The sequence below is a fragment of the Chryseobacterium sp. FW101-FHT12H09 genome, from assembly GCF_058790395.1.
In genome coordinates this window covers 288,357-452,933 of record NZ_JBYTCP010000002.1, presented here as the reverse complement: position 1 = coordinate 452,933, position 164,577 = coordinate 288,357, and the positions used below count along the sequence as shown (strand labels likewise).

At 34.1% G+C, this 164,577-nt stretch carries 156 protein-coding genes and 8 tRNA genes (1 of these 164 cut by a window edge); 86 read left to right on the top strand and 78 right to left on the bottom strand.

The annotated features are described in order from the left end of the window. Nucleotides 1-107: 107 nt before the first annotated feature. Nucleotides 108-2,390 carry a DUF7619 domain-containing protein gene (locus AC3WRL_RS07785; RefSeq protein ID WP_492330057.1) on the bottom strand — a complete coding sequence of 761 codons (2,283 nt, stop codon included), beginning with the start codon at nt 2,388-2,390 and terminating at the stop codon, nt 108-110. A 151-nt stretch (nt 2,391-2,541) separates the two neighbouring features. On the opposite strand from AC3WRL_RS07785, the gene AC3WRL_RS07780 reads away from it, so the two are divergent. The 4 genes from AC3WRL_RS07780 (at nt 2,542) to AC3WRL_RS07765 (ending at nt 7,746) form a co-directional block, all read left to right on the top strand. After that, complete coding sequence (locus AC3WRL_RS07780; RefSeq protein WP_492330056.1) at nt 2,542-3,525, top strand: hypothetical protein; 984 nt, start codon at nt 2,542-2,544, stop codon at nt 3,523-3,525. 54 nt (nt 3,526-3,579) lie between these two features. Beyond that, entirely contained in the window at nt 3,580-4,050 is a 471-nt protein-coding gene (locus AC3WRL_RS07775) for a DUF4280 domain-containing protein (protein WP_214830069.1), read from the top strand. Between the two features lie 2 nt (nt 4,051-4,052). After that, nucleotides 4,053-6,839: a hypothetical protein gene (locus tag AC3WRL_RS07770; RefSeq protein ID WP_492330055.1), complete on the top strand. Its 2,787-nt coding sequence runs from the start codon at nt 4,053-4,055 to the stop codon at nt 6,837-6,839. Nucleotides 6,840-6,954: 115 nt separating this feature from the next. Beyond that, entirely contained in the window at nt 6,955-7,746 is a 792-nt protein-coding gene (locus tag AC3WRL_RS07765) for a hypothetical protein (RefSeq protein WP_214830065.1), read from the top strand. A gap of 96 nt (nt 7,747-7,842) precedes the next feature. Here AC3WRL_RS07765 and AC3WRL_RS07760 read toward each other — a convergent pair whose 3' ends face one another. The 5 genes from AC3WRL_RS07760 to AC3WRL_RS07740 are packed head-to-tail and all read right to left on the bottom strand — an operon-like array spanning nt 7,843 to nt 11,501. Further along, complete coding sequence (locus tag AC3WRL_RS07760; RefSeq protein ID WP_492330054.1) at nt 7,843-8,745, bottom strand: glycosyltransferase family 2 protein; 903 nt, start codon at nt 8,743-8,745, stop codon at nt 7,843-7,845. A 4-nt stretch (nt 8,746-8,749) separates the two neighbouring features. Then, a complete protein-coding gene (locus AC3WRL_RS07755; protein ID WP_261510578.1) occupies nt 8,750-9,715 on the bottom strand; it encodes a glycosyltransferase family 9 protein in 966 nt (321 codons plus the stop codon). A gap of 2 nt (nt 9,716-9,717) precedes the next feature. Then, the gene (locus AC3WRL_RS07750) at nt 9,718-10,137 is read right to left on the bottom strand and encodes a SufE family protein (protein ID WP_214830059.1); all 420 of its coding nucleotides are present in this window, start codon (nt 10,135-10,137) and stop codon (nt 9,718-9,720) included. Nucleotides 10,138-10,179: 42 nt separating this feature from the next. Then, nucleotides 10,180-11,277 (bottom strand): glycosyltransferase, encoded by a 1,098-nt coding sequence (locus AC3WRL_RS07745; protein WP_492330053.1) that lies wholly within the window; start codon nt 11,275-11,277, stop codon nt 10,180-10,182. Next, nucleotides 11,277-11,501, bottom strand: a complete 225-nt coding sequence (locus AC3WRL_RS07740; RefSeq protein WP_214830053.1) for a uroporphyrinogen decarboxylase — start codon at nt 11,499-11,501, stop codon at nt 11,277-11,279. Before AC3WRL_RS07740 ends, AC3WRL_RS07745 begins: the two co-directional genes overlap by 1 nt. Before the next feature lie 154 nt (nt 11,502-11,655). Between AC3WRL_RS07740 and AC3WRL_RS07735 the strand changes: the two genes are divergently transcribed. Beyond that, nucleotides 11,656-14,187, top strand: a complete 2,532-nt coding sequence (locus AC3WRL_RS07735) for an ATP-dependent Clp protease ATP-binding subunit (protein WP_214830050.1) — start codon at nt 11,656-11,658, stop codon at nt 14,185-14,187. A gap of 85 nt (nt 14,188-14,272) precedes the next feature. Here AC3WRL_RS07735 and AC3WRL_RS07730 read toward each other — a convergent pair whose 3' ends face one another. Next, the gene (locus AC3WRL_RS07730; protein ID WP_214830048.1) at nt 14,273-14,803 is read right to left on the bottom strand and encodes a hypothetical protein; all 531 of its coding nucleotides are present in this window, start codon (nt 14,801-14,803) and stop codon (nt 14,273-14,275) included. A gap of 193 nt (nt 14,804-14,996) precedes the next feature. On the opposite strand from AC3WRL_RS07730, the gene mnmA reads away from it, so the two are divergent. Beyond that, on the top strand, nt 14,997-16,184 hold the full coding sequence (gene mnmA, locus AC3WRL_RS07725; RefSeq protein ID WP_214830045.1) for a tRNA 2-thiouridine(34) synthase MnmA: 1,188 nt from the start codon (nt 14,997-14,999) through the stop codon (nt 16,182-16,184). 76 nt (nt 16,185-16,260) lie between these two features. Next, nucleotides 16,261-16,467 (top strand): hypothetical protein, encoded by a 207-nt coding sequence (locus tag AC3WRL_RS07720; protein WP_214830029.1) that lies wholly within the window; start codon nt 16,261-16,263, stop codon nt 16,465-16,467. Between the two features lie 85 nt (nt 16,468-16,552). Here the strand turns inward: AC3WRL_RS07720 and AC3WRL_RS07715 are convergent, their stop codons facing one another. The 3 genes from AC3WRL_RS07715 to AC3WRL_RS07705 are packed head-to-tail and all read right to left on the bottom strand — an operon-like array spanning nt 16,553 to nt 18,442. Beyond that, entirely contained in the window at nt 16,553-17,344 is a 792-nt protein-coding gene (locus AC3WRL_RS07715; RefSeq protein ID WP_492330052.1) for a hypothetical protein, read from the bottom strand. Nucleotides 17,345-17,348: 4 nt separating this feature from the next. Further along, the gene (locus tag AC3WRL_RS07710; RefSeq protein ID WP_492330051.1) at nt 17,349-17,693 is read right to left on the bottom strand and encodes a hypothetical protein; all 345 of its coding nucleotides are present in this window, start codon (nt 17,691-17,693) and stop codon (nt 17,349-17,351) included. Between the two features lie 17 nt (nt 17,694-17,710). Further along, nucleotides 17,711-18,442: a glycine-rich domain-containing protein gene (locus AC3WRL_RS07705; protein ID WP_214830020.1), complete on the bottom strand. Its 732-nt coding sequence runs from the start codon at nt 18,440-18,442 to the stop codon at nt 17,711-17,713. Between the two features lie 100 nt (nt 18,443-18,542). Here AC3WRL_RS07705 and AC3WRL_RS07700 point away from each other — a divergent pair, with 100 nt between their 5' ends. Beyond that, nucleotides 18,543-19,439 carry a hypothetical protein gene (locus AC3WRL_RS07700; protein ID WP_214830017.1) on the top strand — a complete coding sequence of 299 codons (897 nt, stop codon included), beginning with the start codon at nt 18,543-18,545 and terminating at the stop codon, nt 19,437-19,439. On the opposite strand, the gene AC3WRL_RS07695 is transcribed toward AC3WRL_RS07700, so the two are convergent. The 9 genes from AC3WRL_RS07695 to AC3WRL_RS07655 all read right to left on the bottom strand — a co-directional run bounded on the left by AC3WRL_RS07695 (nt 19,440) and on the right by AC3WRL_RS07655 (nt 27,429). Then, nucleotides 19,440-20,183, bottom strand: a complete 744-nt coding sequence (locus AC3WRL_RS07695) for a LytR/AlgR family response regulator transcription factor (protein WP_492330050.1) — start codon at nt 20,181-20,183, stop codon at nt 19,440-19,442. 64 nt (nt 20,184-20,247) lie between these two features. Then, nucleotides 20,248-20,538, bottom strand: coding sequence for a 2TM domain-containing protein (locus tag AC3WRL_RS07690; protein ID WP_214830012.1), 291 nt, complete (start codon nt 20,536-20,538; stop codon nt 20,248-20,250). Beyond that, entirely contained in the window at nt 20,522-20,821 is a 300-nt protein-coding gene (locus AC3WRL_RS07685; RefSeq protein WP_214830009.1) for a 2TM domain-containing protein, read from the bottom strand. The genes AC3WRL_RS07690 and AC3WRL_RS07685 overlap by 17 nt, the downstream gene beginning before the upstream one ends. Nucleotides 20,822-21,012: 191 nt before the next feature. Next, nucleotides 21,013-21,576: a methyltransferase family protein gene (locus tag AC3WRL_RS07680; RefSeq protein WP_214830006.1), complete on the bottom strand. Its 564-nt coding sequence runs from the start codon at nt 21,574-21,576 to the stop codon at nt 21,013-21,015. A gap of 106 nt (nt 21,577-21,682) precedes the next feature. Next, nucleotides 21,683-21,985, bottom strand: a complete 303-nt coding sequence (locus AC3WRL_RS07675) for a 2TM domain-containing protein (protein WP_492330049.1) — start codon at nt 21,983-21,985, stop codon at nt 21,683-21,685. Then, nucleotides 21,972-23,303 (bottom strand): 2TM domain-containing protein, encoded by a 1,332-nt coding sequence (locus AC3WRL_RS07670; RefSeq protein WP_492330048.1) that lies wholly within the window; start codon nt 23,301-23,303, stop codon nt 21,972-21,974. The genes AC3WRL_RS07675 and AC3WRL_RS07670 overlap by 14 nt, the downstream gene beginning before the upstream one ends. Nucleotides 23,304-23,444: 141 nt before the next feature. Beyond that, nucleotides 23,445-24,095: a hypothetical protein gene (locus AC3WRL_RS07665; protein ID WP_492330047.1), complete on the bottom strand. Its 651-nt coding sequence runs from the start codon at nt 24,093-24,095 to the stop codon at nt 23,445-23,447. A 94-nt stretch (nt 24,096-24,189) separates the two neighbouring features. Continuing rightward, the gene (locus tag AC3WRL_RS07660; RefSeq protein ID WP_353050483.1) at nt 24,190-26,427 is read right to left on the bottom strand and encodes a TonB-dependent receptor; all 2,238 of its coding nucleotides are present in this window, start codon (nt 26,425-26,427) and stop codon (nt 24,190-24,192) included. Between the two features lie 99 nt (nt 26,428-26,526). Then, nucleotides 26,527-27,429 carry an AraC family transcriptional regulator gene (locus tag AC3WRL_RS07655; RefSeq protein WP_214829991.1) on the bottom strand — a complete coding sequence of 301 codons (903 nt, stop codon included), beginning with the start codon at nt 27,427-27,429 and terminating at the stop codon, nt 26,527-26,529. Between the two features lie 152 nt (nt 27,430-27,581). Between AC3WRL_RS07655 and AC3WRL_RS07650 the strand changes: the two genes are divergently transcribed. Beyond that, nucleotides 27,582-28,085 (top strand): superoxide dismutase family protein, encoded by a 504-nt coding sequence (locus tag AC3WRL_RS07650; RefSeq protein WP_214829988.1) that lies wholly within the window; start codon nt 27,582-27,584, stop codon nt 28,083-28,085. A 147-nt stretch (nt 28,086-28,232) separates the two neighbouring features. Here the strand turns inward: AC3WRL_RS07650 and AC3WRL_RS07645 are convergent, their stop codons facing one another. Further along, entirely contained in the window at nt 28,233-30,362 is a 2,130-nt protein-coding gene (locus AC3WRL_RS07645) for a carboxy terminal-processing peptidase (protein WP_214829986.1), read from the bottom strand. Between the two features lie 146 nt (nt 30,363-30,508). Here AC3WRL_RS07645 and surE point away from each other — a divergent pair, with 146 nt between their 5' ends. Together surE and AC3WRL_RS07635 are read left to right on the top strand one after the other, a co-directional pair. Continuing rightward, on the top strand, nt 30,509-31,279 hold the full coding sequence (gene surE / locus AC3WRL_RS07640) for a 5'/3'-nucleotidase SurE (RefSeq protein ID WP_261510555.1): 771 nt from the start codon (nt 30,509-30,511) through the stop codon (nt 31,277-31,279). Further along, entirely contained in the window at nt 31,279-31,941 is a 663-nt protein-coding gene (locus AC3WRL_RS07635) for a GNAT family N-acetyltransferase (protein WP_261510553.1), read from the top strand. Before surE ends, AC3WRL_RS07635 begins: the two co-directional genes overlap by 1 nt. 64 nt (nt 31,942-32,005) lie before the next feature. Here AC3WRL_RS07635 and AC3WRL_RS07630 read toward each other — a convergent pair whose 3' ends face one another. The 3 genes from AC3WRL_RS07630 to AC3WRL_RS07620 are packed head-to-tail and all read right to left on the bottom strand — an operon-like array spanning nt 32,006 to nt 34,413. After that, the gene (locus AC3WRL_RS07630) at nt 32,006-33,409 is read right to left on the bottom strand and encodes a radical SAM protein (RefSeq protein ID WP_214829977.1); all 1,404 of its coding nucleotides are present in this window, start codon (nt 33,407-33,409) and stop codon (nt 32,006-32,008) included. 9 nt (nt 33,410-33,418) lie between these two features. Continuing rightward, nucleotides 33,419-33,655: a hypothetical protein gene (locus AC3WRL_RS07625; RefSeq protein WP_261510551.1), complete on the bottom strand. Its 237-nt coding sequence runs from the start codon at nt 33,653-33,655 to the stop codon at nt 33,419-33,421. A gap of 11 nt (nt 33,656-33,666) precedes the next feature. Continuing rightward, on the bottom strand, nt 33,667-34,413 hold the full coding sequence (locus tag AC3WRL_RS07620) for a prolipoprotein diacylglyceryl transferase (protein ID WP_492330046.1): 747 nt from the start codon (nt 34,411-34,413) through the stop codon (nt 33,667-33,669). Nucleotides 34,414-34,472: 59 nt separating this feature from the next. On the opposite strand from AC3WRL_RS07620, the gene AC3WRL_RS07615 reads away from it, so the two are divergent. Further along, the gene (locus AC3WRL_RS07615; RefSeq protein WP_492330045.1) at nt 34,473-35,513 is read left to right on the top strand and encodes a GMP reductase; all 1,041 of its coding nucleotides are present in this window, start codon (nt 34,473-34,475) and stop codon (nt 35,511-35,513) included. A 43-nt stretch (nt 35,514-35,556) separates the two neighbouring features. Here the strand turns inward: AC3WRL_RS07615 and fabG are convergent, their stop codons facing one another. The 4 genes from fabG to AC3WRL_RS07595 all read right to left on the bottom strand — a co-directional run bounded on the left by fabG (nt 35,557) and on the right by AC3WRL_RS07595 (nt 40,062). Continuing rightward, nucleotides 35,557-36,300 (bottom strand): 3-oxoacyl-[acyl-carrier-protein] reductase, encoded by a 744-nt coding sequence (gene fabG, locus AC3WRL_RS07610; RefSeq protein WP_214829970.1) that lies wholly within the window; start codon nt 36,298-36,300, stop codon nt 35,557-35,559. 172 nt (nt 36,301-36,472) lie between these two features. Further along, on the bottom strand, nt 36,473-37,945 hold the full coding sequence (locus AC3WRL_RS07605) for a hypothetical protein (RefSeq protein ID WP_214829968.1): 1,473 nt from the start codon (nt 37,943-37,945) through the stop codon (nt 36,473-36,475). Continuing rightward, nucleotides 37,946-38,620 carry a 16S rRNA (cytidine(1402)-2'-O)-methyltransferase gene (rsmI, locus tag AC3WRL_RS07600; protein ID WP_214829965.1) on the bottom strand — a complete coding sequence of 225 codons (675 nt, stop codon included), beginning with the start codon at nt 38,618-38,620 and terminating at the stop codon, nt 37,946-37,948. Between the two features lie 8 nt (nt 38,621-38,628). Beyond that, nucleotides 38,629-40,062, bottom strand: a complete 1,434-nt coding sequence (locus tag AC3WRL_RS07595; protein WP_492330044.1) for a DUF8457 domain-containing protein — start codon at nt 40,060-40,062, stop codon at nt 38,629-38,631. 61 nt (nt 40,063-40,123) lie between these two features. On the opposite strand from AC3WRL_RS07595, the gene AC3WRL_RS07590 reads away from it, so the two are divergent. The 7 genes from AC3WRL_RS07590 (at nt 40,124) to AC3WRL_RS07560 (ending at nt 50,388) form a co-directional block, all read left to right on the top strand. Further along, on the top strand, nt 40,124-40,714 hold the full coding sequence (locus tag AC3WRL_RS07590) for a thymidine kinase (protein ID WP_214829959.1): 591 nt from the start codon (nt 40,124-40,126) through the stop codon (nt 40,712-40,714). Nucleotides 40,715-40,950: 236 nt separating this feature from the next. Then, entirely contained in the window at nt 40,951-43,398 is a 2,448-nt protein-coding gene (locus AC3WRL_RS07585) for a bifunctional UDP-N-acetylmuramoyl-tripeptide:D-alanyl-D-alanine ligase/alanine racemase (protein ID WP_492330043.1), read from the top strand. A 4-nt stretch (nt 43,399-43,402) separates the two neighbouring features. After that, nucleotides 43,403-45,559, top strand: coding sequence for a patatin-like phospholipase family protein (locus tag AC3WRL_RS07580; RefSeq protein WP_214829953.1), 2,157 nt, complete (start codon nt 43,403-43,405; stop codon nt 45,557-45,559). Between the two features lie 4 nt (nt 45,560-45,563). Next, entirely contained in the window at nt 45,564-45,968 is a 405-nt protein-coding gene (gene ybeY, locus AC3WRL_RS07575) for an rRNA maturation RNase YbeY (protein WP_492330042.1), read from the top strand. Between the two features lie 187 nt (nt 45,969-46,155). Beyond that, nucleotides 46,156-48,018, top strand: coding sequence for a tRNA uridine-5-carboxymethylaminomethyl(34) synthesis enzyme MnmG (gene mnmG, locus AC3WRL_RS07570; RefSeq protein ID WP_492330041.1), 1,863 nt, complete (start codon nt 46,156-46,158; stop codon nt 48,016-48,018). A 111-nt stretch (nt 48,019-48,129) separates the two neighbouring features. Continuing rightward, nucleotides 48,130-48,951 carry a class I SAM-dependent methyltransferase gene (locus AC3WRL_RS07565; RefSeq protein ID WP_492330040.1) on the top strand — a complete coding sequence of 274 codons (822 nt, stop codon included), beginning with the start codon at nt 48,130-48,132 and terminating at the stop codon, nt 48,949-48,951. Between the two features lie 555 nt (nt 48,952-49,506). Then, nucleotides 49,507-50,388: a C1 family peptidase gene (locus tag AC3WRL_RS07560; protein WP_492330039.1), complete on the top strand. Its 882-nt coding sequence runs from the start codon at nt 49,507-49,509 to the stop codon at nt 50,386-50,388. A gap of 69 nt (nt 50,389-50,457) precedes the next feature. Here the strand turns inward: AC3WRL_RS07560 and AC3WRL_RS07555 are convergent, their stop codons facing one another. Beyond that, nucleotides 50,458-51,648 carry a phosphoglycerate kinase gene (locus tag AC3WRL_RS07555; protein ID WP_492330038.1) on the bottom strand — a complete coding sequence of 397 codons (1,191 nt, stop codon included), beginning with the start codon at nt 51,646-51,648 and terminating at the stop codon, nt 50,458-50,460. Nucleotides 51,649-52,200: 552 nt separating this feature from the next. Between AC3WRL_RS07555 and rpiB the strand changes: the two genes are divergently transcribed. From rpiB to tsaB, 8 genes are all read left to right on the top strand, one after another. Then, entirely contained in the window at nt 52,201-52,635 is a 435-nt protein-coding gene (rpiB, locus tag AC3WRL_RS07550) for a ribose 5-phosphate isomerase B (RefSeq protein ID WP_214829911.1), read from the top strand. A 247-nt stretch (nt 52,636-52,882) separates the two neighbouring features. Beyond that, a complete protein-coding gene (gene rnr / locus AC3WRL_RS07545) occupies nt 52,883-55,033 on the top strand; it encodes a ribonuclease R (protein WP_261510533.1) in 2,151 nt (716 codons plus the stop codon). Beyond that, nucleotides 55,033-55,542 carry a hypothetical protein gene (locus AC3WRL_RS07540; protein ID WP_492330037.1) on the top strand — a complete coding sequence of 170 codons (510 nt, stop codon included), beginning with the start codon at nt 55,033-55,035 and terminating at the stop codon, nt 55,540-55,542. The genes rnr and AC3WRL_RS07540 overlap by 1 nt, the downstream gene beginning before the upstream one ends. A gap of 1 nt (nt 55,543) precedes the next feature. Further along, entirely contained in the window at nt 55,544-56,230 is a 687-nt protein-coding gene (locus AC3WRL_RS07535) for a LysE family translocator (protein WP_214829897.1), read from the top strand. After that, complete coding sequence (locus AC3WRL_RS07530; protein ID WP_492330036.1) at nt 56,227-57,156, top strand: S66 peptidase family protein; 930 nt, start codon at nt 56,227-56,229, stop codon at nt 57,154-57,156. Before AC3WRL_RS07535 ends, AC3WRL_RS07530 begins: the two co-directional genes overlap by 4 nt. 36 nt (nt 57,157-57,192) lie before the next feature. Continuing rightward, nucleotides 57,193-57,564 (top strand): YraN family protein, encoded by a 372-nt coding sequence (locus AC3WRL_RS07525; protein WP_214829879.1) that lies wholly within the window; start codon nt 57,193-57,195, stop codon nt 57,562-57,564. 78 nt (nt 57,565-57,642) lie between these two features. Further along, the gene (locus AC3WRL_RS07520; protein WP_261510525.1) at nt 57,643-58,392 is read left to right on the top strand and encodes an SDR family NAD(P)-dependent oxidoreductase; all 750 of its coding nucleotides are present in this window, start codon (nt 57,643-57,645) and stop codon (nt 58,390-58,392) included. Between the two features lie 82 nt (nt 58,393-58,474). Further along, nucleotides 58,475-59,155, top strand: coding sequence for a tRNA (adenosine(37)-N6)-threonylcarbamoyltransferase complex dimerization subunit type 1 TsaB (tsaB, locus tag AC3WRL_RS07515; protein ID WP_214829862.1), 681 nt, complete (start codon nt 58,475-58,477; stop codon nt 59,153-59,155). 15 nt (nt 59,156-59,170) lie between these two features. On the opposite strand, the gene porW is transcribed toward tsaB, so the two are convergent. From porW to AC3WRL_RS07495, 4 genes are all read right to left on the bottom strand, one after another. Then, nucleotides 59,171-61,795 carry a type IX secretion system periplasmic lipoprotein PorW/SprE gene (porW, locus tag AC3WRL_RS07510; RefSeq protein WP_492330035.1) on the bottom strand — a complete coding sequence of 875 codons (2,625 nt, stop codon included), beginning with the start codon at nt 61,793-61,795 and terminating at the stop codon, nt 59,171-59,173. An 87-nt stretch (nt 61,796-61,882) separates the two neighbouring features. Next, on the bottom strand, nt 61,883-62,437 hold the full coding sequence (locus tag AC3WRL_RS07505) for a Maf family protein (RefSeq protein WP_214829856.1): 555 nt from the start codon (nt 62,435-62,437) through the stop codon (nt 61,883-61,885). Between the two features lie 9 nt (nt 62,438-62,446). After that, nucleotides 62,447-62,965 (bottom strand): KdsC family phosphatase, encoded by a 519-nt coding sequence (locus tag AC3WRL_RS07500; protein WP_214829853.1) that lies wholly within the window; start codon nt 62,963-62,965, stop codon nt 62,447-62,449. Further along, a complete protein-coding gene (locus AC3WRL_RS07495; protein ID WP_492330034.1) occupies nt 62,955-63,704 on the bottom strand; it encodes a Rossmann-like and DUF2520 domain-containing protein in 750 nt (249 codons plus the stop codon). The genes AC3WRL_RS07500 and AC3WRL_RS07495 overlap by 11 nt, the downstream gene beginning before the upstream one ends. 95 nt (nt 63,705-63,799) lie before the next feature. Between AC3WRL_RS07495 and AC3WRL_RS07490 the strand changes: the two genes are divergently transcribed. From AC3WRL_RS07490 to AC3WRL_RS07475, 4 genes are all read left to right on the top strand, one after another. Then, entirely contained in the window at nt 63,800-64,357 is a 558-nt protein-coding gene (locus AC3WRL_RS07490; protein ID WP_214829847.1) for an RNA polymerase sigma factor, read from the top strand. A 10-nt stretch (nt 64,358-64,367) separates the two neighbouring features. Beyond that, on the top strand, nt 64,368-64,910 hold the full coding sequence (locus AC3WRL_RS07485) for a hypothetical protein (protein ID WP_214829844.1): 543 nt from the start codon (nt 64,368-64,370) through the stop codon (nt 64,908-64,910). An 8-nt stretch (nt 64,911-64,918) separates the two neighbouring features. Then, a complete protein-coding gene (locus AC3WRL_RS07480) occupies nt 64,919-65,431 on the top strand; it encodes a hypothetical protein (RefSeq protein ID WP_214829841.1) in 513 nt (170 codons plus the stop codon). 98 nt (nt 65,432-65,529) lie between these two features. Beyond that, nucleotides 65,530-66,549 carry a hypothetical protein gene (locus AC3WRL_RS07475; RefSeq protein ID WP_214829838.1) on the top strand — a complete coding sequence of 340 codons (1,020 nt, stop codon included), beginning with the start codon at nt 65,530-65,532 and terminating at the stop codon, nt 66,547-66,549. 41 nt (nt 66,550-66,590) lie between these two features. Here the strand turns inward: AC3WRL_RS07475 and AC3WRL_RS07470 are convergent, their stop codons facing one another. Beyond that, on the bottom strand, nt 66,591-68,882 hold the full coding sequence (locus AC3WRL_RS07470) for a GH92 family glycosyl hydrolase (RefSeq protein ID WP_492330033.1): 2,292 nt from the start codon (nt 68,880-68,882) through the stop codon (nt 66,591-66,593). Nucleotides 68,883-69,195: 313 nt separating this feature from the next. Between AC3WRL_RS07470 and lepA the strand changes: the two genes are divergently transcribed. Beyond that, complete coding sequence (gene lepA, locus AC3WRL_RS07465; RefSeq protein WP_214829832.1) at nt 69,196-70,992, top strand: translation elongation factor 4; 1,797 nt, start codon at nt 69,196-69,198, stop codon at nt 70,990-70,992. Nucleotides 70,993-71,029: 37 nt separating this feature from the next. Here lepA and AC3WRL_RS07460 read toward each other — a convergent pair whose 3' ends face one another. Then, entirely contained in the window at nt 71,030-71,245 is a 216-nt protein-coding gene (locus tag AC3WRL_RS07460) for a hypothetical protein (protein ID WP_214829818.1), read from the bottom strand. A gap of 206 nt (nt 71,246-71,451) precedes the next feature. On the opposite strand from AC3WRL_RS07460, the gene AC3WRL_RS07455 reads away from it, so the two are divergent. Both AC3WRL_RS07455 and AC3WRL_RS07450 read left to right on the top strand, forming a co-directional pair. Next, nucleotides 71,452-71,904, top strand: coding sequence for a T9SS type A sorting domain-containing protein (locus AC3WRL_RS07455; protein ID WP_214829815.1), 453 nt, complete (start codon nt 71,452-71,454; stop codon nt 71,902-71,904). A 9-nt stretch (nt 71,905-71,913) separates the two neighbouring features. Further along, nucleotides 71,914-73,065, top strand: coding sequence for a DUF8740 domain-containing protein (locus AC3WRL_RS07450; RefSeq protein WP_492330032.1), 1,152 nt, complete (start codon nt 71,914-71,916; stop codon nt 73,063-73,065). 35 nt (nt 73,066-73,100) lie between these two features. Here the strand turns inward: AC3WRL_RS07450 and AC3WRL_RS07445 are convergent, their stop codons facing one another. Next, nucleotides 73,101-73,733, bottom strand: coding sequence for a DUF1579 domain-containing protein (locus tag AC3WRL_RS07445; RefSeq protein ID WP_214829809.1), 633 nt, complete (start codon nt 73,731-73,733; stop codon nt 73,101-73,103). 133 nt (nt 73,734-73,866) lie between these two features. Between AC3WRL_RS07445 and AC3WRL_RS07440 the strand changes: the two genes are divergently transcribed. From AC3WRL_RS07440 to AC3WRL_RS07375, 14 genes are all read left to right on the top strand, one after another. Beyond that, complete coding sequence (locus tag AC3WRL_RS07440; RefSeq protein ID WP_214829793.1) at nt 73,867-74,544, top strand: NUDIX hydrolase; 678 nt, start codon at nt 73,867-73,869, stop codon at nt 74,542-74,544. A 327-nt stretch (nt 74,545-74,871) separates the two neighbouring features. Next, nucleotides 74,872-75,414 (top strand): riboflavin biosynthesis intermediates N-glycosidase, encoded by a 543-nt coding sequence (gene ybiA / locus AC3WRL_RS07435; protein WP_492330031.1) that lies wholly within the window; start codon nt 74,872-74,874, stop codon nt 75,412-75,414. Between the two features lie 27 nt (nt 75,415-75,441). Next, the gene (locus tag AC3WRL_RS07430; RefSeq protein ID WP_214829787.1) at nt 75,442-75,993 is read left to right on the top strand and encodes a prolyl hydroxylase family protein; all 552 of its coding nucleotides are present in this window, start codon (nt 75,442-75,444) and stop codon (nt 75,991-75,993) included. 114 nt (nt 75,994-76,107) lie between these two features. After that, nucleotides 76,108-77,082: an SPFH domain-containing protein gene (locus AC3WRL_RS07425; protein ID WP_251040566.1), complete on the top strand. Its 975-nt coding sequence runs from the start codon at nt 76,108-76,110 to the stop codon at nt 77,080-77,082. A gap of 85 nt (nt 77,083-77,167) precedes the next feature. Next, nucleotides 77,168-78,076 carry a diacylglycerol kinase catalytic domain-containing protein gene (locus AC3WRL_RS07420; RefSeq protein WP_492330030.1) on the top strand — a complete coding sequence of 303 codons (909 nt, stop codon included), beginning with the start codon at nt 77,168-77,170 and terminating at the stop codon, nt 78,074-78,076. A 4-nt stretch (nt 78,077-78,080) separates the two neighbouring features. After that, nucleotides 78,081-78,506: an ADP-ribosylation/crystallin J1 gene (locus AC3WRL_RS07415; RefSeq protein ID WP_214829779.1), complete on the top strand. Its 426-nt coding sequence runs from the start codon at nt 78,081-78,083 to the stop codon at nt 78,504-78,506. Continuing rightward, nucleotides 78,499-79,314 carry a TIGR02452 family protein gene (locus AC3WRL_RS07410; RefSeq protein ID WP_492330029.1) on the top strand — a complete coding sequence of 272 codons (816 nt, stop codon included), beginning with the start codon at nt 78,499-78,501 and terminating at the stop codon, nt 79,312-79,314. The genes AC3WRL_RS07415 and AC3WRL_RS07410 overlap by 8 nt, the downstream gene beginning before the upstream one ends. Further along, nucleotides 79,311-79,958 (top strand): DUF4291 domain-containing protein, encoded by a 648-nt coding sequence (locus AC3WRL_RS07405; protein WP_492330028.1) that lies wholly within the window; start codon nt 79,311-79,313, stop codon nt 79,956-79,958. Before AC3WRL_RS07410 ends, AC3WRL_RS07405 begins: the two co-directional genes overlap by 4 nt. After that, on the top strand, nt 79,942-80,463 hold the full coding sequence (locus AC3WRL_RS07400) for an O-acetyl-ADP-ribose deacetylase (protein WP_492330027.1): 522 nt from the start codon (nt 79,942-79,944) through the stop codon (nt 80,461-80,463). The genes AC3WRL_RS07405 and AC3WRL_RS07400 overlap by 17 nt, the downstream gene beginning before the upstream one ends. Next, nucleotides 80,460-81,146, top strand: coding sequence for an SIR2 family NAD-dependent protein deacylase (locus AC3WRL_RS07395; protein ID WP_492330026.1), 687 nt, complete (start codon nt 80,460-80,462; stop codon nt 81,144-81,146). The genes AC3WRL_RS07400 and AC3WRL_RS07395 overlap by 4 nt, the downstream gene beginning before the upstream one ends. Further along, complete coding sequence (locus AC3WRL_RS07390) at nt 81,146-82,087, top strand: ADP-ribosylglycohydrolase family protein (protein WP_214829764.1); 942 nt, start codon at nt 81,146-81,148, stop codon at nt 82,085-82,087. Before AC3WRL_RS07395 ends, AC3WRL_RS07390 begins: the two co-directional genes overlap by 1 nt. Before the next feature lie 9 nt (nt 82,088-82,096). Beyond that, on the top strand, nt 82,097-82,639 hold the full coding sequence (locus AC3WRL_RS07385) for an RNA 2'-phosphotransferase (RefSeq protein WP_214829761.1): 543 nt from the start codon (nt 82,097-82,099) through the stop codon (nt 82,637-82,639). 3 nt (nt 82,640-82,642) lie between these two features. Beyond that, nucleotides 82,643-83,371 carry a metallophosphoesterase family protein gene (locus tag AC3WRL_RS07380; protein WP_214829758.1) on the top strand — a complete coding sequence of 243 codons (729 nt, stop codon included), beginning with the start codon at nt 82,643-82,645 and terminating at the stop codon, nt 83,369-83,371. 132 nt (nt 83,372-83,503) lie between these two features. Beyond that, nucleotides 83,504-85,228 (top strand): M14 family metallopeptidase, encoded by a 1,725-nt coding sequence (locus AC3WRL_RS07375; protein WP_492330025.1) that lies wholly within the window; start codon nt 83,504-83,506, stop codon nt 85,226-85,228. Between the two features lie 37 nt (nt 85,229-85,265). On the opposite strand, the gene AC3WRL_RS07370 is transcribed toward AC3WRL_RS07375, so the two are convergent. Then, nucleotides 85,266-86,147, bottom strand: coding sequence for a cupin-like domain-containing protein (locus tag AC3WRL_RS07370; protein WP_214829752.1), 882 nt, complete (start codon nt 86,145-86,147; stop codon nt 85,266-85,268). Nucleotides 86,148-86,534: 387 nt separating this feature from the next. Beyond that, nucleotides 86,535-87,416 carry a cupin-like domain-containing protein gene (locus AC3WRL_RS07365; protein WP_214829749.1) on the bottom strand — a complete coding sequence of 294 codons (882 nt, stop codon included), beginning with the start codon at nt 87,414-87,416 and terminating at the stop codon, nt 86,535-86,537. A 330-nt stretch (nt 87,417-87,746) separates the two neighbouring features. On the opposite strand from AC3WRL_RS07365, the gene AC3WRL_RS07360 reads away from it, so the two are divergent. Continuing rightward, nucleotides 87,747-90,494, top strand: a complete 2,748-nt coding sequence (locus tag AC3WRL_RS07360) for a carboxypeptidase-like regulatory domain-containing protein (RefSeq protein ID WP_214829746.1) — start codon at nt 87,747-87,749, stop codon at nt 90,492-90,494. Nucleotides 90,495-90,558: 64 nt separating this feature from the next. Here the strand turns inward: AC3WRL_RS07360 and AC3WRL_RS07355 are convergent, their stop codons facing one another. Then, complete coding sequence (locus AC3WRL_RS07355; RefSeq protein WP_492330024.1) at nt 90,559-91,053, bottom strand: DinB family protein; 495 nt, start codon at nt 91,051-91,053, stop codon at nt 90,559-90,561. A gap of 245 nt (nt 91,054-91,298) precedes the next feature. Between AC3WRL_RS07355 and AC3WRL_RS07350 the strand changes: the two genes are divergently transcribed. The 7 genes from AC3WRL_RS07350 to AC3WRL_RS07320 all read left to right on the top strand — a co-directional run bounded on the left by AC3WRL_RS07350 (nt 91,299) and on the right by AC3WRL_RS07320 (nt 99,508). Then, on the top strand, nt 91,299-92,204 hold the full coding sequence (locus tag AC3WRL_RS07350; RefSeq protein ID WP_214829740.1) for a GLPGLI family protein: 906 nt from the start codon (nt 91,299-91,301) through the stop codon (nt 92,202-92,204). A gap of 117 nt (nt 92,205-92,321) precedes the next feature. Beyond that, the gene (locus AC3WRL_RS07345; protein WP_214829738.1) at nt 92,322-92,594 is read left to right on the top strand and encodes a FeoA family protein; all 273 of its coding nucleotides are present in this window, start codon (nt 92,322-92,324) and stop codon (nt 92,592-92,594) included. Next, on the top strand, nt 92,594-94,627 hold the full coding sequence (gene feoB, locus AC3WRL_RS07340) for a ferrous iron transport protein B (protein WP_261510494.1): 2,034 nt from the start codon (nt 92,594-92,596) through the stop codon (nt 94,625-94,627). Before AC3WRL_RS07345 ends, feoB begins: the two co-directional genes overlap by 1 nt. A gap of 242 nt (nt 94,628-94,869) precedes the next feature. Next, nucleotides 94,870-96,252, top strand: a complete 1,383-nt coding sequence (glmM, locus tag AC3WRL_RS07335; protein ID WP_492330023.1) for a phosphoglucosamine mutase — start codon at nt 94,870-94,872, stop codon at nt 96,250-96,252. A 50-nt stretch (nt 96,253-96,302) separates the two neighbouring features. Next, nucleotides 96,303-96,878, top strand: a complete 576-nt coding sequence (locus AC3WRL_RS07330) for a Crp/Fnr family transcriptional regulator (RefSeq protein ID WP_492330022.1) — start codon at nt 96,303-96,305, stop codon at nt 96,876-96,878. Between the two features lie 73 nt (nt 96,879-96,951). Continuing rightward, complete coding sequence (locus AC3WRL_RS07325) at nt 96,952-97,920, top strand: quinone oxidoreductase family protein (RefSeq protein ID WP_492330021.1); 969 nt, start codon at nt 96,952-96,954, stop codon at nt 97,918-97,920. Nucleotides 97,921-98,128: 208 nt separating this feature from the next. Then, nucleotides 98,129-99,508, top strand: coding sequence for a tetratricopeptide repeat protein (locus AC3WRL_RS07320; RefSeq protein WP_214829722.1), 1,380 nt, complete (start codon nt 98,129-98,131; stop codon nt 99,506-99,508). Nucleotides 99,509-99,556: 48 nt separating this feature from the next. Here AC3WRL_RS07320 and AC3WRL_RS07315 read toward each other — a convergent pair whose 3' ends face one another. The 3 genes from AC3WRL_RS07315 to AC3WRL_RS07305 all read right to left on the bottom strand — a co-directional run bounded on the left by AC3WRL_RS07315 (nt 99,557) and on the right by AC3WRL_RS07305 (nt 101,522). Then, nucleotides 99,557-100,441, bottom strand: a complete 885-nt coding sequence (locus AC3WRL_RS07315) for a DMT family transporter (RefSeq protein ID WP_214829720.1) — start codon at nt 100,439-100,441, stop codon at nt 99,557-99,559. Then, nucleotides 100,441-101,082, bottom strand: a complete 642-nt coding sequence (gene aat, locus AC3WRL_RS07310; RefSeq protein ID WP_214829718.1) for a leucyl/phenylalanyl-tRNA--protein transferase — start codon at nt 101,080-101,082, stop codon at nt 100,441-100,443. Before aat ends, AC3WRL_RS07315 begins: the two co-directional genes overlap by 1 nt. Before the next feature lie 62 nt (nt 101,083-101,144). After that, nucleotides 101,145-101,522 carry a DUF3127 domain-containing protein gene (locus tag AC3WRL_RS07305; RefSeq protein ID WP_214829716.1) on the bottom strand — a complete coding sequence of 126 codons (378 nt, stop codon included), beginning with the start codon at nt 101,520-101,522 and terminating at the stop codon, nt 101,145-101,147. A 178-nt stretch (nt 101,523-101,700) separates the two neighbouring features. Between AC3WRL_RS07305 and AC3WRL_RS07300 the strand changes: the two genes are divergently transcribed. The 6 genes from AC3WRL_RS07300 (at nt 101,701) to AC3WRL_RS07275 (ending at nt 102,342) form a co-directional block, all read left to right on the top strand. Continuing rightward, nucleotides 101,701-101,782 (top strand) — tRNA-Leu (locus tag AC3WRL_RS07300). 9 nt (nt 101,783-101,791) lie between these two features. Next, nucleotides 101,792-101,864, top strand: a tRNA-Gly gene (locus tag AC3WRL_RS07295). 9 nt (nt 101,865-101,873) lie between these two features. Beyond that, nucleotides 101,874-101,957, top strand: a tRNA-Leu gene (locus AC3WRL_RS07290). 129 nt (nt 101,958-102,086) lie between these two features. Then, nucleotides 102,087-102,168, top strand: a tRNA-Leu gene (locus tag AC3WRL_RS07285). A gap of 8 nt (nt 102,169-102,176) precedes the next feature. Continuing rightward, nucleotides 102,177-102,252 (top strand) — tRNA-Gly (locus AC3WRL_RS07280). A 6-nt stretch (nt 102,253-102,258) separates the two neighbouring features. Continuing rightward, nucleotides 102,259-102,342: transfer RNA gene (locus AC3WRL_RS07275), tRNA-Leu, on the top strand. Nucleotides 102,343-102,599: 257 nt separating this feature from the next. Here the strand turns inward: AC3WRL_RS07275 and AC3WRL_RS07270 are convergent. From AC3WRL_RS07270 to AC3WRL_RS07255, 4 genes are read right to left on the bottom strand one after another with little or no spacing between them, the layout of a single operon-like run. Further along, a complete protein-coding gene (locus tag AC3WRL_RS07270; RefSeq protein ID WP_492330020.1) occupies nt 102,600-103,010 on the bottom strand; it encodes a VOC family protein in 411 nt (136 codons plus the stop codon). 9 nt (nt 103,011-103,019) lie between these two features. Continuing rightward, the gene (locus tag AC3WRL_RS07265) at nt 103,020-103,469 is read right to left on the bottom strand and encodes an SRPBCC family protein (RefSeq protein ID WP_261510486.1); all 450 of its coding nucleotides are present in this window, start codon (nt 103,467-103,469) and stop codon (nt 103,020-103,022) included. A gap of 57 nt (nt 103,470-103,526) precedes the next feature. Beyond that, nucleotides 103,527-103,952, bottom strand: a complete 426-nt coding sequence (locus tag AC3WRL_RS07260; RefSeq protein ID WP_492330019.1) for a DoxX family protein — start codon at nt 103,950-103,952, stop codon at nt 103,527-103,529. A gap of 13 nt (nt 103,953-103,965) precedes the next feature. Next, complete coding sequence (locus AC3WRL_RS07255) at nt 103,966-104,391, bottom strand: SRPBCC family protein (protein WP_261510482.1); 426 nt, start codon at nt 104,389-104,391, stop codon at nt 103,966-103,968. 133 nt (nt 104,392-104,524) lie between these two features. Here AC3WRL_RS07255 and AC3WRL_RS07250 point away from each other — a divergent pair, with 133 nt between their 5' ends. The 3 genes from AC3WRL_RS07250 to AC3WRL_RS07240 all read left to right on the top strand — a co-directional run bounded on the left by AC3WRL_RS07250 (nt 104,525) and on the right by AC3WRL_RS07240 (nt 105,913). After that, a complete protein-coding gene (locus AC3WRL_RS07250; RefSeq protein ID WP_492330018.1) occupies nt 104,525-105,493 on the top strand; it encodes a GlxA family transcriptional regulator in 969 nt (322 codons plus the stop codon). Nucleotides 105,494-105,748: 255 nt separating this feature from the next. Further along, nucleotides 105,749-105,821: transfer RNA gene (locus AC3WRL_RS07245), tRNA-Gly, on the top strand. A gap of 9 nt (nt 105,822-105,830) precedes the next feature. After that, nucleotides 105,831-105,913 (top strand) — tRNA-Leu (locus AC3WRL_RS07240). A 166-nt stretch (nt 105,914-106,079) separates the two neighbouring features. On the opposite strand, the gene AC3WRL_RS07235 is transcribed toward AC3WRL_RS07240, so the two are convergent. Both AC3WRL_RS07235 and AC3WRL_RS07230 read right to left on the bottom strand, forming a co-directional pair. Further along, nucleotides 106,080-106,601: an ImmA/IrrE family metallo-endopeptidase gene (locus AC3WRL_RS07235; RefSeq protein WP_492330017.1), complete on the bottom strand. Its 522-nt coding sequence runs from the start codon at nt 106,599-106,601 to the stop codon at nt 106,080-106,082. A 1-nt stretch (nt 106,602) separates the two neighbouring features. Beyond that, nucleotides 106,603-106,932, bottom strand: coding sequence for a helix-turn-helix domain-containing protein (locus AC3WRL_RS07230; RefSeq protein ID WP_492330016.1), 330 nt, complete (start codon nt 106,930-106,932; stop codon nt 106,603-106,605). Nucleotides 106,933-107,535: 603 nt separating this feature from the next. Between AC3WRL_RS07230 and AC3WRL_RS07225 the strand changes: the two genes are divergently transcribed. The 3 genes from AC3WRL_RS07225 to AC3WRL_RS07215 are packed head-to-tail and all read left to right on the top strand — an operon-like array spanning nt 107,536 to nt 109,625. Continuing rightward, the gene (locus tag AC3WRL_RS07225; protein WP_492330015.1) at nt 107,536-108,201 is read left to right on the top strand and encodes a multiubiquitin domain-containing protein; all 666 of its coding nucleotides are present in this window, start codon (nt 107,536-107,538) and stop codon (nt 108,199-108,201) included. Then, nucleotides 108,176-109,333, top strand: a complete 1,158-nt coding sequence (locus AC3WRL_RS07220; protein ID WP_492330014.1) for a ThiF family adenylyltransferase — start codon at nt 108,176-108,178, stop codon at nt 109,331-109,333. Before AC3WRL_RS07225 ends, AC3WRL_RS07220 begins: the two co-directional genes overlap by 26 nt. Beyond that, entirely contained in the window at nt 109,320-109,625 is a 306-nt protein-coding gene (locus AC3WRL_RS07215; protein ID WP_492330013.1) for a ubiquitination-like system serine protease family protein, read from the top strand. Before AC3WRL_RS07220 ends, AC3WRL_RS07215 begins: the two co-directional genes overlap by 14 nt. A 171-nt stretch (nt 109,626-109,796) precedes the next feature. Here AC3WRL_RS07215 and AC3WRL_RS07210 read toward each other — a convergent pair whose 3' ends face one another. Together AC3WRL_RS07210 and AC3WRL_RS07205 are read right to left on the bottom strand one after the other, a co-directional pair. Next, nucleotides 109,797-111,797: a hypothetical protein gene (locus AC3WRL_RS07210; RefSeq protein ID WP_492330012.1), complete on the bottom strand. Its 2,001-nt coding sequence runs from the start codon at nt 111,795-111,797 to the stop codon at nt 109,797-109,799. Nucleotides 111,798-112,065: 268 nt separating this feature from the next. Then, nucleotides 112,066-112,446 (bottom strand): helix-turn-helix transcriptional regulator, encoded by a 381-nt coding sequence (locus tag AC3WRL_RS07205; RefSeq protein ID WP_492330011.1) that lies wholly within the window; start codon nt 112,444-112,446, stop codon nt 112,066-112,068. Nucleotides 112,447-112,662: 216 nt separating this feature from the next. Here AC3WRL_RS07205 and AC3WRL_RS07200 point away from each other — a divergent pair, with 216 nt between their 5' ends. Continuing rightward, nucleotides 112,663-113,982, top strand: a complete 1,320-nt coding sequence (locus AC3WRL_RS07200; protein ID WP_492330010.1) for a hypothetical protein — start codon at nt 112,663-112,665, stop codon at nt 113,980-113,982. A gap of 248 nt (nt 113,983-114,230) precedes the next feature. Here AC3WRL_RS07200 and AC3WRL_RS07195 read toward each other — a convergent pair whose 3' ends face one another. From AC3WRL_RS07195 to AC3WRL_RS07180, 4 genes are all read right to left on the bottom strand, one after another. Continuing rightward, nucleotides 114,231-115,073 carry a lipopolysaccharide kinase InaA family protein gene (locus AC3WRL_RS07195; RefSeq protein WP_214829700.1) on the bottom strand — a complete coding sequence of 281 codons (843 nt, stop codon included), beginning with the start codon at nt 115,071-115,073 and terminating at the stop codon, nt 114,231-114,233. Nucleotides 115,074-115,138: 65 nt separating this feature from the next. Beyond that, nucleotides 115,139-116,179 (bottom strand): glycosyltransferase family 9 protein, encoded by a 1,041-nt coding sequence (locus AC3WRL_RS07190; protein WP_214829698.1) that lies wholly within the window; start codon nt 116,177-116,179, stop codon nt 115,139-115,141. A 440-nt stretch (nt 116,180-116,619) separates the two neighbouring features. Next, nucleotides 116,620-116,844: a bacteriocin-like protein gene (locus AC3WRL_RS07185; RefSeq protein ID WP_492330009.1), complete on the bottom strand. Its 225-nt coding sequence runs from the start codon at nt 116,842-116,844 to the stop codon at nt 116,620-116,622. 129 nt (nt 116,845-116,973) lie between these two features. Continuing rightward, complete coding sequence (locus tag AC3WRL_RS07180) at nt 116,974-118,095, bottom strand: acyltransferase family protein (protein WP_492330008.1); 1,122 nt, start codon at nt 118,093-118,095, stop codon at nt 116,974-116,976. A 39-nt stretch (nt 118,096-118,134) separates the two neighbouring features. On the opposite strand from AC3WRL_RS07180, the gene AC3WRL_RS07175 reads away from it, so the two are divergent. From AC3WRL_RS07175 to AC3WRL_RS07160, 4 genes are all read left to right on the top strand, one after another. Next, on the top strand, nt 118,135-119,340 hold the full coding sequence (locus tag AC3WRL_RS07175) for a sensor histidine kinase (RefSeq protein WP_492330007.1): 1,206 nt from the start codon (nt 118,135-118,137) through the stop codon (nt 119,338-119,340). Beyond that, entirely contained in the window at nt 119,333-120,034 is a 702-nt protein-coding gene (locus AC3WRL_RS07170; protein WP_492330006.1) for a LytR/AlgR family response regulator transcription factor, read from the top strand. Before AC3WRL_RS07175 ends, AC3WRL_RS07170 begins: the two co-directional genes overlap by 8 nt. A 123-nt stretch (nt 120,035-120,157) precedes the next feature. Next, nucleotides 120,158-120,523: a hypothetical protein gene (locus tag AC3WRL_RS07165; RefSeq protein ID WP_492330005.1), complete on the top strand. Its 366-nt coding sequence runs from the start codon at nt 120,158-120,160 to the stop codon at nt 120,521-120,523. Nucleotides 120,524-120,566: 43 nt separating this feature from the next. Further along, complete coding sequence (locus AC3WRL_RS07160) at nt 120,567-121,982, top strand: aminotransferase-like domain-containing protein (protein ID WP_261510472.1); 1,416 nt, start codon at nt 120,567-120,569, stop codon at nt 121,980-121,982. A gap of 105 nt (nt 121,983-122,087) precedes the next feature. On the opposite strand, the gene AC3WRL_RS07155 is transcribed toward AC3WRL_RS07160, so the two are convergent. The 6 genes from AC3WRL_RS07155 to AC3WRL_RS07130 form a co-directional block, all read right to left on the bottom strand. Further along, the gene (locus AC3WRL_RS07155) at nt 122,088-123,941 is read right to left on the bottom strand and encodes an alkaline phosphatase family protein (protein ID WP_492330004.1); all 1,854 of its coding nucleotides are present in this window, start codon (nt 123,939-123,941) and stop codon (nt 122,088-122,090) included. Between the two features lie 164 nt (nt 123,942-124,105). Further along, on the bottom strand, nt 124,106-124,777 hold the full coding sequence (locus tag AC3WRL_RS07150) for an HAD-IA family hydrolase (RefSeq protein WP_492330003.1): 672 nt from the start codon (nt 124,775-124,777) through the stop codon (nt 124,106-124,108). A 4-nt stretch (nt 124,778-124,781) separates the two neighbouring features. After that, on the bottom strand, nt 124,782-125,936 hold the full coding sequence (locus AC3WRL_RS07145; RefSeq protein ID WP_261510469.1) for a TIGR03364 family FAD-dependent oxidoreductase: 1,155 nt from the start codon (nt 125,934-125,936) through the stop codon (nt 124,782-124,784). Nucleotides 125,937-125,948: 12 nt separating this feature from the next. Beyond that, a complete protein-coding gene (locus tag AC3WRL_RS07140) occupies nt 125,949-127,250 on the bottom strand; it encodes a DUF5690 family protein (RefSeq protein WP_261510468.1) in 1,302 nt (433 codons plus the stop codon). A 9-nt stretch (nt 127,251-127,259) separates the two neighbouring features. Then, nucleotides 127,260-130,085 carry a TonB-dependent receptor gene (locus AC3WRL_RS07135; RefSeq protein ID WP_492330002.1) on the bottom strand — a complete coding sequence of 942 codons (2,826 nt, stop codon included), beginning with the start codon at nt 130,083-130,085 and terminating at the stop codon, nt 127,260-127,262. Nucleotides 130,086-130,435: 350 nt separating this feature from the next. Further along, nucleotides 130,436-131,008: a helix-turn-helix domain-containing protein gene (locus AC3WRL_RS07130; RefSeq protein ID WP_214829675.1), complete on the bottom strand. Its 573-nt coding sequence runs from the start codon at nt 131,006-131,008 to the stop codon at nt 130,436-130,438. Nucleotides 131,009-131,176: 168 nt separating this feature from the next. Between AC3WRL_RS07130 and AC3WRL_RS07125 the strand changes: the two genes are divergently transcribed. The 10 genes from AC3WRL_RS07125 to AC3WRL_RS07080 all read left to right on the top strand — a co-directional run bounded on the left by AC3WRL_RS07125 (nt 131,177) and on the right by AC3WRL_RS07080 (nt 140,515). Next, nucleotides 131,177-131,887 carry a response regulator transcription factor gene (locus tag AC3WRL_RS07125; protein WP_261510465.1) on the top strand — a complete coding sequence of 237 codons (711 nt, stop codon included), beginning with the start codon at nt 131,177-131,179 and terminating at the stop codon, nt 131,885-131,887. 3 nt (nt 131,888-131,890) lie between these two features. Continuing rightward, nucleotides 131,891-133,300 carry a sensor histidine kinase gene (locus AC3WRL_RS07120; RefSeq protein ID WP_214829671.1) on the top strand — a complete coding sequence of 470 codons (1,410 nt, stop codon included), beginning with the start codon at nt 131,891-131,893 and terminating at the stop codon, nt 133,298-133,300. A 249-nt stretch (nt 133,301-133,549) separates the two neighbouring features. Beyond that, entirely contained in the window at nt 133,550-134,044 is a 495-nt protein-coding gene (locus AC3WRL_RS07115; protein WP_214829669.1) for a hypothetical protein, read from the top strand. A gap of 32 nt (nt 134,045-134,076) precedes the next feature. After that, nucleotides 134,077-134,904 carry a YoaK family protein gene (locus tag AC3WRL_RS07110; RefSeq protein ID WP_214829667.1) on the top strand — a complete coding sequence of 276 codons (828 nt, stop codon included), beginning with the start codon at nt 134,077-134,079 and terminating at the stop codon, nt 134,902-134,904. A gap of 243 nt (nt 134,905-135,147) precedes the next feature. Next, a complete protein-coding gene (gene mutL, locus AC3WRL_RS07105) occupies nt 135,148-136,932 on the top strand; it encodes a DNA mismatch repair endonuclease MutL (protein ID WP_214829665.1) in 1,785 nt (594 codons plus the stop codon). A 3-nt stretch (nt 136,933-136,935) separates the two neighbouring features. Continuing rightward, complete coding sequence (locus tag AC3WRL_RS07100) at nt 136,936-137,673, top strand: rhomboid family intramembrane serine protease (RefSeq protein WP_214829663.1); 738 nt, start codon at nt 136,936-136,938, stop codon at nt 137,671-137,673. A 9-nt stretch (nt 137,674-137,682) separates the two neighbouring features. Then, nucleotides 137,683-138,678 carry an endonuclease/exonuclease/phosphatase family protein gene (locus AC3WRL_RS07095; protein WP_492330001.1) on the top strand — a complete coding sequence of 332 codons (996 nt, stop codon included), beginning with the start codon at nt 137,683-137,685 and terminating at the stop codon, nt 138,676-138,678. A gap of 45 nt (nt 138,679-138,723) precedes the next feature. Then, nucleotides 138,724-139,725: an endonuclease/exonuclease/phosphatase family protein gene (locus tag AC3WRL_RS07090; protein WP_251040563.1), complete on the top strand. Its 1,002-nt coding sequence runs from the start codon at nt 138,724-138,726 to the stop codon at nt 139,723-139,725. A 4-nt stretch (nt 139,726-139,729) separates the two neighbouring features. After that, nucleotides 139,730-140,077: a hypothetical protein gene (locus AC3WRL_RS07085; RefSeq protein ID WP_214829659.1), complete on the top strand. Its 348-nt coding sequence runs from the start codon at nt 139,730-139,732 to the stop codon at nt 140,075-140,077. A 57-nt stretch (nt 140,078-140,134) separates the two neighbouring features. Next, nucleotides 140,135-140,515 (top strand): hypothetical protein, encoded by a 381-nt coding sequence (locus AC3WRL_RS07080; RefSeq protein WP_214829656.1) that lies wholly within the window; start codon nt 140,135-140,137, stop codon nt 140,513-140,515. Nucleotides 140,516-140,547: 32 nt separating this feature from the next. Here the strand turns inward: AC3WRL_RS07080 and AC3WRL_RS07075 are convergent, their stop codons facing one another. The 17 genes from AC3WRL_RS07075 to mraZ all read right to left on the bottom strand — a co-directional run bounded on the left by AC3WRL_RS07075 (nt 140,548) and on the right by mraZ (nt 160,374). Continuing rightward, nucleotides 140,548-142,062, bottom strand: coding sequence for a GH3 auxin-responsive promoter family protein (locus AC3WRL_RS07075; RefSeq protein WP_214829654.1), 1,515 nt, complete (start codon nt 142,060-142,062; stop codon nt 140,548-140,550). Nucleotides 142,063-142,167: 105 nt separating this feature from the next. Next, nucleotides 142,168-142,578, bottom strand: a complete 411-nt coding sequence (locus AC3WRL_RS07070; RefSeq protein ID WP_214829652.1) for a BrxA/BrxB family bacilliredoxin — start codon at nt 142,576-142,578, stop codon at nt 142,168-142,170. Between the two features lie 438 nt (nt 142,579-143,016). After that, nucleotides 143,017-143,463, bottom strand: a complete 447-nt coding sequence (locus tag AC3WRL_RS07065; RefSeq protein ID WP_214829650.1) for a GatB/YqeY domain-containing protein — start codon at nt 143,461-143,463, stop codon at nt 143,017-143,019. A 100-nt stretch (nt 143,464-143,563) separates the two neighbouring features. Further along, nucleotides 143,564-145,483, bottom strand: a complete 1,920-nt coding sequence (gene ftsZ, locus AC3WRL_RS07060) for a cell division protein FtsZ (protein WP_492330000.1) — start codon at nt 145,481-145,483, stop codon at nt 143,564-143,566. A gap of 78 nt (nt 145,484-145,561) precedes the next feature. Beyond that, the gene (gene ftsA / locus AC3WRL_RS07055) at nt 145,562-146,947 is read right to left on the bottom strand and encodes a cell division protein FtsA (protein WP_261510455.1); all 1,386 of its coding nucleotides are present in this window, start codon (nt 146,945-146,947) and stop codon (nt 145,562-145,564) included. A gap of 22 nt (nt 146,948-146,969) precedes the next feature. Then, complete coding sequence (locus AC3WRL_RS07050) at nt 146,970-147,932, bottom strand: cell division protein FtsQ/DivIB (RefSeq protein WP_214829643.1); 963 nt, start codon at nt 147,930-147,932, stop codon at nt 146,970-146,972. 69 nt (nt 147,933-148,001) lie between these two features. After that, nucleotides 148,002-149,363 carry a UDP-N-acetylmuramate--L-alanine ligase gene (gene murC / locus AC3WRL_RS07045; RefSeq protein WP_214829642.1) on the bottom strand — a complete coding sequence of 454 codons (1,362 nt, stop codon included), beginning with the start codon at nt 149,361-149,363 and terminating at the stop codon, nt 148,002-148,004. A gap of 11 nt (nt 149,364-149,374) precedes the next feature. Further along, nucleotides 149,375-149,851 carry a hypothetical protein gene (locus tag AC3WRL_RS07040; RefSeq protein ID WP_214829640.1) on the bottom strand — a complete coding sequence of 159 codons (477 nt, stop codon included), beginning with the start codon at nt 149,849-149,851 and terminating at the stop codon, nt 149,375-149,377. Between the two features lie 16 nt (nt 149,852-149,867). Beyond that, nucleotides 149,868-150,968, bottom strand: a complete 1,101-nt coding sequence (murG, locus tag AC3WRL_RS07035) for an undecaprenyldiphospho-muramoylpentapeptide beta-N-acetylglucosaminyltransferase (RefSeq protein WP_492329999.1) — start codon at nt 150,966-150,968, stop codon at nt 149,868-149,870. A gap of 71 nt (nt 150,969-151,039) precedes the next feature. After that, the gene (locus AC3WRL_RS07030; RefSeq protein WP_214829631.1) at nt 151,040-152,278 is read right to left on the bottom strand and encodes an FtsW/RodA/SpoVE family cell cycle protein; all 1,239 of its coding nucleotides are present in this window, start codon (nt 152,276-152,278) and stop codon (nt 151,040-151,042) included. A gap of 100 nt (nt 152,279-152,378) precedes the next feature. Further along, nucleotides 152,379-153,704 carry a UDP-N-acetylmuramoyl-L-alanine--D-glutamate ligase gene (gene murD, locus AC3WRL_RS07025; RefSeq protein WP_261510451.1) on the bottom strand — a complete coding sequence of 442 codons (1,326 nt, stop codon included), beginning with the start codon at nt 153,702-153,704 and terminating at the stop codon, nt 152,379-152,381. Nucleotides 153,705-153,769: 65 nt separating this feature from the next. Beyond that, nucleotides 153,770-155,011 carry a phospho-N-acetylmuramoyl-pentapeptide-transferase gene (gene mraY / locus AC3WRL_RS07020; protein WP_214829628.1) on the bottom strand — a complete coding sequence of 414 codons (1,242 nt, stop codon included), beginning with the start codon at nt 155,009-155,011 and terminating at the stop codon, nt 153,770-153,772. A gap of 81 nt (nt 155,012-155,092) precedes the next feature. Next, on the bottom strand, nt 155,093-156,553 hold the full coding sequence (locus AC3WRL_RS07015; RefSeq protein WP_492329998.1) for a UDP-N-acetylmuramoyl-L-alanyl-D-glutamate--2,6-diaminopimelate ligase: 1,461 nt from the start codon (nt 156,551-156,553) through the stop codon (nt 155,093-155,095). 19 nt (nt 156,554-156,572) lie between these two features. Next, nucleotides 156,573-158,564 carry a penicillin-binding transpeptidase domain-containing protein gene (locus tag AC3WRL_RS07010; protein WP_492329997.1) on the bottom strand — a complete coding sequence of 664 codons (1,992 nt, stop codon included), beginning with the start codon at nt 158,562-158,564 and terminating at the stop codon, nt 156,573-156,575. Then, nucleotides 158,548-158,913: an FtsL-like putative cell division protein gene (locus AC3WRL_RS07005; RefSeq protein ID WP_214829621.1), complete on the bottom strand. Its 366-nt coding sequence runs from the start codon at nt 158,911-158,913 to the stop codon at nt 158,548-158,550. The genes AC3WRL_RS07010 and AC3WRL_RS07005 overlap by 17 nt, the downstream gene beginning before the upstream one ends. Nucleotides 158,914-158,981: 68 nt before the next feature. After that, entirely contained in the window at nt 158,982-159,875 is an 894-nt protein-coding gene (gene rsmH / locus AC3WRL_RS07000) for a 16S rRNA (cytosine(1402)-N(4))-methyltransferase RsmH (protein ID WP_261510445.1), read from the bottom strand. Nucleotides 159,876-159,915: 40 nt separating this feature from the next. After that, nucleotides 159,916-160,374 carry a division/cell wall cluster transcriptional repressor MraZ gene (gene mraZ, locus AC3WRL_RS06995; RefSeq protein WP_200242953.1) on the bottom strand — a complete coding sequence of 153 codons (459 nt, stop codon included), beginning with the start codon at nt 160,372-160,374 and terminating at the stop codon, nt 159,916-159,918. A 272-nt stretch (nt 160,375-160,646) separates the two neighbouring features. Between mraZ and AC3WRL_RS06990 the strand changes: the two genes are divergently transcribed. Genes AC3WRL_RS06990 through AC3WRL_RS06980 form a run of 3 tightly spaced genes read left to right on the top strand, consistent with a single transcriptional unit; the run spans nt 160,647 to nt 162,533 of the window. Further along, on the top strand, nt 160,647-161,408 hold the full coding sequence (locus AC3WRL_RS06990; RefSeq protein ID WP_214829619.1) for an alpha/beta fold hydrolase: 762 nt from the start codon (nt 160,647-160,649) through the stop codon (nt 161,406-161,408). 59 nt (nt 161,409-161,467) lie between these two features. After that, on the top strand, nt 161,468-162,091 hold the full coding sequence (yihA, locus tag AC3WRL_RS06985; protein WP_261510443.1) for a ribosome biogenesis GTP-binding protein YihA/YsxC: 624 nt from the start codon (nt 161,468-161,470) through the stop codon (nt 162,089-162,091). Beyond that, entirely contained in the window at nt 162,084-162,533 is a 450-nt protein-coding gene (locus AC3WRL_RS06980; RefSeq protein WP_214829615.1) for a GNAT family N-acetyltransferase, read from the top strand. The genes yihA and AC3WRL_RS06980 overlap by 8 nt, the downstream gene beginning before the upstream one ends. Nucleotides 162,534-162,583: 50 nt before the next feature. On the opposite strand, the gene AC3WRL_RS06975 is transcribed toward AC3WRL_RS06980, so the two are convergent. Next, nucleotides 162,584-163,468, bottom strand: a complete 885-nt coding sequence (locus tag AC3WRL_RS06975) for a hypothetical protein (protein ID WP_492329996.1) — start codon at nt 163,466-163,468, stop codon at nt 162,584-162,586. 9 nt (nt 163,469-163,477) lie between these two features. Beyond that, nucleotides 163,478-164,577 carry the 3' portion of a beta-carotene 15,15'-monooxygenase gene (locus AC3WRL_RS06970; RefSeq protein ID WP_214829605.1) on the bottom strand. The gene runs 247 nt beyond the window's last position, so only the last 1,100 of its 1,347 coding nucleotides appear in the window; the start codon falls outside the window, past its right edge; its stop codon occupies nt 163,478-163,480.

Below are 164,577 nucleotides of genomic sequence, written 5' to 3'. Positions count from 1 at the left end.
GAAAATCTCTCAGGAAACTGGGAGATTTTTCTTTTTTATATCAATCGCTTATAACAAAAAAGGTTGATCCATTGATCAACCTCACGTATATTAATATTTCAACAATTTTACTTCTTAATTAATTTTAAGGTATTTGAAGCTTCTTTTGTATAGACTTTTATAATATAATTTCCAGATTTCAAATCATTTATATCTATTTTGTTTTCACTTAGAAAAGCTTTTCTAACAATTCTTCCTGCCAGGTCATATATTTCAATTTTTATCAATTTTTCACTTGTTTTAAATATTAAAACATCCTTTACAGGATTTGGATAAATTGCAATATCAGTTTTAAACTCCGTGTCTTTTATTCCTAATGAGTTTTGAACAGTTGTAACATAGTTATTTGTTTCTATTGGGAAATTATAATCAAAATAAATATTTGCCATATTTGCAAACGACTCTCCAGCAAGCAATGTCGGTTTTACCTTAATTTTAAATATCACATAACCGTCATTATTAGCATCATCAAAAGGAAGATTAATACCCTGAAAGATAAATTCTACTTTTGTCCCTGTAATTTTGGTTTCATAATCATGACTTCCTCCAATAGGTATTAAACTGTTTATATCAAACTTGTTCCCATCTATGATATCTTTCACTAAAATGTTCTGAGCATTTGCAGTACCATTGTTTTCAAAACGGATTAAATAATGCACATAACCACCTACAGAACTCTGTGAAATCATATTCCCTTCTAAACAGGTTTTATCATTCGGATCAAAAGCATTGACAACATTTTGGTTCAATACGGAAATATTATCTTGGGGAGTCTCATCACTATTGTCTGAAATATGTGCGTTAAAATTCAAAATATCACCTAAATTTAAAGGAGGTACTTCTGTAGGTGCATTTAAATTCAGCACAAAATTGATTACTCTTGTTTCAAAAGGCTGGATGTTTGAAAAATTCCATGATAAAATATTGGGCACCTGATTTGAAATACCCGGAACAGAAGACACAAAGTCCGAAACGGCGTCATTAAATTGCAGAGTAATTAAACCTGATTGAGTCTGATTTCCTTTATTCTTATAAATTATTTTATAATGCGCATCAAATCCCGGTCTTGCACCATCTAAAGGAATAACGTTGATTTCAAGGTCATTATGAACTCCATTCGGGATAACACAAAAGTTTTGAGTTTGTGGACTTACCATAGAGGGAAAAGAGAAAGTAGCACTTGATGGATTAACCGTAAAATAAGCTGGGGTTTCCAGAATAGGAGTAAGCGTATGTGTTCCTGCTAATACTGGTAAACCATAGTTTCCAGATGAATTACCTATCAATACTCCTGTCAAATACCCTCCTTGATTGGTCACATTGAACTTCATATTTGGATATATAGGGTCTGTAATACCACAGCCATCATTATTAAAATCATATTTCGTGCTTCCTTGAGCTACATAATAAGTCCCACCCGGATTAAATGAACAATAGGTATTAACGGAACAATTTGTACTGCCATTAATATTTACATGCTGTTGAATCGTGTACATCTCCCACTCGTCAACACATACATATTTTAAATTAGGGAGATTTTCAAGATTCAGTCCAGATTCTACACTTCCGTTTTTCATGAAAATCCTCTCCAAATTTGGATTATTACCACACAATAAAGTAGTTAAACCTGTCTGATTGGATACATCGACTACACTCACATTGGTATGCATACATTGAAGAGTTCCTATTTTATTAATCATTGACAAGTTCAGTACCGAAATAGGATTGTCATTAACAACAAAATCGTTAACTTTAATTAGGCTACTTACATCCAAAGTCGAAATATTATTATTTCGAGCTTCCAGTTGTATTAACTCCGGCTTATTACTTAAATCTAAATTGGCAATTTGATTGTGTCCACAATCGAGGATCTGCAGATTAGATAACCCTGTAATATTTAACGTTACGAGGTTGTTATAAGAACAATTAAGCCTTTTTAGATTAAGCAAACCATTGAGATTAATTGAATTAAGTAAATTATTTGTAAAATCAATGTGCTCCAGGTTCACAAGAGGAGAAACATCAGCATTAGTAACCGCATTATTAAAAGCGACTAACACTTTTAAATTTGAAAATGCATTCAAACCTGTTAGATCTGATATCTTAGTTGGTGAAGTTGCAGAAATATTTTGAATTTGCAATTGATAAACAGCCAAAACTTCATTTTGCTCTATTTCATTATTGTTGTTGGCATCTATTTTAATAGAGCTGCCATTTATATTTTTCGCAATATCATTGGTGATATCCGCCTGTAATAATTTAGCTTTGAATTGCGAATCAGGAATACTAAGTATCTGAGCGTTACAAAAAGAAGTTATCCCCAGGAAGATTAATGTAGATTTTATTCTCATATTTTAATTGGTTTATTAGCTTCGGTTAAGTCACAAAAATAGCACATCTACACTATATTTAACTCTCCTTTTAAAAATTTAAAGATTTTACAAACAATTCATTAAATTTGATTATTACAACTAATGTTTGACAGGTTAAAATGATATGGTTATGGGCATCGTAATGTCAAAAAAAGAAATATTAAGGAGATTAAATACGCTTAGAATCAATCCTTTGGGACTGGAACCCAGAAACTATGGCATCTCAATTAAATACTATTATTATGATGAGAAAGTCCCATCAAAAAGAATTGATTACGAGGCAACCGCAGATCTAAATCTTGAATATAATAAGGGTGTTTTAACGATTAACAAAAAAAATATTTTCTATAATCAGCATCAGCCCGACAATATCAGTGAAATTTTAGCAGACTCAATATCAAAAGCCTTATACCCTATTCAAACTCACCTGAATGAAAAAGGTATCGGCACCAATGAAATCACTAATCTGGAAGAGATTAAAGAACGATGGAAAGATGAAAAATCTAAACTATCACAAAAATACTCGAGCAAACCTCTTACTGATCTTTTCACATCAGTTGATCATAAAATAGATAATAAAACGGACCTGGAAAAAAGTCTTCAATATGATTGGTTTTGGAACCTTTTTTTCCATTCTAAATTCATTGATTACGGAGAAACCAGAAAAGCAAAAACAGCTTTATTTCTCTCGGTAATTCCTTATCAATTTCCAATTAGATTTTCCGGACTTCAAACAATCAATAAGATCCCAACCGGCTACCATTCTTTTGTGATAGAGTTCAAGAGTGAGGAAGTGCCTGCAGACCCTTACTTTATTCCTAAAAATCATCCAGACCCGTCATCTTACTTTATGTCTTTACATGTTATTTTTGATTTGGACTTATATCATCATTTTCCTATGCATACGAGAGCTTATTTTGAAGTTTTCACCAATGATTCCTTAGGAAATAAAACTTTAGTGAAAAAAATAAATTACACTCAATTCCAACTCAATAATGAAGATTATAAACATAAGGAATTAAGCAAAGAGAGTCCTTTTATTACGGGAGGTTTAGTTATATCAGAGCCTAATAAATGGGGATTCTATAAAAACATATATGAGAATGACTGGTAAAAATCCATTTGTATAAAAAACATTAATTTTACAGACCACACAAATTATATTAATATGCCTTTAAAAGAAAAAGTAGTACAGGGAGCCTTGTGCCAATGCCAGTTTGGTACTACTCCAGATAAATTAATGGTACTCACGCAACAGAAATATTTCATTAATGATCTTAATGGAAGTTCTAAACTTGCTGCCACTCATAAAGATATAGGACCCACTTTTGAAAAAAACTGCTTTGGTTCGTGTAAAAAGAAGCTTAATACTCCTTGCGTTGCCATCGTTACAGAATGGAGTGGTTACTATGAAAAGGAAAAATATTCTCCACCAGACGGTTATATTTTATTGGAAGACAGCAAGGCCACCTGCCCTGTTGGAGGCAAAGACTGCATAAGTATTATTAAAACAGGACAGATCGGAGAACCATCCCAAAGCAACATTAAAAACGCTGACGAAGAACTTCAGCCTCATGTAAATCCTATCATTGATATGTCACAATATAATGCGAAGGACATGTATAAATTTGGATTTTAGGTATGGGTACAGCAGGAATTAAAAAGGCACTGATCAAAGAGCCGAAAGAAAACGTTAAAAAATATGGTACCGGGTTCATTGTGGAACTAGGTCACTCGCAGAATTCTTTCACAGCCTATCTGGATAAAACCTGCCTTGGAAAAGGCACGCGTAATCCGGAATCTACCATGAAAGAGGTCAAATGGTTTCTTATAAGAGAACATATATGGACAGCCTATAAACAGCTTTATCCAACCCTTGGTCCTAATGAGTTTTTTAACACCATAAAAACTCAAAATGAAGAAAATAAAGATTATAAACTGTTTGAGGGAAATAATAAGGTATTCAGCACTGGAGATATTCAAACAAATTCCAAAAGCATAGGTGTTATCCATCTTTTAATTCCCTACAGCACTTTTCCGGAGGCAGATGGGAATGAGGTTTTAAGAGTCGTGGTTGTAGATAAACCACAGGTTCTATATTGTCATTTTAAATTTCCAAAAACCGGATATATCCCTTTAACAAATAATGAGAAAAAAGCTCTGTATGGGCAAACAGTAGATGTAGAAGTATATACTCATTTACTTCCTGATTGGAATAATAATCTTTCAAAATTCATATTTGATGTCGAACTTATTAACAAGGGTAAAGTTGTTTCTAAACAGGAAAGAGTAGAAATCACCAGTCCTGGGCCATTTGTTTACAATTCAGTAAAAGCTCTAAAATTTCAACTAAATCCTGACTGGCAAAAAAACCACAACAAAGAAAAGAAGGATGAACAGTTCTTTCTTAGATTAAAAGGCTATGTCGGATTTACAGGACCCGTTTTACTTCCAAAAGGTTTTTTGTCTCAGGAAGGAGCATACGACTCTCAAAAGGACACGTCAAACTGGGGCAGAATGGAAAAAGGAAAATGGATCTTTAATACCTCCCCTGATCTATTGGTTCCTTACAATGACATGAGTGCTCTATTTGGTGAATTTGAAAAACAAAAAAATAATCAGATTCAGTACATTGGAGATATTGAATATCTTAAAAAAGAATATGATCCCTGTGGATACAGTAAAATAACCGTAGCCGATGAATCTGATAAAAAGCGTAGTCCGTATGTTATCTTTGATGAAGATGCAAAAGACAAAATAGATAACACCAAAAATACTTTTGATATTATCACTGGTGATAAGGAAAAGAAAAAGGTAACCATTACATTGGATAACCTTCAGAATAAAAACGTTTTATGCACAGGTGTTTTACTTCCTAAAGATGAAAAACACAATATTCCAAAGCATGTCTTTTTATTAGATAAGGTATTGATAGCACATTATACAGGTAAAATACCTTCCGTTAAAAATGACTCTACACAGGCAAATGATACTGATGTTTATGCGGACGAAACTAAAGCTCCTTCTCAAAATGTTGCTGATGTACAAGGATGGACAGAAAATACTGATTACAATTACATAGGAGAAAATAAACTCCAGTTAAACCTTGATTATATTTATAATAAAACCATCGCTATTGGAAGTAAAGAATTTAGCGATGTGCCAGCAACAGAAGTATGGCTTGCCAATTATTTCTGGCTGTCGAAGGACAAAATACAGACTTATTTTGTCCCTATTTCTACCTGTCGTTATCCCAATCAATTAGTCAAATTAAGGCTATTTCCAGATGTTGAATGGTCATTAAACTTTTTTTATAACACTTCAGATCCGGTATGGTATGGGAACTCTGAACCTACATACAATATCTATGGGACTGAGAGTAAAGCGACCAGGGATACAATATCTGTAAAAGATCTTAAAACTAAAGGAGATGTAATCTCACTAGCAGAATTAAGAAGAGAAGAAAGAAATGAAAATAAAAATAAAAAAGACGGGCAAAAAAAGATAGGCACAGCAGCTAACCGCTTTATGGGCGATATGAAAGGCAGCTACGGGTTATCAGCCAAGGTTTCATATAATAGCGGGGTTTCTCACGAATTAAGCTGGAAATTTGCTGAGAAGTATCGTAAGATGCTTGGCATTCTAAAATCTATCTATGATACTGTTGATGATATTGCCGGAGCAAAAGATGCTAGAAAAGGTGCAGAATCTCTACCTCCATCTTTGGCTGGAAGAAGAAGCATGATGAGCCTTTCACTCCTGGCTCCTGCCCCATCTGTTGGGATCAGCTGGAAATTCGCTAAAACAGGAGACTCTGTAGGCCTGGAACTTGCTGGTAAGGCAAAGTGTTCTCCCCTTATCGGTGGTGAACTTAAAATTGATTTATTGGCTTTAGCGGATAAGATCCCGGTTTATGGAAAGTTTATTACTTTTCTAGACCTCACGACCTGGTTGATTGAAAAGATTTCGATGGATGCATTAAGCATCACCTACCGTATCGATTTGATATTTTATGCTAATTTAGCAATAGAAGAAGCATACGTAAAATGGAATGACGCAAAAGAAGGAAATAAGTTTGATACAGATCTAACTCTTTCGGGAACTCTTGGAGGTAAGCTTGAACTTGAATTGGGCCTTACTATGAGTGCTAAGCAGATCGAAAAATTCCCGGAAATAGAACTTCAGGCTGGTGTAAGAGCAGATTGTTCTTTTAAAATAACGGCAAGTCCAAATTTTGACTGGGGAAATAAGCTTGATTTTACAACCAAGTTCTCGGGGCTTATGGTTACCGTTTATTATAAGTTTTCCATGAAAAGAAATTCCAAAAACAAAGGCCCCGAAACTCTGGATCCTTTTAAATTGATACCAAGCTATTCAGGAAACCCGGTAAGTATGACTTTTGGAGAAGGCGAAGAAAATAAATTTTAATAAAATGAACAGGAAGATATTATTTGGTCTATTGTTATTTAACATCATAAGCTGCCAAAAAAAAGATACAATAACCCACACATCAAATCTCAATACGAATAATAACGAAAAAAAAATGACAAAGACTATGGCTTCTCATCCTTTATATGCTTTAAGCCTTGATGCAGCAGGCGATTTTCAGGTTTATATCAATGATATCCTGGTTGCTTATTATTATAAAAACGGTGGTACATCTCTTACCTTACCTATTAATCGTGAGATTTTAGGGTCAGGTAAACAGACCGTTAAGATCGTTCTTAAGTCTGATAAAGAATTGGATGAAAATGAACTTAAATATTATAAATTCAGGATTTTAAAATATGCTTCTTTCGATTCGCCAGATTATGATGTGGTTGTAGACTGTAAATTTAATACAGATGAAAACAAACCCGCAAAGGAGATTACTCAAACCTGGGATTTTAACTCTGATGTTCCTTACCAGGTAACTGGATGGTCTCAATCAACGGTTTTGTTGAACGAAGATAAAGACGCATTACTTAAAGAAGTTTTAGATACATATAATAACTTCAGGGATATTCTTCAGAAAAAAGATACTGGCAGTTTCTTTACAAAAACCAAAATAAGAGATGCTGAAATTGATAAAGCATTGTATCTCTCTTCCTCTGATAGTAAAAAGGATCAGTCAGAAACCTCAGCAACCATCCAAAACATTGTTGAAGTTTTACCCGTAGACAATTATAAAATGGTTTTTTATGGAAATGGCAGAATGGTTTCTTTAATAAGAACTGATGAAAAAAGTAAAGATGAATCTGCTTTACAGGCAAGGCTTAAAGATCATAGTACGGAGATTTATGAATTGGTACTTCACCGTCCTAAAAAGGGATCTCCACTAGAAGTTGTAAGATAAACCTATCCATCAATAGAAAAAGCATTGTTATTTAACTCCGACAATGCTTTTTTTTAATTACATTTTTAGAATCAATCAAAGAAAATTAAATTGTTTTTAAGAATCCGGATTATCTAAAAGTAATCCAAGTTTGTAAAGGTCGAGATATCTAAGGCTTACGTTTCCCTTCAAAAGGCTCTGCTCTATCCTTCGTTTATTCATCCTGAAAAAAAACTTGAAGAGGCTTTTTAACCCTATTTTATTCATTACATTATGGGCTTTTACAAGCTTAATCTCAGACAGTTTTAAGCTTAACTGGTGGTCTTTAAGCATTTGAGATAAACTTTCCACAGACTCTTTTACTTTTTCCAGATAGACTCTATTATCTTCTAAATCATTATTAAAAATGGGATTTTTAATATGATCAACTACGATTCCTTCTGATTTTAAATCCATTGCAAAGAGCAGGTCTTCATATCCGTATTTTTGAAATTCAGGATTGAATCGAACTTTTTCAAGCACTTCTTTTTTTATAATAAAATTATTGGTCTGAAAGCTCAGATATGGTTTTTCAATCCGAAGTTCTGCAGGTAGATTTTCACGTTCTGTTGCAAATTTCCATCGTAGAAAATGTTTCTGATCAGGAAGTTCTGCCGATACACTTCTACCCCCGTAAATAACCTTTGTAGATGGGTTTTCCTGTATGAATTGAATATAGTCTGTTAAAAAATTTTCCTCAATTATTCTTCCGTCACAATCGAGAAAAAGTAAATAATCTCCTTTAGAATAAGTAAGAAATAAATTACGAATTTGTGATCTTCCTATGTTTTTATCAAGATAGATCAATTGGTCGACCTGATTGTGAAGGTCTTTATTTATATCTTTGAATTTTATTTCAGATTCATCATCTATTAAAATGATTTCTGCATCATAATCTTGTGCATTAATTTCTTTTATCAGGTTTGAGACCAATTCCCGGACATCAAAATTATACACAGGGATACAGATAGAAACTTTCATCAGATCAGATTTTTTCAATGATCTTCTGAATGTTCAACTCTTCCAGGCAAGCCCAATCTCCTCTAAAACATTCTTTATCTCCAAATACAGAACAAGGTCTGCAGGTGAGATCTTTTATTTGAACAACATCATTTTCACTCTGGCCAAATCCAAGAAACCCAGCATAAGGATGAGTGGAGCCCCATATGGAAACACACCTTGTCCCAACAATACTTGCCAAATGCATATTGGCTGAATCCATTGAAATCATGAGTTCCAATTCTGCAATCTTGTTAAGTTCTTCTTTAAGATTTAATTTTCCGGATAAACTCTGGGTATTAGGAATTTCACTTTCCCACTTCTCAAGAGTATCAGTTTCATTTTTTCCGCCACCAAAAAAATACACCTTTTCTTTTTGAGACAAAATCTTCACCAGTTCATAAGACTTTTCTAAAGGAAGCATCTTCCCTTTATGTTGAGCAAATGGGGCAAATCCTATTCCGGACTTCTTTTTTGCGATTGGCCTCAACTGATTGGATAATATCACCTTAAATCCCATTTCTCTAAATACATCAGCATATCGCTCAACAGTACGCTTTAATTGCACTTTATTAAGATTCCAAATATCTGTAAGTACTTCCTTTTCCTCCTTTCCTTTGTTGATTTTAAATACTTTATAGCCTTTTCTTCTATAAATCTTATCCAATATTTTTGTTCTGATCACATCATGCAGATTCGCAATATAATCAGGATGAAATTCTTTTATAAGCTCATTTGCCAATCTATTTAATCCAAAAAAACCTTTATAATCATCGAGGTTAATTCCTTTAAATATAACATTTGGGATATCAGAGAATAAGCTTTCAAAATTTTTTCTGGAAACTATTATAATTTCTACATTGGGATTTTGTTCAAGAAACTCACGAAAGACAGGTACTGTCATCGCAACATCACCAAAAGCGGAAAAACGATATGCTAAAATTCTTGTCACAACTACGACTTCAGTTGGTAAGCCACGGCGTAAAATTTAATCTGCTTGGTCATTGCCATTAGACCATTAGCTCTGGAAGGAGAAAGAAACTCCTGCAATCCGATTTCTGAGATAAACTGAAAATCAGAATCTAAGATTTCCTGTGTAGAATGACCACTATAAATACTTACCAACAAAGAAACGATCCCCTTTGGCAAAATACCGTCGGAATCTGCATCAAAAAAAAGTTTCCCTTCTTTAAATTCTGCATCGATCCAAACTTTACTCTGACAACCTTTAATAAGATTATCATCTGTCTTTTTGTCCTCAGAAAGACCTTTCAAATCTTTACCCAGGTCAATTATGTATTCATACTTCTGTTCCCAGTCCTCAAGAAATGCAAATTCGTCAATTATTTCCTGTTGTTTTTCTTTAATGGTCATTTTTCAACAATTCTTTATGCAAAGATACCAATTTTGTAAGGATTATTTATTGGATGCTTTTTCAAAAACTTCCAACAGCTTTATTTCTTCATTTTCCCAACAAAGGACTTTGGAAGCTCTTTCTAATTCTGCCAAATATCCTATTCTTCCTTTATTTAAAACGGCTTGCACCGCCGCAGCTATATTTTCAGGTTGATGATCTTTAATAAGCTCTCCAACATCGAACTGGTTTTTAATATTCTGCATCTCAGGAAAACTAGCCATAATTAATGGAACCCTGCTCTGAATACAGTCTAATACTTTATTGGGTAAAGAATATAAATAGCTATCCCCTCCATTTTCTTCAATACTCATCCCGACATCGGCAGTCAGAGTAACTTTTCTCAAATCTTCAGGCAGGAGCTTTCCTAAAAACCGGACTTTTTGTTGGAGATTCTCACGAACGACCAGATCTTCATATTCTTTTCTTCTTGGTCCGTCACCTGCAATTTTAAATACTACATTCTCTAGGTGATGCATTGCCATAATTGCCTTTTCAATTCCCCTAAACGGGTTTATTGCTCCTTGATATAACAGTATTTTCGGATTATTCTCTGGAATTTCTATAGTGAAATCTATTTTTCTGGGTGCATTTTGAACAACCACAGGATTCACAAGATATTTTTTTTTAAACCATTTTGCATAGCTTCCACTAGCTGTAATCATATATTCCAATTTTGGAATTATATTTTTTTCCAGGTTACGCCACATTTTTTGTGACATTTTGCCTTGAATTGCCGGCATCTCAGAAAAAATTTCATGACTATCAAAAACTAAGGGAATATTTAGCCGTTTAGCAATAAGATAATTGGGAAGCAAAGCGTCTATATCATTAGCGTGGAGAATTGTATTCTGATCAGCTTTCTTTTTTAATTCCTTATATAACTTCCAATTGAATTCGAAATAAGCTGTTTTTAAACTTTTTGACAGTAAAGGTATTCTGAAAAAAGAGTATGGCCGCTTCATTTCCTCGGCTCCACCCCAGTTATTTCCTATCAGCTCGATTTGGTATCCCTTTTCATATAAAGTCCTGCATACCTTTTCTATTCGTTGATCTGTATACAGGTTGCTAAAGGCAGAAGTAATTATTTTCTTTTTCATTAATTTTTCTTTCCTGCAATCAAATGATAAATTTGTATGAAGCAGATTAACCCATTTGGTATGATGACCGGCCAAAGCATTCCGCTAAAAATACCATAAATGACAAAACAAATACAGCCCACCATATTTACGATTCTGATTTTTCTTACATCTTTCAATATAAAACTCAACACTATAAAAAGCGAGGCAGAATATCCAACATAAGTAGCAATTTCGGGACTCATAAGGAAAATTTAAAGAAAACAAACTTAGTCATTTTCAATAAGATAATAAAACTTTTTTCTGCCATAAAGTCATTAATTGATTTTTGGTAAAATATTTGTAATTTAGAATAATGAATAAAAGATAATTCTATCTTTATTCTAATTGAGATATATTATGGATTATAAGTTTTCACAAGGTTTGAGCCAAGTGTTCAAACAGAGCAAAAATGAAGCTAAAAGGCTGAAAAGTGAATTTCTTAATACAGAACATCTACTTTTAGGTATTATAAAAACAGAAAACTCTGCAAAAGAAATCCTTCAAAACCTTAATGCCGATTTAACACAAATCAGAAGAAAAATTGAAACTCTAAATACAACAAGTCTTAATCCTATTTCTGAGGAGGTAACCAATATTTCTTTCACTAAAATGGCAGATCATGCTGTTAAACGTGCAGAGTTAGAATGCCGACAATACAAAAGTAATGAAATTAATACCGTTCATTTACTTCTGGGTATTCTATATAAATATGAAGACCCAACCTCCAATATATTAGGAGCCTATGATATTGACTATGAAGGAGTTTCAAGAGAATATCAAACAATGCTTAAAAATTCTGGGCAGGCACCTCAAATGAGTGCATACGACGACGATGATGAAAGAGAGGAATTTGAGCAAATGAGAAAGCCTGCAGGAAACTTAGGTTCTGCAAAAAGCAAGACTCCTACCCTTGACAACTTTGGTAGAGACCTTACTTCTTTGGCAAGAGATGGGAAACTGGATCCTGTAATCGGTCGTGAGAAAGAAATTGAGCGTGTGTCTCAGATCCTTTCTCGTAGAAAGAAAAACAATCCACTTCTTATTGGAGAGCCCGGAGTTGGTAAATCTGCTATTGCGGAAGGTTTAGCTTTAAGAATCCAGCAGAAGAAGGTTTCAAGAGTTCTTTTTGGTAAAAGAGTCATTACCCTTGATCTTGCAAGTTTAGTTGCAGGAACAAAATATCGTGGCCAATTCGAAGAAAGAATGAAGGCAATCATGACGGAGCTTGAAAAGAACCGTGATGTAATCTTATTCATTGATGAGCTTCATACTATTGTTGGTGCAGGAAGTTCTACAGGAAGCTTAGATGCATCCAACATGTTCAAGCCTGCTTTAGCAAGAGGAGAGATCCAATGCATCGGGGCAACTACTTTAGATGAATACCGTCAGTATATTGAAAAAGACGGAGCATTGGAAAGAAGGTTCCAAAAAGTTATGGTGGAGCCAACTAATATTGAAGAAACCATTCAGATTTTAAATCAGATCAAAGATAAGTATGAAGAGCATCACAATGTGATTTATACACCGGAAGCAATATTAGCTTGTGTCAATTTGACATCGAGATATATTACAGACCGTTTCTTACCAGATAAAGCAATTGATGCAATGGATGAAGCAGGTTCTCGTGTTTATATTAAAAATATGAAAGTCCCTACTGAAATCATTGATTTTGAAAAGAAAATTGAAGATATCAAAGAAATGAAGCAGAAAGCTGTTAAGGCTCAGGATTATCTTGAAGCCCGAAAGCTAAAAGATGAAGAAGAACGCCTTCAAATGGAACTTAATGCCGCTCAGGACCAGTGGGATAAAGATGTAAAAGAGAAAAAAGAAACCGTAACAGAAGAAAATGTTGCAGAGGTGGTTTCTATGATGAGTGGTGTTCCGGTAACCAAGGTTGGTAAAAATGAGCTTGATAAATTAGCTCAAATGGATAATAATCTAAACGGAAAAGTAATCGGACAGGAAGACGCTGTGAAAAAAGTAGTTAAAGCTATTCAAAGAAACAGAGCTGGTCTGAAAGATCCGAATCGTCCAATTGGAACATTTATCTTCCTGGGTACAACTGGTGTTGGTAAAACAGAGCTTGCAAAAGTAATGGCAAGAGAGCTTTTCGACTCAGATGAAGCATTGATCAGAATCGATATGAGTGAATACATGGAAAAATTCGCGGTATCGAGATTGGTAGGTGCGCCTCCGGGATATGTTGGATATGAAGAAGGTGGTCAGTTAACGGAAGCTGTAAGAAGAAAACCTTATGCTGTGGTTCTTTTAGATGAGATTGAAAAAGCGCACCCTGATGTGTTCAATATCCTTTTACAGATCTTAGATGAGGGTCATGTTACTGATAGCTTAGGTAGAAAAATTGATTTCAGAAATACGATTATCATCCTTACTTCAAACATTGGTACCAGAGATCTTAAAGATTTCGGGGATGGCGTAGGATTCGGAACTTCTGCTAAAAAGTCAAATACAGATACAAGAGCAAGAAGTACAATTGAAAATGCACTTAAAAAAGCATTTGCTCCAGAATTCCTGAACAGAATTGATGATATCGTGATCTTTAACTCTCTTGAGCAAAGTGATATTAAGAGAATCATTGACCTTGAATTGAACAAGCTTTACAGCAGACTTGAAAAATTAGGATATAAAGTTGATTTAACTGATGCAGCAAAAGACTTTATTTCTGAAAAAGGATGGGATAAAGATTTCGGTGCAAGACCATTAAAGAGAGCAATCCAGAAATACATTGAAGATTTATTAGCTGAAATGTTGGTAAACAAACAATTAAATGAGGGAGAAACCATCATTCTGGATGTTAATGAAGCTAAAGACGGATTAACCGGTAAAGCTCATAAAACAAAAAAGACGACTGAAAAGTCTTCACAATAATAAATAATTTTGTTAAAACAAAAAGCACCGAAAAATTCGGTGCTTTTTGTTTTTATAATCTTTAGTTTTAATTCTAATCAGGTTATTACAATCCTATAACAAATCCAATATTAGGAACTAAACCACTTGAAAAAATACTTGAATTCTCTTTCCATAAAACATTATACATCAGTCCCAACTGCATAAAAGAATTTCCTCCGATCCGCTGCATATATCCACCACCGAGATAAAGAGCTGTTTCTTCCCTGTTATCTTTAAAATCGTAAAACTTATCTTTATAATCAATAAAATAATGTTGCAGGTTTGCCCCTACATAAAAAGACCTCGCAAAATAATAATTGACAAAAGGTCCTACTCCAAACATTGTTGATCTGTAATAATCTGAAGTCTGCCAGGAAACACTTCCTATAACTCCACCTTCAAGATCTTCAGTAAGTCTGTAGCCTACTCTGGGAGAAGCCTGTAGATAAAATGCACTATTACTGCCGAAGCCTAATCCAATACCACCACCAAAAGTCCATCGGTTACTTTCTGCTACTGAAGGAGTTCCTACCGAAACCTGGGAATAGACTGATAGTGAAAACATCAACATCAATGGAATAATTATTTTTTTCATATGCGGATAATTAATTATTTTAATGATCACATGGAATCACTTATCTTGATAGGTGCTTGTATTTAATCTGGCACACCGTGATTTCATATACTATCGTTTTTATCAATGTTTAAAATTATAACTTTTTTTGCGAAAAGGATTGTTGTAATTTTGCACCCGTTAAGATAGAGATAAAAACTCTATCAAAAATATTATGAAAGTAGTTGTAGGATTGTCGGGAGGTGTAGATTCCAGTGTTACAGCATATTTGCTGCAACAGCAAGGTCATGAAGTAGTGGCTTTGTTTATGAGGAACTGGAATGATGCATCCGTAACTCTAGAAGATGAATGCCCTTGGATAGAGGACAGTAATGATGCATTAATGGTAGCTCAAAAACTTGGAATCCCTTTCCAGGTTATTGATATGAGTGAACTTTATAAGGAGCGTATTGTAGACTATATGTTTGCAGAGTATGAAAAGGGAAGAACTCCGAACCCAGATGTTTTATGCAACAGGGAGGTTAAGTTTGATGTTTTTATGAAAACAGCAATGTCTTTAGGTGCTGATAAAGTTGCAACAGGTCATTATGCAAGAGTAAATTCAACTTTTGATGAAAACGGAAAAGAAATTTTTCATCTTTTAGCAGGAAAAGATAACAATAAAGACCAGTCTTATTTTCTTTGCCAGCTGAATCAGGATCAATTATCTAAAGCATTATTCCCAATTGGTGAACTTACAAAACCTGAGGTTAGAGAAATTGCAAAAGAAATTGGTTTGGTAACTGCTGATAAAAAAGATTCTCAGGGATTATGTTTTATTGGAAAAGTAAGTTTACCTCAATTTTTACAACAACAATTAAAGCCTAATGAGGGTGAAATTGTGGAAATTTTCAGTGATTCTCCTTTATTCTCACAAGAAAAACCCGGGTTTTCTTCTAAAGAAGAAGAATTAGACTACTTAGCTCAAAAGATCAACTATAAAAAATCTGATGGAAAAGTAATTGGAAAGCATCAAGGTGCTCAATTTTTCACGATCGGACAAAGCAAAGGCTTAGGAATAGGTGGGCATAAAGAAAGTTGTTTTATCGTGTCCAGAGATATGGAAAACAATATCATCTTTGTAGGAGAAGGACATAGTTTCCCAGGGTTGCATAAAAAAGCTCTAAAGGTTGATAATTCTGAACTTCATTGGGTTCGCGAGGATCTAAAACTGAAGAACGGAGAAAGCATGGAAGTAATGGCTAGGTTCCGTTACAGACAGGCACTTCAGAAAGCTATTATCTATCAATTTGAAAATGCATTTTACATGGAATTTGAGGAGCCTCAATCTGCAATTGCTGAAGGACAGTTTGCTTCCTGGTATATTGGTGATGAACTTTTAGGAAGTGGAGTTATTGCTTAGTTTTTAAACTAATAATTTTTGTAACATATTTTCAGAAATGATACTTACTCTGTAAATATTAACAAAATCAATCACTATGAAAACTTCTTTAAAAAACCAGTACACTATTACAAATCAAATATTAATTGCTGTGGTATCTTCCGTTTTAGGCTATAATATCTATCAAGCTATTGTAAATCCGGAAAGATCACATCTTATACTAAGTCTCCTCTTAATTATGATGACTTACATTATGGTAGAGAAATACGACTCAAATAAACAGTCAGAGAATGAATCTGAGTAATGAATAATAATAAGGTCTGAAATATTTCAGGCCTTTTTTATATGATTACAAGACATCGTTATAAAGTTAGTCTTCTCATTTTAAATTATTCAAAATCAACATAGTAGACAATTTTATTTTCAACATCTTTCACAATTATATCGATTTGCTTTTCTATAGACTCCCCTGAAAAACTTATAAAAAGTAATTCCTTCGTTCTCAGGCTATAAATGAGATCGTACTTTGTTTTCAAAAAATCATGAAAAGAGTCTATTTCCTGATCAGAATCCAACTTTATATCTGTAGAAAAATCACTAGAATTGATGTAAGCCATCCGAGAGGGGCTTTTAGACTCTGTTATCCGTAAGACTTTCTGAAAAGAAATATCAATATTCTGAGAACCAGACATTCTGTATTTTTCAATCTCTTCCAGAAAATCCGTTTTAAAAGATGATTCAACATATATTTTCAGGTATACCTTTATCTCTATTTTCACGTCTTTAGTATTGAAAATCTGTATTATAAAATCTTCATCATTTCTTCCTTGAATAACTTCTATTCTTGCAACATGGTAAATGTTTTGTACGGCATATTTTCCATATTTCACATACACTATAAGTCCTCTTATAGAAATGAACAGGGCAACTATTACTAAAAAAGAAATCACACAGAGTGGTATAAAACCGACAAAAAAATAAAAAAAGGACGCCAAATCATCTTCGCCCTCTGCTGAAAAAGGGTTATGGTCAAAAAGAATCACTTTAAGGCTAAATGTAAAAAGGATGATATTCAAAATGATGAAGAGAACTGTTTCCCAACTTACATTATGTCCTTGTTTCTGTAAAGGAATATTTTTATATAAAATATTTTTCTCTTTTTCGGTAAATGTTCTTACCATAAGCTTATTTCTTATTGTTTATGTTTAAATTATATCCATAGATCATAATACATTCTGTGATCAACAGCATCACAAGGTATCCTACAGGTTTTGCTAAAACCAAACCTTTGATCAATTCTACCACTCCTAAAAACAAAATGAAAATCAGAAAATAAAATGTTGATTTCGGAATTTTACTCCCAGATAATTTTTGAATAATCATTGAGGCATAAAATCCTAATAAAACAATTAAATAAAACTTCAGAAACTCGGAACCTTTTAAAGAAATAGGATTAAAAGTCTGATGTTCAAAGAGAAGCCAGATCATACCAACTATACTTGACGCTGAGTTAAATAGTAACTTTTTCATGACACAACGATTGCATTTTACCCGCCTCCACAACCACCACATCCTCCACATCCGCCTCCACAACCGCCTCCGTCTCCTCCTCCACTGCAACTGTTTCCACCACAACTTGAACCACCCCCGCCATCATTGGTCGAGCGATTGTTTTTACCATTATCCTGAAGTAAGAAAATTAAATATCCAAATCCCAATACTGCAATTATTGTTAGAATAATAGGACTTAAAACACTGATAACCTGCCCTAAACAGGAGGAAAACAAAAATGGAGTTAGAAGTAAAAGAGACAGGTACAGCCTTTTAATCCAGTGTTTTTTAGAATTTATATTATCGTGATTTTTCCAGATGTCCTCAGGAGCCTCATATTGAAATATTTCCCTGTAATATTTTAAGGTACCATTAAACCAATCATCGTGTTTTAATTTTTCAGTATAGCCTCCTTTGGAAGGATGATGATGAAGCTTTCTTTTTAAGATATTCGGACAAAAGTCTTCCCAATAATTTTGTGTGTAAATAAGGTGCATATGCCATACTTTATCAATTATTTCACTTGGCGAAGCCCCATTGGGCAAAATACAACACAGATAAACAAATTTTTTATACTCTTCTATGGCTTTTTGGGTAAAATCTAAGGTCCAATTTTCTTCTTTTGCTAATTTCCTTGAAAAGGGAAAGCTAGCTTCCGCAGCATCTAGTGAAAACTCGCTAATCCTATTCCATAGGGAATCTTCTTTTATAATGATTGTCGTTTCCATTGTTTAAACTTTTAATTTCTACTCAAATTTCAGAGGATTAAAAAATATAAAAGTCTTACAACAATCTCTTTTGGTTGTAAAAAAATCTTAAATTAGTCTTATGAGAAAAGAAGATATTAGTCATCTTGAGAAATTGATGAATTTTCTTAGCATGCACTTTTTAAAGAAGAACAATTGGGAAGACGTTACTAAAACGGAATGGTCCTACATTGTCGATGAACTTAATGAGCTCATTTCCAGCAACCATTCAGAGCGGAACATCAAAGTAAAAACTGATATCTTAGGATCAAATTATCTTTATGAACATCTGATAATCAACAAACTAAAGAAGTACAATCAAAATAGCGGTGCCAGTATCAGTAAACCTAATCTGGCGAAGCTAAGTCTTATTGTAAGAGCTTTAGGATATTCTAATTACATTGATTTCATTAATTCCAATACAGAAGTATTTAATTTCAATGATCTTAGGATCGAGATGAACAATGCTAAACAAAACGTAATTCTTTTAGACCGGCTTGTCGGCTGTTGGTATTCCTATAACAGAAATCTTCCCGATAATCCCTTACAAACTAAAGAAGATAGAATATGGCGTTCAGCCATGGAAATCTATAAATCTGAAACATCTGGAGAGTACTTCATTGAAAGAAGCGGAGGGGATCATCACAAGTATTTCGGAAAGGTTACTGCATATTCCGATTATGTATTCATTATCATGAACAGCAATACTTTTATCAGACAAAGACACTTTATTTCAAGGATAAAAGATATCAATGAAAAACTCAAGAATCCAGAATATAAACTCCATGAATTGCATTTTATAAGTACATGTATTAGTTTTAATCAAGAGCCTATTGCTCTATTCGAAATTTTCCAAAAAGCAGATCGTAAAAATTTCCTTCCCGATTCCATCAGCTTCCCAATTGATAGCGATGAGATTCCTACTTCTATCATCAAACAACTTGAAGACACTGAATCTAACCGAATAGATTACAAGTAATTAACTTACCAACCAGTCTTTAAAATCTTTAACGCGATCCCTGCTGACTGTAATCTCTTCTTTTGGCTGAAATTCCATTTCAACCTTATAATTTGGCGATGTATGAATATTCTTAATATAATCTGAATTGATGATAAATTGTCTGTTTACTCTGAAAAACTTTTTCTCATCCAAAGTATCTTCCAATTCATCCAATGTAAAATCTGAAGGATAGTTTCTTTCCTGGGTCTGTAAATAAACAATCTTATTTTCACTGTAGAAACAGCTTATTTCATGGGTTTGAACAATCTTCAAATTATATCCTATTTTTACTAAGATCCTGGAAAGAGTTGATTTATCTTTTTTAATTAACTGCTTAATATCCTGTGAAGTAACTGAGTTATCTGAAGGAAGAAATGATTTAAATTTTTCTATCGCTCCAGCCAGATCCTCTTCTAAAATCGGTTTTAATAAATAATCTATACTATTTAGTTTAAAGGCTTTTAGTGTATATTGATCAAAGGCAGTTGTGTAGATCATAAATCCTTTTGAAGGAACTTTTTCAAAAATATCAAAGGACAATCCATCACCGAGAACAATGTCCGAAAATATCAACTGAGGATGTTCATTTTCAGAAAACCAAGCAATACCTTCTTCTACGGATTCAATTTTTGCAATAACCTCTATTTCAGGGAATATACTTAACATCCGCTCTAACTTCCTTGAAGCCGGTTTTTCATCCTCAATAATGACAGTTTTGATCATAGAATAGTGGTTTTAGTTTTTAAAATCCTGGAATTAAAATTATATAAAAGGATTTGATTCTGACTTATAATTTCGATTTGCTTTTTTCTAATTCCTTATTCAGAATTCTTTGTTCCCAGGTTGAATCAAAGATAAATAATTTAACCCCTTTAATGAATAATATTATTCCCCAGATTAGCAACAGGATTGATCCGTGATAGAATGAAAAATCAATTTTTCCATTTTCAAAATAATCGTTGAAAAATAATATCCCCGCAATAATACCATACCATGTAAGACTTTTATAAAAACTTTTCAATCGTTTTACCCGCTCGTATGCCTGATTATAATCCATTGTATTAAAGTGTTTTTCCATGATTTCTTTTATCTGCTTCCATCAGTTCTTTTATTTTATTTTCTTCCCAGTCTTTTCCGATTCCGAAAACATTTATTCCATGAGCTACAAGTCCCATTCCCCATCCTAACATTGGCCAATAAAACCATAAATGAGTAGGTGATGTTAAAAGATTTAAAGCCAGTAAAAAAGGAATGATAAGACAATAAGACGTCAGATTTCCATAAAACCCTTTTAATTCTTTTACTCTCTTTGCTGCTTTTTCGTAAGCGCGGTTTTCTTTGTTGAATGATAGTGTTTCCATAGTAATGAATTTTGATTTATATTTTTTTCTTGAATCAAATGTATGTCGAATACCACTCTCAAATCAACTATATCTTACTGAACTGTAGAATTTGAGTTCTGAGTTGCAAAAATCCCGACTCAATTGTGGCCGGGATTTTTATTTTGTGTAATTTCTTTTATTGATTACATCATATGTCATTCTTTTTTAAATTAATAAATAAAAGGAATTAACTTCTTGGTCATTTTTCGGTATTGAATATATTCATCTCCAAATTGCTCTACAAGAGCCTGTTCTTCAATTTTAATTCTATAACTGAATGCCAAGAATGGCGGAATAAATGCTAAAGCCAGAGAAAACCAATTATTTAAATATAAACCAAGCCCCAGAAAAGTTAATAGTGAGAAACTATAAGAAGGATGTCTAAGATAATTGTAAAACCCTTCTTTTTTAATTTTATGGTCATCTTTTATTGTGATATCAACTGTAAAATATTTTCCCAGAGATCTTATTATAATTAATCTGAAAATAATTCCGATTAGAATAAGCGCCACCCCTAAATACAGAATCCATGCTGAATTAGAGATCGGGAAACTGGATATATTCGAAACAGTAACCGCACTTGCAATTGATACTATAATCACCAACCAAAGGATATTGAGTGTAGATCTATCTTTTTTCTGATCTTGATCTGCAGATTTCAGTTTTTGTTTGTAAATAATTTCACTTAAAAACCAAACTCCCATAGAAACATAAAATAAGATTTGTAGATTCATTGTTATTGTTTTAGATTTTGGAATAATATTGCGAAGTAGTAAATCTCTATGATGAACTGTTTTGCCATTAGCCATTTGGCGGTTTAACTTTGTAGCACCCTTGCCTTCATTCTTTATTTTTGTCCATTAGTTCTTTAATTTTTCTTTCTTCCCATTTTCTCATAAAATTAAAACTAGGTAAAAATACAACCAGCGCATGTGCAAGAAGTCCAATGCCCCAGAATGTTGCAGTAAAGAAATTTTTAAACTCAAAATAGCTTTCTCCTGGTTTTAAATTCGTGTAATTAAAGTAAGCAATCATAATGTTTACAGCAATATAGGAGAATAAGTGTCCGTAAAATCCTCTCAGTCTATCTATCTTTCTTTTGGCTTGCTGATATTGAATATCATTTTCGTCAAATGTTTCCATTGTCTCTGTTTTTTTGTTTATTCATGATTTCCTGAATTTTCCTTTCCTGCCAAGGTTCTCCAACTCCAAAAACCTGAAAAGCATGTGAAGCAACTCCAATACCCCATCCTAACAGTGGCCACCAAAACCAGTGATATTTGTTTTGGGTATAAATATTAATAAAAATTAAAAAGGGAATAATAATGCAATAAGAAATAAGATTGGCATAAAATCCCTTAATTTCTTTTACCCTCTTTCGTGCTCTTTTGTATGCTTTATCCTGATCTTCTTTTTTCAAACCGACAACCGTTGGCTTATCTGATAAAACCGGAAGTTTCACTTTAAAATAATCTTCGGATTTTTCAATAAAAACATTTCTCTTAGTAAGCAGAGAATAGCGCTGAACAATATTCGCTAATCCAATTCCCGCACTTTCCTTGATCTGTTCTCTTTCCTGGAGATTGTTTTCAATACATAAAGTGTCATTTTCTGAAAATACTTTAATAACCAAAGGTTTTGAAGATGTTGCAAAATTATGTTTGATACAGTTTTCCAAAAGCAGCTGCAAAGAAAGCGGAACTACATATCTTCTGTAATCTTCTTTTCGTACATCAAAAATAAAGTCTACACTATCCTCGAATCTCGTTTTTAATAAATCGCAATAGGTTTTTGCAAATTCTATTTCATCTTCTACGGTCACCAGTTCTTTATCTTTTTGTTCTAAAACATAACGATAAATCTTTGACATTGAAGCCGTAAACTTCTGAGCCTGTTTTGGGTTTTCATCAATTAAAGAGCTTAAAACATTTAAGGAATTAAAAAGAAAGTGTGGATCCAGCTGATTTTTAAGCGTCTCAAACTGTGCATTTGCAGATGTTGCAATTAATTTCTGCTCTACTACCTCTTTCTTAGAGGTCTTTTTGAGCTCTTCCATAAATCCTCTAGCATGGAGAAAGGCAGAAATAAGCAGGGCAATATTCACCATAAACCAGTTGGTAAAATTATACTTCCCTGAAAAAAATTCCTCCGGAGTGGCTGCTTTCTGAAAAATAACAAAATTGATATAGTTGCAGATGTAGACCAAGATAATGTTAGCTATAAGAATTGAAACAATACTTAAGATGGCTCTTTTAGTAGTTGCCTCTGACCACGGAATCTTTTTATTTAGATAGTCGTTTATTAGCCCATTTCCCATCCCCAAAAGAAAAGAATACATGGTGGAAATAAGAAAGGAAAGCATAAAATTATCTATCGTCTTTTCTTTTGTAAAGAACAAAAAGAAAAATAATGCGGTTCCAATGGATACCCAAAGTAATACGATAAGACTTTTACGTTTCATGAGTTTTTTTCTTGGTTCAAAATTAGTTGATATTAAATGTACCAAAAATTATTTTTCACCGAACCGTCAATTTAATGTTCTGAAAGGCAAAATAAAAGTCTTCCTGTTGAGGAAGACTTTTATTGATCTTATATTTTAATGCTATTTTACTGGCTGACTGATAAAATATTCTGCCTCTCCTTTCCCCCAATTTGGATCCATTGCCGTTTTTGGCTTGTAGGTATTATATTGGTCCAATGTCTTTTTAAACATTTCAATCCCTTTTGTTTTACTTCCCCCATATTGTTCTGGAGTAAAGTAGAGGTCTTCGGCTTTAATCAGAGCAATTCTTGGATTGTTTGGATCCAACTTTTCTGCTATTTTAAGCTCTTCTATAGCTTTCATTCCGTCAGTCATATATCTCTGTTGTGGATTTACCATCATTCTTAAAGAATATGCCATTTTTCTAAGGAGATGAATTTCCGCATTATCTGCTCCTGCAAGATTTTGTGCTGTAGCCAAATGTTTTTCAGCCTGATTAGCTACCTCATCCAGATCCTGGGTTTTCCCTTCTCTCATCATCACTCTCCCTTTTTGGATATAAGAAAATGCCGTATAGTAACTTGGAAGCCATTTTCCACTTTCTTTACTTCCTATTCTCTCAAAATCGTTTGCTAAGGTTTGGAAGTCCTCTGCTGTCTTACAGGTTTCGATCTTTGCGATTTTTTCAGACATTATTTTTTCATAATCGGCCTGAGCAAAAGCGGTTAAGCTCATAAAAGCTAAAGCAAAACTTAATAGATACTTTTTCATTGTTTTTTATTTTTTTAGAGTTCGTTTTATTGTATAGAAAGATATGTATTTCATGTATGTCATCACGTGATTAAAAATACAGTCTTTTATTTTATTATAAATTATTATTGATTGCATCTTGTGTCTTATCAACTCCGAAGCTGATAAATGCTCCAACAAAGACAAATGTATTTACTGGAGGAACCACTGTAGAGCTTCTGGATCCATCTTGTGAAAAATTGTATCCATATACATTTTTTGTTCCCAGTATATTGGAAATACTCAACACGAAAACAGTAAACATCTTTGCCTCTTTTTTTCCAAGATTGGGAAGATAATTAAAGCTCAAATTGAGAGCATTATAATCTTTCAACCTTCCTTCATTTCTCGTAAAACTTACAATGTTTCCGTTTACGTCTTTCGTTGCAATATCATAATAAGGACGGCCTTTTGCATAGGTGTAAGAAAGATTAACCCCTAATTTCCACTCAGGAATAAATCTCTTGGCAACCGCTGATAGGGTATGCTCTGATGCAAAATTAGGCTTTAAGCTAACAGGATAATTCATAAAATCCCTTTTAGAATCCAAAAATGAATAACTGATCCAGTAATCAATATTTTCAAATGTTTTTTTGTCCCGCCAAAACAATTCCAATCCTTTTGCATAGCCATATCCATTGTTATTGATGGCTGTCTGAACAGGTTGGCTCTGATCATTGATTGAAGCAATATCCTTCACTTTTATCAGCTGATCATATTTTTTATAAAAAGCTTCAAATCTCAAACTCCTTCCCTCTGATGTTCTTTGAACCTGGAGAATGTAATGCTGTGATTTTTGAAAATCCAAATTGGCAGGCCCATTAATATATTTGCTTTCGGGGTTTTGATAGAAAAGGCCATATGCGAAAGAAGTGGTCCAGTTTTGAGCTAAACGATAAGCTAAGGCTAAACGAGGAGCAATATTGCTTTTATTTAAGAAAGAAGAATTTTCAGCCCGTACTCCTATCTTCGCTGAAAACTGATTGCTAAATCCTAAATCTGTTTCAGCAAAAACAGAAGAGATAAAATCCTGATAATGCTTGTTTACCTCTTCAAAATTTAGCTTTTCATCGGCATTATTTAATTCAACGCCGCCACGCACTGCACTTATTTTATTGATCTTTCTTTCCAAAACAGCTTTAAAATTGATGTAATTTCCGGTAGTCAAAAGCTGTGTCTTATCGGATTCTACCTCGCTTTTTTCTGTTGAGAAATTAAGATCTGATCTGTTGTATGAATAGGAAGCTCCTGTATTTAACAGATACTTTCCGAACTTTTGTTTAAAAGAAAGATTATGGTAAGTGTTTTTTCCTTTCAATCTTACGAGAGCAAAATCATAATCTGGCTCTAAGCTTTCTGTCCTCACTCCCATTTTATTCGTGTCATACATTCCGTAATACTTAAAAAATCCTCCGGATTTTGTTTTAATCCGAAAATTAGCATCTCCATTTAGACCTTGCGGTGCATCAATAAAATCAGTATTGAAATTGAGAACATTAGACATAAGACTTAAAAGAGAATATCCTAAAGTAGCACCATACGAGTGATTTTTATCATCGCTTAATTTTTGAAACCCACCACTTAGAAAGATTGGAGAAATGCCAAAATCATAAGAGCTCTGATCAGGTAAATCAACACTCTCAAGCATTAACGCTCCTGAAAGAGCCTGCCCATATAAAGCTGAATATCCACCACTGGAAAATACATTTCCTTTAAAAAGAGAAGTATTGAATCGGTCCCTTCCTGCAATTCCCGGAACTGAACTGGAGAAATAATTATTGATAAGGCTTCCATCCATAAAGATCTTAGATTCTGTTCCAGTACCACCTCTGATAAATAAACCTTCCGTTTCTCCTACTTTCTGCACTCCTGGAAGATAATTCAATGCTGAAGAAATCTGTCCATCTGCTCCTGCTGTTGTGTAGATATCAATCGGTGTCAATAATGCGGTCGCTCTTTTTTTATCACTAGCTTCTATCGATCCTGCAGAAATCACCACCGCGTCAATTTCGTTGATCTGCTCTTTCAGTTCCGCATCTACAGCTATGTCTTGATTTCCAATGACAATCGGCTTTTCAACATCGTTATATTTTGGATGGGTAAAAGTAAGTATATGATCCCCTTTTTCAGTGGTTTCAAAAGAGAAATTACCTTTAGCATCTGTTGTAGCACCGTCGTAAGTTCCTTTCAATGTGACGTTGATATCACTAACCCCCTTATTTCTAAAGGTTACCTTCCCTGTAATTTTTACTTGAGTGTAACTTAAAAAGAATGATAGAAAGGCAATTAGAAATAATAATTTTTGTGTCTGCATTTTCATGGTTGTTAATTTTCGATTCAAAAATACTATTGAAAATACCTTCCTGTTAAAAAAATATTACTGAAAGGTATAGTTTGAATACTGAACCGGAAATTAATGTATTGGAATACAAAAATCAACCAACATTTTTCCTTCCGGATGTTCTTTAAAGTTGGAATGGTAGATCTCAAATGGGAAAGCTTTTCTGGTTGTATAATGGTTTTCATTCATCCATAAGAATAAAGATACCCAGCATTGCTCAAAATCATCAAGAGTCACCTCTCCACTACCAATGATAAATTTTCCCGCCTCAAGGATCTCTGGAAAAATCTCCCCATCCTGGGCTTCCAGCTTATCTTCGACAAGCATCCCGGCATGAATTCGTACCTTATCCGGAGATGTCGTTTTGAAGCTGTCGTGATACACAGAAATCATTTTTACATGATCCCGGGGAAATAAGTGTTTCTTTTTAGCCCAATTGATCAAGACATCATAAGACGATTCTACATTTTCAATACCAAGGCTCATTACAGACGCAAGATGCATCTCTTCCAGATCTGCGACTTTAATTTCTAAATTCATTGTTCTCCATTTTAATAGGTTTTCTACATTACAAATATATTGGTGAAAAACGGCATCAACTTGTCCATTCTTGCTTTCAATTTTTAAGATCTTGTGAAAATTTTCAGGAGCAGATTTACGAAATTCAGAAGGGGACTTTCCGTAATATTTTTTAAAGGCTTTATTAAAACCCGAATGATTGTCAAATCCCAATTCTAAATATATTTCCTTTATATCCACTCTCTTTCTCATGGCAAGATATAAGGCACTTTTTTCTATCCTCTTTCTTATGGTATAATTCTGAAGAGTTTCTCCGGTAATAAGCTTAAAAACCCGGTGAAAATGGAAGGGAGAGTATGCGCTGATCTCTGCAACTTTCTCCAGACTGAGATCCGTGTCAAGATGCTGTTCTATATATTGAATTATTTTAATAATCCTTTTTTTATATTCTTCCAATTATTGTTTTTATTCACAAAAATAACAAGATTAAATAGAGCAGATTTGTCTTTTATTGCGGATTTTCGAAAACAGATCAGAATCATAAAGTGTTTTAGAAAATTATTTCTAAATTTAGGTAATCATAAAAAATCACTTTAAATCATTTTAAAATGAAACTACAAAAATTAGTATTATTAACAGGATTTGCCCTATTTGCTGTTTCTTGTGGAACAACAAATACGTACATGGTCAACGCTAAAAGCGGAACACAGACTGGAGGAACGGCTAAGTTTACTCAGAAAGGAGATGAAGTTATCATGAAACTGGATGTAACGAATTTAACTCCGGGAATCCACGCAGTACACATCCACGAAAAAGGAGATTGTTCTGCTGCTGATGGGACTTCTACTGGAGGACACTGGAATCCGGCAAAAGATGACCATGGTAAATGGGGTGCTGAACATTTCCATATGGGAGATATCGGTAACCTGGTTGCTGATCAGACAGGAACTGCAACATTAACTTTCAAAACCAATAAATGGTGTCTTGGATGTACCGATGAGTCTAAGAATATCATTGGAAAAGGGCTTATTGTACATGCTGCTGCAGATGACTTTCATACTCAGCCAACAGGAAATGCCGGTGGACGAGTGGGATGTGTAGAGATCAAGTAATACTTGCACATCTAATCATTAAAAAAATGACTGTTTAGTACTAAACAGTTTTAAAAATAAAAGCGGGAATATAAATTCCCGCTTTTATTTAATTTATTTTTTATAAGCCTTAAAAAATACCCGGCCTTTCAGGCCGGGTATTTTAGATTATGATTTTACACTCATGTCTGCAATAATGTTCATTGCTTCCTGTAGGTATACATCTTTTTTAAGATTTTTAATCCACATTTCAGACTTCTTCTTAAATGCTTCATCTTTCTTCTCACGTTCAACTTCATTTGGATACATTGTAAACTGAAGTCCATTCATAAATTTAGTCAGCGCTTTGAACTTCTCAATCTGAGCTTTTCTCTGCTTCATAACTTCATTGAACTTCGTAATATTTAATGTAATTGTTTCTTCTTTATCCAATTTCTCTCTCCATTGAGCAGATTCCAATAACAATTGATAGTTTGAGTTTTTAGCCATTCTATCATTACTTGCTTTTTCCAATGCTTTAACATCAAAATAGTTTAATTTTTGGAACTGTGCACTTGGAATCTTATCCCAAGCCAGCGCAAAGTCGTCATATCGCTCTCCTATTTCAGCATACGTAAAGAAATCTTTCATCTGAATATCTGAAACAATTCCTTTTCTCTGATTAGATTCTCCAGTAATTCTATAAAACTTTTGAATGGTTAGCTTTAATGATCCGAAATCATCCTCTGTATTTAAGAATCTGTTCAGATCTACAAAAGTCTGTACAGTTCCTTTTCCGAAAGATTGTGGAGCACCCACAATCACTGCTCTTCCGTAATCTTGCATTACTCCAGCTAAAATCTCTGAAGCTGAAGCTGAAAGTTCATTTTGCATAATTACTAACGGCCCTGTCCAGATTGGAGTTTCATTTTTATTCTTTAAGGTCTGGATTTTACCGTTTCCATCTTTTACCTGAACATAAGGTCCGGCATTCATGAAAAGTCCCATAATATCACCAACTTCCGTTAATGATCCACCCCCATTATTTCTTAGATCTAGAACAATCCCTTCAATATTCTGAGCCTTTAATTTAATAATCTCATTTTTGATATCATCTGAAGCGTTTCTACCTTTAGAATCTTCAAAATCAGCGTTAAAGCTTGGTAAATTGATGAAACCATATTTCTTTCCGTTTGGAGAGTTTACAACTACACTTTTTGCAAAAGTATCTTCAATAGCTACTTCTTCACGGATCATGGTAACCTCTTTAGTTGTACCATCTTTTTTCTGAACCGTAAGTGTTACAGGAGTTCCTTTTTCGCCTCTGATCAATCTTACCGCCTCATCAGAAAGCATTCCTACTACGTTTACTGCATCTTCTTTCGGTTTAGACTTTACTTTCAGGATCTTATCACCTTCTGAAAGCTGCTTCGATTTCCATGCCGGAGCTCCAATCGTTAAAGCACCCAGATAAAGATTCCCTTTTTTCTCCTGAATAATGGCTCCAATACCAATTACTTTTCCAGTAAACTGTGTATCGAAATCTTCTTTATCTTTTGGAGAATAATAGTTGGTATGTGGATCAAAAACCTCCGTATATGCATTCATATACACCGTGAACCAATCCATCTTTTTTCTCTTTTTAAATCTTGTGAATGTCTCTTTCACAAGGTCTTTTACTTCATCTGTAGCTTTTACTCTTTTTTGATCGGGAGTAAGGATCTGAAGCTTAATTGTATCCTTTAGATTGAATTTTTGTACAGAGTCCTTTTTTTCTTTTTGAGCCTGCTCTTTACTATTCATAGATTCAATCTCCTGAAGGATATTATATTTTATGAATTTTCTCCATTCATTATACTGCTCTTGCTTGTTGCCCGGGATTTTTTTTAGTTTTGGTTCCAGAGTAAGGGTCTCATCTTCCTCCAGGTTGATAGGCTTACTGAAAATGTCCTGGGTAATCTTATCAATTTCATCTACTCTTTGGTATAACCTATCGATAGTAAGTTTATAAAATGTTAAATCTCCAAGGTTCAGATAATCATCCAGCTTTGTTTCATGTTTGCCGAATTCATCCATATCCGATTGAAGAAAATATCTTTTTCCAGGATCTACCATTTCAAAATAATGCTTATAAACATCTTTTGAATAAGCATCATTGATGGGTTTTGGGCTATAATGCAAATAAGAAAGTGTATTCTTTACGCTCACCATTATCGTCTGCATCTTTTCATCATCATTCTTAGGCGAGTTGAAACAAAACATTAGACTTGTCAATGGAATTAGAAGTAAAAATTTATTGAGTTTAAAATTTTTCCACATAAATCTGTTATGTATTTTATTATATTTTTTTTAAATAATATTAATTAGTAGTAATATTTAAATTACTGTTACAAACTATCAAATTTAATACCTTATTTACAAATATCGGATAGTTTTGAGTATTTTTGTTAAAATTAAAATATTTTATGGAAAGACCACTTATTCTGGTTACTAATGATGATGGAATTACAGCACCTGGTATCAGAAATCTTATCAGTTTTATGAACGAAATCGGAGAAGTGATTGTGGTAGCACCCGACTCCCCACAAAGTGGAAAGGGACATGCTATTACTATTAATTCTACCTTAAGTTACGAAGAAGTACAGCTAGATGGTCCTCAAACAGATTATTCTTGTAGTGGAACCCCCGTAGACTGTGTCAAAATGGCTCTTGATAAAATTTTAACAAGAAGACCCGACATTGTTGTTTCTGGAATCAATCATGGAGCGAACTCATCTATTAATGTAATCTACTCCGGGACAATGTCTGCAGCTGTAGAGGCTGGTGTAGAAGGAATTCCAGCAATTGGATTTTCATTACTTGATTTTAGCTGGGAAGCAGATTTTACACAAGCCAAAGAATTTATTCAAAATATCGTTAGGAGAACATTGGAAAATCCAATGCCTAGAGGGATCGTTCTCAATGTAAATATTCCAAAACTTCCTGCCGGAGATATAAAAGGAATCAAAGTTTGTAAGCAGGCTCATGCAAAATGGGAAGAAAGTTTTGATGAAAGAGTAAATCCACACGGAAAAAAATATTACTGGTTAACAGGATATTTCAATAACATGGATGAATCCGAAGATGCTGATGAAACCGCTTTAGCCAATGGATATATCTCCATTGTTCCTGTAAAGTTTGATTTAACAGCTTATGAATATATGAAGACTCTGGAAGAAGTAATGAATTTCGATTAATGTACGAGAAACTAGACAATCCTGTTTATCATTCACTTAATGAGCATCATAAAAAGTTTTGCTTAAACTTTGGAGATTCTAAATTTTACAATCCTGAAGTCGCAGCTTTCGGAGGTTCATCAGAGGTTGCAAAAGAAAAAGATATCACAGAATACTCAAAAATCTGTGATGACTTTCTTATTTTTGGGGCTAAACCTTATGGTAATTTTGAAAAAGAATTATCTCAGCTTGTTTGTGATCAGTATGTATTGGAGAATAAAATTGATCTGGACTTTACAGAAAAAATTGATCTTTTAAGAGAGGAGAATAATGAAGAACTCCTTCATTTTATCAAAAAGTTCTATCCGCATTATTTTAAAAACAGAACTCCGGAATTGGGTCGTTATTTTGGTATATTTAAAGATAACAAACTGGTAGCAGTAACAGGAGAAAGAATGCAGATGAATGATATGACGGAAGTAAGTGCTGTTATTACAGATACAGATTATCTTGGAAAAGGCTATGCAAAGCAACTTGTCGCTTTTGTTTCCGGGAAAATATTTGAAGATAACAAAACACCTTTTCTTCATGTTGCTGAAACTAATACCGGAGCTAAAAAGCTATATGAGAAACTAGGTTTCCATCATAGAGGAACAATAAATTTATGGGGTGTTAAACGATAGTTTTTCACCCTTTTTTATTTCTTTCAAATTTTTTGAGTATAAAAGAACTAGGTCCTGGATAATACTAAAACAGAACCTTATCCTCTCTCCTTAATTCTTCCAGATATTCCTTTTTCCCATCTCTGTAAAAAAGATTCATTGTTTCAAAAGGGATTAATTTCAGATCTTTATTCACAATGTGAACACAGGATTTCTTTACTGCGCGAACATCAAAATCATGAGCATCCATAAAATTCATGATAATAATTCTGAATAAATTATCATAATCCAGATTTGGAGCCGAAACCTCAGGAAGACAGCAAAGTAATTGATTCACTTTAGGTTTTACTTTATCTACAGATATTCCAGTACTGAAAATGTCCAAAAGCTGCATTTGGAGTCCGGCATCCTGCTCATACACAATTGTATTTCGAGACTCATTATTCAGTAAATCAGCTGGATTGATATACCTCGTTAAAGGAATAATTTCACCCTCAAGTTTTAAAATATATCCCATTGCCAAAGCATCCGGGTTACAGGGAACGGGAATAATATCATCTGAATTCAATAATGGGAATTGATTCAGTATCTCTTGTCTTACTTCCGTTAAAGTAATTTTTTCATGTGCTGAATCTTCCCTGTTTCTTCCTGCAATTTCTACAGGCTGAAATGTAATTCCACGCACACATTTTTGTTTCAATGCAAAATCAATGATCTTTCCAATCTCATCTATATTTTTGCCTTGTTGAAGAACAATGACCAATGTCGTAGAAAGGTTAAGCTCGTTCAGCTTTTCAAGAGCCTTCATTCTGATATCGGTGAGGTCTTTTCCTCTAAAATCGATCAAAATCTCTGGTTTAAAAGAATCAAATTGAAGATAAACCTCAAACTCGGGAGCGTAAGTTGCCAGCTTTTCTGCAAAACCCGGATCATTGGCAATTCTAACCCCGTTTGTATTGAGCATTAAATGTTTGATCGGCTTCGACTTAGCAATATCCATGATCTTAAAGAACTCAGGATGGATGGTAGGCTCTCCGCCACTGATCTGAACAACATCCGGCTGGCCTTCATTTTTTACAATCACATCAAACATTGCTTCTATTTCTTCGAGACTTCTATGACTTCCGTAATGAGGAGATGACATTGCATAGCATGTAGGACAAGTCAAATTACAACGATCTGTTACTTCTACAATGGAAAGACAGCTGTGCTGTTCATGATCCACACACAGTCCACAATCATAAGGGCAGCCGTATTCTACGTCCGTTCCAAAATGCAAAGGCATTTCTGATGCTTTATTATAGTTTCTGATGTTTTTATAATAATGGACATCGGAAGCAATTTTTGTTTTGAAAAAACCATGATCAGGACATCTTTTCGTCATGAAAACGGATTCATCTTCTATAATGATCTTAGCTCCCACTCTTTTCAGACATTCCGGGCAAAGACTAATTGTATAATCGTAATATGTATAATTTCGTATTGGCATAATGTAATTTTATATTCCTCCACCACAAATATACCCACTGATCAGACCACAGATCAACAGACAAATCAGCATGCTCTGAATAAATTGTTTTTTGGTAAATTTTTTATCTCCTTTCCATTCATAGGAGATCTTCACAATCATTGTAATAATGAATGAAATAAATAGGGCTCCCAATATTATTATTAAAATAATCATTGCAACCATTCCGCCCAGATTTCCACCTTCCAAAAGGGTTAAGAGTTTCATTTTTAAATATTTTAAGGTGAATTTACGGTTTTTGTTTTTCTAATCTTAAAGATGTAATAAATAATTACACAAATACATAAAAGCTGAATCGTCCCCAGGCTTCCAATAATACCTACCCTCGGTTTTATAAAATCCAGAAAAAATCTAAAGGTAAAATAACTCAACATAAATAGTTGGAAAATATACCCGGATAGGTACTCTTTTGTACTTTTTTTTATCTTTAAAATCACCCAAAGACTGATTAAAAATACGATTTCATAAAGTGCAACAGGATGACGTAAATACTGATCTCCAAGATGCATCCCAAATATTGAGTCTGTTGGCAAACCATAGGTTTCTTCATAAACCCCGGTAAGAAAACAGCCTATCCTACCAATAATGATCGCCAGCATTAAAGGAAAAACAATAAGATCTCCCGTGCTTTCTTTATGTTTAACAACCTTTTTTGCCAACTCCACGCCCATTAAACCAAAAGCAAGTCCACCCACTATTGTATTATTCGACCAAATACTTTTCAAGTCAAAGTGTTCAAATAGTTTGTAAGGGTTTTCGAGATTACCAATTAACTTTGACCCGATTAAAGCGCCTGCTGTTGCTCCAATAAGAACCGCTGCAGAAGTATTAAAAGTAAGCTTTTCTGTTGATTTTCTTTTTAAATAAAAATAATACCGCATCCCCATAAACATCCCCAACGCTTCAAAAAGAGGATGCGCTAATACTGTATTACCAAATAATTGAAAAGTAACAGGAAAATCCATGCTTTCAAAAATACTATATTTAATATTATTTGCTAATTTTAATATTCTAAATAATTACAATGCGTATAGAATATGATATAAAATTAGGGTTTAAGGATGTAATGTTCCGCCCGAAAAGATCTACCCTGAAATCCCGGTCTGAAGTAAGTTTAGAAAGAGAATTTACTTTCAGACACACCAAAAAGAAATGGACGGGAACTCCCATCATTGCAGCCAACATGGATACTGTAGGTACTTTTGAAATGGCTGTAGAACTCGCAAAAGATAAAATCATTACAGCAGTTCACAAACATTATTCTGTTGAGGAATGGGATCAGTTTTTAAATAGTCAGCCTGAAAGTATCAATCAATACATTGCTTTAAGTACAGGAACTGGAAAAGCCGATGAAGAAAAACTTAGACAAATCATCGAAAAGCATCCAAAAATAGAGTTTCTGTGTATTGATGTAGCCAATGGTTATTCTGAGCACTTTGTAGGGTTTGTAAAGCAGGCAAGAGCTAATTTCCCTGATAAAATTATCATGGCAGGTAATGTGGTTACAGGAGAAATGGTAGAAGAACTTCTTTTGGTAGGTGCAGATATCATTAAAGTAGGGATCGGACCTGGTTCAGTATGTACAACCAGGGTAAAAACGGGAGTTGGCTATCCCCAGCTTTCAGCTATTATCGAGTGTTCTGATGCTGCTCATGGTCTGGGAGGCCATATTATTGCAGATGGGGGCTGTAAAGTCCCAGGAGATGTCGCTAAAGCTTTTGGTGGTGGTGCAGATTTTGTTATGTTGGGCGGAATGTTTGCCGGGCATGACGAAAGTGGTGGTGAGATGATTGAAGAAAACGGAAAGAAATACCGTCTTTTTTATGGAATGAGTTCAAAAACAGCAATGGATAAACATTCCGGTGGTGTTGCAGAATATAGAGCCTCAGAGGGTAAAACTGTGAAAGTAGGCTATAAAGGTCCGGTTTCGGAAACTGTAAAAGATATTTTAGGAGGTGTACGGTCTACCTGCACTTATGTAGGGGCCTCCAAACTTAAAGAACTATCCAAGAGAACCACATTCATCAGGGTTCAGGAACAGGAAAATCAAATCTTCAAAGATTAAGATAAATAAAAAGCCAGATCAATTGATCTGGCTTTCTTTATTTTTATGTTAACATTCCACCGTCAACATGTAATGTTTGTCCGGTAATATAAGTTGACATCTCACTTCCTAAAAATACACAGGCATTTGCAATATCCTGAGGCTGTCCACCTCTCTTCATTGGAATTCCATCTCTCCAGGCTTTAAGTGTTTTCTCATCTAAAGAAGCGGTCATTTCAGTTTCAATAAATCCTGGGGCAACAGCGTTACAACGGATATTTCTTGATCCTAATTCAAGGGCGATAGATTTTGTAAATCCAATTGCTCCAGCTTTAGAAGCTGCATAATTAGACTGTCCCGCATTTCCTTTTACCCCAACTACTGAAGTTATATTGATAATAGAACCTGATTTTGCTTTCATCATAGGTTTGATTACAGCTTTAGTAAGGTTGAATACAGAATCTAAATTTACCCTGATAATAGTATCCCAATCATCTTTAGACATTCTCAATAACAGATTATCTCTTGTAATTCCAGCGTTGTTGACCAGTATATCGATCTTGCCAAATTCTTCCATTACATCATCTACTAATTTTTGAGCAGCATCATAATCTGATGCATCAGATTGGTAACCTTTTATTTGAGTTACAGAACTTAAAGTCGCTTCTAATTCTTTTGCTTTGTCTACAGAACCGGCATAAGTAAAAGCCACTTTTGCTCCCTGTTGAGCAAAAATCTCAGCTATTCCTTTTCCAATTCCTCTTGTAGCTCCGGTAATTAGTGCTACCTTTCCTTCTAATAGTTTCATATCTATGACAATTATTTTCTTTTCTATTTACTAATGTATTGATTAGCGGCTAATTTAATATATTTTTTTTTGACAAAATAAATAGCCGCAAAGATATTATAATTTGTTATTCAACGCATTATTAATCATACATTACTTTCGTATTAAGTCTGTTTTTTGTCATGTTTGAGGATCAATCCCAGACTGTTTTATCTTCAGAATGCGTAAAATATAAAAATTCTGAATTTTTACCCTTCGTCAGTTTTACCCCTTTTCTATCCGATGAGTAGCTATCATAAACTACATCTTTAAGAGGTTCATTCTTATAGTTTGTAACTCCGAATTTATTTTCTTTTTTTACAACAATTTCATTGGCAGAAAGGAAAGTGATCATATCATCGTAGATCCCTGGAATTATTTCAATTCCTTCTTCATTCATCATTCCGAATTTATTTTCTTTATTTTTATAGATCAGCCCGGGTAAACGTACAAAAGGTTTTATAGAAACAATATTCTCCAGCACTTTGTATTGTTTATCCTTTGGTGAAAATCTGTAGAACACCCCTTCTTTTTTAAGAATCAGATAATTAGAAAATATTTTCTCGATCTCATAATCCCCATCTAAAACACTATTCAGATTTTTATCTAAAAGTGTTTCTTCATTATTTTTTCTCAGATAAAGAAAGTCTTGCCCTGAAATTTTAAGAGCATCTACATCATCATACTCTTGAGGCAATACAATTTCTCCGTTGGTTCTGATTACAGCAACTTTAGGATTTTTATTCTCAGGAACCGTTCTGAATAAGCCATTAAATAAATGGTTTACATATCCGAAATCCGTAGCATGTACTTTTTTATCTTTCTTAGAAAAGATACTTACTTTATCATCTTTCTTAAGATAGATGTATTCTGTTCCCACAAAAGCCTGATCGTAGATCTCTTCAGCCAATATATTTTCATCTGCATCTACAATTCCATATTTATCTTTAGGAATATTTTTAGTAACGAGAAAAGGATAGGAAATAATTCCATCAATATAGTGGTCGGAAATAGAACTTATCGTTTTCCCATTATTATCAATGATCTCGCCTTTTCTAAAACCGGTAATAATATATACCCTTCCCTTATAAAAATGCAAATTTTCATCAAACTCCCTATCGGAAACTAATTGACCATCAAAATCATAGATCTTCCAGCTTTTTCCAATTTTCACAAAGAATCTATTCTCACTGGCAAATTCTATTCTATCAGAGAAAGGAATGATCTGCTTTCCGTTGTAATCATAAACACAATCCCGTCCACTTTTGGAATAAATGAGTCTTTGTTTATTTTCCCAGGTTCTGAACTTAAAATTATCGAATGGTATTAACTGAATTCCTCTATTGTCAATCAGAGCCGTTTTTCCATTAAAAGCTCCTTCTCTCCCTTTTACAATGAATCGGTCTTTCGTCAGGCGGGAGATCTCACTTTTGTAAGGGAAATCAGCAGTAATGACTCCTAAAGAATCTACTATACTCGATTTACCGGTTTCAGAAATTATTCCATATCCCTTTGAGTAAAAGCGTACTTCTTTACCCAGTTTTTTTGATAGTAAGATCTGTTTGTATTGATCAGTTTGCTGTGCGAAAGAAACTGATGAAAGTAGTATAAAAAATAGCTTTTTCAATTAATTAGAATTATTCACAATAAGAACAATTTCTCCTTTTAAAGTTTTACTTTTAGAAAATTCGATTAATTCATTGATCGTTCCTCTTTTAGTTTCTTCAAATTTTTTAGAAATTTCACGGCTTAAACTTACTTTTGTATGTTCACCGAAGAACTCTTTGATCTGTTCTAGTGTTGTGTTTATTTTATGAGGACTCTCATATAAAACAATTGTTTTTTTCTCTTCTGCAAGCTGTTTAAGCTTGGTTTGTCTTCCTTTCTTTTGTGGGAGAAAACCGGCAAATAAAAATTCATTATTTGGAAGTCCGGATACCACAAGTGCCGGAACAAAAGCTGTTGCTCCAGGTAAACAAATCATCTCAATATTATGATCTGCCCCTGCTTTTCCCAATAAATAACCGGGATCAGAAATTCCAGGTGTTCCTGCATCAGTAATAATAGCAACATTTTGGCCGCTTTCAAGGTCGGAAATTACTTTCTCCGTTGCCTGATGTTCATTATGCAAATGATAAGATCTTAAAGGTTTAGAAATCTCGAAATGCTTTAAAAGGACTCCGGATGTTCTCGTATCTTCACATAAAATATAATCTACTTCTTTCAGTACATTCACGGCTCTGAAAGTCATATCTTCTAAGTTTCCTACGGGAGTAGGAACAAAATATAGGATTCCGCTCAAAATTAAAATTATAAAAATTTATTTTCCACCAATACCCATAATCTCTGGGCATATTCATCTACTTTTCTCCAGTTTCTGGAGTAATATAAGTCACTTAAATATTCTTTAGCTTCCTCTAGCGTTCTAAAACTGTTTAGGTCTGAAATTACAGTATTCAACTCGGACTGACTTCCATCAAATAGCATTTTTGAAAAAGCTATCCTATCATTCAGATCCAATCTGAACTCAGGTTTAGATTTTTCAGCTTCCATAAAATTTGTTGGGATATTGGTCTTCAACAAACTTCCATTGTCTTCTTTTACAACCGGCTCATTCTTTTCCCGAGGAATTTCTCTTTCTAAAGGATCATCATCAAACAGTGACTGAATAGATTTTAATCCTTTAATATTTGCTAATTTTATTTTTTTCTCCTGATTGTAAGCATCGAGATTTTCAAAGCTTTCATCAGAAGGATATTTCTCTTTTTCAGATTCCTGATATCCATGATCTATATCAACAATTTTTCTTTTATTAATTTCATCAGAAATAGCTTGTTCTTCATGTATCTCTTCAACCTGGGCATCATTTTTTATTTCGCTAAGGATATTTTCTACATTAGAAGTTTCCATTACCATCTCACCTTGTTCAATCGCTACATTTGAAGATATAAACTGTGATTCATTTTCTTCAATCAGCATTTCATCATCTTCTAAAACCTCACTATCGAAAATACTTGGAATCTTTTCATTTACTTCAAGAAATTCTTTTACATCACTCTCAAAAATCCTTTCTTCATTAGTTTTCATTTCTTCTATACTATTCTGAATACTTTCCTCTTCATCAAAAGAATTCATACTCGATTCCTGATAATTAGAAGGTTCGTTCTCAAACTCATTGATCTCATTGAGTTGATTCGTAAAGATCACCTCTTCTTCAATCTGATCATCATGTGAGTCTTCTTCAGTATCTTTTTCTACAATTTCTGTTTCGAAATTTTGTGCGATTTTTTCCTCATCTGCAAAATTAACTACATTTTCATGATATCCATTCTCAACAATTTCAGTCAATTGATTGTTGAAAATTTCATCTTGTTCTGCCGTAGTTGGAGCATTTACATGCTCAATCTCTTCATATTCCGAAGCCTCATTTTCATCAATTTCATTCAGTTCATTATTGAAAATCGCCTCTTCTTCCGTCACTTCATGTGCTGACTCCTGGCTATCAAGTTCATCATTCACAAAAGAGTTATTCGTTTGACTTTCGGTATTTTGTGACGATGTATTTGGTATAAAATACTCTATATTCTTTTCCAGCATCTTCAAAAAAGAAATCCTATTGGCAAGCTCATCCACAAGATCTTGCTTGGAAAGTAATTCATCCACATTGTTTATTTTCTCCAAAATATCAATGATATTCTTGGATTCGAAAAAAATTTTTTCCTTTAAATCTTGGATATTCTGCATATAAGATTCTTGTTAAAAATTGCTTACTTTTGATGTTAAAATATTACGGCTAATTTAACAAATGTTTTTAGAAAATACAATTAATCACTCCAAACAAAGCGGTTGGATGGAAGTTATTTGTGGCTCAATGTTTTCCGGAAAAACCGAAGAGTTGATCAGAAGGCTGAGAAGAGCAGAAATGGCAGGGCAGAATGTGGAAATTTTTAAACCAAAAACTGATACCAGATATTCTGAAGAAGATGTGGTATCACATAATCAGAATAAGATCCGAAGCACCGCGGTAGAAAATCCCAACGAAATCCTTTTGTTGGGTTCTAATTGTGATGTGGTAGGAATTGATGAAGCACAGTTTTTTGATGAAAGTATTGTTGACATTGCCAATCAGTTGGCAAATAGTGGAATAAGAGTTGTTATTGCGGGTTTAGACATGGACTTTTTAGGACGTCCATTTGGACCAATGCCCAATCTTATGGCCACTGCAGAATATGTAACCAAAGTGCACGCTATTTGTAAGAGAACGGGTAATCTGGCTAATTACTCTATGAGAACTTCTCAGGGAAATAATTTAGTGGAATTGGGAGAAACAGAAAGTTATGAAGCTGTAAGCCGCAGGGTTTTTATAGATGAAGTCCTTTTAAAGAAAAAAAAATAATTTTTAAATAACCTAAAATTAGATTAATTTTAATTTATAATTTTATATACTAAGTTAAACGCAAAGACGTAAAAATAATTTAATAGTAATCTTTTTAGGGTGCCGAGATTTTATCCCTGGTAAAATTAAGCCTCATACCTTGTTGAGAAATTTCTGATTTTAACAGGTCATAAAAATATTCTTTTTAGAGAACTTTACGTTTTGGCTGTTTATAAAAAATAAGCTGACGGGAAGTAATGAATTATACGATACAAGAAATTGCAGATATCACCAATTCACAAGTTATTGGTGATACTGATATTATTATAAAAAATATAGCTTTTGATAGCAGAATTATCTATTCAATCAAGAATACTGCATTCATTGCAATTAATACAAAAAAAAATTCCGGTGAAAAATTCATAGAATCGGCCATTGATAGGGGGATAAACGTTATTATTTCCGAACATCAGTATCCGCAATTTGAAAATATCACCTGGATCTTAGTTGAAAGTTCTATTGACTTTCTTCAAAAACTTTCTAAATACCATTTTGAACATTCTCATCTGAAATCGATAGGAGTTACAGGAAGTAATGGAAAGACCATTTTAAAAGAATGGCTTTATCAGTGTTTGTGGAACGAATTTTCTACAGTAAAGAGTCCTAAAAGTTTTAATTCGCAAATAGGACTCCCTCTTTCATTACTTCAAATTAATGATTCTTATGAGCTAGGGATTTTTGAGGTTGGAATTTCCAAGCCCAATGAAATGGAAAAGCTGGAAAATATTTTCAAACCTCAGATTGGTCTTCTCACTCATATCGGAACTGCACATGCTGCAAACTTTGAGTCTGATGATGAATTGATCAATGAAAAGATCAAGCTGTTCAAAGATTCTGAAGTCATTATTTACAACGGAGATAATTCCCTAGTTAATCAGAAAATAAAAGAATTATATTCAAGTAAAAAATTAATATCCTACGGTTTCAAAAATGAAAATCAGGTATTTATTAAAAATAGCATTTCTAAAGATGAAAACATCATCGTAAAATATTTTAATGAGGAAATAAGTTTTCCCGTTCATCAAAGGGATGAAGCTACTCTAACGAATGCTTTAGCCCTTATTACGGTTTTAAAAGAGCTGAATATTGACAATCAAAAGATCATCGAAAAAATCAACGCTCTGAAAACTGTAGAAATGAGATTAGAGGCAATTGAAGGAAATAAAAATAATATCATTATTAATGATTCCTTTAATCTGGATCTGGATTCTTTGAAAACAGCTTTACAATTTTTAAACGAATATAAAAAAACAAAAAAATCTCTGGTTTTAACTGATATTGTAGGGGTGAATTCGAATTCAAAAGAGTTGTATGAAGAGGTTTCTGAACTTGTTAATGAACAAAAATTTGACTCTGTATTCTTAATTGGAAACGAAATAACCCAATTTAGCGATCTGTTTAAATCTAAAACCTTTACTTTTATCAATACTCAGGAATTAATTGAAAGTAAATACCTTACGGATATTGAAAATCAGATTATTCTTTTGAAAGGAGCGCGAAAATTTGAGATTGAAAGGCTTAAAGACATTCTTGAACTAAGAAAGCATGATACCGTTTTGGAAATCAATCTGAACGCAATTCTTCATAATATCAACTATCATAAATCTCTATTGAAACCTGAGACTAAAGTAATGGCAATGGTAAAAGCAAATGCTTATGGTTTAGGAAGTTATGAGATTTCAGAATTTTTACAACATCACCATATCGATTATCTTGGTGTTGCATATACCGATGAAGGCGTAGAACTCCGAAAAAAAGGAATTACAACCCCTATCGTTGTCATGAATGCTGCACAGCATAGTTATGATGCGATTATACAATATAATCTGGAGCCGGAAATTTACAGCTTCAGGGTATTAGAATTATTTAATGAAGCCGTTCAGAAATCCGGATATGACCAAAAATTCCCTATCCATATTAAACTGGAAACAGGAATGCATCGACTTGGTTTTAAAGGATTTGAGTTAGATCAGTTAAGTGAAACTTTAAAAAATAAAAATGTAAAGGTTCAAAGTATCCTGACCCACTTATCATCTTCTGATATGCCGGATGAAAGAGAGTTTACTTTAAATCAGTTTGAAATCTTTGAGAAAAACTCCAACTATCTTATTGAAAAGCTGGGATATCAGCCTATCCGTCATATTCTGAATTCGTCAGGAATTACAAGTTATACGGACCATCAATATGATATGGTAAGAATTGGTATCGGAATGTTAGGTGAGTCACCAAATAGTGAAATACAAAAACAGCTTCAATCCACTGTAAGCTTTAAAACCGTTATTTCTCAGATTTCAACCGTAGAAAATGGAGAATCTGTGGGCTATAGCAGAAGATATAAGACCGATCACACGACGAAAATAGCCACAATCCCGGTAGGTTATGCAGATGGAATTCCAAGATTGATTGGCAATCAGATTGGTAATGTTGGAATACATAAAACCCTAGCTCCTATCGTTGGAAGTATTTGTATGGATATGATGATGATCAATATAGATCATATTCCTAACGTTGAAGAAGGGGATATGGTAACTATCTTTAATTCAAAGCCAAGTTTAAAAGAATTTGCAGATTACTGCAAAACAATAACCTATGAAGTATTAACCTCCATTTCGCCGCGGGTGAAGCGGATTTATATAAAAGATTAACTCTATGAGAAAACTCCTGGTTCTTATACTCGTATTCCAATTGCTTTTGCTGCATTCGCAGGTAAAAAAAGGATTGGTAATTCCAAAAAATCCCAGAATTGGGCTTTCGCTGGCCGGAGGTGGAGCTAAAGGATTTTCTCATGTAGGAGTACTCAAAGTATTGGACTCCTTAGGGGTAAAGGTTGATTACATTGCTGGTACAAGTATGGGAGCCATTGTTGGTGGTCTATATGCTTCGGGATATTCAGGAAAAGAAATAGAAAAAATTGTAATGGATACGGATTTCTATTCTTTAATAATGGATCCTAAGTCAAGGAAAGAAAGTACATTTTTTAATAAATCTGTAGACAAATATCTTTTGTCAATTCCTATCAAAAATGGAAAGATTAACCTCCCCTCTTCCATAAGCACGGGTCAGAAAAATGTATATCTTTTAAAGGAACTATTTAAAAACGTTTCCAATATCGATGATTTTTCAAAACTACCCATTCCCTTTATGTGTGTAGCAACTAATCTGGAAAGTGGAAATATGCAGATTTTTGAAAAGGGAGATCTTGTACAGTCTATTATGGCGAGTTCAGCATTTCCGTCACTAATGGATCCCGTAAAGGTTGGTGACAGCATTTACATAGATGGGGCCATGACTGTAAATTATCCTTCAAAGCCATTAAAGGACAAAGGAATCGACATTGTTATCGGTGTCGACCTTAATCAGGATCTATCGAAAAGAGAGGATTTAACTAATATTATTGCCATTCTCAATCAGATTATCGATATGAATATTCATAAAGATACCAAACGGCAATATAAATACACAGATATCAATATTAAACCTAATTTAAAAGGGATGTCTGCTACCAGCTACGATGAAAAGAAAAAAATTCTCGATAGTGGATATGTTGAAGGGTTAAAATACGTTGATATATTAGATCAGTTGCCAAAGCGATCGTTTGACCGCCTTAGACAGCGTATAAATCCAATTTATTCCAACGTATATAAGATTGATAGTCTTTCTTTAATTGGAAGCAAAATATATGGTAAAAACTACGCCTTAGGGAAAATGGGATTACATCTCCCCTCTTTGGAAACCTATGGCAGTATCAATAAAAAAATAGACAGGCTGGTTGCAACCAATAATTACAAGTTTATCAATTACGATATTGTAACAGAGAACAATGCAAACTATCTGAAATTATATGTTACTGAAGATGATGCCAGACATTTTTTTAAATTCGGCCTGCATTATGATGAAGTTTTCAAGACAGGGTTATTACTCAACTATTCTGCTAAGCGTCTTTTATTCAGAAACTCAAATTTATCTTTAGATGTTATTGTGGGAGATCAGCCAAGGTACTATCTGAACTATTTTATTGACAATGGATATATACCAGGATTCGGAATTTATTCTTCTGGGATGAGTATTGATCTAAAGGATATAAATAACAATGTATTTGATAGTTGGCAATGGTTGAGAAATGAAGCCTATATTCAGTCCATTTGGAAGGATAAATTTGCAATTGGGGGTGGAATAAGCCATGACTATTTTAGTGCTGATAATAATGGTACCAATGAAAGAGTAAGTCGTTTTCTGAATCCTTATGTATTTATAAAAAGTGATACTCAAAATGATAAGGATTTTCCGACAAAAGGAATATACATATCAGCTGAAGGTAAAGTTATCGATCTGATGAAATCCGAATTGGAAAAAAGAATAGTTCAGATAAAGGCAGATATAAGAATAAACGTTCCTCTTGCAAAACAATTAACTTATCGACTGAACTTATATGGTGGAGTAACTTTAGGAGAGCATCTGCCTGAATTTTATAAATATAGATTAGGGGGAATTTTTGAACAAAATGTGGTTAACTTTAAAAGCTTTGCTGGTTTTTATTTTGCTCAGCTTAGTACCAATAATGTTATTCTTATTTCAAATGATCTTCAGTTTAGATTCAACAAAAATTATTTCATCAGTGGGAATTTCTCTTTTGCGAACCTTTCGAATGATATTACCTTCGAAGATGCTGTTAAACTTAATTACAGTTCACTTGGAATAACTGCGGGATATAAATCTCCTTTCGGCCAGATTAAGGTTAATTTCAGTCATTCATTAAAAAATAATCAAAAAGGCATATTCAGTGTTATATTAGGACACTGGTTTTAAAACAATGATACAATTCTTTTACGAAAACTTACCAGATTCTGTACATACAGACTATACTAAATGGCTGGAAGATATCATTCTTTCAGAAGAAAAAAAATTAGGCGAAATCAATTACATCTTTTGTGATGATGAATATTTGCTTAAGATAAATCAAGATTATCTGCAGCATGATTACTATACGGATATCATCACTTTCGATTATGTTAAAGGCAAAACAATAAGCGCGGAGATTTTTGTATCTTTGCAGCGCATTTCAGACAACGCTTCTACCCTATCCAGAAACTACGAAGAAGAACTAAGAAGAGTTTTAGCCCATGGCATTCTTCATCTTTGCGGTTATAAGGATAAAACAGAAGATGAAGAAAAGGAAATGCGTAGAAAAGAAGATTTTTATTTAGCTACATATTAAGACTAATATCTTAAGCCAATAAAATCTTTCATTTCGTCCTTGTTAAATAACTTTTATAATTAAATAAAATATAAAACAGGCCGGATAATGCAGAATACAAGCTCTTTTAAGCTGTATTTTTAAACAATGTTTCACGTGAAACATTTATTATAAAGATTAAAATTTAAGCCTTAAAATAGGTAAGAAAATGATTTCAGAAATATATGATGTAATAGTAGTTGGTGCCGGCCATGCTGGTTGTGAAGCCGCTGCTGCTGCTGCCAATTTAGGATCAAAAACTTTGCTTGTCACAATGAACATGCAAACCATTGGTCAAATGAGCTGTAACCCCGCAATGGGAGGTATCGCAAAAGGACAGATTGTTCGCGAAATAGATGCAATGGGAGGTTATTCAGGAATTATAGCTGATAAATCTGCCATTCAGTTTAAAATGCTAAACCTTTCAAAAGGACCAGCGATGTGGTCCCCTAGAACCCAAAATGATAGAATGCTTTTTGCAGAAGAATGGCGTTTAGCATTAGAAAACACACCTAATCTTGATTTCTTTCAGGATATGGTAAAACAGCTTATTGTTGAAAATAATAAAGTAACCGGAGTTATAACCTCTCTGGGAATCTCTATAAAATCAAAATCTGTAGTGCTTACAAATGGCACCTTCCTTAATGGATTAATCCATGTTGGAGATAAACAATTAGGTGGTGGAAGAATGGGTGAACCAAGAGCATTTGGTATCACCGAACAATTGGTATCCTTAGGTTTTGAAGCTGGAAGAATGAAGACCGGAACTCCTCCCAGAGTAGATGGAAGAAGTCTTGATTACTCTAAAATGGAAGAACAGAAAGGAGATGAAAAACCTCAAAAATTCAGCTATTTAGACACACCCAAGTTAACCAAACAATTAAGCTGTCATATCGTATATACGAACGAAACTGTACACAATATACTTAGAGAAGGCTTTGACAGAAGCCCAATGTTCAATGGTACCATTCAAAGTTTAGGTCCAAGATACTGCCCTAGTATTGAAGACAAGATCAACCGTTTTGCAGAAAGAACAAGACATCAGTTATTTGTAGAGCCAGAAGGTTGGAGAACAGTAGAAATATATGTGAATGGGTTCAGCTCCTCATTACCAGAAGATGTACAGGTAAAAGCAATGAAGCATATTCCCGGATTCGAAAATGTAAAAGTATTCCGTCCTGGCTATGCTATTGAATATGACTACTTCCCCCCTACTCAATTAAAGCATACTCTAGAAACAAAATTGATAGACAATCTTTATTTTGCAGGCCAAATTAACGGTACTACAGGATACGAAGAAGCTGCAGGACAAGGTTTGATGGCAGGGATCAATGCTCACAATAAAGTACATGATAAAGGAGAGTTTATATTAAACAGAGATGAAGCATATATAGGAGTTCTGATTGATGATCTTATCACAAAAGGAACTGAAGAACCTTATAGAATGTTTACTTCCCGTGCAGAATACAGACTCCTGCTAAGACAAGATAATGCTGATATCAGATTAACTGAAAAAGCATATCATCTAGGCCTTGCAAAAGAAGAAAGGTTAAGAAAAGTTGAAAACAAAATTACTAAAAGTGAGGAACTTGAAGGCTTTTTACGAGAAACTTCTTTAAAACCAGGCATCATTAATCCAATTCTTGAAAAAGAAGAAAGCAATCCGGTAGATCAGGCTTACAGAGCATCCCAGTTCCTTACAAGACCTAATATCACTCTTGAAAAGCTGGAAAATATTGAAGTTATCAAAGAATTTACTTCTCAGTTTGAGGATGAAGTAAGAGAACAAGCTGAGATTAATATTAAATATAAAGGGTATATCGAAAAGGAAAAAGAGAATGTGGCAAAGCTAAATCGCTTAGAAAACATTAAGATTCCAGAAGACTTCGATTACTTAAGACTTTCCAGTCTTTCATCTGAAGCTAAACAAAAAATGAATAATGTAAGACCAAAAACAATTGCACAGGCTGGAAGAATAAGTGGTGTTTCTCCTGCTGACATTAATGTTTTACTGGTCTATTTAGGACGATAATTAATATATGTTTCACGTGAAACATCTTTAAAATTAAAGCAAAAATTAAGGTATTTATGAGCTTACATTAAACTCTGAATATCTTAATTTTTAATATAAAAGAATAATTTAATGAAAATTAAAGATCACTTTCTTACTCAGGAAATATTCGAAATTAAAGAAACAGAAACTAAAGGGGTTTTTAAAACCTCCCCTATTCCATCGAATATTTCAAAATATTATGAAAGCGAAGATTACATTTCCCACCATCAGGATTCAGGAAGTTTAAAAGAAAAGCTATATAAATTTCTTCAGTCTTTTAATCTTCAGTATAAAAAAACAATCCTGATTGACAGAATTAAAAAGAATTCCAAGATTCTGGACTATGGATGTGGTGCAGGAGAATTTGTAAAGTTTATAGAGAATGACTTTCAGACTTTAGGATATGAACCTGATGCTGATGCAAGAAAAGCGGCGCAAACTAAAGTATCAAAAACGAAGATTATTGATGATATTAATTTAATTGAAGATAAAGCTTTAGATGCTATTACACTCTGGCACGTTTTTGAACATATCGAAAACCAGGCAGAAATACTTCAGATATTTCATAGTAAATTAAATGAAAAAGGATTGCTTATTATAGCAGTTCCCAATCCTACTTCTTATGATGCAAAACATTATAAAGAATATTGGGCAGCCTATGATGTACCCAGACATATCTATCACTTTTCAAAAAATGGTATGGAAAATTTAATTTCTAAAAACCCTGACTGGAAATTAAGAAAGATCAAACCTTTGATCCTCGATTCCTACTACATCTCCATGTTGAGCGAAAAATACAAGAAATCACCACTTTTTTGGCTAAAAGCTCTCATCTACGGAACGATTTCGAACATAAAAGCACTGTTTTCGAATGAATTTTCAAGTTTGATATACATTATCGAAAAAAGATAGAAAATCGATTTTTGAGCTATTTCTGAAAGCCATTTTTCACCGATTTCCACCTAAAAATTAGAAACTCTCAAAATATTGAGAGTTTTTTATTTCCATTTAAATAAAAATTTTAACAAAACATATTTAATAAATAGCTCATGTCATTTCACTCTCTTTTTCACAAAAAATTCAAAATATAAATAAAATCATTACTTAAAGCACATTTTTTTCACTCATACTATATCAAATACCTAACAAAATTCAAATTATAATAAAAATAAACCAAATAAAATTTACATTAAATATATTATTTTAAATAAATTAATTAATAAAATATAAATTATTTAAATATAATTTTAATAACCATTATCCAAAAACATAAGTAATGTGCTAAATGATAAAAAAAATATAATAAATGATAAAAAAACAAAATAAATTAAATGAAAATGAATAAAAAAAAGGAAATATTATTAAATAATAAATTTAATTCAATAAATACACTCAATTGCATTAAATAATTCATTGATATGTGAAAATAATTTATACATTCACAGAACCATTTTTAAATATTAATCAATGAAAAATTTTAAACTCGTAATGATAGCGATAGGAATGCTATCTGTTACATCATGCGCAAAAACAGATGACGATCAAAACACCACCTCTACTGAAGTTCAAAAAAACTACGCATTGGGGGCACGGCTTATAGATCAATCTATCTACAGAAATTTTGCAAAAGTAAACATCAATGAACTTACGCTGAAATTAAAGGGAAAAAGTGAATCAACTGCTAAAAATGCTTTAGCATCCAGTTATTTTATTCCCGGTTTACCAGCAATTGGTGATCAGGGTGGTGAAGGATCATGTGTTGCATGGGCGACCGCGTATACAACAACCAGTGGGTTAGAATCTAATTTTAAAGGAGTTACTGCAAAAAGAAGCCCTGAATATGTTTACAACCAGATCAAACTTGGTTCTTGTGATGCAGGTGCTTATGTTAGTGATGGTTTAAACTTAATTAAAAATCAGGGAGTTTGCAGCTGGAGTGAAATGCCTTACACGGATACAGGTTGCTCTACTCCGCCTAATACTTCCCAAAAAAATGCAGCTAGTAGTCATAAATTTACTACCTGGGCAACCGTCGACAATACGGATATAAGCAACGTAAAAACGCTTTTAAGTATGAATTTACCCATAGTTATCGCAGTTACAGTAGATTACAGCTTTGATCATTTAAGTTCATCAAACGGATGGATATGGAAGTCACATTCAGGTAATGTCCGAGGAGGACATGCAATTGCCGTAATAGGATATGACGATGCAAAACAAGCGTTTAAAGTACAAAATCAATGGGGCACTAATTGGGGGAACAACGGATACTTTTGGATTGATTATTCATTCTTTGCAAAAGCAAATAATGGAGCAATTAATGAATGTTATGTAGCTTACGTTCAATAAGATAATGACTAATAAAAAATAACCTTCTCAAAAAGAGAGGGTTATTTTTTTATTTATAATAACAGTTTTTTATTTATTAATAGCAGCAATTCCAGGAAGTTCTAATCCTTCCAAGCTTTCAAGCATGGCACCACCACCAGTCGATACATAGCTTACTTTGTCATCATATCCAAATTGCTTTACAAACGCAACACTATCCCCTCCTCCTACTAAAGAGAAAGCTCCAAGTCTAGTCGCTTCAGCAATACTATCACCTAAAGCAACAGTACCGGCAGCAAAGTTGGACATCTCAAAAACTCCAATTGGTCCATTCCATAGAATAGTTCTTGAATTTAAAAGAACATCATTAAACTGATCCCTTGATTTTGATCCGGCATCCAATCCCATCCATCCTTCAGGAATTGCATAAATATCTATTTCCTTTCTTTCAGCATCATTACTGAAACTTTCAGCTATAATAGTATCAGATGGAAGATATACTTTAACGTTGTGTTCTTTTGCTTTTGCCAATATCTCAAGTGCTAGAGGCAACTTATCCTGCTCTACCAAGGAAGTTCCAATTTTACCACCCAGCGCTTTTATAAAAGTAAAGGCCATCCCGCCACCAATGATCAAATTATCAATTGCAGGCAGTATATTTTCTATAATGGTAATTTTAGTTGAAACCTTAGACCCTCCAAGTATAGCTGTAACAGGTCTTTCACCGCTTTTTAAAACTTTATCGATAGCTTTTAATTCATTAGCCATTAATAAACCGAAAAATTTAGTTGAAGTGAAATAGTTAGCAATTACAGCTGTAGAAGCATGAGCTCTGTGTGCGGTACCGAATGCATCGTTCACATAAGCATCTCCTAATTTGGAAAGTTGCTCAGCAAACCCTTCATCTCCTTTCTCTTCTTCATTATGAAAACGTAAATTTTCCAATAATAGAATTTCTCCCGGTTTAAGTTCAGCAGCAGCTTGTTCAGCTTTAGTACCTATAGACTCTTCTACAAACTTTACTTCTCTTCCCAAAACATTAGAAACTTCCGCAAGGATGTGTTTCAGAGAAAATTCATCCTTCACTTCTCCTTTAGGTCTCCCCAGGTGAGTCATGAGAATTACAGAACCACCATCATTAAGAATTTTTTCTACAGTAGGTTTCACTGCTACGATTCTTGTATTGTCTGTAACTTTCAGTTGATCATCTTGCGGAACATTGAAATCCACTCTCACTAAAGCTTTCTTGTCTCTAAAATTGAAATCATTGATTGTTTTCATAAATAGCTTTGAATTTTCGTTTCACAAATGTAAGATTTTAAACTTTTGGAAAAGATTGAATCAAAAAAAGTTTTCAGAAATCTTCCCACAGACCCAACACTCACTAATCAACAATTTTTTTTTAATAAAGAAAATATGAGTGAGTATTGTTGTTGAGTGTTGGGGGTTTAGGGGATAACTTTCCTCTAAAAAGTTCATAACACTTAATTTTTATTTAATTCATATTTAATTCACAATGCAATTTCTTGTAAATCTGATTATTCAGATGGTTACTAACAAAAATGAGTTAGTTGTTAACAATTTTAATTATTAATTACTGATTTATGGAAAAACTAACGAATAGTCCCAAAAAAGATTTTGAAAATTCTGTATTGACTTTTGAGAGAATTTGTCCATTAGTAAATTTTCATATTCAAAAATTATTTACTTTATAAAAGTTTTCCACAGTTATTCACAATGCTTTTCACAATTAACTAGTGTTGAACTAACAATTAATATTTAATACTTAAATTTGTAGGGAAATAAATCTATATTAAGTCTAATACAAGTATTATGAAAAGAAAAATTGCGATCGCAGCTGATCATGCAGGCTTTGAATATAAGGAGATTGTTAAGAACTATTTTTCAGAACAATTTGATATTCAAGATTTTGGAACGTTTTCCACAGACAGTGTGGATTATCCTGACTTTGTTCACCCTGCAGCAACTTCTGTAGAAAATGGGGAAAATGAATTGGGAATTTTAATCTGTGGTAGCGGAAATGGTGTACAGATCACTGCAAACAAACATCAGAAAATTCGTTGCGCTTTATGTTGGATGCCGGAGATTGCATCGTTGGCAAGACAACATAATGATGCCAATATGATTTCTATGCCTGCAAGATTCATATCTAAGGAATTGGCAATAGAGATCGTAGAAAAATTTCTCTCTACAAACTTTGAAGGGGGCAGACACCAAACAAGAGTTGACAAAATAGCAGTTTGCTAAATATATAAAGGCTTGTAAATCAAATTACAAGCCTTATTTGTTTTAAATTACATATCTTTGCACTATCAAATAGAAACACATTCTATATTCTCTCTCGAAACTTATACTCGTAATATTAAGTTTATTTATAACAGGTTTTCTCCCCTCTTCTCCATATTTGTATTAAATTTATACGAACTAAAACTCCCGTTATCAAAACACTGGGAAGGAAAATGATGTTGTTGATATTTTAAACAATTATTAAAAAATGAAAAAAAGAAAATATATAAGTCAGAAAAATGACCATAAATTAATGGAGATCGGAAGATTGATCTTAAGATTTATGAACGAAAACTCGTCGAAGATCTATAACTATAAGCAGATCGCAGACGGAATTGATCATAAGAACCCAAGACAAAGGGAACTGGTGATCCAGGCTTTACATAAGCTGCAATCTTCAGAAAAAATTAAAGAAACAGATAAAGGAAAATATATTATTAACTTGAATATCGCAGGAACTTTAACCGGAGTTATTGATTTTAATCAATCTGGAAATGCCTACGTGAATGTAGATGGAATGGAAGATGATATTTTTATCCATTCAAAAAATGTAAAGGATGCTTTACAAGGGGATAAAGTTTTAATAGTAACCTATACTTATAAAGGAAAGAAGCTGGAAGGTTCTGTCTTGGAAGTTTTGGAAAGAACGAGAACGGAATTTGTAGGTACTTTACAAGTGGTTGCTCATAAAGATTTCGGATTTGTTGTTTGCGATAAAAAGTCGATCAATACTGATATTTTTATTCCAAAAGGGAAATTTGGTGGTGCTGAAGATGGTGCTAAAGTTATTGTTAAGATGACAGAATGGAGACCTGGGGATAAAAATCCTGAAGGAGAAATCATTAAAGTTTTAGGAGCTCCTGGAGAGCACGAAACAGAGATTCATTCTATTTTAGCAGAATATGGATTACCCTATGAGTTTCCTGAGGAAGTAGAAGCAGATGCTGATAAGATCAACAGACAGATTACGGATGATGAAGTTGCAAAACGTCGTGATATGCGTAATATCTGCACGTTTACTATTGACCCTAAAGATGCAAAAGATTTTGATGATGCTTTATCAATCCAGAAATTACAAAATGGAAACTGGGAAATTGGAGTCCATATTGCGGATGTTTCTCATTATGTGGTTCCGGGAACTATTTTAGATGATGAAGCTTATCAAAGGGCAACTTCAGTATATTTGGTTGACCGTGTGGTTCCTATGTTACCAGAAGTTTTAAGTAATGATGTTTGTTCACTTCGTCCTAATGAAGATAAATATACATTCTCTGCAGTTTTTGAACTGAATGATCATGCAGAAATACAGAAACAATGGTTTGGTAGAACAGTAATTCATTCTGACAGAAGATTTACCTACGAAGAAGCTCAGGAACGTATTGAAACCCAGCAAGGAGATTTAACAGAAGAAATTCTTGTGTTGGATAGGCTGGCAAAAATAATGCGTGATGAACGTATCAAAAACGGAGCTATTACCTTTGACAGAAGTGAAGTAAGATTTAATCTTAATGAAAATAACGAACCTGTTGGAGTTTACTTTAAAATAAGCAAAGATTCTAATCACCTGATTGAAGAATTCATGCTTTTAGCGAATAAAAAAGTTTCGGAATTTGTATCTCTTACTAATAAAGGAGGGATGTCTAATAATACATTCATTTATAGAGTTCATGATGATCCGGATCCAGCAAAATTAGAAGCATTAAGAGATTTTGTATCCACTTTTGGATATCAGATGAACCTTGCAAATACTAAGAAAGTTGCCGAATCTTTAAATAAATTACTGTATGATGTAAAAGGAAAAGGAGAAGAAAATATGATCGAAACTTTGGCAATGCGAAGCATGAGCAAAGCGGTCTACTCCACTGAACCTATCGGACATTATGGTTTAGGATTTGAATATTATTCGCACTTTACATCTCCTATCAGACGATATCCTGATTTACTTGCACACCGTTTGTTGCAACACTACCTTGATGGTGGAAAATCTCCTGATAGAACTGAATTGGAAGAAAAGGCAAAACATTGCAGTGCTATGGAAAGACTGGCTGCAGATGCAGAAAGAGATTCAATCAAATTCATGCAGGTGAAATTCATGGAAAAACATCTTGGTGAAACTTTCACGGGTGTGATTTCGGGAGTAGCAGAATTTGGTTTCTGGGTTGAAATACCTGAAAATGGTGCTGAAGGATTGATCAAATTAAGAGATCTGGTAGATGATTCTTATACCTATGATAAGTCGACACACGCAGTTTATGGCTCAAGAACCGGTAAAAAATATCAATTGGGAGATCAGGTTCAGATCAAAGTGGTTAAAGCTAACTTAATTCAGAAACAACTGGATTTCAAGATTGTTGATTAATGACAAGGATAGATAAAATTATTGTCTTTAGTATTGCCAATGTTATTTTACTATTTACAATTATTTTTAAAACCGTTATTAATTTTTTCTTACTGGTAAGTATTATATTTGTGCTTTGCCTTTTTATAAATGTACTCATCAATAAAAAGATTATTAAGATAGAGAATTGGGGGAAAAAATATTTTTTTTTGATTAAATTTCCTTTAATAATAAATTTATTTTTTTTAATCAATTATGTTACAGGATCAAACCCTACTAAGGAAACGTATTGTTTTAAATGTAAAATGGCAGATGTAGGAGGAAGGAGTAATCATTATAGAGGAAAAACTACCTATATCTATTTGAGTAACAGTGCTTACGAATACGAGTATATGATTCGTAGTTTTTTCATTGATTATAAAAGGATGGAATTTAAAAATCAAATTACTTATATTTTCGAAAAAGGTATCTTTGGATTGAAAATTAGAAAAGATTACCAATTTTTTTATAATGAAAACTGTCTAGAATAAAATGTTTGAACTTGTACTTTCTGCTGTCATATTAGGATTTATGTTGAGCCTGGTTTTCATAGGACCTATTTTTTTCCTTTTAATTGAAACCAGTTTCTCAAGAGGTCCCAGACACGCTTTAGCACTGGATCTCGGAGTTATAACCGCTGACCTGTTGTGTATCGTTGCAGCATATTATGCAAGTGCAGATCTTGTTAGTTTAATAGACAAACATCCTGGTTTTTACAGGATTACGTCTATTCTTATTTTTGTATATGGGATCGTAATGTTGGTTACCAAAACCAAAATGCATATGCCTGGAGAAGAAAGAATCATTAGTCAAAATTATTTTAAAACTTTTATTAATGGTTTTTTCTTTAATCTTTTAAATGTTGGGGTAATTCTTTTCTGGTTGGTAACAGTAATTTCGGTACGAAATCAATATCCTGATATCAGTAATTTTATCCTGTATATAGGCTTGGTAATTGGTACTTATTTATGTATCGATCTCGCTAAAATATTTCTGGCTAAACAATTCCATGATAAATTAACACAAACTTTAGCCAATAAGATCAGAAGAATTGTAGGTGGAATTCTTATCATTTTCAGTTTCTTTATCTTTTTACAAAGCTTTAAAAAATTTAATCAGTTTGATAAACGATTAGAAGAAGCAGAGAAGAAAGAAGTCAAATTTCAAAAAACAAAATGAAAAAAATTATCTTTCCAAAATCCCTAAAAAAAGGGGATAAAATTGCTCTTATTTCTCCGGCAGGAGCTGTAGAAGAAGCTCAACTTGAAAAAGGAATTTCAATGATTAAAGCAAAAGGTTTTGAACCTGTTATAGGAGAACACCTTTATACCAAATTTTCTAATGGTTATAATTATGCTGGAACAGAAAAGGAAAGATTAAAAGATATCAACTGGGCTTTAAATGATACCGATATTTCTGCAATCTGGGCTTCCAGAGGTGGATATGGGTGTCAGCATCTGGTCCAGCACCTGAAGCTTAAACAATTTACTGAAAAGCCAAAATGGTATATCGGTTACTCTGATAATACTGTGATTCAAAGTTATTTATTAAAAAATGGTTTTGCATCTATTCATGGCCAGACCATTAAAACTTCCAGCTTTGGAGTTACAGATGAAAGCTATGATTTATTATTTGATGTTCTGAAAGGAAAGACTCCAAAATACAGCATACCATCAAATCAGTTCAATAAACAGGGGGCCGTGGAAGGAGAATTGGTTGGCGGAAATCTGGCTCTGATCTATGCTCTTTTAGGAACTAAATATTCTTTTGATTTTAAAGATAAAATATTATTTATTGAAGATATAGGTGAAAATTATTATGCTTTAGATCGAATGATCATGAGCCTGGAACTGGCAGGAGTCTTCAAAAAAATAAAAGGACTTATTATTGGCGGAATGACCAATATGGGTGATGAAAAAGATAATAAAAATTACGAAGAAAGCTTTGATGATTTTGCTTATAAGTTAATCTCAGAGAGAGTTTCAAAATATAAATTCCCAGTTGTTTTTAGTTTTCCAAACGGCCATATCAAAGATAACAGACCTTTGATTATTGGGGGAAGTATAAAAATGAAAGTTGATAATAAAGTCAAGATTGAATTTTAAATTAACGGGGAATCTATAATTTTTAATCAAAGAGGAATGGCAACGCATAATGATTTCGGAAAAATAGCAGAAGATATGGCTGTTGAGCACTTGGTAAAAAATGGGTATAAGATTCTCACCAGGAACTTTCGATTTCAAAAAGCAGAGATTGATATTATAGCTGAAAAAGATAATTTAATTATTATTACCGAAGTAAAAGCACGCTCTACAGACGCTTTTATATTACCACAGGAAGCTGTTACCAAAACGAAAATCAAATCTATTGTTTTTGCTGCAAACCATTATCTTGAAGAATTCGATAAACACAACGAAGTGCGGTTCGACATTATAACGGTTATGCCCGATGAAAAAAGAAAATTAGTTATTGAACATATAACGAATGCTTTTGAAGCATTTGATGCAAACTAAAATTAATTTAACAAGCGTATCAATGATCCGTTTACTATAAATTGTTACATTGATACACTATTACAGCTACATTTATATATGAAAACAATATTAATAACCGGAGCTACTTCCGGAATTGGAAAATCAACCGCTGAAGTATTTGCTAAACAGGGAAACAGAATCATTATCTGCGGAAGAAGAAGTGAGATACTGGAAGAAGTAAAAACTGAATTATCTGCTTTTACGGAAGTATTTAGTTTAAAATTTGATGTAAGGAAGTTAGAAGAAGTAGAAAATGCTATTAAATCTCTTCCTGCTGATTGGAAAAATATTGATGTTCTGATTAATAACGCAGGCAATGCACACGGTTTAGATCCTCTTTCAGCCGGGAAAACCGATGATTGGGATTCTATGATCGATGGAAATGTAAAAGGGCTTTTATATGTGTCTAAAATACTTATTCCGGGAATGAAAGACAATAACTCTGGCCATATTGTTAATATAAGTTCTGTAGCTGCAAGACAGACGTATATAAATGGAGTTGTTTACTGTGCGACAAAAAAAGCAGTCGATGTGATCTCTGAAGGAATGCGTTTAGAGCTTACAGAATTTGGAATTAGAGTAACAAATATTCAACCGGGTGCCGTAGAAACAGATTTTTCATTAGTGAGATTTAAAGGAGATAATGAAAGAGCTTCCACAGTTTATGCAGGTTATGAACCTTTAAAGGCTGAAGATATTGCAGATGCTATTGCTTATTGTGTGAACGCGCCGAAACATGTAAATGTTTCTGATATGACCATCTATCCAAGTGCGCAGAGTGAACCTAGAACGATCTACAGAAAATAGTTTCAAAAAAGGATTAAATTTGCGTTAATTATTTAAAAGCATTTTTGCCTTTTTGCGAATTTGCAGTTTAGTTTAGAAAAAAATGAAAATATTATATCTTGAAACCTCTTCTAAGAATTGTTCTGTAGCCATTTCAGACAATGAAAAACTATTATGTTTATGTGAAGAAGTTTCTGAAAATTATAAACAGTCCGAAAGCTTACACACTTTTGTAGAATGGGCACTTGAAGGCGCTGGTATTTCGATGAAGGATATTCAGGCGGTTTCTTTAGGCAAAGGACCAGGTTCTTATACCGGATTAAGAATTGGTGCAGCTTCAGCAAAAGGCTTTTGTTATGGATTAAAGATCCCACTTATTGCTGTTAATTCATTAGAAAGCATGATGGAGCCTTTTTTAGGAAAGAACTATGATTATATAGTGCCATTGGTCGATGCAAGGAGAATGGAGGTTTATACTGCCATATATGACGGAAATACGGGAGAAGAAATTGCTGCGACTGAAGCTAAAATTCTGGATGAGCATTCTTTTACAGAATTTGCAGATAAAAAAGTAATATTCGTTGGTGATGGTGCTAAAAAAGCAAAAGAAATCCTTCAGCTTCCGAATGCTGAATTTAATGAAAGCATCTACCCTTCTGCACAGTATTTAATAAAGAAAACCCTTGAAAAAATAGAAAAAAAAGACGTCGAAGACATTGCCTACTTCGAACCTTTTTATTTAAAAGATTTCCATGGAGTAAAGAAAAAGAAAAGCGAAGATTAATCTTCGCTTTTTTATTTATTTTGGTTTTGCAGGAACGTCATTAGGGTTCTGCATTTTAAGATCTTGTTGATTCTGATTTGTGCCCAATCTTTTCGACTTTCTTTTCACTGGCGGTGGCGCGTTAAGATCCTGAATATTCGGATTATTCGGATTTGTAGGAATATTATTATTCTGTAAATCTGGCTGTACAGGAGCATTATTCTGATTTTGAGGAACAACATTTCCTTTGTTATCCGTTGACTGGAAAGCGAGGTCACTCTTCAGATAATTCAACATTTCTTTAGCCTTTATACCTTCAGGTGTCTTAGCATAGTTAAGTGCAATTTGTTCCAATTGTAGGATCATTACTTCCTTTCCACTTGATTTTCCTGTATTAAATGCATTTAATAAATATAATTTCGGGACTAATGCATCTTTAGGATACTTTTGAATGGTCTGATCGATGACATCTTTACTTTCTCCAAATTTTTCTGATTCAAATAATGCATAAGCCCGTTTGTACTCATTTTCAACGTCTTCAGAAGATTTTACAAAAGAGTTATTTTTAGGGTTTCTTGCAAATTCGGCATAAGAAGTATATGGATAATCTGTAAGCAGGATCTGCTTCGCTTTATCTCCCGCTTGTGGATTTTTCTCATAATTCATCGCAAAGATCTCATATAATGCCTGTAACATCACCTTTTCTTCGGGTTTTACATCTACCAGATCATATAATGTTTTGGTCGCTAATGGAGTATTTGTAAAGTAATTTTGATACATGATACCAAGACCTAGAGACGCTGTATCCCTATCCTTTTTCAACTGCCCTAGCTTACCTGCATCTGTAGGAATCTGCTCTATGTAAAAAGCAGGCTCAAAACGTCTTGGATTAGGAGCTGAAGTTACTCCCAGTGCTTCATTTTTCATGTCATCAATCGTTGACATTTTCTTTGAATAACGCCAGTTATCACTCAATGCTCTATCACCCCAAACTTGTTTGAACGAAGAAGTTCCTTTACTTACGGTTCCTGTATTACTGAAATAAAACCCTTTAGGAGCTGTTCCGAAATCTTCAAAAGAAGTTGAACCATTAGCAAATATAGAATTAGAATTATAATCTCCAGTATCGAAACCTTTACTTCTTTCAGCACGTTTTCTTTCCAATTCTTCTTTTTCCTCTTTAGCTTTTAATTTTGCAATATGTTTCGCAAAAAAATCATTTTTTTGAGCATCACTCATTTTCGCTAAAGAAAGGATACTGTCATTCTTTTTGATCAGATAGTAATTCTTTGAGATCTTTTTAATATTTTCAGATTGATCTTTTAAAAGCACTTTAGAAGGCTCATATGTCATTACAGCAAGTGCAGAATCATAATAACTTCCCGCACCGATATAATCATTTTTATCCAGGTAATTCTTTCCTATTTCGTAGTAAGCCAAACCACGGACTTGTGGATCTGAAACCTTTTCAGATAAAGATTTTCTAAAGAACTGTTGACCTTCATCTTTTTTACCAGCCTTATTGGCCATCAGACCAAGAGCATAATAGAACTCGTTTTTTCTGGACATATAAGTTCCCTTATTACTGATCTTTTCTAAATAATTTTTAGCTCCTTCATAGTCTCCTTTTCCATTAAATGTTTTTGCAATTTCTATTTGAGATTTAACTTCAAATTCAAAATCATTGGCATATTTATACGCTGCTAAAAAGCTTTCTCTAGCTTTTTCATTCTGTCCTAAACCTTCTAAAATCTGTCCTCTTAGAAAAGAAATTCTGCTTTTTAGCTTTCTGTTGCCGTTGAGATCATAAGCACGGTCAAGTTCTTTTACTGCTTCTTCTTTTTTTCCAGCATCTAAAAGAGCTTCAGAATTATAGATACTTAGCAGTTTATCATAACTTTTACTGATCCCCTCTCCTTTTAGCTTAGAGAATATCTCCTGAGCTTTATGATAATCCTTGATCTGAGCATAGGCTTCACCTTGGTAGATCTTCGCTAAAGGAAGCCTTTTATCATCTTTCATGTGAGTGAAAACATAATTTAAAGCATCAAGAGCTTGTACAGCCTTATTTTGATAAATTCTTGATTGTACAAGAATCATGTAAGCTTCAAAAATCTGTTTGTTTTTTTCTTCTCCGCTTCTGATCACGGAATATTTATTGATTGATTTTAAAGCTTTTGCTTCTGCAATTTCGAGTGCAGTCGCTCCTTTTGTTTCAGGTTGATTCGGATCATTTCCATTCCCTGTTATACCGGATACAGCAGAATTAATTTTATCCTTCACCGCTCCAACAGCTTCCTGAAGGCCAGGTTTACCCGGAGGGCCACTTGCATTTCCTCCCCTGTCTGAAGTTGAAGCAGATCTATTAATATCCGCCATTTTCATTGAATTTTCTGCAAAAGCTGAAGATTGTCCAAGATCACTGCCTAAAGGCTGGTTTTCGTAAGTAAGTATAGGAATATAAGGGGCATAAAAATTATCTTTATGGCCTTTATCTCTGGTCGTAAACTCACTATTTAATGCATCTTTTGCATTAAATAGGGTATTATAATGTGTGGAAAAACCTTTTAGGAACTTTGATCGTTGTTCCGGCCTTTTTACTTTGGTAGCACAGGAAATAACAATACATGCTGCTAAAAGGAATAAAATATTCTTTTTCATTATTTCAATATAACTAGCTAATCTACTTTTTATTATCAGTAGTTTGATGATTTTTGTAAAAATAATAAAATTTTATTTTGAAAAAATTTATATTTCTCTCAAAATTTTATATACCAAATGGGTAGGAAGACCCATAATGGTATAAAAGCTACCGGATAATTTATTGATTTTTGCCATTCCCAGCCATTCCTGGATGCCATAACTTCCCGCTTTGTCGAAAGGTTTATAATTTTTCACATAGTAATCAATTTCATCATCAGAAATTTCATCAAGCTCAACATCTGCAACATCTGTCTCTGTATAAGTTTTATTGGATGTTTGGATGGTTATCCCTGTATAAACCTGATGTGTTTTCCCGGAAAGCATTTTCAACATATTCTTTGCATCTGCTTCGTCTTTCGGTTTCCCAAGAATTTGATGATCTATTGCGACCACTGTATCTGCGGTCAATAAAACTTCGTCATCATGAAGAGATCTAAATGCATTCGCCTTTAATTTTGAAAGATAAGCGGCAGCATTTTCTATTGTAATATTTTCAGGAAGAATTTCCTCACAATCTATTTTTACCACTTCAAAATCAAATCCTAAACTGGAAAGCAATTCTTTTCTTCTTGGAGATTGTGATGCTAAAAGTAATTTCATATCGACCAATTATACAGATTGTGTATTATCATCGTGCCAGTTTCCCTGTACTTTCATCACCTGTTCGATAACATCACGTACAGCTCCACTTCCACCCTGCTTTGTTGATATATAATCTGAAATTCCTTTGATCTCAGGAACGGCATTTTCAGGACACGCTGCTATAGCAGAATTTTCCATAATATGTAGATCTGGCAGATCATCACCCATCGTCAGAATTTCTTCGTTCTTGAGGTTATATTTCTTTTTAAAATCTTCAAAATCAACCATTTTATTATGAGATTTAGCATAATAATCTTCTATACCCAAATAATGGATCCTGTGTTTTACCATCTCATCATTTCCCCCCGTGATAACTCCTATTAAATAATTGTTTTTTAATGCTTTAACAACCGCATAGCCATCTAAGACATTCATTACCCTACTCATATTTCCACCAGGCATCAAATAAACGCTGCCATCTGTAAAAACGCCATCCACATCAAATACGAATGCCTTTATATCTTTTAACTTCTCTTTATAGCTCATACATTTTTTTAATAGAGTGATTTATTGTTTTGTATATTTCAAGACTTTCATCTTTTAACAGTTGCTCATGAAGTTCCAGAACGCTTATATCGTTTCTTACTGCTGGCCCTGTCTGTGCTAGCTTAGGTTCAATTTCATGAATTTTCTGTACTGTTTCATCAATTAATGGTAAAAAATAGTCAAAAGGAATTTCTTGAGAATCTGAAATTTCTTTAGCTTTAGAAAAAAGATGATTCACAAAATTACAGGCAAAAACTGCCGTAAGATGGATATATCTTCTTTTTTCATGATTGCTTTCCATGACGTTTTTTGACACTTTTGAGGCCAGTTCGAAAAGCAGTTTTCTATCTTCTTCATTTTCTGTTTCTATAAAAAAAGGAATTTTCTCATAGTTCAGATCTTTAGATTTAGAAAAAGTTTGCAAAGGATAAAAACTAGCTTTTCTGTACTCCCCTGCTAAAATTTCTTTAGGAAGCGAACCAGAGGTGTGAGCGACAAGAACATTTTTTTTAGTAATGATCTTAGAAATATCCTCTACAGAATTGTCGCTGACACATATAAGATATACATCAGCATCTTCCAGCCGTTCTGTAGAATATGGGATATGTAACTCTGAACCTATTTTTTCAAGGTCTTTTTCATTTCTTCCAAAAATTTGAGCTAATGGAATGTTACTCAGAACAAAAGCTTTTGCCAGGTGATAAGCCACATTTCCGGAACCTATAATTACAATTTGCATATAACAAAGATAATATTTTATGAGTTTTGGACTGAAAATTGAACAAAGTATTTAACTTTTAGATATTTTTGTAATCCAAAACAGTGAAAGCATCTATGAAGATTAAGGACGCGGAAATTATTACGCTGATGCAAGACCCACGAACTCAAGATAAAGGAGTTCGTGCGTTGATGGATGCTTATCAAAGTAGATTGTATTGGCATATAAGAAGGATCATTGTAGATGGAGATCTTGCTCAGGATACTTTGCAGGATACATTTATAAAAGCATATCAGAATTTTCACCAGTTCAAAAATGATAGCCAACTATACACCTGGTTGTATAGAATTGCTACCAACGAAGCATTACAGCAAATAAATAAAATGAAAAAAATGCAGAAAACTGATGAAGACGCTGAATATTATATGCAGAATCTTGTAGCAGATAATGCAGAAAAGAATGCTGACGAAATACAAATTTTACTACAGAATGCCATACAGAGTCTGCCTGAAAAACAGAAACTCGTATTTATGATGCGGTATTATGATGATTTGCCCTACGAAGAAATATCGAAAATAGTAGATATGTCTGTAGGAACATTAAAAACAAATTACCATTATGCCAAGCAAAAGATAGAAGAATATATAAAAGAAAATTACGAAAATAATTTTTGACCAACATAAGATGAAAGAATTCGATATAGAGAAATTAGAACGTAAAAACATTTACAAGATTCCTGATGATATGTTTGATAACATCCAGGAAAGAGTAATGAATGACGTGAAAGCAAACAAAAAAGCGCCCATCTTTAAATTAAACTGGGTGTATGCAGTTGCGGCGTCATTAGCTTTAATCTTTGGAGTTACTTTTGTTTATAATTCAGATCAAAATCAGAATACAGCAAAAGGATCCGGTGTATCGGAAGCAAACTATGCTAAGAATGACCAAGCTCCCAAAAGTGAAAGCGAGATTGCCTATGAAACTTTGAAATCTGATTTAAATTCTGTGGAAAATACAGATCAAATAGTTGAAAATAAGAAAAATAAAAATACAGAGTATTCTCAGGATAATGAAACAGAAAATATAACAAAACCTCAGATAGGGAATACTGTTTCAAAACAAACGGATACTAAAATGAACGAGTATCTGGATTCATTTTCTAATACAGAAATTGCAGAATTAGCTAAGAATTCCACAGAAGACGTTTATTTAGATTTATATAATTAAAAGAAAAGATGAAAAAGATATTATTTACACTTTTTATTATTTATGGCTTTTGTTTACAGGCTCAAAGAACGGATTACGACTGGAAGAAAATGGACCCTAAACAGAGAAAAGAGATAATAAATAACCTTTCTCCCGAAGAAAGAAAAGAGCTTTTGAAGAAATTCAGAGATAATATGATGTTGGATAATCTGAATGTTGATGCAAAGGATAAAGCTGCATTTACTGCAATCTATAATGAATATATAGATAATCAGAAACAAATAAAAAGCCAGTTTAACCCCGATTTTGATCCTGAAAAGATGTCTGATGAAGAGGCTAAGATCAAGCTACAGCAAAGTTTTGAACTTGGACAGAAATTATTAGATAATAGAAAAAAATATGCTGAGAAGATGCAGCAGGTGATTCCTTGCCAGAAAGTATTGAAGTTATTTCAATCAGAGTGGAAGATGAGAGATAAAATGAATGATAGAAAACCTCATGATCACGATGACAATACGGCAACACCTAAACAAAACCCATAATAGTTTATTTTTTTAATGTTGGACGACTCTTACGAAGATTTTTTGTAAGAGTCGTTTGATTTTCAGGCCAAATACATACTTTTGCGCAAAAGTAAATTATGAAAAAAATATTATTATTTATTTTATTCTCAGGATCACTATTTGCCCAGAAAACTGAGATTATAGATCTTTCCAAATCTATTAAAGACAAAAAAAATTCTGTTAAAAGACTTACAGTGATCGATCAAAGACCTAATAAGGAAGTGGGCCATGTAATGTATCATAAAGATCAGGTAAATATTGTTTTTGAAAACAGTGCTGAAAAAGATATTACTGACTGGTTTTTCAAAGATAATCCGATAAGAGGAAAAGATGAGCTGGTTCTATTATTAGAAAACATAGAAATAATAGAAGATAAAAAAGAAAAATTTTCAATAGGGAAGCTTAATTTCCGAGCAAGCACATTTATTAAAAAAGAAGACGGCTATCATTTTCTCTTCAGAAAAGATACTGCTGCGAGCGTTTCATCTCGTACATCGCCTTATCTGGCACAAAGTCTATCTAAAAAAATTACACTTATTTTCACAGATCTATTTAAAAATTCTTATCAAAAAACTCCTTGGGAATTCGCAGTTGCGGAAAATGAGCTAACAGATTATGCTGTTTTGTTGAAGGAAAAACTGGATATTTTTAAGACAGATAAATTAAAAGATGGAGTTTATAAAGACTATTACAGCTTTTTTACACACAATCCTGATCCTGATTTTACATTGAAGACCAATGATAAAGGAATTGTTACAAAGGCTGTGAATGGAGAAGAAAAAATGGGGATACGACACTTTTATGCTTTTGTACATAATGGCATTGCTTATAAAAATATACCAGTTGGTTATGTTGAGATTTTCAAAAATGATCAGGGGCTTTTTATTGAGGCTAAAAAGTCAGATCTATTTCCGGAAACATCAACCAATGGAGCTATGATTGGAGGAATGGCAGGCGGTTTAGTTGGTGGCATTATTGGTGCAGTAATAGATGCAGGGATTCAAAGTAAAAGAAAAGGAGATCCCGGATCTGAAGTTTATCTTGATCCCTTTACAGGACATTATATTTTACCCGAAGGTTTTGATAAAACAAAATAATCTATAAAACAAAAGAGAGACAACTTGTCTCTCTTTTGTTTTTACTTTTTGTCCGTAGAATAAGAATATGGAAAATCTTTTTCATTGGTTCCCCGATTCTTATTCGGTTTATCATCCATTATAAATTGCAGCACAGCACCTTTCATTAATTCCTGATGGTTTAACCAGTTTTTGGAATAGGGCTGACCATTCATATTTAATGATTTTACATACATTTTTTCCTTACTGTTGTTCTGAGCATTGATTTCAATGTTTTTGCCGTTTTCCAAATGGATAATTGCTTTTTGAAACAATGGAGCTCCCAAAACATATTGATCTGTAGCCGGAGTGACAGGATAAAATCCTAATGCTGAGAATATATACCATGCAGAAGTTTGGCCATTGTCCTCATCTCCACAATAGCCATCTGGTGTTGGCTGGTAAAGACGATTAAGGGTTTCACGAACCCAATATTGTGTTTTCCAGGGTTCACCAGCATAATTGTATAAATAAATAATATGTTGTGCCGGTTGATTTCCATGTGCATATTGCCCCATATTGGCATTGATCATTTCCTGTATTTCATGAATCGTACTGCCATAATAGCTATCATCAAAAAGAGGGGGCATTTCGAAAAGTGAATCCAGTTTTTTTACAAATTGTTTTTTGCCACCCATTAATTTTGAAAGCCCTTCTATATCGTGAAAAACAGACCATGTATAATGCCAGCTATTGCCTTCTGTAAATGCATCACCCCATTTGAAAGGATTGAAAGGTTTTTGGAAACTTCCGTCAAGATTTCGTCCTCTTGCCAGTTTTGTTTCGGGATCTATTATTTTTTGATAATTCTGAGAACGTTTGGCATATTCGGCCCATTCGGATTCCGGACGACCCAAGGCTTTTCCAAGCTTATAGATGGTGAAATCATCATATGCATATTCTAAAGTTCTTGCAGCGTTTTCATTAATTTTAACATCATAAGGAACATATCCTAATTTTTTATAGTACTCAATTCCCATTCTACCTGTTGCTTCAGGGCCGGCATTATTTGCACCATGAAGAAGAGCCTCATACAACGTATTGATATCATAACCTCTAAGTCCTTTTATATAAGCATCCGCAACAACAGAAGCAGAATTGTTTCCGATCATACAGTCTGCATACGCGGGACTGGACCATTCCGGTAACCAGCCGCCTTCCTTATAGTCACTGATTAGTCCTTTCTGCATTTCAACATTGATGCTTGGGTAGACAAGATTTAAAAATGGATAAAGAGCCCTAAAGGTGTCCCAGAATCCTGTTCCTGCAAAGCGATAACCAGGTTCCGTTTTTCCTGTATAGGGGCTGTAATGTACAACCTCATTGTTTTTATTGATCTCATACATTTTATGAGGAAAGCACAGCATGCGGTATAATGCAGAGTAGAATGTACGCATCTGATCGATACTTCCACCAGATACTTCCACTTTTTTCAACTTTTCATTCCATGATAACTTGGCCTTTTCGTAAGTAGTATCAAATGAGTCCTTAGAAAGCTCACGTTGTAAATTGAGTTCCGCCTGTTCTAAACTAATGAATGAAGAAGCAACACGTAAGTTTACTTTTTCTCCTTTCTGCGTAGCAAAACCAATGATAGCACCACAATGATTTCCTGTAATATGAAGAGAATCTTTTACAAGACTTTTATCCTTCCATGAAGTGTATTTTGTAAATGGTTTATCTGAATAAATAACAAAATAGTTTTTGAAGCCCATTAATTTTCCACGTGAGTACCTTGTAGAATAACCAACAATTTTCTTTTGGGAAGGGATGATGGTAATACTTGATCCTTTATCGAATGCATCGATAACAACCCATGAACTGTCAGATTTGGGGTATGTCAATCGAAATTGTGCAGCACGTTCAGTTGGTGTAACTTCAGCCGTTACATTATGATTGGCCAGGTAAACACTATAATAATAAGGTTTAGATACCTCCGATTTGTGTGAAAACCAACTTGCTCTTTCATCTTCATTAAAACTCATTTTTCCTGTAACCGGCATAATAGAAAACATGCCGTAGTCATTCATCCAGGGCGAAGGCTGATGGGTTTGTTTTATGCCACGTATTTTATCTGCATCGTACTGATACTGCCAGCCATCACCATTTTTACCGGTTTGAGGAGTCCACAGGTTCATTCCGTAGGGTACTGTTACAGCGGGATATGTATTTCCATTAGAAAGCGAAGGTTTGGAAAGTGTTCCAATTAATGGATTTACCCATTCTTCCGGATGATCCAAAGCTTTTTCCACCCATTGTGATTTTAATTGAGTTAACGGAATAATAAAAAGTAACAGATAGGTTAATTTTTTCATGAGTATAGATCGGTTATTGCCATAATTCAGGTTTTAATTAAATGTTTTTCAAATGTACCTGAGCTTTATGATTTGAAAATAAACTGAAAAGATAAATATTTTTAAAATTTTACAGGCAATTGAAACACATTTTTTTTATAAACAGATCCGTGTTGTATTGCTTATTGCAGGAATATATTACTTAATTTAACGTAATAATATCAACAAGTATTATCTGCTTAAAATCAATAATTAAAATTAATTTCACCCAATAAAATTAAGAGAGAGGAATTGTCTTCGTTTTTTTTATCTTTGCAAATTACAAGGTTCTTAAATGAAAAACATACGAAATTTTTGCATAATCGCTCATATTGACCACGGTAAGAGTACTTTGGCTGATCGTTTATTGGAATATACCAATACTGTTACCCAAAGAGAATTACAGTCTCAGACCCTGGATGATATGGATTTGGAGAAAGAACGTGGGATTACTATTAAATCTCATGCGATCCAGATGGATTATGAATACAAGGGGGAAAAATATATTTTAAACCTGATCGATACCCCTGGCCACGTAGATTTCTCCTACGAAGTTTCCCGATCAATAGCAGCCTGCGAAGGTGCACTTCTTATTGTAGATGCTGCGCAAAGTATTCAGGCACAAACAATTAGTAATCTTTACTTGGCGTTAGAGAATGATTTAGAGATCATTCCTATTCTTAATAAAATAGATCTTCCTTCAGCAAACCCTGAAGAAGTAACCGATGAAATTGTTGGTCTTTTGGGATGTAAGCCTGAGGACGTTTTAAGAGTTTCAGGAAAAACAGGAGAAGGAGTCCATGACTTGCTTGAACAGATCGTTAATAGAATTCCAGCTCCGGTTGGAAATCCTGACGGTCCATTACAGGCTTTGATTTTCGATTCTGTTTATAATCCTTTCAGAGGAATTGAAGCTTATTTTAAAGTAGTCAATGGAAGTATTTCCAAAAACGAAAAAATTAAGTTTTTTGCTACAGGAAAAGAATATGGTGCTGATGAAGTAGGAACATTGAAACTAAAACAGGTTCCTAAGAAAAAGATTGAATGTGGTGATGTAGGGTATATTATCTCAGGGATCAAAGATGCACGGGAGGTAAAAGTAGGGGATACTATTACTTCATTTGAAAATCCTGCTTTAGAAGCTATTGATGGATTTGAAGAAGTAAAGCCAATGGTTTTTGCGGGAATTTATCCTATTGATTCTGAGGACTTTGAAGAATTAAGGTTTTCACTGGAAAAACTAAGACTGAATGATGCTTCCCTGGTTTTCGAACCGGAAAGTTCTGCGGCACTTGGATTTGGTTTCCGTTGCGGATTCTTAGGAATGCTTCACATGGAAATTGTACAGGAACGTTTGGATAGAGAATTTAATATGAACGTTATTACAACGGTACCTAACGTTTCATATCTTGGATATTCTAAAAGAGAACCTGAAACGGCAATCTTAATTAATAACCCATCCGAGATGATGGATCCAACGATTCTGGATAGGGTAGAAGAACCTTTTATAAAAGCTTCTATTATTACGAAATCAGATTTTGTAGGTCCGGTTATGACCCTTTGTATTGAAAAGAGAGGTGAGATTGTTAACCAAAGCTATTTGACCGCAGATCGGGTAGAGCTTACATTCAATATGCCTTTGGCGGAAGTTGTATTCGACTTTTATGACCGTCTGAAATCTATTTCAAAAGGATATGCTTCATTTGATTATACACCAATTGGAATGCGTGCTTCTAAATTGGTAAAAATGGATATCCTGATCAACGGAGATATGGTAGATGCTCTTTCTTCATTAATTCACGATAGTAATGCTTATCATATTGGTAAAAAGATGTGTGAAAAGCTTCGTGAGCTGATTCCTAGACAACAGTTTGATATTGCTGTACAAGCAGCTCTGGGAGCTAAAGTTATCGCAAGAGAAACCATTAAAGCCCTAAGAAAAGATGTTACCGCTAAATGTTATGGAGGGGATATTTCCAGAAAACGTAAACTTTTGGAAAAGCAGAAAGAAGGGAAGAAGAAAATGAAACAGATTGGTAGAGTAGAAGTACCACAATCTGCATTTATGGCAGTTTTAAAACTAAACGATTAATATAAAAAAGACCGATATCATATCGGTCTTTTTATTTTTAAAGATTTCTTTGCTTGTCAACCAGGCTTCCCTGAACAACCAGTGCTCCCAGTCCCAGGATAATTTCAACGATTCCTAACATGGTAATCAGATTAGTTCCGCATACAATACATTCGGGTTCAGGAAATGGTTTCTTTCCAATAACAATGATAATCACTCCTCCGATAATGATGATGATTACGATAAGTGCTCTCAATAAAGTTTTAGCATTCATAATGGTGTTTTTTTTAGTTTTTATATGCCTACTCTTTAAGGTTTTCGGCTTGCCCCTTTTATTACTTCAAAGTTCTGTAATAAAAAGACCAAGATAATCAGTTAAAACCCTGAAAATGAGGTGTGTTTTTCACTAAATTTCAAATAGTATAAATTTCATTTTAAACTATTATTCTTTATCTTATATTTACGAAAAATTTATTTTAAATGAAAAAAATCTACTTACTGGTCGGTTTTTTAGTTTCTGTTCCTATTTGTTCCCAAAGTCTTATTGGAGGAATAAACTCTGGAGGAGTTTCTAATGAAAACCTGATGCACACGGTAGGAGAAATCTATGTGATTCCTACCAATCCCGATGATCAGAATTCCGGAACCATTGGGGTTCTTTATCAGACTGTTTTAAATGTTTTAGGGGTAAACGAGATCGTTACCGAAAAAGCGGTTAGTATTTATCCGAATCCTACAGCCGGCTACATTAATTTTAATGTTTCCTCCTCAACGAGGCTTGAAGATGTTTCTATTTATGATATGTCAGGAAAGCTAGTTTCTCAAAATAAGATAGTTAACAATAAATTAGATTTATCCTTTCTGCTTCAGGGGATATATATTCTGAAATTTAATAATTCTGAATTAAAGCCAGTAAAAATCATTAAAAAATAAAACGATACCATGAAAAAAATATATACTTTATTTTTAGCACTGCTTACTACGGCAGTATTTGCTCAGGTTCCAAAGGGATTTGCTTATCAGGCTGTTGCCTTCAATGCTTTGGGAAATCCGGTTGTTAACGGGCCTGTTTCTTTAAGAATAAGCATTTTGGATAATTCTGCTACAGGAACGAATATCTATACGGAAACGCATTCAAAGACGACCAACTCCAAGGGATTGATAAATCTTAATATAGGGCAGGGAACGGCTGTGTCAGGGACATTTTCTGCAATAAATTGGAGCACGAATTCTAAGTTTGTAAAAGTAGAAATGGATGCTGCAGGAGGGACTAATTATACAAATGTAGGCGTGAATCAATTGATGAGTGTACCTTATGCTTATGTCGCCAAAAAGATAGATGTCTCTTCTTCAGATTCATCATTGGGAGATGATCTTATTGAAAATAAAAGTGTAAATTATGTCTTTACAGATAAATATGACCGAAAAGTCTATGCTTTTAATTCTAAAACGGGAACATGGACTCCACAAATTTATAACGTGAATTATTACAACAATAATTTTGCGGTGCCAGAGGTAACGTCCTCTAACGGTAACTTTATGTTTATTGATAAATATGATAGAAAAGTATATGTATTTAATTCTAAAACAGGAACCTGGTCATCACAGATTTATAACGTAAACTATTATAATAATAACTTTTCGACCCCTACTTTAGTTCCCTTATCCAATGGAAATTTAGTATTTTCGGATAAGTATGATCACAAAATGTATGTCTTTAATTATATAAGTGGAAGCTGGTCATCACAGGTATTTAATGTCAATTATTATAACAATAACAATAGTTTTCCAACCTCAATTTCTTCTGGAAGTAATGTTGCTTTTGTTGACAAATACGACCATAAAGTGTCTGTTTTTAATGCCAAAACAATGACATGGGCTTCTCAGGTATTTAATGTTAACTATTATAATAACAGCATGAGTATTCCTGATGTAACAGCGTCTAACGGGAATTTTATCTTTGTTGATAAATATGACAGGAAAGTATATGTTTTCAATTCCAAAACAGGAAACTGGGCATCACAGTTGTACAATGTCAATTATTATAATAACAGTTTTAGTATTCCTGTAACAAGTGCTTCTGAAACCAATTAAAAATAAAAAACCGCTTCATTTGAAGCGGTTTTATTTTATTTCTTACGGGTGAATTTTATTTCCATTGTTTTCATTTCTTTACCGGTTTTCGAACCTGGACCATACATTTCAAGGGTTTGATTGTTGTCGTCAACAAATGTGAAGACTTCTCTTACATCACACTCCTTCCCCGGTCTTGTAAGATCTGGCATTTTACCTTTAAATTCAATTGATTTTTTTGAAGCATTCCATTCTCCGGTGGTATACATTATCCCTGTTCCCATATTATCCATCCAGGTGCTTACAAATTTTTTAGTGGCATTATCATATCCTACAATACTTCTTCCTTCGAATGGCATTCCCCAAAAATTACCTTTGTGGGTACTTTCCTGATAACGTCCACCAAAGATCATTTTATTGGTACATTCAGAAGTACTTTTCATTGGCTTTCCTCCTTCTTCCATCCACATTGTATTGTCTCCTATCCATACTCCATCAGATTTAGCTAACATTTTGTGCATGTCGCCAGGAGTAGCATATTCCATCCATGCTTTTGCTGCAGTAGCAGAGTCTACCGGTTTCCATGCTGTAGAATCAGTTCCGGTTGATTCCTTACCCATGGTGGGTTTTCCTTTTTCGCATGCAGTTAACAAAAATGCAGCGCAGAAAATGAACATTAGATTTTTCATAAATATTTAATTTTAAGTTGGTTATAATCAATCTTAAAGATAAGGAATTTTATTTTTACGCTTTTTGGTTTTTTAATGGTGGGACTTTTAATTCAAAAATGTAATTTTGTGTATTCATAACGCAAACTATATTATGCAGGATATTAAAGTAGCGGTAGACGCTGTTATATTTGGATACTTTGATAAAAAAGATTTACAGATCCTTTTAATAAAAAGAAAGATCGATCCTTTTAAGGGAGGCTGGGCTTTGCCTGGTGGACTTGTTTTGGATGATGAAAATCTGGATGATGCCGTAAAAAGAGAGCTGTATGAAGAAGCGGGCATAAAGCCTGATTTTTTAGAACAACTCTATACTTTTGGTAATGTGGGTCGTGATCCCAGAAACAGAGTGGTTTCTGTGGCTTATCTGGGACTAGTGAACCCTTCTTATCATGAACTGTTTGCAGACTCAGATGCTGAAGATGCTCAATGGTTCAGTGTCAATCAATTACCAAAGCTGGCTTTTGATCATAAAAGTATCATTGATATTGCTTTAAAGAGACTTCGCACAAAAATTCAGTATCAGCCGATCGGCTTTAATCTTCTTAATGAAGAGTTTCCATTTTCGGATCTTGAAAATTTATACAAAACCATTGTTGGACAGGAAATTGACCGTAGAAACTTCCGAAAGAAAATAATGAGCTATGGTCTTCTTAATGAAACCAATAATGTAAAAAAAGAAGGGAGTGGAAGGCCCGGGAAATTATTTACTTTTAATCAGGAAAAATATAAGGAACTTGAAGAACAAGGGTTTTATTTTGAGATCAAATGATAGCTAAACACAAAATGCTTTTCACAAATGGCACAAACATTATAAGGAAAAACAAAATATTTGATATCAGATAGATGTCAAAAGACATCAATATAAACGGGCTTTAGTCCGTTTTTTTATTAATGGTAATTCATCGACTTTAGCCAAAACATAAAAATAGATTATAGCTTGTGTCATTGTAATGTATTATTTGTACTATTAATATCTAGATAGGATAAAATAAATAAATTGATTATCAGTTAGTTAATTTATTAGCGTAAAAATAACACAAATAAATTTGGAGGATAAAATGATTTTATTTTACATTTGTGTAATAATAACGCAATCATGAAATACACCATACAAAATACAATTGAACTTTTTCAGGAAAAAGGAAACTTGCAATTTTTGTTTTTCTGGGGACATACTGTTAAAAATGAAATTTCAAAAGCTTGTTTTAGCCAGTGGTTTCCTGCAAGTTTCAAAGAAAATAGTATTGAGTATAGAACTGCTGAACATTATATGATGGCAGAGAAGGCGAGATTATTTAATGATGATGAAACGATGTTTAGAATTCTGGAATCAGGAAACCCTAAAGAAGCAAAGAGCTTGGGAAGAGAAATAAAAAACTTTGATCATCAGACTTGGGATAATCATAAGTATGAAATTGTAAAGAGGGGGAACTTTTTAAAATTTTCACAAAACTCAGAATTCAGGGAATTTCTCTTATCTACCGAAGATAAAGTTATTGTAGAAGCGAGTCCTTATGATACCATTTGGGGAATAGGAATGTCAGAGTCTGATTCCAAAGCAGAGAATCCATCTCAATGGCGTGGAGAAAATCTGTTAGGATTCGCTCTGATGGAGGTAAGAGATGAATTGAGAAGATAACACAATCATAATCACAATATAGAAATCATGGAAAAGATCGATTTACATCCACAGATATTTCTGATTGAAGATTTTCTAACCAACCAGGAATGTGAGAGCTACATTAAAATGGCAGAAGACCAAGCTTTTGAGGAAGCGAAAGTCAATATAAACGGTCAGCAGTTAATGAGTAAGGGTATTCGAAATAACGACCGATTAATGCTTTTTAGTAAGGATCTTGCTAACAATCTTTTTGAGAGAGCTTTTGAATTTCTTCCAGAAAATCACGATGGAAATGAAATATGTGACTTTAATGAGATGTTCAGGGTTTATAAATATTCTCCAGGACAAAGATTTAAAATGCACAGAGATGGAAGCTATGTAAGAGACGAGAATGAAAAAAGCTTCTATACGTTTTTAATGTATCTGAACGATGACTTTGAAGGTGGGGAAACAGAATTTGAAAACCTGTTTACAATTGCTCCTAAAAAAGGAATGGCATTGGTCTTTTATCATCCATTAAGACACGAAGGTAAAACATTGATCAGTGGGGCTAAATATGTACTGCGGACCGATGTAATGTATACTATTAGAAAGTAGTTTGAAAAATCAGTGCAAACTCATGTCTACTAGAATTAGTGTAAAAACAACACAAATATTAATTTCTTAAAACTTAAAGCTATGTTTGGTTTCAGACACATCAAATTCGATTCAATGACTTACGTTCTTCATTTTAAAAATGGAGGAACCGTAAGAGAAGGAAGGGGCTTATCATTCTTCTATTTTGCTCCAAACAGTTCTATTGTTGCTATTCCAATGGGAAGTAATGATCTCCCTTTTATTTTTAATGAAAATACGTTTGATTATCAGATGGTAAATATTCAGGGACAGATCAGTTATAAAATTTTTGATCCAAAGGCTTTGTCCAACACATTGGATTTTACAGTTAATGAATCAGGAGTGTATAAAAAGAATGATATTGAGAAGCTTAATCAAAGGATTATCAATCTTGCGCAGACATCTACATCATCATTTATTCATGAAATGAGTTTAAAAGATGCTATCCGTTCTGCTAAAAAGATAGAGGAGCATATTCTGGAAGGGCTAAAAACTTCAGAAACGATCCAAACGATGGGAGTTGAAATATTAGGAGCTAGTATTTTGGCTGTTCAGACCACTCCGGAAATGGCACGGGCATTAGAAACAGAAACCAGAGAAAAACTTCAGCAACAGGCAGACGAGGCTATTTATGAAAGGAGAAACTTTGCAGTAGAACAAGAAAGGAAAATCAAAGAATCTGAGCTGAATACAGAAATAGCGGTTGAAGAAAAACAAAAACAGATCGAAGAAAAGAGAATGGAGACCGAAATTCAACAGGAAGAAAATAATAAGATACTGAGAGAAATGAAGATCGCTGCTGATATATCAGTTGAAAACCAAAGAAAACAACTGATCGAACAAAAGACAGAAAACGACAGAAAAGAAGCAGAAACACAAGGTTATGTATTAGAAACTTCTTTAAGACCATACAAAGAAATGGACTGGAGAATTTTAACCGCTTTAAATGGAAATCAGGATGCAAGATCAAATATTGCCCTTGCTTTCAGGGAACTGGCAGAAAATGCAGGAAAGATCGGAAACTTAAACATCAGTCCTGATTTATTAGAAAATCTGTTGAAAGAACATTAAAAACTTGAAGAGAGAGGCGAGGACATTGAAGTTAAAATAGTGAACTAACGCAATCAGTAATACATTGTACAATTAAAGAAAAGCCATGAAAATAGAATACGCAATTATCATTAAGAACAAAACGAGATTGGAGTCTTTGATTGAAAGATTTAATACCAAAGCTCAGGCTCAGTTTTATATTGAAAGTTCTGGCGGAGATTTTCAGGAGTATGTTGCTGAACATGAAAAGTTCTGTCAGTCTTTTCTGGAAGTTCAGACAAAGCTTTCTAAAGTGATCAAGAATAAAGTACTGGAAAGAGAATTTATGCCTTCCTATATTTTCTCTGAAAAGAATCTTATTGTGGTCATAGGACAGGATGGGCTGGTTGCAAATGTTGCGAAATACGCTAAAAACATTCCTATTGTAGCAATCAACCCTGATGAAGAAAGATATGATGGTGTACTGCTTCCTTTTAATGTTAAAAACTTTCTCAATGGAGTAAATGCTGTAATAAACGAAACTTTTAGTTCAAAGAAGATGAGGTTTGCAGAAGCTGTTCTGAATGATGGACAAAAACTCTTAGCAGTTAATGATCTGTTTATTGGTATTTCTTCCCACAGCTCTGCCAGATATAAGCTAATGCTGAACGGAAAAGAAGAAACGCATTCTTCCAGTGGAATTATTGTTTCTACAAAAACAGGAAGTACAGGTTGGCTGAGTTCTATTTTCAATATGGCATATGGTATTTTAGGATCAAAAAAACTAAAATATCCAGAACTCAATGATGAAGATCTATACTTTGCGGTGAGAGAGCCTTTCAAAAGTAAAGCAACACAGACCGACATCTGTGGTGGGATTTTAAAAAAAGGAAATAGGCTTATCATAGAATCATTAATGCCAAATAATGGTTTTATATTTAGTGACGGAATTGAAAAGGATTTTTTGCAATTCAACAGTGGGGCTACTGCAGAAATCAGGCTGTCTGATGAAGAGGCGGTTTTGGTAATTAATTAGAAAAATGAAAACAATAAGACTTTATAGGCCAGTAGGAGAAAAGGAAATGATTTTAATTATTGAAAGTGATTATAAAAATTTTCCACCAAGATTGGAATGGCAACCTATCTTCTATCCGGTACTTAATGAAGATTATGCTTCGGAGATAGCTGAAAAATGGAATACCAGAGATCAATCTGGAAACTATCTTGGGTTTGTGACTCAATTTGATGTTGTGGAAAGTGAAGCAGATAAATATCCACCTCAAAATGTTGGAGCAAAAAACCACAATGAATTATGGGTACCGGCAGAAGAATTAGATAAATTTAATCAGGCTATCGTTGGAGAAATTAATGTAACAAAGGTATTTATTGGTAATGATTTTATCCAATCTGAAAATACTGAGATAGAAAACCTGATAGAGAGATTAAAAGAGAAGAACAATGACTAATAAAGGAATGGCTAAAGATACTTTAGAAATCTTAGCCAACAAAAAATATATAAATCTAAAGGGTGAAAAAGTAGAATTAGATCGAGAGATTGAAATTTGTAAAAAAAGGACAGTTTTATTTAGTTCGGAAGAACTTGCAGTATTAGTGGAAAATGTAGTTACTAAAAATGATTTTGAAACTCAAATTGAGGTTTGGAATTGTAGCTCATTAAAAGCCATTTTGCAATTGGCTAAAGAAGAGGATCAGGAAAAGCTGATGTGTTTGAATTTTGCATCTGCAAAAAATCCAGGTGGTGGATTCATAAGTGGAGCAGAGGCTCAGGAGGAAAGCCTGGCAAGAACTTCGGCCTTATACGCTAGCCAACTTGAAGCTGAAAGTTTTTATAAAACGCATCGTGGAATGAAATCATGCTTTTATACAGATCATATGATTTATAGCCCAAAGGTTCCTGTCTTTAGAAAAGATAAAGGAGAGCTATTAGAAAAGCCTGTTCTGTGTAATTTTATTACATCTGCTGCTGTAAATGCGGGAGTTGTAAAAAGACAAGAACCGGAGAGAATAGGTGAAATTTTAAATGCAATGGATATGCGTATGGATAAAATGTTTGCTTTGGCTTTGGAGAAAGGAAATGAAACGCTGATTTTGGGAGCCTGGGGATGTGGTGTTTTTAGAAATGATCCGAAAGAGATCGCAGGATTATTCAAAAAATACCTACAAGGAAAGTATAAGAATAAATTTAAAAGGACAGTTTTTGCGGTTCTTACTAAAAATGAAGAATTGGTGAAATTGTTTGAAGAAATTAAATGAAACTTAGATTAAAAAAATATACAGAACAATTACAGGGTTGGCCTCAGAAAGGACATCATATTATGGCACAATACGATAGTGAAGAGATTATTGTTTATCAGTCGTACCGAAAAGAGATAGGAGAATTTGCAATTGACAATCAATATTTCGGAGGTGATTTTAGTTTGGAGAGAATGACCTGGATAAAGCCAAACTTCCTTTGGATGATGTACCGAAACGGATGGGGATCAAAAGAGGGACAGGAATGTGTTTTAGCAATTCATCTCAAAATGGAGGCGATAAAAAAATATTTGCAAAATGCTGTTTATTCTTCTTACAATGAGAATCTGGGGGTTTCTGAAGAAGTATGGAAAAATCAAGTAAAGGAATCTTCAGTAAGATTACAGTGGGATCCTGACCATGATCCGTTTGGAAATAAATTAGAAAGACGGGCAATCCAAGTTGGATTGAGAAATAACTTTATTCATTCGTATGCTAAAGATGATATTATTTTGATTGAAGATATTTCTGGTTTTGTAAAAGAGCAATATCAATTTGTACTAAATGATAACTTGGAAAGCCTGATGATTCCAGAAGAAAAGCCATTAATATTTGAAGATCATAATCTAAACAAAAAACTGAAATTAAATGAAACCAGTTATTGAAGTACTAAAAGGAGACCTTACAAAAGTTCAGGCTGATGCTATCGTTAATGCGGCTAATTCTTCTCTACTTGGTGGAGGTGGTGTAGATGGAGTCATTCATCGTGCAGGAGGAAAACAAATATTAGATGAATGTATTGAAATCAGAAACAGACAGGGGAAATGTAAGACCGGTGAAGCGGTTGTAACTTCTGCTGGAAACCTTCCAGCAAAATATGTCATTCATACCGTAGGACCTGTTTGGAATAATGATGAAGAAAAAGGCTCAACGCTTTTAGCGAATTGTTATAAGAATTCTTTAAAGTTAGCAGAAAGTCTGGATGTTAAAACGATTGCCTTTCCAAACATCAGTACTGGGATTTATCATTTCCCTAAAGAGCTGGCGGCGAAAATTGCTATTCAGGAAGTTCAAAACTTCAACACCGAACAGATTGAGAAAATTATTTTCGTTTGTTTTGATGAAGAGAATGAGGTGATCTATGGTAAACTATTAAAAGAGAAACAATGAAAAAACTAACCATATTAAGCGGTGCAGGAATCAGTGCCGAAAGTGGAATAAAGACTTTCAGGGATGGAGATGGTCTTTGGGAAAATCATAATGTAACCGATGTGGCAAGTCCTGAAGGATGGAGAAAAGACAGAGCTTTGGTATTGGAATTTTATAATCAGAGACGTCGCCAACTGCATGAGGTACAACCTAACGAGGCTCACCAATTGGTCGCAGATTTAGAAAAGTATTTTGATGTGCAGATCATTACTCAAAATATAGATGATTTACATGAAAGAGCGGGGTCAACCAATATCATTCATATTCATGGAGAATTATTTAAATCCTGTTCGTGCAATAATAAAAATCTTATTTACGAACAGAAAGATGATATTAATCTTGGTGATAAAGCCGAAGATGGAGCACAATTAAGACCATTCATTGTATGGTTTGGAGAAGATGTCCCATTGTATAATGTGGCGAGAGATAAAGTAAAAGATGCTGATATTTTAATTGTTATAGGAACCTCTTTACAGGTGTATCCGGCAGCAGGTTTAATTCATGAGATCAAAGATGATTGTCTATTGATTGTAATTAATCCTCATGAAACGGAATTCGGGTATGGACAAAGAGCGGTTGTTATGAAAGAAAACGCAACGAGAGGAATGAAACTGTTGTTTGATAAACTGATAAATATGGCGTAATGAAAGATGTTGTAAAATCAGGAATTTTTGGAGTCTGTATTGGAGATGCCTTAGGTGTTCCTGTGGAGTTTAAAAGCAGAGAACAATTGAAAAATTCACCTGTCATTAAAATGCTGGAGTTTGGAACCCATCACCAACCAATTGGTACATGGAGCGATGATAGTTCGTTAACACTTTGTCTGGCTGAAGAACTTACAAAAGGATATGATCAGGAAAGAATAGCACAGAGTTTTGTTAAATGGTACAAATATGGACACTGGACTCCTCACGGAAAAGTTTTTGATATTGGAATTGCAACTCGACAAGCTATTCATAAAATAAGTAAAGGATATACTACTTATTTATGTGGAGGAACAAGTGAAAGGGATAATGGAAATGGATCTTTAATGAGAATCTTACCCTTGTTGTTTTATATAAAGGGTTTTCCAATTGAAAAACGTTTCGATGTAATAAGGGAAGTTTCTTCTATTACTCATGCTCATATTCGTTCAGTAATTTCATGCTTTATTTATTTAGAATTTTCATTGGAAATATTGAAAGGAAAGGAAAAATTTGAAGCATATCAAGTCATGCAAATGACAGTAAAACAATTCCTGAACAACAATCCAATTTGTTCACAAGACGAAATGGATAGATTTGATAGAGTTTTGAACAATGATATTTTTGAATATAAAGAGGATAGCATCAGTTCTGGTGGATATGTTCTTCATAGTTTAGAGGCATCTTTATGGTGTTTTATGAAATCAGAAAGTTACCCAGAAGCTGTCTTGAGAGCCGTTAATCTGGGAGAAGATACCGATACAACTGGAGCTATCACAGGAGGAATTGCCGGAATTTATTATGGATTTGAAAATATTCCTGAAGAATGGGTTTCAGAATTAGTAAGGAGGGGGGATATTGAAAAGCTTTGTAATAAATTAGAGAATAAACTAATGAAATAAAAACAAATCATGAACGAAATAGAAAACAAAAAAATAAGTAAATTTTTAAGTCTGATTCTTAGGCACCAGCCGGAAACAATTCATCTGAAACTGGACGAAAACGGGTGGGCAGATGTCAGTGAGTTGATCGAAAAATCAGCTAGGAACAGAATGCGTTTTGCATTGGAAGAATTAGATGAGGTCGTTGAAACCAATAACAAAAAAAGGTTTGCTTTTAATGAAGATAAAACGAAGATTAGAGCCAATCAGGGACATTCCATTGATGTTGATCTGGTATTGATTTCTCAACAGCCCCCAGAATTCCTTTATCACGGAACGGCAGAAGCAAATATGGCTTCGATTTTAGAAAAAGGAATTGAGAAAAGAAACAGACAGCATGTTCATTTAAGTTCGGATAAAGAAACGGCTACAAAAGTGGGTATGCGTCACGGAAAACCCGTAATTTTGATAATCAGAACGGGCGAAATGTTTAAGGAAAATATTGAATTTTATCTTTCGGATAATGGAGTCTGGTTAACTGATTTTGTAGATGTTAAATATATTTCAAAGTAAAAAGTGAAGCGGAAATTAGTAATTGGAGATATTCATGGTGGCTTTAAAGCCTTAATTCAGGTTCTGGAACGCGCAAAGGTGACTGCTGATGATCAATTGATCTTTCTAGGAGATTATGTGGATGGCTGGAGCGAATCTTCTCAAATCATTAAATTTTTAATGGAACTTTCCAAAACCCAAGACTGTATTTTCATTAAAGGAAATCATGATGCCTGGTGTGAAGATTGGTTTTTGTCTGGTGAAAAAGCAGATGCATGGCTTTTCAATGGAGGTCGAAAAACGGTTGAAAGCTATGAAACCTATTCTTTAGAAGATTTGGAAAAGCATTTAGAGTTCGTCCAGCGAATGAGAAATTATTATGTAGATGATCAAAACCGCTTGTTTATTCATGCTGGATATTCTTCAATGCATGGTCCAGAAAAAGAAATGTATATGAGCAATTACCGTTGGGATAGGACTCTTTGGGAAACCGCTGTAGCAATGGACAAGAAGCTGAGTAAGAACTCAGAATTGTATCCTAAAAGGCTGCTTTTATTTAAAGAAATTTTTATTGGTCATACTTCAACTACAGAACTGGGAATTACTTATCCTCTTAATAAAGCGAATATCTGGAATTTAGATACAGGAGCAGCTTATACAGGACCTTTATCTATTATGGATGTTGAAACCAAAGAGTTCTGGCAGAGCGATCCGCTTACAAGCTTATATCCTGATGAAAAGGGAAGAAATTGATAGTTAATGATTAAGGCGTAAGTTTTTAATCTATAATAAAAAGTCTATTATGCAACGATTGCGTCTTTGCGATTAACCAAAGCTTTTTGAAAAGATAATTTCAGTAATTTTAAAAACTGAAATTATACCTTCATGAAACTTAAATATTTCCTATTATTTCTTAGTTCTTCAGTATTGTTTTCTCAGCAGTCTTATCAAACACCTTTTGAAAAAGGAAATGGTAATCAGACGGTTACCTATGATGAAATGAATACCTATTATCAGGGTCTTGCTGAAAAGTTTCCTAGCATTCAATATCTTAAAAAAGGTGAGGATGACAACGGAAAACCTATTTACGTCGTCATTTATAATCCTTTTCCTGAAAAAGATCTGGACAAACTGAGGAAAGATAAAGCCATTCTATTTGTTAATAATGGGATTCATCCTGGAGAACCGGACGGAATTGACGCGACCATGATGTTGATGCGCGATCTTGCTACAAAAAAAATAAAAACACCTCAAAACTTTATTGTTGCCGCCATTTCTGCTTATAATATAAGTGGAATGCTCAATAGGGGTTCCTATTCAAGAGCCAATCAAAACGGTCCTGAACAATATGGCTTTAGAGGAAATGTCAGAAATTATGATCTCAACAGGGATTTTATTAAAGCTGATTCTAAAAACGCCAGAAGCTTTCAGGAGATCTATCAATGGCTGAAGCCGGATATTTTCATTGATAATCACGTAAGTAACGGGGCAGATTATCAGTATACGTTTACCTATATCTCAACTTTTAAAGAACGCTTGGGAAATGTTCTGGGGAATTATTTTTACAATGATTATCAGGCTAAAAATCTTGATGATTTAAAGAAAACAGGATATGAAAGTACACCATATGTCAATATCCATGGGGATGTTCCGGAGATTGGATTTGCTTCTTTTGAAGACTCACCAAGATATTCTACAGGATATACCTCTTTATTTAATTCCTTGGGAACGGTTCCTGAAACACATATGCTGAAACCTTATGACAAAAGGGTGGATGCAACCTACAAGTATATGCTCGTCAATCTTCAGAATCTTGATAAGGATTATAGAAAAATTAAAGAACTTCGTCTTGAAAACCTAAAACAATATCAGGCAGGGAAGCAATATGGAATACGATGGAAGATAGATTCTACAAAATATTCGACCATGGATTTTAAGGGATATGAAGGAAAGTATAAACCAAGTGAAATTTCAGGAAAACCAAGGTTATATTATTATAGAAACAAGCCTTTTACAAAGAAAATAAAACTGTTTACCACAGCCGTTCCTACAAGCTATATTACAATACCTAAGTATTATGTGATTCCACAATCGCAGTACCGCGTAATTGAGGAATTTAGAAGAAATAAGATAGAGATGAAACGACTTCAGAAAGACAGTATAATGATGGTAGAGTCGTATAAGATCAATGACTTTAAGACGGTTAAAAACCCATATGAAGGACATTATCTGCACTATGAAACGACAGTGGATAAATCAGATAAAAAACAGGCTTTCTCAGCAGGTGATTATATTGTTCCAACTCAACAGCCCGGGGTTAAATATATTATTGAGACCTTAGAACCCGAAGCTTTGGATTCTTTCTTTAACTGGAATTTCTTTGATGGCATTTTAGCTCAGAAAGAATACTTTTCAGCCTATATTTTTGAAGATACTGCTGCCGAACTTCTGAAAAAGGATAATACACTGAAAAAAGCTTTTGAGGATAAGAAATCTTCAGACAAGAAATTTGCTGAAGACGGAGATGCTCAATTGGACTGGGTATATAGACATTCCTCTTATTTTGAGGAAAAAACATTCAGACAATATCCGGTCTATAGGATCTTATAAAAATAAAAGGCGTTTCAATTGAAACGCCTTTTTCATATTATTTAGGTAAGCCTCTTTTCAAAGCATAATTTGCTCTTTCAACAGCTTTTTTCTCTTTCCAGTCCATGTATCTTTTCTTAAAGCGCCCTTTCATAAAATTATCAAAGTTCCTTTGAACGGTAAGGTTCCAAAGGGAATTCGCTTTCACGGCCCAGGATTTGTCCCATGCTCTTAGAGAAATAGAAAAGCTTCCATCAAGATATTTCATCCAGTGCCACCATCCGGTAGGCATAAATAGCGTATCACCATGTTCAAGAAAACACTCAATCCCTTCTACGCCATCTAAAGCCGGAAAATTTTTGAAATCAGGGTTTTCAATATCATAATCTTCCAGAGCATAGGTTGCATAAGGAAGTTTGTATAACCTGTCTTTCCATTTATAATCAAAAAGCAATACGTGTTTTCTTCCATTGAAGTGAGTATGGAAAATATGCGCTAAATCAATGTCAAAATGCAAAAATGTTACTGAACCTTTACCTCCAAAAAACATAGAAGGATATTTATCGAGAAATCCGCCCATCAATTCTTTTGGGGAAATATAATCGTCCAATAATTTATTAGCACGTTTTATAGGATCAAAAAAGAAAATTCTCAAGTCTGTTGGTTCTCTCTGAATCAGATCTATATAATCAGCAAACTTCATTTCTGTAGTAGGAGCATTGATCGGAGCTGCGGGATCGGCTTTGGCACTATCATATAAAGGAACAACAACATCTCCTACCACTTCTTTTACATATTCCATCGTCCATTTTTGGTAAGCTGGCCATTTTTTTGCCATGTTCTTTATGACAACCGGTTTTCTGGGTCTCAGGTATTTTTCGAAGAAATCTTCTTTAGAAATATCGTCGACAACATCTATAGGTTTTAGAATAACTCCCATTCTTATAAATTTTATGTTACAAAATTATTAAATAAATAAATATGATGGTGAGTTTAAGTTTTTTTTAATCTATGATTCAAATCACAGTTTTCGATATTTAGACTAAACAAAAATAACGGAAAGAGCTTATGACTTCGATAAGGTAGTAGGATAAGGATAATAGCAGTGTGATAAAAACTCTGGGATGTGAGAAATATTCAACATTTATGCATTATAGCTATTTATTTGCAAGATTTAATGAGAATTTACAAATAAAGAGTTTTGCTTTTATAAAAGGGATTAAATTGACAAACTCAAGTTTCAGGGAGATTATTTTATCAATCAATATATCGCAAAAAAAAACGTACAATTTTAGAAAAACTGTACGCCTGTTATGTTGGATCGTTGTTACTTTGGTAAGTTGTTTTTTAATGCACTTTCTGCTATTTTAACAGCTTTCTTTTCCTTCCAGTCCATGTATTTTTTCTTGAAATTGACTTTCATAACATCGTCAAATTTACGCTGAACAGTAAGATTCCATATAGAATGTGCTTTCACAGCCCAGGATTTATCCCATGCTCTAAGAGAAAGTGAGAAGCTTCCATCCAGATATTTCATCCAGTGCCACCATCCGGTAGGCATAAACAGGGTGTCACCATGCTCAAGGAAACATTCAATTCCTTCGATACCATTCAGGGCAGGGAACTTTTCGAAATCAGGATTTTCAATATCATAATCTTCCAGTGCGTAGGTTGTATAAGGAATCTTATATAATCTTTCTTTCCACTTATTTTCAAAAAGGATCACATGCTTCCGCCCATTGAAGTGGGTATGAAAAATATGAGGTAAGTCTATATCATAATGTAAAAATGTAACAGAACCTTTTCCTCCGAAAAACATCGAAGGGTATTTATCGAGGAACCCGCCCATTAAATCTTTTGGAGAAATATAATCTTCCAGTAGTTTATTCGCAAATTTTATCGGATCAAAAAAGAAGATCCTCAGATCAGTTGGTTCTCTTTGGATAAGATCAATATAATCAACGAACTTCATTCTTGTGGTAGGCGTATTTATAGGAGCGGAAGGATCAGCCTTTGAACTATCATATAAAGGAACTTCGACATCTCCTACTACTTCTTTTATGTACTCCATCGTCCATTTTTGATAAGCTGGCCATTTTTTTGCCATATTTTTAATAACGACTGGCCTTCTTGGCTTTAGATATTTTTCAAAGAACTCCTCTTTGGTGATGTCGTCTACAATATCAATAGGCTTTAAAATGACTCCCATTCTTATAAATTTTATGTTACAAAATTATTAATAAAATATTTACAATAAAACATTTAAGATTTTATTAATCTATAACTCTTATCGCAGTTTTATTTAGTCGAAATAAACAAAACTATAAATATTAAATGAAGATGTAAGTAATAATCTAAAAATAATCTGTTCATACTGAAACAAATTGAGTGTAAAATCTGGAAAAGGAAAAATTTCGAAAAAAATTATCACTAAAAACATAGTGAAATGCAGCGGTTTAACTTATTCCTCTAAAATGCATCTCTATACATATGTAACAAAAAACACACAACAATAACTAATTAAGCAAATAACTAGAATATGAAAAAGAATATTACTTTGTTTCTGATGATTTTTCTCTCTGTACTTACCTATGCACAGAAATCAGTTACCGGAAAGATCACAGATGAAGATGGTGTTCCTATTCCAAGCGCAAGTGTAACAGTTGAAGAACCTGGAAAAGATGCCATTTTAGCGTATGGAATTACCAACTCAAAAGGAGAATATAAAGTAAGTTTTACTTCAGCTGAATCCAATGTAGATCTGAAAGTAAAGGCATTTAATCAAAAACCGCTAACGAAACAAATAAGCAACAGCGATCAGACTTTAAGTTTTAAAATGGAGTCCGAAGCGACAGAAATCAAAGAAGTCCAGCTTAAAACCAAAATGATCACCTCAAGAGGAGACACGATTGCCTATGACCTTAAGGCTTTCGATAGTAAAAGTGACAGAACACTTGCTGACGTGATGAAAAAGATCCCGGGAATTGAAGTCAATACAGATGGAACGATTCTTTACCAGGGAAATGCCATCAACAAATTTTACGTTAACGGAAAAGATCTTATGGAAGGCGGATATGGTACGATAAACAATTCGCTGCCAAAAGATGCGGTGCAGAAAGTTGAAGTTCTTGAGAATCACCAACCCGTAAAAATACTTCAGGACAAAGTACCTTCAGATCAGGCTGCCATTAATATTAAGCTAAAAAATTCGGTTACCATGACAGGTAGAGGTGAAGTCGGAACCGGTTTTGGAGATCCGTGGCTGTGGAATGTGAAATTAACACCGATGTTCTTTGGACAGAAAAGCCAATGGGTCGTTAATTATAAAACCAATAACATGGGCGAGCAGGTAGAAAATGAAGGAAATATTCTGGCCTTTGGAAATAGTTGGGAGGGACGACGAATTAATGCAGCTCAAAACGATTGGTTGAATGTTGAGAATGCAACCACACCAAATTTACCAGTAAAAAGATACTTAATGAATAATGTGCATTATTTATCAGCTAATTATTTGACCAATATTGACAAGAAAAAAGAATGGGAACTAAAGGCCAATGCAAACTATACAAATAATGCAGTGGAAAGAGAAGATAATGTTGAAACCAAATATTTTTCTCCGGATAATAATGTTTTATCTACTGTTGTAACAAGTACAAAAAATAACTATTATACAGATAAAATAAAAGGAGAATTAATTTTTACAAAAAATGCTAAAAAAGGATTTTTCAAAAATACAACCAGCTTTAGTCAATTTTGGAATGCAGATAGAGCCGTTGCAACAAGAGGAGGAAGATTAGGAAATGAAGGAATAGAGTCTCCGACATCCTCTTTCCAAAACTCTTTAAGTACAATTATCCCATGGAAGGAGAAAATGGTTAATCTTAAATCATATATTAATTACCAAGATGATAGGCAAACCTTGGAAATAACTCCAGCCAATTATTTACAATTTCCTTACAGAAATCCGGCTGTTGATTCAATTACAACTATTAATTTTGCTCCAGGTAGTAGAGCAATACAAAATATGAGAATTAAAACGCTTGATACTTCTCATTCTGCTAATATTAGCTTTTCAACAAAAGGCTGGACGTTTACACCAGAAGTTGGGATTGATTTTTCTACAGATAAACTAAATACTAATTTTAGCGGGGTTGCTATACCAAATCCTGATATACCAAATGACCTTCCTCCTAATTTTAATGATCCTATTTATGAAAATAGTTTAAGGTTTACAGAAATTACACCTAAAGCTTCAGTCGGGGTGAATTATAAATCTGATTCTTGGAGCTTATTTGCCAATTTTCCTGTGAATTTAAATAACATTAAGGCAGAAGATGGATTGAGAGGTGTTTCTAAATCGTTAAATAAAACGACTTTTACTCCTAATATTTTTGCACAATATACGTTTGCTTCTTTTTGGAAAGCAAGTGCAAATGTAAATATCAGTAATAATTTTGGTGATGTAAACTCTGCATATGCAGGATATATTTTAACCAGTCCGGGAGGATTTAACGTAATGAGTCCTAACAATCCTATTCCACAAACGAATACAAAATCGGCAGGAGCACGAATTGAATACAGAAATCCACTGAACAATCTATTCTTTAACCTTAATTATAGACTGAGTGATAGTAAGAAAAATTTACTTTCTTCACCTATCCTAGATCCAACAACAGGTTTTACATTAATGCAATTTATTGAACAGGAAAATCATGCAAAAAACAATGCATTTAGTGTTGAAGTAGGTAAATACTTCCCAAAATTTAAAACAAATGCTTCGATTAGCTATGGTAATACAGTTGCTAAATCAGACGCCTTTTTAAATGAAAATCAATTTCAAAATAAAAACAATACACAGACTTACGGATTTAAACTCAATAACACTTATTTTAGCTGGATGAGTGTAGATTACAATCTTAATTTGTCTAGAAATAAACAAGAAAATATAGGGTTAAATAATGGAGGGAGACTGGGGATAAATGAGGGATTCAATCATAATTTAGGATTGTTCTTTTATCCTATAGAAAACCACACAATTGGATTTAACTGGGATCAGGTAAATACGAGTGACGGAACTCAAAAATACCATAATGCTTTTTATGATTTAACTTACCAATTTACCTGGGCCAAGAAGAAGATTGATTTTGAGCTGAAATGGTTAAATATAGCGAATAGAAAGGTTTTTGAAACTTATAATATTAATGCAACAACTAACAGCATTGCTTACACTAGAGTTCAGCTCCGACCAAGTCAGGTCATGTTTACCGTAAAATTCAACTTCAAATAATAAACTAAAATAAACAGAAAAAAAACCAATCCCGAGAGATTGGTTTTTTTATTTAAAAATATTTTTAAAAACTCTGTACATCCGCAGATGGCCCATAACTTCCAGGTAATGGAATGTCATTGAGTCTGTAATACACTCCAAGTTGTGCTCTGTGATGGGTTATTTGATTTAAACTATGACGGATTGACGCATACTTCGTCCACTTTGCCAATTCATGACCGTTTTTTTTCAAAGCCCAGGTGGAATCTAGCTCTTCTTCTTTTGCATTTTCTAATGCATCAATACCTGATTTAAAGTTGTCATCTAATTTTTTCAACAGATCTTCTTTTGTAGAAGATAATGTAGGATACTCAGCGGTGCCAAAATCCAGTTCTGATGTTTTCAGCATCGTATTCGGCCATTCAAAAATGTCGGCAAGGTGATTGGCTAGAGGTTTCATTTTCATGCTCTTTTCATGGGGAGCGAAATCATTTTTGTCATCAGGATAAATGTCGAAGAACTTTCTGGTCGTCTGATACTCGTTATCGAGTTCTGATTTTAATTGAGATAAGGTGTCCATATTAATTTTTGTTTTTAGGTATTTAAAGTTAAAGCTTTTAGTATGAATATCATTTTAAGAGAATAATAATCTTTTCAAAAAACAAAATAAAGAAGCAAGAACAATATTGAAATCAATCTTAGCGTGTTGTCAAATAGGCTTGAAAACTTTTTTCAATTAACTCAAAATGAAAGTGTTATGATTAAAACCAAAAAAAACTGTAACATTTTCATAGAAATGGTAACTAATAAGTAAACATTATTACAATGAAAAAGCTCTTCTCAGTATTTTTAATTGCTCTTTTTGCTGTTGCAAATGCTCAGGAATCTAAAGAAACTGCAAACCGTTTCTTTTACGAACTTACCTTTAAACCTAAAAAGGATTCTACAAAAATTGATAAGGTGGTCACTATATTGGATATTACAGACAAAAACAGATCTATATACCAAGATTACACGATCATCGCCCAGGATTCTATTCTGAAAATAGAAATAGAAGCAATGCAGAAGGCAGGCGTGATGAAAGACCTTTCAAAAACGATTAAGCAGCCAAAACTTTCAGCAAGGATCTATAAATCATACCCGAGCATGAAAGTTCAGTATGTGGATAAAATTGCCAGTGGATTTACACCAAGTAATATTGGCTATAATGAAGAACCGAAATTTAACTGGAACATTCAGAATGAGAAACAAAAGATAGGAGCATATAACACTCAAAAGGCGACTACAGAGTTTGGAGGAAGAAAATGGACGGCGTGGTTCAGTACTGATCTACCCTTCCAGGACGGACCTTATAAGTTTTCTGGTCTTCCGGGACTAATTGTTAAAATAGAAGATGACGCTAAAGATTATTCTTGGGTTCTTCAAGGAAATAAAAAAGTAAAAGATTATACAGAGTATTCATATGTTGAAAATCTAATGCAGGCGAAAGGAGGAAAAGTAAATGAACTGACAAGAGAGAAGTTTGAAAAAACATACAATGATTTTAAGAAGGATCCTTTTGCTACCATGAGACCTATGATGACTCAGGAAATGCTTTCCAAGACGATACCAGGAATGGACGGAACGCTTGGAGATATGATGAAAAAGCAGGAAAAGCAATACAAAGAATTCTTTAATGCCAACGATAACCCAATTGAAAAAGTTGAGGTAGCAGACAAGAAGAAAAAATAGACATTCAACTAACTAAATTATATTTTATCAAGTGAACCCAAATGTTTTTTAAGCATTTGGGTTTATTTTTTTTAAACCAAAGGTTATTTAGATTAAATTTAAATAGCGTACATTTGCATGTACAAAAAGCAGGCTTTGAAAGAGAAGGATCTACATAAATTAAGCGGTTTTCCTAAGAATAAAATGGGGAAAATACTGGACTATGATAATGACCATCTAAAGATGCCGAACAAAATTATAGAAATGGGACTTTTACCGGAAACTGTTTTTAGGATTTTGTATCAGGCTCCGTTTAATGGTCCCATGTATGTTGAATTTGGAGAGGAGAAAAGCCGGATTGCTCTTAGAGAGGAAGAAGGAGATTATATCATTGTACAAGATTTGGATTAATGCAGGAAAATACGAAAAAACAGATCCTTTTAGTAGGAAATCCTAATGTGGGAAAATCTACGGTTTTCAACACACTCTGCAATAAAAAGCAGAAAACAGGAAATTATGCGGGTGTTACTGTAGCTAGTTATTCCGGGAACTACAGGTATAAAGATGAAGAGGTTGAGGTAATTGATCTACCAGGTTCTTACAGTATTTACCCAAGCTCCGAGGATGAGGCTATTTTTTCTAAATTTCTGATCGATGAACAGAAGAATTATGCAGGAGTAGTTTATATTCTTGAAGCACTAAGTTTAAAAAGAGGACTTCTTCTTTTCCAACAGATCCAGGATCTGGGAATTCCCATGATTTTGGTGGTTAATCAGATTGACCAGGCAGAGAGAAGAGGGATTAATATTGATATCAAACAATTTTCAGAAGCTTTAAATATTAAAATTATCCAGACCAATGCCAAAGAGCAGATTGGTATCGATGAAATAAGAGAAGCTGTTTTCAACAGTGATTTTCAAAAAAGAGATCACATTTCTTTTGAAACACCTAACGAACATAAAGATTTTATTTCTCAAATTAAGGCTCACAAAGGTTTTGATAATGAGTATAAAGCATGGATGAGTATATCTTCTGGTCCAGGGCTTGGAAAAATAGAATCAATACATGATTTGCTTAATGGAGCAGATGCTAAAAGTTTAGTTCCAAAAAGATTACAGGTTCAGGAAACCGTAAGAAGATATCAAAATATAGATAAGGTTTTAGCAAATGTTATCACTAAAAAACCTCAGTTCAAAGAATTATTGACGGAAAAACTCGATAAGGTTCTGGTTCATAAATTCTGGGGATATGTCGTTTTCATGTTTATCTTACTAATCATATTCCAGAGCGTTTTCTTTCTGGCAGAATTTCCTATGAACTGGATTGAAAGTTTCTTTTCATGGCTATCTGCATTTACAGGCGAACATCTTCCTGATGGTCCAGTTAATTCTTTAGTGTCAAACGGAATTATTCCTGGATTGGGAGGGATTATGGTTTTTGCGCCACAAATTGGTATTTTACTTTACTTCTTATATTTATTGGAAGATTCAGGATATATGGCAAGGGTTATTTTCCTGATGGATAGGTTCTTACGTCCTTTTGGATTAAATGGAAAAAGTATCGTGCCGCTGGTTTCGGGAACAGCCTGTGCTATTCCTGCAGTGATCTCAACCCGAAATATTGAAAACGTAAAGGAAAGATTGTTAACCATTTTGGTAACACCATTTATGACTTGTTCTGCCAGACTTCCTGTTTACAGTATCATCATTGGATTGGTCATTTCAGACAAAAGCTTTTTAGGAATAAAATATAAGGCACTTGTTTTAATGGGAATGTATTTATTAGGTTTCCTTGTTGCTTTATTTTCCGCTGCTATTCTTAAAAGATTTATTAAAGATAAAGGGAAGACCTATCTGGTAATGGATTTACCAACCTATAAAAAACCACTTTTCGGATACGACTTTAAAATGGTGTTAGGAAAAGTTTGGGATTTTATCACAGGAGCCGGGAAAATAATCTTTATTGTGAGTATCATTATTTGGTTTTTAAGTTATTTCGGCCCATCACAAAAATCCAATCAGATGGTCGCTACTGATGTAAAATTAGATCATTCCTATCTTGCAAAGATGGGTAAAGCGATAGAGCCGGCAATTGCCCCATTGGGATATGACTGGAAAATGGGCGTTGGAATTATAACCAGTTTTGTTGCCAGAGAAGTTTTCGTGGGAACAATGTCTACTTTATACAGTTTGGATGATGATGCTCCTGAAATGAAAGTAATAGATAAAATGAGACATGATGTAAAACCAAATGGGGAGAAAGTGTTTAATTTTGCAACAGGAATATCCGTACTTATGTTTTACGCATTTGCAATGCAGTGTGTTTCTACACTTGCAGTAGTTTACAGAGAAACCAAAAGCTGGAAATGGACTGGCTTTCAGGTGGTAATGATGACCGGTTTGGCATACTTTGTGTCAATGTTTATTTATCAAATTTTAAAATAATGAACTCTTCATTAATTTTTCAATACATAATCGTAATATTAATCGTGGGATTTGCCTGCTACTCTTTATTTAGAGTGATCAGGAAGAACTTTGCCCCTAAAAAATTCAATTCTAAAGGCGGGGGTTGTGACAAAGATTGCGGTTGTTCATAAATTTGTCATGCAAGTCATGTAAATAATTTCTAATTTTGCTTTGCCTTAAGCAAAATATTAAATAGAATTTAAACTTACAAAAGACCCACAATGTCATTAATTAAAAGTATTTCAGGAATCCGAGGAACGATCGGAGGAAAAGTGAATGATAACTTGACGCCACTTGATGTGGTAAAGTTCGCTTCAGCATTCGGAACTTGGCTTCAGAATAATAAAAACAAAAAAGATTTAACGCTTGTTATAGGAAGAGACGCTAGAATTTCCGGTGGAATGGTTTCTTCTCTGGTAACGGCTACATTACAAGGTTTAGGAATTAATGTTGTTGATCTTGGACTTTCTACAACACCAACCGTTGAAATTATGGTGCCTGAACTGAAGGCAGACGGAGGGATTATCCTTACCGCCTCTCACAATCCAAAACAATGGAACGCACTTAAATTACTTAACGAAAAAGGAGAATTCATCAGTGGTGAGAATGGAGCAGAAATGTTGGCTATCGCTGAAAGCGAAGATTTCAATTTTGCAGAAGTAGATGATTTAGGAAAATATGAAACAAGAGATGATGCTTTTGATATTCATATTCAGCAGATCCTTGATTTACCAATGGTAGATGTAGAAGCGATTAAAGCTAAAAAATTCAAAGTTGTTTTAGACGCCGTAAACTCAACAGGAGGAATTGCTATTCCAATGTTGCTTGACAAGCTAGGGTGTGAAACGGTAAAACTATACTGTGAACCCAACGGACAATTTCCTCACAATCCTGAACCATTAAAAGAGCATTTAGGAGATATCTGCGAATTGGTGAAAAAAGAAAATGCTGACTTCGGAGTTGTTGTAGATCCGGATGTAGACAGATTGGCACTGATCGATGAGAAAGGAGAAATGTTCGGGGAAGAATATACCCTGGTAGCTATCGCAGATTATTTATTAAAGAATAAAAATGGGGTGGCTATTTCAAACCTTTCTTCAAGCCGTGCTTTGAGAGATATCGCTCAAAATCATCATTCAGAATATTTCGCAAGTGCTGTAGGAGAAGTGAACGTGGTTACCTTAATGAAAGAGAAAAATGCAGTAATCGGAGGTGAAGGAAACGGAGGGATCATTTATCCTGACTTGCATTACGGAAGAGATTCATTGGTTGGTGTAGCCCTTTTCCTTACTTATTTAGCTAAAGAAAATAAGACCGTTTCAGAATTAAGAGCTGGTTATCCAAGTTATTTTATGGGTAAGAAGAAAATTGAACTGACTCCTGAAATCAATGTAGATGATATTTTAGCAAAAATGGAAAAGGAATATCAGAATGAAAAGGTTTCTACGATAGATGGCGTAAAAATAGATTTTGAAAATAATTGGGTGCACCTTCGTAAATCGAATACAGAACCTATTATCAGAATATATACTGAAGCTAAATCTCAGGAAGAAGCAGATCAGCTGGCAGATGAGATCATCGCAAAAATAAATAGTTTGATTTAAAAATAACAAGAACGGAGCATTATGTTCCGTTCTTTTTTTATACTTAAAAAATGTTTGAGCACCTCAAAAACAGATTTCCTTTTCCAAAAGCTAAATGTGCAGAATTTGTGAAAGAATTCAAACGAATGGAAGTTCCCGCAAAAACAATCCTTTTGAAAGAAGATAAAGTGTCTTTACATGCTTATTATGTAGAAAAAGGAATGGCGCGGGCCTGGTATAATAATGATGGAAAAGATATCACATTCCAGTTTTTTATGGAAAATACCATGTTTTCATCTTTGGAAAGCTTTAGAAAAGGATTGCCAAGTATGGTTTCTTTTGAAACGATTGAACCCTGTGTGTTGTGGAAAATAGACAAGCCTACTGTTGATAAAATTTTAGCTGAGATCTATGAAGATCCTCAATTAAGAGACCGGTTTATGGATTCCATTTTTGAGCGGACTTTTGATTATATGAAACATTTTTTTTCATTTATTAAAGACAGTCCACAACAACGATACCTCAATCTTACAAGGGAAAAGCCAGAGATCATCAAAAGAGTCCCTCAGCATTATATTGCATCTTATCTTGGAATTACCACGGTGCATCTCAGCAGAATAAAAAGTAAGATCCTGAAAGAAAAATAAGAGCTTAACTGATAACAAATGTTATTGCACAACGAGTCGCTTTAGGAATAATTTTGTATAAAAATTAAATAGAATGAAAGCAGCAATAGTATTTGAAAAAGGAGAAATTCCTCAATATGCAGATTTCCCTGATCCTGAAGTTCAGGATAATGAACAGTTGATTTATGTAAAAGCAGCGTCTATCAAACATCTCGACAGAGCAAGGGCAAGCGGAAAACATTATTCAACGGCAAATGAGGAACATAAACCTACTGTTGTCGGAAGTGATGGCGCCGGATTATTGGAAGACGGATCTAAAGTCTATTTCTTCAGTAAAAAAGGAACCGTAGCCGAAAAAGCGGTAGCCGACAAAAAAATGATCGTTCCTGTTCCCGAGGGATTAGACTTTTCAATAGCCTCAGCATTACCCAATGCAGTAATGGGATCAGCAATGGGACTGAAATTTAAAACACAGTTAAAAGAAGGGGAAACAGTTCTTATTAACGGGGCTACAGGAGTAACAGGTAAAATTGCCGTTCAGGTGGCGAAATTATACGGAGCCAAAAAAATAATTGTTACCGGAAGAAATGAAGACGCGCTGAAGTCTCTACGTGAATTGGGAGCCGATGAGGTGATCTCTTTAAAATTGGATGATGAAGATTTTAAGCAAAGAATAAAAGATATCCATCATCAGACTCCTATCGATGTTGTTCTGGATTATATCTGGGGGCATTCTGTTGAGCTTCTTTTATCAGCCATAAAAGGAGATGGAAATTTTTCTCATAAAACAAGGCTGGTTTCTGTAGGGGGAATGAGTGGAGATACCATTCAGTTATCGTCACAAATCCTGAGGGGTACTGACCTGCAGATTTCGGGTTCCGGTTTGGGAAGCTGGTCTCCGGAGGAATTTAGATTATTACTCACAGAGATTATTCCCGAAATGTTTCAGGCAGCAGCAGATGGAAAATTGAAAATGGAAACGGAAAACGTTGATTTAAAAGACATTAAAACAATTTGGGAAAATGAAATTCCTAACAGAAAAAGGTTAGTCGTATTAATTTAATGTGAATCCCTCTTTTTATCCACATTTCTTTTATTATATTCTTCTTTTTACTATCTTTAGGATAGAAAATTACGAAAACATAATTCAAAAAAAAGTCGCAAATTTGCAGTAATTTTGAATAACAATTTCAGAAGTAGTATATTAATTAAATAAGTTTGCCGAGGTTCGCAAGAAAATTCGGGCATTGGCTGACTGAGTAGACACTATATTGGAAGAATATTTTGGAAATGAACTTGTAAAAAAGTTCGAAGAAATGATTGAAAATAATGATGAATTCTATTTCGATACAGAAGAACTGGAAGACATTATTGTTTATTATCTGGAGCTGGGCGATTTTAACTATGCAGATAATGCTGTTACTTATGGCCTAAAGCTTCATCCTAATTCACTAGACATCAAGATCAAAAAGCTTGAAGTTCTGTTGGAGTGGGAAGATTATAATACGGCAAAAGAACTAATTGACGAGTTAAAGGCTTCATCTATGGAGCACACGGACTTTTTAGTTTGTTACGCCAAGTATTATTCGAATTTGGGAAATCCTAGAAGGGCTATCGATATTTGTAAAAAAGCATTAGAATTGAAAGAAGAAGAAAACTTCCTTCACAATTTTATTGCGGATGAATATGTAAACCTGGGAGATCCTTTCAACGCTCTTATACATTATAAAAAAGCATTGAAAGAAGACCCAACGGATGAATATGCGTTGGAGAACTGTATGATCTGCTTTAATGATTTAAAAAAGAGTGAGGAGGCTATTGCCTTTTTGAATGAATATTTAGATGAATTTTCTTATTCTGAGACCGCTTGGTATGAATACGGACAATTCTATTTCAACAGAAAGAATTATGAGGAGGCGATCAAAGGGTTTGATTACCTTTTAGCGATCAATTCATCTTCTGTGGGAGTGTATGCTAATAAGTCTGCTTGTTATGAGGCTTTAGGGCAATATAAGAAAGCAATCGAGGTTTATGAGGAAATGCTTGAATTGGAATATACGAAAGCATTTACTTATTATAAAATCGGATTGTGCTATAAAGCATTGAAACAGCCGATCGTGGCATTAAATTCTTTTCAGAAGTCATTGAGAGAAGATCCTCAGTTCTATCTTTCTATGATGGAGCAGTCGTACTTATATGAAGAGATGGGCGGAATGGCAGAAGCACTGCATTTTGCAAAAGAAGCAACCCACCTGAACGACAGCAATCTTGATTATCAGAAAAGATTGGCATTTTTGTTCATCGATTCAGGAAAGTTTGAAGAAAGCCTTTCTTGCTTAAAGAAACTGGTCGCTTCTGAGCCTTCAAGGTTTTACAATTGGTATGCATATTCAGAAGTATTAATGCTTTTGGGTGAGTATGAAGAAGCGGTTACGATTTTATATAAAGCAATAGAAAATCACAACAGAGCAGAATTGTATTATCAGCTAAGCAACTGTTATTTCAACCTGAGAGAACAGGAAAAAGGAATTGAATCACTTCAACAGGCGTTAGACTTGGACTCAACTCTTGTTCAGGATATGCAGAAAAAATATCCTTTTATAAAAGATGGGGTTAAAAAGGCTAAAGCTAAAGTGAAGAAAAAGAATTAACAATCGGTAATGATTATTTAAAATAAAAATCCTGCAGTAATGCAGGATTTATTTTTTTATAGTGGGTTTCGTTCTTAAAAAGATCAGGCCTCCAATAATGATGGCTGCACCTACAAATTGTAAAAAGGTTAAAGATTCGCCATCTAAAATTCCCCAGATGATCGCAACAATAGGCATCAATAAAGTTACCGTAGAGGCAAAAAGAGGAGAAGATACTTTCAGTAGTCTGTAATTCATCGTCATAGCCAGACCAGTTCCGAATACGGAAAGTAATCCTACAAACATAAGACCCATCATGTTATCTTCTGAAAAACTAAATTCCGAAAAGAATCCGGTTAGCGCCAAAGCAATTATAGAAGGGAAAAACAATACGAAAGAGAATACGAATGATGACAAAATAACGGAAGACAATTCCATAAGTTTGGATTTTACCGTCGTTGTGCTTATTGCATAACATAAGGTGGCCAACAGAAGCAATAAGATAGGAATGAGTTTAAACTTTCCTTCGTCATCACCTCCGAAAGCCAGCAGACAAACTCCTGCGAAGCTAATACAGACGCCAATAATCTGTTGTTTTGTCGTGTCGAACTTCCATATCAGCGCCCCTACAATAATCACGAAAATAGGCATCATGGAATTGATGATCCCGGCAATACTGCTGCTCACTTCTGTTTCCGCAATAGGGAAGAGGAACATCGGAATGAAATTTCCGGTGATCGCGGCTAAAATAAGCCACTTCAAGTGTTTTTTCGGGAATAATTTATATTTGGAAATCGCGACCGGAAGTAATATAATTCCTGCAATAAGAACCCGAAGGGCTCCTACCTGATAGGGATTATAATGTTCTAAAGATTTTTTTATTAAAATAAAAGAGGATCCCCAAATAAGGGTGAGTACAATTAAAAGAATCCATTTCTCTTTTTCTGCTTTCATTATTTTTTGTGTAAGTGGTGTAAAAATTGTTTTTTAGGAATCATCCTTGCTCCCAGACTTTCCAGATGCTCGGTATGAGACTGGCAGTCTACGAGATCCAGCTGATCTTTGTAGGTTTCTACAAAATGAATAAAACCGGCTTTAGAAGCATTGCTTACTTTCGCAAACATGCTCTCGCCACAAAAGACATTCCCGATCTGAAGACCATAAAAACCACCCACCAATTCTTCATCTTTCCACACCTCGATGCTTTTTGCTAATCCATATTCGTGAAGTTTAATAAACGATTCCATGAGTTCGTCAGAAAGCCAGGTACCCGACTGGCCACTTCTGCTTATTTCCTGGCAGTTTTTGATCACGCCCCTGAAATCCTTGTTTTCAGTAAATGTGAAAACACCCCTGTTGAGTATTTTCCGCATCGATTTGGAAACCTTTAATTCATTAGGAAATAAAACAAAACGCGGATCAGGACTCCACCAAAGAATCTCTTCCCCGGGATTGTACCAGGGAAAAATACCCAACTGATAAGCAAACCAAATCCTGTCTACTGATAGATCACCCCCAAAAGCTATAACTCCTTCATGCCCGTCATAAAGTTCCGGATCAGGAAATGAAATCTCGTTTTTGTCTAATCGAACCATGTTGAGGAAAAAAAATCCCACTTAAAAAGCAGGATTTTGTATTTTTAATCGTTGTATCTTAATTAAAAAGGTAAATCATCATCCTCATCTCCTGCAAATGGATTCTCATTTGAAACCGGAGAAGCAGATTGTGATGGACTAGCCTGAGTTGGCTCAGATCCATTATCCATTACTTTTTCTATTTTCCAACCTGTAATAGAGTTGAAATATTTAGTTTCCCCTTGTGGAGACGTCCATTCTCTTCCTCTGATGTTGATTCCCACCTTTACATTTTCTCCTTCTTTAAGGTTATCTAATAAACTGATCTTATCAGACAAAAACTCTATGTTTATCGGCTGTGGATACTGTTCCTGAGTTAAAATAACCATTTCTCTCTTTTGAAATCCACTCGCAAATGTCTGAGCATCAAAAAGTTTCTTTACCGTTCCTTGTAATTCCATATCGTATATAATTAACGATGTAAAAGTAAGAAAATGAAATGTAATATTTGGGGTCAGGAAAAAAAAATGCCGAAATTTTAATTTTTTTTTGAAAACTCTTGCAATTAAAGAAAATTGCCCTATATTTGCACTCACAAAAACGAGAGAAGATCTTTAAAATATATCTTAACAAAACAATGCGGATGTGGTGTAATTGGTAGCCACGCCAGACTTAGGATCTGGTGCCGTGAGGCGTGGGGGTTCGAGTCCCTTCATCCGCACTACGTTTTGCGAAAATAGCTCAGCTGGTAGAGCACAACCTTGCCAAGGTTGGGGTCGCGGGTTCGAGTCCCGTTTTTCGCTCTACTTCATGCCCTGGTGGTGGAACTGGTAGACACGCAGGACTTAAAATCCTGTGTTCGTAAGAACGTGCGGGTTCAAGTCCCGCCCGGGGTACTAAAATCCTCTGTAACTTAGTTACGGAGGATTTTTTTTGTTTTTTAAGATGATTATTTTTTAAAATTGATTTCTTATATTTGTGATAAGAAAGTCGGTTATCTCTATTAATAGAGATCAACAAAACCAGCGGATGTGGTGTAATTGGTAGCCACGCCAGACTTAGGATCTGGTGCCGTGAGGCGTGGGGGTTCGAGTCCCTTCATCCGCACTACGTTTGCGAAAATAGCTCAGCTGGTAGAGCACAACCTTGCCAAGGTTGGGGTCGCGGGTTCGAATCCCGTTTTTCGCTCCACTCCATGCCCTGGTGGTGGAACTGGTAGACACGCAGGACTTAAAATCCTGTGTCCGTAAGGACGTACGGGTTCAAGTCCCGTCTGGGGTACAAGATCCTCTGTAACTTTGTTGCAGAGGATTTTTTGGTTTTAGGGGCTTTGTTAATTCTATTGTTCTTAATTTAATGGCTTCTTTGGCTTCAAACCGAAATGGGTCTGCCAAAAATTTATAACAGAATGCTATAACCCCAGTCCGACGAACCTTTACAACAGGATAAAGAAAAATAAAATACAGGAGATGTAATCCTATTTATAAATAAAACTATCAAAAATTTAATTTTGATAGTTTTTATCCTTAAGTCTTTTTTTACTTTTCGTGAGCCAATCCCAATATCCACCGAACCCCAAAAATATCGGTTATTTCGATGAGCCTTTGCTTTTTCAACTCCAGAGAAGAATCTGCTATATTCCCGCTGAGCTGTATGATGAACCTAAACCGTTCGGATGAATTCCGGCAAGGGAAATAAATTGCAAGGTGATTACCAATTTGATATCCTTCATCATGAACCAGGTCGGAACCATGAAGAACGATGCGTTCAGAAATTAGAGAACCACTAATCACAGGTTTATTGGGGTATTGATTTAGGGGTATTTCCAATATTTCAAAAAAAAGTTCGCCTCCAAAGCATGATTGGTAAAAAGTAAATGCTTCTTTACAATTTCCTGCCAGCGTTATGAATATTCCGAATTTTGCAGATTTATATTGTTGTTTAAGCATGTAGTTACATTAAGCATCCGGAATTTCAGGTTCAACAAGCCTTTTTAATTTATCAAGAGATTCCTGCCAGCCCAGATAGCACATTTCTGCAGGTATCTGTTCCGGAATACCGGTTTGTTCAATTCTGATTTCTGTTCCACACGATACTTTGCCGAATGAGACTGTAGTCGTCATTTCTCCCTGTAGAACAGGATTATCAAACTGCTCGATATATTTAAGGAACTGCCCTTCTCTGATCTCAGCATAAGTACCACCAAAGGAATGCCCATTACCAGTACTGAAATTAATGAAAGTCATTTTAAACTTTCCGCCTTCTTTAAAATCTGCCTGCTGTACAGTGCATATGAATCCATAAGGCGGAATCCAGGAGGCATAAGCTGTCACATCGGCAAATGCGCGAAAAACTTTTTCCGGAGCAGCCTGGATTATTCTGTGTAATGAAACGCTGTTATTTGTCATTTTGTTTGATTTTAGATGTTTGAATATATTTCAGTTTTTTTATAATAATCGGAAGCCTTATTGTGCTGCAGATATTTCATCATAGGAGGCAACTCCGGAAGCCGATACGTTTTCTTTTCGGACATTCCATTTCCGGAAGCGATAAGAAACTGCCAGCAAAGCCAGAAATATAAGAGGCATAAGCATATATGCCGGATTCCCATCAACACATGCGTGGCTTATAAATGCAAATATCAGGTTAAATGCGAGGCCTGCATAAGCCCATTCTTTTATTGTAGCCGGTATCTTATTAAGAGATATTGCTACAATTCCTAATATTTTACTGATAATTAATGCGTAAGCAAAATAGTCGGGATACCCCAGCGCTTTTGTTCCTGCATTTACATATTCCGGTGCAAACAATAATGTTGCAGCAGGCATAACGCCTTCCCATAAGGACAGTACAATGGTAGCTGCCCAGAAAATTATTCTATTCTTTTTCATGTTTTCTGATTTACTAATTATTAGATGATTCTGCATATTTTACAAAACTATTTAGAATAGCCTGCCAGCCTTGTTTCTGAAATTCAGGGTCATTCTCTGTTTCAGGATCAAAGCTTGTGGTTACCAACGTTTTTCCGTCCTGTTCATTGAAGATGGTAGAAGCTGTTCTTCCATCAGACATGGTATAAGTTATTTCCCTGTTTGGGTCCACCTTATCATAGGTGCCGGAGAAATCGAAACCGAAACTTCCATCCCTGGCTTCCATTCTGTTTGTAAATGTACCTCCTACTCTAAGATCGTTATTACTACTCGGACAATGCCAGCTTGGGTCTGCCGAATTCCAGTTCATAATATCTTCCGGCGAATTCCACATTTTCCATACTTTTTCCACAGGAGCATTAACTTCAGCTTGTACCTTAATTTTTACTTGTTCTTTCATTGTTTTAATTTTTTGTTGTTATTGTTATGACAAAGGTCGCATAGATAATAAAAATAGGGCTGTTGCAAAAACGACAACTTAAGGGGTGGATTGCGACAAAAAATATAAGTATCTTTACAACAAAATAAAAGGTATGCAGATATCAGTTTTTGTTCCTCAATATGGTACGATAGAAGCCATAACCCCGGCATTCAGGACTTTTCATACGGCCAATGAGTTTCTTTCCGTGTTTGGGAAAAAGCCCATCTTTAAAGTGGAATATGTAGGATTAAACGAATATGTTCCGGCTAATAGTGGGGAATATACGATAAAGACCAACAGGCTACTTCAGAACGTTACCCATACTGATCTGCTTATTATTCCTCCTACCTTTGGGACTATGGATGAAGGTATAGCAGCCAATGCAGACGCAATTCCTTATTTCAGGAAGCTTTATTTCGGAGGAACAAGCCTTGCCAGTTTATGTGTCGGAGCCTTTCTTCTTGCAGAAACAGGTCTTCTTGACGGCAGTAAATGTTCCACCCATTGGGCCTATATCAATGAGTTTAAAAACAGGTATCCGCAGGTAGAAGTAGAAGACGGCGCTATTATAACAGAGCATGATAATATTTACAGCAGTGGTGGAGCCAGCAGCTTATGGAACCTGATACTATACCTTGTAGAAAAATATTCGGACAGGGAAACAGCTATTATGATTTCAAAATATTTTGCATTAGATATAAGCAGAGATAACCAGTCGCAATTTGCGATTTTCCGTGGCCAGAGAAACCATACGGATGAACAGATTAAGAAGGTTCAGGATTTTATAGAGGAACACTATGAAGAGAAAATAAATGTTGAAAATCTTGCGGCATATGCCGGTACAGGACGCCGTACCTTTGAAAGAAGGTTTAAAGATGCAACAAACAATACTCCTGTAGAATACATGCAGCGGGTACGGATAGAAGCTGCTAAAAAGTTTTTTGAAGCATCACGGAAAAATGTTTCGGAAGTAATGTATGATGTAGGATATACGGATACGAAAGCTTTTCGTGATATTTTCAGAAAAATAACAGGACTTACGCCCATTGAATACCGAAATAAGTTTGCCAAAGTTTATTAAGTTATAACAGCAAGTTCGGTGTATAATAATCCGGCAAAGATATAGATGTGAGAAATTTATAATATTTTTATGTCTGCTGTTAGCATAGACAAACCATTGTTTAGCTGAATCCGCCATCTTGCAGCTCACGGAAAATAACCGGGGCAAATGCTATTTTCCCCAAATAAAAAGGTCTGAATAAATTTATAAGCCAACTGGATTGATGAGCGTAATATTTCACTGATATGCTAAAATAGTAGACCATCACACAAGTTTGCGAAAATAGCTCAGCTGGAAGAGCACAACCTTGCCAAGGTTGGGGGTCGCGGGTTCGAGTCCCGTTTTCGCTCTGCTTTATACCCTGGTGGTGGAATAGGTAGACACGAAGGACTTAAAATCCTGTGTTCGTAGGACGTACGGGTTCAAGTCCCGTCTGGGGTACAGATCCTCCGTACTTTATTGCAGAGGATTTTTTGTTTTTAAAGATAAGAGAATTGTTATTACTTCTTGTCTTTAGTTTTTCTTTTAAGTGTTTTCTTCTGGAATATCATAAAAAGTAAAACCCGTCAATAGCTGGCGGGTTTTACTTTTCCATTTTTTTTAAAGTTTAAATTAATCCTAAATTTATTAGTCTAAAGGTCATTGCTGATGAGCTTACTTCAAATTTACTCGCTAAGGAGGCGATTGTAGTATCATCGTGTAGATCACAATCTAATTCAATTATTTCCTTTCTAACTAAATTTTCGGGCATAAGAATATTCGCAGCAAAGTAATTTGCTTCCTTCTCTATCTTTTCTTCTTTAGAAGTGTATCCTTCCGACTTTTTTCTAAAGAATACATTATCCATAAACATTTTAGATTTCTGAGCGTGCAACTTATAATGTCCAAGTTCATGAGCTACAGTAAATCTTCTTCTTACATTACTAGATTTTTTATTTATTCCTATTGTTGTATTATCTCCTTCTATAACTAAAACTCCAGAAATATCATCTTCAAATGGATAATTTATCACACTAATCTCATCTCTCTTTAGAAGCTCTTCAAGGTTAATTGGAAGTGTCTGAAAAAGAGAAGTATTGTTATTGATATACTCTCGCGTAATATCAATAGTACTTTTTGAAATTGACATTTTATTTTTTGTTTTTTGAAACTATTCTCATAAATTTTACAAAGTCCCTGTCTTCTGAAAAAATTGACTTATCGAATCCTAAGCCAATAACGTTCGCTCTCTCAATTGCTGGTGAAATTTCTGGCAGTAAATCCTTAATATCTACCATTAAATAATTTGCAATTAATATTAAAGTATAAATGCTGGGCTTTTGCTTTCCTTTTTCTATATTAACAACTGACGGTCGGGATAAATCAAGAAATTTGGCGAGATCATCTTGATTTATATCCTTTTTAATTCTAATAGAGGAAATGTTAGCACCCAAATTTATAAAAAATTGGTTCTCATTCATATTTAGATTGCTTGATTCCTAACGCAAAGGTACAATTATATTTTCATTTATAAAATATTTTGCGATTTTTTATAAAAATAAGTTTTAAAAAATGTCAGGATAACAAACTTTACGACAAATGTTGGCGTATTTTATTTTATTTTTTTAGCATATTAAATATTTGATTATCAAATATTTGTATATTTTGATGTGAAAAAAAATAACTTATTTTGAAAAAAAATAAAATTTAAATTTGATAATTTGAAAAAATAAATTAACTTTGCTGAGCTCTTATGATTGAAATCATAATCGCAAAAAAAAACCAGGCAGTTAAAAAAAGCCTAGTTTGTAACATATCTTCCATTTAGCAAGGCCTTTGCAAGGCAAAACTAAGAAAATATTTGTTTTCGCACTTCAAATATATATACTTTAGAGATATCTTCCAAACTTTTTCGCTTTTTTTAACACCATGTTAATTTTTTGACATGGGCTTGTTATTGTTTAATTATTAAATCTTAGGTCGCAGAAACAATTATTTAGCGCACCACTAAGTGTGGTCTTGTGTTACGTAGAATGTAACAAAAATGTAAAATTTTAATAATAAAAAAAGTAAAAAATACTACTATGGAAGTATATAATAGACCACCACTTAAATTTTTAATAGATGGTGAAGAATTTTTAACAACAAATCAGTATATCACAGGGAAAGAGCTTAAAGATCTGAAAGGAATTCCCTATTCAACAGAATTATATCTATCAATTGATGCTCCATACGAGGATGAATTAATTGAAAATGAAATAAGAGTAAATCTTGCGAGACCCGATATAGAACAATTCTATGTAATTAAAAAGCTTGAATATTCCATTAATGGAAAAGATTTTGTTTCTTATAAACAATACGTAAAAGGGAGTGAAATTCGTAAGAAAGGAAATATCTCAGATGATCATATTGTTTATTTAGATAACCCTAAAGGATGGGAAGATGATTTAATCGAAGACAACGAGTTTGTTGATCTGGCTAGAGAGGGCAAGGAAAAATTTATTTCTAAGCCAAAGGAAAGAAGCTATATAGTAGTAAATGGTACAAATCATTACTGGGAAAAAGATACGATTTCTTTTGATGAAGTGATCGTATTGTCTGGGCACGTAATGAATAATCCAAATACAGCTTTTACAGTAGCGTATGAAAATGGGCATTTTTCTCACCCAGAGGGAGTGCTTACGAATGGTAAATCGATTAAGGTTAAACACAAAATGATATTTTATGTTACTGCAACAGATAAATCATAGCCCAGACGTTCGCTCTCTTTTAGACGAGGGGTACGAAGTAGAAATAAAAGGTGGATACATTTGTATCCACCATATTCCTTACGTTAATTCAAATAAAGAAATTAAATATGGTATTTTGTTCTCGCCATTTCAAACCACTCCTGATTTAGGTATTATAGCAAAACCAAATGATCATGTAATTCATTTCATAGGTGAAAAACCATGTCATACTGATGGAAATCCAATCACAGCTATTGAATATCAGGATAAACAAGTCTTATCTAAAGATTTTATTGCGGAGTATTCTTTTTCAAATAAACCTAAAAATCCATTTGAAAACTTTTACGACAAATTCACAAGCTACATTAGAGTTATATCCAATGAGGCTATTTCACTTGATTACACTAATAAAGTAACTGCAAAAACATTCAAACCAATTGTTATAACTGAATCAGAAATTCCATTTACTTATTTTGATTCCAATTCTTCAAGAGCAAGGATTGACTTTCTCAATGAGAAATTTAATGGGATGAAAGTAGCAATCGTAGGACTTGGGGGAACAGGTAGCTATATTCTTGATTTAGTGTCAAAAACGCCAGTGTTAGAAATACACTTATTTGACAATGATTCCTTTGAATCGCACAATGCTTTCAGAACCCCCGGAGCGGCTAGTATTATACAATTGAAAAATAGACCCGCAAAAGTGGATTACTTAACTCAGATTTATTCAAATATGCATTCAGGATTGATGCCTCATTTAGAAATAATTTCAGAAGTAAATATATCTGAGCTGGACAAGATGGATTTTGTATTTCTCAGTATTGATAGAAATGATGTTAGGAATTTTATAACAAAGTATTTATTATCAAAAAAAATATCTTTTATTGATGTAGGGTTAGGTGTTAATATTCAAAATGAAAAGCTTGCGGGAGCAACAAGAATAACATATTGTCAGCAAGTTGGAAGTGAATATAATGAGTTAGTGGATAATCAATATAATTCAAATATCCAAATTGCTGAATTGAATGCTCTTAATGCTGTTCAAGCAGTAATAAAATGGAAGCAACATTGTGGATTTTATGAAGGGGCATTAAATCAAAATTCTTCACATTTTATATTGGAAAAAACAAAAATATTTCATGATGAAGATTAGACATAAATTTACGGACGAAATTCCACAAAACCTTGAAGAAGGAATTTTGTATATATCAATTCAATACAAAGTAGCTGTCCATCTTTGTATGTGTGGATGCAAAAATAAGGTAGTCACAAGGCTTTCACCCAAAGATTGGAAATTAACATTTGATGGAGCAAGCACAACACTTTATCCTTCAATTGGAAATTGGAATTTTAGATGCCATTCACATTACTGGATAAAGAATGACTGTATTCTTATAATTAAGGATAAACCGCAAAAGAAAAAAAAGAAATTTCTTTTTTTTTAAATAGATATTCTAATAAAACTAAAAACAGCTGAATTACCAGCTGTTTTTAGTTTTATTAGAATATTTTATTCCCATTTGTATAAAATTTATGCATTAGAGGCTAATTCACTTCGATTATATCTTAAAAATGTAAAATTAAAAAAGATAGAAAGATTATGATGAGCTAAAAAGTTATGAATTTAGAATTTTTTGTATTTGGTGGAGTTTTTGATCATCTATTCCTAATTTTTTTATACTTTCAAAAGCATCAGGTTTTGGCTTTATCTTAGTAAGTATTGAGAGTTCATCTTTGTAAGAAAGGAAAGGTTCATAAAGTTTATGAAAAGTTTTTCCAATAGCTCCCTGAAACATTACTAGTTTTGGATTGTTTTCAGTTTTTACTCCACTTTTTAACGTGTGTTTAGATGCAATTCCGGGATATGGATCAATATAATAAATATTTTTTATTCCTAACTGAAATGCCTTTTTGCTACAAAGCTCACAAGGGCTTGCTGTGGTAAAAAGATAACCATTTAAAAGTTGATTACCACCATATTTAGCAATTTGCATCATAGCATTCTCTTCTGCATGTAATGATCTGGTGTGTACTTGATTTTTTTCATTTTCAAAACTATTATGAAAGGTTTTAAAACAGTATGAACAAGTCTTGCCGTTTAAATTTGTTAGATCTCCATCAACAAGTAGTTTTTTAACTTTCGTTTTAAAATCTTCCCCGTCTTTGTACTTAAAATCCTCCGAACTTTCAAGACCATCTTCTGTTTTATCTTTAGACTTTCCTAATTCAAAGTCACTAAAATGCATATTGTTTTTTCCATCCTCTAAATCCTTAATGTTTCTAAGAGAGCAAGGTATTTGCCCTTGTGCAACATCATTCCAGCCAATTGCCTTTACTCTAAATTGGTCGTCAGTAATTACGGCACCCACTTGCCTAGATATACATCCTGAATTGTATTTAGCATTAAAGGCGATTTGCATTGTTCTTTCAATTGCTGTTGGGGTTACAATACCAGGCTGGTGAATTAATGCCATTAATTTTATAATCTGTACGTCTAAGCCTAAATATTTATATCTTTTATCATGGATATTTGACTCGCAGTTAGGACAATCTTCAAATTCACCTTTTTTCATTTTTGAAAAAAACAAATGATATTCGCTCTTTTGTATACAATTTTCAATATCTGGAAAGGCAAAACGCCCACTATTGACGTCATCTCCTTTATATTCATTGTCATCTAATCCTATGATATTTTCTAAATGCATATGAATATTTTCTCCACTGTATCCAAATTCGGTAATACTTTTCTTAAGTTCATCATTTCTTTCTGATAGATTTTTTTTAACAGCTATCATATAGAATGCTGAAAATTTTTCCTTAAAAAAGCTTAATTCAAGAGAGTTTTTTAGAGAATCAATAACTATTTTACAATTTTCCTTACTTTCATTCCTCCATATTTTTATAAGCTGATTGATAGTTGCCGCTATAGTATATATATTATCAAGGTTTTCTCGTTGCTCGGGCAAATTAAGATTTTTGACCGTTTTATACCGTCTTAAGTTATTTGCTAGATCATGGACAAGACGTGTTTTTTTTGTAATGTTATATTTATGTAGAATGTTATAAAACAGTTCACAGAAGTTGAAAAAACTTCTAAAAATTTGATCACAGGGCTTTTGTAGTTTCAAAACTTCAAGAAACTCAGAGAGATCGAATTCTGTATGATTTTTTAAAAATTGAAAAGATTCCAAATTATCAGATAGTAATGTATTAAGGATTTTTTCAATATCAGAATCTTCTTTTGGATCAAATCTATTTTTAAAAGAAATTTTTTTACCAAGTTGTGTACTAGAGCCATTCTGAAAGAATACAGAAAAAAAGAATTTCGGAAAATCACTTGAGTTGATTGACTCATAAATCAAGTGTAATAGGAGTACATATTCGTAATTTATTATTGTAAAAGATCTCCAGTTTTCTTTTAAATAATTTTGGCAAATGTTGATTTTAATTGTTTCAGGATCAATTAGATTTTCAGGATTAATGTTCGAAGGTAGTTCGAAATTATAATCTTTAGTAGAAAGCCTCTGAGCTACTTCTGTACAGCCAGATCCTATACGACCTGTTAATCCAATTATCGTAAAATCTTTACGAAGATGGTATAATTCATCTAAGTTCATATCGTTGTTGGTTGTTAGTTTTTAATGATAATATGTCAAATTATTTGACATATTATAGCTAACCTACAAAAAATATTTGGAATTGTTTTAATTGTTGTGAATGTTTATAGTGTTATGTTGATTATGTTTTTTTGATAGTGCAATTAGACTGATTAAATAATTATAATATTTATCATTTATTGAAAATCAGAAACAAAACCTTTTTTCAACAAAAAAGCCCTACTTTAAAAAAGCAGGACTTATATTTTCAATCATTCCAAGAACAAAATTAATTCCCAGATTTAAATTTCTCCAATTCCTTCTTTAAAGCCTCATTCTGCTCCTTCAACAAATCAATATACTCTTTATGGTTTTCAAGCATATAGTCTGGAATATTATAGTATTGGTTTGTATTACCTGTTTGTTGAAAAGTACTGCTATCATTAAAAGTTAAATTGTCGTTGTTTTGAACAACGCCATTAGTTCTTTCTTCTTTAATATCTTCCACTGGAACATCCAAAGCTTTGGCCAGCTTCACCCATTCATCGTCAAATATCTTTACATCGCCGCTTTCTTTTCTGCAATAGTTTGAAACATCCGTTGCCAGAATTTTTGACATGTATTCCTGAGTATATCCTCTCTGCTTTCTTAGACTTTTTAGCTTTTCCATAGTGACATCTTAAATGTGCTTTCTACAAATATAAAGAAAATTGTTGTTGTTATTCTGGTGATTTTAGTTTTTCAAAGGTTCGTAAAAAGTTTTTCCGTTGGTTATATGTTTTTAATTATAATTTTTCATATGCTTAAATCGAAAGAAGAAAAGGCGAGTCAGATATAACTTTACAAACGAATAATAAAAATGTATAAATTTGGACTTGTTCTTCGTTTGCCTCACCATTGCAAAACCCCGAACAAGTTAATATTAGATAAAAATAAATCTCACAAAACGATTGTTAATATGGATACAAGATCTACCAATTTTCCCAATCAAAGAAAGCCCAATGCTGTATTACGTTTCCTGCATTTGTATGTTATTTCTTATGTGTATCTTTTTATCCTCACCTCACAGTTTTCGCCTTTAGCGGGAATATATAAAAACGGAGTGTTGTGGTTGTGTAAAAATGTTTTTCAGCAGCAGCAGGTGGAATATATTATGATGACTGGCAGTGGGGATACAACATTGGATTATTGGGTAGTTTTCGTCAGTATGGGCTTAGCTGCAGTGGCGGCGCTCATTATACTTTTTACAGATAAAAAGCAGCGTACATTTAAAGATCTTCATTGGTTTACGGTAGTAGTAGCACGTTATTATGTAGCCATGATCATGCTTTCGTATGGTTTTGCGAAACTGCACAACGGTCAGTTTCCTGCCAACTCGATTGGGAGGCTGGAAGAAAAAGTTGGCGATATGTCGCCCATGGGAATAATATGGGCTATGATGGGGGCTTCCAAAGGATATACATTTGTTTCCGGACTGCTGGAATCTATTGGTGGACTTTTACTTCTTTTCAGGCGAACAAAAACTTTTGGCGCGCTTTTTTCCATGACGGTGATGATCAATGTAGCGCTGCTGAATTTTTTTTATGATGTCCCCGTAAAAATATTTTCCAGCCATACTGTTTTGTTTTGTGTATTTATTGTAAGCGGTGATGCCATTGCGCTGTATCGCTTTTTTGTTTTGCATCAACCGTCGCAACTACGTTTTCAAAAACGAACATCCGACAAAAGGTGGAAGCGTATTACACTTATTGTCCTCAAGGGACTTGTCGTGGCTTATTTTATACTCACTTCTTCGTCAGTGCTGTCTTATACACCTCCAGCTGTACCAATGGAGGGCGCATATACGGTTGAGAAATTTATAATTAACAATCAGGAAATACCATCCTGCAGCAACGATTCTGTTGGCTGGAAAAAACTATTGATCAGTTACCCCGGCCGGACAGGTATAGTTCTTAACAATGACAAGACTAAGGCATTTCAGGGCGTTATAGATACACGAAAAAAAACACTTACACTTCGTAAAGAGGAACGAGACCATATATACGCAAATCTGCATTACAATGTTCAAAAAGACAGTATCATTTTTTTTACGGGAAATATGGGGAGCGACTCTGTAAGAATAAAAACAATAAGAAAGAAAAAGGAAGATTATCGGCTAAACAAGCGTGGTTTTCACTGGATCAATGAATATCCGTTTAACAAGTAAGTGATAAGCGTGTGTTCTCCGATGTTATAAAAAAACTTGTGAGAATAATAGGGAAAAATAAATAGAGGAGATGAAATTTAAAGTTAAAATTTGATATTAGGTTCTAAATAATAGTACAACAAAAACCCCCACTTAAAAAAGCAGGATTCTATATTTTCAATTATTCTAAAAGCAACAATTACTTCTCCAACTCCTTCTTCAAAGCTTCATCTGTTGCCCAATTATTTTAAATTATAATTCTTATCCACTTAAACGGAAAGAAGAAAAGGTAAGTCAGATTCTAAAAGGCTGATCATTGAAATGAGTATTAAATTTCTAGACACGGGAATGACTTTCAGGAAATATTTATAAAACTTCAATACTTTTTTTATCTTACGCTTGGTTCGTAGCTTGTTGCTGGCATTAACGATTTGTTTTAAAAAGTATTCGGGGGAAATTCCTGCCAGTAACGAATATTCTGTACTGATGATTTTGAGAATCTTTGGATCATTGGTTATTCGTGAAAAGTTTTTAATCCTTTTTGGAAGTTCAAAATCGGCATGAAAATTCATTCTGTTAAGATCTACCATAAAAAAACGATAGGCATCGTTGATCTTTTCTATTAAGAAATTTCCTGGAGAATTATCAATGAATTCAATTCCCTGTTCATGCAATTGAAAAACTAACTGGGTGTACGCTTTGATAATCTCTTTCACATCCTCAAAAGGTCTTTCGGAATAAAAAACGTTTTCTAAGGTACAGGTGTTTTCTAGTTGTTCGCTTATATAATAGCTGTTTGTTAGCCCCAGCCAATCATGAAATTCTACGTAGGCGATGGGCTGTGGGGAGTAGAAGTTTTTCTCAATCAGCATATTGGCATATTCGAAAGATCGTTTTGCTTTAGACTTACGGTAATACTTATAAACATGCCTGTTGATAAAGTTATGCTGCTTAAATGATTTAAAATTCAGCTGCTTTCCGTCGATTGTAAATGATTTTACAATATTTCTGCTTCCGGGACCAATTAAAGTACCCTCGTTATGGAAGTTTTTTATGATACGGATTATTTCATCCTTATAATGAGAATAATCGGGTGTAAGAACAATATTCATACTTATTATAAATGTAATTGTGGTAAAGATCAGTAGGTTTCAAGTTCAGTATTCGATGCAATTCTTTAATTAAGAACTGCTTTTAGCATGTCCATTATTTGATGTTCATTAACGTGGTTTGTATTAATAGAAAAACTTTTGTCATTGTAAGGTTTGTATGCGTTCTCATCAGTTACTGCAAACAGTCCTACAGTTGGGGTTTCTACAGCGCTGGACAAATGCATTACACCATTATCTGCAGCGATAAAAACACTTGTATTAGCAATGAAAGAACCCATCTCCCGAATATCTGTACTGTAGAAAGACGGGATTTTAAAATCTAATCTGGAAATATTTTCCACGGGTAAGAGTTCGATGATATTATAATCTGGAAACGCAGACTGTAAATTTTCATGAAATGAAGCCCACCAGTCTTTCGAATAACACTTGTCCCCGGTAGCGTTTGTGAAAAGACAAATGGTCCTTTTGTCATTGTTGATGATTTCGTTTAGTTTTATTTTGCCGGTTTCTATCTCATTTCTATCCAGTTTTATACTTAAAAAAGGGATTTTACCTGTATTTTCTTCAAATCCCAATTGGGTAAGAAATGCCCGGAGATTGTAGATTGCATTTTTTGCGGCATGTGGATAGTCCGGGTATTTTAAATGGAGTTCATCATTCCATTCATTAAAAAACTTGTACTCAGCATTGGCCATCTGAGTAGATAATTTTCCCGAAGATGAGCTGTGGCTTGTATTGATAACCAGATCATATTTGGTCCAGCGCAGCAGACTCCAGCCTTTTATATATTTTAATAAGTTACTGAACGGCTTCTTTGGAAGTTGAATGATCCGATCAATATTTTCGTAATTTTTAAAAATAATGGGTGAAATACTGCCTTTTACAAATAGATCAATTTTGGCATTTGGAAAAGTGTCAATAACTTCCTGAACTATTGGTGAAAGCAACAAAAGATTTCCCAATCTATGATTGGGGCGGGAGATGAGTATTTTTTTTATCGTTACCTCTTTGCCTTGCTTAACAGTGGAATTTGATTTTCCTATATTTTTTGTAAGGCTCCGCATCACCCTCCTCCTGATAACATTGAGTTGTTTGGGTATCTTCATAGCAAATAGGAGATCATCAGGATCTCGGTTTATGGATTAAAAACTTCTTAAAAAAATTGGATGTATAAATTTAATACAAAACAATCATTTGATTGATGTTTTTTTAAAAAGTTAATCGTGTTTACAAAATTTAATATTTTAAGTAAAATATTATAGTGGAAATGTTAGTTTAGGCTTATTTAAAATGGATATTCCCTGCTCTTAGAGAATAAATAACTTTTTGGTAATGAGGATGATAAAACGAATGTCTGGAAGAATTTTGTATTTAGTGAATGTAAGAAGTATAAAAAAGAAAATTTTGCCTCAGCAACATTCTACTTTAATGAAGGATGTATTTAGGGATAAACTCACAATAATATATTTTCATATAAATAAAAACAGGACTAATTAGCCTGTTTGCGTTATTAGATTTTAGATTGAATGATAATGAGTAATTCAATTTAAGACACCTCTGGAGGTGTGGATGTGGCGCATTGAAATTCTGGTTTGGGTTTAAAGCACATCCATACTGAATAGGAATAGGAACAGCAAGAGCCTGAAGCGCAGTCTGCATCACTTTTACAAAATGGGATGGCTGGACCACCTATTGTACCTCCACCAACACTTCCACCTTGTCCCAGAATTTCTTTTTGCTCTTGTCTGCTAAGCTTCTTAAAATTTTTCATAGGTTGTTGTATTTAAAATTATTATCCTAAAATTACCAGTATACTTAATACCAGGCCAGGACAAGCTAATAAATGGATTTACTTTCTATATAGATGTAGGTATTTTAAAGATAAGTGTTGGTTGATGGTTTATTTAATAGGTCTGTATCGGCGATTTACAATTCTTTTTAGTTTTGCCGAAGGTTTTTCAATAGCATATCTGTAAAATAATGCCCCAACGATACACGCTGACAAACAGATCAAAAGCACTATATTATCGGGAATAGCGATGTTTAAAGATTTTAATCCTTCCTGTACCATATGAATAACACCTTTATGGGAAAGATAGATGGCATAAGAAAGACTGGCGAGCTGATTGGTAATAAATAATCCCGATTTAGAAATAAAGGACGAATGGGAAATAGCAGACATAACGATCAGTCCATAGCTTATGGCAACTGAGGTAAATCCAAAAACAGAGGCGTTTTTTGAAGCTTGTTCATCACAGAACCAAAAAGAAAATCCCAGAAGGAGAACACCAGCAATAAAAAGAAGATTTCCATAGGTGTTGATCAGGACTTTAAATTTTAAAGAGAACTGAAATAAATAACCAATCAGAACTCCTATAGCTAAGCTATCCAAACGGGTATAAGTAGGATAATAGATATTCATATACCATTCTTTCCAAAAGTTTTCGGTATTGATATGAGGAACTATAAACCCGTGCCATGTAATAAACCGGATAAGTATACTGAAAATGAGAACTAAAGCGATAAAAATTTTTAAATATTTAAACGTTTTTGTTTTTAAAAATAATAACAATGAAAAGGGAAGCAAAAGGTAAAATTGTTCTTCAATACACAAAGACCAGGCATGAGAAAAAGTTCCCTGGTTGATCACATCAAGACCATAGTTTTGGATAAAGGTGAGAAATTTCCAAAGCGGAGATAAGCTTTCCCTTTCTCTAAAAAAAGGGAAACTGAAATACAGCAAAACGGTGAAGAGATAGGGCGGAATAATCCTGAAGAATCTATTGACAAAAAATGATCTGAGATCGATCTTCTGATGAATTTTTATTTCTTTGAAGAGCTGATTAGAGATCAGGAATCCGCTTAACACAAAGAATAGATCCACACCTGTCCATCCAAATCTTCCATAAATATCTACCCATTCAGGATGGGTAAATGCCCGGTAATGATAAAATAAGACCAACAGAATCGCAGTAGCTCTTAAGTGATCGAGTCCATAAAATCGCTCAGATGGTGTATCCATTATTGTTTTTTTGCAAATTTTTCTAAAAGAAGGCGCTTATTGAGCGATTGTGTCAGAATGAATGTATTTAATGGTAGAAAGCATCTTTTGCTGTCTGAATGTAAAATATCGTTATTCACCAGCAATTTTACTTTATTAAAAACTAAATGTATTTTCATCGATCTGGATTTTATATTTTTGGATATTGTGAAGACTACGAAAAAGAAGAGAATACAGCAGAATATTGGTTTCCAGGTTATTTTTTGGATAGGATTATTTTTGTTTGGAATGGCCAAAGATTATGGTCATTATGACTACGCCCATTTCAATGAAAACCTTATTTATGATATTAGCCATTGGATTTTTCAAATTGCAGGTGCCAATTTTATCTATTATGTGCTGATTGCCCGGTTTTTCAACAGCAAAAAATATTTTCTATTTTCAACTTACCTGGTTATAAGCATCTATATTATTTCGGTTATTAATAGAATTTTTATTGTGTACGCAGTAGAACCTGTTTTTATGAATTATCCCAAAGATAGCTTAGTGGATATCGTAACTGGCCTGAATTATCTTTTATTTTATTATGTATTCTCTATCGTAACAGGAAGTTTTATTTTTGTCGCTACGATGTTTATGATACGGTATAGAAATGAAAAAGAAAATACAACCCAACTTTTGAAAGAAAAGGCAGAACTTGAGCTAAAAGTATTAAAATCTCAATTAAACCCACACTTTTTATTCAATACACTAAATAATATCTACGCACTTTCTGTTGCTAATTCTGAACGGACCTCTGAATCGATCAATCGCCTTTCCGACATTCTGGATTATATTTTATACAAGGGACAAAGGAAAACAGTCCTTATTTCTGATGAGCTTTTAATTATAGATGACTATATAGAACTCGAGAAATTACGATACGATGAAAGATTAAAAGTCCGTAAATTCGAGAAACTGGAAAGCTCAAATACCATTCCTCCTTTGCTGTTTCTTTCTGTAGTGGAAAATGCATTTAAACATGGAGCCGGGAAAATATCAGGAAAAGCAGAAATTAATATCTGGGTAGAGACCAATCGGAATCACTCAGTTTTAAAAGTTGAAAATACGTGCCCGGACGCTGTAGAAGCTGAGAAAGAAGGACTTGGTTTGAAAAATATCAAGGAGCAGCTTCGACTGTATTTTGACAATCGGTTTGAGTTGAGTACCTTAAAAGAAAATAACTGGTTTACCATAAAAATAACGATACCTGCGCAAAATGATTAACTGTATCATAGTGGATGATGAACCTTTAGCCATACAGCTTTTGGAAAGTCACATTTCAAAGATTGAAACGTTGAAACTTTTAGGGACGGCTAAAAGTGCTATTGAAGCGTATCAGCTCTTACAGGAAAAGTCAATAGATTTGATGTTTCTGGATATCCAGATGCCTGATTTGAATGGGATAGACTTTTTGAAATCTCTTAATAAAAAACCTAAAACTATTTTTACAACAGCTTATCGCGAATTTGCTATTGAAGGATTCGAGCTTGAGGCGGTAGATTATATTTTAAAACCAATCACTTTTGAACGATTTTTTAAATCTGTGGATCGTGTACTTCGAAATGTTTCAACAGAGAAAACAGCTGAGGAGTTTATACTCCTAAAGTCTGAAGGTTTACAAAGGAAAATTCTGCTGAATGAGATCATTTACTTTGAAGGCAATGGTAATGATGTGAAAGTGGTATTAAAAGGAAGTTTGCATATTGTCGCTAAAAATAAAATTTCAGAGCTGAATGATGTACTTTCAGAGAAGGGATTTATAAGAGTACATCGGTCTTTTTTGATCAATTCCCTGTATGTCTCCGCTTTTAATAATGACGAGGTTTTATTGGAGAAGTCTTCAATTCCTGTGGGAAGAAGCTATAAAAGGGAGTTTGATGACTTTATTATTCATTTTTCAAAGAAGAGGATCAATTAAAATTTAATCAGAATTTGTATTTCTTTTTCAAAATAATATTGCTGTATCCACGATAATACTAAGTTCTGTATCTGTGTCCTTTCGTATAGGCTTTATAATTTTGTTTATTATAAAGCAAGCACTATGGAAACGCGTATTCAGTACCCACACAATCTCCAATATCAAGAAGTTTATATTTCTGATATGGTACTTTTAAAGAATATTTTTCTTCAAAAGCAAAATTCAAAAATCGTTAATGAGAGTTTTGGACTTCCCTTTCTTGTGGCAAAGAAAGCAAATGCTATTATTGCTTTTGCATGTCTTGTGGTAAACAGGTTTGGGAAACCTGATTTTATCATACATGAAGTTGGGGATTTAAATAAGGAAGAAAAAGGAGCTTTTGAATTCTTTGTTGAAGATTACTTTAAAAGAAACCCTTCAGAAAATTATAAAAACCCACAACAATTGAAAAGTACAATCAACAGTATTGTTAATTGGATCAATGTTTAACAAAGATATTTTCTGTTTACTTTATATTTAAAACGATCATCCTATGGCCAAAGAAGTTTTATACCTTAAAATAGCAAAAATAATGATGGAGCAAATCCAAACTGAGACATTACAGTTTGGAGATAAACTACCTTCACTCCGAAGTGCTCAGAAGCTATATAATGTTAGCCTGAATACCATAAAGCTGGCTTATATGGAGCTTGAGAGTCATTCTCTTATTGAATCGAAGCCTAAATTTGGCTATTTTGTAAGCCATACTTCACAACGAAAACTGGCGTTGCCATCTGTTGCCAAAATAAAAAGCTTTGAAGCTGAAGGAACAAAGGAAGATCTTATTGATAAGGTGTTTGGAACTATTTCAGAGAAGGATTTTACTCAGTTTGCTCTGGCAATTCCCGGCAAGAACTTTCTTCCTTTGGCCAAGATGAAAAAATCGATCATTAATGTTGTAAAGAGCAGAAATGACAGCGGAACGGATTATGAACCGGTACAGGGAAAACAGAGCCTTCGTCGGGAACTGGCAAAATGGTCATTGGTTATGGAAGGGAAAATTACGGAAGATGATCTGGTGATAACCTCTGGGGCAATGAATGCTATTTATAATAGTCTGATGGCCGTAACAAAGCCTGGTGATCTGGTTGCGGTGGAAAGCCCTGCTTATTTTGGAATTTTGCAGGCCATCCAGTTATTGGGACTAAAAGCAGTTGAAATTCCCACTCATCCGGTATATGGAGTAGATCTTGATGCTTTAAAAAAAGTATTGCCAAAATTATCAGCATGTTGTTTTGTGACGAACTTTAATAACCCGATGGGGTTTCAAATGCCTGATGAAAACAAGAGGGAGCTGGTGAGATTAATCACGCACTATAATGTTCCTTTGATCGAAGATGATATCTATGGGAATCTATATTTCGGAGCAGAACGTCCCAAGCCATGTAAGTTTTATGATGAGGCAGGATTGGTGATGTGGTTGGGTTCAGTTTCGAAGACCATGGCTCCCGGTTATCGGGTGGGGTGGGTGGCTCCGGGTCAGTTTAAAGATCGGATTATCCGCCAGAAGCTTGTTCAGACGGTATGCAGTCCATCATTATATTCTGATGTGATTACAGATTTTCTGGAACATGGCCGTTATGATCATCACTTGAGGACATTCAGAAATAAACTCTATGCTAATTACCTTCAGATTCAAAAAGCAGTTACGGCTTATTTTCCGGACAATACTAAAGTTTCCGAACCAAAAGGAGGTTTTATGTTATGGCTGGAGCTAGACAAAAGAATATGTACGGAAGATTTATTTGACGAAGCTTATAGTCAGAAGATCAATTTTGCTCCCGGAAGAATGTTTTCTCAATATGACCAATACAGAAACTGTATGCGATTGAATTATGCCTTAGAATGGACAGATAGGGTAGAAAGTGATCTTGAGAAATTGGGGAAAATGGTAAAAAACAATATATAAATATGGTGTTATTTAAAAATAAAAAAGATATTAGAACTTGGAGTAATCCGCGTTCTAATATCTATCCAATTTAAATCTACTAATGATATGATGAAAATTCTCTGATTACTTTTTAATAAAAGTTTTTGACAAAGATTTTTGACCTTCTGTGAGTTTTATAAAATATACACCACTTGGCATTGTATTGATATCGAATGTTTCTTCATACTGTCCATCTGATGATTTTACTTTTTTAGATGAAACAACAGTTCCTTTTGTATCGATGATCTGAAATGTAACTTCTTTCTCATTAGATTTGAACTTTACATTCACCTTCTGATCTGCAGGATTAGGATATATGGCAAAATCTTCTGATACTTTTTCTGAATTTCCTACAGATAATGTATTAAGATCACAAACAGGTAGCCTGTTGACACCATCTATACCCCAAGAACTTTGAACAGGAATACATAACCAGTTTAATACCGTTGGTAAGTGGTCTGTTTCTCTGGTTGTTGATAAATAATTATAAATTTTGAAGTTATTAGCGGTGTTCAGATTACGGGTTGGGCTTCCTGTGACCGTCGAGTTATTGTTGTTTGGGCTTGAATCGGTTAATGTATTACCAGATGTTTCATCACATTTCCAGTTGGCTAGCAACTGAGAATAATAAGGGTGGGAAGAAGTGATGTTCTGAGTAGCCCAGTTTACTAAAACGTTGTTTGGAATTGCAGATTTCCAGATTCTGATGTCTTTATAAGAAGCTGCAAGATTAAGCCCGTAGGTGTTTGTTCCATCCTGATTAATCGTAAGGGGAAGTCCCGAATCGATGTTTCCAATGGTATTCATTTTAGCAAATGTTACCACAACACCATCTTCATAAAGAGTTACAAGACCATCTCTGTCGAAACTTACTGCAATGTGTTTCCATTTATTGGTTTCCATTTTACCACCGACAAGATCAATTCTGTTTGTGCCGTCTCCGATATTTATTTTATAGGTTTGTCCTGAATATCCAGAAATAACAAATCCTTTATTTTTTCCATTAGCCCAGTTTTTATTACTGATCATTACAGGATCACTTGAAAAGCTTGCATTAGGTTTTACCCAAAATTCAATAGTAAAATCCTGCGTTGCTCCAAAATTAAAAGGTGTTTGATTAGCCGGTTTAGCATACGTTCCTGCAGGGAAGTTAAGCTGGTTGTGCGTAATATTCGAATTTATTTCGGTCTTGCTTATTTGCTGAGGAGTAAGGTTGGGGTTAGAATAGATGGTAAAGATGTTTCTTTCAGAAAGATTTCCACCACCGTGACCATCACTTACAGCACCATGATCTGTGGTTAAAACAACCAACCAGTCTTCATTATTATAAGTAGCTCTGTTTTTCATCGCATTTACAATTTCTCCGATATAAGTGTCTGTTGTTTGCATGGACGAAACATATTGGGGAACAGTTGAAGAAAAACCATACGAGTGGCCTGCATGATCAACATCATCAAAATCAACAAATAAAATATCAGGGTTGTTTGTTTGTAAAGCATTAACGGCGGCATTTTTCACTGCTAAATCTGTGCTGAAATTAGTCTGTACATCTGCATCCTTAACAATAATATCATTGATAGGAGCCCAATGTGCCAATGAAATTGTTTTTAAGTTTGGATTGTAAGTTTCTGCACGGGTTAAGAAATCCGGGTAACTGATATAATTTGGATTGGTGAAATTATTATCCTGAACATTGTGTTTTGTATGCCAAACACCAGTAAGCATGGTACTCCAGCCGTTTCCGCTCCAAGTAGTTGCAGCGCAAAGGCCATCCAATGAATAAATAGATTTTGTGATCAGACTCTTAATGTTAGGCGTATTGGATGACATCATGACATCTGCCCTGCATCCGTCGATACCGATAAAAAGAACTTTTTTCGTCTGAGCGCTTAAAAAGCAACTCGCTACGATTGCCAATGAGAATAGTTTTGTTTTCATAAAAATTATTGGTTTAGAAATAAAAAAGTTTACAAATAGTAATTATATTTTATTATTTGTAAAATTAATTTACTATTTGTAAACATGTGTAAACTTAAAGTTAATTAAAAGATAAAAAAACAATAAGAAATTGAGGCTGAATAGATAAGATTGTGATGAAAGAATTAGTAAAGAATTTCTTCAGCCTCAGATATGGTATCGAAAATATAATCCGGATTGGATTTTTCGAGTTCTCCTCTTTTTTGGGCACCGGAAAGAACAGCTATCGTCAGTCCACAGCCCGCATTTTTTCCTTCTTCAATATCAACAGCAGAATCCCCTGCCTTTAGTACTTTCTCCGGATCATCTATATTGAATTTTTTCATAGCAAGATGAATCATTTCAGGACTTGGTCGGCTTTCTGAAACATCATTCGCCGTAATAAGATCATCATAATATACATTTTCTTTCCAGCCTAATTTATCCAGAAGCTGCTGTGCGATCTCCTGAGAATAGCCTGTATTAAGGACTATTTTTTTATTTTTTGCCCTCATTTTCAGCAGAAAATCCTCGACTCCATTAATAGGTTTTACATCCAGGTCTTGATAAGCTCTTTTTAACTGCTCTGAGAAATTTTCAAAAATAGCAAGAGCCTCATTTTTATTACCTCCTATTTCCTGCAATAAACTTGTGATAGCTTCTAACTTTTCCTTTCCGGCGCAGCTTGAAAGTACTTTTTCTAAGGAAACTCCATACCCATAATCATTTACGGAGTGCATTAAAGTTTTATATACTACATTGTCTTCATTAATCGTTGTTCCGGCCATATCCAGAACCAATAATTCTATGTTCTTCATTGTTTTATGAATAAATTTTTTCTATGTTAAATTTTGAATAACCTCCACTTGCGGTCATTCCTTTTCCTCCGATTGCAGTGACAATATGAATGTTTGGTGAAGGGTTATATTCAAGGATGTCTTTGTCTTTGCATTGGGAGTAGATTCCAAACCATCTTCTTTGGATCTCATAAGTAGGAAGGTCTATTATTTTTTTTGCTTCGTTGATCATGAATTCATCGATTTCCATATTCAGATCATACCCCAGGGAATCAGAATCTTTGGCACTCGCATATTCATGAGAATCCCCTAAAATAATAGAACCGTCAAGAGCCTGCTTGAATAAAATGTGGACTCCATATTTTTTCTCAAAAGAATTTTCATCCTCTAAAGATTTTATTTGGCTGTAAGAAGGGCATTCCTGAAAAGACTCATATCTTCTTATAGATAACCCTGTCAGTATATTTCCCTGTAGTGAATAGATGCCCTGAGGTTTTGTCTGTAGCATTTGTAGTTTACTAACCACTAAGTCACTTTCATTAAATATATTTGGATATAATGTTTTAAACTCGTGTCCACTGCAGATAATTATCTTTGATGCGTTAAACTTGGTACCTTCGGAAGATATTGCAGTACATTGATGATCATCTTCATAAGTTTCTATTACAGTTGTATCATAGAAAATTTGTAGATCTAATTTTTCTTTTAAAAGAGTATGAAGTTTTATGATCATTTCTGCTGAATCTACAGACAATTCTTGTGGAAAAAACAACCCTCCCTTACAGTAATCAGAACGCAGACCATCGAATTTCTTGATGCAGTCGTTCTTGGATAAAAGAACGGATTCGTAATCATTTTTTTTATTGATTTCATACAGCTCGTTGATAAGCTGAAGCTCCTCGTCGTTAGATGCTAAATATACAGATCCATTTTTTCTTATAGTCAAATCTGTCTGAGACTGTAATTCATTGTATATTGCCAGACTTTCTCTTCCGAAATTCTGCCATTTTAAATCCATTCCTGAAGGAACAATTTGTCCGAAATTCCTTACGGTTGCTCCTTGTGGAAACGAATTCTTTTCGAGAATAGCAACTTTGAGGTTTCTTTTTAAAGCATGATAAGCGTGGAATGTTCCTAGGATTCCACCTCCCACAACAATTAAGTCAAATTTTGTTGTCATTATATTTTAGTTTTATATCATTTTCGAGGTGTCGAAATTGATGTATTGATTATTGTTATTTGATTTTGGCTTTGATTTTTTTTTGAACGCTAAATAGGCAATGACCGAAAAAATCAAAACGATCATAACAATAATATAATTAAGATGAATGTAAAAGTTCAGCCACGATGTCTGAGCAGAGCCAAAATTCTTATATAATAAGATTAAAACACTTCCCAGATATCCGAATGAATCTACAAAATAAATTAGAAAACCTACATTGCCTTTGATATCAAAAGCCGCAATCATTCTGTCAAAATAAATTCCATTGAACGGAACATAGCACAAATACATTCCAAGTCCGGAGAACATCATCCATAAAAAAGGAGATATCATATGATGCTGGAAAAAGTATGTTGAAAAACCAACTATTGCGATGGCTGCAAAAAGAATATAATGGTAGTAAGCGAAAGCTTTTTTGTTGTTCTTTACTTTTACCATCAGACTTAAAACCAGGAGAACAACAATGGCAATGGGAATTTCGGTAAGGGTAAAGATAGAGCTGTCAGTTTTGAGACTTAAACTATCCCAGATCTCACGATTAAAATTATCCCTGAAGTCCCGAAGGATGGTTAAGCTAATGTATAAAATAGTAATACAAACCATTGGAATAAAAAACTGACGAATCAATCCTATTCTGGCTGCCTTATCAAGAGGTTGTCTTTTGTTTTTTAACAAAATGTCCTCTTCAGTAGGTTTAGGAATTTTATTTAATAAAACACCAAAAAGGATCAAAGGAATAATAAAAACCAGACCAGCGGTAAAAGGCATCCAGAACTCTGAAATATCAAATGTATCCATAATAAATTTTCCTACGGATTTTGTGAACCCTGAAGAAACGACAAAACTCGAGCACAGAAATAAACCTATGATCTCGGTTGTTTTTCTTCCTTCAATATAGGAAAAGACAATTCCCCAAATCAGTCCCAATGGAAATCCATTGATAAACATAAAAATGATGTTATAAGGTGCCGGAACGAGGGCAAAACCCAGTAATGCAATTTCTGCGATGGCAATAAAAGTAAATAGATAGAAGATCCTTTTTTCGGGTTTTAATTCTGAAATAAATCGTATTCCGATAAATTTTGAGATGAAATACCCTGCGACCTGAGCAATGATGATCAGTACTTTATAATCCACTCCAAAGTAAGCAAGACCTTCGAAAGATGCTACAGTGAAAGGTTTTCTAAATCCATACATGCAGAAGTAAACACCAAAAGCAGAAAATGCTGCTTTCAGTGTTACTAATGTGTTTTTTTTGATCGTATCAGCCATTTTTATTGATTAAAAATTTAGCTTGATACCTAAATTGAATCTTACTCCGTAATATTCAACCTGTTCTGGGCGATCTTCATTCTTTCCGAAATGATAGATCAATGGCTTATTCAGAATGTTATTTACATCTGCATATAGCATTAAAAATTTTGTAAACTGATAAGATCCTCCGAAATCCAAACTGCTGTATTTTCCATAATAAGAATCATTAAGATCTGTTTCGGCATACTCAACAGCATATTTTCCTTTATAATTATAAGCTAATCTGGCATTGAATCCTTTTTTCTCGAAGAATAACTGTATGTTGTATAGTTCTTTGGCCTGATAAGGAAGAGCAACTTTTCTACCACTGGGTTTCTCCATTTTTGAAGTCATGAAAGTAGCATTAAGCTGAGTTCCGAAATATTGTAAGAAACCAGGAAGAAAGTCGAATCTTCTGTTCATACCCAATTCAAGACCTCCCAACGAAGCTGCTTTTCCATTATTGGGTGCTGTAAACTGTACCCCAGGATTACCATTGTAAGTTCCAATGAAAGAGTCCTGGAAAACGGGATCTGTAATTGACTTATAGAAAATTCCACCACTTAAAATCCCTACATTAGAGAAGTAGTATTCTCCCATCAGGTCAAGGTTTAGAGAATAAGTAGGATTCAGATTTGGGTTCCCTCCTTTGAATTCATTGTCTGCTTCAATATAAGTTCCACCAGGAGTTAGATCCCCGAAATTAGGTCTTGAGAAGGTTCTTGTCGCTGCAAAACGAAGGTTTGTCTTGTCATTTAAGGTATACTTGATATGTAACATCGGTAATACAGCAAGATATTTCTTAGTGTTTTCTGTGGGAACCAATTTGTCGTCGATTACATTAAAACCTCTTACCTTCGTATTGGTATTTGATAATCTGATTCCTCCTAAAACCGTAATTTTATCACTCACTTTATAAGTACCCATCCCATAAGCATCCGCATGTTTTTCAAAAACATCAAAGTTTCTTCCTAATGCTTTATTGTATTCCAGAGATTCTGAATCTGCAGGGTTTATTTTTAAATTTCCCTGATTCTGAAACCAGAACTGGTCCATCCCCGTTGTTGATAAAACAGGTCCGAAAGTGTTCCCAATGTGGGCATTCATTTCGCTTAAATATTTAGGACCATTCGGCTGTGTTGTGATGTATTGACCATACTCTGATAAAAGAGGTGCCGTTCCGTTGCTCCAGTTATAGAAAATATCTGAAAACTTTGCAGTACGTTCTTTATCCCTGTATTTAAAACCATACTTTAAGGTCAGTCGGTCAGAAACATTCATTTCATGATTGAATGCAGCTACAATTTTATCTTTCTCATCAACAAAGACCTTATAGAATTCGAGATCAGTAAATCTCATTTGAGAAGCATCCATTTTAAAATTGGGATCGCTGTAGAAACCAAATAGGGCATCAGGATCTTTATAATCTAATTTTCCACCATCAGCTTTCCAATATGCTCTTGGTCCATTTCCGTGATCTCCAATATAATTAGGATCGATTCCTACACCAGATTGGGTGTATTTAATAACATAATAAGAGTTATTCTGTTTATCAGGGATGTTTCCATACTTGAATCTATTATCATAATAGGACACATCCCAATCAATTTTTCCTTTGTTTAACTGATGAACTCCACCCAATGAAACAGAAGTTAGTTCTGTGATTAAAAGATTATGAATATTCTGTAATTCAACTCTTGCTGTGTTGTTGGCAGAACTGAATTTATCAAATCTTATTCTATGCTTATAGTGCGTTTCGTCATCAGACAAAGTACCATACATTCCTTTTAAGTATAGGGTGCTTTTGGGAGATAGCACATATTCGAAAGCGGTATTGATTCCCGTTGTTTTTCTTACCCCATTATAATCACGGAGCTCTAATCTGAAAACCCCTTCATCGCCACTTCTTCTTGCTTCAAAATTATCTGTGGACCAGTTTCTGGTAAAGTGAGCAACATTAAACAGGTATCCAAACTTTTTATCTTTTGTTCTGCCACCATACAATAAGCCTAAGTTATAAACCCCTTTATCAGACTTTGCATTATAGCCGCTTCCGACTGTAATTTTTAATTCCTGCTTCATTGGAGGTGTTTTTGTAATAAAATTAACACCACCACCAATTCCATCGGCTTCCATATCAGGAGTGAAAGATTTATTTACATGAACGTAGGAAATAAGCTCAGTAGGGAAGAAGTCAAAAGCTGTTGCTCTGGAGGTTGTTTCCTCTTCGGCTGTTGGAAGTCTGTTTCCATTAATGGTAGTTGATGCCCAAAAAGGAGGAAGTCCTCTGATTGATACGAATCTTCCTTCTCCCTGATCCCTTTCAATTGAAACACCCTGAACACGCTGAACTGTTTCAGCAGCGTTTCTGTCCGGTAATTTTCCTATACCATCAGAAGCAATAACATTTGTAATGTTGATTGCATTTTTTTGAAGACTTAATGCTCTTGCTTCACTGTTTTTAAGCGTAGCAGTGACAACGACTTCATCTATGTTTTTATGTTTTTGAGATAATCTGATAATACCCAGATCCGTATTCTCTTCAGGCTTTACCGCTACAGTAATATCGTTGTTTTCATATCCGATATATCCAATCTGTAAATTATATTCACCCGCCGGAAGATCATTGATCGTGAATTTACCATCGAGATCTGTAACTATATTTTTAGATAATCCTTTTATTTTTATTAATGCTCCGGGAAGAGGTTGATTCTCATCTGATACAATTCCCGTAACAGATTTTTTTTGAGCCGAAACCCAACCAATGAAACAAAGAAAAATAAGGAGTAGTAATTTCTTTAATTTTGTTTCCATTTTTACAAATATTAAATTTTTATGCAAAACAAGCTAATAATTTTAATATATGTAAATATTTGATATTAAGTAATGATTAACAAATAGAGGCGATTTGTTAAGTATTTCTTACAAAAAATAGTTCTATGAAAATCTAATAAATGTTTAAATAATACCATTAAACAGTATGTTACATGGTTTTTGTAAGTTTAAATGAAAAAGGAGACGAATGGTATTTGATAGGAAATCCGTTAATTCTCCATTAATTTTAATGAAGTGCAAAAAACCGGAAGTTGAGTATTTGTAAACTTTTTAAAAAAAAGAAGACAGTAAAACTGACAACTATATAAGGAACAAAATAAAGAATGTTGCTATTTATCAGAATAGAAATAAAGAACCAGCATGATGCAGCTTTCATCACTGATGCTTACCGGGACGTGTGGCAATTTTCCATTGAAATATAATGAATCTCCTTCCTTTAGAATTATTTCCTCATTATCGATCAGATACTTTACCTCGCCTTTTAAAATATATTTAAATTCCCAGGCATCTGTAATTACCTTTTCTCTTTTAGAATTGGGTTCAAGAGTTAATAAAACAGCTTCAAAACCTAATGAATGAAGACTTTTACTGAAAATGTGCAGATATTTAAAGCCTTCAGCTTCCACTTCTTTTTCAATAAGCTGCTGGCTATCTTTTGGTAAATAGATAAACTTAGCATTTGATTTTTTTTCAACGCCTTCGAAAAAAAAGCTTGCGTCTATTTCTAATGACTGAATGAGATCCAACAGAACAGGAAGAGAAGGAATTGTTCTTCCGTTTTCGATCCGGGATACAAGACCATTACTCACATTGGCCTTAAAAGCCAGTTCATTGATCGTTAAATTATTTTTCTTTCTAATATCTTTTAATCTTTTTCCAATACCTATTAAAAAATCATTCATACTATTAAAATTTAACCTGAACTGTTTCCATTATTTGCTTATAACAACAAATGTAGTATTATTCTCCATAGTTTTCAACAACTTTAAAATCATTTCATTTAAAATCACATCGTATATACCTTCGGAATGTTTCCTTTCTTTTTGTTATTTTTGTGAAATTCGTTACTTATGAAAAAAATTATTCTGATCGAAGACGAAACCAGTGTTGTATCTTTTATTAAAAAAGGACTTCAGGAAAAAGGCTATGAGATTTCAGTGGCTTTTGACGGACGTACCGGAGTACAGCTGGTGGAAGCCAATGATTTTGATCTGGTAATTTTAGATATTATGTTACCGGAAATGAATGGGCTGGATGTCTGTAAAGAAATAAGAAAGACCAATCAACATGTTCCCATCCTTTTTCTGACCGCATTGGGAACCTCTGAAAATATCGTTCTGGGTCTCGAAAGTGGTGGTGACGACTATCTTGTAAAACCTTTTAAATTTATTGAACTGGTTGCCCGCATAAAATCCTTATTGAGGAGAAGTATCGGCAATACAACAACACAGGAGTCTTTAGAATCTGAAGCTGACAGTGAATATGTTTATAGGTTTTCAGATCTGATGGTGAACGATTACACTAAAAAAGTTACCCGGGCCGGAGATGAGGTTTCTCTTACTTCTACAGAATATAAGTTATTAATGTACTTCCTTAATAATCCTGAAAAAGTAATCTCCAGAGCCGAAATTCTGGATGCTGTCTGGGGAGTAAATTATGAGCTCGGAACTAATGTTGTGGATGTATATGTAAACTATCTGAGGAAAAAACTGGATAGCCAGGATGATCAGAAACTGATACATACTGTAATTGGAATGGGATATGTTTTAAAAAAACCTTAATTGATGTTTAATAAAGTAATTACCAATCAAACCAAAACAATGGTGCTTTTAATGGTGGTTTTCACCACGATTATATTGCTGTTTGGTGGATTGGTGTATTTCTCGATCGTCAATTTTTCTCATCAGAGGTTTTATGAACTGCTCAAAATCCGAACCACGACCATTGTACAAATTGAAAAAGGGAAACAACACCTGGATCTTCCGGAAAATTACGTTCTGAATAGTCTGAATGATGAAGAACTTCCAATGGAAAAGGATTATGTATTTATGGTTCCAACGGATTCAAATTTCAAAAAAATATCTCAGGAGGTTCATATTCCCGATACTTTTTTTAAGAATATCATGAGAAAAGGGGAAGATAATTACAATGATAAAGAGTTTTATTATATCGGCCAGTCATTTAAATTTCATGATAAAGAATATATCGCGATCGCTTCTGCCAAAAATCATTATCTCATTTATTACTTGGGATTCCTCAAAAGAACATTGGTTACGTGTATTGTTCTTTCACTGTTCTTCAGCATGATCTTTTCCTTTTATTTATCTAAAACGTTGTTTAAACCCATATTAAAGATCACAGGTAAAGTAAAACAGATCAGTTCTGAAAACCTTCACCTGAGACTGGAATCTCATCCTGATAATAAAGAACTCAATGAGCTGGTAGATACATTTAATGACATGCTTAATCGTATTGAGACCTCATTTGAAACCCAGAACCATCTGATTGGAAATGTTTCTCATGAATTGAGAACTCCGCTTACCTCTATTATGGGTGAAGCTGATGTGGCTCTTTCAATCAACAGAACGGCTGATGAATATAAAGAAACACTGGAGATCATTCTCGATGAAGCAGAGAAACTCGATAAAAAGATAAAAGCACTTCTGATGATTGCTCAAACAGGTTTTGATGGGAAAATTCAGAAAATGGATAAGGTTAGGATCGATCAGTTGCTTTGGGATGTTATTGAAACACTAAGAAAAATTGACACCCGAAATAACATCTATTTAGACATCAGTATGCTGCCTGAAAATCCCAAAAAATTAAAAGTTCAGGGGAATGAACAGTTGCTCCATCTCGCCGTAGCTAACATTATTAATAACGGGTGTAAATATTCTAATTTCCAACAGGTAAAAGTTTCATTAGGTGCTACTGATACCGATGTTTATATTATCGTAAAAGATAATGGAATCGGAATTCCAAAAGAAGAAATGAATAAGATTTATGATCCTTTCTTCAGGGCTTCTAATACCAAAAACTATGAAGGGTATGGTATTGGCTTGCCGCTAGCCCGGAATATTGTAAGAATGCACCATGGGGAGCTTATTGTTAGTTCCAATGAAAACCAGGGGACGACCGTTCAGCTTCGTTTCCCTAATTTTTATAGTACACAACCTGAAGAGAAGACAGTTTAACTTATTCGATCGATCACCTATTTAAAGGTCTTCGAACATCATTTAGAATTGTGGAATTGCGACCTGAAACAAAACCTTCTGGGACTTCGTAATTTCTTCTTCCTATCAATATTAACTCTCGCTTAACAATTTTCTAATCTCATTTTAATCTCTTTAATCACATTTTAATTCAATTCCAAAGATCCTCTAATTTGGTCACTATAGTTTTGTAACATCAAAATAAGATAATACAAAACTAAATCTAAAGATATGATCAAAACGATTTTAATTGCAACGGATTACTCTCTTGAGTCTTTAAACATATTGAAAAAAGTACTTAAAGAAAAAGATAGTAAAGATGATGAAACTCAGTACACTATTTTATTTGTATCGGGGTATGATATGGGAGATTCTATTAGAGACCTGTTATTCACAACCAAAACTGCAATATTTAATAAGATCAGACCAGTAGAGTTTTCTGATGCTATCAGTATTGTTAAAAATAAATATCCACACCTGGTTCATAAAGTGATCTGTGATGTTTTTACAGGGAGCTTTCAAAGAACCTTTAATAATTACGTAAAAATAGAAAATATAGAAGAGGCTTATTATTCTCCTTCTATAAAAAGTAAAGGCAAAGGGAAATTCGACATTGCTTCTTATATCAAAAAATGCAAAGATCTGGAGTCGTATGAAATAGCACTTGAAATTTCTGAAAGACTTCCGGAAAGAGGAAGACTCGCTGAAATTTTTGTTGAAGTTTAAAAAACACAAAGTCAATTATAAAATTAAAAAAAATGTTAAGAAATTATAGTAACAGCAGGACATTGGGAGACAATATAAGACTGGGGACGCTGACTGCCTTTACGGCAGGAACTATAAATATAGCATCTCTATTAATATTTCTTTCTTTTACCTCGAACGTAACAGGTCACTACGCAATATTTGCGGCTGAAATCAGTAAAGGAAACTGGACTCAGGTCGCGGTAGTTGGTGGATGGATTTTCCTTTTCTTCTTTGGAAGTTTTGTAGCCAACTTCTTCGTTATTAATTTTAACAAGAGAAGCAAATACTTTGCTCATTCGATGCCAATCGTACTGGAAATTTTGTGTTTGCTGTTTGTCGGGATCTATGGGCAGTTATTTTATCAGAAAACAGTTGAAGAGACAGAATATCTGGTTGCCTTGATGCTTTTTGCAACAGGCTTACAGAATGGCTTAACTGCAAGTATTTCCAATTTTTCTGTGAAAACCACCCACCTTACAGGTACAACAACTGACTTAGGGATTTTATTATCGATGTTTACGCACAAAAAATACAGAAGAAATCCGGAATTAATAGCACGGGCAAAGTTGCTGTCGAGTATTATGGTGGCGTATGTTTTGGGAGCGGTATTTTCAGGATTAACCTATTATTATCTGGAGTTCAGAGTGTTCTATGTAATCAGTGTTTGTCTTCTTGTCGTTATTGGATATGATTTCTACAAAATTAATATCAGGCACTTCCATACACGATACAGATATAGTAAGATCTATAAAAAGCCTAGCGTTTTAGCTAATCTATACGATAAAATTCATGGAGAAGCTAAAACTAAAGAAAAAAGAAGACTTGTATTTGATGATTAAAATACAATAATAAATAAAGAACTATCAGTATTAATTTTGTGTAAACTAGCTGTGAATCAATTCCCTATTTGTGTCGTACAATTAGGGAATTGTGATTTATAAAAAGGCGCAGAATAAAGAGAATTTTGAATAAATAATAAAAGGCAGAATATTTGCATGTTGATAATTAAATTTTAATTCACGGTTTTATTGTTTTTATTCCCATTTTCATTGACTATTTTTGTAAGTTGATTTAACGTTTTTATGTCAGATATTATTCAGCTTTTACCGGATCATGTAGCCAACCAAATTGCGGCAGGAGAAGTGGTGCAGAGACCTGCATCCATTGTGAAAGAACTATTGGAGAATGCTATCGATGCAGATGCTTCTAAAATTGAGCTGATCGTAAGAGATGCCGGGAAAAATCTGATACAGGTTGTTGATGACGGAAAAGGGATGTCTGAGACGGATGCAAGAATGGCTTTTGAAAGACATGCTACCTCTAAGATCAGAGGAACAGAAGATATCTTTAAAATTTCTACAAAAGGTTTTCGTGGCGAAGCTCTGGCTTCTATTGCTGCAGTAGCTCAAGTAGAGCTGCGAACTAAGCAAAAGGAAACAAATATCGGGACCAACATATATATTGAAGGCGGTGTTTTCCAATTTCAGGATCCGGTACAAACTTCTGAAGGTTCAAACTTTTTAGTAAAGAATCTTTTCTTTAATGTTCCGGCAAGAAGAAAGTTCCTTAAAAATAATAATATCGAATTCAGACATGTAATTGATGAGTTCCAAAGAGTGGCATTAGCTCATGAAAATTTAGAATTCTCTTTATTTCATGACGATGAACCGGTTTTTCGATTGAGAAAAGGAAGTCAGATGCAAAGGATCGTAGATATTTTCGGAAGAAAATTACAGCCACAACTGATCCCGATCAAAGAAGATATTATCTGGTGTAAACTTCATGGATTTGTTGCAAAACCTGAAGGAGCAAAAAAAACCAGAGGCGAACAGTTTATATTCGTTAATGGAAGGTTCTTTAAAAGCCCATATTTTAATAAAGCAGTTCAGGAAGCATTTGAAGGATTGCTTTTACCAGGATATATTCCTACATTTTTTCTTTTCTTAGAGCTTGATCCTGAAAAGATAGATGTTAATATTCATCCACAAAAAACAGAGGTGAAGTTTGAAGATGAGCATCTTATTTTTGCTCTTATCCGCTCAACGATAAAAAGATCTTTGGGAATCTATAATGTCGCTCCAAGTCTGGATTTTGAAAGAGATCCTCAATTGGATGAGCTTATGCAGAAAACGTTTCCTAGTAAAGGAAATAGCGGCGGGGTTATAAAAATGCCGGAGATCGTTGTAGATAAAGATTACAATCCGTTTTTAGAAGAAAGAGGAGTTATAAGACAGGCAGAGATACAAAATCTCGCGGAGATGTACCATCAGAATATTTCTGCAGAACCATCAAAAATTAATCTATTTGAAGATGAAGATTTTGATGAAGATCTGATGAGACTTCCCAATGGATATTGGTTATTCAATAAAGGTGACCGAACATTGATGTTGGATTTAGGGAGAATGCACAGGCTTTTCGTTTCAGAAAATAATAAGCCCACAAAAAAAGGGACAACAAACAGCCATGCCCTTCTTTTCTCTCTGGAATACCATATGAATGAAATTGAGAAAAATAAGTATAAATCAATCAAAAAATATCTTCCGGAATTAGGCTTCGATATGAAAATTGCCCATGAAAGTGTTTTAAGGATAGACGCGGTTCCTGAAGGACTTAAAGAGACTCAGGTAATGAAATTCCTTGAAGATCTGTTTGATATTTTAGATTATAAAACAGAAGAAGAGTTTACGCAGTATTATCAGAATCAATGGACGAAGATGCAATCTAAATCCAGATTTGATTTTATTTATAAAAAAGATGCTGAGCAATTAATTAAGGATTTTACAGCATTAGGTTTTCCTGAATTTTTGCCCAATGGCAAACGATGCTTTTATGAAGTTCCATTCAATGATTTTAAAAACAAATTTTAAAAAATGTTTAATAATATACCACCGATTACAAGAAATATAATTATAATAAACATTGTTGTATTTATTGTATCATCTTTTATATTTCCGCAGTTATTCAGTGTACTTGCTGCATATTACCCGCTATCTCCAAACTTTAAATCATGGCAGATAATAACCCATATGTTTATGCATGGTGGATTTGCGCATATTTTATTTAATATGTTGACTTTGTGGAGCTTTGGGCCAATCCTGGAGCAGTCTTTAGGAGAAAAGAAATATTTGATTCTTTATTTTGTAAGCGGATTAGGAGCGTTTTTCTTATTTAATCTTTGGAATTTTGTGGAGATTCAGCAAATCACTTCAAGTTTAGAAGGTTTGGGATTAAATGCGGCTGAAATTTATAAAAAAGCAGCAATAGGATATGCTGGGGATATGAATATCAGTGCAACAACAACAGAAGGAAAAGAGCTTTCTCAGAGCCTGTATAATGCATTAAGGACTCCAATGGTAGGTGCGTCGGGAGCCATTTTTGGAGTTATAGCGGCTTTTGCTACCTTATATCCGGATTCAAAAATTGGAATCATGTTTATTCCCGTTCCTATTAAAGTAAAATATTTGTTACCTATATTACTCGTTATTTCTATTTATTTAGGTGTTTCAGGAAATGTTGGGGGTATTGCTCATTTTGCCCATGTAGGTGGAGCTATTGTAGGGTTTATATTAGCACTAATCTGGAAAAAACATTTATATCGATTCCGTTAAAATAAACCTGTGAAAATACTTCGCCTTATATTTTTAATAGCACATTTGGGGATACTGCTTCTATTATTAGGAACATTGCTCAATGCCTACATACCTCCGAAAATATATCCGTGGTTTAATTTGTTGTCACTTGGCTTTCCTGTTCTCATTATCGCTTATGTATTATTAACTATTTTCTGGATTTTTTCATGGAAAAAGAGAGCTGTTGTATTTGTTGCTTTGGGCTTGCTTTTTTTAAGCCCAATTAAAAGATGGGTGAATTTTACCTCTGTGGATAAAGCTGGATCTGATCTTAAAATTGTTTCACTAAACGCAAAAGGAGGAATATTGGGTCAGGATGCTATTGAAAAATACATTGACAATCAAAATGCTGATATTGTAATGCTTCAGGAACATGGTGATGTCAAAAAGTATCAATTCAGCGGATTCGGTGAAGGAAAAGGAGACGTTATTGTTTCAATCTTTTCTAAATATAAAATTATTGATCAGAAAGAATTGATTGATAGTGATCATAAGATTAATAACGCTTATGCAAATCAAACAGATATAGAAATAAAAGGAAATGTATACCGCTTTATCAATGTTTACCTTCAGCCATTTAAGTTTGAAAAGAGCATGGTGAAACTTCAGGGGGATAGTGATGAAGATAAACAAAAAGTGAAAGGTGTTGTAAGAAGATTAATTCCAACTTTTAAAATGCATCAGGAGCAAATAGAAAAAGTAAGAAAGGGGATTGATGAATCTCCCTATCCTGTTATTTTGGTTGGTGATTTCAACTCAGTTCCAAATTCTTATGAGTATTATCATTTAGGAAAAGGACTCAAGGATGCTTTTGTAGAATCAGGGAGGGGCAGTGCTACAAGCTTTCATGACTATAAATTTCCAATAAGAATAGATTATGTTTTCACATCCCAATCTATACAGCCACTCAGCTATCAGGTTGACCGTTCTGTCAGAATTTCAGATCATTATCCGGTTATAACGACTTTTAAATTAAAAAAGTAATAATCATAAAGTCCGTTAAAGTTTCTCACATTGGTTTGGTTTTTGATGAAAAAAAGACTAGACCGTTTTTTCATGAAGCCTAACCAGATATTATTGTTTTCACATATTGCAATTATTGTTCTACTATTATGTACCCTTGCTAATGCATGGGTTCCTCCTAATATCCTAGGTAGCTTAAATCTTCTTTCACTTGGTTTTCCTTATTTGGTCATTTTACATATTATATTGACACTGGTATGGATCATTAAAAGAAATAAAATTGCAATCGTATTCCTTCTTAGTACATTTATTTTCTATAATCCTATCAGACGATGGGTTAATTTCTCTCCTAAAACTGAAAACTATAAGTCTATCAGAGATGTTAAGATATTGACATTCAATGTGAAATATGGAGAATTTGGCTGGGATAAGGTAAAGAAATATATTCAGGATCAGAATGCAGATATTATTCTTGTTCAGGAAAAAGACACGAATACAGCGCTTAGAAAGGATATGATAAAATATCCGGTAGTGATTTTAAAAACTAAACATAGAATTGTAAGACAAGCCGAATTAATAGAAGATAAATCCCGGGGAAATTCTTTTTATGCCGATATTGATATTAATGGAAAGATAGTGAGAATAGTAAATGTATATCTTGAACCATTTCGCTTAGATAAATCAATGTTTAGTTTTAGCGGAGCAGGAAAGGGAACAAATAAGATTCACCAACTTTTTTCGCATATGGCGCCAACGTTCAGAGCCCATGAAGAGCAGATAAAGAAAATAAGAAAAGCGATTGATTTCTCTCCTTATCCGGTAATACTTGCTGGGGATTTTAACTCTGTACCAAACTCATATGAGTATTATAATTTGGGAAAGAACTTAGATGATGCATTTTTAACAGTAGGAAACGGTGTTTCTACCAGTTTTCACGACTACAAAGTTCCTTTAAGAATTGATTATATTTTCACATCAAAAGATATTAGGCCTATAAGCTTTAAAATAGATCAATCCGTAAAATTATCAGACCATTACCCGGTAATTGCGGAATTTCTATTAAATTAGTTCCATGAAAAATTTATTTTTTGTAGCTATCATTTTTTCCACCTTTTTTATTTCATGCTCCAAAGGAGAACCTGCTCACATCGATGCTGAGCAGGATATGAAAGTGCACTATGATACAACAGCTATTGACTCTTTTTCTAATGGTGCAACTTCAGTAGATATTGTACGTCAGATCAGAATGTCATCACAAAAATACCAGGATTCTTTAAAAGAGGCTTTAAAGCTTGAGAAGGAAGAAAAGCGTATTAAAGAAGAGCTGGAAAAAGAAAATAAAAAGAAGCAGGAAGAGGAGAAAAAGAAAACGGAACAAACAGATAAGGAAAAAGCTCCACCATCAAAAACTTCTCCATAGATGTGAAAATGGATAAAAGTTTTTATAAATTTGAATACACACTTAAAAAATATCAATATGAAAAAACAAATTTTAACAGTACTTATGGCTGCAGGATTAGTAGTTTCTTGTACCAAATCAACAACAAAAACTGAGCAGGTTGAAAATCCAGATGGATCAGTTACTACAACCAGCACTACGGTAACACAGTCTCCTACAGATATTGTGGATACTTCAAAGGTTAATAAGGCAAAAGAAGATGTAAAGGCGAAAGTAGATGCTGCAGGTGACAAAATAGATAATGCAGCCCATAAAACAAAAACGGAACTTAACGAAGCTGGAAAAGATATTAAGGCAGGAGCTAAAGAGATCGGAAAAGATGTAAAAGACGCTGCTGCAAAAGGAGCCGGAAAAGTTGAAGAGGGAGCTAAAAAGTTAAAAGAAGATTTGAAAAAATAAAAGTAAAAACCGTAGTAAAAGCTGCGGTTTTTTTATTTGTTAAGTTCTAATAGCGGATCTATGTATTCCCTATCATTGCTTAGTCTGGGAACTTTATTCTGCCCACCTAGCTTTCCTTTAGATTCCAGCCAGCAGTAAAATAAATTAGGCCTGGCAATATGAACGATAGGTTTTTTCAGTGTGATATTATTGTATCTTTTAGCTTCATAATCTGAATTTACAGCCTTTAAGCTATCATCGAAAGCATTGATAAAGCAATCAAGATCATCCGGATTTTTGCTAAACTCAAATATCCACTCATGAGCACCACTTTCATTTTCTTTCATGAAAACCGGAGCCCCTGTGAAGTCTGTTATCGCAGCTCCTGTTTCCTCACATGCTTTTGTAAGAGCCAGCTCAACATTATTGATCATTAACTCTTCTCCAAATGCATTGATATAATGTTTTGTCCTTCCTGAGACTTTTATCCTAAATGGATTAACGGAAGTAAATACAACAGTATCCCCAATCAGATATCTCCATAATCCACCATTGGTGGTAATGACCATAGCATAATTTTTTCCGACTTCAACATCTTCAAGGCTTATTACCAAGGGGTCTTCAAGGTGAAACTGATCCATCGGAATGAATTCGTAGAAAATACCATAATCCAACATCAGGAGCATCTCATCACTATTTGGTCTGTCCTGGATACCGAAGAAGCCTTCAGAAGCATTGTAAATTTCGTAGTAATTAATGTTTTTTCCGATGATCTGACTGTATTGATCCCTGTAGGGCTTAAAACTGATTCCGCCGTGAAAAAAGACCTCTAAATTAGGCCATAGTTCGGAAATATTCTGGACATCTGTTTCTTTTAGTACCCTTTGCAATAAAACCATCATCCAACTGGGTACACCTAATAAACTACCCACATCTTCATTCTTAACTTCAGAGATAATGGCTTTCAGTTTACTTTCCCATTCGGACATAAGGGAAACCTTTTTACTTGGCGTTGTCGTGATCTCTACCCAAAAAGGAAGATTATCTATAAGAATTGCAGAAAGGTCCCCAAATTTAGTATTGAAATCCGCATAGAGTTCAGAACTGCCTCCTAAACGTAGATTCTTGTTGGTGAACAATTGATTTTCAGGATGATTATTGGCATAAATCGATACCATATCTTTTCCTGCTTTCATGTGGCAATATTCCAGACTTTCGGCAGAGATAGGGATGAACTTGCTTTTAGCGTTCGTTGTTCCTGAGGATTTAGCGAAATGCTTAATATAACCAGGCCAGCTTACATCTTTATAACCTTGTCTTGCTCGCTCAATATAAGGTTCAAAATCTTCATAGGTAACAACGGGAACCTTATTTTTAAAGTCCTGGTAACTGGAAATTGAATTGAAGCCATACTTTTTACCATACTCTGTATCTTCGGCATGAAACAGCTGGGAAAACAAGATACCCTTTTGTGTCTCAATAGGATGATTCATAAAATTCTGTATCTGATCTATCCTTTGACGGATAAACCAATTCACTACAGTATTGAAGAGTGCTTTCGTTGCCATTTCAACAAATATAATGATATTTGGATTTTTAAAGAATTTTTTATGGCTTAAAATAAAAAAACCGTTACAATATTGTAACGGTTGATTATCTGAAAATATTGTTTTCTAGCAATATTCATCATAAGCTGCCTGAAGGTTTGCAGCAATTGCTCCTGCAGGATTCCCTTCAATATGATGTCTTTCTAGCATATGAACCAATTCTCCATCTTTAAAAAGAGCTACACATGGTGAGCTAGGGGGGAATGGAGCTAAATGTTTTCTAGCTTCTGAAACTGCTTCAGTATCAAAACCAGCAAAAACTGTTGTTAAATGATCAGGTTTCTTATCTCCTGTCAAAGAATAAACAACTCCTGGTCTTGCAGCACCTGCAGCACACCCACATACCGAATTGATTACTAATAATGTTGTTCCTGATTGTTTTAATGCTTCTTCTACCTGAGATGTTGTTGTCAAGTCTTCGAAACCTTTATCTGTAAGTTCAGCCTTCATAGGCATTACTAAGTCTGTTGGATACATTTTTTGTTTTTTTTAAATCTTTACAAAGGTAAAAAATTATTTATGTTTCAACAATTCATAAAAACTATTGATGTATTAGGGAAAGTGGATGATACAAAAAAGTTACACAATATTAATGTTTTAATAATATTAGAAAAAATATAAACAAAAGCTATGTATAATAGAATATATTTATTAATTTTGAAATGATTCTAAAAACAACCAACCATGAAAAAGCATTTTTTACGTCATTCCCTCGACATAAAAGATGCATTCAGTTAAGTCTGTTATTTACAGACGATTCTTAAGCATCTTATGCAATAAATGAAGCCCGAAATTAATTTCGGGCTTCATTAATCAAATCGATATGCAAAGGTTGAATATCCTTACTTAGGATTCGTGATCCACATTTTGGGATCTAAACATATAGCTCATATCCCGGAACACGAATTAATTTTGTTATGAAAGTAACTTTTTAGCCATCTCGGAAATACTTTTTCCATCCGATTTTCCGGCTAATGTTTTTGAAGCAATTCCCATTACCTTTCCTAGATCTTTCATAGATTCAGCTCCGGTTTCTGAAATGATATTTTTAATTTCCGCTTCGAGTTCTTCTGCAGTAAGCTGTTGAGGTAAGAACTTCTCAATTACTTTCATCTGAGCATCTTCTACTTCAGCTAAATCTGTTCTTCCCTGAGCTGAAAACTGTTCATAAGAGTCCTTACGCTGTTTGATCATTCTTTGCAAAATGGCAATTTCCTGTTCTGCTGAAACTTCTGCTCCTCTAGCTTCGGTTTTTAAAAGCTGGATTTGAGATTTTACAGCACGAAGAGAATCCAGAGCGACTCTGTCTTTCTCTCTCATTGCCGTTTTTATGGCTTCGCTTATTATATTTTCTAAACTCATAATTTTAATTTGTATTAACGTAAAATGTATTAATGTAGTAAAGATTAAAATATGTAAAAATCGTTAATACATTTTACATCAATACATTAATACATTTAAACTAGTCTACATCTTTATTTAAAAATCTGTTTTCTCTGATTTGCATAGAACCATTGTTATCCGATAAATATGTATTTATATTCTGATCTGAAGCGTTGGTTCCGTCAATCGAAATATTCTTTCTTTTGAAAGCAGGAACAGATTCGAATTCATTCACATTATCGAAACTTTGATAACGGGAATTGAATTCTTTTAATTTATTTCTTCTTTCAACTACTCTTTCCTGATCGATTGTTTTATTCACAAACGTGAATTCGCTTTCTGATGGTTTAGGAGCCTCACTTTCTGTTTTATTTTCTACAGCTGGTTTTTCTTCAACTGCAGGAACTTCTTTTACAGGCTGGAAGAAACTTTCAACTTTTTGAACAGGCTCTTCAGTTATTTGGCTAACAGCATTTGTTGTGTTATTAAACTCTGCTTTTGGCTGCCCATAATCTGCTTTTGGTTCATTGACAGGCTCGTTTACGAAGAAGCTAAATTCAACCGATTTTTCCTCTGAAAAAGACTGAACAGAAGTACTTGTACTAGGCGTTTCCTTTTTTTCCTCTGTTTCAAAAGAGAAAGATTGGATCTCCAAATCATTTGGATCGTGCTCTTCATCGAAAGAAAATAAACTATATGCATCCTGTGCCTCTTCAGCTTCATTTCTCCAGTCTTGGGTAGGGCTGTCTAACGTATCTTCCTCTCTCTCAGAGAATTTTATTTCTGTTTTGACGTCTTCATCCTCAATAATCATTTTTTTTTCAGTAGATGTTTTAAACTGAGGATTATCCTGGTCTTCATCATCTAGTCTGAAAAGGTTCTTTCCCCCAAAAGTATATCCTTGTTCAGGAGCTATTTCTCTTTCTTCTCTTGTTTTAAAAGGAGATGTTTTGAAAGAATCTAATTTATCATTTAAACCAATTCTGATTTTTTCAGTAGGACCTGCAAATTTTTTATCGTCATTTGAAAAACCGGTAGCAATAACAAGAACACTTACTGCATCACCCAGTTCTTCATCTGCTCCAACTCCAAAAATGATATCAGCAGTATGTCCTGCTTCTTTCTGGATATGATCCATGATGATACCGATCTCATCCATAGTAACTTCTTCAGCACCACTTCTGATCAACAACAATACATTTTTAGCACCTGTAATTTTATTGTCATTCAACAATGGGGAATCAAGGGCTTTTCTTACTGCTTCGTCTGCTTTATTGTCTCCAGAAGCTGTTCCTGTAGACATTAGCGCTGTTCCAGAATTCTGAAGAACAGATTTAGCATCTCTAAAGTCAATGTTTACATCGAAGTAACCTGTAATAACTTCTGCCATACCTTTCGCGGCATTGGTCAAAACTTCATCGGCTTTTGAAAATCCTTGTTTAAATCCAAGGTTACCAAATTGCTGTCTTAGTTTATCGTTATTGATGACAATTAATGAGTCAACATTATTTCTTAATTTTTCAAGACCATTTTCGGCCTGCTCAAGTCTTCTTTTTCCTTCGAAGCTAAATGGAACAGTAACAATACCTACTGTTAAAATTCCCATATCTTTAGCCACTTTAGCAATAACGGGAGCAGCACCCGTTCCGGTACCACCACCCATTCCGGCAGTAATGAAAACCATCTTCGTGTTTTGTCCCATCGCAGCCTTGATTTCTTCAATACTTTCGATGGCTGATTTTTCTCCAACTTCAGGATCAGCACCTGCTCCAAGTCCTTCAGTAATAGTAGTACCTAACTGAACTTTATTGGAGACGGGGTTATTATCTAAAGTTTGAGCATCCGTATTACAGATCACGAAATCAACACCGTGAATCCCTTTCTCGTACATGTGTTTAAGGGCGTTGTTTCCACCGCCACCAACACCAATTACTTTGATGATTGATGAATTTCCTTTTGGCAAATCAAATGAAAACCCTTGTGTACCTATATTTTCCATAATTATATTTTTTAAAATTGACTCATGATAAGTGATAAGGAATAATCGTGTATCGCTTATCATTCATCATTTTATACTTTATTCTACTTCTTCAAAGAATTTTTTTACTTTTTCCATTAGCGACTGTCCGAAAGTTAATCTTGCCGCTTTTTTTTGTTCTTGCTGTTCTCTTACAACTTCCTGCTCCTGAACCGAAGAAACCTGTTGGGTAACAGTATTCACTTCAGTTGAATTGGTTGTAGTTTCTGGCTGTTGTTTTTCCTGAACAATTTCCTCTTCTTCTATATTAACTTGCTTTTTATCTCTGATTTTTAAGCTTTCCATCAGCAATCCAATAGATGTTGCAAATTCAGGACCTTTTAGATATTGGTTCTTATCATTTGCAATATATTCGTTTGCAAAACCGATTCTACTGTCAAACCCAGTGGTATAGTTGGCAAGTTGACGCAAATGCTTCAGGTTAGAGCCACCTCCCGTCAGAACAATACCTGCAATCAGTTTTTTCTTCTGTTCAAAGGCGCCATACGCTTTTAGCTCTGTATTTACCATTTCAAGAATTTCCTCTACTCTTGCATTGATAATTTGTGCTAAAGTTTTAAGCGATATCTCTTTATCTGGTCTGCCATGAAGCCCTGGAATAGTGACGAAAGTACTGTCTTTTTCCAGTTCCGGAACTGCAGATCCAAATTTCACTTTCAATTGTTCGGCATGTTTTTCAATAATGGAACAGCCTTCTTTGATATCTTCAGTAATAATTCCACCACCGTATGGGATTACACATGTATGACGGATGATATTATCTTTAAAAATGGCAATGTCCGTAGTACCACCACCAATATCTACAATAGCTACACCTGCTTCTTTTTCTTCTTTTGTAAGAACAGCTTCAGAAGATGCTAAAGGCTCTAAAGTAAGGGCTTCCATTTCCAGGCCAGCCTCTCTTACACATCTTGCGATGTTTCTGATACTTCCCATTTGTCCTACAACAACATGGAAATTAGCCTCTAAACGTTTCCCGTGCATGCCGACAGGTTCTTGTATTTCACCCTCGGAATCCACCTTATATTCTTGAGGAAGGACATGGATAATTTCTTCACCAGGAAGCATGACCAGTTTTTTTACCTGATCCTTTAAGGCTTCGATGTCGTCATCTGTAATAAACTTGTCTGGATGCTCACGCATAATATAATCGGAGTGTTGCAGCGAACGGATATGTTTTCCTGCAATACCAACCGTGACCTTGCGGATAGGAACTCCTGCACTGGATTGTGCTTCAGAAACAGCCGCCTTGATTGAATTAATGGTTTGTGAGATATTATTCACAATACCTTTATGAACTCCAAGACTTTTGGCCTTTCCTACACCGAGAACTTCTATTTTCCCGTGTGCATTCCTCCTTCCGACAATCGCGACTATCTTTGTTGTCCCGATGTCCAGACCTACTGAATACTCTTGATTTTCCATTTGTTTATATCGATTTGATTTTTTATTCTATTTTAACTTTTCCTTTAGGCTTTGTTACTGCTTTCTTCTCAGGTGTCTTTTTTGTTTCCTTCGGTTTAGCTGTAGTTTTTGGCTTTATGCTTTCCTTCGGTTTGGAAGTTGTGCTTTGTTTTTTTACAGTTGCCGTTTTTGTTTTGGCTTCTACTTTTCTGGCTACTGCCATGACAGGAACTTTTGCCAGCTCCATACGTCCGGCATTTAAAATACTGTCATTTTCTTTAAAATAAGGATTTAATGTCGTTACAATTTGATTCTGATATTTTACTGAGATCATATTGTATTTCTGAGGATCCTGATAAACAAGATATTTCTCAACAAATGCTTTAAAACCTTTTACTTTAAATTCGATATTATCTAAATCTCCAATTTCTACCTTATAATTTCCCTCACTTGTCAGGAGGTTATAATCATCTTTGTTTTTTGAAATGCCAATAAAATATTTTTTACTGAAATCATCTTTATCAATTTTTCCAACAAGTTCTGCCAGTTTTTCATACTCATCTGGTTTTACATTTCCAGTGACAAGCATGCAAGGATGAGAATACGTTTTTGAAATCGGAAATTCAATTCCTTTTTCATCTACATAAAAATCACGACCATCTTTATTTAACCTGAAAACAGGAACCCTTTGTTTAATATCCAAATTGAGTTTTCCATTTAAATTTAAATAGACATTGGCGCTGTCCACGGCAGGAAGGGCATTGATCTTTTTTTCCAAAGCGGGAATATTTAGATCACCAACTTTTCCTGAAGGGTTTTCCTTATTTACAATTGCTCTTATATCCTTTTCATCAATGAAATAAACCGGAGTTTTTTCACTCATTTTTACAGAAATCTTATTATCCGTAATCTTCTGACCGCCGAATTTCTTTAAAGAGAAACTCAGCAGGAACCCAAGAAGGATTACCGTGATAGCAATTTTTAATATTCTGTATTTATTTTTCATTCCTTTTTTTAATGCGAGATTTCAGACATCAGATGTCAGAAGCCGCTATAATTTCATTATTATTTCCTTTTATTCATTATTTCCCATCCATTGGCATATCGGATCATAGAGGGTGTCTATATTTCCCGCTCCAACAGTAAGAAGAATATCGAAATCCTTTTCTTTTATTTTCTCAAATGCTTCTGCTAATGTTGATCCTTCTTTTTTACCTAATGTTACTTTTTCTAATAGCCAGGTGGAAGTAATTCCTTTAAAATTTTCCTGTAATTCTCTCGCAGGATAGATATCCAACAGAATCAGTTCGTCGGCGTTGCTTAAACTTTCAGCAAATCCGTCTGCAAAATCTCTTGTTCTGCTGAACAGATGGGGCTGAAATGCAACTAATAATTTTTTATCAGGGTAAAACGTTTTGATAGAACCCACTACCGCATTAATTTCTGTTGGATGGTGTGCATAATCATCAATATAAATCTTACCGTTTTTATATATATGTTTGGTATATCTCCTTTTAATTCCTTTGAAATTAGCGATAGCCTTTTTTAAAGTTTCAAAATCTACTCCTAAATTGTGAAGAATAGCCAGTGCTACAGTTGCATTTTCAACGTTATGAATTCCCGGAATTTCCCAGACAAAATCTTTTATCATTTCCGTAGGAGTATGAAAATCAAAATAGATTTTATCATGATCCATACGAAGATTGTCGGAATAATAATCTGCTTTTTCATTCACAGCGTAAGTTTGATGATCTCTTCCGATGTCAATTCCTTTTCTTACGAATAACTTCTTATCTTCACGAACTAGTGCTGCAAACTGTCTAAAGCCCTCTTCAATATGGCTTTTATCGCCATAAATATCCAGGTGATCAGCATCCGTAGAGGTTATTACTGCCCAATCGGGGGAAAGGTTAAGAAAACTTCTGTCATATTCATCAGCTTCTACTACTGAATATTCAGAACCGTTATATAAAAAATTAGATTTGAAATTCTCTGAAATACCTCCCAAAAAGCATGAAAATGGCAGATCGGCTTCTTTACATAGATGAGATACCAATGTAGAAGTTGTTGTTTTACCATGAGTTCCTGCAACGGCTATACAGTTTGTATTTTCCGTAATTAAGCCCAGAACCTTTGCGCGCTTTAGAATTTCAAAATCATTTTGATTAAAATAATCTAATATTCCTAATGTTTTGATAGCCGGAGTATAAATAACCAAAGTACTTTCCTGTTGAAGGGATGTTACTTTTTCATCGGTTATATCTTCAAAAACAATATCAATTCCCTCATTCATCAACTGCTGAGTAAGTTTGGTGTTGGTTTTATCATAACCTAAAACTTTTTTGCCTGAAGCATTAAAATAACGCGCCAGGGCACTCATGCCAATGCCTCCGATTCCAACGAAGTAAAAAGTCTGATATGTTTCTAATAATTTCATTTTCTATTTAGTTATTGATAATCGAAAATCTTTTCTTTATCTATTCCATAAGCATCTCCCTGATACAAAAAGAATTCCAATACTGCATCTTCTAATGTTTCATTAGTAAATCCGTTCGTAATCCAGAAATAATACTTAAAATTGATAGAGTTTTGACTTTCTATATACTCTGCTTTTATCATAGCTAGCTGATTGATCTCATTGATAAGAGCGTTAATTTTATCTTTAGCTACTCCTTTCGTTATCAGGATATTTACGTTTAGATTAATAAATTTTTTTCCTGCATCGACATCCAAAAAAAGAGTGGCCTTATCTTTATTTGCTATCTTAATGTAAGTCTCATCCTGCTCCAATACTTCATAACCTTTACTTTTCAGAAAAGTACCTACCGATGATATCTTAAAGTCTGCCGGCTTTACAAGCGTCTGTGCTGTAAACAAACCAGTGAAAAAACTGATTAGCAGGACTGTTAATAATTTAGTTCTCATATCTTGTTGGTCTTGGTTATTGTAGTTTTTTTAAAATCTCATCAACAATTTCCTTTGCAGCATTCGGCTTGGCGAAATACTCTAAATTTTTAGACATTTCTTTTCTTAAGCTTTCACTTTCACATATCGATTCAAGTGTATTCCAGAATTTTTCTTCCATCTCAGAATCCCTTATCATTCTAGCCGCATCTTTTTCTACCAGATTCAAAGCATTCTTAGTTTGATGATCTTCTGCCGCAAATGGGAAAGGAACCAATAAAACAGGTTTTTGTGCTACCGCAAGTTCGGAGATAGCAATGGCACCTGCTCTTGAAACAATGATATCTGCAGCAGAATAAGCTTTCTCCATGTCTTTTATGAATTCATGAATCTGAATATTAGGACTGTTTTTGTCTTTAGTTTCTTCAATAATATTTCTATAATCCAGCTTTCCGGTTTGCCAGATCAGCTGATAATCTTTATTTATAATTTCATCGAGATGGGATTTCCATGCATTATTTAACGTTCTGGAACCTAGAGATCCACCAACAGAAAGTATAGTAAGTTTTTCTGTATTTAATCCCATTTTTTCTTTTGCCTGTACTGTATCCTCCATTCCTGAAATGATATTTTCACGGATAGGATTGCCCAGAAATTTGATCTTTTCAGTAGGAAAGCCTTCTACTTTTGGATAAGCGGTAAAAACAGCTTTTGCTTTCTTACTTAAAATCTTATTTGTAACCCCTGCATGTGCATTCTGTTCCTGGATAAAAATTGGGATTCCCATTTTACTGGCTTCATAAAGAGCCGGTCCGCTTGCAAAACCTCCTGTTCCAATTGCGAAATCAGGTGCGAAATTTTTTATGATCTTTTTAGATTTGGATAAGCTTTTCAGAATCTTGAATGGTAGACCCAAATTGGATAAAAGGTTACCCCTATCAATTCCGGCAATATCAATTCCTTCAATTTTATAACCGGCTTGTGGAACTTTTTCCATTTCCATTTTCCCGTTGGCACCGATAAACAAGAATTCTGTATCCGGAAATCTTTTCTTGATCTCATCGGCAATCGCGATAGCCGGGAAGATATGTCCTCCTGTTCCACCACCGGATAATAATACTTTTAGTTTCTTGTTCATTTTTTTCAATTTTGAAATTGCTTCGTCACTTCTGAACTACGTTCGCAGATCTTCAGTCTGTTCACAATGATCTAAGCGATATCATTTATTTCTGCAATACTTTGTTTTTTACCCATTCCTTCTTCATCATAAATCTGTATCCTTGAGCTTATATTTAAAATAATTCCTAACTGCAAATAGGTAACCAACATAGAGGTTCCCCCATAACTTATTAAAGGTAATGGCTGTCCGGTAACTGGGATCAGATTAATCGCTACAGCAATATTTACTGAAAGCTGTATAAAAATCATGACCCCGAGACTGAGAACGAGTAAGGACCCAAAAAATGCGGGCATCTTACTGGCTATCATCACGATCCTTATAACCATTATCAGATACATACTAATCAGAAATGCTGCACCAATTACCCCATATTCTTCAACAATTACAGCGAATATAAAGTCGGATGCAGACTGTGGAAGCATTTGTTTTAAAGCACTTTTTCCGGGTCCCATTCCTGTAATTCCACCATGAACGATAGCGGCTTTGGCTTGCATCACCTGATAATTTTTTGCCTTTACACTTTCGTCGTCTACGTCTGCAGATTTTGCCTTACTGGATGTAAATGTTTCTACACGGCTCATCCATGTGTGAACACGGTTTCCACCAATTAAATTGGTATTCAGAGCAATCAACAGAAATAAAACAATAGCAATAAAAGAGGATGATATAAATCCGGCAATGTATTTCCAATGAAGCTGGCCAATAATTAAAACAATGACCGATACCATTAAAATCATTAATGCGGTAGATCCATTATCTTTTGCAACCAATACAAAAACAAGTAGAATTGGTCCGAAGATGTACATAATGTTTTCTATCGGAAGTCTTTCTCTTGTTATTTTTTTTGTTAAATATCTGCACAGATAAATAACCAACATGAGAAAGGCAAATGATGAAGGCTGAAAAGAGATCGGTGTTCCCGGGATTTTCAACCATCTGGATGCACTGGCACCATCGATTGTTTGTCCCGTAAACATGGTGATAACCAATAGAATAATCATCAGACCAAGCAGTATACTGCTGAGCTTTCCTATGTATTCATATTTTACAGTTCCCACTAATCTCATAATTCCTAAACCCAGGACCACAAAGAACATATGCTTGATAACGTGACCGGTTGTAGTCCCGTTATTAACAATATATTCCAGATTCGAACTTGCTGAATATACAGGGAAAATAGAGAATATGGAGATCACAAGAATGACCATCCAAAGTACCTTATCGCCCTTTAGAAATTCAAATCTGTTTTCTGTGTCCTGTTCGTTCATACTTTATGTATTCATGTATTCATGTATTGATGTAAAATGTATTCGTGTACTTTGACCGTTTGGGATCATTAATACTTTAGTACATTTTACATGAATACAGTTATTTTAATACTTGCTCTTTAAATTGTCGGCCTCTATCTTCATAGCTTTTGAAAAGGTCAAAACTTGCACAACAAGGAGAAAGTAAAACAGTATCTCCGTTTTTTGCAATTGATTTTGATATTTTCACCGCTTCTTCCATGCTTGAGGTATCATATATAAACTCTTTTTTATCTTTAAAGAAGTTTATAATTTTTTGATTATCAATTCCTAAACATACGATTGCTTTTACTTTTCTTTTAACAAGATCTTCAATCTCTGAATAGTCGTTTCCTTTATCCTGTCCTCCTACAATCCAAACAGTTGGTGCTTTCATGCTTTCTAAGGCATAATAAGTAGCATTAACGTTGGTTGCTTTGCTGTCATTGATATATTTTACTCCATCAATTTCGGAAACAAATTCCAGCCTATGTTCTACAGCCTGAAATGTCATTAATGAATTTCTAATGCTTTCATTGTTGACATTCAGTATTTTACTAGCCATCGAGGCTGCCAAGCTGTTGGCAACATTATGATTGCCTAATAAAGAAAGCTCATCAATTTTCATTGAGAAAGCGTCCTTTAATTTTACTATAATACTATCGTTATCAATAAAACCTCCTTCAGACAGTTTTTCTTTTGTTGAAAAAGGGATCATCTTCGCTTTAATTTCTAATTTTTCAAGAATGTTTTTACTCATTTCATCATCTTTATTGTAGATAAAGAAATTGTCATTTTCCTGATTTTCAGCAATTCTGAATTTCGCTAAAGCATACTCTTCATAATTGTAATTATATTGATCCAAGTGATCCTGGGACAAATTCAAAAGCAAAGAAATATAAGGCCTGAAATTTTGAATATCATCCAATTGGAAAGAACTTACTTCCAATACATAATATTCATGATTCTCATCAGCTACCTGCTTGGCAAAACTGTAACCTATATTTCCACCCAGACCCACCTTTAATCCATCATTTTTAAGAATGTAGTAGATTAATGAAGTCGTTGTTGTTTTTCCATTACTTCCTGTAATAGCAATTATTTTAGCATTGGTGAATTCTGAAGCAAATTCTATTTCAGAGGAAAGTCTGATTCCTTTCTGATGAATTTTATAAATAATATCTGCTTTTTTCGGAATTCCTGGACTCTTTACGATCCAGTCTGCATTTAAAACTCTTTCCTCATCGTGATTTCCTTCTTCAAATTCAATGTTGTTTTCGGTCAGAAACTGCTTATAGTTATCCTTAATAGTTCCTTTGTCTGAAAGAAATACTTCCAAACCTTTCTTTTTAGCTAAATAAGCGGCTCCACAGCCACTTTCCCCACCCCCTAAAACAACTATTTTCATATTAATTTTGATTAAATGATTGACGATTTTTTTAGTATTTAAATCGTTCAATTTTTAAATTAATTCTATCTCATTTTCAATGTGATCAGACATACTATAGCCAGCATTACACCAATGATAATCATTCTGTTAACGATTTTACTTTCGTGAAAACCATCCTTTTGATAATGGTGATGTAATGGAGACATCTTAAATAATCTATTATTTTGGGCATATTCCAACCCGTATTTTCTTTTTCTATACTTAAAAACAACAACCTGTAACATAACAGATATGTTTTCTATTAAAAAGATTCCGCATAAAACAGGAATCATTAATTCTTTTCTTAATATAATTGCTAAAACGGCAATAACTCCCCCTAACATGAGACTTCCCGTATCACCCATAAAAACCTGCGCAGGATAGGTATTATACCAAAAGAAACCAATGACAGCACCCACCATGGCGACTACGAAAATGGTGGTCTCACCCATATTGGGGAGGAACATGATATTGAGATAGTCGGCAAAAATGATATTTCCTGAAACGTAGGTAAAAAAGGCTAAGGCAAGTAGTATGACCGTACTTGTGCCCGCCGCGAGCCCATCGATCCCATCGGTAATATTAGCACCGTTTGAAACTGCTGTTACAATAAAAATAACAATTGGAATGAAAACAATCCATGCCCATTCATGAGCATCTTTATCATTCATCCAAAATAGCATTCCACTATAATCGAATTCATTGTTTTTGGCAAAAGGTACTGTAGAAACTGTAATTTTCTCTGTAGGCATAAAATTCTGCTCTACATTATTTCTATTGACAACTTTTGCATCTGCATATTTTCTCTTTACTGTAATATCCGGATGGAAATACATTGTAACTCCAACAATTAGCCCTAATCCAACCTGGCCTACAATTTTAAATTTACCGCTTAAGCCGTCTTTATTTTTCTTTACTTTCTTTAAATAATCATCCACGAAACCAATAGCCCCCATCCATAAAACCGAAATGATGAGAAGAACGATATAAACATTGGTAATTCTTGTCAGAAGCAAAACAGGAATCATCGTAGCAAGGATGATAATAAGACCTCCCATTGTTGGAGTTCCTTCCTTTTGTTTTTGACCATCGAGCCCAAGATCACGAACCAATTCACCCATTTGCTTTGCTCTCAGGTAATTAATGATTCTTTTTCCGTAAATAAGAGCGATTGTCAATGACAATAGAACTGCCATTCCGGCACGAAATGAAATGTATTTCAACATTCCAAGTCCCGGGATATGGATTCCATGATTGGTTAGATATTCGTATAAATAATATAACATAATTTCCTGTTGTTAATAAATGATAAGTGATAATTGATGAGTGATAAAAAATACTAGCATTGATCAATTATCGATTATAAACTACTTGCTCATTAATTTCCAAAGCTCATTAATTACTTCTTTGTCATCAAAATGGTGTTTTATACCATTAATCTCCTGATAGTTTTCGTGACCCTTTCCGGCTACTAAAACAATATCTTTTGGTTCTGCAAACTTGATAGCCATTTTTATAGCCTCTTTTCTATCTGGAATTGAAGTGTATTTGCTGAAATTTTGTGGTTCAACACCTGCTTCAATTTCTTTTATAATAACTGCTGGGTCTTCTGTTCTCGGGTTATCAGAAGTGATAATTGCCAACGTAGATTTTTTTGTTGCAATATTTCCCATTTCGGGTCTTTTCGAGTGATCTCTGTCACCTCCACAACCGAAAACTGTAATCAGCCTTTCATTTTTTGTTCTGATATCGTTAATGCTATCGAGAATGTTCTCCAATGCATCTGGTGTGTGTGCATAATCAACAATAAAGAAGATGCCACCATCAGATTTAAAAGTTTCGAATCTCCCTGAAACTCTTTTCAGGATACTGATCGCCTGAAGAATTTCACTTTGCTCAAATCCCAGTTCTGATGCGATTCCAAAAACAAGCAACAGATTGTAAACATTAAATCTCCCGGTTAATGTGGTCCAGAATTCTTTTCCATTGAAATTCAATAACATTCCATTGAAATCAATCTCTAAAGCTTTCCCGTGATAATCAGCCATTGTTTTCAAAGCATAAGACCTTTTGGCAGCCTTTGTGTTTTGAAGCATCACATTACCATTTTTATCATCGATATTGGTAATCGCTACGGCGGTATCCTGAAGCTCATCAAAGAATCTTTTCTTCGTTTTCAGATAATCATCAAATGTTTTATGATAGTCTAAATGATCATGTGTAAGATTGGTAAATCCAGCGATCTTAAAATGTAATCCCTCTATTCTGTTTTGAGCAATTCCATGGGAACTTACCTCCATAAAAGCAAATTCACAACCTGCATCAAGAGCTTTAGCTAAGATCTGATTGATGGTAATAACATCAGGAGTGGTATGAGTTGCCGGGATTATTTCGTTTCCAATTCTTATTTCTACCGTTGAAAGCAGTGCAGAATCATATCCTAAATTCTTGAAAACATCAAATAGTAATGTTGAAACTGATGTTTTTCCATTAGTTCCGGTAACACCGATCAGTTTTAATTTCTCTGAAGGATTACCGTAAAAATTAGAAGCCAAATGTCCCAGAGTTTTAGATGAGTCTTTTACTTTTACATAGGTAATGTTATCATCCAGATCATCAGGAAATTCTTCACAAACTATTGTTTTTGCTCCTTTTTCTATAGAAGATGCAATGTATGAATGTCCATCTGCAACGGTTCCTCTCACTGCAATATAGAGAGCGTTTTCCGTAACCTTTCTGCTGTCGAAAACCAATTCAGAAACCTCACGTGTGTTATCACCGTGAATATCTAAGGTTGGGATTCTGTTTAATAATTCAATTAATTGCATTTCTTTGATGCTTATTATTTTAATTCTGTAGAGATAAATATATTCTCTGGTTCTTACTGATTCCTGTGCCTTCCAAAGGAAATTGTTCTTTTATTCTTCCAACTCCTTTATAATCGACACGATATCCTAAATTTTCTAACTGTGGGATTACATTTTTACCAATCAATCCTACCACATTAGGCATTTGGTTATTATTTACTGCGACCTTAACATTTGGTTCAACCATTTTATTGAGGTTTACCTTTCTGTCAACAAGCATTTCTTTTTCAACATTTTGAGGCGTTTTTAAGAATGTTTTTCCAGCAATTTCTTTAAAAACAGGAGCTGATACAGTTGCTCCATAAAAACCTTTTGCAGTATTAGGCTCACTGATCATTACATAACAAGTATACTTCGGATTATCAGCCGGATAGAAACCAGCAAAAGATGCCCGGTACTTCATCGGCCCAGGAAGCCAGTATTCAAATCTTGCTGTTCCTGTTTTTCCTGCCATCCTAAGATTTGGTGTGAAAATACTCTTACCTGTTCCTTTTTCTACTGCTTTGGTTAGTGCGCTGGTCATCATTTTAATCGCTTTTTCTGATGCCATTTTGTTAACCATTACCTCTGGTTTTGCGCTATACATTACTTTACCATCTTTCATGATTTTGTCGATAAATAAAGGCTTCAGCATTTTACCATTATTAGCAACTCCATTATAGAAAGTCGTTAATTGTAATAAATTAATATTCGAAGAATAGCCAAATGATATAGAAGCCAGTGTTGCGGCATTCCATCTTTTATTCTGTGGAGTAACGATCTTCGGTTTTGCGATTCCAGGAAGTTCGAGATCCATTTTGTCAAATAATTTCCAGCGTTTTAGGTGATCCAGAAATATCTGCGGCTTATCGGCATAATATTTTGTAATCAGTTTTGCGGTTCCTACGTTACTGGATTTTGCCAGTACGTCACTGATGTCGTAAGTTCCGCCACCATGACCATCGGAGATTCTTTGTTTAGCATAAGTCCAAACTCCGTTTCCAACATTTACGGTAGTGTTATCATCAATAAAACCATCATCCATTGCTGCTAAAAGCGAAATAGTTTTGAAAGTAGACCCCGGTTCTATATTATCTTTTAAAGCATAATTGTATGCATCTTCATAATCTCCGGAATCGGTTCTTCTTAGATTAACAAGAGCACGAACCTTCCCGGTTGCCACTTCCATTACAATTACAGTTCCATGTTTTGCTTCAAAATTCACCAACTGCTTCTCTAACGCTGAGTGCGCAATGTCCTGAATTCTAAGATCTAAGGTCGTGTAAACGTCTTCTCCGTCCACAGGTTCCTTCACTTTCCAGAAGTCGATCGGTTTCCACTGTGAAGAGTTGATTCTCTGTTCTAATCTTTTTCCGTCAGTTCCTGTTAAATATTTTGAAAAAGCACCTTCCAGTCCGGATTTATATTCGCTATTATCCATTCCGATGGTTCCGGCACCAATTTCGGAAGTTGCGAGTTCTCGTTTATAATTTCTGTCAACGATAAATCCGCCCTTATTCTTTCCTTTTTTAAAAATGGGAAAGTTTCGGATTCTATCATATTCATCAAAATCCAATCCTCTTGCTAAAGTGTAGTATTGGTTTTTCTTTCTTTTTTGTTCGTCAAATTTCTGTCTGAATTCACTTCTTGGTTTTCCAAACATCTTGCTTAAAGAATCCGTTAATGCGCCAATATTGTTGCTGTAGATCGTATCCTTCATTGTTTTGAAATCAAGAAAGATATCATAACGCATTACCGTGGTTGCCAGAATAGAACCATCTGAAGCAAATAAATTCCCACGAGCAGCCTTTAAAGTGGCTTCACGATAGTTTTTATTAATATAATCGTCTTTTATTTCCTGAACATTAGTGTTTTGAAGAATAACGATCCTTGCTAAGAAAAGTACAAACACGGACAAAGCTACCACTGCGAAGAGGTAGCCCCACCTTAACGTTTTTTTACGTTTGTTATCGTATTCATTTTGCTTTTGCATCTGTACTATCCAATTTTATTAGCAGTTTGTGAGGATGGTTTTCCAGTGTCATTAAAGAATCCCGTGCTACTTCTTTTCCCAGCTCTGATTCCATTTTTACTTTGATCAGTTTGCTTTGTGCGTATGCATTTCGAGATTTATATTCTTCTGTTTCTTCTTTTAAAGCATTTACAATTTTAATCTTCTTGTTCACTAAGTGGTTACTGTAGATCATGGCCATCATCAGAACAAAAAGCAATAGAAAATACTTGTAATGTACTTTTATCTCATCCCGGTTAAGGAAATTCCCTTTTATAATATCTATAAAAGTGAGTCTCTTCTGCGGGCGATTTGTTGTTCTTTTAGCCAAAGTTTATTATTGATAAATGATTGTTAATAATTGATAAGCAAGATCATTGATCTCTTATCTTTTATCATTTATATTTTTATTCCTGTTCTCATTTTTGCACTTCTTGCTCTGGAGTTTTCTTCAATTTCCTTATCATCTGGAATAATTGCTTTACTCTTAAGTAACTCAAAGGCTTTCTTATAATTTCCGTAAATATCTCTTGCTGGTTCTCCTTCAAACATTCCGTTCTTTAAAAATCTTTTAACCAAACGGTCTTCTAAAGAATGGTAAGAGATAACAACCAATCTTCCTTCAGGTCTTAAAACCTGATACGCTTGAACAAGCATTTCTTTTAAAACCTCAAGCTCCTGATTAACTTCAATTCTAATGGCTTGAAAAAGCTGTGCATAAAATTTATTAATCTTGTGCGGCGGAAGAAAGCTGAACAGTTTTTTCAGGTCCTCAGTTGTATTTATGATCTTGGTCTTTCTGTGATGAACAATATCTCTTGCTAATTTTCTGGCTTCCCTTAATTCACCGTAGTAATAAAAAATATCTGCCAGTTGCTCTTCTTCATATTCGTTGATCACTCTTTTAGCATCCAGACCCTGCATTACATTCATTCTCATGTCCAAAGGAGCATTGCTTCTCGTAGAGAATCCTCTTTCAGCTTCATCAAATTGGTGAGATGACACCCCAAGATCTGCCAAAACTCCGTCCACCTGAGAAATTCCATACATTAGTAAGGAGTTCTCTAAAAATCTGAAATTCTGATTGATCAAGGTAAATCTTGGATCATCAATATTATTTTTAAGAGCATCTAAATCTTGGTCAAAACTGAATAGTTTTCCTTTATCAGAAAGTCTACTCAAAATTTCTCTTGAATGGCCTCCGCCACCAAAAGTACAGTCCACGTATGTTCCGTCTGGATTCGTCACCAAATCATCAACACTTTGCTTCAACAAAACGGGATTATGATACATGTTTTAATTTGTGTTTTACGCTTTTTTCAATTTTGCGTAGTTATTCTTCATCGAAAGAGCCCATCACATCTTCAGCAAGGCTTGCAAAATCAGTTTCATTGGTTGAGATTACTTTCTCATATGCGTCTTTATCCCAGATTTCAAATAATTCTCCCGCACTTGTTATCACAATATCTTTTTGAAGACTTGCGAAAAGGGTAAGATCTTTTGAAATTTGCAATCTGCCTGCGTTATCCAACTCAACTGTTTTTACTCCTGCCGTAAACATTCTAATGAAATCAGCATTCTTTTTAATGAATCTGTTTAGTTTATTAATTTTGTCCATCAACTTATCCCATGCTTTCATAGGGTAAACTTCCAGGCAAGGTTGAAACACGGAACGTTTGACTACAAAGGCTTTGTCTTCAAAGTTCTCCATCTGCTTGATCAGCGATGCAGGTACTTTTAAGCGACCTTTGTCGTCTATTTTACACTCATATGTTCCAATGAAATTCTTCATTTGGGACAAATTTATATAAATATTTCCAAAACTTCCCACTTTTTCCCACTTTTTGACTTAATGTTAATAAGTTTTATCAAAGATTGAAGGTTAATGGTGTAAGTAGTTGATATTTTGAATATTGTATTTGTTATTATTTAGACCATAACAAAAAGGATGTTAAAAAAGATGGACAAAAAGCCGTTATTATATTATTTTTATCTTAAATTAGGAATATCAAAATATTTTTGAGGTTTAATTTGTATTTTTGCAAGGCTTTATTAAGGCGTTTTATGATATTTAGTACAAAAAAAGAAAAGAAATATACTTTTGTAGAAGCGGGAGAAGGACATCCATTGGTGCTGTTGCACGGTTTAATGGGTGGTTTGAGTAATTTCGATAAGATGGTGAATTTTTTTTCGGAGAAAGGATTTAAGGTATATGTACCTCAATTGCCAATCTATGATTTGCCGGTACTCAATACCAATCTTACTACTATAGCAAAATATATTATTAAGTTTATAGAGAGCCATATTTCCGAACCGGTAACGATTGTCGGAAATTCAATGGGCGGACATGTCGGGCTTATTTTAGCTTTGGCAAGGCCTGATCTTGTTAAAAATCTTGTTTTAACCGGAAGTTCTGGTTTGTATGAGAGAACATTCGGAGATAGTTTCCCAAGAAAAAGTGACCGACTCTATATAAGGAAGAAAACTGAAGAGGTTTTCTATGATCCAGCAGTAGCAACAGAAGATTTAGTAGATGAGGTATTCGGAGTGGTGAATGACAGAATGAAAGGGATAAAAACCGTAATGCTTGCAAGAAGTGCCATTAAACACAATATGTTGAATGATCTTCCAAAGATTTTAACACCAACATGTCTGATCTGGGGGAAGCAGGATAATGTGACTCCGCCAGAAGTGGCAGAAGACATGCATAAGTTCATTCCTAATTCAGATCTATTCTGGATTGACAAATGCGGCCACGCAGCAATGATGGAAAAACCAGATGAATTCAATGAAATTCTCTACAGCTGGTTAAAAGATAAAGTGTAAAATAACTTAAACCATTAAGAGCTATCTTAATGGTTTGTTTTTCTTAAAATAATTCAAAAATGGTAATTAAAACAGCAGAATTTGTAAAAAGTAGCGGGAAGTGGCAGGAATGCCCGGAACCGGATATTCCCGAATATGCTTTTATAGGAAGGTCAAACGTAGGAAAATCATCATTGATCAATGCAATGATGAATCATAAGGATCTGGCGAAAACTTCACAAACTCCGGGAAAGACACAGCTGATCAACCATTTTATAGTCAATGAAAGCTGGTATCTTACCGATTTACCGGGATATGGGTATGCTAAAGTTTCAAAAGTTCAGAGAAGAGATTTTGAGAAACTGATTAACAATTATATACTGAACAGAAGAAATCTGGTCAACCTTTTTGTTCTAGTTGATGCCAGGCACACTCCTCAAAAGATCGATCTGGAATTTATCCAATGGTGTGGTGAAAGCGGGGTTCCTTTTTCAATTGTTTTTACCAAAGCAGATAAGCTAAAGCCTAATGTTGTGATAAAAAATGTAGAAGACTACAAAGCTGAACTCCATAAGACCTGGGAAGATCTGCCAGAATTGTATATTACTTCTGCAGAAAAGAAAGAAGGGGGTGATAAAATTTTAGATTTCATCCAGAAGACCAATGAATTTTTAAAAAATAATAGCGTAAACTTTGATGAGTAATATAATCTGGAAAATTAAAACTTTCGATGAATTAACAGTTCCTGAGCTGTATAAGATTCTGAAAGCGCGTATTGATGTTTTTGTGATTGAGCAGAACTGTCCATATCCGGATCTGGATAACAATGATCAAAAAGGTATTCATATTTGGGCCGAAGAAGATGGAGAGATCCTTGCCTACTGTAGAGTCTTTAATAAAGGCGTAAAATATGACGAAACTTCTTTTGGAAGGGTATTAACAACAGAACAGGCAAGAGGAAAAAGCTTAGGCAAACAACTAATGAAGTATGCTATTGAAACGATAGAAAACCGCTTTCATACCTCTGAAATCAAAATTTCTGCACAAGATTATCTCATACGATTCTATTCAGAATTTGGTTTTGTAGATACTGGAAAGAAATATCTGGAGGACGATATTCCACATACGGAAATGATAAGAAAATAAAAAAGCGAAGATTTATCTTCGCTTTTTTTGTGGTTATATGTTGAGTGTTTTTAGTTTTTACCCGTAATGGCTTTCAAGATGATAGGTTCAAGATTAGAAGGAAGATCAGCAGATTTGATCTGATAATTTTTGATTTTCATTTCTTTGAACCAATTTTCCCAGTATTCTTTAATGACTGCTTCTTCGAAAGGATTACCCTTTTCAGGATTGATTCCCAAAACAATTACTTCAAGATTGCTTAAATTATCATTGGCTTTCACAAATCCTAAGTTATTTTTCGCAATCGTATTTTTAAAATCAGATGTAATAAGATTGTTTGATTTTATTAATTTGGAAATTAAATATGACGTCTTTTTATCTTGTGAAAACTTAGAATCTTCGTGAAACATATAGCCGTCAGTCAAAATAAAAAGAATATTTCTGTAATCGTTTTTTATACAGTAATCTTTTACTTTATTTCTGAAGAATTCCCAAATATCTGAACCAACATAATTTCCGTCTTTGATTGCTGATTGATAAATATTGGATGGTAATTCAGAATATTTTTTTTCAACAGAAGTGAAGTAATCTTTATTTATGTTTTTATCGAAAGAGACTTTTAAGTCTTTGGTAAAATCATTTATTTTCGGGTCGGAAGGTTCGGGATTGAAGAAAACCTGCATCTGATCATCGTATGTGATTATTTTTTTTGATTTAATGTGATTTAAAAATCCTTTTTCAATGGCTTTTATATATTCCACATCCCTTTGAGCATATTCCATTGTTGGATTGGGATTGGTTTGGGGATCAATCCGATCTGATAAATCGATTAAAATACTAACATTGATATTATTAGAATCAACTTCTGGTGGACAATTTGTGCAAGGTTTTATTGGAGGTTGCTTGCAGCAAGAAACCAATGAAATAATGAGTAATAAATAGAGTGTCTTTTTCATAATTTTCTGTTATAAAGATGATAAATAAACTAAATTTTGATTATCAGAATTGGCTCCAACAGTTTCCAGATTGATGTTATAGGTTTCAATACAGCTTTCAATCATTGTTTGTTTCTCTGTTTTTGAAACAGCTATCTTCTCTCCAATAAAGGTGATCCAGCCCTGAACATATTCCGAGGCATATAACTTGTAATCTTTGGTTGGAATGATAACCCCATCGATAATATTCTGAAGTTCTTCGATTCTTCCCCAGGTTTTTATGATTAATTCTTTTGTTGTTCCAATATTTCCTAGAATTTCTTCAATTTCTTTTTTCAGGACATTGATTTTTTCTAAAAGAAAAAGCACATTTTTTTGTCTGATTTCCTGTTCATTTTTAATCCGGTCTTTTTCTTTATGTTCCTTCATCACAAAATCGAAAACCAATCCCCAAATGATATATACAATGAATCCTGCGAAAATAATTCCCCAAAACTGAATTTTGGTAAAAGCTATTTTAAGATCAAATGGGGGAGAATCAAAGACTTTATTCAGTTCATACAATTTTGATTCAATCTCATAGGCTAAAATGGAATCGAAAACAAAAGTAACAATGAATAATAATCCAAGTTTAATATAGTTTCCTGTGGTTTTATTTTCACTGAACATATGAATTAAAAAACCGAGGCCAAGAAATACAAACGGAATTAAAGAGACAAATGCTCCTTCAATCAAACCCTCATTCCAGGCCTTACTGAGTGCCTGTGCATCCAAGACACTTTGTATGACAGTGCTTTTGGCATCAAAGCTTTTAAAGAAGGCAGAATAAGAAGTAGAAATATAAAAGGTCAGTAGATACAAACTTATTGGAACAAGAAGAATGGCACCAATCCAAAACTTAGTGGATGCCCCTTTTGTTGCTTTTACATTGTGCTTTTCAGGATTTCTTGGTAAATCGAGAATCTCAGCTTTTAATGTTTCAATGTTATTTTGATGATTTTCAATTTCTTTGTTTTTGTTTTTTAATTGTTCTTCTTTGGTTTCCTGGGAAACAGTTAAAGCTTTGATTTCGGTTTCTCTGTTTTTTTGCTCATTAACATAAGATTCTTTGAGTTTCTGTTGCTTTTCAA

Coding starts and splice junctions, on each gene's coding strand:
- AC3WRL_RS07010 (WP_492329997.1), bottom strand. CDS start 158,564: ATGCAAAAGCAAAATGAATACGATAACAAACGTAAAAAAACGTTAAGG.
- AC3WRL_RS07680 (WP_214830006.1), bottom strand. CDS start 21,576: ATGAATCTACAAATCTTATTTTATGTTTCTATGGGAGTTTGGTTTTTA.
- AC3WRL_RS07495 (WP_492330034.1), bottom strand. CDS start 63,704: ATGCAAATTGTAATTATAGGTTCCGGAAATGTGGCTTATCACCTGGCA.
- AC3WRL_RS07080 (WP_214829656.1), top strand. CDS start 140,135: ATGAAAAAACAAATTTTAACAGTACTTATGGCTGCAGGATTAGTAGTT.
- AC3WRL_RS07405 (WP_492330028.1), top strand. CDS start 79,311: ATGAAACTTAGATTAAAAAAATATACAGAACAATTACAGGGTTGGCCT.
- AC3WRL_RS07770 (WP_492330055.1), top strand. CDS start 4,053: ATGGGTACAGCAGGAATTAAAAAGGCACTGATCAAAGAGCCGAAAGAA.
- AC3WRL_RS07780 (WP_492330056.1), top strand. CDS start 2,542: ATGGGCATCGTAATGTCAAAAAAAGAAATATTAAGGAGATTAAATACG.
- AC3WRL_RS07670 (WP_492330048.1), bottom strand. CDS start 23,303: ATGAAACGTAAAAGTCTTATCGTATTACTTTGGGTATCCATTGGAACC.
- AC3WRL_RS07180 (WP_492330008.1), bottom strand. CDS start 118,095: ATGGATACACCATCTGAGCGATTTTATGGACTCGATCACTTAAGAGCT.
- mraY (WP_214829628.1), bottom strand. CDS start 155,011: ATGTTATATTATTTATACGAATATCTAACCAATCATGGAATCCATATC.
- ftsZ (WP_492330000.1), bottom strand. CDS start 145,483: ATGGAAAATATAGGTACACAAGGGTTTTCATTTGATTTGCCAAAAGGA.
- AC3WRL_RS07520 (WP_261510525.1), top strand. CDS start 57,643: ATGAAAACAATATTAATAACCGGAGCTACTTCCGGAATTGGAAAATCA.
- AC3WRL_RS07140 (WP_261510468.1), bottom strand. CDS start 127,250: ATGGCTGATACGATCAAAAAAAACACATTAGTAACACTGAAAGCAGCA.
- mraZ (WP_200242953.1), bottom strand. CDS start 160,374: ATGAAGAATTTCATTGGAACATATGAGTGTAAAATAGACGACAAAGGT.
- AC3WRL_RS07535 (WP_214829897.1), top strand. CDS start 55,544: ATGTTTGAACTTGTACTTTCTGCTGTCATATTAGGATTTATGTTGAGC.
- AC3WRL_RS07225 (WP_492330015.1), top strand. CDS start 107,536: ATGGAAGTATATAATAGACCACCACTTAAATTTTTAATAGATGGTGAA.
- AC3WRL_RS07760 (WP_492330054.1), bottom strand. CDS start 8,745: ATGAAAGTTTCTATCTGTATCCCTGTGTATAATTTTGATGTCCGGGAA.
- ybiA (WP_492330031.1), top strand. CDS start 74,872: ATGAAATACACCATACAAAATACAATTGAACTTTTTCAGGAAAAAGGA.
- AC3WRL_RS07540 (WP_492330037.1), top strand. CDS start 55,033: ATGACAAGGATAGATAAAATTATTGTCTTTAGTATTGCCAATGTTATT.
- AC3WRL_RS07385 (WP_214829761.1), top strand. CDS start 82,097: ATGAACGAAATAGAAAACAAAAAAATAAGTAAATTTTTAAGTCTGATT.
- AC3WRL_RS07455 (WP_214829815.1), top strand. CDS start 71,452: ATGAAAAAAATCTACTTACTGGTCGGTTTTTTAGTTTCTGTTCCTATT.
- AC3WRL_RS07125 (WP_261510465.1), top strand. CDS start 131,177: ATGAAAAAAATTATTCTGATCGAAGACGAAACCAGTGTTGTATCTTTT.
- AC3WRL_RS07710 (WP_492330051.1), bottom strand. CDS start 17,693: ATGAAAAAGTTACTATTTAACTCAGCGTCAAGTATAGTTGGTATGATC.
- yihA (WP_261510443.1), top strand. CDS start 161,468: ATGGTAATTAAAACAGCAGAATTTGTAAAAAGTAGCGGGAAGTGGCAG.
- AC3WRL_RS07350 (WP_214829740.1), top strand. CDS start 91,299: ATGAAAAAGCTCTTCTCAGTATTTTTAATTGCTCTTTTTGCTGTTGCA.
- AC3WRL_RS07090 (WP_251040563.1), top strand. CDS start 138,724: ATGAAAAAAAGACTAGACCGTTTTTTCATGAAGCCTAACCAGATATTA.
- AC3WRL_RS07410 (WP_492330029.1), top strand. CDS start 78,499: ATGACTAATAAAGGAATGGCTAAAGATACTTTAGAAATCTTAGCCAAC.
- AC3WRL_RS07375 (WP_492330025.1), top strand. CDS start 83,504: ATGAAACTTAAATATTTCCTATTATTTCTTAGTTCTTCAGTATTGTTT.
- fabG (WP_214829970.1), bottom strand. CDS start 36,300: ATGAAACTATTAGAAGGAAAGGTAGCACTAATTACCGGAGCTACAAGA.
- AC3WRL_RS07150 (WP_492330003.1), bottom strand. CDS start 124,777: ATGAAGAACATAGAATTATTGGTTCTGGATATGGCCGGAACAACGATT.
- AC3WRL_RS07345 (WP_214829738.1), top strand. CDS start 92,322: ATGTACAAAAAGCAGGCTTTGAAAGAGAAGGATCTACATAAATTAAGC.
- AC3WRL_RS07470 (WP_492330033.1), bottom strand. CDS start 68,882: ATGAAAAAATTAACCTATCTGTTACTTTTTATTATTCCGTTAACTCAA.
- AC3WRL_RS07525 (WP_214829879.1), top strand. CDS start 57,193: ATGGCAACGCATAATGATTTCGGAAAAATAGCAGAAGATATGGCTGTT.
- AC3WRL_RS07325 (WP_492330021.1), top strand. CDS start 96,952: ATGAAAGCAGCAATAGTATTTGAAAAAGGAGAAATTCCTCAATATGCA.
- AC3WRL_RS07145 (WP_261510469.1), bottom strand. CDS start 125,936: ATGACAACAAAATTTGACTTAATTGTTGTGGGAGGTGGAATCCTAGGA.
- surE (WP_261510555.1), top strand. CDS start 30,509: ATGGAAAGACCACTTATTCTGGTTACTAATGATGATGGAATTACAGCA.
- AC3WRL_RS07065 (WP_214829650.1), bottom strand. CDS start 143,463: ATGAGTTTAGAAAATATAATAAGCGAAGCCATAAAAACGGCAATGAGA.
- AC3WRL_RS07370 (WP_214829752.1), bottom strand. CDS start 86,147: ATGGGAGTTATTCTAAAACCTATAGATGTTGTCGACGATATTTCTAAA.
- AC3WRL_RS07115 (WP_214829669.1), top strand. CDS start 133,550: ATGATCAAAACGATTTTAATTGCAACGGATTACTCTCTTGAGTCTTTA.
- tsaB (WP_214829862.1), top strand. CDS start 58,475: ATGAAAATATTATATCTTGAAACCTCTTCTAAGAATTGTTCTGTAGCC.
- AC3WRL_RS07260 (WP_492330019.1), bottom strand. CDS start 103,952: ATGAAAAAGAATAGAATAATTTTCTGGGCAGCTACCATTGTACTGTCC.
- AC3WRL_RS07700 (WP_214830017.1), top strand. CDS start 18,543: ATGAGAAAAGAAGATATTAGTCATCTTGAGAAATTGATGAATTTTCTT.
- AC3WRL_RS07500 (WP_214829853.1), bottom strand. CDS start 62,965: ATGAGCTATAAAGAGAAGTTAAAAGATATAAAGGCATTCGTATTTGAT.
- AC3WRL_RS07765 (WP_214830065.1), top strand. CDS start 6,955: ATGACAAAGACTATGGCTTCTCATCCTTTATATGCTTTAAGCCTTGAT.
- AC3WRL_RS07170 (WP_492330006.1), top strand. CDS start 119,333: ATGATTAACTGTATCATAGTGGATGATGAACCTTTAGCCATACAGCTT.
- mnmG (WP_492330041.1), top strand. CDS start 46,156: ATGATTTCAGAAATATATGATGTAATAGTAGTTGGTGCCGGCCATGCT.
- AC3WRL_RS07445 (WP_214829809.1), bottom strand. CDS start 73,733: ATGAAAAATCTAATGTTCATTTTCTGCGCTGCATTTTTGTTAACTGCA.
- AC3WRL_RS07185 (WP_492330009.1), bottom strand. CDS start 116,844: ATGAAAAATTTTAAGAAGCTTAGCAGACAAGAGCAAAAAGAAATTCTG.
- AC3WRL_RS07110 (WP_214829667.1), top strand. CDS start 134,077: ATGTTAAGAAATTATAGTAACAGCAGGACATTGGGAGACAATATAAGA.
- AC3WRL_RS07590 (WP_214829959.1), top strand. CDS start 40,124: ATGTTTTTAGAAAATACAATTAATCACTCCAAACAAAGCGGTTGGATG.
- AC3WRL_RS07415 (WP_214829779.1), top strand. CDS start 78,081: ATGAAAACAATAAGACTTTATAGGCCAGTAGGAGAAAAGGAAATGATT.
- AC3WRL_RS07785 (WP_492330057.1), bottom strand. CDS start 2,390: ATGAGAATAAAATCTACATTAATCTTCCTGGGGATAACTTCTTTTTGT.
- AC3WRL_RS07155 (WP_492330004.1), bottom strand. CDS start 123,941: ATGAAAACAAAACTATTCTCATTGGCAATCGTAGCGAGTTGCTTTTTA.
- AC3WRL_RS07695 (WP_492330050.1), bottom strand. CDS start 20,183: ATGATCAAAACTGTCATTATTGAGGATGAAAAACCGGCTTCAAGGAAG.
- AC3WRL_RS07355 (WP_492330024.1), bottom strand. CDS start 91,053: ATGGACACCTTATCTCAATTAAAATCAGAACTCGATAACGAGTATCAG.
- AC3WRL_RS07270 (WP_492330020.1), bottom strand. CDS start 103,010: ATGCTTAAACAACAATATAAATCTGCAAAATTCGGAATATTCATAACG.
- glmM (WP_492330023.1), top strand. CDS start 94,870: ATGTCATTAATTAAAAGTATTTCAGGAATCCGAGGAACGATCGGAGGA.
- aat (WP_214829718.1), bottom strand. CDS start 101,082: ATGGTTCGATTAGACAAAAACGAGATTTCATTTCCTGATCCGGAACTT.
- rsmH (WP_261510445.1), bottom strand. CDS start 159,875: ATGTATCATAATCCCGTTTTGTTGAAGCAAAGTGTTGATGATTTGGTG.
- AC3WRL_RS07120 (WP_214829671.1), top strand. CDS start 131,891: ATGTTTAATAAAGTAATTACCAATCAAACCAAAACAATGGTGCTTTTA.
- AC3WRL_RS07650 (WP_214829988.1), top strand. CDS start 27,582: ATGAAACTACAAAAATTAGTATTATTAACAGGATTTGCCCTATTTGCT.
- AC3WRL_RS07705 (WP_214830020.1), bottom strand. CDS start 18,442: ATGGAAACGACAATCATTATAAAAGAAGATTCCCTATGGAATAGGATT.
- AC3WRL_RS06980 (WP_214829615.1), top strand. CDS start 162,084: ATGAGTAATATAATCTGGAAAATTAAAACTTTCGATGAATTAACAGTT.
- AC3WRL_RS07715 (WP_492330052.1), bottom strand. CDS start 17,344: ATGGTAAGAACATTTACCGAAAAAGAGAAAAATATTTTATATAAAAAT.
- AC3WRL_RS07630 (WP_214829977.1), bottom strand. CDS start 33,409: ATGCCAATACGAAATTATACATATTACGATTATACAATTAGTCTTTGC.
- AC3WRL_RS07595 (WP_492330044.1), bottom strand. CDS start 40,062: ATGCAGAATATCCAAGATTTAAAGGAAAAAATTTTTTTCGAATCCAAG.
- AC3WRL_RS07425 (WP_251040566.1), top strand. CDS start 76,108: ATGACTTACGTTCTTCATTTTAAAAATGGAGGAACCGTAAGAGAAGGA.
- AC3WRL_RS07505 (WP_214829856.1), bottom strand. CDS start 62,437: ATGAAATTACTTTTAGCATCACAATCTCCAAGAAGAAAAGAATTGCTT.
- AC3WRL_RS07720 (WP_214830029.1), top strand. CDS start 16,261: ATGAAAACTTCTTTAAAAAACCAGTACACTATTACAAATCAAATATTA.
- murG (WP_492329999.1), bottom strand. CDS start 150,968: ATGAACAAGAAACTAAAAGTATTATTATCCGGTGGTGGAACAGGAGGA.
- porW (WP_492330035.1), bottom strand. CDS start 61,795: ATGAAAAAGAATATTTTATTCCTTTTAGCAGCATGTATTGTTATTTCC.
- AC3WRL_RS07690 (WP_214830012.1), bottom strand. CDS start 20,538: ATGGAAAAACACTTTAATACAATGGATTATAATCAGGCATACGAGCGG.
- AC3WRL_RS07730 (WP_214830048.1), bottom strand. CDS start 14,803: ATGAAAAAAATAATTATTCCATTGATGTTGATGTTTTCACTATCAGTC.
- rnr (WP_261510533.1), top strand. CDS start 52,883: ATGAAAAAAAGAAAATATATAAGTCAGAAAAATGACCATAAATTAATG.
- AC3WRL_RS07565 (WP_492330040.1), top strand. CDS start 48,130: ATGAAAATTAAAGATCACTTTCTTACTCAGGAAATATTCGAAATTAAA.
- AC3WRL_RS07625 (WP_261510551.1), bottom strand. CDS start 33,655: ATGAAACTCTTAACCCTTTTGGAAGGTGGAAATCTGGGCGGAATGGTT.
- ybeY (WP_492330042.1), top strand. CDS start 45,564: ATGATACAATTCTTTTACGAAAACTTACCAGATTCTGTACATACAGAC.
- AC3WRL_RS07265 (WP_261510486.1), bottom strand. CDS start 103,469: ATGACAAATAACAGCGTTTCATTACACAGAATAATCCAGGCTGCTCCG.
- AC3WRL_RS07050 (WP_214829643.1), bottom strand. CDS start 147,932: ATGAAAAATAAATACAGAATATTAAAAATTGCTATCACGGTAATCCTT.
- AC3WRL_RS07205 (WP_492330011.1), bottom strand. CDS start 112,446: ATGGAAAAGCTAAAAAGTCTAAGAAAGCAGAGAGGATATACTCAGGAA.
- AC3WRL_RS07235 (WP_492330017.1), bottom strand. CDS start 106,601: ATGTCAATTTCAAAAAGTACTATTGATATTACGCGAGAGTATATCAAT.
- AC3WRL_RS07555 (WP_492330038.1), bottom strand. CDS start 51,648: ATGAAAACAATCAATGATTTCAATTTTAGAGACAAGAAAGCTTTAGTG.
- murD (WP_261510451.1), bottom strand. CDS start 153,704: ATGAAAATAGTTGTTTTAGGGGGTGGGGAAAGTGGCTGTGGAGCCGCT.
- AC3WRL_RS07085 (WP_214829659.1), top strand. CDS start 139,730: ATGAAAAATTTATTTTTTGTAGCTATCATTTTTTCCACCTTTTTTATT.
- mutL (WP_214829665.1), top strand. CDS start 135,148: ATGTCAGATATTATTCAGCTTTTACCGGATCATGTAGCCAACCAAATT.
- AC3WRL_RS07430 (WP_214829787.1), top strand. CDS start 75,442: ATGGAAAAGATCGATTTACATCCACAGATATTTCTGATTGAAGATTTT.
- AC3WRL_RS07560 (WP_492330039.1), top strand. CDS start 49,507: ATGAAAAATTTTAAACTCGTAATGATAGCGATAGGAATGCTATCTGTT.
- AC3WRL_RS07255 (WP_261510482.1), bottom strand. CDS start 104,391: ATGAAAGAACAAGTAAAAATTAAGGTACAAGCTGAAGTTAATGCTCCT.
- AC3WRL_RS07740 (WP_214830053.1), bottom strand. CDS start 11,501: ATGAGTCCCGAAATTGCTACTTATGTTGGATATTCTGCCTCGCTTTTT.
- AC3WRL_RS07360 (WP_214829746.1), top strand. CDS start 87,747: ATGAAAAAGAATATTACTTTGTTTCTGATGATTTTTCTCTCTGTACTT.
- AC3WRL_RS07390 (WP_214829764.1), top strand. CDS start 81,146: ATGAAAGATGTTGTAAAATCAGGAATTTTTGGAGTCTGTATTGGAGAT.
- AC3WRL_RS07230 (WP_492330016.1), bottom strand. CDS start 106,932: ATGAATGAGAACCAATTTTTTATAAATTTGGGTGCTAACATTTCCTCT.
- AC3WRL_RS07615 (WP_492330045.1), top strand. CDS start 34,473: ATGCGTATAGAATATGATATAAAATTAGGGTTTAAGGATGTAATGTTC.
- AC3WRL_RS07210 (WP_492330012.1), bottom strand. CDS start 111,797: ATGAACTTAGATGAATTATACCATCTTCGTAAAGATTTTACGATAATT.
- AC3WRL_RS07450 (WP_492330032.1), top strand. CDS start 71,914: ATGAAAAAAATATATACTTTATTTTTAGCACTGCTTACTACGGCAGTA.
- ftsA (WP_261510455.1), bottom strand. CDS start 146,947: ATGGAAAATCAAGAGTATTCAGTAGGTCTGGACATCGGGACAACAAAG.
- AC3WRL_RS07160 (WP_261510472.1), top strand. CDS start 120,567: ATGGCCAAAGAAGTTTTATACCTTAAAATAGCAAAAATAATGATGGAG.
- AC3WRL_RS07305 (WP_214829716.1), bottom strand. CDS start 101,522: ATGGAATTACAAGGAACGGTAAAGAAACTTTTTGATGCTCAGACATTT.
- AC3WRL_RS07645 (WP_214829986.1), bottom strand. CDS start 30,362: ATGTGGAAAAATTTTAAACTCAATAAATTTTTACTTCTAATTCCATTG.
- AC3WRL_RS07420 (WP_492330030.1), top strand. CDS start 77,168: ATGAAAATAGAATACGCAATTATCATTAAGAACAAAACGAGATTGGAG.
- AC3WRL_RS07030 (WP_214829631.1), bottom strand. CDS start 152,278: ATGAACGAACAGGACACAGAAAACAGATTTGAATTTCTAAAGGGCGAT.
- AC3WRL_RS07075 (WP_214829654.1), bottom strand. CDS start 142,062: ATGGCAACGAAAGCACTCTTCAATACTGTAGTGAATTGGTTTATCCGT.
- AC3WRL_RS07735 (WP_214830050.1), top strand. CDS start 11,656: ATGGATTATAAGTTTTCACAAGGTTTGAGCCAAGTGTTCAAACAGAGC.
- mnmA (WP_214830045.1), top strand. CDS start 14,997: ATGAAAGTAGTTGTAGGATTGTCGGGAGGTGTAGATTCCAGTGTTACA.
- AC3WRL_RS07195 (WP_214829700.1), bottom strand. CDS start 115,073: ATGAATATTGTTCTTACACCCGATTATTCTCATTATAAGGATGAAATA.
- AC3WRL_RS07130 (WP_214829675.1), bottom strand. CDS start 131,008: ATGAATGATTTTTTAATAGGTATTGGAAAAAGATTAAAAGATATTAGA.
- AC3WRL_RS07040 (WP_214829640.1), bottom strand. CDS start 149,851: ATGAGAACTAAATTATTAACAGTCCTGCTAATCAGTTTTTTCACTGGT.
- rpiB (WP_214829911.1), top strand. CDS start 52,201: ATGAAAAGAAAAATTGCGATCGCAGCTGATCATGCAGGCTTTGAATAT.
- AC3WRL_RS07580 (WP_214829953.1), top strand. CDS start 43,403: ATGAGAAAACTCCTGGTTCTTATACTCGTATTCCAATTGCTTTTGCTG.
- lepA (WP_214829832.1), top strand. CDS start 69,196: ATGAAAAACATACGAAATTTTTGCATAATCGCTCATATTGACCACGGT.
- AC3WRL_RS07530 (WP_492330036.1), top strand. CDS start 56,227: ATGAAAAAAATTATCTTTCCAAAATCCCTAAAAAAAGGGGATAAAATT.
- murC (WP_214829642.1), bottom strand. CDS start 149,363: ATGAAATTATTAGAAACATATCAGACTTTTTACTTCGTTGGAATCGGA.
- AC3WRL_RS07750 (WP_214830059.1), bottom strand. CDS start 10,137: ATGACCATTAAAGAAAAACAACAGGAAATAATTGACGAATTTGCATTT.
- AC3WRL_RS07775 (WP_214830069.1), top strand. CDS start 3,580: ATGCCTTTAAAAGAAAAAGTAGTACAGGGAGCCTTGTGCCAATGCCAG.
- AC3WRL_RS06975 (WP_492329996.1), bottom strand. CDS start 163,468: ATGAAAAAGACACTCTATTTATTACTCATTATTTCATTGGTTTCTTGC.
- AC3WRL_RS07215 (WP_492330013.1), top strand. CDS start 109,320: ATGATGAAGATTAGACATAAATTTACGGACGAAATTCCACAAAACCTT.
- AC3WRL_RS07480 (WP_214829841.1), top strand. CDS start 64,919: ATGAAAAAGATATTATTTACACTTTTTATTATTTATGGCTTTTGTTTA.
- feoB (WP_261510494.1), top strand. CDS start 92,594: ATGCAGGAAAATACGAAAAAACAGATCCTTTTAGTAGGAAATCCTAAT.
- AC3WRL_RS07485 (WP_214829844.1), top strand. CDS start 64,368: ATGAAAGAATTCGATATAGAGAAATTAGAACGTAAAAACATTTACAAG.
- AC3WRL_RS07135 (WP_492330002.1), bottom strand. CDS start 130,085: ATGGAAACAAAATTAAAGAAATTACTACTCCTTATTTTTCTTTGTTTC.
- AC3WRL_RS07250 (WP_492330018.1), top strand. CDS start 104,525: ATGCAGATATCAGTTTTTGTTCCTCAATATGGTACGATAGAAGCCATA.
- AC3WRL_RS07315 (WP_214829720.1), bottom strand. CDS start 100,441: ATGAAAGCAGAAAAAGAGAAATGGATTCTTTTAATTGTACTCACCCTT.
- AC3WRL_RS07585 (WP_492330043.1), top strand. CDS start 40,951: ATGAATTATACGATACAAGAAATTGCAGATATCACCAATTCACAAGTT.
- AC3WRL_RS07460 (WP_214829818.1), bottom strand. CDS start 71,245: ATGAATGCTAAAACTTTATTGAGAGCACTTATCGTAATCATCATCATT.
- AC3WRL_RS07220 (WP_492330014.1), top strand. CDS start 108,176: ATGTTACTGCAACAGATAAATCATAGCCCAGACGTTCGCTCTCTTTTA.
- AC3WRL_RS07745 (WP_492330053.1), bottom strand. CDS start 11,277: ATGAAAAAGAAAATAATTACTTCTGCCTTTAGCAACCTGTATACAGAT.
- AC3WRL_RS07635 (WP_261510553.1), top strand. CDS start 31,279: ATGTACGAGAAACTAGACAATCCTGTTTATCATTCACTTAATGAGCAT.
- AC3WRL_RS07395 (WP_492330026.1), top strand. CDS start 80,460: ATGAAAAAACTAACCATATTAAGCGGTGCAGGAATCAGTGCCGAAAGT.
- AC3WRL_RS07620 (WP_492330046.1), bottom strand. CDS start 34,413: ATGGATTTTCCTGTTACTTTTCAATTATTTGGTAATACAGTATTAGCG.
- AC3WRL_RS07165 (WP_492330005.1), top strand. CDS start 120,158: ATGGAAACGCGTATTCAGTACCCACACAATCTCCAATATCAAGAAGTT.
- AC3WRL_RS07665 (WP_492330047.1), bottom strand. CDS start 24,095: ATGAAAAAGTATCTATTAAGTTTTGCTTTAGCTTTTATGAGCTTAACC.
- AC3WRL_RS07675 (WP_492330049.1), bottom strand. CDS start 21,985: ATGGAAACATTTGACGAAAATGATATTCAATATCAGCAAGCCAAAAGA.
- AC3WRL_RS07475 (WP_214829838.1), top strand. CDS start 65,530: ATGAAAAAAATATTATTATTTATTTTATTCTCAGGATCACTATTTGCC.
- AC3WRL_RS07070 (WP_214829652.1), bottom strand. CDS start 142,578: ATGTATCCAACAGACTTAGTAATGCCTATGAAGGCTGAACTTACAGAT.
- AC3WRL_RS07190 (WP_214829698.1), bottom strand. CDS start 116,179: ATGAAGATACCCAAACAACTCAATGTTATCAGGAGGAGGGTGATGCGG.
- AC3WRL_RS07100 (WP_214829663.1), top strand. CDS start 136,936: ATGTTTAATAATATACCACCGATTACAAGAAATATAATTATAATAAAC.
- AC3WRL_RS07015 (WP_492329998.1), bottom strand. CDS start 156,553: ATGCAATTAATTGAATTATTAAACAGAATCCCAACCTTAGATATTCAC.
- AC3WRL_RS07660 (WP_353050483.1), bottom strand. CDS start 26,427: ATGCAGACACAAAAATTATTATTTCTAATTGCCTTTCTATCATTCTTT.
- AC3WRL_RS07490 (WP_214829847.1), top strand. CDS start 63,800: ATGAAGATTAAGGACGCGGAAATTATTACGCTGATGCAAGACCCACGA.
- AC3WRL_RS07440 (WP_214829793.1), top strand. CDS start 73,867: ATGCAGGATATTAAAGTAGCGGTAGACGCTGTTATATTTGGATACTTT.
- AC3WRL_RS06990 (WP_214829619.1), top strand. CDS start 160,647: ATGATATTTAGTACAAAAAAAGAAAAGAAATATACTTTTGTAGAAGCG.
- AC3WRL_RS07330 (WP_492330022.1), top strand. CDS start 96,303: ATGTTTGAGCACCTCAAAAACAGATTTCCTTTTCCAAAAGCTAAATGT.
- AC3WRL_RS07365 (WP_214829749.1), bottom strand. CDS start 87,416: ATGGGAGTCATTTTAAAGCCTATTGATATTGTAGACGACATCACCAAA.
- AC3WRL_RS07685 (WP_214830009.1), bottom strand. CDS start 20,821: ATGGAAACACTATCATTCAACAAAGAAAACCGCGCTTACGAAAAAGCA.
- AC3WRL_RS07400 (WP_492330027.1), top strand. CDS start 79,942: ATGAAACCAGTTATTGAAGTACTAAAAGGAGACCTTACAAAAGTTCAG.